The 185,358-nt window shown below is 39.1% G+C and carries 178 protein-coding genes, 3 tRNA genes and 5 pseudogenes; 155 read left to right on the top strand and 31 right to left on the bottom strand.

From position 1 onward, the window contains the following. Positions 1-111, top strand: a pseudogene (locus QM450_RS02175) (IS5/IS1182 family transposase); the annotation flags it as partial. Between the two features lie 13 nt (positions 112-124). Next, positions 125-803: pseudogene (locus QM450_RS02170) on the top strand (CPBP family intramembrane glutamic endopeptidase); the annotation flags it as partial. Between the two features lie 109 nt (positions 804-912). Here QM450_RS02170 and QM450_RS02165 read toward each other — a convergent pair. Then, a complete protein-coding gene (locus tag QM450_RS02165) occupies positions 913-2,196 on the bottom strand; it encodes a uracil-xanthine permease family protein (RefSeq protein WP_414319529.1) in 1,284 nt (427 codons plus the stop codon). Positions 2,197-2,655: 459 nt separating this feature from the next. Beyond that, complete coding sequence (gene rsmG / locus QM450_RS02160; protein WP_414319528.1) at positions 2,656-3,369, bottom strand: 16S rRNA (guanine(527)-N(7))-methyltransferase RsmG; 714 nt, start codon at positions 3,367-3,369, stop codon at positions 2,656-2,658. A gap of 94 nt (positions 3,370-3,463) precedes the next feature. On the opposite strand from rsmG, the gene QM450_RS02155 reads away from it, so the two are divergent. The 4 genes and pseudogenes from QM450_RS02155 (at position 3,464) to QM450_RS02140 (ending at position 6,532) form a co-directional block, all read left to right on the top strand. Beyond that, positions 3,464-4,024 (top strand): LemA family protein, encoded by a 561-nt coding sequence (locus QM450_RS02155; RefSeq protein WP_248035932.1) that lies wholly within the window; start codon positions 3,464-3,466, stop codon positions 4,022-4,024. Between the two features lies 1 nt (position 4,025). Further along, entirely contained in the window at positions 4,026-4,925 is a 900-nt protein-coding gene (gene htpX, locus QM450_RS02150) for a zinc metalloprotease HtpX (RefSeq protein WP_414319527.1), read from the top strand. A 128-nt stretch (positions 4,926-5,053) separates the two neighbouring features. Further along, a pseudogene (locus QM450_RS02145) lies at positions 5,054-5,901 on the top strand (IS630 family transposase). 34 nt (positions 5,902-5,935) lie between these two features. Further along, positions 5,936-6,532: a lysostaphin resistance A-like protein gene (locus tag QM450_RS02140; RefSeq protein ID WP_414319526.1), complete on the top strand. Its 597-nt coding sequence runs from the start codon at positions 5,936-5,938 to the stop codon at positions 6,530-6,532. Positions 6,533-6,855: 323 nt separating this feature from the next. Here the strand turns inward: QM450_RS02140 and QM450_RS02135 are convergent, their stop codons facing one another. After that, positions 6,856-8,382: an ATP-binding cassette domain-containing protein gene (locus tag QM450_RS02135; RefSeq protein WP_414319525.1), complete on the bottom strand. Its 1,527-nt coding sequence runs from the start codon at positions 8,380-8,382 to the stop codon at positions 6,856-6,858. 274 nt (positions 8,383-8,656) lie between these two features. Continuing rightward, positions 8,657-8,986, bottom strand: coding sequence for a helicase BlpT (locus QM450_RS02130; RefSeq protein WP_373093794.1), 330 nt, complete (start codon positions 8,984-8,986; stop codon positions 8,657-8,659). Positions 8,987-9,154: 168 nt separating this feature from the next. Here QM450_RS02130 and QM450_RS02125 point away from each other — a divergent pair, with 168 nt between their 5' ends. From QM450_RS02125 to QM450_RS02095, 7 genes are all read left to right on the top strand, one after another. After that, on the top strand, positions 9,155-9,697 hold the full coding sequence (locus tag QM450_RS02125; protein ID WP_414319524.1) for a YceD family protein: 543 nt from the start codon (positions 9,155-9,157) through the stop codon (positions 9,695-9,697). Then, a complete protein-coding gene (nth, locus tag QM450_RS02120) occupies positions 9,698-10,327 on the top strand; it encodes an endonuclease III (protein ID WP_049549149.1) in 630 nt (209 codons plus the stop codon). 208 nt (positions 10,328-10,535) lie between these two features. Beyond that, positions 10,536-11,057 (top strand): bifunctional pyr operon transcriptional regulator/uracil phosphoribosyltransferase PyrR, encoded by a 522-nt coding sequence (gene pyrR, locus QM450_RS02115; protein ID WP_049549150.1) that lies wholly within the window; start codon positions 10,536-10,538, stop codon positions 11,055-11,057. 20 nt (positions 11,058-11,077) lie between these two features. Then, positions 11,078-12,001 (top strand): aspartate carbamoyltransferase catalytic subunit, encoded by a 924-nt coding sequence (locus QM450_RS02110; RefSeq protein ID WP_414319523.1) that lies wholly within the window; start codon positions 11,078-11,080, stop codon positions 11,999-12,001. Between the two features lie 49 nt (positions 12,002-12,050). Then, positions 12,051-13,130 carry a carbamoyl phosphate synthase small subunit gene (locus tag QM450_RS02105; RefSeq protein WP_000166838.1) on the top strand — a complete coding sequence of 360 codons (1,080 nt, stop codon included), beginning with the start codon at positions 12,051-12,053 and terminating at the stop codon, positions 13,128-13,130. 831 nt (positions 13,131-13,961) lie between these two features. Beyond that, the gene (gene carB, locus QM450_RS02100) at positions 13,962-17,138 is read left to right on the top strand and encodes a carbamoyl-phosphate synthase large subunit (RefSeq protein ID WP_414319522.1); all 3,177 of its coding nucleotides are present in this window, start codon (positions 13,962-13,964) and stop codon (positions 17,136-17,138) included. 447 nt (positions 17,139-17,585) lie between these two features. Continuing rightward, positions 17,586-18,920, top strand: coding sequence for an Nramp family divalent metal transporter (locus QM450_RS02095; RefSeq protein WP_049530065.1), 1,335 nt, complete (start codon positions 17,586-17,588; stop codon positions 18,918-18,920). A gap of 159 nt (positions 18,921-19,079) precedes the next feature. On the opposite strand, the gene QM450_RS02090 is transcribed toward QM450_RS02095, so the two are convergent. Continuing rightward, positions 19,080-19,167: transfer RNA gene (locus QM450_RS02090), tRNA-Ser, on the bottom strand. Between the two features lie 161 nt (positions 19,168-19,328). Here QM450_RS02090 and QM450_RS02085 point away from each other — a divergent pair. The 9 genes from QM450_RS02085 to QM450_RS02045 all read left to right on the top strand — a co-directional run bounded on the left by QM450_RS02085 (position 19,329) and on the right by QM450_RS02045 (position 43,433). After that, positions 19,329-20,069, top strand: a complete 741-nt coding sequence (locus tag QM450_RS02085; protein ID WP_075229171.1) for a DeoR/GlpR family DNA-binding transcription regulator — start codon at positions 19,329-19,331, stop codon at positions 20,067-20,069. Next, a complete protein-coding gene (gene pfkB, locus QM450_RS02080; protein ID WP_049549066.1) occupies positions 20,066-20,977 on the top strand; it encodes a 1-phosphofructokinase in 912 nt (303 codons plus the stop codon). The genes QM450_RS02085 and pfkB overlap by 4 nt, the downstream gene beginning before the upstream one ends. Next, positions 20,974-22,929: a fructose-specific PTS transporter subunit EIIC gene (locus tag QM450_RS02075; RefSeq protein ID WP_414319521.1), complete on the top strand. Its 1,956-nt coding sequence runs from the start codon at positions 20,974-20,976 to the stop codon at positions 22,927-22,929. The genes pfkB and QM450_RS02075 overlap by 4 nt, the downstream gene beginning before the upstream one ends. Positions 22,930-23,091: 162 nt before the next feature. Further along, complete coding sequence (locus QM450_RS02070; RefSeq protein ID WP_414319520.1) at positions 23,092-23,952, top strand: HEAT repeat domain-containing protein; 861 nt, start codon at positions 23,092-23,094, stop codon at positions 23,950-23,952. A 59-nt stretch (positions 23,953-24,011) separates the two neighbouring features. After that, the gene (locus QM450_RS02065) at positions 24,012-26,342 is read left to right on the top strand and encodes a DNA translocase FtsK (RefSeq protein ID WP_414319519.1); all 2,331 of its coding nucleotides are present in this window, start codon (positions 24,012-24,014) and stop codon (positions 26,340-26,342) included. 328 nt (positions 26,343-26,670) lie between these two features. Then, positions 26,671-33,441, top strand: a complete 6,771-nt coding sequence (locus tag QM450_RS02060; RefSeq protein WP_414319518.1) for a SpGH101 family endo-alpha-N-acetylgalactosaminidase — start codon at positions 26,671-26,673, stop codon at positions 33,439-33,441. 155 nt (positions 33,442-33,596) lie between these two features. Next, the gene (locus QM450_RS02055; RefSeq protein ID WP_414319517.1) at positions 33,597-42,032 is read left to right on the top strand and encodes an SIALI-17 repeat-containing surface protein; all 8,436 of its coding nucleotides are present in this window, start codon (positions 33,597-33,599) and stop codon (positions 42,030-42,032) included. A gap of 483 nt (positions 42,033-42,515) precedes the next feature. After that, the gene (locus QM450_RS02050) at positions 42,516-42,680 is read left to right on the top strand and encodes a hypothetical protein (RefSeq protein WP_414319516.1); all 165 of its coding nucleotides are present in this window, start codon (positions 42,516-42,518) and stop codon (positions 42,678-42,680) included. Between the two features lie 123 nt (positions 42,681-42,803). Further along, complete coding sequence (locus QM450_RS02045; protein WP_414319515.1) at positions 42,804-43,433, top strand: lysostaphin resistance A-like protein; 630 nt, start codon at positions 42,804-42,806, stop codon at positions 43,431-43,433. A 280-nt stretch (positions 43,434-43,713) separates the two neighbouring features. On the opposite strand, the gene QM450_RS02040 is transcribed toward QM450_RS02045, so the two are convergent. Then, positions 43,714-44,130, bottom strand: coding sequence for a DUF6556 family protein (locus QM450_RS02040; RefSeq protein ID WP_414319514.1), 417 nt, complete (start codon positions 44,128-44,130; stop codon positions 43,714-43,716). Positions 44,131-44,266: 136 nt separating this feature from the next. On the opposite strand from QM450_RS02040, the gene QM450_RS02035 reads away from it, so the two are divergent. The 10 genes from QM450_RS02035 (at position 44,267) to QM450_RS01990 (ending at position 54,380) form a co-directional block, all read left to right on the top strand. Continuing rightward, positions 44,267-45,409 (top strand): cysteine desulfurase family protein, encoded by a 1,143-nt coding sequence (locus QM450_RS02035; protein ID WP_414319513.1) that lies wholly within the window; start codon positions 44,267-44,269, stop codon positions 45,407-45,409. A gap of 8 nt (positions 45,410-45,417) precedes the next feature. Continuing rightward, complete coding sequence (gene thiI, locus QM450_RS02030; RefSeq protein WP_414319512.1) at positions 45,418-46,632, top strand: tRNA uracil 4-sulfurtransferase ThiI; 1,215 nt, start codon at positions 45,418-45,420, stop codon at positions 46,630-46,632. Positions 46,633-46,767: 135 nt separating this feature from the next. Beyond that, positions 46,768-47,592, top strand: a complete 825-nt coding sequence (locus QM450_RS02025) for an alpha/beta hydrolase (protein WP_414319511.1) — start codon at positions 46,768-46,770, stop codon at positions 47,590-47,592. 21 nt (positions 47,593-47,613) lie between these two features. Then, on the top strand, positions 47,614-48,354 hold the full coding sequence (locus QM450_RS02020; RefSeq protein ID WP_414319510.1) for an esterase family protein: 741 nt from the start codon (positions 47,614-47,616) through the stop codon (positions 48,352-48,354). A gap of 12 nt (positions 48,355-48,366) precedes the next feature. Beyond that, positions 48,367-49,533, top strand: a complete 1,167-nt coding sequence (locus tag QM450_RS02015; RefSeq protein WP_414319509.1) for an ATP-grasp domain-containing protein — start codon at positions 48,367-48,369, stop codon at positions 49,531-49,533. Positions 49,534-49,691: 158 nt separating this feature from the next. Next, entirely contained in the window at positions 49,692-50,561 is an 870-nt protein-coding gene (gene gla, locus QM450_RS02010) for an aquaglyceroporin Gla (protein ID WP_414319508.1), read from the top strand. Between the two features lie 164 nt (positions 50,562-50,725). After that, positions 50,726-51,256, top strand: coding sequence for a YutD family protein (locus QM450_RS02005; RefSeq protein WP_414319507.1), 531 nt, complete (start codon positions 50,726-50,728; stop codon positions 51,254-51,256). A gap of 20 nt (positions 51,257-51,276) precedes the next feature. After that, a complete protein-coding gene (rlmN, locus tag QM450_RS02000) occupies positions 51,277-52,362 on the top strand; it encodes a 23S rRNA (adenine(2503)-C(2))-methyltransferase RlmN (protein WP_414319506.1) in 1,086 nt (361 codons plus the stop codon). Between the two features lies 1 nt (position 52,363). Beyond that, positions 52,364-52,837, top strand: a complete 474-nt coding sequence (locus tag QM450_RS01995) for a VanZ family protein (protein WP_414319505.1) — start codon at positions 52,364-52,366, stop codon at positions 52,835-52,837. A 1-nt stretch (position 52,838) separates the two neighbouring features. Further along, on the top strand, positions 52,839-54,380 hold the full coding sequence (locus QM450_RS01990; protein ID WP_414319504.1) for an ABC-F family ATP-binding cassette domain-containing protein: 1,542 nt from the start codon (positions 52,839-52,841) through the stop codon (positions 54,378-54,380). A 53-nt stretch (positions 54,381-54,433) separates the two neighbouring features. On the opposite strand, the gene QM450_RS01985 is transcribed toward QM450_RS01990, so the two are convergent. The 3 genes from QM450_RS01985 to QM450_RS01975 form a co-directional block, all read right to left on the bottom strand. Then, the gene (locus tag QM450_RS01985; RefSeq protein WP_414319503.1) at positions 54,434-55,237 is read right to left on the bottom strand and encodes a peptidylprolyl isomerase; all 804 of its coding nucleotides are present in this window, start codon (positions 55,235-55,237) and stop codon (positions 54,434-54,436) included. Positions 55,238-55,318: 81 nt separating this feature from the next. Then, positions 55,319-55,534 (bottom strand): hypothetical protein, encoded by a 216-nt coding sequence (locus tag QM450_RS01980; protein ID WP_153224843.1) that lies wholly within the window; start codon positions 55,532-55,534, stop codon positions 55,319-55,321. Between the two features lie 403 nt (positions 55,535-55,937). Further along, a complete protein-coding gene (locus QM450_RS01975; protein ID WP_414319502.1) occupies positions 55,938-56,471 on the bottom strand; it encodes a hypothetical protein in 534 nt (177 codons plus the stop codon). Positions 56,472-56,650: 179 nt separating this feature from the next. Between QM450_RS01975 and rpsP the strand changes: the two genes are divergently transcribed. From rpsP to QM450_RS01945, 6 genes are all read left to right on the top strand, one after another. After that, positions 56,651-56,923, top strand: a complete 273-nt coding sequence (gene rpsP / locus QM450_RS01970; protein WP_000268760.1) for a 30S ribosomal protein S16 — start codon at positions 56,651-56,653, stop codon at positions 56,921-56,923. A gap of 19 nt (positions 56,924-56,942) precedes the next feature. After that, a complete protein-coding gene (kphA, locus tag QM450_RS01965) occupies positions 56,943-57,182 on the top strand; it encodes an RNA-binding protein KphA (RefSeq protein WP_000379617.1) in 240 nt (79 codons plus the stop codon). A gap of 42 nt (positions 57,183-57,224) precedes the next feature. Then, positions 57,225-57,560: a MazG nucleotide pyrophosphohydrolase domain-containing protein gene (locus QM450_RS01960; protein WP_414319501.1), complete on the top strand. Its 336-nt coding sequence runs from the start codon at positions 57,225-57,227 to the stop codon at positions 57,558-57,560. Positions 57,561-57,631: 71 nt separating this feature from the next. Continuing rightward, on the top strand, positions 57,632-58,150 hold the full coding sequence (gene rimM, locus QM450_RS01955; RefSeq protein ID WP_414319500.1) for a ribosome maturation factor RimM: 519 nt from the start codon (positions 57,632-57,634) through the stop codon (positions 58,148-58,150). Further along, positions 58,140-58,859, top strand: coding sequence for a tRNA (guanosine(37)-N1)-methyltransferase TrmD (trmD, locus tag QM450_RS01950; RefSeq protein ID WP_414319499.1), 720 nt, complete (start codon positions 58,140-58,142; stop codon positions 58,857-58,859). Before rimM ends, trmD begins: the two co-directional genes overlap by 11 nt. A 12-nt stretch (positions 58,860-58,871) precedes the next feature. After that, positions 58,872-59,210 (top strand): ATP cone domain-containing protein, encoded by a 339-nt coding sequence (locus QM450_RS01945; protein ID WP_001196044.1) that lies wholly within the window; start codon positions 58,872-58,874, stop codon positions 59,208-59,210. Positions 59,211-59,240: 30 nt separating this feature from the next. Here the strand turns inward: QM450_RS01945 and QM450_RS01940 are convergent, their stop codons facing one another. Continuing rightward, on the bottom strand, positions 59,241-59,561 hold the full coding sequence (locus tag QM450_RS01940; RefSeq protein WP_414319498.1) for a hypothetical protein: 321 nt from the start codon (positions 59,559-59,561) through the stop codon (positions 59,241-59,243). A gap of 99 nt (positions 59,562-59,660) precedes the next feature. On the opposite strand from QM450_RS01940, the gene QM450_RS01935 reads away from it, so the two are divergent. Further along, positions 59,661-59,876 carry a YdbC family protein gene (locus QM450_RS01935; RefSeq protein WP_000807425.1) on the top strand — a complete coding sequence of 72 codons (216 nt, stop codon included), beginning with the start codon at positions 59,661-59,663 and terminating at the stop codon, positions 59,874-59,876. A 57-nt stretch (positions 59,877-59,933) separates the two neighbouring features. On the opposite strand, the gene QM450_RS01930 is transcribed toward QM450_RS01935, so the two are convergent. Next, on the bottom strand, positions 59,934-60,473 hold the full coding sequence (locus QM450_RS01930) for a biotin transporter BioY (RefSeq protein ID WP_075231924.1): 540 nt from the start codon (positions 60,471-60,473) through the stop codon (positions 59,934-59,936). A 336-nt stretch (positions 60,474-60,809) separates the two neighbouring features. Beyond that, positions 60,810-62,156, bottom strand: a complete 1,347-nt coding sequence (gene gor, locus QM450_RS01925; protein WP_075231923.1) for a glutathione-disulfide reductase — start codon at positions 62,154-62,156, stop codon at positions 60,810-60,812. Positions 62,157-62,396: 240 nt separating this feature from the next. Here gor and QM450_RS01920 point away from each other — a divergent pair, with 240 nt between their 5' ends. The 6 genes from QM450_RS01920 (at position 62,397) to QM450_RS01895 (ending at position 69,882) form a co-directional block, all read left to right on the top strand. Further along, positions 62,397-63,584, top strand: a complete 1,188-nt coding sequence (locus tag QM450_RS01920; RefSeq protein WP_414319497.1) for an efflux RND transporter periplasmic adaptor subunit — start codon at positions 62,397-62,399, stop codon at positions 63,582-63,584. Then, a complete protein-coding gene (locus QM450_RS01915; protein WP_045763774.1) occupies positions 63,568-64,269 on the top strand; it encodes an ABC transporter ATP-binding protein in 702 nt (233 codons plus the stop codon). The genes QM450_RS01920 and QM450_RS01915 overlap by 17 nt, the downstream gene beginning before the upstream one ends. A 1-nt stretch (position 64,270) precedes the next feature. Next, complete coding sequence (locus tag QM450_RS01910) at positions 64,271-65,530, top strand: ABC transporter permease (protein ID WP_414319496.1); 1,260 nt, start codon at positions 64,271-64,273, stop codon at positions 65,528-65,530. A gap of 134 nt (positions 65,531-65,664) precedes the next feature. After that, positions 65,665-67,662 carry a methionine--tRNA ligase gene (metG, locus tag QM450_RS01905; RefSeq protein WP_414319495.1) on the top strand — a complete coding sequence of 666 codons (1,998 nt, stop codon included), beginning with the start codon at positions 65,665-65,667 and terminating at the stop codon, positions 67,660-67,662. Between the two features lie 102 nt (positions 67,663-67,764). Then, positions 67,765-68,691 carry an aldo/keto reductase gene (locus QM450_RS01900; protein ID WP_414319494.1) on the top strand — a complete coding sequence of 309 codons (927 nt, stop codon included), beginning with the start codon at positions 67,765-67,767 and terminating at the stop codon, positions 68,689-68,691. Between the two features lie 156 nt (positions 68,692-68,847). Further along, positions 68,848-69,882 carry a DNA/RNA non-specific endonuclease gene (locus QM450_RS01895; protein ID WP_414319493.1) on the top strand — a complete coding sequence of 345 codons (1,035 nt, stop codon included), beginning with the start codon at positions 68,848-68,850 and terminating at the stop codon, positions 69,880-69,882. Positions 69,883-70,470: 588 nt separating this feature from the next. Here the strand turns inward: QM450_RS01895 and QM450_RS01890 are convergent. The 13 genes from QM450_RS01890 to QM450_RS01830 form a co-directional block, all read right to left on the bottom strand. After that, positions 70,471-70,680, bottom strand: coding sequence for a BOW99_gp33 family protein (locus tag QM450_RS01890; protein WP_414275979.1), 210 nt, complete (start codon positions 70,678-70,680; stop codon positions 70,471-70,473). 116 nt (positions 70,681-70,796) lie between these two features. Next, entirely contained in the window at positions 70,797-71,249 is a 453-nt protein-coding gene (locus tag QM450_RS01885) for a type II toxin-antitoxin system HicB family antitoxin (protein WP_261050117.1), read from the bottom strand. A 42-nt stretch (positions 71,250-71,291) separates the two neighbouring features. Then, the gene (locus QM450_RS01880; RefSeq protein WP_001132280.1) at positions 71,292-71,471 is read right to left on the bottom strand and encodes a type II toxin-antitoxin system HicA family toxin; all 180 of its coding nucleotides are present in this window, start codon (positions 71,469-71,471) and stop codon (positions 71,292-71,294) included. A 220-nt stretch (positions 71,472-71,691) separates the two neighbouring features. Continuing rightward, positions 71,692-72,111 (bottom strand): DUF1492 domain-containing protein, encoded by a 420-nt coding sequence (locus QM450_RS01875; RefSeq protein ID WP_414275977.1) that lies wholly within the window; start codon positions 72,109-72,111, stop codon positions 71,692-71,694. Positions 72,112-72,679: 568 nt separating this feature from the next. Continuing rightward, a complete protein-coding gene (locus QM450_RS01870) occupies positions 72,680-73,138 on the bottom strand; it encodes a hypothetical protein (RefSeq protein ID WP_414275976.1) in 459 nt (152 codons plus the stop codon). 24 nt (positions 73,139-73,162) lie between these two features. After that, the gene (locus QM450_RS01865; RefSeq protein WP_414275975.1) at positions 73,163-73,987 is read right to left on the bottom strand and encodes an ATP-binding protein; all 825 of its coding nucleotides are present in this window, start codon (positions 73,985-73,987) and stop codon (positions 73,163-73,165) included. Between the two features lie 15 nt (positions 73,988-74,002). Beyond that, positions 74,003-74,824 (bottom strand): DnaD domain protein, encoded by an 822-nt coding sequence (locus tag QM450_RS01860; protein WP_414275974.1) that lies wholly within the window; start codon positions 74,822-74,824, stop codon positions 74,003-74,005. A 10-nt stretch (positions 74,825-74,834) separates the two neighbouring features. Then, the gene (locus QM450_RS01855; protein WP_414275973.1) at positions 74,835-75,113 is read right to left on the bottom strand and encodes a MerR family transcriptional regulator; all 279 of its coding nucleotides are present in this window, start codon (positions 75,111-75,113) and stop codon (positions 74,835-74,837) included. Then, on the bottom strand, positions 75,101-75,448 hold the full coding sequence (locus QM450_RS01850) for a DNA-binding protein (protein WP_414275971.1): 348 nt from the start codon (positions 75,446-75,448) through the stop codon (positions 75,101-75,103). Before QM450_RS01850 ends, QM450_RS01855 begins: the two co-directional genes overlap by 13 nt. Next, on the bottom strand, positions 75,445-75,660 hold the full coding sequence (locus QM450_RS01845) for a hypothetical protein (RefSeq protein ID WP_414275970.1): 216 nt from the start codon (positions 75,658-75,660) through the stop codon (positions 75,445-75,447). The genes QM450_RS01850 and QM450_RS01845 overlap by 4 nt, the downstream gene beginning before the upstream one ends. Next, positions 75,657-76,109 (bottom strand): hypothetical protein, encoded by a 453-nt coding sequence (locus tag QM450_RS01840; RefSeq protein WP_414275969.1) that lies wholly within the window; start codon positions 76,107-76,109, stop codon positions 75,657-75,659. Before QM450_RS01840 ends, QM450_RS01845 begins: the two co-directional genes overlap by 4 nt. Before the next feature lie 308 nt (positions 76,110-76,417). Then, positions 76,418-77,047 carry a Rha family transcriptional regulator gene (locus QM450_RS01835; protein WP_414275968.1) on the bottom strand — a complete coding sequence of 210 codons (630 nt, stop codon included), beginning with the start codon at positions 77,045-77,047 and terminating at the stop codon, positions 76,418-76,420. 14 nt (positions 77,048-77,061) lie between these two features. Further along, positions 77,062-77,265 carry a helix-turn-helix domain-containing protein gene (locus QM450_RS01830; protein WP_000916878.1) on the bottom strand — a complete coding sequence of 68 codons (204 nt, stop codon included), beginning with the start codon at positions 77,263-77,265 and terminating at the stop codon, positions 77,062-77,064. A gap of 160 nt (positions 77,266-77,425) precedes the next feature. Here QM450_RS01830 and QM450_RS01825 point away from each other — a divergent pair, with 160 nt between their 5' ends. The 16 genes and pseudogenes from QM450_RS01825 to QM450_RS01750 all read left to right on the top strand — a co-directional run bounded on the left by QM450_RS01825 (position 77,426) and on the right by QM450_RS01750 (position 89,486). Beyond that, positions 77,426-78,085, top strand: coding sequence for a helix-turn-helix domain-containing protein (locus QM450_RS01825; RefSeq protein ID WP_414275967.1), 660 nt, complete (start codon positions 77,426-77,428; stop codon positions 78,083-78,085). 151 nt (positions 78,086-78,236) lie between these two features. After that, the gene (locus QM450_RS01820; RefSeq protein WP_414319492.1) at positions 78,237-78,371 is read left to right on the top strand and encodes a hypothetical protein; all 135 of its coding nucleotides are present in this window, start codon (positions 78,237-78,239) and stop codon (positions 78,369-78,371) included. A gap of 106 nt (positions 78,372-78,477) precedes the next feature. Further along, positions 78,478-79,623 (top strand): tyrosine-type recombinase/integrase, encoded by a 1,146-nt coding sequence (locus tag QM450_RS01815; RefSeq protein ID WP_414319491.1) that lies wholly within the window; start codon positions 78,478-78,480, stop codon positions 79,621-79,623. Positions 79,624-79,718: 95 nt separating this feature from the next. After that, on the top strand, positions 79,719-79,955 hold the full coding sequence (locus QM450_RS01810) for a DUF2829 domain-containing protein (protein WP_314726061.1): 237 nt from the start codon (positions 79,719-79,721) through the stop codon (positions 79,953-79,955). After that, positions 79,948-80,646, top strand: a complete 699-nt coding sequence (locus QM450_RS01805) for a 3-oxoacyl-ACP reductase (protein ID WP_414319490.1) — start codon at positions 79,948-79,950, stop codon at positions 80,644-80,646. Before QM450_RS01810 ends, QM450_RS01805 begins: the two co-directional genes overlap by 8 nt. 35 nt (positions 80,647-80,681) lie before the next feature. Then, entirely contained in the window at positions 80,682-81,017 is a 336-nt protein-coding gene (locus tag QM450_RS01800; protein WP_414319489.1) for a hypothetical protein, read from the top strand. Between the two features lie 19 nt (positions 81,018-81,036). After that, entirely contained in the window at positions 81,037-81,462 is a 426-nt protein-coding gene (locus QM450_RS01795) for an SMI1/KNR4 family protein (RefSeq protein WP_414319488.1), read from the top strand. Between the two features lie 12 nt (positions 81,463-81,474). Next, positions 81,475-81,813, top strand: coding sequence for a hypothetical protein (locus QM450_RS01790; RefSeq protein ID WP_414319487.1), 339 nt, complete (start codon positions 81,475-81,477; stop codon positions 81,811-81,813). Positions 81,814-81,874: 61 nt separating this feature from the next. Beyond that, the gene (locus tag QM450_RS01785) at positions 81,875-82,246 is read left to right on the top strand and encodes an Imm51 family immunity protein (RefSeq protein ID WP_414319486.1); all 372 of its coding nucleotides are present in this window, start codon (positions 81,875-81,877) and stop codon (positions 82,244-82,246) included. Positions 82,247-82,296: 50 nt separating this feature from the next. Then, positions 82,297-82,900, top strand: a pseudogene (locus QM450_RS01780) (DUF6707 family protein). A gap of 39 nt (positions 82,901-82,939) precedes the next feature. Beyond that, positions 82,940-83,440 (top strand): NUDIX hydrolase, encoded by a 501-nt coding sequence (locus QM450_RS01775; RefSeq protein ID WP_414319485.1) that lies wholly within the window; start codon positions 82,940-82,942, stop codon positions 83,438-83,440. Then, the gene (locus QM450_RS01770; protein ID WP_414319484.1) at positions 83,418-84,266 is read left to right on the top strand and encodes a putative PEP-binding protein; all 849 of its coding nucleotides are present in this window, start codon (positions 83,418-83,420) and stop codon (positions 84,264-84,266) included. Before QM450_RS01775 ends, QM450_RS01770 begins: the two co-directional genes overlap by 23 nt. Then, the gene (locus QM450_RS01765; RefSeq protein WP_414319483.1) at positions 84,263-84,703 is read left to right on the top strand and encodes an ASCH domain-containing protein; all 441 of its coding nucleotides are present in this window, start codon (positions 84,263-84,265) and stop codon (positions 84,701-84,703) included. Before QM450_RS01770 ends, QM450_RS01765 begins: the two co-directional genes overlap by 4 nt. A gap of 122 nt (positions 84,704-84,825) precedes the next feature. After that, positions 84,826-87,372: a M1 family metallopeptidase gene (locus tag QM450_RS01760; RefSeq protein ID WP_414319531.1), complete on the top strand. Its 2,547-nt coding sequence runs from the start codon at positions 84,826-84,828 to the stop codon at positions 87,370-87,372. A gap of 115 nt (positions 87,373-87,487) precedes the next feature. Further along, positions 87,488-88,159: a response regulator transcription factor gene (locus QM450_RS01755; RefSeq protein WP_049548332.1), complete on the top strand. Its 672-nt coding sequence runs from the start codon at positions 87,488-87,490 to the stop codon at positions 88,157-88,159. After that, positions 88,152-89,486, top strand: a complete 1,335-nt coding sequence (locus tag QM450_RS01750; protein ID WP_414319482.1) for a sensor histidine kinase — start codon at positions 88,152-88,154, stop codon at positions 89,484-89,486. The genes QM450_RS01755 and QM450_RS01750 overlap by 8 nt, the downstream gene beginning before the upstream one ends. Before the next feature lie 108 nt (positions 89,487-89,594). On the opposite strand, the gene QM450_RS01745 is transcribed toward QM450_RS01750, so the two are convergent. After that, positions 89,595-89,870: a DUF3270 family protein gene (locus QM450_RS01745; protein ID WP_001145235.1), complete on the bottom strand. Its 276-nt coding sequence runs from the start codon at positions 89,868-89,870 to the stop codon at positions 89,595-89,597. 138 nt (positions 89,871-90,008) lie between these two features. Between QM450_RS01745 and QM450_RS01740 the strand changes: the two genes are divergently transcribed. The 8 genes from QM450_RS01740 to QM450_RS01705 all read left to right on the top strand — a co-directional run bounded on the left by QM450_RS01740 (position 90,009) and on the right by QM450_RS01705 (position 97,125). Further along, on the top strand, positions 90,009-90,938 hold the full coding sequence (locus QM450_RS01740; protein ID WP_000411186.1) for a peptidase U32 family protein: 930 nt from the start codon (positions 90,009-90,011) through the stop codon (positions 90,936-90,938). A gap of 105 nt (positions 90,939-91,043) precedes the next feature. Beyond that, positions 91,044-91,727 (top strand): ribose-5-phosphate isomerase RpiA, encoded by a 684-nt coding sequence (rpiA, locus tag QM450_RS01735; RefSeq protein WP_045763755.1) that lies wholly within the window; start codon positions 91,044-91,046, stop codon positions 91,725-91,727. 28 nt (positions 91,728-91,755) lie between these two features. Beyond that, entirely contained in the window at positions 91,756-92,967 is a 1,212-nt protein-coding gene (locus QM450_RS01730; RefSeq protein ID WP_414319481.1) for a phosphopentomutase, read from the top strand. Position 92,968: 1 nt separating this feature from the next. Continuing rightward, the gene (locus QM450_RS01725; RefSeq protein ID WP_414319480.1) at positions 92,969-93,529 is read left to right on the top strand and encodes a DUF1697 domain-containing protein; all 561 of its coding nucleotides are present in this window, start codon (positions 92,969-92,971) and stop codon (positions 93,527-93,529) included. After that, positions 93,526-94,335: a purine-nucleoside phosphorylase gene (locus QM450_RS01720; protein ID WP_000173180.1), complete on the top strand. Its 810-nt coding sequence runs from the start codon at positions 93,526-93,528 to the stop codon at positions 94,333-94,335. Before QM450_RS01725 ends, QM450_RS01720 begins: the two co-directional genes overlap by 4 nt. A gap of 12 nt (positions 94,336-94,347) precedes the next feature. Next, positions 94,348-95,061 (top strand): LemA family protein, encoded by a 714-nt coding sequence (locus QM450_RS01715; RefSeq protein WP_075231958.1) that lies wholly within the window; start codon positions 94,348-94,350, stop codon positions 95,059-95,061. A 393-nt stretch (positions 95,062-95,454) separates the two neighbouring features. Continuing rightward, a complete protein-coding gene (deoD, locus tag QM450_RS01710) occupies positions 95,455-96,165 on the top strand; it encodes a purine-nucleoside phosphorylase (RefSeq protein WP_045763751.1) in 711 nt (236 codons plus the stop codon). A gap of 228 nt (positions 96,166-96,393) precedes the next feature. Continuing rightward, positions 96,394-97,125, top strand: coding sequence for an NAD-dependent protein deacylase (locus tag QM450_RS01705; protein WP_414319479.1), 732 nt, complete (start codon positions 96,394-96,396; stop codon positions 97,123-97,125). Between the two features lie 334 nt (positions 97,126-97,459). On the opposite strand, the gene QM450_RS01700 is transcribed toward QM450_RS01705, so the two are convergent. The 3 genes from QM450_RS01700 to coaA form a co-directional block, all read right to left on the bottom strand. Beyond that, positions 97,460-97,972, bottom strand: coding sequence for a DNA topology modulation protein (locus QM450_RS01700; RefSeq protein ID WP_414319478.1), 513 nt, complete (start codon positions 97,970-97,972; stop codon positions 97,460-97,462). A gap of 64 nt (positions 97,973-98,036) precedes the next feature. After that, positions 98,037-98,285 carry a 30S ribosomal protein S20 gene (gene rpsT / locus QM450_RS01695; protein WP_029689628.1) on the bottom strand — a complete coding sequence of 83 codons (249 nt, stop codon included), beginning with the start codon at positions 98,283-98,285 and terminating at the stop codon, positions 98,037-98,039. 52 nt (positions 98,286-98,337) lie between these two features. After that, positions 98,338-99,258: a type I pantothenate kinase gene (gene coaA, locus QM450_RS01690; protein ID WP_414319477.1), complete on the bottom strand. Its 921-nt coding sequence runs from the start codon at positions 99,256-99,258 to the stop codon at positions 98,338-98,340. A gap of 201 nt (positions 99,259-99,459) precedes the next feature. On the opposite strand from coaA, the gene QM450_RS01685 reads away from it, so the two are divergent. The 10 genes from QM450_RS01685 (at position 99,460) to QM450_RS01640 (ending at position 108,183) form a co-directional block, all read left to right on the top strand. Further along, complete coding sequence (locus tag QM450_RS01685; protein ID WP_414319476.1) at positions 99,460-99,864, top strand: hypothetical protein; 405 nt, start codon at positions 99,460-99,462, stop codon at positions 99,862-99,864. Positions 99,865-100,032: 168 nt separating this feature from the next. Beyond that, complete coding sequence (locus QM450_RS01680) at positions 100,033-100,311, top strand: 1,4-dihydroxy-2-naphthoate prenyltransferase (RefSeq protein ID WP_414319475.1); 279 nt, start codon at positions 100,033-100,035, stop codon at positions 100,309-100,311. Positions 100,312-100,418: 107 nt separating this feature from the next. Next, a complete protein-coding gene (locus QM450_RS01675) occupies positions 100,419-101,009 on the top strand; it encodes a class I SAM-dependent methyltransferase (RefSeq protein ID WP_414319474.1) in 591 nt (196 codons plus the stop codon). Next, positions 101,006-102,289: a pyrimidine-nucleoside phosphorylase gene (locus tag QM450_RS01670; protein WP_414319473.1), complete on the top strand. Its 1,284-nt coding sequence runs from the start codon at positions 101,006-101,008 to the stop codon at positions 102,287-102,289. The genes QM450_RS01675 and QM450_RS01670 overlap by 4 nt, the downstream gene beginning before the upstream one ends. Before the next feature lie 17 nt (positions 102,290-102,306). After that, positions 102,307-102,969, top strand: a complete 663-nt coding sequence (gene deoC / locus QM450_RS01665; protein ID WP_075229116.1) for a deoxyribose-phosphate aldolase — start codon at positions 102,307-102,309, stop codon at positions 102,967-102,969. Further along, positions 102,956-103,345 (top strand): cytidine deaminase, encoded by a 390-nt coding sequence (locus QM450_RS01660; protein ID WP_414319472.1) that lies wholly within the window; start codon positions 102,956-102,958, stop codon positions 103,343-103,345. The genes deoC and QM450_RS01660 overlap by 14 nt, the downstream gene beginning before the upstream one ends. Positions 103,346-103,439: 94 nt before the next feature. Continuing rightward, positions 103,440-104,495 (top strand): BMP family lipoprotein, encoded by a 1,056-nt coding sequence (locus tag QM450_RS01655; RefSeq protein ID WP_045763743.1) that lies wholly within the window; start codon positions 103,440-103,442, stop codon positions 104,493-104,495. Positions 104,496-104,636: 141 nt separating this feature from the next. Continuing rightward, on the top strand, positions 104,637-106,166 hold the full coding sequence (locus QM450_RS01650) for an ABC transporter ATP-binding protein (RefSeq protein ID WP_153224832.1): 1,530 nt from the start codon (positions 104,637-104,639) through the stop codon (positions 106,164-106,166). After that, positions 106,166-107,224, top strand: a complete 1,059-nt coding sequence (locus QM450_RS01645) for an ABC transporter permease (protein WP_153224833.1) — start codon at positions 106,166-106,168, stop codon at positions 107,222-107,224. Before QM450_RS01650 ends, QM450_RS01645 begins: the two co-directional genes overlap by 1 nt. A gap of 2 nt (positions 107,225-107,226) precedes the next feature. Beyond that, positions 107,227-108,183 (top strand): ABC transporter permease, encoded by a 957-nt coding sequence (locus QM450_RS01640; RefSeq protein WP_414319471.1) that lies wholly within the window; start codon positions 107,227-107,229, stop codon positions 108,181-108,183. 31 nt (positions 108,184-108,214) lie between these two features. Here the strand turns inward: QM450_RS01640 and plsY are convergent, their stop codons facing one another. Then, positions 108,215-108,856 carry a glycerol-3-phosphate 1-O-acyltransferase PlsY gene (gene plsY / locus QM450_RS01635; RefSeq protein WP_414319470.1) on the bottom strand — a complete coding sequence of 214 codons (642 nt, stop codon included), beginning with the start codon at positions 108,854-108,856 and terminating at the stop codon, positions 108,215-108,217. A 215-nt stretch (positions 108,857-109,071) separates the two neighbouring features. Here plsY and QM450_RS01630 point away from each other — a divergent pair, with 215 nt between their 5' ends. The 76 genes and pseudogenes from QM450_RS01630 to QM450_RS01255 all read left to right on the top strand — a co-directional run bounded on the left by QM450_RS01630 (position 109,072) and on the right by QM450_RS01255 (position 185,214). After that, entirely contained in the window at positions 109,072-109,713 is a 642-nt protein-coding gene (locus tag QM450_RS01630; protein WP_414319469.1) for an amino acid ABC transporter permease, read from the top strand. 10 nt (positions 109,714-109,723) lie between these two features. Next, entirely contained in the window at positions 109,724-110,353 is a 630-nt protein-coding gene (locus QM450_RS01625) for an amino acid ABC transporter ATP-binding protein (protein WP_414319468.1), read from the top strand. A 9-nt stretch (positions 110,354-110,362) separates the two neighbouring features. After that, positions 110,363-111,205, top strand: coding sequence for an amino acid ABC transporter substrate-binding protein (locus QM450_RS01620; protein ID WP_414319467.1), 843 nt, complete (start codon positions 110,363-110,365; stop codon positions 111,203-111,205). Between the two features lie 146 nt (positions 111,206-111,351). Then, positions 111,352-113,295: a DNA topoisomerase IV subunit B gene (gene parE / locus QM450_RS01615; protein WP_414319466.1), complete on the top strand. Its 1,944-nt coding sequence runs from the start codon at positions 111,352-111,354 to the stop codon at positions 113,293-113,295. 3 nt (positions 113,296-113,298) lie between these two features. Then, positions 113,299-113,781, top strand: a complete 483-nt coding sequence (locus QM450_RS01610; protein WP_414319465.1) for a hypothetical protein — start codon at positions 113,299-113,301, stop codon at positions 113,779-113,781. 29 nt (positions 113,782-113,810) lie between these two features. Next, positions 113,811-115,034 (top strand): hypothetical protein, encoded by a 1,224-nt coding sequence (locus QM450_RS01605; protein WP_414319464.1) that lies wholly within the window; start codon positions 113,811-113,813, stop codon positions 115,032-115,034. Positions 115,035-115,322: 288 nt separating this feature from the next. After that, the gene (locus QM450_RS01600) at positions 115,323-115,697 is read left to right on the top strand and encodes a GNAT family N-acetyltransferase (protein WP_414319463.1); all 375 of its coding nucleotides are present in this window, start codon (positions 115,323-115,325) and stop codon (positions 115,695-115,697) included. A gap of 66 nt (positions 115,698-115,763) precedes the next feature. After that, a pseudogene (locus QM450_RS01595) lies at positions 115,764-115,983 on the top strand (GNAT family N-acetyltransferase); the annotation flags it as partial. 16 nt (positions 115,984-115,999) lie between these two features. Then, positions 116,000-116,818: an aminoglycoside 6-adenylyltransferase gene (locus QM450_RS01590; protein WP_414319462.1), complete on the top strand. Its 819-nt coding sequence runs from the start codon at positions 116,000-116,002 to the stop codon at positions 116,816-116,818. Positions 116,819-117,036: 218 nt separating this feature from the next. Then, entirely contained in the window at positions 117,037-119,517 is a 2,481-nt protein-coding gene (gene parC, locus QM450_RS01585) for a DNA topoisomerase IV subunit A (protein WP_414319461.1), read from the top strand. A 328-nt stretch (positions 119,518-119,845) separates the two neighbouring features. After that, positions 119,846-121,897 (top strand): thiol-activated cytolysin family protein, encoded by a 2,052-nt coding sequence (locus tag QM450_RS01580; protein WP_414319460.1) that lies wholly within the window; start codon positions 119,846-119,848, stop codon positions 121,895-121,897. A 143-nt stretch (positions 121,898-122,040) separates the two neighbouring features. After that, positions 122,041-123,063, top strand: a complete 1,023-nt coding sequence (locus tag QM450_RS01575; RefSeq protein WP_315638941.1) for a branched-chain amino acid aminotransferase — start codon at positions 122,041-122,043, stop codon at positions 123,061-123,063. Positions 123,064-123,084: 21 nt separating this feature from the next. Next, the gene (locus QM450_RS01570) at positions 123,085-125,052 is read left to right on the top strand and encodes a peptide ABC transporter substrate-binding protein (protein WP_414319459.1); all 1,968 of its coding nucleotides are present in this window, start codon (positions 123,085-123,087) and stop codon (positions 125,050-125,052) included. A gap of 34 nt (positions 125,053-125,086) precedes the next feature. Further along, positions 125,087-125,776 (top strand): DUF969 domain-containing protein, encoded by a 690-nt coding sequence (locus tag QM450_RS01565; protein WP_414319458.1) that lies wholly within the window; start codon positions 125,087-125,089, stop codon positions 125,774-125,776. Beyond that, complete coding sequence (locus QM450_RS01560) at positions 125,773-126,696, top strand: DUF979 domain-containing protein (protein WP_248034923.1); 924 nt, start codon at positions 125,773-125,775, stop codon at positions 126,694-126,696. Before QM450_RS01565 ends, QM450_RS01560 begins: the two co-directional genes overlap by 4 nt. A 13-nt stretch (positions 126,697-126,709) precedes the next feature. Beyond that, a complete protein-coding gene (gene pcp / locus QM450_RS01555; protein ID WP_414319457.1) occupies positions 126,710-127,354 on the top strand; it encodes a pyroglutamyl-peptidase I in 645 nt (214 codons plus the stop codon). A 135-nt stretch (positions 127,355-127,489) separates the two neighbouring features. After that, a complete protein-coding gene (locus QM450_RS01550) occupies positions 127,490-127,720 on the top strand; it encodes a DUF2969 domain-containing protein (RefSeq protein ID WP_000037108.1) in 231 nt (76 codons plus the stop codon). A gap of 263 nt (positions 127,721-127,983) precedes the next feature. Beyond that, positions 127,984-128,484 carry a modification methylase Sau96I gene (locus tag QM450_RS01545; protein WP_269798518.1) on the top strand — a complete coding sequence of 167 codons (501 nt, stop codon included), beginning with the start codon at positions 127,984-127,986 and terminating at the stop codon, positions 128,482-128,484. A 241-nt stretch (positions 128,485-128,725) separates the two neighbouring features. After that, a complete protein-coding gene (locus QM450_RS01540; RefSeq protein WP_414319456.1) occupies positions 128,726-129,466 on the top strand; it encodes a hypothetical protein in 741 nt (246 codons plus the stop codon). Between the two features lie 19 nt (positions 129,467-129,485). Further along, complete coding sequence (locus QM450_RS01535; protein ID WP_269798520.1) at positions 129,486-130,016, top strand: hypothetical protein; 531 nt, start codon at positions 129,486-129,488, stop codon at positions 130,014-130,016. Positions 130,017-130,108: 92 nt separating this feature from the next. After that, positions 130,109-130,300 (top strand): hypothetical protein, encoded by a 192-nt coding sequence (locus QM450_RS01530; protein ID WP_101776663.1) that lies wholly within the window; start codon positions 130,109-130,111, stop codon positions 130,298-130,300. A gap of 101 nt (positions 130,301-130,401) precedes the next feature. Then, positions 130,402-130,749 (top strand): hypothetical protein, encoded by a 348-nt coding sequence (locus tag QM450_RS01525; RefSeq protein ID WP_269798521.1) that lies wholly within the window; start codon positions 130,402-130,404, stop codon positions 130,747-130,749. Between the two features lie 23 nt (positions 130,750-130,772). Then, positions 130,773-132,275 carry a primase C-terminal domain-containing protein gene (locus QM450_RS01520; protein WP_269798522.1) on the top strand — a complete coding sequence of 501 codons (1,503 nt, stop codon included), beginning with the start codon at positions 130,773-130,775 and terminating at the stop codon, positions 132,273-132,275. Positions 132,276-132,363: 88 nt separating this feature from the next. Continuing rightward, entirely contained in the window at positions 132,364-132,525 is a 162-nt protein-coding gene (locus QM450_RS01515) for a hypothetical protein (RefSeq protein WP_269798523.1), read from the top strand. Positions 132,526-132,533: 8 nt separating this feature from the next. Then, positions 132,534-132,737, top strand: a complete 204-nt coding sequence (locus tag QM450_RS01510) for a hypothetical protein (RefSeq protein ID WP_000878299.1) — start codon at positions 132,534-132,536, stop codon at positions 132,735-132,737. 15 nt (positions 132,738-132,752) lie between these two features. Further along, entirely contained in the window at positions 132,753-133,175 is a 423-nt protein-coding gene (locus QM450_RS01505; protein WP_001292118.1) for a hypothetical protein, read from the top strand. Then, positions 133,172-133,624, top strand: a complete 453-nt coding sequence (locus QM450_RS01500) for a thioredoxin domain-containing protein (protein WP_269798524.1) — start codon at positions 133,172-133,174, stop codon at positions 133,622-133,624. The genes QM450_RS01505 and QM450_RS01500 overlap by 4 nt, the downstream gene beginning before the upstream one ends. Beyond that, entirely contained in the window at positions 133,617-133,847 is a 231-nt protein-coding gene (locus QM450_RS01495; RefSeq protein ID WP_000167063.1) for a hypothetical protein, read from the top strand. Before QM450_RS01500 ends, QM450_RS01495 begins: the two co-directional genes overlap by 8 nt. Before the next feature lie 9 nt (positions 133,848-133,856). Continuing rightward, the gene (locus tag QM450_RS01490) at positions 133,857-134,081 is read left to right on the top strand and encodes a multidrug transporter MATE (protein ID WP_269798525.1); all 225 of its coding nucleotides are present in this window, start codon (positions 133,857-133,859) and stop codon (positions 134,079-134,081) included. A gap of 52 nt (positions 134,082-134,133) precedes the next feature. Continuing rightward, positions 134,134-135,135: a hypothetical protein gene (locus tag QM450_RS01485; protein WP_269798526.1), complete on the top strand. Its 1,002-nt coding sequence runs from the start codon at positions 134,134-134,136 to the stop codon at positions 135,133-135,135. A 417-nt stretch (positions 135,136-135,552) separates the two neighbouring features. Continuing rightward, positions 135,553-135,909: a hypothetical protein gene (locus tag QM450_RS01480; RefSeq protein ID WP_269798527.1), complete on the top strand. Its 357-nt coding sequence runs from the start codon at positions 135,553-135,555 to the stop codon at positions 135,907-135,909. Between the two features lie 33 nt (positions 135,910-135,942). Further along, the gene (locus QM450_RS01475) at positions 135,943-136,230 is read left to right on the top strand and encodes a hypothetical protein (RefSeq protein WP_269798528.1); all 288 of its coding nucleotides are present in this window, start codon (positions 135,943-135,945) and stop codon (positions 136,228-136,230) included. Positions 136,231-136,641: 411 nt separating this feature from the next. Next, a complete protein-coding gene (locus QM450_RS01470) occupies positions 136,642-136,959 on the top strand; it encodes a hypothetical protein (protein ID WP_269798529.1) in 318 nt (105 codons plus the stop codon). Then, positions 136,952-137,299, top strand: coding sequence for a hypothetical protein (locus QM450_RS01465; protein ID WP_000164564.1), 348 nt, complete (start codon positions 136,952-136,954; stop codon positions 137,297-137,299). Before QM450_RS01470 ends, QM450_RS01465 begins: the two co-directional genes overlap by 8 nt. A 2-nt stretch (positions 137,300-137,301) precedes the next feature. Further along, complete coding sequence (locus QM450_RS01460; RefSeq protein ID WP_269798530.1) at positions 137,302-138,090, top strand: DNA/RNA non-specific endonuclease; 789 nt, start codon at positions 137,302-137,304, stop codon at positions 138,088-138,090. Between the two features lie 10 nt (positions 138,091-138,100). Beyond that, positions 138,101-138,550: a hypothetical protein gene (locus QM450_RS01455; RefSeq protein WP_269798531.1), complete on the top strand. Its 450-nt coding sequence runs from the start codon at positions 138,101-138,103 to the stop codon at positions 138,548-138,550. Positions 138,551-138,599: 49 nt separating this feature from the next. Further along, the gene (gene mobP2 / locus QM450_RS01450; RefSeq protein WP_414319530.1) at positions 138,600-140,936 is read left to right on the top strand and encodes a MobP2 family relaxase; all 2,337 of its coding nucleotides are present in this window, start codon (positions 138,600-138,602) and stop codon (positions 140,934-140,936) included. Positions 140,937-141,054: 118 nt separating this feature from the next. Further along, positions 141,055-141,315: a hypothetical protein gene (locus QM450_RS01445; protein WP_414319455.1), complete on the top strand. Its 261-nt coding sequence runs from the start codon at positions 141,055-141,057 to the stop codon at positions 141,313-141,315. Between the two features lie 11 nt (positions 141,316-141,326). Next, positions 141,327-146,321 (top strand): PBECR4 domain-containing protein, encoded by a 4,995-nt coding sequence (locus QM450_RS01440; RefSeq protein WP_414319454.1) that lies wholly within the window; start codon positions 141,327-141,329, stop codon positions 146,319-146,321. A gap of 160 nt (positions 146,322-146,481) precedes the next feature. After that, on the top strand, positions 146,482-148,227 hold the full coding sequence (locus tag QM450_RS01435) for a type IA DNA topoisomerase (RefSeq protein WP_414319453.1): 1,746 nt from the start codon (positions 146,482-146,484) through the stop codon (positions 148,225-148,227). 2 nt (positions 148,228-148,229) lie between these two features. Beyond that, complete coding sequence (locus QM450_RS01430) at positions 148,230-150,080, top strand: AAA family ATPase (protein WP_414319452.1); 1,851 nt, start codon at positions 148,230-148,232, stop codon at positions 150,078-150,080. 91 nt (positions 150,081-150,171) lie between these two features. Further along, the gene (locus QM450_RS01425) at positions 150,172-150,510 is read left to right on the top strand and encodes a conjugal transfer protein TrbC (RefSeq protein ID WP_414319451.1); all 339 of its coding nucleotides are present in this window, start codon (positions 150,172-150,174) and stop codon (positions 150,508-150,510) included. Positions 150,511-150,523: 13 nt separating this feature from the next. Continuing rightward, a complete protein-coding gene (locus QM450_RS01420) occupies positions 150,524-151,597 on the top strand; it encodes a hypothetical protein (protein WP_414319450.1) in 1,074 nt (357 codons plus the stop codon). A gap of 16 nt (positions 151,598-151,613) precedes the next feature. After that, complete coding sequence (locus tag QM450_RS01415) at positions 151,614-152,342, top strand: LPXTG cell wall anchor domain-containing protein (RefSeq protein ID WP_414319449.1); 729 nt, start codon at positions 151,614-151,616, stop codon at positions 152,340-152,342. A gap of 173 nt (positions 152,343-152,515) precedes the next feature. Continuing rightward, positions 152,516-154,510 (top strand): SEC10/PgrA surface exclusion domain-containing protein, encoded by a 1,995-nt coding sequence (locus tag QM450_RS01410; protein WP_414319448.1) that lies wholly within the window; start codon positions 152,516-152,518, stop codon positions 154,508-154,510. A gap of 99 nt (positions 154,511-154,609) precedes the next feature. Next, positions 154,610-157,816: an SspB-related isopeptide-forming adhesin gene (locus QM450_RS01405; protein ID WP_414319447.1), complete on the top strand. Its 3,207-nt coding sequence runs from the start codon at positions 154,610-154,612 to the stop codon at positions 157,814-157,816. Positions 157,817-157,892: 76 nt separating this feature from the next. Then, positions 157,893-158,330 carry a single-stranded DNA-binding protein gene (locus QM450_RS01400; RefSeq protein ID WP_050239879.1) on the top strand — a complete coding sequence of 146 codons (438 nt, stop codon included), beginning with the start codon at positions 157,893-157,895 and terminating at the stop codon, positions 158,328-158,330. A gap of 159 nt (positions 158,331-158,489) precedes the next feature. Then, positions 158,490-158,735 (top strand): hypothetical protein, encoded by a 246-nt coding sequence (locus tag QM450_RS01395; protein WP_000113751.1) that lies wholly within the window; start codon positions 158,490-158,492, stop codon positions 158,733-158,735. A 4-nt stretch (positions 158,736-158,739) separates the two neighbouring features. Continuing rightward, a complete protein-coding gene (locus tag QM450_RS01390) occupies positions 158,740-161,868 on the top strand; it encodes a VirD4-like conjugal transfer protein, CD1115 family (RefSeq protein WP_414319446.1) in 3,129 nt (1,042 codons plus the stop codon). Positions 161,869-161,951: 83 nt separating this feature from the next. Beyond that, on the top strand, positions 161,952-162,449 hold the full coding sequence (locus QM450_RS01385) for a hypothetical protein (RefSeq protein WP_080977871.1): 498 nt from the start codon (positions 161,952-161,954) through the stop codon (positions 162,447-162,449). 122 nt (positions 162,450-162,571) lie between these two features. Beyond that, on the top strand, positions 162,572-164,608 hold the full coding sequence (locus tag QM450_RS01380; protein WP_414319445.1) for a pLS20_p028 family conjugation system transmembrane protein: 2,037 nt from the start codon (positions 162,572-162,574) through the stop codon (positions 164,606-164,608). 8 nt (positions 164,609-164,616) lie between these two features. Beyond that, positions 164,617-164,898 carry a BRCT domain-containing protein gene (locus QM450_RS01375; protein ID WP_042902889.1) on the top strand — a complete coding sequence of 94 codons (282 nt, stop codon included), beginning with the start codon at positions 164,617-164,619 and terminating at the stop codon, positions 164,896-164,898. A gap of 147 nt (positions 164,899-165,045) precedes the next feature. Next, positions 165,046-165,354, top strand: a complete 309-nt coding sequence (locus QM450_RS01370; protein WP_006154524.1) for a DUF5592 family protein — start codon at positions 165,046-165,048, stop codon at positions 165,352-165,354. Further along, entirely contained in the window at positions 165,354-166,001 is a 648-nt protein-coding gene (locus QM450_RS01365) for a hypothetical protein (RefSeq protein WP_414319444.1), read from the top strand. The genes QM450_RS01370 and QM450_RS01365 overlap by 1 nt, the downstream gene beginning before the upstream one ends. A 10-nt stretch (positions 166,002-166,011) precedes the next feature. After that, the gene (locus tag QM450_RS01360; protein WP_414319443.1) at positions 166,012-167,958 is read left to right on the top strand and encodes a virulence factor; all 1,947 of its coding nucleotides are present in this window, start codon (positions 166,012-166,014) and stop codon (positions 167,956-167,958) included. 19 nt (positions 167,959-167,977) lie between these two features. After that, positions 167,978-168,229, top strand: a complete 252-nt coding sequence (locus QM450_RS01355) for a hypothetical protein (RefSeq protein ID WP_050240246.1) — start codon at positions 167,978-167,980, stop codon at positions 168,227-168,229. A gap of 15 nt (positions 168,230-168,244) precedes the next feature. Further along, a complete protein-coding gene (locus QM450_RS01350; protein ID WP_414319442.1) occupies positions 168,245-169,585 on the top strand; it encodes a CHAP domain-containing protein in 1,341 nt (446 codons plus the stop codon). Positions 169,586-169,599: 14 nt separating this feature from the next. Beyond that, positions 169,600-170,190 (top strand): hypothetical protein, encoded by a 591-nt coding sequence (locus QM450_RS01345; protein ID WP_414319441.1) that lies wholly within the window; start codon positions 169,600-169,602, stop codon positions 170,188-170,190. Positions 170,191-170,313: 123 nt separating this feature from the next. Next, complete coding sequence (locus QM450_RS01340; protein WP_414319440.1) at positions 170,314-171,132, top strand: ParA family protein; 819 nt, start codon at positions 170,314-170,316, stop codon at positions 171,130-171,132. Next, the gene (locus tag QM450_RS01335) at positions 171,129-171,404 is read left to right on the top strand and encodes a hypothetical protein (RefSeq protein ID WP_414319439.1); all 276 of its coding nucleotides are present in this window, start codon (positions 171,129-171,131) and stop codon (positions 171,402-171,404) included. Before QM450_RS01340 ends, QM450_RS01335 begins: the two co-directional genes overlap by 4 nt. A gap of 23 nt (positions 171,405-171,427) precedes the next feature. Further along, on the top strand, positions 171,428-171,622 hold the full coding sequence (locus QM450_RS01330; RefSeq protein WP_268720901.1) for a hypothetical protein: 195 nt from the start codon (positions 171,428-171,430) through the stop codon (positions 171,620-171,622). After that, positions 171,622-172,005 (top strand): replication initiator protein A, encoded by a 384-nt coding sequence (locus QM450_RS01325; RefSeq protein WP_414319438.1) that lies wholly within the window; start codon positions 171,622-171,624, stop codon positions 172,003-172,005. Before QM450_RS01330 ends, QM450_RS01325 begins: the two co-directional genes overlap by 1 nt. A 17-nt stretch (positions 172,006-172,022) precedes the next feature. Further along, positions 172,023-172,349 (top strand): hypothetical protein, encoded by a 327-nt coding sequence (locus tag QM450_RS01320; RefSeq protein WP_414319437.1) that lies wholly within the window; start codon positions 172,023-172,025, stop codon positions 172,347-172,349. Positions 172,350-172,458: 109 nt separating this feature from the next. Next, on the top strand, positions 172,459-173,796 hold the full coding sequence (locus QM450_RS01315; protein WP_269798541.1) for an ISLre2 family transposase: 1,338 nt from the start codon (positions 172,459-172,461) through the stop codon (positions 173,794-173,796). A 400-nt stretch (positions 173,797-174,196) separates the two neighbouring features. Beyond that, a tRNA-Tyr gene (locus tag QM450_RS01310) sits at positions 174,197-174,277 on the top strand. Between the two features lie 9 nt (positions 174,278-174,286). Then, positions 174,287-174,358, top strand: a tRNA-Gln gene (locus tag QM450_RS01305). 162 nt (positions 174,359-174,520) lie between these two features. Next, positions 174,521-175,723, top strand: coding sequence for a 30S ribosomal protein S1 (gene rpsA / locus QM450_RS01300; RefSeq protein ID WP_414319436.1), 1,203 nt, complete (start codon positions 174,521-174,523; stop codon positions 175,721-175,723). 85 nt (positions 175,724-175,808) lie between these two features. Then, positions 175,809-176,306, top strand: a complete 498-nt coding sequence (locus tag QM450_RS01295) for a GAF domain-containing protein (protein WP_414319435.1) — start codon at positions 175,809-175,811, stop codon at positions 176,304-176,306. Next, positions 176,306-177,970: a DNA polymerase III subunit gamma/tau gene (dnaX, locus tag QM450_RS01290; protein ID WP_414319434.1), complete on the top strand. Its 1,665-nt coding sequence runs from the start codon at positions 176,306-176,308 to the stop codon at positions 177,968-177,970. The genes QM450_RS01295 and dnaX overlap by 1 nt, the downstream gene beginning before the upstream one ends. Positions 177,971-177,992: 22 nt before the next feature. Then, positions 177,993-178,187: a DUF3272 family protein gene (locus tag QM450_RS01285; RefSeq protein ID WP_001081607.1), complete on the top strand. Its 195-nt coding sequence runs from the start codon at positions 177,993-177,995 to the stop codon at positions 178,185-178,187. A 152-nt stretch (positions 178,188-178,339) separates the two neighbouring features. Further along, entirely contained in the window at positions 178,340-179,110 is a 771-nt protein-coding gene (gene sufC / locus QM450_RS01280) for a Fe-S cluster assembly ATPase SufC (RefSeq protein WP_000114489.1), read from the top strand. A gap of 27 nt (positions 179,111-179,137) precedes the next feature. Continuing rightward, positions 179,138-180,400 carry a Fe-S cluster assembly protein SufD gene (gene sufD, locus QM450_RS01275; RefSeq protein ID WP_414319433.1) on the top strand — a complete coding sequence of 421 codons (1,263 nt, stop codon included), beginning with the start codon at positions 179,138-179,140 and terminating at the stop codon, positions 180,398-180,400. A gap of 10 nt (positions 180,401-180,410) precedes the next feature. Continuing rightward, on the top strand, positions 180,411-181,637 hold the full coding sequence (locus QM450_RS01270; RefSeq protein ID WP_414319432.1) for a cysteine desulfurase: 1,227 nt from the start codon (positions 180,411-180,413) through the stop codon (positions 181,635-181,637). After that, positions 181,624-182,064 (top strand): Fe-S cluster assembly sulfur transfer protein SufU, encoded by a 441-nt coding sequence (sufU, locus tag QM450_RS01265; protein ID WP_414319431.1) that lies wholly within the window; start codon positions 181,624-181,626, stop codon positions 182,062-182,064. Before QM450_RS01270 ends, sufU begins: the two co-directional genes overlap by 14 nt. A 57-nt stretch (positions 182,065-182,121) precedes the next feature. After that, positions 182,122-183,534, top strand: a complete 1,413-nt coding sequence (gene sufB / locus QM450_RS01260) for a Fe-S cluster assembly protein SufB (protein ID WP_414319430.1) — start codon at positions 182,122-182,124, stop codon at positions 183,532-183,534. Positions 183,535-183,816: 282 nt separating this feature from the next. Continuing rightward, positions 183,817-185,214 carry an APC family permease gene (locus QM450_RS01255; RefSeq protein ID WP_414319429.1) on the top strand — a complete coding sequence of 466 codons (1,398 nt, stop codon included), beginning with the start codon at positions 183,817-183,819 and terminating at the stop codon, positions 185,212-185,214. Between the two features lie 48 nt (positions 185,215-185,262). Here the strand turns inward: QM450_RS01255 and QM450_RS01250 are convergent. After that, on the bottom strand, positions 185,263-185,358 hold a 96-nt coding region (locus tag QM450_RS01250), incomplete at its 5' end, for an IS3 family transposase (RefSeq protein ID WP_150535176.1).

Below are 185,358 nucleotides of genomic sequence, written 5' to 3'. Positions count from 1 at the left end.
AAAGTAAAAACGTTTAAAATATTTTCAACAACCTATCGAAATCGACGTAAACGCTTCGGATTACGAATGAATTTGATTGCTGGCATTATCAACCGTGAACTAGGATTTTAGTTTCGCAGGAAGTCTAATGTTTGGAGAGTTTATCATTCGTTCCACACAACAATTTATGGAGTTTATCGCCTTTAACTCTTACTAGCGTCGCAGAAACTACGACAAATCTAGCAAGTGACGGGGCAGCTTATTCTAGTAATTTTACTTTTCAATTGATGATGTTAGGGATTAACTTCCTTTATCTTATGATTCGAAATTATGATTTTAAACAGTTTCCTATACGTTGGAGCTGGTCTATTTTAATTTGGGTTCCCCTCATCTTTGCTGTAGTTGGTATATTTGGTGATATTGTAACAACCCTCAGTGGTGAGTACAATTATTTTAATCCTCAGTTGATTACTTTTATAAACCCCATGGAGATCATTCGAAAATTCATGGCTTTAACGCCAATGGCTATTTTCTATGCTTTACTAAATGGTTTTTATGAAGAATTCTTCTTCTTGGGCTTACTGACTTCGGTAAAAGAAAAGCATCAGTGGCTGACTCTAGTCTACTCGGTAATTATACGGATTTCTTTCCATCCCTATCAAGGATTGCTTTGGGACTTGGTGATTGGGTTTGTTTACGGTCTATTCTATTATTTCTTGTACAAGTATGTAGTCAAGAATTTACTGCCATTTTTTCTCATGCATGCTCTTGATGATATGTTTGGTTCCAGTCTCTTGTATCTCTTGATTACTTGGGAAAATTAAGAAATCAAATTTTTTGACAACAGTCCAATGAGTCACTATATCAAAGTCTTCTTGTTCATAAAAACGAGGTCGGGATTTCTGTCCCGACCTCTTGTTGATTCTATATGGATTAGTCTTTGTTTTCGTATGGCAAGATCAAGTTTAGGATGATACCTGTCATAGCTGATAGGGCAGTACCTGAAAGGGTAACTGGACCAAGTTTAAGGATAGCTCCACCAAGTCCAAGCACCAACATAGCACTTGCGATGATAAGGTTACGCATTTGACCGAAGTCAACACGTTCTTTGATCAAGACTTTCAAACCGTTACTTGCGATAACCCCGTAAAGAAGGATAGACATACCACCAAGTACAGCGTTTGGAATTGTTGAAATCAAAGCAGTAAATTTACCAAGGAAGCTGAGGGCAATTGCGATAAAGGCAGCGTTACGGATAACTGAGACAGAAGCGATACGAGTCATACCGATAACCCCTGTATTTTCACCGTAAGTTGTATTGGCTGGTCCACCGAGGAAGGCAGAAACTGAAGTTGCGATACCATCACCAAGAAGAGTACGGTGTAGACCAGGTTCTTTCAAGAATTGGCGTCCACAGATTTGCCCTAAAACGGTATGGTCTCCGATATGTTCAGAAATCGTTACAATTGCGATTGGTAAGATGGCAATTGTTTCAGGACCGAAGTAAAGGTTGTATTGTTTGAAGGCACCACCTGTATTGAATGGTAGGTAGAAACCAGGGATTTCAAACCAGTTAGCTTCAAGAACAGGAGTGAAGTCAACCAATCCAAGTGCTAGTGCAAAGAGGTAACCACCGATAATGGCAAAAAGGAATGGGATGATTCGTAGGAATCCTTTTCCTTTTGTATTGATAAAGGCAGCAATGAGGAAGGTGACAACAGCTACAAGAGCATTTTTCCAGTTGCCATCAGCAACAAGACCAGCATTTGTTACAGCTGAACCTGCAAGACCTAGACCGATTACGATAATCATAGGTCCGATAATGATTGGAGGTAAGAGTTTGTCGATCCATTTTGTACCTGCAAATCGAACACTTGCAGCAACAAGGACATAAACAAAACCAGTCAGGATAACCCCTGTCTGAGCAGCAGATACATCGCCACCCATTTCTTTCATGGCAAGTGACATAGCTGTGATAAAGGCAAAAGAAGAACCCAGATAAACTGGAACTTTAAAGCCAGTAGAGATCATGTAAATGAGTGTTCCTACACCTGATGCAAAAAGGGCAACCGATACAGGCATTCCCAAGATCAAAGGTACCAAGATGGTTGCACCAAACATGGCAAATACGTGCTGGAAGCTAAGGAGAATTCCTTTGCCAGCTGAAGGACGTTGGTCAACGTCTAAAAGCAAATCAACAGATGATTCCTGTTTCATATTAACCTCACTTTTGGGCATCAAAAAAGAGCCCATTATTTTATAGCAATAGGCTCCCAGAGTAAGACCTCTCTAAAACAAGACTCCTTTATCAAGTTTTAAAGAGTTTTATATAGATCTGCGCCTTCGTCACCTCACGGGATGACATTAAAAACCTTTGCTTAGGATAGTATAGCAGAAAAAAATGATTTTGTAAATCATTTTTTCCCGAGCCTTGAAATAAGAAAGCGAGGTTTGATTTTGTAAATCATTTTTTCCCGAGCCATGAAATGAGAAAGCGAGGTATGATTTTGTAAATCATTTTTTCCCGAGCCATGAAATGAGAGAGCGAGGCATGATTTTGTAAATCATTTTTTCCCAAGCTTTGAAATAAGAAAGCGAGGTATGATTTTGTAAATCATTTTTTTCCGAGCTAAGAAATAAGAAAGTGAGGTGTGAGTTTGCAGATTTTTAATCTTTCTAAAGCGGACGTTTGTTAGGCATGCCAGCCTTTCTTGGGTATTTATTTGGAGTTTCTTTTTTCTTCTCGACAATAGTAATGTAGCGAGGGTCTCCGTTAGGAAGTGTGTAACTGAGATTATCTTCAACCTTACTAAAGAGAAGGTTAAGGGCATTTTTAGCTTCAGTTAATTCCTCAGGTGCATTGCTAGCCTTCAGTGCTAGCAATGTTCCTCCGACTTTCAGGTAGGGGATAGTCAACTCAGATAATATCTGCATACGGGCAACAGCACGAGCCGTAACAATATCAAACTGAGCACGGAAATTCTTATCTTGGGCAAAATCTTCGGCACGTCCATGATAGAAGTGAACATTTTCTAAACCTAGTTCTTGTGCTAATAGATTAAGAAAGTTGATTCGTTTATTGAGGGAATCAATAATAGTTACATCTAGCTGAGGATAGAGGATCTTCATCGGGAGGCTAGGAAAACCTGCTCCAGCACCGATGTCTAAGAGTTTAATAGGCTGGTTTTCAATCAATCCCTGTAAAATAGGAGCAATAGAATCATAGAAATGTTTGAGATAGACTTCTTCCTTTTCAGTAATAGCAGTCAGGTTGATCTTTTCATTCCATTCGACCAAAAGTTCAAAATAACGCTCAAATTGAACTTTTTGCTGGTCAGAAAGAATAATATTTTGTTCAGCTAGCAAGTTATAAAATGTTTCTGGTTTCATAGTAGTTTCCTTCTTTAGTATCATCTTATTTTACCACAAAAAGATAGAAATTTGATATACTGGTACTAATCTAAAAACAGAAAGGAGATATCAGATGAATTGGATTATTCTTGGAGTTCTTGCTCTTATTGGTATCTTTGTGATTATTACCTATAATGGATTGGTTAAAAATCGCATGCAAACTAAAGAGGCATGGAGTCAGATTGATGTTCAGTTGAAACGTCGTAACGATCTCTTGCCAAACTTGATTGAGACCGTGAAGGGATATGCAAAGTATGAAGGTTCAACGCTTGAAAAAGTTGCAGAACTCCGTAATCAAGTAGCCGCTGCAACCTCACCGGCAGAAGCTATGAGAGCTAGTGATGCCCTTTCACGCCAGGTTTCAGGAATTTTTGCCGTTGCAGAAAATTATCCAGACCTAAAAGCGAGTGGCAACTTTGCTAAATTGCAAGAGGAGTTGACCAATACTGAAAATAAAATCTCATACTCTCGCCAACTCTACAATAGTGTTGTGAGCAACTATAATGTTAAATTAGAAACATTCCCAAGTAACCTAGTTGCTGGACTCTTTGGTTTTAAAGTGGCTGATTTCCTTCAAACACCTGAAGAAGAAAAGGCAGTACCAAAGGTTGATTTTAGTGGTTTAGGTGACTAGGATGTTGTATGATCAAATCGCGAGTAATAAGCGAAGAACTTGGATTTTACTACTAGTATTCTTTTTACTTTTGGCTTTGGTTGGATATGCAGTTGGTTACCTCTTTATGCGGTCTGGTCTTGGTGGCTTAGTTATCGCTCTGATTATCGGCTTTATCTATGCCTTGTCCATGATTTTTCAATCAACAGAGATAGTCATGAGCATGAATGGTGCGCGTGAGGTGAATGAGCAGACTGCACCAACCCTCTATCATGTTGTGGAAGATATGGCTATGGTGGCGCAAATCCCCATGCCACGTGTCTTCATTATCGATGATGCTAGCTTGAATGCCTTTGCAACAGGCTCAAATCCCCAAAATGCAGCGGTAGCAGCAACTTCAGGACTCTTAGCGATAATGAATCGTGAAGAGTTAGAAGCGGTTATAGGCCATGAAGTCAGTCACATTCGTAACTATGATATTCGTATTTCTACTATTGCGGTTGCCCTTGCCAGTGCTATTACACTTTTATCAAGTATGGCTGGACGCATGATGTGGTGGGGAGGTGCAGGCCGTGGTCGTAGAAGTGATGACCGTGATAATGGTGGACTTGAAATTATTATGCTAGTCGTTTCTCTCCTAGCGATTGTTTTGGCTCCCCTAGCAGCAACCTTGGTACAACTAGCCATCTCTCGTCAGCGAGAATTTTTAGCTGATGCTTCAAGTGTGGAGTTGACTCGTAATCCTCAAGGTATGATCAATGCCCTTCGTAAGTTGGACAATAGTAAACCCATGAGCCGTCATATAGATGATGCTAGCAGTGCACTTTACATCAATGATCCTCAAAAACGAGGTGGCTTGCAAAAACTATTTTATACCCATCCGCCAATCTCAGAACGGATTGAGCGTTTGAAACATATGTAAAAACATCCAGAGATTTTCCTCTGGATTTTTGCATGTATCACCTCACTTGTGACTTGTCCTCTCACAAAAAAGTAGTATAATATAGTCAATTGAACCTAAAACAGTACATAATGTGGTATAATCTTCTTATGGCATATTCAATAGATTTTCGTAAAAAAGTTCTCGCCTATTGTGAGCGAACAGGTAGTATAACAGAAGCATCACACGTTTTCCAAATCTCACGTAATACTATTTATGGCTGGTTAAAGCTAAAAGAGAAAACAGGAGAGCTAAACCATCAAGTAAAAGGGACAAAACCAAGAAAGGTTGATAGAGATAGACTTAAAAACTATCTTACTGACAATCCGGACGCTTATTTGACTGAAATAGCTTCTGAATTTGGCTGTCATCCAACTACTATTCACTATGCTCTCAAAGCTATGGGGTACACTCGAAAAAAAAGAATCACACCTACTATGAACAAGACCCAGAAAAAGTAGCTTTATTTCTTAAAAAATTTAATAGTTTAAAGCACTTAGCACCTGTTTATATTGATGAAACAGGATTCGATACTTATTTTTATCGAGAATATGGTCGCTCATTAAAAGGTCAGTTAATAAGAGGTAAAGTATCTGGAAGAAGATATCAGAGGATTTCTTTGGTTGCAGGGTTAACAAATGGTGAGTTAATCGCTCCAATGACTTACGAAGAGACGATGACAAGCGACTTTTTTGAAGCTTGATTTCAGAAGTTTCTCTTACCAACATTGAGTACACCATCAGTTATTATTATGGATAATGCAAGATTCCATAGAATGGGTAAGCTAGAGCTCTTATGTGAAGAATTTGGGCATAAACTTTTACCCCTTCCTCCCTACTCACCTGAGTACAATCCTATTGAGAAAACATGGGCTCATATTAAAAAGCACCTCAAAAAGGTATTACCAAGTTGTAATACTTTTTTCGAGGCTCTTTTGTCCTGTTCTTGTTTCAATTAACTATATATGTAATTAAATACTAGTGAGGTGAATCATGTATAAGCGTTGGATGACCTTTTTCTTGATTTTGATTTTCACGCCAATACATTTGAGTATTGCTGATAAAGTCATGCGGACAAATTCATTAGCTCTATCAATCATTTTTACACTTGTTGAGCTTGCAATATTTTTTTATGTAGGAAAAAAGTATGACCTGTTTCACATTCGAAAAATCAGCCTAAAAGATATGTTGAATTGGCTTCTCTCCTACGCCTTGCTTGTCTTATTTTATATGTTGGTCAATTTTTTAGGACCTACCCAATCAGACACTACTCAATCAATTCAAAGTTTATCACTTTCATTGCCTGTGCTCTTTCTAGATCTATGTATTTTAGCACCCATTTCGGAAGAAATTTTTATGCGAGGACTGTTACAAGGGACAGTATTTAAGAATACATATATTGGATTGGTTACCACATCGGTTTTCTTTGCTTATCTACATGGACCCTATACAATTTCTAGTTTTATCACCTATTTAGGTATGGGATTTGCATTTGGTATAAGGTATAAGACTTCCGACAATCTTTGGAATTCCATTCTTTTACATTTCCTCAATAATCTAGTTGCATTTTGCTTTATGTATTTTAGATAAGGCCAAATTAGAATACCTTAGTTTATAAATATAGGTAAAATTTTTTCCCTATAGAACTGTAACAATAGCTAGCCATGAGGTGTCTTGTAGAGTATGTAACAGAACCTTCTATAGAAGGCTCCTCAAAAACTCTTCTATACTAAACCCTTAATATCAGAACAAATTGAGCACATCAAACGAGTCTGGGCAAAAAGTCTTTAAAATCAAAAAACGCATCATATCAGGTGTTGAAACCCTTGATAGTATGCGTTTTATTGTGGGAAGATTTACTTGATTTTCTGCTGAAATTTATTTTTTGCCCAACCTCTTGCTATTTTTTACATTTATAAATCTTGTAAATCAACTATTTCTAAACCATTTTTTGTCAAACGATAGATACTCCTACAGACTTCTTTTAAGAAACGTCGATCATGTGAAACAGTGACCAGACCACCAGGATAATTGGCAAAGAGTTTTCTGATTTCGGGTTGAGAGGTTGGAGAAAAGTTTCGTGTGGGTTCATCCAGAAGGAGAAAGTTTGGTTTTCGCAGCACTAAATTCAAAAGAAGGAGTTTACCTTGTTGACCACCAGATAAAGAGTGAATCTTGTGGTGCATCTCTGGATAACTGAAATTGAGACTGGCTAGGAAGGATTGAATTTTCTGTATTTCCTCTTTATGTCCAGTTTGGCTGAGAAATTTTACTGGGGATAGATCCAATTGCAGTGTTTCTTGGTAATTTTGTGGCATAAATCCAAGTGAAATCTCACTTTTGCCACTTAGTAGTTGCTGCAACTTGGCTAACAGAGTCGATTTGCCAACTCCATTGGGACCGATGATGCCGATTTTATCTTGCCCCCAAACAGTTAGTTGGAGTTTTTGAGACAAAATTCGTTGGCCGATGGATAAAGTATCATTTTCCAGTCGAAGTAAGACTTTAGAAGCTGCTAATGGCTTTATTTCTGAAAAGAAAAGTTGGATTTCTTCCTCTTCAAGTGGCTTTTGGGTCATGGACTGAGCTGCTTTTTCGTAGCGTTTTTCTTGAGAAAGAACATTTTTCATCTTTTTAGCCAGTAGTCGTCCGGCAGTACTGTCTTTGGTAGCTCGAAGTGCAGTTTCTACCTTTTGCTTGACTCGGCGATGCTTTTCCATGGTTTTATCATAGGCTCGTTGGTCGTTGTCAGCTTGCTGGCTTTGTCTGGCAAAGTTAGCCTTCCTTTGGGCACTATAGCGATCATAGTCTAAGTGCTCGACTAGGGTTTCAGCTTCCTTTCGATGCTTGACTAGTCGCAAGTGGATAATGGTGTCTGCAGTTTGAGAGAGGAAGTCTTCATCATGAGAAATGAAAATAACGGTCTGCCTCATCTTCTGAATCTTACTTTTTAGCCAATCAACTGTCTCAAGGTCCAGGTCATTTGAAGGTTCATCTAAAAATAGAATCTCAAAGGGTTTGGATAATTCATGGATAAGCTGAATTTTCAAAGCTTCACCTCCCGAGAGGCTACCAATCTCTTGGTCACTAGCAAAGCGATCACTATCAAAATGCAATTCCTCAGCCAAACGATAGAGAATGCTGAAGTCCAAATCAGCAGACTCTAAAAAGAAGTAGTCCTGTAGAGATTTTTTCTTCAATTCTTCAGGGAGATGTTGGGGAATGTAGGCCAAGGACTGAAGGTCAGACTGGATTTCTCCACTGATTGAGAAATCAGCTAATCTTTCGCCCATTAAAGTTCGAAGTAAGGTTGATTTTCCATTTCCTTCTTCACCAATAATAGCAACCTTTTCCCCGTCTTGGATGGTAATGTTTAAATTGGAAATAAGGTTTCGTAAATCTTTGTTTTGTGTGATGGTCAGATGATTGATTTTTATCATATTATTGCCCTTTCTAAATTTGGATAATACATAACAAAAGCTCTACTTTACCTAGTAGAGCCAATTGTCTATGTCAAAAAATCCTCTTTTAAAAGGGCTGAAAAAGCAGCAGAAAAAAGAGTACACAAAAAGAGACAAGAACAAGATCTACTAAATAAAGGTTCTTTATTTGATAGACTTAGTTGTTCATGTCTCCCTTACCTCCGAAAAATACTATGTTTATTTTATACCTTTTGGGACACTTTGTCAAAAGAAATGAGAAATTCAAATCTTTCTAGAAACCAAAAACAGGTCCATAGAGAGTCAGTACGTGTTTGACTTGATCGTAGTGGAACTTGTCATAGTTTCGCCAAGCTGTACGAGCTTCTTCATTGAGTTTAAGGGTGCCAAGTCCAATCAAGAGACTGGTATGTTGGTAAAATTTCTCAAGATCAACTAAGATAGAGTTATCTAGTTTCTTTGTCTTTTTAAGTTGTCTGAGTAGCTCGTCAATATTTTGTTGCAAGCGCAGATCATCAGGCAATCCTTGTTTACAAGTTTGGTAAGCTTTGTTTAACTCGGAAATGAGTTGATAAGCTTCTAAGATTAGTTCTTTGTCTTCCATATGAGCGTCCTCCTTTGCCCATGTATTGATGTCTATAGTATAGCACAAAAAATAAAATTGTCATAATAAATATATCAAAAAATAGAGAATGATTTTTTGAAAGTTTAGTTGCCTTGCTTGCGGTTCTTTCATGGTATAATCAAGTGAGTAAATCTTTATGGAGGAAGTATGAAATTAAATATTCAAGAAATTCGTAAGCAGCCTGACGGTTTGCACTTTGAGCAAACTTTAGACTTAGCAGCTGACTTGCGTGCCCGTAATCAAGAAATTTTAGATGTAAAAGATATTGTCGCTATTGGGAAAGTTCAGTATGAAGACCGTATGTTTTTCCTAGACTATCAATTGTCTTATACGATTGTCCTAGCTTCTAGTCGTAGTATGGAACCTGTAGAATTGAAAGAGTCTTATCCAGTGACAGAAGTCTTTATGGAAGGTGCAACCAATCAACTGGACCAAGAAGTTCTAGATGATGACTTGGTTTTACCGATTGAAAATGGGGAAATCGACCTGGCTGAAAGTGTCTCAGATAATATCTTGCTCAATATTCCTATCAAAGTCCTAACAGCTGAGGAAGAAGCTGGTCAGGGATTTGTATCTGGAAATGACTGGCAAATCATGTCTGAGGAAGAGTATCAAGCCCAACAGGCAGTCAAAAAAGAAGAAAATAGTCCATTTGCAGGTTTGCAAGGACTGTTTGACGGAGACGAATAGATGGTTTTATCCAAGAAACGTGCCCGTCATGTCATTGAGGAAATCATCGCTCTTTTTCCAGATGCGAAACCAAGTCTAGATTTTCGCAATCATTTTGAGCTCTTGGTTGCTGTAATGCTGTCAGCTCAGACGACAGATGCGGCAGTCAACAAGGCTACACCAGGACTTTTTGCGGCTTTTCCAACCCCACAAACCATGGCAGAAGCCAGTGAGAGTGAGATTGCCTCGTATATTTCTCGCCTAGGCCTTTATCGCAATAAGGCTAAATTCCTCAAAAAATGTGCCCAACAACTACTGGATGATTTTGACGGTCAAGTCCCTCAGACTAGAGAAGAATTAGAGAGTTTGGCAGGAGTTGGTCGTAAAACAGCCAACGTAGTTTTGAGCGTGGGATTCGGTATTCCAGCTTTTGCGGTAGATACTCATGTAGAGCGAATCTGTAAACACCACGATATTGTTAAAAAATCAGCTACACCCCTTGAGGTCGAAAAACGTGTCATGGATGTTTTGCCACCAGAAGAATGGCTTGCAGCCCATCAGGCTATGATTTACTTTGGTCGTGCTATCTGTCATCCGAAAAATCCAGAATGCGATCACTATCCACAGTTGTACGATTTTAGTTCGTTATAAAATTGATTTCTTGTGTTTTTTCTTGCATCGATTCCTGGTTTGTGTTATAGTAGTACCAATCAAATATTCCTTTAATCCTGTCCCGTGAGGCAGGCAAGGAGCTGAATCAAGTAGAAGGGTGGAGTCTCTGCTGTTTTGGTAGGGCTAGCTTAACTATACATTCTGAAGTCTCCTTGTTTAAGGAGACTTTTCTTTTTGGAGGTTTGTCATGAAGACAAAAGAAGTTGTAGACGAATTGACTGTCAAGCGAGCGATTACTCGAATTACCTATGAGATTATCGAGCGAAATAAAGATTTGAACAAGATTGTACTGGCTGGGATAAAAACACGCGGTGTCTTCATTGCTCACCGTATCCAAGAGCGATTGGAACAGTTGGAATCTATCTCAGTGCCAGTCGTTGAGTTAGACACCAAACCATTCCGTGACGATGTCAAAAGCGGTGAAGATACTTCTATAATCTCTGTTGATGTGACAGAACGTGAGGTCATCTTGGTGGACGATGTGCTTTACACAGGTCGGACCATCCGAGCAGCTATTGACAACATCGTAAGCCATGGTCGTCCTTCTCGTGTGAGTTTAGCTGTTCTAGTTGACCGCGGGCATAGAGAATTACCGATTCGTCCAGACTATGTAGGGAAAAATATCCCAACCAGTCGTTCAGAAGAAATCATCGTAGAGATGACTGAACTAGATGGACAAGATCGTGTTCTTATTACCGAAGAAGCTTAGATAGCTAAAAGGAGTTAGCCATGTCAGAAAATCAACAAGCATTGAAACATGTAGTCTCAATGGAAGACCTTACTGTAGAACAAGTCATGAAATTGATTAAACGCGGGATCGAATTTAAAAATGGAGCAAAGGCTTCTTATGAAGACCAACACATCGTCTCTAATCTCTTCTTTGAGAGTTCGACTCGTACCCACAAATCTTTTGAAGTAGCAGAGATTAAACTGGGTCTTCAGCTACTGGACTTTGATGTGAAAACAAGTTCAGTCAACAAGGGTGAAACACTCTACGATACAATTTTGACCTTGTCAGCCTTGGGAGTAGATGCCTGTGTCATCCGACACCCAGAGGTGGATTACTACAGAGAGTTAATCGATAGTCCGACGATTACGACTTCGATTATCAATGGTGGGGATGGTTCGGGTCAACACCCAAGCCAAAGCTTGCTTGATTTAATGACGATTTATGAAGAATTTGGACACTTCAAAGGACTCAAGGTTGCCATTGCTGGTGACCTTGACCATTCGCGTGTGGCTAAATCTAATATGCAAATCTTAAAACGCTTAGGAGCGAAACTCTACTTTGCTGGCCCTGAGGAATGGAGAAGTCAAGAGTTTGCAGACTATGGACAGTTTGTAAGCATTGATGAAATCATTGACCAAGTTGATGTGATGATGTTTCTCCGTGTTCAACATGAGCGTCATGAAAGTGGAACAGTCTTTTCAAAAGAGGGCTATCATGCCCAGCATGGTTTGACTCAAGAACGTTATAATCGCTTGAAAGATAAAGCTATTCTGATGCATCCTGCTCCTGTAAATCGCGATGTTGAAATTGCTGATCACTTGGTCGAAGCACCAAAATCACGTATTGTTCAACAAATGACCAATGGTGTCTTTGTCAGAATGGCAATTTTAGAATCTGTATTGACTTACAGAAACGCAAAATAAGACACAAAACGTTAAAAGATGCCTGAGAGCATCCACGAGAGGTGAATTTATGACTAAACGACTTCTAGTTTTAGAAGATGGAACAATTTTTGAAGGAAAAGCCTTTGGGGCTGACATCGATGTAACTGGTGAAATTGTCTTTAATACCGGGATGACTGGCTACCAAGAATCCATTACAGATCAGTCTTACAATGGACAAATCCTAACCTTTACCTATCCCTTGGTTGGGAATTATGGGATTAACCGTGATGACTACGAGTCTATCAGTCCAACCTGTAAAGGTGTAGTAGTATTTGAAGAAGCTCGTAGAGCCAGCAACTGGCGAAACCAGATGACACTGGATGAATTTTTGAAGTCTAAGAAAATCCCTGGTATTTCAGGTATTGATACACGTGCTTTGACAAAAATCATTCGCAAACATGGGACTATGAGAGCGACTCTGACACATGTGGGAGATAGTATCGATCACATCACAGATCAGCTTCAAGCAACTGTTCTACCAATAGATAATATCAAACAGGTTTCTACAAAAACTGCTTACCCAGCTCCAGGAGTAGGTTTAAGCGTGGTACTTGTAGACTTTGGTCTCAAGCATTCAATCTTAAGAGAGTTGTCTAAGAGAGATTGTAATGTAACGGTCGTTCCTTATACTACAACAGCAGAGGAAATCCTTCACTTGAATCCAGACGGAGTTATGTTGTCAAATGGACCGGGAAATCCAGAAGATGTTCCAGAAGCACTCGATATGATTCGTGGTATTCTCGGGAAAATTCCAATCTTTGGTATTTGTATGGGGCACCAGCTCTTTGCGATGGCAAATGGTGCCAAGACCTATAAGATGAAATTTGGTCACCGTGGATTTAACCACGCTGTACGCGAAATTGCAACAGGGCGCGTGGACTTCACGAGTCAAAACCATGGATATGCAGTAAGTCGTGAAGATTTTCCAGACCATTTGATGATTACTCATGAAGAAATCAATGACAAGTCAGTTGAAGGTGTACGTCACAGATACCAACCAGGTTTCTCTGTGCAATTCCACCCAGATGCTGCACCAGGTCCGCACGATGCAAGTTATCTATTTGACGAGTTCATCGAGATGATGGAAGCTTTCAAACAAGCAAACTAAAGACGAGTGTGAAATCGTCGGAGACTTTATGCAACTGAACACGGACGGAAAGCTCGGAATTTAGAGAACCCAACTCGGATTGTCAATCCTTCCTTGGTTTCCTAAAATTCAATCGCTTTCTATTCGTCCTTTGTATCTTATTTAATGGCAACCAGAGAGTTGCCGAATAGAAAGGCAGGTTGTTTCTTTTAGTCGCTATCAGGCGAACTAAAAACTCCCTGCACTAGATTTTTTACCGAAAAGTATCGTTTCGCTAAAAAATCGTCGGAGAATTTATTTAACTGAACACGGACGGAAAGCTCGGAATTTAGAGAACCCAACTCGGATTGTCAATCCTTCTTTGGTTTCCTAAAATTCAATCGCTTTCTATTCGTCCTTTGCATCTTATTTAATGTCGCCCTGTGAGGCGACGAATAGAAAGGCAGGTCGTTTCTTTTAGTCGCTATCAGGCGAACTAAAAACTCCCTGCACTAGATTTTTTACCGAAAAATATCGTTTCGTTAAAAAATCGTCGGAGAATTTATTTAATGTCGCTCTGTGAGGCGACGAATAGAAAGGCAGGTCGTTTCTTTTAGTCGCCATCAGGCGAACTAAAAACTCCCTGCACTAGATTTTTTACCGAAAATTATCGTTTCGTTAAAAAATCGTCGGAGAATTTATTTAATGGCAATCAGAGAGTTGCCGAATAGAAAGGAGAAGGGTGGTCCGTATTTGCTAAACTGAATACGGGCTACGGACGGTGCTAAAAAGATAGTTATTCCTAGAACTGACAGTTCTTCGTCATAACTCCTATTTTAGCTTTGTCCGCTTGACGCCCTTAATATCTTATAAATGCCTAAACGTACTGATATTCAAAAAATTATGGTGATTGGTTCTGGTCCGATTATTATTGGTCAGGCTGCTGAGTTTGATTATGCTGGGACCCAGGCCTGCTTGTCTTTGAAAGAGGAAGGGTATGAGGTTGTCTTGGTAAACTCAAACCCTGCGACTATCATGACGGACAAGGAGATTGCGGACAAGGTTTACATTGAGCCGATCACACTTGAGTTTGTAACGCGTATTCTCCGTAAGGAACGTCCAGATGCCTTGCTTCCAACACTTGGAGGTCAAACAGGTCTTAATATGGCTATGGAATTGTCTAAAAATGGTATCTTGGATGAGCTCGGAGTAGAACTTCTTGGTACCAAATTGTCTGCCATCGACCAAGCAGAGGACCGCGATCTCTTTAAACAATTGATGGAAGAACTCAAGCAACCGATTCCAGAATCAGAAATTGTAAATACGGTTGAAGAAGCAGTTTCCTTTGCAGCAACTATTGGCTACCCAGTTATCGTCCGCCCAGCCTTTACTCTAGGTGGTACTGGTGGTGGTATGTGTGCCAACGAGGAAGAACTACGTGAAATTGCTGAAAATGGCTTGAAGTTGTCACCTGTTACCCAGTGTTTGATTGAACGTTCAATCGCTGGCTTTAAGGAAATTGAATACGAAGTCATGCGTGACTCAGCTGACAATGCTTTGGTTGTTTGTAACATGGAAAACTTTGACCCAGTCGGAATTCATACAGGAGATTCCATTGTATTTGCCCCAGCGCAGACTATGTCAGACTATGAAAACCAAATGCTTCGTGATGCAAGTTTGAGCATCATCCGCGCTCTCAAGATTGAAGGTGGATGTAACGTTCAGTTGGCCCTCGATCCACACAGCTTTAAGTACTATGTCATCGAAGTAAACCCTCGTGTATCTCGTTCTTCAGCCCTTGCTTCTAAGGCTACGGGGTATCCAATTGCAAAATTGGCTGCAAAGATCGCAGTAGGATTGACCTTGGATGAGGTCATTAACCCAGTTACAGGTTCAACCTATGCCATGTTTGAGCCAGCCCTTGACTATGTGGTGGCTAAGATTCCACGTTTCCCATTTGACAAGTTTGAAAAAGGGGAGCGTCGTCTGGGTACCCAAATGAAGGCAACTGGTGAAGTTATGGCTATTGGTCGTAACATCGAGGAATCTCTTCTTAAGGCTTGTCGCTCCCTTGAAATTGGGGTGCATCATAATGAAATGCCTGAACTTGCAGATGTTTCAGATGATGCCTTGATTGAAAAAGTTGTCAAAGCCCAAGATGACCGTCTCTTCTATGTGTCAGAAGCTATTCGCCGTGGTTACACACCAGAAGAAATTGCTGAGCTTACAAAAATCGATATCTTCTATCTGGATAAACTCTTACATATTTTTGAGATTGAGCAAGAATTGGGCTCATATCCACAAGATCTTGAAGTTTTGAAAACTGCAAAATTGAATGGTTTCTCAGATCGTAAAATCGCAGAACTTTGGGAAACGACAGCTGATCAAGTTCGCCAACTTCGTTTAGAAAACAAGATTGTCCCAGTTTACAAGATGGTAGATACTTGTGCCGCAGAATTTGAATCAGAAACTCCTTACTTCTACTCAACATATGGATGGGAAAATGAGTCTATCAAGTCTGATAAGGAATCTGTACTTGTCCTAGGTTCTGGTCCAATCCGTATCGGTCAAGGGGTTGAGTTTGACTACGCAACTGTTCACTCGGTTAAGGCTATCCAGGCTGCTGGCTACGAAGCCATCATCATGAACTCAAACCCAGAGACCGTTTCTACAGACTTCTCTGTATCAGATAAACTTTACTTTGAGCCATTGACATTCGAAGATGTTATGAATGTCATTGACTTGGAGCAACCAAAAGGGGTTATCGTTCAGTTTGGTGGTCAAACAGCCATCAACCTAGCTGAACCACTGGCAAAAGCAGGTGTGACTATCCTTGGTACGCAAGTTGCTGACCTAGACCGTGCCGAAGACCGTGACCTCTTCGAACAAGCTCTCAAAGACTTGGATATTCCACAGCCACCTGGACAGACTGCTACAAACGAAGAAGAAGCAGTACTTGCAGCCCGCAAGATTGGTTTCCCAGTCCTTGTTCGTCCTTCTTATGTCTTGGGTGGACGTGCTATGGAAATTGTAGAAAACGAAGAAGATCTCCGTTCTTACATGCGCACAGCCGTTAAGGCAAGTCCAGATCATCCAGTTCTTGTAGACTCTTATATCGTCGGTCAAGAGTGTGAAGTAGATGCTATCTCAGATGGACAAAATGTCCTCATCCCAGGTATCATGGAGCATATCGAACGCGCAGGCGTCCACTCAGGTGACTCCATGGCTGTTTATCCTCCACAAACCTTGTCTCAAAAGGTGCAAGAAACTATCGCAGACTACACAAAACGCCTAGCAATCGGCCTTAACTGTCTTGGTATGATGAACATTCAGTTTGTCATCAAGGATGAAAAAGTCTACGTTATTGAGGTCAATCCACGTGCCAGCCGTACGGTTCCATTTCTTTCTAAAGTGACCAATATCCCTATGGCTCAAGTAGCAACCAAGCTCATTCTTGGTCAAAAACTTGAAGAACTTGGCTACCAAGATGGACTTTACCCTGAAAGCACCCGTGTTCATATCAAGGCACCTGTCTTCTCCTTTACCAAGCTAGCTAAGGTAGACAGCCTCCTCGGTCCTGAAATGAAGTCAACAGGCGAGGTCATGGGTTCTGATACCACTCTTGAAAAAGCCCTCTACAAGGCCTTTGAAGCTTCTTATCTTCACTTGCCAACCTTTGGGAATGTTGTCTTTACCATCGCTGATGATGCCAAGGAAGAATCTTTGGGATTGGCTCGTCGTTTCCAAGAGATTGGATACGGGATTTTGGCAACTCAAGGAACAGCATCCTTCTTTGAAAATCATGGTCTTAAGGCCCAATTGGTAGGGAAAATTGGTGATGATGAAAAGGATATTCCGAGCTTTGTACGCAAAGGGAAAATTCAAGCCATCGTCAATACCGTTGGAACAAAACGTACAGCAGACGAGGACGGTGAGCAAATCCGCCGTTCAGCCATTGAACATGGAGTTCCACTCTTTACAGCCTTGGATACAGCAGATGCCATGCTTAAGGTACTTGAAAGTAGAAGTTTTGTCACAGAAGCCATTTAGGCTCTGCTTTATTTGAGAATAAATTATTAACCAGCGTCAAAAGACGCTGGTTTTTCCTCTTTTATAGAGAAATCAAGTTAGAAATAATAGTTACAGTTCACTATTAAATGTCAAAGTTTATCAATAGATTTATCATTATCGTTAATGAGTAGACTTATTCTGACTTTCCCTAAAATTTTGTTGAATTTTCTTAAGTTTTTATCATATTTTTTATAATTAAGGTGCCTTAAGAAAAATAATGAAAAAACTAAATGTTTTTCATATAGTTTTCATTTTTTGTGTTATAATTAAGGTGCCTTAAGAAAAATATTAAGGTGCCTTAAGAAAAATAATGAAAAAACTAAATGTTTTTCATATAGTTTTCATTGTTTTAATAGTTTAAAGTCAATCTTATTTTTCTCTAATAGAAAATAATGAAAAAGTAGGTTTAGAAAGAGGTAAGTATCTATGTCGTCTCATAAAAAAGTTTCACTCTCTGAGATTAATCAATCTATCGATACTCCAAATAATAATCATTTCTGGCAAAATTTAAAGGCCTTCTTGGGTCCAGGTGCCCTTGTGGCTGTAGGGTATATGGATCCAGGAAACTGGATAACCAGTGTGGTTGGAGGTGCATCCTATAAGTACAGTCTCTTATTTGTCATCTTGATTTCATCACTCATTGCTATGCAGCTTCAGCAGATGGCTGGAAAGCTTGGAATTGTAACTCAGATGGACCTGGCTCAAGCAACAGCTCATCATTCACCTAAATGGCTTCGTTATAGTCTATGGGTGATTTTGGAGTTGGCCTTGATGGCGACAGATTTGGCAGAAGTTCTAGGTTCAGCCATTGCCCTCAATCTTCTCTTTAAAATTCCGATTATGATAGCCATCCTCTTGACAGTTTTAGATGTCTTTCTCTTATTGCTCCTGATGAAGTTTGGCTTTAAGAAGATAGAAGCTATCGTGACCACGCTAATTTTAACGATCTTAGCAATCTTTACTTACCTAGTAGCTTTGTCACATCCAAGCTTCCAAGGAATCGTTGAAGGTTATCTGCCAAATGCAACCTTATTTGAGAGTCCTTTGCCTGGGCATGAAAGTCAATTAACCTTGGCGTTAGGTATCGTGGGTGCAACAGTGATGCCCCACAACCTCTATTTGCATTCTTCCTTGTCTCAGACTCGGAAAATCAATCACAAGGACAAGAATGATGTTCGAAAAGCCGTGCGCTTTATGACCTGGGATTCTAATCTTCAACTGTCCTTGGCCTTTATCGTTAACTCCCTTCTTTTAATCTTAGGGGCGGCTCTCTTTTTCGGCCATGCATCCGAGATTTCTGCCTTCTCTCAAATGTATAATGCCTTGCAGGATTCTACTATTGCGGGTGCTATAGCTAGCTCAACCTTATCAACCTTGTTTGCTTTGGCTCTCTTAGCCAGTGGTCAAAATTCGACAATTACAGGTACCTTGACAGGACAAATCGTTATGGAAGGTTTCTTGCATATGCGATTGCCTCAGTGGTTCATTCGTTTGGCGACTCGTCTCTTTGCCTTACTGCCTGTTATGATAGTAGCGGTTCTGTTTGGTCATCAAGAAAAAACCTTGGATCAGTTATTGGTTTATTCACAGGTCTTTCTTTCAATCGCCCTTCCATTTTCAATCTTTCCTTTGATTTATCTAACTTCTAAGAAGTCACTGATGGGAGAATTTACCAATGCCAAGTGGAATACTATCCTTGGTTATATTGTTTCCATTATCTTAACTGTTCTCAATGTGAAATTGCTATTTGATATTTTTTAAGAGCATCTGAGATGAAGTAGAAAAAATATCATTTTGATGATTAAAATTGAAGAAAAAAATCACCCAAGAGTTGAATCTTGGGTGATTTTTTGGAATTCTCATCTTAGATGAAAAACACATTATAAAAAGCTGCATCAAGATGCAGCCACACTATAGCTACGGAAGACATGGGATTCGAACCCACGCACGCTTTCACACGCCTACCGCGTTTCCAACACGGCCTCTTAAGCCTCTTGAGTAATCTTCCAATACTTACTAAAATAGTTTATCATAAAGGCAAGTATCTTGCAAATAAAATTCAAACAATTGGCAAAATGATAGAAAATGAAAGAAAATGATAAAAAGTGCTTGACTTTGATTTTTTTTGTGATAGAATGATTATTGTAATCGTTAACAGGAGGTGAGTAAGTGCTAAAAACTGAGAGAAAAAAGTTGATTTTAGAGGAGCTGGGCAAACATAAAGTCGTTACTTTAGAGAAATTAGTAGGTTTGTTAGATACGTCAGAATCAACGGTTAGACGAGATTTAGATGAATTGGAATCGGAAAATAAACTTCGCCGAGTTCATGGAGGAGCAGAGTTGCCACACTCCTTGCAAGAAGAAGAAACCATTCAAGAAAAATCTGTCAAAAACCTTCAAGAGAAAAAATTGATTGCGCAAAAGGCAGCTTCCCTCATCAAAGAAAAAGATGTTATCTTTGTGGATGCAGGAAGTACAACAGCCTTTCTCATTAAGGAATTGGAGCGAAAAGACATTACTGTTGTGACTAACTCCATTCACCATGCGGTTCAATTAGTGGATAAGCAAATCCCGACAGTTATTATTGGCGGTGGGGTTAAAATGACGACTGATGCCAGCATCGGTGGTGTCGCGCTTAATCAGATTAACCAGCTTCACTTTGACCGTGCCTTTATCGGAATGAACGGTGTGGATGAAGGTTATTATACAACTCCAGATATGGAGGAGGGAGCTGTTAAGCGTGCTATTCTAGAAAATGCCAAACAAACCTATGTCTTGGCGGATTCGTCTAAGGTTGGTCAGTCTTGTTTCGCTAAGGTCGCCCCTATAAAACGAGCTATTGTCATTACAAGCAAGGGTCACGAACTCTTGTCAGCTATCAAAGAGAAAACGGAGGTTATCGAAGTATGATTTATACAGTCACACTAAATCCATCTATTGACTACATTGTCCGTCTGGATAAAGTGGAAGTTGGTAGTGTCAATCGTATGGACAGTGATGATAAGTTTGCTGGTGGTAAGGGAATCAATGTTAGCCGTGTCTTGAAACGCTTGGATATTCCAAATACTGCGACAGGCTTCATCGGTGGCTTTACAGGTAAATTTATCACTGATACTTTGGCTGAAGAGCATATTGAAACACGCTTTGTCCAAGTAGCAGAAGATACGAGGATCAACGTTAAAATTAAAGCTGATCAAGAAACAGAAATCAATGGGACTGGTCCTACTGTTGAAGCTGAACAACTTGAAGAGTTAAAAGCTATTCTTTCAAGTTTAACAGCAGAAGATACAGTTGTCTTTGCGGGTTCGAGTGCAAAAAACTTAGGCAATGTTATTTACAAGGATTTGATTGCCTTGACTCGTCAGACAGGCGCTCAAGTGGTCTGTGACTTTGAAGGTCAGACCTTAATCGATAGTTTGGATTATCAACCTCTTTTGGTCAAACCAAATAATCATGAACTGGGAGCTATCTTTGGAGTCAAGCTTGAAAGCTTAGATGAGATAGAGAAATACGCTCGTGAGTTGCTGGCTAAAGGTGCTCAAAACGTTATTATCTCTATGGCTGGTGATGGTGCCCTTTTGGTAACATCAGATGGAGCATACTTTGCTAAACCGATCAAGGGAACAGTGAAAAACTCAGTTGGTGCTGGTGACTCGATGGTTGCTGGATTTACTGGTGAGTTTGTCAAATCAAAAGACGCAGTAGAAGCCTTCAAGTGGGGAGTGGCATGTGGAACAGCAACCACCTTCTCAGATGACTTGGCAACTGCAGCATTTATTAAAGAAACTTATGAAAAAGTTGAGGTAGAAAAAAGATGAAAATTCAGGATTTATTGAGAAAAGATGTCATGTTGCTTGATTTGCAAGCAACTGAAAAAACAGCAGCTATCGAAGAAATGATTCATAGCTTGGTTGAACACGGATACGTGTCAGATTTTGAAACTTTTAAAGAAGGAATCTTAGCGCGTGAAGCTTTGACTTCTACAGGTTTGGGTGATGGTATTGCAATGCCACACAGTAAAAATGCTGCTGTTAAGGAAGCGACTGTTCTCTTTGCTAAATCAAACAATAGTGTTGACTACGAAAGTTTAGATGGACAACCAACTGACCTCTTCTTTATGATTGCGGCTCCAGAAGGTGCCAATGATACTCACTTGGCTGCCTTGGCAGAATTGTCTCAATACTTGATGAAAGACGGCTTTGCTGACAAACTTCGTCAAGTAACATCAGCTGATCAAGTTATTGACCTCTTTAACCAAGCTTCAGAAAAAGCTCAAGAGCCAGTACAAGCTCCTGCGAATGAATCTGGTGACTTTATCGTAGCAGTTACAGCTTGTACAACAGGAATTGCCCACACATACATGGCACAAGAAGCTCTTCAAAAAGTGGCCGCGGAAATGGGTGTCGGTATCAAGGTTGAAACCAATGGTGCTAGCGGTGTTGGTAACAAATTGACATCAGAAGATATTCGTAAGGCTAAAGCTGTTATCATCGCTGCAGATAAGGCAGTTGAAATGGATCGTTTCGATGGCAAACCATTGGTAAATCGTCCAGTTGCAGATGGTATTCGTAAGACAGAAGAGTTGATCAACTTGGCTCTTTCTGGTAATGCTGAAGTCTACCGAGCTGCTAATGGAGCGCAAGCTTCAACAGCATCTAATGAAAAACAAAGTCTAGGTGGTGCCTTCTACAAACACTTGATGAGTGGTGTATCACAAATGTTGCCATTCGTTATCGGTGGTGGTATCATGATTGCCCTCGCCTTCTTGATTGATGGTGCTTTGGGGGTTCCAAATGAGAGCCTTGGAAATCTTGGTTCTTACCATGAACTCGCTTCTATGTTCATGAAAATCGGTGGATCAGCCTTTGGTTTGATGCTTCCAGTATTTGCAGGATATGTTGCTTACTCAATCGCTGAAAAACCAGGTTTGGTAGCCGGTTTCGTAGCTGGTGCCATCGCTAAAGAAGGTTATGCCTTTGGTAAAATCCCTTACGCTCAGGGTGGTGAGGCAACTTCAGCTCTTGCAGGAGTATCATCAGGTTTCCTTGGAGCCCTCGTAGGTGGATTTATCGCAGGTGCCTTGGTACTCTTGGTTAAGAAATACGTGAAGGTTCCTCGCTCACTTGAAGGTGCTAAATCAATCCTTCTCTTACCACTTTTTGGAACAATCTTGACAGGCTTTGTCATGCTAGCTGTTAATATCCCAATGGCCGCAATCAACACTGGTATGAACAACTTCCTTGGTGGTCTTGAAGGTGGATCAGCTGTCCTTCTTGGAGTCGTTCTTGGAGGAATGATGGCTGTCGATATGGGTGGACCTGTCAATAAAGCAGCCTACGTCTTTGGTACGGGTACCCTTGCAGCAACAGTGGCAACAGGTGGTTCAGTAGCTATGGCAGCAGTTATGGCTGGAGGAATGGTGCCACCACTTGCAATCTTTGTCGCAACTCTTCTTTTCAAAGATAAATTTACTAAGGAAGAACGCAACTCTGGTTTGACAAACATCATCATGGGCTTGTCATTTATCACTGAGGGAGCGATTCCATTTGGTGCAGCTGATCCAGCTCGTGCGATTCCAAGCTTCATCCTTGGTTCAGCAGTAGCAGGTGGACTCGTTGGTCTTACTGGTATCAAACTCATGGCGCCACACGGAGGAATCTTCGTTATCGCGCTTACTTCAAATGCTCTTCTTTACCTCGTTTCTGTCTTAGTAGGAGCAATTGTAAGTGGTGTGGTCTATGGTTACCTACGCAAACCATTAGAAAAATAATCACAAACACATTCAAATGACTGAACACGAAAGTGGGCAGTCATTTTTTGATAATGGAGTTAGGGAGACAGTTCTTTAAAGTGATATAATAGAGGTAAATCTTAGAGAATTTAAATGATAGAATGCTGAAGTTCTACAAATATCTTAGAGGAGATAAGTGTCATGAGTGATTCTAGAAAAGAAGGAATCGACAAACTAAAGAAAGCAAAGATCTCTCTCCAAAATCTTACAAAAGAAGTGTTACAAGGAACCTATGCCAGCTTGGTGGAGGAAGATTTTCCTGATTCTAAACGAATTCATTTTATCGCTGATTTAGGTAGGAGCCCAGAAATTGTCTTTCATTTTGAGCTCATTTGCAAAGATTGGGAGGAAGGAACTGACCTGAATTTTGAAGCAAGTTTTGACCAGCATGGGCAGGAGGGAATAGACTATCTGTTGGAAATTCTCGATCAAGAGGAAGATGAGAGTCAACGCGTTTTGATTGTATATCTTCTAGCGAAGATCCTCTCCAAAACAAGACATAGAGATTTTTATGCGTCTTCTTGCAAGCAAATGCTTCCTGTTCTAATCTCTCTTTTACCTAGTTCAGAAGCTTCGAATCGTAGAAAGCTAATCATTGCCCTAGGGTGGATTGGTTCAATAAGTGAGATAGAAATCTTAGGACAACATCTCTTGACCGACCAAGATGCACTTTGTCGTGCCTGGTCTGGTAGCAGTTTGATGCAATTATCTTTTTATCAAGTAGATAAAGAAGTCTTGATAGAGAAAACAAAGGGTTTGTTTGGTGAGGCGATTGTAGAAGAAAAGGACTTGCAGGCTTGCGCTTTGATGATAGAAGCAGTTCAAGTTTTATTTTGGAAAAAATGGATACCTACATCTGCTGTGGAGAATCTGGAAGTCGAAAAGATTGAGAAAGCAAGAAAATCAGCGATCAGATTTTTAAAGAAGCAGAGAGCTCAAGTTGTTGAAAAATCATACAGAAAAGAAACTGCAGAAATATTAACGAAAGATGATTGTGTCTAGTAGATGCAGTCATTTTTTTGATTTCTCTAGATGTTTCTGAAATATGGTATAATAGAAGCATGGCAAACAAGAATACAAGTAAAACAAGACGGAGACCGTCAAAAGCTGAATTAGAAAGAAAGCAAGCTATCCAAAGGATGTTAATTTCCTTAGTCATAGCTTTTTGCTTAATGTTCGCTGCTCTTAGATTAGGAGCAGTTGGACTCACGCTTTATAACCTTATTCGATTACTAGTAGGAAGTCTGGCCTATCTGGTCATCTTTGTCGTCCTAGTCTATCTTTTTTTCTTCAAATGGATTCGGAAGCAAGAAGGTCTAATCTCAGGTTTTCTTTGCATTTTTTCAGGCTTATTGTTGATTTTTGAAGCTTATCTTGTATGGAAATATGGCTTAGAGCAGTCTGTCTTTAAGGGGACTTTAGCCCAAGTTTTGACAGATTTGACAGGCTTTCGTGTGACTAGCTTTGCTGGAGGAGGACTTCTAGGTGTTGCCCTTTATATTCCAGTCGCCTTTCTCTTTTCAAATATTGGTACTTACTTTATCGGAGCTATCTTAATCTTGATCGGTGCTCTTCTAGTTAGTCCCTGGTCTGTCTATGATGTCGCTGATTTTCTTGGAGCACGTTTTGCACTTTGGATGGAGCGACGCGAGCAGAAGAAACAGGAACGTTTTATCAAACGAGAAGAAGAAAAAGCTCGTAAGGAAGCAGAGGAACAGGAAAGACTTGAGAAAGAACAGGCAGAGCAAGCCTTGTTGGACATACCTCCTGTTGATATGGAAACTGGCGAGATTTTAGAAACGCCCCCTGTTCATTTTGATGATTTACCACCTCTTCCAGAGGAAGAATGGGTAGAACCTGAAATTATTCTCCCTCAAGCAGACTATGAAGTTCCTAGCGAAGTTGACATTCCAGAGGAAGATGAGTTCTTAGAGGATGAGGATGTTGAGGTAGATTTTTTTGCTAAAAAAGCTTTAGAGTACAAACTTCCAAGCTTGCAACTTTTTGCACCCGATAAACCTAAAGACCAGTCCAAGGAAAAAAAAATCGTTCGCGAGAATATCAAGATTTTGGAAGAAACCTTTGCAAGTTTCGGTATTAAGGTAACGGTTGAACGTGCTGAGATTGGTCCATCGGTTACCAAGTACGAAGTCAAGCCAGCCGTTGGTGTGCGGGTCAATCGCATTTCTAATCTAGCAGATGACTTGGCTCTGGCCTTGGCTGCGAAAGATGTCCGTATCGAAGCTCCAATTCCAGGGAAATCCTTAGTCGGGATTGAAGTGCCTAACTCTGAAATTGCGACCGTCTCTTTCCGAGAGCTCTGGGAACAGTCACAAACTAAACCTGAAAATCTGCTAGAAATTCCCCTTGGGAAAGCAGTTAACGGAACAGCTCGTAGTTTTGACCTAGCTAAAATGCCTCACTTACTAGTGGCTGGTTCGACAGGTTCTGGTAAATCTGTTGCAGTCAATGGTATCATTGCAAGTATTCTCATGAAGGCGCGTCCAGACCAAGTCAAGTTTATGATGGTGGATCCGAAGATGGTTGAGCTATCAGTCTATAATGATATTCCTCATCTTTTGATTCCGGTCGTAACCAACCCTCGTAAGGCCAGCAAGGCATTGCAAAAGGTTGTTGATGAGATGGAAAACCGCTATGAACTCTTTGCAAAAATTGGCGTTCGTAATATTGCTGGTTTTAATGCTAAGGTTGAAGAATTTAACGTTCAATCCGAGTATAAACAAGTACCTCTACCTTTGATCGTCGTGATTGTCGATGAGTTAGCTGACTTGATGATGGTAGCCAGCAAGGAAGTAGAAGATTCTATTATCCGTCTTGGACAGAAGGCGCGTGCAGCTGGTATTCATATGATTCTTGCAACGCAGCGTCCTTCAGTGGATGTTATTTCTGGTTTGATTAAGGCCAATGTACCATCTCGTGTCGCATTTGCAGTTTCGTCAGGGACAGACTCTCGTACTATCTTGGATGAAAATGGAGCTGAGAAATTGCTTGGCCGAGGGGACATGCTCTTTAAACCAATCGATGAAAACCATCCTGTTCGTCTGCAAGGTTCTTTTATCTCGGATGATGATGTGGAGCGTATTGTTAGCTTTATCAAGGCTCAAGCAGATGCTGACTATGATGAAAGCTTTGATCCCGGAGAGGTTTCTGAGACAGAAGGTGAGTCTGGCACAGGAGATGAAGGTGGAGATCCGCTATTTGAAGAAGCTAAGGCTCTGGTCATTGAAACTCAAAAAGCGAGCGCATCCATGATTCAACGTCGATTATCAGTTGGTTTTAACCGAGCAACTCGCTTGATGGAAGAATTAGAGATGGCTGGAGTTATCGGACCTGCAGAAGGAACGAAGCCACGAAAGGTTTTACAACAATAAAAAACGAAAAAATAGTATAAAAATGCATGGAAACTTTATTGGAAAGTTAGTCAAAAATGGTCTAACTTTTCGATGAAGTTTCCTTTTTTATAGCGATTTCTTTAGAAATAAAGCCATCTGAAAATCGTTTCAGAATTGCCCAATAAATGGATTTTACTTTTACTAGCTTTACCTATTAAGCTATTGATTTTTAAGCTGTTTTTGATATATTAAATTAGTATAGAAAAAATTATATGCTTATCCAGAAGTGTTTAAAAATTGAGGAGGATATTTTTTTAAAACAAAATGCAAACGCTCACTTGATAAACTGAAAGGAACAAAAAAACCGATGGATAAAGGATTGTTTGAAAAAAGTTGTAAATATAGTATTCGGAAATTTTCACTAGGGGTTACTTCTGTTATGATTGGTGCAGCTTTCTTTGGAACTAGCACTGTTCTCGCAGATTCTGCTCAGACTGGTTCTACAGCAAATATGCCGGCAGATTTGGCTGCAGCTCTTGCAAATGCTAAAGAGGACGGAGGGCATGATTTTGAAGCGCCAAAAGCTGGTGAAGACCAAGGTTCTCCTGAAGTAACTGAAGGACCAAAGACTGAAGAAGAATTGCTGGCAAAAGAAAAAGAAACTGCAACAAGCTCAGCAATTTCAGATACTCTTCCTGAAGAACTACGTGGAAAACTTGATAAGGCTGAAGAAAATGGCCACACTGCCTCAAAAGAAGAACTAGAAAAAGAAGATAAAAGCCTAGTCCCAGAAGATGTTGCTAAAACAAAAAATGGGGTATTAAACTACGGTGCGACTGTCGAAATTAAAAGTGCTGCAGGGCTTGGTAGTGGTATCGTTATTGGGGAAAATCTCGTTTTATCTGTTTCTCATAACTTTATCAAAGATGTTCCAGATGGTAATAATCGTAAGGTAGCTGATAATGTTGATAGTGATGGAGATGTCTATACAGTTTCTTACAAAGGGGCACCGGACGTCAAATTCAGTAAGAATGATGTGAAACACTGGGATCGTGAAGGGTTCCTCAAAGGATATAAAAATGATCTGGCAATTGTTAAGCTTCGTACACCTCTTGCAAATGCACCTGTTGAAGTGACTGAGAAGCCTGCAACAACTAAGGTAGGAGATAAGGTTCATGTATTTGGATATCCAAAAGGAGAGCTTGATCCAATTTTGAATACTACCGTTGAGGATATTAATAATCACGGAGAAGGTGTTCGTGGAATTAGCTATCAAGGAAGTGAACCAGGTGCCAGTGGTGGCGGTATTTTCGATGAAAATGGGAAATTGATTGGTATCCACCAAAATGGTGTCTCTGGTAAACGTAGTGGTGGTATACTCTTCTCACCTGCTCAGCTAGAATGGATTCAAAACTATATCAAGGGTATTGAAACAACGAAATCAGCTGGTCTATATGCTCTCGATAAACAAGTGGAAAGCAAGGAAGAAAAACCAAAAGAGGACAAACCTCAAGAAGAAAAACCAGCTGACAATAAGCCAGCAGAAAACAAACCAGCAGAAAATAAACCTGCTGAGAATAAACCAGCTGAATCAAAAGAAGTTTCTCCAGAATGGAAAACAGTTGAAAATAAAGACCAACAGGGAACAGTAACAATCCGTGAAGAAAATGGAGTTCGTTACAACCAATTAGCTTCAACTGCTCAAAATGACAATGGTAAGAAACCAGCCTTGTTTGAAAAAGATGGTTTGACAGTCGATGCTAATGGAAATGCCACAGTTGATTTGACCTTTAAAGAAGAATCTGAAACTGGTAAATCTCGCTTTGGTGTCTTCATGAAATTCAAAGATACCGATAACAACGTTTTTGTAGGTTACGACCAAGGTGGATGGTTCTGGGAATACAAATCAAATGGAAGTGGACTTTGGTACCAAGGTAATCGTGTTGCAGCTCCTGTTAATGGCTCAACCAACCACTTGACCATCAGTCTTAAATCAGATGGACAGCTCAATGCAACTAACAATGATGTCAAACTTTTTGACACCCTTACCTTGCCATCTGCAGTAAATGACAAACTCAAAGATGAGAAGAAAATCGTTCTTAAAGCTGGAACCTATAACAGCAGCGAACGAACCATTGTCAATGTCAAAACTGATGACCAAGAAGGTGTGAAAAACGATCAAGAAGCCGCTGAAAAAGAAAAGGGCGACACAGTAGATGATAGCAATGTCAAATACGACACTATCGAATCTACAGTATTGAAAGCAGTCATCGACCAAGCCTTCCCACGTATTAAAGAGTACGTCCTAAATGGCAACAAGCTTCCAGGTCAAGTGCAACCGATTAATCAAGTTGTGATTAACAAGCACGCTGTGACTCCTGAAGTTACTTATAAGAAGATTAATGCAACGACTGCTGAATATGAAATGAAACTCCGTGATGCGGAAAACCTTATCAATGCAGATATGACCGTTCGTTTGCAAGTGGTGGACAATCAACTTCACTTTGATGTAACTAAGATTGTCAACCATAACCAAGTAACACCAGGACAGAAGATTGATGATGAACGCAAACTACTTTCTTCAATCAGCTTCCTAGGAAATGCCTTGGTATCTGTATCAAGCGACCAAGCAGGAGCTAAGTTTGATGGGGCAACCATGTCAAACAACACTCACGTAAGTGGTGACGACCATATCGAAGTAACAAATCCAATGAAAGATTTGGCAAAAGGTTACATGTATGGATTTGTTTCAACAGACAAGCTTGCAGCAGGTGTATGGAGCAACTCACAAAACAGCTACGGTGGTGGTTCTTACGACTGGACACGTTTGACAGCTTACAAGAATACTATCGGTAATGCTAACTACGTTGAAATTCATAGCTCTGAATGGCAGTGGGAAAAAGCTCACAATGGTATTGTCTTCCCAGCATATACTAAGGAACTTCCAAGTGCTAAAGTTGTCATCACAGAAGATGCCAATGCTGATAATAAAGTAGACTGGCAAGATGGTGCGATTGCATACCGTAGCATCATGAACAACCCTCAAGGTTGGGAAAAAGTAAAAAATATCACTGCTTACCGTATCGCCATGAACTTTGGTTCACAAGCACAAAACCCATTCCTTATGACCTTGGATGGTATCAAGAAGATTAACCTCCATACAGATGGTCTTGGTCAGGGTGTCCTCCTTAAAGGTTACGGTAGTGAAGGACATGACTCAGGTCACTTGAACTACGCAGATATCGGTAAACGTATCGGTGGAACAGAGGACTTTAAAGCTCTTATTGAAAAAGCTAAGAAATATGGTGCCCACCTCGGTATCCACGTTAACGCTTCAGAAACTTATCCTGAATCAAAATACTTCAATGAAAATATCCTACGTAAAAATGCTGACGGTAGCTATAGCTATGGTTGGAACTGGCTTGACCAAGGTATCAATATTGATGCAGCTTATGACTTGGCTCATGGACGTTTAGCGCGTTGGGAAGAATTGAAGAAAGAATTGGGTGAAGGTCTAGACTTCATTTATGTCGACGTTTGGGGTAACGGCCAATCAGGTGACAACGGTGCTTGGGCAACTCACGTTCTTGCGAAAGAAATCAACAAACAAGGTTGGCGCTTTGCAATTGAGTGGGGCCATGGTGGTGAGTATGACTCTACCTTCCATCACTGGGCAGCTGACTTGACTTATGGTGGCTATACCAATAAAGGTATCAACAGTGCGATTACTCGCTTTATCCGTAACCACCAAAAAGATGCTTGGGTTGGTGATTACAGAAGCTACGGAGGTGCGGCAAACTACCCACTTCTAGGCGGATACAGTATGAAGGACTTTGAAGGATGGCAAGGTCGTAGCGACTATAATGGTTATGTAACCAACTTGTTTGCTCATGATGTTATGACCAAGTACTTCCAACACTTCACTGTTAGCAAATGGGAAAATGGTAAACCAGTAACCATGACTGACAATGGTGGTACTTACAAGTGGACACCTGAGATGAAGGTTGAATTGGTTGATGAGAACAACAACAAGGTAGTTGTTACTCGTAAATCGAATGATGTCAATAGCCCACAATACCGTGAACGAATTGTTACGCTTAATGATCGTGTCATTCAAGATGGTTCAGCCTACTTGACACCTTGGAACTGGGATGCCAATGGTAACAAGCTTACTGGTGACAAGGAAAAAATGTACTACTTCAATACTGAAAAAGGTGCAACAAATTGGACACTTCCTAGTGACTGGGCAAACGGCAAAGTTTACCTTTACAAACTAACAGACCAAGGTAAGACTGAAGAACAAGAAGTGGCTGTCAAAGATGGTAAGATTACACTCGACCTTCTAGCAAATCAACCTTATGTTCTTTATCGTTCTAAACAAACTAATCCTGAAATGTCATGGAGTGAAGGAATGCACATCTATGACCAAGGATTTAACAGTGAATCTTTGGACCATTGGAAGATTACAGGTGATGCATCTAAGGCTGAAATCGTGAAGTCTCAAGGTGCCAACCAAATGCTTCGCATCCAAGGCAATAAAGAAAAAGTTAGTCTCACTCAAAAATTGACTGGCTTGAAACCAAATACTAAATATGCGGTCTATGTCGGTGTGGATAACCGAAGTGATGCTAAAGCAAGCATTACTGTTAATACTGGTGAGAAAGAAGTGACCAACTACACTAACAAATCACTCGCTCTCAACTATGTTAAAGCATACGCTCATAACACACGTCGTGACAACGCAACTGTTAATGATACAAGTTACTTCCAAAATATGTATGCCTTCTTCACAACAGGTTCAGATGTATCAAATGTAACCTTGACCTTGAGTCGTGAAGCAGGAGATGAAGCAACTTACTTCGATGAAATCCGTACTTTTGAAAATGATTCAAACATGTACGGTGATGGTCATGATACTGCAAAAGGCGTCTTCAAACAAGACTTTGAAAATGTCGGTCAAGGTATCTTCCCATTTGTTATCGGTGGTATCGAAGGTGTTGAAGATAACCGTACTCACTTGTCTGAAAAACATGGACCATACACACAACGTGATTGGAATGGCAAGAAAGTTGATGATGTTATCGAAGGAAATTGGTCACTCAAGACAAATGGTCTCGTAAGTCGTCGTAACTTGGTTTACCAAACAATTCCACAAAACTTCCGCTTTGAAGCAGGCAAGACCTATCGTATTACATTTGACTATGAAGCTGGATCTGACAATACTTATGCCTTTGTAGTCGGTAAGGGAGAATTCCAATATGGTCAAACGAGCAATATGGAAGTGCATGAATTGCCAAATACTTGGACAGATTCTAAGAAAGCGAAACGTGCAACCTTCCTAGTAACAGGTGCAGAAACTGGCGATACATGGGTAGGTATCTACTCTACAGGTAATGCAAGTAACACTCGCGGAGACTCTGGTGGTAATGCTAACTTCCGTGGCTACAATGACTTCATCATGGACAGACTTCAAATCGAAGAAATTGTCTTGACTGGTAAGATGATGACAGAAAATGCTGTCAAGAACTATCTTCCAACTGTTGCTATGACCAACTACACCAAAGAAACAATGGATGCTTTGAAAGAAGCAGTCTTCAACCTCAGCCAAGCAGACGATGATATCAGTGTAGAAGAAGCTAAGTCTGAAATTGCTAAGGTCAATGCTCTTAAAGACGCTTTAGTGATGAAGAAAACAGCTCTTGTAGCAGATGACTTTGCAAGTCTTACAGCTCCTGCTCAGGCTCAAGAAGGTCTTGAAAATGCCTTTGATGGCAACGTGTCAAGTTTATGGCATACATCATGGAGCGGAGGAGATGTTGGCAAACCAGCAACCATGGTCTTGAAGGAACCAACTGAAATCACAGGCTTCCGTTATGTTCCACGTGGTTCAGGTTCAAATGGTAACTTGAGAGATGTTACTCTTGTAGTAACGGATGAAACAGGTAAGGAACATACCTTCAATGCAACCAATTGGGCTGATAACAATAAGCCAAAAGATATCGACTTTGGCAAGACTATCAAAGCTAAGAAGATTGTCCTAACAGGAACAAGAACTTACGGAGATGGTGGCAATAGATATCAATCTGCTGCAGAATTGATTTTCGCTCGTCCACAAGTTGCTGAAACTGGTCTTGATACTACAGCTTATGAAGCAGCCTTGGCTAAAGCTCAAAAATTGACTGATAAGAGCAATCAAGAAGAAGTGGCAAGTGTTGTTGCTAGCATGAAATACGCAACTGATAATCACCTATTGACTAATAGAATGCTTGAATACTTTGCAGATTATCTTAATCAATTGAAAGATGAAACACCTACTCCAACACCGGACCCAGAACCGACACCAGATCCACAGCCAACTCCAGATCCAGAGCAAACTCCGAACCCAGAACCAACTCCAGATCCTAAACCAGAAACTCCAACATCAAGCAAGGGTGACGAAACAGCACCAGTCGTTGAAGTTCCGGAATTCACAGGTGGTGTAAATGGTACTGAAGCAGCTATTCATGAAGTTCCAGAATACACAGACCCAATCGGTACATCAGGGGATGAGCCAGCACCGGTTGTAGAACTTCCAGAATATACAGGGGTTCTAGGTACAGTAGGCGATGAGCCAGCACCGGTTGTAGAACTTCCAGAATATACAGGGGTTCTAGGTACAGTAGGCGATGAGCCAGCACCAGTTGTAGAAGTTCCAGAGTATACAGGACTAGTTGGAACTGCAGGAGAAGAAGTAGCTGTAAACGAAGTTCCAGAATTCAAGGGTGGAGTTAACGCAGCAGAAGCAACTGTGAGCCAAGCACCAGAATTTACAGGTGGTGTAAATGGAGCAGAAGCAACGGTTCATGAAGTACCAGAGTTTACCGGAGGTGTGAATGGAAGTGATGGCGCAATCCATGAAGTTCCAGAATACAAAGGCCAAATTGGTACAGTAGGTAACCAACCTGCGCCTGTAGTGGAAAAACCAGAGTATCGAGAAGATTCAAAACTTTCAGTAGAGAATAAAGATACATCTAAAGAGGTGAATTCAAATGCTCTTCCAAATACGGGTGAACATAATTCTGAAACAGCTCTCTTCATCGCAAGTGTTAGCATGGCAGTTTCAGCAGCACTCTTAGCTGTCAAAAGAAAAGAAGATTAAAAAATAAGAGAGTTTTCGTCTAACGATGGCTCGAGCTCCTTACTTATTGTAGTGGAGAAAAACAAAACCCGGAGAGGACCTCTAGGTCCTCTTCTTTTTCTAAAGGGGAATGAGAACGCTTACTCTTGAAGCGTATGAAAGGAAACAGGAGAAAAATGGGAAAACACTTATTTGAGAAACGGTGTCATTACAGTATACGTAAATTTACAATCGGCGCAGCTTCTGTCATGATTGGTGCCAGTATCTTTGGTGCCGGAATGGTTCAAGCAGCAGAAAAAGAAGTTCCTGTAGAAACTGAGGGAGCAGTAACACAGGTCCAACCACTGGAAAAGTTACCAGCAGATTTAGCATCAGCTATTGATAAAGCAGAAGCAAATGCTGGTGCCGTCGAAAATAAAGCCACTGAGGTGGCAACTCAGCCAAATGTAGAAGAAACTCCGAAGAAAGAAGTAGAAACTCCGACAGTTGCTCCCCAAGCTGAAACAAAACCAGTTGCTAAGGATTTAGTTGAAACACCAGATGTCAATCATCTAGAAAAGGCGACTGCAACAGCTTCAAACCATGAAGCCAACACACCATTTACAGCAGAAAAGGCAATTGATGGCAAACCTGATACTCGTTGGGCTACTGACCAAAACGTTGAGAAACCAACAATCGAATTTACACTTGAGAAGACAACTGTAATTAAGCATGTGGAAATTGATTGGGATCGCCGTCTTCGTGGTCAACAAAACGATCCAAATATCAAATCTTGGAATCTCTACTACGCTGGGCAAGATGATGTAAATGGTTCAGGTAACAAAGAATGGAAGTTGGCTCATCAAAGAACAGGAACACCTGTACTTGATGAAAAGGTTGACTTAAAAGAAGCTATCCAAGCCAAATACCTTAAACTTGAAATCACGGATTACCAAGCTGGTACAATGAACTGGAAAAATGTTGGGATTCAAGAAATTCGTGCCTATTCAAACATTCCAGACGCTAGCAAACCGACAGACATTCGCCAAGTTACAGAACTAACAGTTGCTGAAGACGGTAAGTCAATTGTTTTACCGAGCTTGCCAGGAAAAGTTAGCTTGATTGGTAGCAACAAACAGGGAGTTGTTGATCTTAATAACAAGATCTACAAACCCTTAACAGATCAAACTGTCAAGGTAATGGTCCAACAAGTCAAGGATACTCATACCTTCACAAAAGAATTTGAAGTCCTTATTAAAGGATTACATGCAGACGAAGGCGTTGGTACTAAGCCAGCAGTTGCACCAGCAGTTCAACAATGGTATGGAACTGAAGGCAAAACTTCTATTACAGCTGATACCGTGATTTCAGTTGGCGATTCTGGATTTGGTCAAGAAGCTAAATTCTATCAGACTGACCTTGAAAGTCGTGGGCTAGAAATCGCTACAGGTGATCAAACGGCTCAAAAACGGATTGAATTTAAGAAAGTTGTAGATAAAGGCTATGGCAAAGAAGGCTATGGTATCACCATTAAAGATGGAGTTATCACAGTAGAAGCGGCGACCAACGCAGGAGCCTTTTACGCAACTCGTACTCTCCTTCAGATGGGAGAAAAGGATTTGCAAAACGGAGAAATCCGTGACTTCCCAAGCTTCAGTCACCGTGGCTTTATGCTAGATACAGGTCGTAAGTTTATTCCTTATGATACGCTTGTAGACATCATGCTCAACATGGCCTACTACAAGATGAACGATCTTCAGTTGCACTTGAATGACAACTATATCTTCCTAAAAGATCACTTGGCTGGTAAGAATCTTTCTCAAGATGAAGAACTGGATTATGTTCTTAAAAATGCCAAGACAGGATTCCGTGTAGAGACTGATGTTGTCGGTGAAAATGGTGAAAAATTAACATCTGACGAGCATTACACTAAGGAAGAAATGCAAGAAATTATCAAGTTGGCCAAAGCTTTGCATATCAACCTTGTTCCTGAAATTGATACACCAGGTCACGCTCTTTCATTTGTTAAGGTTAGACCTGACCTTATGTACAAAGGCAGTCTTAGCGATTATAGGGGCAAGCACAATGTTGAACGAGTTGCTATGTTGGACTTGGATAACAAGTACGAAGAAACACTTGCTTTTGTCAAATCAGTCTATGATAAATTGCTCGATGGTGAAGACGCACCACTTCATGGCGTTTCTACTGTTCATATCGGTACCGATGAGTATTATGGTAGTCGCGAAAGCTATCGTCGCTATGTCAACGATATGATTCAGTATATCAAAGGCAAAGGCTATACACCACGTATTTGGGGTTCACTTAGTGCTAAACCAGGTGCAACACCAGTTGATTGGAAAGATGTAGAAGTTGATATCTGGAGTATCGGATGGCAACGTCCAGCTGATGCTATTGCTCAAGGCGCAAAGATTATCAATATCACAGATATTCCAACCTATAGTGTTCCAAGTGGAAGCAACAGTCAAGGTGGATATGGAGATTATGCCAACTATGAAACTCAATACAATCGCTGGACACCGAATGACTTCTCAACAGGTGGAGGACCACGTCTAGAAGCCTCTAATCCAAATATCCTTGGTGGTGGTCATGCAGTATGGAATGATAATATTGACCTCCATGAAACTGGACTCACTTCTTACGATATCTTTAAACGCTTCTTCAAGAGTATGCAATCAACTGCAGAACGCACTTGGGGTTCAGACCGTGCAGCCAAGACCTACGCAGAACGTGTTCAACCAGCAAGTGTCTATGCACCACAATCTAATCCAGATAAGACCGTAGCTGAAGAAGACTTGTTCAAGATTAATCCTGAGACTGTCAAAGATTATCTTGCTAAGAAAGTGAAAACAAGTGAAAAAGGATTGAATTTCGATAAAGACAGTACAATCGAAGGTCTAGTTGGTGACGCAGGACCAAGTCATGTCTTGAAAATGGATGTTACTGTAACTGGTGACGGTGAACAGACCTTCTCAACAAGTGGCAATAATCAACTTTATCTTGCAGATAAGGATGGCTACCTTGCCTATACTTTTGAGCAATTCCATATTCAATTCAACAAGAAACTTGAAAAGAACAAACGTTATCAAATCTCTGTTGTAACGAAACCACAATCGACAGAAGTTTATGTAGATGGTGAAAAGGTTGAACGGATTGCAAATCCAGCTAATCCTCGTTTTGCTCATAATAGCTTGGTTCTACCACTTGAAACAATCGGTGGTTTCAAAGGAATCTTGCATAGTGCTGAGTTGTCAAATGAACCATTTGTAAATCCACGTTTGATTCCAAATAATCATTTTACAGTTTCTGCAACTAGTCAAGAATTACCAGGTACCAATGCAGAAGGTCCAGTAGAAAAAGCCTTCGACAATGATCCAAACACCTTCTGGCATTCAAAATGGTCTGGACATCAAGCACCATTCACAGTTGCTATGAACTTGAAAGCAAGTGAAAAAGTCAATGGTTTGACTTATCTTCCACGTCCAGGTGGTGGTAATGGTGTCGTGACATCTTATGAAATATATGCTCAAAAAGATGGTCAGATGGTTAAAGTTGCTTCAGGAACTTGGGAAAACAATGCCAAAGAGAAAACAGTGAACTTTGATGCAGTTGAAACGGATAAGGTAGAGTTAAAAGTTCTAGCAGGTGTTGCAGGATTTGGTAGTGCTGCAGAAATTCAACTTCTGAAACCAGTTTCGACCAGCAAGGTAGAAGAGCCAGTTAGTCCAGAGAAACCTGTGACACCAGAAAAACCTAAAGTTGAAGAAGTAAGCGATGGTACAACTGAACTTGCGGATAACTTTGTAGCTACAAAACCTACAAGTGACGAGGCGGTTGCTGCAGCATCGAAAAGTCAAGATTACCTTAAGAAAGAGTATAAGGTCTTCCCAACGCCACAAAAAGTAACTTACGATGAAGGTGTTACAAAACTCCATAAACAAGTCAATCTTGTTATGGGGGATAATTTGGATATCTATACTCGTAACCGCTTGAAGAGTGTTTTACAAGATCATCAAATCTCATATACAAGCAGTCAATCAGCAGTGGCAGGTGCTACCAATATCTACCTGGGTGTTCATGGTCAAAATTCCCAGGCTGAAAAAGAAGTGTCTGGAATTTCTCAAGGACTCTTTGATAAGATTGATGCCTATGCCTTGTCAATCAAGAACAATACAATCTCTATCGTCGGTAAAGATACAGATGCTGTCTTCTACGGTTTGACAACTCTCAAACACATGCTTAATGAAAGTGAAGCTCCAGTCTTGCGTAACGTAACAGTTGAAGACTATGCTGAAATTAAGAACCGTGGCTTTATCGAAGGATACTATGGTAACCCTTGGAGCAATGCTGATCGTGCTGAGTTGATGCGTTATGGTGGTGACTTGAAGTTGACCCAATACTTCTTTGCACCAAAAGATGATCCATATCACAACAAGAAATGGCGTGAACTTTATCCAGAAGAAAAACTAGCTGAAATCCGTGAATTGGCGCGTGTCGGAAATCAAAATAAGACTCGTTATGTATGGACCATCCACCCATTCATGAATAACCGTATCCGTTTTGGCAACGATGCTGACTACCAAAAAGACCTTGAAACTATTAAGGCTAAATTCACTCAATTGATGGATGTCGGTGTTCGTGAGTTCGGTATTTTGGCCGATGATGCCCCAAGTCCAGTTGGTGGCTACAATAGCTACAACCGCTTGATGAAGGACATGACAGACTGGTTGACTGAAAAACAAGCAACTTATGGTGGCCTTCGTAAGGAAATGATATTTGTCCCAGGTCAATATTGGGGTAATGGCCGTGAAGATGAGTTGAAAGCACTCAATGAAAATCTTCCAACTTCAACCTCTATGACCCTTACTGGTGGTAAGATTTGGGGTGAAGTATCCGAAAGCTTCCTCTCTAACCTTAAGAACAACCTGGCTGCAGGTGGTAAGACCTATCGTCCAGTTTCTCTATGGGTCAATTGGCCTGTTACAGATAACTCTAAACAACACTTAATCTTAGGTGGAGGTGAGAAATTCCTTCATCCAAATGTTGATCCTAGTCTTCTTTCAGGTATCATGTTGAATCCAATGCAACAATCTGAGCCTTCTAAGATTGCTCTCTTCTCTGCAGCTCAATATGCATGGAAACAATGGAAGTCAGAAGAAGAAGCTAAGAAAGTAAACGATATTGCCTTCAACTTTGTTGAAAATGGTAAGTTTACAGATAGCGAAGCATCTCTTGCCTTCCGTGAGCTTGGTAAACACATGATTAACCAAAATATGGATGGCCGTGTTGTGAAGTTGGAAGAGTCTGTTGAACTTGCACCGAAATTGGCGGCCTTCATGTCTAAGTTGAAAGCTGGTCAAGATGTTGGTGCAGAGCGTGAAGGCTTGCGTGCAGAATTTGCGAAACTAAAAGCTGCAGCTCAACTTTATAAAGCCTCTGGTGATGAAAAGATGCGTGCTCAAATCCATTATTGGTTGGACAATACCATTGACCAAATGGATGCCTTGAGTGCTCTCCTTGATGGTACAGAAGCTATCGAAAAGAACGATTCTGCAAAACTTTGGGATAGTTACTATAAGGGATTGAAACTATATGAACAGTCTCAAACTTATACCTTCCATTATGTAGACCATGATGAAAAAGCTGAGTTGGGTGTTCAACATATCCGTCCATTCTTGCTTGGACTGCGTGAAATCTTGGCAACAGAAGTTCAAAAAGCCTTGCATCCAGACCAAGTTATCAGTACATTTATCACAAACCGTACAGGTGTAGAAGGCGGACTTGCTGAGGTAACTGATGGAGATTTGGGAACTCATGCATTAATCAAATCGCCAAACAGTATCAAGACTGGTGATTATATTGGTTTGAAATTTAACAAAGCTGTTCCACTCCAAAACTTGACCTTTGCAATGGGAACTCAAGCAAATCCTCGTGATACCTTTAACAATGCTAAGGTTGAGTATCTCAATGAAAATGATGAGTGGGTAACACTTTCAGAACCAAGCTACACTGGAAATGAATCTCTTATTAAATATGAAAAACTCAATATTCGTGCCAAGGCTGTTCGAATGATTGCGACTTCAGATCGTGATAATACTTGGTTTGCTGTAAGAGAAATTGCTGTTAACCGCCCTGTGGAAGTTACTCGTGCTAAACAGCCAGCTACTGTGACGATTAGTCCAAATCTTATGTACAAGTACAATACGACAGTTGGTCAGATTACAGACGGTCGCGACAATACTGAAGCCATGCTTGCGAATTCTGATCGAACTGATACAACTCCAGTAAATAGTTGGGTACAACTAGACTTAGGCGAAGTCAAACCTGTGACTAAGGTTCGTCTCCACCAAGGTTCAGGAGATAAATTAGCAGAAGGTGTTCTTGAATATTCTGCAGATGGTAACTCATGGCAAGAATTGGATCGCTTGACTGGTGAACAAACCAAAGAAATCGAAACTCCAATTTCAGCTCGCTATGTTCGTATTCGCAATACTAAGAACATCAACCTATGGTGGCGTATCGCTGACTTCTCAGTTGAAACACGTACAGGCAATAGCCAATTGACTGATACAAACGTTGAAAGCTTGAAGTCAACTCCAGTTGATGATAGCCTAGGCCGTTATAATATGCAAATTCCGAGCGGAACAAAACTTCCAGCTAATAGCTATTTGGGTATGAAACTTGATCGTCTGCACCAAGCTGAACTCATTCAAGCGGTTGGTACAGAAAACCCATCCCTCAATTTGGAATACTCTCCAAATGCCCAAGAATGGTATCCAGCTAATCAAGTGACTGATAAGTCCTTGGTACGTTATGTTCGTTTGGTTAATAAGACTAATCAAGAACAAGCAGTGACAGCAACATCTCTACTTGTTCAGACAAAAGAAGTTCAACCAACCACACTTGATTCGACATCAATGGGAATCCATCCAACATATGGTCGCAATGACGTTCGTAAGATTAAGAACTTGGATCAATTGTTCGACGGAGTTTACAATAACTTTGTAGAGTTTTCAGACTATGCGCGTAAAGATGGTCATATCACCTTGAAGCTTGGTAGTGAACGTGCAATCAAGAAAATTAGAGCTTACATTCAAGACGGCACTCAAAACTATCTCCGTGATGGTAAGATTCAAGTCAGTCAAGATGGCAAGACTTGGACAGATCTTGTGACAGTTGGTGATGGTGTTGCCAATGAGACACGTGATGATTCCTTGACAGATGGTTGGACACATGATTCTAAGATGCCAGGAAACCGCTACATCGAGGGTGAACTTGCAAGTCCAGTTAAAGCCAATTATCTCCGTGTTCTATTTACAGCTAACTATGATGCTCGTTTTGTAGGCTTCACTGAGTTGGTGATCAATGATGGCGAATTCGTGAAACCGATTAATGATCCAACTGTTCAAGGAAACAGTGGTGAAAGCCAAGGTAACCTCTACACCAACCTCGTAGATGGTAAAGTCTTGACTAGCTACAAGGCTGAGAAAGACCAAGGTGAGCTTGTTTACCACTTGTCAGAACCGACAGATGTGAACCATATCCGACTTGTTTCAAGTCTTCCGCAAGGAGTGAAGGCTCGAGTATTGGCTCGAACTCTTAAATCAGATAAAAGAGATTCTTGGTCAGAAATAGGTGAGATTACCTCAAGCTTCCAAACATTTGCTGTCCGAGATAAATCTCCATTATTGGATGTGAAACTTGTTTGGGAAGGAGGTAAACCAGAGTTCTACGAAATGACGACATTCCACCAAGAACTTCCAGAGGAACCAGCCAAACCGGCTCCAACTACAAGTAAGGGTGACGAACCATCACCAGTAGTAGAAGCCCCAGAATTTACTGGTGGCGTAAATGGTGTCGAAGCAGCTGTTCATGAAGTTCCAGAATATACTCAAGCCATTGGAACAGCAGGTGATGAGGCAGCACCAGTAGTAGAAGTCCTAGAATTCACAGGCGGCGTTAACGCAGTCGAAGCAGCTGTTCAAGAAGTTCCAGAATACACTGAAGCTATTGGTACAGCAGGTGATGAGCCAGCACCAGTAGTAGAAGTCCCAGAATTCACAGGTGGCGTTAACGCAGTCGAAGCAGCTGTTCAAGAAGTTCCAGAATACACTGAAGCTATTGGCACAGCAGGTGATGAAGCAGCTATCCATGAAGTCCCAGAATTCACAGGCGGCGTAAATGGAGTAGAAGCAGCTATCCATGAAGTACCAGAGTATACTGAAGCTACGGTAGAAGCAGACAAGATTCCAGCACCAGTAGTAGAAGTTCCAGAATTCACAGGCAGTGTCAATGGAGTAGAAGCAGCTATCCATGAAGTACCAGAGTTCACTGGTCACGTAAATGGATCAGAAGGAACTACTCACGAAGTTCCAGAATTTACTGGAAGTGTGAATGGTTCAGCCCCAACTACACGTGAAACTCCAGCATACACAGATGAGCAGTCTCTTGTAGCTCTTACTATGTCACAAGATAAGATCTACCAAGCACCTGCAAGTCATCCATACAAGCTCCCAGAGACAGGTACTAAAGAAAATGCCGGCCTTGCAGCCGTAGGTGTTGTAGGAGCACTTCTTGGTCTCTTTGCTATGGGAAAGAAAAAAGACGACGAATAAGATGATGTAAAAGCATCTAAGTCATAGAGATTGGATCAAGAGACTAATCTCGACAATAAAAAGCGGACAAAACTAGTTTTCTGATCTACAGAGACTGGTATTGTTCGCTTTTTCTTAGAGTGAGGAAGCTGATGGTCATTGAAGTTCCTTGGATAAAACATTTCGAACTCCTAACGAAGTCCTTAAGTCGCAAGTCAATTTCTACCATTTAGGATGTTTTGATGACAATTTAAGAAAGAGCAATCTTTTCCTAGAAATAAATGCTAAACTATAATTGTTCCTAAACATGATTTAGTAATTCGGTGGTCTGGTTCAACCCTAAAAGAATTAAACCGATCTTACAAATTAATCAGAAGAGTATTATTGAATTGGATTTAAAAATAGCTAGTAGAGAAAAGTAAATCTGAAATTTGATGTTCTCTTGTGAGTAAGACTAAGGAGTTATTCTATTCATTTATTTGTAGAAAGCTTTGGGGAGTATCTATGAAATTTAAGAAATATATCTTTCCTTTAGCACAAGCCTGCTTGGGTTTGTATTTATTTGCTAATGGAGGTAGTTTAATCAATTTAGATATTGGGGTTATCCTTGTGTTATTATCCCTGATCAAGGGAGTAGAAATCCATAAAGAGGAAAGAAAGCATAGATGAGCATCGTTAGTAAGTGGAAATGCTGGAGTTAAGGAAAGAAGAGGTAGCGGTTTGCAAAAGTTGAAAAATAGTTTAAAATTTATAGGAATGATCTTACTGATTATAAATATAAATACATTTCCCATGAGAATGCTGGCTCTCGAAGATTCTAGTTCTCTATCCTTAAAGTGGACGACTAGTATTGGGTATTTGCTACTTGCTACCTTCTTGCTAGTTGCTGTTTGGAGACAGTATAAAAAGAAAGTTCCAGACCAGCAGAAGACTCTCAAATTTACCTGGAAGGATTTTGGAATAGCCCTTTTATTTTATGTGGCTACTCGAGTCGTAGCGATTGTAGGTACTCTTCTGATTCAAGTGGTTACTGGAAATCCAACATCCGCTAACGATGCGGCCTTGCTGGCTACAAGTGAGCAGGTCACTCGAGTTTTTCCTCTATTTTTCATCGCCTTTCATTTTGCAATTGGTATATTTGCTCCAATCATGGAAGAATTAGTATTTAGAGGATTCTTCAGCCACTATTTTTTTAAAGAAGATCAAAAGTGGTTAAAATTGCTAATAAGTTCTGCGATTTTTGGCTATCTGCATATGTTTTATCCGATAGAGTTTGTAACTTATTTTTTACTGGGAGTGATATTTTACTTAGCCTATGCTCGTAGAGGGAATATTCTTGATTCTATAGCTGTTCATTTGCTAAATAACGGAGTGCTGGTACTGGTATCTATCCTAAACTATCTATTTTTAGTTTTTAGCTAATACTCTTCGAAAATCTCTTCAAACCACGTCAGCGTCGCCTTGCCGTATATTTGTTACTGACTTCGTCAGTTCTATCCACAACCTCAAAACAGTGTTTTGAGCAACCTGCGGCTAGCTTCCTAGTTTGCTCTTTGATTTTCATTGAGTATAAAATATATTCAAAAAATGATTGGTTTAAAGGCTGATCATTTTTCTGTTGCAAAGATCAACTTTTGCTGATAAATGCTGAAGATAGCAATAAAAAACCAGCGATTCAATCACTGGCTGTTAGATCGTTCTTTTAGGAAGCTCCATTAGTAGTAGACGTTTTTGTATCTGTTGTTTGAGTGCTAGATGAAGGAGCAGTTGGTTGTTCTTGTTTACTGCTAGTGTCTTCTTTCTTGCTTTCTTCACTGCTACTAGATTGACTTGTCGTTTCTTCTTGTGTGTTGTCCTTTGTAGAAGTATTATCCTTGTTGGGAGTAGTGTTCTCTTGAGGGGATTCCTTTTGAATCTCTTTTATGACAGTTGTCTGGGTTGTCGTAGTTTCTTTTTTAGAGTTATTATTGTTGTTGTTATTCATAGCATTCATGATGGTGATGCTTGCAGTAATCAGTCCCAGAATACTACCGATAGTAGCAATCGTTTTTTGAAAAACAGTAAATCCTTTTTTGATGTGTTCCGTTTTAGGTTTTGATGTTCTACGATAATTAGACATAATATCTCTCCTTTACTAAAATTCATTATACCGAAAATCTTTAAAAAAAACTTAAATGAACCTGAATTGCCTTTCTTGTCGCCTGAACTGTTTCGTGATACAATAGAAGGAGTGATTTTAGAAAGCGTGAGAAACCATGATTTACTTTGATAATTCGGCAACGACCAAGCCATATCCTGAAGCGTTAGAGACTTATATGCAGGTTGCTTCAAAGATTTTAGGAAATCCTTCAAGTCTCCATCGTTTGGGAGACCAGTCTACCAGAATTTTAGAAGCTTCTCGTCAACAGATTGCAGATTTGATTGACAAGAAAAGCGAGGAAATTTTCTTTACATCTGGTGGCACTGAAGGGGATAACTGGGTTATCAAAGGGGTTGCATTTGAAAAAGCGCAATTTGGTAAACACATTATTGTGTCAGCTATTGAGCACCCAGCAGTCAAAGAGTCAGCTCTTTGGCTTAAGACCCAAGGTTTTGAAGTGGATTTTGCACCAGTTGATGAAAAAGGATTTGTAGATGTAGCTGCTTTAGAAAATCTACTTCGTCCTGATACAACGCTAGTCTCTGTTATGGCTGTCAACAATGAAATCGGCTCAATCCAGCCCATCCAAACTATTTCAGAACTTTTAGCGGATAAACCAACCATTTCTTTCCATGTAGATGCTGTTCAGGCCTTGGCCAAGATTCCGACAGAAAAGTATTTGACTGACCGAGTGGATTTTGCGACCTTCTCTAGTCATAAATTCCACGGAGTTCGTGGTGTTGGCTTTGTCTATATCAAGTCTGGCAAGAAAATTACACCGCTTTTAACTGGTGGTGGCCAAGAGCGTGACTATCGTTCAACAACTGAGAATGTAGCAGGGATTGCAGCGACAGCTAAAGCACTACGTTTGGCTATGGAGAGATTAGACTTGTTTACTAGTAAAACGAGTCAGATGAAGGAAGTTATCCGTCAAGCTCTTCTTGAATATCCAGATATTTTTGTTTTCTCAGGTGAGGAAGACTTTGCCCCTCATATTCTGACCTTTGGGATTAAGGGTGTTCGTGGGGAAGTCATTGTTCATGCCTTTGAAGACTATGATATTTTCATTTCTACAACCTCTGCTTGTTCGTCCAAGGCTGGAAAACCTGCTGGGACCCTGATTGCCATGGGCATTGAAAAGGATAAAGCCCAGTCAGCAGTACGACTCAGTCTAGATCTAGAAAATGATATGAGTCAGGTAGAGCAGTTCTTGACCAAGTTGAAATTAATCTACAATCAAACTAAAAAAGTAAGATAGGAGTATTCATGCAGTATTCAGAAATTATGATTCGCTACGGAGAGTTGTCAACCAAGGGCAAAAACCGTATGCGTTTCATCAATAAACTACGTAATAATATCTCAGATGTTTTATCCATCTATCCTCAAGTAAAAGTCACAGCAGATCGCGATCGTGCCCATGCTTATCTGAATGGGGCAGATTACGAACCAGTGGCAGAATCTCTCAAGCAAGTTTTCGGGATTCAAAACTTTTCTCCAGTATATAAGGTTGAAAAATCCGTAGAAGTTCTTAAGTCTGCCGTGCAAGAAATTATGAAGGACATCTACAAGGAAGGGATGACCTTTAAAATCTCAAGTAAGCGTAGCGACCACAACTTTGAGCTAGATAGTCGGGAACTCAACCAGACACTCGGTGGAGCAGTATTTGAAGCTATTCCAAATGTGCAAGCCCAAATGAAAAATCCTGACATCAATCTTCAAGTGGAGATTCGTGAGGAAGCAGCCTACCTTTCATATGAAACCATTCGTGGTGCAGGTGGTTTGCCAGTTGGAACTTCTGGTAAAGGTATGCTCATGTTGTCAGGAGGGATTGACTCTCCTGTTGCTGGATATCTAGCTCTAAAACGTGGAGTAGATATCGAGGCTGTCCACTTTGCTAGTCCACCATATACAAGTCCAGGTGCCCTCAAAAAAGCGCAAGACTTGACTCGTAAATTGACCAAATTCGGTGGTAATATCCAGTTTATCGAAGTGCCATTCACTGAGATTCAAGAAGAAATCAAGGCTAAAGCTCCAGAAGCCTATCTCATGACTCTGACTCGCCGCTTTATGATGCGCATTACCGACCGTATCCGTGAAGTGAGAAAAGGTTTGGTCATTATCAATGGGGAAAGCCTAGGTCAAGTAGCCAGCCAAACCTTGGAGAGCATGCAGGCTATCAATGCAGTTACCAACACTCCCATCATCCGTCCAGTTGTGACTATGGATAAGTTGGAAATCATTGACATTGCTCAGGAAATTGATACCTTTGAAATTTCTATCCAGCCCTTTGAAGATTGTTGTACTATTTTTGCACCCGATCGTCCGAAGACAAATCCAAAGATTAAGAATGCAGAGCAGTATGAAGCCCGTATGGATGTTGAAGGATTGGTTGAGCGAGCAGTAGCAGGAATTATGATTACTGAAATTACACCTCAAGCTGAGAAGGATGCTGTCGATGAGTTGATCGATGATCTCCTCTAATCAGAAAAACCAGAGGAAATGATAAAATAAGTAAAAAAAGTTAGTTTATTGTTCTAAATTTGGACGGAAACTGACTTTTTTTCTATTTTTATGATATAATTAGATAAAATTTTGAATATAGAGAGTTTTCTGACAATGAATCAATCTTATTTCTATCTAAAAATGCGAGAGCATAAATTAGTGGTTCCCTACACAGGTAAGGAGCGCCGGGTTCGTGTTCTCCTCCCAAAAAACTATGAAAAAGACACGGATAGAAGTTATCCTGTGGTGTATTTCCATGATGGACAAAATGTCTTTTATAGTAAGGAATCTTACGTTGGACATTCCTGGAAGATTATTCCTGCTATCAAGCGAAATCCAGATATCAGCCGTATGATTGTTGTGGCTATTGACAATGATGGCCTAGGACGAATGAATGAGTATGCGGCATGGAAATTCCAAGAGTCTAATATTCCTGGCCAACAATTTGGTGGTAAGGGAGTCGAGTACGCAGAATTTGTCATGGAAGTGGTTAAGCCCTTTATCGATGAAAACTATCGGACAAAAGCAGACCGTAAACACACTGCTATGATAGGATCTTCACTTGGTGGCAATATTACCCAGTTTATCGGCTTGGAGTATCAAGATCAGATTGGTTGCTTGGGAGTTTTCTCATCAGCTAACTGGCTTCACCAAGAGGCCTTTGATCGCTATATCGATCGTAAAAAACTATTACCTGATCAGCGAGTCTTTATCTATGTTGGAACGGAAGAGGCAGATGACACAGATAAGACTCTCATGGCTGGTAATATCAAGCAGGCCTATATTGACTCTTCTCTTCGCTATTATCATGATTTGATAGCAGGAGGAGTGCAGTTGGAAAATCTCTCTCTCAAGGTTCAGGCTGGAGCCATCCATCATGAAGTGCCATGGTCAGAAAATCTACCAGCTTGCCTACGTTTTTTTGCAGAAAAATGGTAATCAATATAAAGGAGACAGGATATGAATATTGAACATCTTAGCCACTGGAGTGGTCATCTTAACCGTGAAATGTACGTCAACCGTTATGGACATGCGGGCATCCCGGTTGTAGTCTTTGCTTCCTCAGGTGGTAGCCACAATGAATACTATAATTTTGGCATGATTGATGCATGTGTATCCTTTATCGAGGAAGGTCGAGTGCAATTCTTTACCCTTTCAAGTGTCGATAGCGAGAGCTGGCTTGCGACATGGAAAAACGGTCATGACCAAGCTGAAATGCACCGTGCTTATGAGCGATATGTCATTGAAGAAGCCATTCCTTTTATCAAGCATAAAACAGGTTGGTTCGACGGTATGATGACGACAGGTTGCTCAATGGGCGCTTATCATGCCCTAAACTTCTTCCTGCAGCATCCGGATGTCTTCACCAAAGTCATTGCTCTTAGTGGTGTCTACGACGCGCGTTTCTTTGTAGGTGACTACTACAATGATGATGCCATCTATCAAAATTCACCAGTAGACTATATCTGGAATCAAAATGATGGCTGGTTTATCGATCGTTATCGTCAAGCTGAAATTGTAGTTTGTACGGGACTAGGTGCTTGGGAACATGATGGCCTACCTTCTTACTACAAGCTCAAAGAAGCCTTCGACCAAAAACAAATTCCTGCTTGGTTTGCAGAATGGGGACACGATGTTGCCCATGACTGGGAATGGTGGCGCAAACAAATGTCTTATTTCCTCGGTCATATGAGTCTATAAAAGGAGTCGCTTATGAATTATCTTGTAATTTCACCCTATTACCCACAAAATTTCCAACAATTTAGTATTGAACTAGCTAATAAAGGAATCACCGTTCTAGGGATTGGGCAAGAACCCTATGAACAACTAGATGAACCATTGCGCAATAGCTTGACTGAGTATTTCCGAGTTGATAATCTTGAAAATCTTGATGAAGTTAAACGTGCAGTAGCCTTTCTTTTCTACAAACATGGTCCAATTGACCGCATTGAATCACACAATGAATACTGGCTAGAGTTGGATGCTGCCCTTCGTGAACAGTTCAATGTTTTTGGTGCCAAACCAGAAGACCTTAAGAAGACTAAGTTCAAGTCCGAAATGAAGAAACTCTTCAAGAAAGCTGGAGTTCCAGTTGTGCCAGGTGCGGTGATTGAAACAGAAGCAGATGTTGATAAAACTGTGAGAGAAATCGGCCTTCCCATGATCGCCAAACCTGATAATGGAGTGGGAGCAGCGGCAACCTTCAAACTTGAAACAGAAAATGATGTCAATCACTTTAAAGCTGAATGGGATCACTCAACCGTTTATTTCTTTGAAAAATTTGTTACTTCTAGTGAAATCTGTACTTTCGATGGTTTGGTAGATAGAGACGGGAATATCGTCTTTTCTACGACCTTTGACTATGCTCACACACCTCTCGATCTTATGATTTACAAGATGGACAATTCTTATTATGTTCTCAAAGAGATGGATCCAAAATTGCGCAAGTATGGTGAGGCAATTGTCAAAGAATTTGGCATGAAGGAACGTTTCTTCCATATCGAGTTCTTCCGTGAGGGTGATGATTATATCGCCATTGAGTACAATAACCGTCCAGCGGGCGGCTTCACAATTGATGTCTATAACTATGCTCATTCTTTTGACTTGTATAAGGGTTATGCAGCGATCGTTGCAGGTGAACCATTCCCTGCTTCTCAATTCGAGCCCCTATACTGCTTGGCAACATCTCGTCGCGCTAATGCCAACTATGTTTATTCAGAAGAAGACTTGCTTGCCAAATACGGTCAGCAATTCAAGGTCAAGAAAATCATGCCTGCAGCCTTTGCTGAATTGCAAGGAGACTTTCTCTATATGCTAACGACACCAAGTCGTGAAGAAATGGATCAGATGATTAAGGACTTTGGTCAGCGTCAAGAATAATCAAAATTAGGACTTAACAAACTAGGTTTGTTAGGTCTTTTTTGAAGAGCTGAAATAAAAGCGTTTTCCTGCGGTATTCTTTTAGAAAATCTGTTGCTAAAAGGCTTAAAAATTGATAGAATAGGGATTGTCTAAAAAATATTAAGGAGAATCTATCAATGGATTTCGCATGGGCAGTCAAATATGCCACTGAATTTTTGGGAACAGCCATCTTGATTATCTTGGGAAATGGTGCAGTTGCCAACGTTGAACTTAAAGGTACGAAAGGTCACCAAAGTGGCTGGCTCGTTATCGCTGTTGGTTACGGTATGGGGGTTATGATCCCTGCCTTGATGTTTGGTAATGTTTCTGGTAACCACATCAACCCAGCCTTCACTCTTGGTCTAGCAGTTAGCGGGCTTTTCCCTTGGGCACAAGTAGTACCATACATCATTGCACAAGTATTGGGAGCGATCTTCGGACAAGCCTTGGTTGTTGCAACTCACCGTCCTTACTACTTGCAAACTGAAAAAGCAAACAATATCTTGGGATCATTCTCGACTATTTCAAGTTTGGACCAAGGTACAAAAGAATCACGCTTCGCTGCAACAGTTAACGGTTTTATCAACGAGTTTGTTGGATCATTCGTTCTCTTCTTTGCAGCACTTGGTTTGACAAAGAACTTCTTTGGAGCTGAAGTCCTCCAATACATGAAACAAATGGCAACTCAAGCTGGTCAAAATGTTGACTTCTCTGACTTGGCAATTAAAGCTCAAGTAGCGCCTCATACAGCATCAGGACTTTCTGTTGCTCACTTGGCACTTGGTTTCTTGGTAATGGCTTTGGTTACTTCACTTGGAGGACCTACAGGACCTGGTTTGAACCCAGCTCGTGACTTTGGACCACGTCTCCTTCATGCCTTCCTTCCAAAATCAATCCTTGGTCAACACAAGGGTGATTCAAAATGGTGGTATGCTTGGGTACCAGTAGTTGCACCGATTGCAGCAGCTATTGCAGCAGTAGCGCTCTTCAAATTACTTTACCTATAATCACTCAAAACTGGGAAATCCCAGTTTTTTCTTGTCTAAGAAAGTCGAGTTTTTAGATAGAGATTCTTAAATCGTCAGACTTTTTTCATTTTAATGCTAAAGGTGAAAATATCCCGAAAATATGGTAAAATAGAGTGTTAAGAAATCGTTGAAAAAGGAAAATTATGCGTAAAGAAATTGCACCTGAATTATACAATTACAATAAATTCCCTGGTCCAGAGTTTCGTGTGACTGGAACTAAGGTCGAGGCTGAAGGTTTTGCCTTTACCTTGGTTGAAAATAGCAAGGATGCTTTTGATGTGACGGCATTTACTCAACGTTTTTCAGAAGTTTTGACCAAGTTCGACTATATCGTAGGAGACTGGAGTAATGAACAGTTACGCTTACGAGGCTTTTATAAGAATGAACGTGCTGAAGAGTCTTTAGAAAAAATCAGTCGCTTGCAGGATTATCTACTAGAGTACTGTAGCTATGGTTGTGCCTATTTTGTCTTAGAAAACCAAGTGCCTAAGCGGGCGTCCTTTGACCAAAAGATGCGCAAAAAAGAGGAAGAAAAAGATTCTCGAAAAGGAAAGAAACCTTCTCAAAACAAGAAAAGAAATCATACAGATAAAAGAAATAGACGACGTTCAAAAGAACAAAAATCCCAGAAAGAAGACAAGGGGCAACGTCATTTCGTCATTCGTCAGAAGTGAGTAGAAAATAAGGAGAAAACATGAAACCGTCGATTTATAGTTTAACCCGCCAAGGGATGCAAGAATGGGCACTTGAACAGGGAGAAAAGAAATTCCGTGCAGATCAAATCTGGGAATGGCTTTATCGTAAACGTGTCCAGTCATTTGAAGAAATGACCAACTTGTCTAAGGATTTGATTGCCAAACTCAATGATCAATTTGAGGTAAATCCTTTGAAACAACGCATCGTGCAAGAGTCAGCCGATGGTACTGTCAAGTACCTCTTTGAGTTGCCTGATGGTATGTTGATTGAAACTGTACTGATGCGTCAACACTACGGTTTATCAGTTTGTGTAACCACTCAGGTAGGATGCAATATTGGTTGTACCTTCTGTGCATCAGGCTTGATCAAGAAACAACGTGACCTCAATAATGGAGAAATTGTTGCCCAAATTATGTTGGTTCAAAAGTATTTTGACGAACGTGGACAAGATGAACGTGTTAGTCATATCGTTGTTATGGGTATTGGAGAACCATTTGATAACTACAATAATGTCTTGAACTTCATCCGTACCATCAATGATGATAAGGGAATGGCAATCGGTGCTCGTCATATCACCGTATCAACTTCTGGCTTGGCTCACAAGATTCGTGAGTTTGCCAATGAAGGAGTACAGGTTAACCTTGCTGTTTCTCTTCATGCTCCAAACAATGAACTGCGTTCAAGCATTATGAAGATTAACCGTGCCTTTCCAATTGAAAAACTCTTTGCAGCTATCGAGTATTACATAGAGACAACCAACCGCCGTGTGACTTTTGAGTATATCATGCTTAATGAAGTTAACGACGGAGTGGAGCAGGCACTCGAGTTGGCAGAATTGCTCAAGAACATTAAGAAATTGTCATATGTCAACTTGATTCCTTACAACCCGGTCAGTGAGCACGACCAATACAGTCGTAGTCCGAAAGAGCGTGTCATGGCCTTCTATGATACGCTCAAGAAAAAAGGTGTCAACTGTGTCGTTCGTCAGGAACATGGTACTGATATCGATGCCGCTTGTGGACAGTTGCGTTCAAATACCATGAAACGTGATCGTCAAAAAGCAGTAGCTGAAGTAAATCCATAAGATGAATCGAAAAACATTACTAAGCTTGGGAGTGCTTTTATACAGTCTTTGTATCGTCTGTTTTTGTTTTACTCCCCAACCTCAACTTCCTACAGGAGTGGAAACTCCAGGTATTCAACATCTTGGACGCCTGGTTTTTCTTTTGACTCCATTCAACTCTTTGTGGAAACTTGGAGAAATAACCAGCCTTTTACAGCTGTTTTGGATTATTTTGCAGAATGCCTTAAATATCCTCTTGTTTTTTCCATTGATTTTCCAGCTTCTCTATCTCAATCCTAAATTAAGAAAAACGAAGAGAGTGATTTTGTTTAGCTTTTTATTGAGCTTGGGAATCGAATGCACACAATTAGTCTTGGATTTTTTCTTTGATTTTAATCGGGTATTTGAGATTGATGATTTGTGGACCAACACTTTGGGTGGTTACTTGGCTTGGGTCCTTTATAAACTACTATATAAACACAAGATAAGGAATTAAAATGAGTATCTTAGAAGTAAAAAATTTAAGTCACGGTTTTGGTGACCGTGCGATTTTTGAAGACGTATCCTTCCGTCTCCTCAAAGGTGAACATATCGGTCTGGTCGGTGCTAATGGTGAAGGGAAATCAACCTTCATGAGCATCGTGACTGGTAAGTTGGTACCTGATGAAGGTAAGGTGGAATGGTCTAAATATGTGACAGCAGGCTACCTGGACCAGCACGCTGTGCTCAAAGAAGGTCAAACCGTGCGTGACGTTCTTCGTACTGCTTTTGATGAGTTATTTAAGGCAGAAGCACGTATCAATGAACTCTACATGGAAATGGCTGAAGACGGAGCGGATGTTGATGCTCTCATGGAAGAAGTTGGAGAACTCCAAGACCGTTTGGAGAGTCGTGATTTCTATACCTTGGATGCCAAGATTGATGAAGTAGCGCGTGCCCTTGGTGTCATGGATTTTGGGATGGATACGGATGTAACAGCCTTGTCAGGTGGACAAAGAACCAAGGTATTATTAGCGAAACTCCTCCTTGAAAAGCCAGATATCTTGCTTTTGGACGAGCCAACTAACTACTTGGATGCTGAGCATATCGACTGGCTCAAGCGCTATCTCCAAAACTATGAAAATGCCTTTGTCCTGATTTCGCACGATATTCCATTCCTCAACGATGTGATCAATATCGTCTATCATGTAGAAAATCAACAGTTGACTCGCTACTCTGGAGATTACTACCAGTTCCAAGAAGTCTATGCCATGAAGAAATCGCAACTAGAGGCAGCCTATGAACGTCAACAGAAAGAAATTGCGGACCTCAAGGATTTTGTGGCTCGAAACAAGGCGCGTGTTGCAACACGAAACATGGCCATGTCCCGCCAGAAGAAATTGGATAAGATGGATATCATCGAACTTCAAAGCGAGAAACCAAAACCATCATTTGAATTCAAATCTGCACGTACACCAGGCCGCTTTATCTTCCAAGCCAAGGACTTGCAGATTGGTTACGACCGCCCACTTACAAAACCATTAAATCTTACCTTTGAACGCAATCAGAAGGTTGCCATCATCGGTGCCAATGGTATCGGGAAAACAACCCTCTTGAAGAGTCTTTTAGGAATTATCCCACCAATTGCTGGGGAAGTTGAACGTGGAGATTACCTGGAACTTGGCTACTTTGAACAAGAAGTGGAAGGAGGCAATCGCCAAACACCACTAGAAGCGGTATGGAATGCCTTTCCAGCGCTCAATCAAGCAGAAGTTCGTGCAGCCCTTGCCCGCTGTGGCTTGACGACTAAGCACATCGAAAGCCAGATTCAGGTCTTGTCAGGTGGGGAACAAGCCAAGGTTCGTTTCTGTCTCCTGATGAACCGTGAGAACAATGTCCTTGTTCTAGATGAACCTACCAACCACTTGGATGTGGATGCTAAGGATGAGCTCAAACGAGCTCTAAAAGAGTATAAGGGCTCAATCCTTATGGTTTGCCACGAACCAGACTTCTATGAAGGCTGGATGGACCAAATCTGGGATTTTAACAACTTAACTTAAAATGAGAGTAAAAGAAATACAGTACCTAACGAGGATACTGTATTTTTTGGTTTTTAAGATTTAAAATCGTAGTCCTTAACAATTTCAATGCTATCGATAGTAATAGCAGTCGTTGGCTTGTCTTTCTCATCTTTTTCGGCTTTAGCAATCTTATCTACAACATCCATACCATCAATGACTTGACCAAAGACTGGGTGCTTGCCATCTAGACTAGGATTTCCACCTTCTTTGTAGGCTTCGATAATTTTCTTTGGATAGCTACTTGTAGGGAGTTTGGCAGAAATATCTGTCGTATTTTGGTTGATGAAGAACTGGCTACCATTTGAATTTGGTTGACCAGTATTGGCCATAGAGAGAGAACCACGAATGTTATAGAGATACGGAGAGATTTCGCTCTTGAAACCAGTTCCCTGGTCTTTAGTCTTGTCCTTATCATGCCAGATGGATTCACCACCAGTACCATCCCCTTTTGGATCACCAGTTTGGACCATGAAGCCATCGATCACTCGGTGGAAGGTAACACCATTATAGTAGCCTTCTTTTGCGTGAGTTAGGAAATTTTCAACCGCAAGTGGAGCTAGCTTTGGAAAGAGTTTGATGCGGATATCTCCTTGACTGGTGTGGAGAATGACTTCAGCTTCGTCTTCAGCAACTTCCTTAGAGAGTTGTGGGAAGTTAGCATTCTCATTTGTCAAGGCGTCTTTGAGATCCTTGGCAGATTGGGCAGCTGCTTTGGAACTTTCTTCAGCAGCCAAGCTAGAATCTACATAGTCATCCCCTCGCAGACTACGTTGGATACTGCTACATCCAGCAAGGGCAAAAGTTGAGATTAATAGAAGTGTTGCTATTTTTTTCATGGTAATCCTTTCAAAAATCATTTCTACCATTGTACCCTAATTGAAAGTGGATTTCAAATGTTAGTAGTTTACAGAAATAGCTTAGATAATAGTTGGGATTTCATCATCATCTTGAAAATCTTCAACTTCTTTTTCCCCAGTAAATGGTTTCTGAAAAGAACTTAGTATAAAACGGGCAATTGGTCCAACAATTAGGAAATTTAGAGGAAGAGCTGCAATAAAGTTTACAGTCCAGGCACTTAGATAGGTCTTGGGTGTGATAGCAATGCCATTGTAAAAAAGTCCATAGAAGGACATGAAAGTGACCATGAGAACTGCCATTCCTCCAGAAATTGTAATGATTTTCTGCCAGCGTTTATGATGATCCTTGAGGATACGAAATGCAATTGACTTAACGATTGGTCCAACAAGGATGACATCCAATAAAAAGGCTGTGACAAAACCAGGAATGTAACCAAGGGCTAAATGATGTAGTGAAAGTTGACCAACAATAAAAAGATTCCAAATAGACATACCGAGTACCATCATGGAACACATTAGTGTTGTAAATAAAAGAGCTTCTTTAAAATTTCTAGGCATTATAGTCTCCATTTCTTTTTGATTAGAAATCAGTCTATCATAAAAATTTTTTTCTCGTAAGTGAATTGATTAGATTTTTTTAAGAAACTGTTTTCAAAAAAAATCAACCAGTCTTGGTTGATTAAAGATTCTTTTTAGGATGGCGGTCAATGATTGCTTGATGGTCCTTGAGAGCTTGTTCTCCTTTTGGAGTTAGTTTATAACCGCGAATTGAAAAGTGACTAGCTAATTCCTCTTCTGAAAAATGCTCATGAAGGGCTTGATCCAAGTCGGCAGCCTTCATTTTAGAAAGTCCAGTAACTCCCTTCTTCTTCAGGATATTTTTTTTCATGGTGCTATTTAGGTGGTCAAGCGAGTCAAAAGCAGTTTCGACAAGAGCATAGCCTTTTTCAACAAGCGTTTCTATATGTTTTGGGGCGTCAATGCCATAAGTGTACTCGAAGTATTTAGGAAACCAAGTTTCTGTGGTAAAGGTACCAAACTGAATTCGCCAGAGGAGGATAATATCTCCTGCCAGGAGCTTGTCTTCTAGTAATTCCATATTTCGCTTGGGAACAGGCTTGGGATTTAGTAGCCAAGCCTCTATATCACGATCAGGAGAGATATAAGGTTTGACTTGATGATCTTTGTAAATGTTCTCTAGACTAGTATTCATAAAGTTTCTCTTTCTAATTTATACCTACTAGTCTAACAAATTTCTAAAAAATTTAAAAATTTTAAAGTCTGTCAAGTTTTTTTCTTGACACCTCTTAGAAATCTGCTATAATAGAACATGTGCTAAATAGCTCAGCTATTTCACCAAACTAAAAAAATAAAAGAAAAGAGATATTAAAAATGGCAGTAAAAATCCGTTTGACTCGTATGGGTTCTAAGAAAAAACCTTTCTACCGTATTAACGTAGCAGATTCACGTTCACCACGTGATGGACGTTTCATCGAAACAGTTGGGACTTACAACCCACTTGTTGCTGAAAACCAAGTAACTTTGAAAGAAGACCGCGTTCTTGCATGGTTGGCTGATGGAGCTCAACCTTCAGATACAGTACGCAACATCCTTTCAAAAGAAGGCGTATTGAAGAAATTCCACGATTCTAAATTCTCAAAATAAGTTTAAAGTAGGTTGACAGATGGATACGATTGAAAATCTCATTATTGCGATTGTGAAACCCTTGATTTCACAACCAGATGCCTTAACTATCAAGATTGAAGATACACCAGAGTTTTTGGAATATCATTTGGATCTTGATCAAAGCGATGTGGGTCGTGTAATCGGTCGTAAGGGTCGCACTATTTCTGCGATAAGAACGATTGTCTACTCTGTCCCAACTGAAGACAAAAAAGTAAGAATCGTTATTGACGAAAAATAAAAAAGCGGGACGGATGTCTCGCTTTTTTGCTAGGAGTAGGATATGAAGGATTTAACAGTTAGACAATTACAAGCCTATTTGCTAGAACATTATCAGCAATCTAGAACAGAAGAAGGGCTCTTTATAAAACTAGTTGAAGAAGTTGGTGAAGTAGCCGAGGTTTTAAATGGACGTTCTGGACGAAAAGAGGGAGTTCAGGACTCAAATGAGGAACTTGCTAAAGAACTTGCTGATATTATTCATTATACGGTTGCAATCGCAGCTATCAACGACATAGATCTAACCAAGACCATTTTTGAAAAAGATAAGAAAGCAGCCATCAAGTATGACCATGAACGAGATTTGGAAGGATATTTAGAAGCGGAAGATCAGAACTAGCTTTTTTCTCCAACTTGAGAAAATCCCTGGAACGTGATAAAATAAAGGGAGAAATGTACACAGGAGATCAAATGAACTATTTTAACGTTGGAAAAATCGTCAATACACAAGGTTTACAAGGTGAGATGAGAGTCTTATCTGTGACGGATTTTTCGGAAGAACGCTTTAAAAAAGGTGCAGAGCTTGCCTTATTTGATGAGAAGGATCAATTTGTTAAAACAGTGACTATCGCAAGTCACCGTAAGCATAAAAACTTTGATATCATCAAATTTAAGGATATGTATCACATCAATGATATCGAAAAATACAAGGGCTACAGTTTGAAGGTTGCAGAAGAAAACCTGAATGACCTTGATGAGGGTGAATTTTACTATCACGAGATTATTGGACTAGAGGTCTACGAGGGTGATAACTTGATTGGAACCATCAAGGAAATTCTTCAACCAGGTGCCAATGATGTCTGGGTAGTTAAGCGTAAGGGAAAACGGGATCTGCTTTTACCATATATCCCACCAGTTGTCCTTAATGTAGATATTCCTAATAATCGTGTGGATGTAGAACTCTTAGAAGGGTTAGACGATGAAGATTGATATTTTAACCCTCTTTCCAGAGATGTTCTCACCGCTAGAACATTCCATCGTTGGAAAGGCCCGTGAAAAAGGGCTTTTAGATATCCAGTATCATAATTTTCGTGAATATGCTGAAAAGGCCCGTCATGTGGATGATGAACCCTACGGTGGTGGTCAAGGGATGTTGCTACGTGCGCAGCCAATCTTTGATGCCTTTGATGCTATTCAAAAGAAGAATCCGCGCGTGATTCTTTTGGATCCTGCTGGTAAGCAGTTTGATCAGGCCTATGCTGAAGATTTAGCCCAAGAAGAGGAACTCATCTTTATCTGTGGTCACTACGAGGGCTATGATGAACGCATTAAGACCTTGGTAACAGATGAGATTTCTCTCGGTGATTATGTTCTAACTGGTGGAGAACTGGCAGCAATGACCATGATTGATGCGACGGTTCGCTTGATACCAGAAGTAATTGGGAAGGAAACCAGTCACCAAGATGATAGCTTCTCATCTGGGCTCCTCGAATATCCTCAGTACACACGTCCTTATGATTATCGTGGGATGGTGGTTCCAGAAGTGCTTATGAGTGGGCACCATGAGAATATTCGTCAATGGCGTCTCTATGAAAGTCTCAAAAAAACTTATGAGCGTAGACCAGATTTGTTGGAACATTACGAATTAACAGCAGAAGAAGCTAAAATGTTAGCAGACATTAAAGAAAATACAAATTAAAAGGAGAAGCCTATGCAAGTCATTAAACGTGATGGACAAGTTGCCGACTTTGATCCAGATAAAATCTATCAAGCCATTCTCAAAGCTGCTCAAACGGTTTATGTTTTGACAGATGATTTACGTCAAAATCTAGCTCAGGTAACTAAGAAAGTTGTCTTGGATCTAGAAGAGGCAAAAGTGGAGCGTGCGACAATCAGCATGATTCAATCAATGGTTGAACATCGCTTGCTTGGTGCAGGTTACATCACTATCGCTGAACACTATATCTCTTACCGTTTGCAACGGGATTTAGAGAGAAGTGGTTACGGGGAACACATTGCTGTTCACCTTCATTTTGAACAAATTCGTTAATAGAAAAAAGTAAGATGAAGAAAACTCATCTCACTCTTTCTTAAATCGATTTTTTTGGGCAGTTTGGACAGTTGAGGGAACAAAACTTATTTTTCGAATATCTGGGATTCGAATAATGCGGGTCACATTTTTTGCAAAATTTTTAACGATAATTTGCTGGCGGTCTGTATCAAATTTGATGATATCCCCTGTAAAACTTGTATCTGAAAAAATAATGTGGACAGCAGTTTTTTTCAGGACTGCCTCTTTAATGGTAGCTGTCAGGGAGTCAGTTTTGGAGTGGTCAGGTTCAGCTCGTCCATTGAGAAAATTTTGCACTTTTTGTTGAACGTGTTTAAATAAATCTTTCATCAGAGCCTCCCTTCTTTAATATCATTATTATATACAATTTTTAAAAAATCTACAAGATTTTACGAATAATCAAGTGAAGACAATCAAAAGGAGAATACAATGGCAGAATTTACATTTGAAATCGAAGAACACTTACTTACGCTCTCAGAGAATGAAAAAGGTTGGACCAAGGAAATCAATCGTGTCAGCTTTAATGGAGCACCAGCAAAGTTTGACATTCGTGCTTGGAGTCCAGACCACACTAAGATGGGGAAAGGAATCACCCTCTCAAACGAGGAGTTTCAAGTGATGGTCGATGCCTTTAAGAATCAATAAGCAATCATATAAAAACATACGAAAGGAGGTTGGGAGAAAATTCCCGACCTCCTTTCTTTATTTATGTGAAAAGTAGGGTTGATTACTAAGACGTTGAAGGAGTGGTCGTCCGATAAAACTAATGGCAATAATTTTTGCAAGATCAGGAATGATAAAGGGAATGACACCGACAGCCAGTGCCTTATCAAAAGGCATACCAGCGAGGAAGTGGAGGCTGAGGATACCACCGACAAAAACAAGTGAATCACCCAAGAGATTGGCTAGGAAAATACGTACAACACCACTATTTGTGTGTGTTAGATAAGATGCAAGTCCTGCATAGACTAGGTCAAACCAAAGATAACCAGCACTTGGTCCTACTAAAACATGGAAACCAGCTCCTCCACCAGCAAAGACAGGAAGACCAATGGCACCCAGTAAGAGATAGATTCCAACAGAGAGAACAGCTTCCCTAGGTCGAAAAACAGTAGCGATGAGTCCGATAGCAAAGTTTTGCAGAGTAAATGGTACAGGTCCAATTGGGATACTGATTTGGGCTAATACTGCAATCAGAGCAGCCCCGATAGCTGGAATAGCGTAAATATGTGCTTTTTTCATAATAGTTAACCTCTTTTGTAATTTATAGTAACTATTATACTTTAAGAAACACAATTGTCAACCTATTTTAAAAACAAAGGTTACAAATTTGTGGCGGTCGATTTAGAGAGAACCGGAGGCCAAGAGAGTTTTCAAAACACAGGTAAATCTTATCCGTAATAAAAAGACTAGCCTTATAGAGCTTGGCTACCATATAGTGAAAATTATTAGGAATCCTGATGGGATGCTATTTTTAAGTGTTTTATAATTTGCTCTAGTAAAAGAAAAAGATTGAAGAAAATAGTCCAAAATAGGCTTTTTCTTCAATCTGAGTGACCGTGATGGTCTCTTTTTGTATTAACGCATAGTCACAAATTCTTCTGAACCTGTAGGATGGATAGCGACTGTAGCATCAAAGTCTGCTTTTGTAGCGCCCATCTTGATAGCAACTGCGAAGCCTTGAATCATTTCATCGACGCCGTAGCCGATACCATGAAGGCCAACGACCTTTTCGTCCGCACCAGCTGTAACGAGCTTGAAGCGTGCTTCTTGACGGTGACTAGTAACTGCTGAATACATAGAAGCAAATTTTGAAGTATAAACTTTAATGTTTTCTTGTCCATACTCTTTGATGGCTTCTTCCTCAGTCAGGCCGACTGTTCCGATAGCTGGGTGTGAGAAGACAACAGTTGGAATAGTCGTGTAGTCCATTTTTGCATTGGTTTTTCCATTGAAAAGTCTTTCAGAGAGTGTACGCCCAGCTTTGATAGCGACAGGAGTCAGTTCCTTTTCGCCTGTGACATCTCCAAGAGCGTAGATACCTTCAACGACAGTATTTTGGTATTCATCAACCTGGATAAAGCCGCGTTCATTGAGGGTAACGCCTGCCTTTTCTAGCTGGAGTCCTTCAACGTTTGGACGGCGGCCAGTTGCCCAGATAACTTGACTGGCAGTATGAGTACTACCATCTTCGAAATGAATGGTAGTGCCTTGTTCAGTTTTTTCAAGTTTAGCAGGAACCTTATGGGTGTGGAGGTTTAATCCAGTATTTTCCATTTCTTGAACTAGACTATCAACAATATAACTATCAAATCCACGGAGCGGACGCTCGCGACGGACGAATAAATCTGTCTGCACACCAAGGGTATGGAGCACGCCAGCCAATTCGACAGCAATGTAACCTGCCCCAAGAATGGCTACAGATTCAGGTAACTCTTCCCAAGCAAAGACATCATCAGAACTACCACCTAGTTCAGCACCAGGAATGGCAGGAATATGAGGATGTGCCCCAGTCGCAATCACGATGTGCTTAGCTCGGATCAACTCTCCATTGACACTAACAGTATGAGCATCAACGAACTCGGCGCGTCCTTCAATCAAATCAACTCCGTTACGCTTAAAGCTTCCACCATAAGAAGAGCGAGCACGATCAATATAGGCTTCACGATTTTTACGAAGCCTTGAATAATCAAATTCAATACCAGTACTTGTAAAACCATAGTCAGGTCCATATTTGTGGATGCTCTCTGCGATTTGAGCTCCGTACCACATAATTTTCTTAGGAACGCAGCCAATATTGACACAGGTTCCACCTAATTTCTTTTCCTCAATAACTGCCGCTTTAGCACCATGTTCACCAGCACGATTCATGGTAGCAATACCCCCGCTACCTCCTCCAATGGCGATAATATCGTATTCTCTCATAGAAAGCTCCTTTGTTGTTTTCTAGTCATATTCTATCTTTTTTTGGAGGTCAATGCAAAAATCTGCTACGCTTAAAAATTTTTAAGAAAATGCTTGCAAAAATAAAAAAGAAAGTGTATTATATAACTAATACAACAATAAAAGATTTAGCAAATGTTTTTGGATAATAAGAAATAAATTGTCCATTTTTAGGATATGTGCTATAATCTTAATATATATATTTATAAAAGGGGTATTGCTATGAAAAGAAAGTCAAAAGCTAAGAAATGGCCTTTATTTACTGCTATTGGAGTGGCGTCAGTATTTGTAGTGGGAGCAGCAGCTGTTCTTCTGTTAAGACAACCAAATCAAGATGCAGCAAAAGATGAAACTGCTAAGATTGTCCTTGCTAAAGAGGGGTCTGTGGCATCTTCAGTTCTCCTATCGGGGAGTGTTACTGCTCAGAATGAACAATACATCTATTATGATGCAAGTAAGGGTGACTTGGACGAGGTCTTGGTTTCTGTTGGAGATCAGGTCAGCGAAGGACAGGCTCTTGTCAAGTATAGTAGCACAGAAGCCCAGGCTGCCTATGATGCTGCCAGTCGTGCTGTAGCTAAAGCTGACCGTCATATCAATGAATTAAACGATGCACGTAATACCGCCGCAGCAACACCTAGCCTTTCGCAAGCAGGTCTAGAAGGAGCAACTGGACAAGCGCCAGCTCAGTCATCCGGTTCTGCCACAGCTGCTATTGATTCTCAAATCAGCGATGCTCGTGATGTGCGTGCAGATGCAGAAGCACAACTCGAAAAAGCCCAAGCCCAGTTGAATGCTGCTACGATATTGAGTACGGTGGAGGGAACAGTTGTTGAAGTGAATCGTAACGTTTCAAAATCTCCAACAGGAAATAGTCAAGTTTTGGTTCATATCGTAAGTAACGATAACTTGCAGGTCAAGGGAGAGCTTTCTGAGTACAACCTTGCCAATCTATCTGTAGGCCAAGAAGTCACCTTTACTTCTAAGGTCTATCCAGATAAAACTTGGAATGGTAAGATTAGCTATATTTCAAATTATCCAAAAAATAACAGTGAAGCAAGTAGTAGCTTAGCTGCTTCAAACACAGGTTCTAAATATCCATATACAGTCGATGTAACTAGTGAAATCGGTGATTTGAAACAGGGCTTTACAGTCAGTGTTGAAGTGAAAAGCACTAGCAAAGCATTGATTGTTCCGATCACCAGCGTAGTCATGGAAGAAGATAAAAACTATGTTTGGATCCTTGATGAAAATCAAAGGGCCAAAAAAGTTGAAGTTGGATTGGGCAATGCAGATGCAGAAAATCAAGAAATCACATCTGGTCTGACAGATGGAGCAAAAGTCATCAGTAATCCGACAGCTTCCTTGCAAGAAGGAAAAGAGGTGAAGACTGATGAAGCAACTAATTAGCCTCAAAAATATCTGTCGTAGCTATCGCAATGGTGATCAAGAACTACTAGTCCTCAAGAATATTAACCTAGAAGTTCATGAGGGAGAATTTGTAGCAATCATGGGACCATCTGGTTCTGGAAAGTCAACCCTCATGAATACCATTGGGATGTTAGATACCCCTACAAGTGGGCAGTATTTTCTAGATGGAAAAGAAGTAGCTGGTTTGGGTGAAAAACAATTAGCCAAGGTTCGAAATCAGGAAATCGGCTTCGTCTTTCAACAATTCTTTCTCTTGTCCAAGCTCAATGCTCTTCAAAACGTAGAATTGCCCTTGATTTATGCTGGAGTTTCAGCTTCAAAACGTCGCAAATTAGCAGAAGAGTATCTGGAAAAGGTTGAACTGACCGAGCGTAGCCATCATTTACCTTCGGAGTTGTCAGGTGGTCAGAAGCAAAGGGTTGCCATTGCGCGTGCATTGGTCAATAACCCTTCGATTATCTTGGCAGATGAACCTACTGGGGCACTTGATACCAAAACAGGAAATCAAATCATGCAACTCTTGGTTGAATTAAACAAAGAAGGAAAAACCATTATCATGGTTACGCATGAGCCTGAAATCGCTGCTTATGCCAAACGTCAAATCGTCATCCGAGATGGTGTCATTTCGTCTGATAGTGGTCTAGTAGAAAAGGAGGAAAACTAAGATGCAGAATCTGAAATTTGCCTTTTCATCCATTATGGCCCACAAGATGCGTTCCTTCCTCACCATGATCGGGATTATCATCGGTGTATCCTCCGTTGTCGTTATCATGGCCTTGGGCGACTCTATGTCTCGTCAGGCCAATAAAAATATGACCAAGTCCCAGAAAGATATCCATGTCTTTTTCTCACCTACAAAGAGTAAGGACGGTTCATTTACACAAAGACAATCTGCATTGACCTTGTCTGGTGGTCAAGAAGAAAATTTTGTTGAACCACCAAAACCTCAAGAAGCATGGGTCAAGGAAGCTGCTAAGCTCAAGGGAGTGGATAGCTACTATGTGACCAACTCAGCCAATGTGACCTTGACTTATAAGGATAAAAAGGTCGAACACGCTAACATGACGGGTGGGAATGTCACCTATATGGATGCGGTCGAAAATGAAATCATTGCAGGTCGTGGCCTTAGAGCGCAAGATTATAAGGATTTCGCAAGTGTGATTATCCTAGATGAAGAACTAGCCAATAGCCTTTTTGGTTCCGCACAGGATGCCCTCAACCAAATTGTTGAAGTAAATGAAATCAGTTACCGTGTGATTGGTGTTTATGCAAGTAAAGAAGCCAAGGCAGTCAAAGCCTTTGGAGTCGGAGGACTACCAATCACGACCAATATTTCCTTAGCAGCTAATTTTAATACAGATGAGATTTCAAATATTGTCTTCCGTGTCAATGATACTAGCTTAACCCAGACCTTGGGACCAGAGTTGGCAAGAAGAATGACAGAGATTGCAGGTCTTCAACAAGGGGAATATCAGGTTGCAGATGCATCTGCCGCCTTCCAAGAAGTTCAACAACTCTTTGGCTTCATAACAACGATTATTAGTGCTATTGCAGGGATTTCCCTTTTTGTCGGTGGTACTGGTGTTATGAACATTATGCTTGTTTCAGTGACAGAGCGTACCCGCGAGATTGGTCTACGAAAAGCACTGGGAGCTACACGGGCTAATATTCTGGTTCAGTTTTTGATTGAATCCATGATTTTAACCTTGTTAGGAGGGGTCATCGGTCTTGTGCTGGCTGCAGGGGTGACTATGCTTGCAGGTGTCCTTCTTCAAAACATGATTGCAGGAATCGAAGTTGGCGTATCCATCCCAATCGCTCTCTTTAGTTTAGCTGTCTCAGCTGGCATCGGTATGATATTCGGTGTTCTACCAGCCAATAAGGCTTCTAAACTTGATCCGATTGAAGCACTTCGCTATGAATAAGATAATCAACAGGAAAAACAAGATGGACATTAGTCTATCTTGTTTTTGTATGGATTTCCTTATCGAAAATCATCAAAATATGATATAATGAAGTGTTAGAAAAACAGGTTTCATTTGCCTGGAAAGGAAATATTATGTCTGAAAAGAATTTTTATATTACAACGCCGATTTACTATCCATCTGGTAAACTTCATATCGGTTCTGCCTACACAACCATCGCTTGTGATGTCTTAGCTCGCTACAAACGCCTTATGGGCTACGATGTCTTTTATTTGACAGGTTTGGATGAGCATGGTCAAAAGATTCAACAGAAAGCTGAAGAAGCTGGTATCACGCCTCAAGCCTATGTTGACGGTATGGCAGTTGAAGTTAAAGAACTCTGGAAATTATTGGATATCTCATATGATAAATTTATCCGTACAACTGACGACTACCATGAAAAAGTAGTAGCTCAAGTCTTTGAACGTTTGCTTGCTCAAGATGATATCTACTTGGGTGAATACTCTGGTTGGTATTCAGTTTCAGATGAGGAATTCTTTACAGAAAGCCAACTGGCAGAAGTTTTCCGTGACGAAGCTGGCAATGTAACGGGCGGTATCGCTCCATCAGGTCACGAAGTGGAATGGGTTTCAGAAGAGTCTTACTTCCTTCGCCTCAGCAAATACCAAGATCGTTTAGTTGAATTTTTCAAATCACATCCTGATTTCATCACTCCTGATGGACGTCTCAATGAAATGTTGAAAAACTTTATTGAGCCTGGATTGGAAGACTTGGCGGTTTCTCGTACAACCTTTACCTGGGGTGTACCAGTCCCATCAAATCCAAAACACGTTGTCTATGTGTGGATTGATGCCCTTCTCAATTATGCGACAGCTCTTGGTTATGGTCAAGAGGATCATGCTAACTACGATAAATTCTGGAATGGAACTGTCTTCCATATGGTAGGAAAGGATATTCTTCGTTTCCACTCAATCTACTGGCCAATCCTTCTTATGATGTTGGATATCAAATTGCCTGACCGTTTGATTGCCCATGGTTGGTTTGTCATGAAAGACGGCAAGATGTCTAAGTCTAAAGGGAATGTCGTATATCCTGAAATGCTAGTAGAACGTTATGGTCTAGATCCGCTTCGTTACTACCTCATGCGTAGCCTTCCAGTTGGTTCAGACGGAACCTTCACTCCAGAGGACTATGTAGGTCGTATTAACTATGAATTGGCAAATGACCTCGGAAACCTCCTCAACCGTACGGTTTCTATGATTAACAAGTACTTTGATGGGCAAATCCCTGCTTACGTAGAGGGTGTGACAGACTTTGACAATGCTCTTGCTCAAGTGGCAGAACAATCAATCGCCGACTACCATACCTACATGGAAGCAGTTGACTACCCACGTGCCCTTGAAGCAGTCTGGACTCTTATCTCACGTACCAACAAATACATCGATGAGACAGCTCCATGGGTACTGGCTAAGGATGAAGCTCATCGTGACCAATTGGCCAGTGTTATGAGTCACTTGGCAGCAAGCCTTCGTGTCGTAGCTCACATGATTGAACCATTTATGATGGAAACCAGTCGTGCAGTCTTGACTCAACTTGGTCTCGCAGAAGTTTCTAGCCTTGAAAACTTGAGCTTGGCTGATTTCCCTGCAGGAGTAACAGTAGTTGATAAAGGAACACCAATTTTCCCACGTCTGGATATGGAAGAAGAAATCGCCTATATCAAGGAACAAATGGAAGGCAACAAACCAGCCGTCGAAAAAGAATGGAATCCAGACGAAGTCGAACTCAAACTAAACAAGGAAGAAATCAAGTTTGAAGACTTCGATAAGGTTGAAATTCGTGTTGCTGAAGTCAAAGAAGTTTCTAAAGTGGAAGGCTCTGACAAGTTGCTTCAATTCCGCCTAGATGCTGGTGATGGTGAAGACCGTCAAATCCTGTCTGGTATTGCAAAATTCTATCCAAACGAACAAGAATTGGTTGGCAAGAAAGTACAAATCGTTGCCAACCTTAAACCACGTAAAATGATGAAAAAATATGTCAGCCAAGGTATGCTTCTCTCAGCTGAACATGATGGCAAATTAACCCTTCTCACAGTTGACCCAGCTGTACCAAACGGAAGTGTGATTGGCTAAGATTTAAAAGGACCAGTTTGAGCTGGTTCTTTTCTTTTGTAAGGTATCAGTTGATAAAAGTGTCATTCTGCTTTATAATGAAGAAAAACGGAGGAAATTGCCATGAAATACATTCCACTTGGTCAAGAGAAAAGAGAATTGTCCGAAATCGTCCTCGGAATGATGCGAATCAGTGACAAATCGGTTAAAGAAGTGGAGGAATTGGTTGAAACAGCCCTATCTGTAGGAATCAATGCCTTTGACTTGGCAGATATCTATGGTGGAGGTCGTTGCGAAGAATTACTGGGTCAAGTGTTAAACAATCGTCCTGATCTGCGAGAAAAGATGTGGATTCAGTCCAAGTGTGGCATTCGTATAGAAGAATTTACCTATTTTGATTTTTCAAAAGATTATATTTTAGAGTCAGTTGATGGGATTCTACAACGATTGCAGGTTGATTATCTAGATAGCTTGCTTCTCCATCGTCCGGACGCCCTAATGGAAGCTGACCAAGTGGCAGAAGCTTTTGATATTCTACAAAAATCAGGTAAAGTTCGAGACTTCGGTGTTTCCAACCAAAATCCCATGATGATGGAATTACTGAAGAAAGAGGTCAAACAACCTTTATCTATCAATCAATTACAGCTAAGCGCAGCTTTCACGCCAGGATTTGAATCAGGTTTCCATGTCAATATGGAAGGTGACAAGGCAGCTGTGCGTGATGGTAGCGTCTTTGAATACTGCAAATTAAACGACATGGTTATTCAGGCCTGGTCAGTCTTGCAGTTCGGATATTTCAAAGGGAATTTTGTCGGCAACGAGAAGTTCAAACAACTAAACCAAGTCCTAAATCGATTAGCCTTAAAATATGGTGTGAGCCCATCAGCTATTGCTATTGCTTGGGTGTTACGCTATCCAGCTAAGATGCAGGCAGTAGTAGGAACAACTAACCCTAAACATTTGATAGAAGCAAGCCAAGCAAGCAATGTCAACCTAACTCGAAAAGAATGGTATGAGATTTACCTAGCAGCAGGGAATGATTTGCCGTAGAGACAAAAACGCTATCCTATCAAGAGCGATATTCTAACTCGCTCTTTTTAAATTTGTAAAAATATTTATATAATTGTTTGAAAAAGCAAACTATATATGGTAAAATTGTATAAAATAACAATATAATAAATATTTTAATAAAATAGGGCGTTTGAAATGAAAAGAATAGTTTTGACTTCTGTTGTTTTACTTTCATTACTGACATCTGTTGGCTGCTCGAAACATAAAGAAGAGGCGAAAGTAGCTGAACCTGTAATGACTGAACAGACTACGCAGGATAATACAAAGTTATACAAGGAAGCTGGCTTACTTACTTGTAAAAATGAAAAGCAGCTAGAACTCGGGGAACTTGATTCAAAATCCCGTGCAACTTCTGCTCACATTCAGCTAAAAGATAGTGATGAGCCTAAAGAAAAGAGAGAAGCTAAATTAACCTTTGATCCAGTTGGATGGCATAACTATAAATTTTACTACGGAGATGGTTCTAAAGAGGCTTGGCTGATGAATCGCGGTCATTTAGTTGGTTATCAATTTAGTGGACTCAACGATGAAGGCCGAAATCTAGTTCCTATGACAGCTTGGTTAAATACAGGTGCCTTTACTGGAACGGATGACAAAAATCAAAGTAGCATGCTCTATTATGAAAATGGACTTGATTCATGGCTTGCAAATCATCCAAACTATTACCTTGACTATAAGGTGACAGCTGTCTATAAGGATAATGAATTGATTCCGAGACAGATTATCTTACAGTACGTAGGAATTGATCAGGATGGAAAATTGCTTGAAATTAAATTAGGTAGTAGCAAGGAAAAAATTGATAAGTATTCCGTAACCCATGTCGCCTTGGATAACGTTTCAGCCAATGCTGAAATAAATTATGCAGATGGTACTGCAAAGAATACGGTCAAGTCAGCTGAAGAACGCGCTGCAGAGCTTAAGGCAGCCGAGGAAAAGGCCAAGAAAGAGGCTGAAGAAAAAGAAGCACAAGAAAAAGCTAAAAAAGAAGTAGAAGAGAAGGCTAAAGAAGAACAGAAACAGCAGGAAACTGAAGCACCAGCACCAGCAGAAGAAGAATCACAAAGTAGTAATACAGGTGGCTACTTTAGAGATAGAAATGGAAGATGGCATCGACCAAATGGCAAGTTTGCCTCTAAAAAGGAAATTAGAGAAGCTGGATTGCAATGGTGATAGTTTTCTCAAGTTATATAAATCAGAATAATCACAGTCAAAAAGCCGTTGAAAAACGGTTTTTTGTTATAATTAAATTAAGATTCATAGACAACAGAGGAGAAAAACATGACATTTGAAGAAATTTTAAGAAATGCTTAGGAATGGCTTCAAATAGGCGTTTTTAGGCTATATTTTTGTGGAATTTTTGAAAAAACATAGTCACAAATGACCTTTAATATTCCCCCAAAGTCCACAAAAAGGGGAGTAAAAAAGACCTAAAATAGGTCAATAATTTACGAGTTCAGCAGGCAAGAACTAGCGTAGTCATCAGCTACGCTTTTTTAGTTGTTTTTGCTTATCTGATAGGTTTATTATACCAAAAAAGGGAGTGTGTGACCTCACGGTCTAACTCTCCCTAATCGGATAGACTATGCAAGCCTCAAGCTGTGAATATATTATATCATGTTTATCACGCGCATTGGTTGTTTTAGCTAGCGAAAAGGTGAGATAGCTAAAAGCGCGTGGTTATCAATTTTGTTGATCTTAACAAGTCATTTTCAAGCGAATATCACGCGCAAAACTACTATATTTTACTGCTTCTTGGTTCTATAGCTCTTCCTTTTCTATTTCCTCTCTGCTTATTCTAGCTAAAAGATTATAATAAGGGTGTCCTGCTGGAATAACAGGGGAATTTTTAGTAAATTCTTCTTGTGTTAAGGTTGTTTCTTTGTCTAATATTGTACCGTCTGCTAGTTTGGTAGCTTTAGGGACAATATGTGATATTGTTGGGTTCCATTTTTCTTTAACTTTTGCCATGTTAAATACTCCTTTATGGTAAAAACAGAACTGTCCCACCTCCTACTGCAGAACGAACTGTTTCAAGGGGAGATGGAAAAGCTCTGTTTATAAGTCAATTATATCATAGTTAATTATTAAGCATGGATTTTTTTATCAGCAATAGCGTCTGTTAGGGTCTGTGAGAAGTTCAACCCTAGGTCACGCCCTAATGTATCCGCCCAACGTGGAATGGTTAGGGTTTTTTTAACAGGCTCTTGACTGCCTAGATATTCTGCAACGTCAACCATAACCATAGAGATAAAAGATTTACTAGGATCATAGACTAGATCTATGTCCTCATCATCCTGGAAAGGGTTGTTAGAAGCCAAAGATAAAGCGTTAATAGGAGTAGGGGTAGGAATTTCTCTCCCATTCTCGATATAATCAGCTAGGTTAATACCGAGCCAATCGCTGGCCATTGCCATAGCGTCTGCCATATCCTCCCCTTGAGTTGCTGAATGTTCAAAATCTGGGAAAGTTACAAAGTAAGGGGCGTTAGCTCCGTCTGTATCGTCATAATAAAATAAAGCTGGATAAGTGACAAGCATAGTTTACCTCCAAAATCAAAGACAAGCGGGGGACTGCCTTTATTACAGTCCTGCTTGCTTTCTTATCCCTCTTTCAGTGTACTTATTCAGTTCACCATGAGGGACTGTGATAGGTCTTTCCCCTTCCTTCTCCATTTTAACGTGGGAGCCTTTACCGCCTTTGGTTTTTATCCAACCATGAGCCGTAAGGAGTTTGACCATCTCTTTTTGTGTCATAGGCATAGCGCTTTTACCTCCTGACAGTATTATTATAACACGTATTACACGTACTGTAAAGGGATAATACTTATTATCTCTCAAATCGCAAAAGCCCCCAGATTCGTTTCTAAGGGCTTCTAGTTGTCCGTGGTGTTTTTATTGTCTGCCCCAAAACAAAGCGAAATAGGGGCAAATATGAAGCTTAGGGCTCCCCATACGCTCCTAATTCTGTGGTAAGGTTAAATCAATCCACATTTATCATACCTGCCAAATGTTCTATAGCTTCCTGCTTTACTCGATATACTGAGGTGGTAGATTTCCCTATTTCCTCAGCTACTTCTAAAGCCACGAGATCATTCAAGTAAAAAAGTCTTAGAACAGAACGCTCAAGCGGATTGGCCAGCTTATCGATCAGCCTAGATATTTCCATTCTCTCTTCAGTAAGTCGCTCAATTCTCTGAAGCGTATCCTCTTTTAGTTTTAGAACACTTATAAGGCTATTCTCGGCCGTATTTACCCGGCTTGTTTGTACTCTGGTAGTGCTCAGTTCTTGCTTTTTGATAATACCACTTTCTAAAGCCGCAAGCTCTAAATATAATCCCTCTATTTCTTTATTGATCCACTTAACGCCCTCTAGTTTTTCTTTTACTTGCTCTGGTGTCATGCCTTGGTCTCCTCTGTGATATAATAATAGTGTTGGAATTATAGCTGAGGCGGAGCGCCTTGGCTTTTTTTTGCTATTTCTCTATGTTCGCTCTAGCTTCAAGCTATGTAATCTTCTCTGTTCAAGAGCTATTTTCTCGGAGTTCAACACACATAATCCTGCCATTTGCCAGGCATATTTTTGCCACTACCTAACCAAAATCTCACCAATGGAAAAGTTCGATACCTAACCAAAATCTTACCGTTCTATGGTTCTAAAAAATCCTGTACCTTTGTAAAACCTTAGTATTTTTAAATATTCAACCTTAGCCTATTTTTAAATACGCAACCTTGACAAAACCTTTACATTTTTTTCTGCTCTTACCTAACCCTTACCTAACCCTTTTTTGGAACGCTCTACTTACTTAAATCCTTGATATATCTAGCTTTTTTTAACATTTAAACCGTCTAATATGTAGTATTTGTTTGTTTTGTAAATTGCACCCTACTACAAATTATCATGTAAAAAACCCAAATTGATTGGGTTCAGTAGTAGTGAAACCACAAAAAGAGGCAATGCCCTTTTGCTACTATTCTTCACTGAGTAAGCCACTTACTACCACATCACGGACAAACTGAGCTTGTTTTTCTTTGGGCAGTTGCAGGGCTTCAAGTAAAGACTCCAGGGCTTGCTTGTCTGTGCTTGCGACTAACTTCTTAATGATAATCTGAAACTGCCCTTCCAGGTACTCGCAAAAATGGATCCGCTGGGCTTGTGTTGGTTGCACTGGTACTGGTGAACTATCTGCAATCAGCAAGAAGCAGGCTTCCGCGATTTGGGCGAATAACTTTGCACGCGCTTCAGGGTGTCTGTATAACTCATAGGTGTTTATGCTGGTGTCTTCTGTACGGAGCTTCTCACCTAGTTCAATCAGTTTAGGCGTATCTTCAAGACATACTGGTGTTGCATCCGCCATAAAATCGTCACGTTTGCGATTGAGTTCCTCCAGTTCCTGATCTACTTGTTCAAAGTATGCTGGTTCTATCATGGACTTCATCCTTTCTTTATTTGGTTAAAAATTACGCTTCATCCTCTTGTCTTTGATATCTGTCATGTTGTATACATTCCCCTCTGACCGTTTGCCAATTCGACTGACTAGCTTGTCATTATAAATTCTGGCTAACTCTTTTCCGTTGTGGTTGGTATTGATGATAGTTGTTTCCCGCCTATCAAAAATCTTGAAAAGAAAGGTCTGTACCCAGTTATTAGCCTCATCTTTTCGGCTATTCATAACGCTTTCTGTACCTAAATCGTCAATAAAGAGATAGTCAACCTCAGTCAGCAGCTTCAAGGCGTCATACTCTGTAAAATCACTCTGCCTATACTGCCAGCCTGACTGAATGCGCGTGACGATTTCAGCAATGCTGACAAAGAGGACGCTCTTAGGGTCATTCTTAGCCTTATAGCCTTCGTTGATGGCTTTGGCCATGGAATAGCATAAATGACTTTTACCAGTGCCTGGTTTGCCCATAATCAGCGTGTTTCCTGTCATGCCATTTAGGTACTGCTTAGCTTGCTTGATAGCAAACTCCTTGGCCTCGTGTTCCTCTTTTGTATCGGCTTTGAAAGTGTTAAAAGAGGCCTCTCTCAGCTCATTTGACACCGTACTTTCACGCGCTAGTATGTCATAGGTTGAAGAGTCCAGATTATGCCTTAGGGCTTTTTCTACGCCCTCTAGCTCTGTCTGTTTAATGTTCTCCCTAGTACATTCCATGCAGTAGGGTGATATATAACCATCTGGTTTTTTGAATTGTACTAGGTTAATCTGATGAATTGGGCAAAGTTTATCAGTCACCTTTATTTTTTCATTAAGCTGGTCTGTATTCAGTAATTCCATTGATTCTCCTCTCCGTCAGTAGATAAACGGGTCTTGAATATCGTCATCAGACTGACCTTGTTTCTTTTGCTGAAATAGTCTCTGTTCATCTTCGACTTGTACCATGGTTCTAATACCATTCTGTCGCCAGTGCTTGAGTATTGAATTGATATAGCTAAAAGATCGCTTGCCGTTATCTGCAGCCTTGTCTATGGCAGTCTTGATAACCTCTAGCTCTATACCGTCAAGAGTAAGATAGTCAGTCAGTATTTGATATTGTTGCCCATCCATAACCCCTATACGCTTTTGGTAATAGTTAGAGATTTCAGCAGTAGGAGCAGAAGAAGTTTTTTTCTCTATCTCTTCTTCTAACTCTAACTCTATCTCTTTCTCTATCTCTTTCTCTATCTCTTTCTCTATCTCTGTCTTACATGTAGTTAACAATGTAAGATTATCGGATAACATTGTAAGGCTTTCTTTGTTTTCTCGTTGCTGTTTCCGATATTCTCGCATATATGCTGCTTGGTTGGTTTCCTGCTGTACCAAGGCTTTAGCCTGCGGTAGTTCTGCGTTTTTATCTTCGTCAATCTGTATTAAACCGCATTTTGTAAAGTATGCCATAGTCATATCTATATCATCTTCTGATACATCTAATTTTAGTGCTAGTTCTTCCTTGAGATTGTCAAAGTAGCCCTCATAGTATAAAATACAGTCACTTTCCAAGCTCTCTAGCATAAGCCTAATATAAATGACTGTCATGGTGTACCCACCAGGTACTGTCTTTAGTCTCTTGATAAAAATATTATCAAAAAATTTCTTATCAATTTTTAGCCAAAAATATATTTTTGTTCTTGCCACGTTTTACTCCTTATGATTCTTTATCAGCTCCTAGAAATATTAGAATATCATCGATTTTATAAAAGACTTTGCGTGTATCCTCGATAGGAGGAGTGAACCTTTTTAGCCCTGCGCGTTCCCAACGTTTTAAGGTGTTGTAATCTATCTCTAACTCTTCCTTGAGTTGTTTAGGTGTCATTAGCCCTGTTATACGTTGTTTAGGCTTTAAATAGTCTTTTAGAAAGTTTTCTACCAGTTTTAAGATGCCACGTTTTAGACTGTTTTCACTTTCTTTGCTTAAACTGAACATTGTTCATCAGCTCCCTTCAGCAGTTGCTTGTAACTCTCTAAATCGGCATTTAAAAGGACGGTTAGGCGCTTCTGTTCCTCTTGTACCTGGTTATAGAATGCCTTTGCTCCGTCCAGTAACTCCTCTTTGTTAGCTGGGATAAAGTAGCCTCTGAAAGCTCCGTGACGTACCCCGATGATAGGAACACCGTAGCGCGTGATCAGGCGACTGATAATGTCCTGTACGGTTCTTTCTGCTAACTTGGTCATTAAGCTGATTTCTGCCCCTGTTATGGAGTTCTCAGCCCCTACCTTAATTAGTCTTAATACTCGCTTGTCATTCATTGTTAGACTCATTCAATTCCTCCCCATACGTCTACCCCTGCAAGCTGGATATATCGCCCATATTCAGGGTTTAAATCCTCGCTAGGTGTTTCTATCGTCTGTTTACTTTCTCGCTCAATTTGGGCGCTTTTTTGGCGGTCTCGGTGGTTTAGATAAAGCAGCAAGCCAATCAATACCACGGAAAAGATAACCGCCTGTGTATTGGTTAAATCTAGCTCATTCATTTTATCGCCTCCTCAAACTTCTCTATAAGATGATCTTTACTTACTTTCCGATTAGCATTTTTAGAATTAAAAAGAATATCTTTTAAGGTTATAGTAGCCTCTAAATACTCCTTTTCAGCATGTTCTATATACGCCTGCTGCTCTGCTTCGTTGTCAAAAAAGTGCTTGGCTTGGCGTTTAAAGAAGGCTTGCCGCATAGCCTCCATTTCAAAAATACCAGGGTGGAAAAACATTCCCGTAGTGCTTTTAGAGACTGCCTCGATTTTATGACTTTCATTCAATTCAGGAAGTTCAATCCAAAGTAGACGAGATAAATCTTCTTTGATAGATTTTACCTGTCCTGATATAAGCGATATTCTAGAAAAATCGTTATTTTCGTCAGCTTGGTGTAATTCTGAGCTAATTCTTTCTATACGTCTAGTTAAATTCTCGTATGTTGTTTCTGCCATGGTGTTTACCTCTGTTTCTATGTTTGTGTAATTGCCTTGATGGGCTTGTCCTGTTTTGACAGCTTTTTAATGCCTTTCCTGCTCACATTCCTCACGCTCAGAGTCGCCAATATTTGAAAGCGTGAGAAAGTACCAGTTTTAAGAGTTGGCGCTCTCCGTATGGTCAAAATGTCCTAAATATGCTATAATCTAGGTATAAATCTTTACTAAAACCTCTTTAATAATAGCTTGCCTGCTTTGTTAAATTCGTTTTAGTGTTAGTGTGAAAGGCTTTGCTGATTGGTCTCGGTAAGCCTTTTTTGTTGCAATCACGCGCATTTAGTGCGTGGTTTTTTATTTCTGAATACCAGGGACTTAATTTCCTGATAACTCATATTCAAGCAAATCATGGCTATTACCATGTCCTCAAATGCTTGGTATTGCTCCAGCTCCTCACTGGTCAAGCTATCAATGCCATTGTAGCCCCCACGTTCCGCCATTAACTGCTTAGCGTTCCTGTCGGTTACTGCCTTCAGTAGCAAGTTGTTCATGGTGCTATGCGCGTGCTTTGGTGCTTGTTCCCAGTTCTCAATACTGTCATGCAGTGTTTTTCTTTTTGGCTTTTCTAGCGCTCTCTGCATACGAAACTTAGAAAGTTCCTCACGCATTTCAAAGAATGCTTTGACCAGGGTCATTTTGAACCGCCGTACAGGTTCGGTATTCTTTAGATAAGTGATCAGCAAGGTTGCCTGTTGTTCATTTAGGCGATAGATTTTCATTGGTCGCCCTCGCCCATCTAATTTACGCATTTCAAATGCGATAATTCCGTAGCTTTCAAAATCAGCTTTATGCTTTCTTAAAAGTTCTTGTATTGTGTGATGAGTAACCTCAGCACATTCAGCGATGATCTCGCTTGTAGTATACGGCTCTTTCTTGCCGTCCATGTAGACTAATTCCATGTTTTTGCTCCTTTCTAATTTTCTGGTGAAAATTCAATTAAATCAGACAAACGAACTTTTAAAGCGTTACAAAGCTTGATAAGGGTAGAAAGCTTTACATCAGTTTTGTTGTTTGTTAAGTTTGAAATTGTAGACTCAGCTATACCTGTTTCGTTGGAAACTTTACTAGCATTAGTCTTTTTTTCAGCAAAAACAATTAGTAAGTTATTTTTTAGCATAGGCGCTCCTTATTATTTTTTATCAACTAATCATTATAGCGTAATGACTAATTTAATGATATGATACACCATATAAAACATATTGTCAACACTTAAATTATTATTTTATATTTTACTTTTATTAGCGTGTACGCTATAATAAATAAAAAGAGGTGGTATTATGTTAATAAATAGATTGGCTATACTATTGGCTGAAAGGTCAATGAGTGGTGCGCGTTTAGCAAGTGATACGGGAATTGCACAATCAACAATTTCTAAGATTACTTCAAATAGATCAAAACAAGTTGATTATGAAACTGTTAATAAAATCTGTAACACTTTAGGGGTTACTTCGGACGATTTTTTTGATTATTCTCCAATAGATTATGAGATAAAATATTTTATCGACGAAGACAGTGGAGATATATTTACTTTTGTTAAAATCTTAGACAGAGATAGACCGGTTGCTACACTAGAGTATAAAGTGGACCTTGAATTTCATATAAACACTAATAAGCCAGATAATCTTGTTGATATTGAGGAAATTAAGCGTAACTATCAGCAAGTAGAGATTGTCACAGTGAAAGTTTTTTTGAAGAAACAAAACAAAGAAACTTATGATAAATTCACTAAATTACCTAGCAATTTCCAAAATATTTTTACAAACGATTTACTTCAAGTAGTTGGTAAAAATATAAAAGAGTATTTAATACAAGAATTTAAAGAAGAGTTTGTTTTTGCAAAAAATTCTTCAGGACATGTTGACCAGCTTTTAAGCGAAGATATTCAAATTATTGTTAGTTCAAAAATTGTTGATTGCAAATTTGAGTTACCTTTTTAAAAATTTTCATTTGTTACTATCTTGAAAAACTGAAATATAAGTTTTCCTAGTCTTTTGGTATGTTATACCCTGAAAATGTCAACTTTTGTCAACATGAACCCAAATAACTTAAAACCATTGAAAGACTTGTAAGCACTGGTTTTTCTAGCTTTTGAAATCTTCAAAAATTCATGTTTTTTCACGTTCTGCGCGTGATTTCTCAAGCTTCGTTCGAGCTTCAAGCCCATATAAGCCCCATATCCGCCTTGGTTCCTACTCTGGTATTATTTACCGTCTGACTAATTAAAATCAAATACAAGGCAAACTATGAAGCCCTAGCATGATTTAAACCACAATCTAAAACCTTTTTAATAATAGCTTGCCTGCTGATGTTTTTTAGAAAGATTTAAAACATGCAAATAAATGAAGTCAAAAAGAAAAACGGTACAATGGTATACCGAGCTAATGTATATCTAGGAGTTGACCAGGTAACAGGAAAGAAAGCCAAAACAAGTGTAACGGGTAGGACAAGAAAAGAGGTCAAGCAGAAAGCAAAGCACGCGCAAGATGATTTTATATCGAACGGTTGTACGGTGACAAAAGTAGTACCTGTAAAGAATTATCAGGAGTTAGCTGATCTATGGCTAGACAGTTACCAGCTTACAGTAAAGCCTCAAACTTTTGTAGCAACTAAGCAAATGCTCTATAATCACCTTATACCTATCTTTGGTAGTCTGAGACTGGCCAAGTTGTCTGTTAGTTATATACAAAGCTTTATTAACGATTTATCTACTCAGATAGTCCATTATGCAGTGGTTCATTCAATAAATAGGCGTGTCTTACAGTATGGGGTATCTCTCCAGCTCTTGCCATTCAATCCAGCTAGAGATATTATTCTCCCTAAACAGCCTAAACGTGAGAATAAAGCAATCAAGTTCATAGATTCAGACGATTTAAAGGCTCTGTTGCTCCACATGGAAAAACTAGCGTTTAAGAAATACAGCTATTATCTTGATTATGTTCTGTATAGTGTCTTACTTGCTACTGGATGCCGTTTCGGTGAAGTAGTAGCCCTGGAATGGTCTGATATTGACTTAGAGGATGGAACCATAAGCATAAGCAAGAACTACAATAGATTTTTAAAGCTAATAGGTGCACCAAAAAGCAAAGCAGGAGTTAGGACAATCAGTATAGACAAGAAAACAGTCAACATGCTACGTCTATACAAGAATAGGCAGCGCCAATTATATTTGCAGTCTGGGGCGCGTGCTTCGACTGTGGTGTTTGCAACACCTACGAGAGAGTACCAGAATCTGGCAACCAGACAGGAGGCTTTAGATCGACGGTGTGCTGAGATTTCTATTCCTCGCTTTACTTTTCATGCTTTCCGCCATACTCACGCTAGTTTATTGCTAAATGCTGGTATCAGCTATAAAGAATTACAATACCGTTTAGGTCATGCTACTTTAGCTATGACCATGGATATATACAGCCACCTATCTGCGGATAAAGAAAAAGAGGCGGTTTCATATTTTGAAAAAGCCATGAATAGCTTGTAAGTCCACAAAAAGGTGAACAAATTTATATTTCAGAACTCATAGGATGATTAAAAAACCTATTAAATCAACGTTTATAGACAACAAAGGAGAAAAACATGACATTTGAAGAAATTTTGCCTGGACTAAAGGCTAAGAAAAAATATGTACGTACTGGTTGGGGTGGGGCTGAGAACTATGTCCAGATTTTTGATACCATCGAACAAAACGGGGTCGCTCTTGAAGTGACACCTTATTTTCTTATCAATGTATCTGGAGAAGGGGAAGGTTTTTCCATGTGGAGCCCAACTCCTTGTGATGTCCTAGCGACAGACTGGGTGGAAGTCCATGACTAAACGTGTACTCATTACGGGTGTTAGCTCAGGGATTGGCCTAGCACAGGCTCGCTCATTTTTAGAAAAAGGTTATCAGGTTTTCGGAGTGGATCAGGGTGAAAAGCCCGCCTTACAAGGGGACTTTCACTTTCTACAACGTGATTTAACGCTTGACTTGGAACCAATTTTTGACTGGTGCCCTCAGGTGGATATTTTGTGTAATACGGCAGGTGTATTGGATGACTACAAGCCCTTACTAGAACAATCAGTCCAGGAAATTCAAGAGATTTTTGAAATTAATTATGTGACTCCAGTAGAGTTGACCCGCTATTATTTAACAAAAATGCTGGAACATAAACATGGAATCATCATCAATATGTGTTCCATTGCTTCAAACCTAGCAGGCGGTGGTGGTCACGCCTATACCTCTTCTAAACACGCCTTGGCTGGATTTACCAAGCAATTGGCTCTAGACTATGCAGAAGCTGGTATCCAGGTCTTTGGAATCGCACCAGGTGCAGTTAAGACGGGTATGACGGCAGCTGATTTTGAACCAGGTGGTTTGGCGGACTGGGTAGCTAGTGAAACACCTATCAAACGCTGGATTGAGCCAGGTGAAGTTGCTGAAGTTAGCCTCTTTTTAGCAAGTGGAAAAGCGAGTGCCATGCAGGGACAAATCCTGACTATTGATGGTGGTTGGTCTTTGAAGTAATATAGTTGATCCCAGCGAATATGTGGAGGTAAGCCATGAAAAGAGATGAGTTTGGATTTGTCTTGCCCAATCTTTACTATCGGTTTTTATCAGAGTGGGAAGAGATTGACCCCTATGAAATTGGAGATACAGGTATCTGTTTGTATGCCAAGGAGGATCTAGAGGAGCGTAATGAGACTTATCAGATTGAGGAGGTCGAGCCAGATTACTTTATGATTGGACAGGAAGGAGATTTGGCCTACTTTATTAAGAAAAATGCAGATGATTGCATTTATGAAAATGACTTGGGTGCTTTAGGCTCCTTAGAAATGCAAAAAGTTGCTAAAAACGTAAATGACTTTATTGATAAGGTATTGGAAGAAGAATTGTAGAAAACTGAAGGGAGAAATCATGTTTAGAGTGCTAGATGCAGATTCACCGATTTCAAAAGAAGACCTTTTACAATTTGAGGAGATTCTTGGAAAGAAATTGCCAAAAACTATGTTGGATTTTTATCTCAAGCACAACGGTGGTCAGCCCCAAGTAAGTGGTGTCCACGATGAACATCACCTCTTTCCTTTCAATTCCTTTAATTCACTTGAGGAGATGAGGAAGTCTCTTACATGGTTTGATGATGAGGTGGTACCTGCGGGATTTAAGGCAACAGACCTTCTCCATTTCGCCTATGATCCTGGTTCTGGCAACTATGCACTTTCTCTAAGGGCAGAGGATTATGGCAAGGTGTACTTCTATGTTCTAGAAGAAACAGCCGAGATCTACGGTCAATGGGCTTCTTTTGAGGAATTTTTGAACTCTTTTGTTGAAGAACAAGACTAAAAAGGAGAAGAGATGCGGAAACACCAAGAACTTTCACTAGAGCAGATCATCGAGCAGGTGCGCGCGGACGAGTCTTCTTCAGATGATTTTTGCCTCTATGGCAAGGAGGATGGAGAGCTAGCACTAGATAGACTCTATTGGGTATCAGATTATCCGGATGTCATAGAAGACCGTGATATTTACCCTGCTGATGTAGTGGAGCAAAATCTCCAGCTAGTCTACTATGGAGAGCAGTTGCTTGATGTGCTCTCGGTTGCACTTGAAGAAAAACCAGATGCAAGTCTCCAAGACTTGGTCGAAGCTTTGAATTATTATAATCAGCATGATTGCTTTATGACCTTTGAAAGCTAGTCAGCATACTAGATTTATGCAGTTTCATTGATAATTAACAAATACAATAAGGAGTTAAGAAATGATAGATTACGAAAACATAAATGAAAAAATTGCCCCTTTTAGCCTGCTTGTATATGATGAGGATCCTAAAAATGTTCGAGGGTCGCTCATTTATTACCCTGATGGAGAATATAGACAGGAAGTATTTGATACTCGAGAAGACGAAGGAGCCGAAGGAAATGGCTACGATTGGGAATCGCTAGCTTTGGTATTTTTGGAGGAAAAAATGCCTGAATTAAGCGATGCTATCGACTTTGATCCTGAAGGAAGTATGTTTTGTGCCTATTCTTCCAAGGTAGACGCCTTGGCTAAATTCGCTTTAGGATTTAAAGAATTTTGCGATGATATCGAAGTCATGAAAGACTTGTTCAGTCGAGCAGAGTTGGATTAATTGACTAAAATAGTTTTAAATTTTTGGGAAGAGAATAGAAAGGATTTCAAATGAAGCCACCAGAAGTAGTTGAACAACTGGAAAATCATCCAGACTACATCTCTATTTAGATAAAATTTAAAAAAGAATAAGAAAACCCAAGCTAGCTATCTCGAATCACTGAATCATCTGGCCTATTTACTTTATCTGGATGGTCAAGAGGAAATGGCTAAGGAATTATTAGATCGTATCATACAAGTTCCATTTGAAGGGAATTATAACACTTGGACCTTTGTTGATAGCTCTCTGGGTTTATTGGCCTATCTGGAAAGAGAAAAAGAAAATCAGGTACTCGTCTATAAAAAACTCCTTTTATCTCCATTAGAACAAGGGGAGGAATCAACTCAAAAAATAAGAAGGAGAGTTCATCAGAGATTTTTGAATGGTGATAGCTTGGAGCAAAAGCTTGCAAAAATCGAGCAAGCTTCAAGTCCTGAATCGAAAATGGAACGCTGTTTGCTATACTTGACAGATTTATTGAAGATTCACCTTTTTATTGATGAGTCAACTTGTGAAGAGACAGATATCCAAGTAAAAATCGAAGAGAATATGGAGATGCTAAAGAAGTATATCAAGGAGCATGAAATCTATAGCCTCTTTCCTTTTAAGGGATAGGGTAAGTTATTGATCTTGGACTTTTAGAAAGAGTAGAATATGGAAATCAAAAAACACTTTGGTGTCTACGGCATTTGCTTTGAAAATGAGAAGCTTCTCTGCATTGAAAAAACAAGAGGCCCCTATAAACATCGTTTTGATCTACCTGGTGGTAGTCAGGAAATCGGTGAGGGGTTGACAGAAACCCTCAAGAGAGAAGTTCTGGAAGAGACTGGCTACACGCTTAGCCGTTATTCAAACCCTAGAATTTATGATGTGCTGGTTCAAGAAGAAGGGCAAGATTTCGCAGTACACCATATCATGGCCTTTTATGATATCGTACTTGATTTAGAACGTTCTCAAAAATCCCTTCCTCATGAAGTTCTTGATGGAAGCAATGATTCAGCAAAGGCAATTTGGCTTCCTCTTGAGCAGATTACCCAAGAAAATGCCTCCCCCTTAGTATTGAAGGTGAAGGCAGAGTTACGAGGATTTCCAGAATTGGACATGACAAGCTATAAGAATTGGAAGGTAAAACATGCAAAATCAACTGGCTCTTAGTGGCGAAAGAATTGTTGAAAAAATTTACCCACAACTATTTCATCATGTTGGTATGATTCGTGGCGAATATTTGGTGAGGGAGATCAGTCAAAACATACTGATAAAAAGTTGTCAGCAATTTGTAAAAGATTATCTAGACACTATTTGCCATTTGTACCCAGATGAAGAAGTCTGGTATCGCTTTTCAGAGTTAACAAATGCAGAAGCAAATTGTCTAGACGGGACTAAAGAGTATTTTGATGAACGCCACCCCTTATTTGGATATAGAGGTACTAGGCGTTTATTGGCGTGTCCAGATGAATTTCAGGCTGAGGCACATGTCGTTACAGAAGTTTATCAAACCAATCCCAATCTGTCTGTTATTTTTCCTTTTGTCAATGATGCTGAACAGTTAAAACAAGCTATTAGAGTATTGCGCCAGCATGGTTTTACTGGAAAAGTTGGAACAATGATTGAATTACCGTCAGCTTATTTTGACTTGGACAGGATACTGGAAACTGGTATTTCAAAGATTGTAGTGGGAATGAATGATTTGACTTCTTTTGTTTTTGCGACTGTGAGGAACAGTCAATGGCATGATATGGAAAGTCCCATTATGTTAGAAATGCTGAGACAGATACAGGATAAAGCAAGGACGAAAAAGATAGATTTCGCCGTAGCAGGATATCTGAATGCTTCTTTCATACAAAAAATGAATCAAATGGATATCAAGTGCATTATCCATTATAGTTCTATTCCAGAGATTTTTAATTTAGAGATTGACCATCCATATCATCTCAAACGTGTAAAAGAAGAAAGTAAAAAAATACAAAGGAGCAACCCATGACACCTCAAGAAATGTGGAATGCCTACAAGCAAATCAACCCCTCTATCGGAGATGAGATAGATGCCTGGGCCTTTGGAGTGGAACCAGACCTTTTAGCGGATCTGGTCTTTAAAGGCGAAAAAACAGCAACAGCCTCAGCTTACGATCTTTACGCAGTAGAGGACGAACACCTTCCCCAAGAAGGAACCTTTGATGTTATTTTAGACAGTCAAGATCAAGCTGTTTGCATCGTTGAAATTACAAAGGTTTCCGTTCAGCCTTTCCATCAGGTTTCAGCCGACCATGCCTACAAGGAAGGCGAAGGAGACAAATCCTTAGCCTATTGGCGTCAGGTTCATGAAGACTTTTTTAAAGACTGGTTAGGAGAAGCAGGTCTGGATTTTACACCTGATAGCAAGGTTGTTTTAGAAGAATTTCGCAAGGTCTACCCTCTCTAGACTACTAGAAGGAAGAAAGTTTTGGGAATCACCGTCCAAAGCTTTTTTCTGACTAAAAATATGATAAAATAGGTATGTTTGAACTAGAGCATTCGCTCATAAATTTAGAATAGGAGAATATGATGCAAGCAGTAGAACATTATATTGAAACATTTATTCCTGAACATTATGATTTGTTTTTAGACTTGAGTCGTGAGACCAAGACGTTTTCAGGAAAAGTAACTATTACTGGTCAAGCTAAAAGTGACCGTATTTCCCTTCACCAAAAAGACTTGGAGATTGCTTCTGTTGAAGTAGCAGGTCAAGATCGTCCATTTACAGTTGATAATGAAAACGAAGCTCTTCATATCGAACTTGAAGAAGCTGGTTCAGTTGAATTGGTTCTAGCATTTTCAGGTAAAATTACTGACAACATGACAGGAATCTACCCATCATACTATACAGTTGATGGTGTTAAGAAAGAAGTTTTGTCTACTCAGTTTGAGAGTCACTTTGCCCGTGAAGCCTTCCCGTGTGTGGATGAGCCAGAAGCCAAAGCAACCTTTGACCTAGCTCTTCGTTTTGACCAAGCAGAAGGCGAACTTGCCTTGTCAAACATGCCAGAAATCGATGTTGAAAGCCGCAAAGAAACTGGCATCTGGAAGTTTGAAACTACACCTCGGATGTCTTCTTACTTGCTAGCTTTTGTAGCTGGTGATTTGCAAGGGGTAACTGCTAAAACTAAAAATGGTACCTTGGTAGGTGTTTACTCAACCAAGGCCCATCCACTTTCAAACCTTGATTTCTCATTAGACATCGCTGTTCGCTCAATCGAGTTTTACGAAGACTACTATGGAGTTAAGTATCCAATCCCTCAATCTCTTCACATCGCCCTTCCTGACTTCTCAGCTGGTGCTATGGAAAACTGGGGTCTGGTAACTTATCGTGAAGTTTACTTGGTTGTGGATGAGAACTCAACCTTTGCTAGCCGTCAACAGGTAGCCCTCGTTATTGCCCATGAGCTTGCTCACCAATGGTTCGGTAACCTTGTGACTATGAAGTGGTGGGATGACCTCTGGCTCAATGAAAGCTTCGCGAACATGATGGAATACGTCTGTGTGGATGCCATCGAACCAAGTTGGAATATCTTTGAAGATTTCCAAACAGGTGGAGTACCTCTTGCTCTTGAACGCGATGCGACGGATGGCGTTCAATCTGTTCACGTTGAAGTCAAACACCCAGATGAAATCAATACGCTCTTTGATGGAGCTATCGTTTATGCCAAAGGTAGCCGTCTCATGCACATGCTTCGTCGTTGGCTAGGAGATGCTGATTTTGCTAAAGGCTTGCATGCTTACTTTGAAAAACATCAATACGGAAATACCATTGGTCGTGACCTTTGGAATGCTCTCGGACAAGCATCTGGTCGTGATGTAGCAGCCTTCATGGATTCTTGGTTGGAGCAACCTGGTTATCCAGTCCTTACTGCCACAGTTGAAAATGATGTTTTGAAGATCTCACAAAAACAATTCTTTATCGGTGAACACGAAGATAAGAACCGACTTTGGGTAGTGCCACTTAACAGTAACTGGAAAGGTTTGCCAGATACTCTCGAAACAGAAAGTATCGAAATCCCTGGCTATGCAGCACTTCTTGCTGAAAATGAAGGAGCACTTCGTCTCAACACTGAAAATACAGCCCACTACATTACAGACTATCAAGGTCAATTACTTGATGCTGTGCTTGCAGACCTAGTAGAACTTGATAACACAAGTAAACTTCAAATCGTCCAAGAACGTCGTTTGCTTGCTGAAGCAGGGCACATTTCGTACGCAGACTTGCTTCCAGTAGTGGATCAATTGGCTAAAGAAGAATCTTATCTCGTTGTTTCAGCAGTTTCACAAGTTATCGGAGCGCTTGATCGCTTTATCGATGAAGGAACTGAGACAGAAAAAGCCTTTAAAGCCCTTATTGCTAAACTGGCTCGTTACAACTATAACCGTCTTGGTTTCGAAGCTAAAGAGGGTGAATCTGATGAGGATGAATTGGTCCGTCAATTGACAATTTCTATGATGATTCGTTCAAATGACGAGGAAGCCAGTCAAGTTGCTAGCCAAATTTTCGAAGCCCACAAGGATAATCTTTCAGGACTTCCAGCAGCTATTCGTTCACAAGTTCTCATCAATGAAATGAAACACCATGAGACTAAGGAATTGGTCGCAACTTATCTCGATCTTTATACTCATGCCACAGATGCCGCCTTTAAACGCCAATTGGCAGCTGCTCTTGCCTACAGTACAGATGCGGATAATATCCAAACCTTGATTGCTTCTTGGAAGGACAAATTTGTGGTAAAACCACAAGACTTATCAGCTTGGTACTTCCAGTTCTTAGGTCATCAAGCAACCCAGGAAACAGCGTGGTCTTGGGCGCGTGAAAACTGGGATTGGATTAAGGCTGCTCTTGGTGGAGATATGAGCTTTGATAGCTTTGTTATTCTGCCTGCCCATGTATTTAAGACAGAGCAACGCTTGACAGAATACAAGGCCTTCTTTGAGCCACAACTTTCTGACCTTGCCCTTAGCCGTAACATCGGTATGGGAATCAAGGAAATCGCAGCACGCGTTGAATTGATCAAGCGTGAAAAAGCAGCAGTTGAAGCAGCTGTTGCTCAATATAGCAAAGCTTAAAAGATTCTAGTCTAACTAGATTACAAAAACTCAACTTTCTATTGGAAAAACAAGGGAAGTTGAGTTTTTTTTAAGATATTTTTGCTATAATAGATATAATAAGGAGGAATTTTTGATGATCAAGATTCTATTAGTGGAAGATGACCTAGGCCTTTCAAATTCAGTTTTTGACTTTCTGGATGATTTTGCGGATGTCATGCAGGTTTTTGATGGTGAAGAAGGTCTCTATGAAGCTGAAAGTGGCGTTTATGATTTGATTCTACTTGATTTGATGTTGCCTGAAAAAAATGGTTTCCAAGTCTTAAAAGAATTACGTGAAAAAGGCGTTTCGACACCAGTTCTTATCATGACAGCAAAGGAAAGTCTCGATGACAAAGGTCATGGATTTGAGCTTGGGGCAGATGATTATCTAACAAAACCATTCTATCTAGAAGAACTCAAGATGCGTATCCAGGCCTTGCTTAAACGTTCTGGTAAGTTCAATGAAAATACCCTTTCCTATGGTGATTTGACTGTCAATCTCTCTACTAATGAGGTTAAAGTCAATGAGACTGCTGTTGAATTATTGGGTAAAGAATTTGATCTCTTGGTTTATTTCCTCCAAAATCAAAATGTAATCTTACCCAAAACCCAGATTTTTGACCGTTTGTGGGGATTCGACAGTGATACGACTATCTCTGTCGTAGAGGTTTACGTATCAAAAGTTCGTAAGAAATTAAAGGGATCAGTCTTTGCTGAAAACCTCCAGACCTTGCGTAGTGTTGGGTATATTTTAAAACATGTTTAATAAATTTAAAAAGAATTGGTATGCAGAAGATTTTAGCTACTTTATCCGTAACTTTGGAGTATTTACTCTGATTTTCTCTGCTATGACCTTGATTATCTTGCAGGTTATGCACTCCAGTCTCTACACCTCAGTAGATGAGAAGCTTCTGTCTCTCAGTGGCAATCCTCAAGATGTCATCCAGTTGGCTGTTAATCGAGCAACAGATGAAGTAAAAGATCTCAATAGTCAATCCGTTCCTCCATCAACGGATAAAAAACCAACGGTCAGTTCCAATACAGAAGTGATATTGCTAGATTCAAATTTGAATCAATTAGTGACTGGCAACCGCTTTTTAGGTCTTGATAAAATTACTTTTAATAAAAAGGATTTGAATCATATTCGACAACTTCATGTTCAGAATAGTTACGGTCAGGACGAGATTTACCGAGTGATTTTATCTGAAATAAATATCGATTCTGTCTCGACCAATATTAAGTATGCAGCGGTTTTGATGAATACCAGTCAGATAGAGCAAATCAGTCAAAATCATGAGCAATTAATCGTGGTAGTCATGGCTAGCTTCTGGATTTTATCCATCCTTGCCAGCCTTTATCTTGCGCGTGTTAGTGTAAAACCCTTGCTTGAGAGTATGCAAAAGCAACAGAGCTTTGTGGAAAATGCCAGTCATGAGTTACGAACTCCACTGGCTGTTCTTCAAAATCGTCTAGAAACTCTTTTCAGAAAACCTGAGGCAACCATTATGGAGTCAAGTGAGAGTATTGCCTCCAGTCTAGAAGAAGTTCGGAATATGCGCTTTTTAACGACTAATCTACTTAATTTAGCTCGTCGTGATGACGGCATTAAACCGGAGTTAGGAGAGGTAGAGCCGGATTTCTTTAACACAACCTTTACCAACTATGAAATGATTGCGTCTGAAAATAACCGTGCTTTTCATTTTGAAAATCGTATTCATCGGACCATCATAACAGATAATCTTCTTCTTAAACAACTCATGACTATCTTGTTTGACAATGCTGTCAAGTATACTGAAGAAGAAGGAGATATTCATTTTGTCATTGCTACGACGGAGCGTAATCTCTATTTGTCAGTAGCTGATGATGGAATTGGTATTTCTGCCGCAGATAAAAAGAAAATTTTTGATCGCTTTTATCGAGTTGACAAAGCTCGTACTCGCCAAAAAGGCGGCTTTGGGTTAGGTTTGTCTTTAGCAAAACAGATTGTTGATGCCTTAAAAGGAACCATTAGTGTTAAGGATAACAAACCACATGGTACGATTTTTGAAGTAAAAATCGCCATTCAAACACCATCCAAGCGTAAAAATAAATAAAAAAAGGCTGTGACTTAGAAAGCGGTAGACCAAGTATCGCTTTTCTAGTCGCAGCTCTTTAGCTATCGTAGAAAAATAGGTCGGGACAAAAATCCCGACCTTTTGAATCTAATATAATTTCTTCTTAATCATTGAACGTTGAAAGTTTGATGCCGCTAAACTCAAGGCAATTGCTAGGCTAAAAGCCAGAACTGTATTAAACTTGAGGGCTAAAAAGATGAAGCTAAATAAGGCTAAAAAGACGCAAAAACAAGCAATGTTCACAAAGAAAAGAACTTCCTTCAAACTAGCAACGGAAGTTGTTTCTGGAACATAGTCTTGGTATAGCGTTGTTTGAGTTTCCTCTTCTTCAAACTCATACGATTGATATTTTCTTACGGGCATGATTCTCTCCTTAACAGTACTCTTTCATTTTACCATTTTTCAAGAAAAAAATTATTACAGTAAGGTTACAAAAAGAATAAGTAAATTTATCATTTTAGGGAATAGCTGATTTTTCAGAAATGTGGTATAATTTTTCTTATGGAAAAGATTATTATTACAGCAACTGCTGAAAGCATTGAACAAGTAAAAGAATTACTAGAGGCGGGAGTTGACCGCATCTATGTTGGTGAGAAAGATTTTGGACTTCGCCTACCAAAGACTTTTTCTTATGATGAACTGAGAACCATCGCTGGTCTGGTTCATGATGCAGGTAAGGAATTGATCGTAGCGGTCAATGCTCTTATGCATCAGGATATGATGGATCGTATCAAGCCCTTCCTTGATTTCTTGGAAGAAATTAAAACAGACTACATTACTGTTGGGGATGCGGGTGTTTTTTATGTTGTCAATCGCGATGGTTATTCTTTTAAAACCATATATGATGCCTCAACGATGGTAACTAGCAGCCGTCAGATCAATTTCTGGGGACAAAAGGCTGGCGCTTCTGAGGCAGTATTGGCTCGTGAAATTCCATCAGCTGAACTCTTTAAAATGCCTGAAATTTTGGAAATTCCTGCTGAAATTTTGGTCTATGGAGCAAGTGTTATCCACCACTCTAAGCGTCCACTCTTGCAGAATTACTATAATTTTACTCAGATTGATGATGAAAAAACACGTCAACGCGATCTCTTCTTAGCAGAGCCTAGTGATCCAGATAGCCATTACTCTATTTTTGAAGACAATCATGGAACTCACATTTTTGCCAATAACGACCTTGATTTGATGACCAAATTGCCAGAGTTGGTAGAGCATGGTTTCACTCATTGGAAACTAGAGGGACTTTATACTCCAGGTCAAGATTTTGTTGAGATTGCAAAACTCTTCATCCAAGCCCGTAGCTTGATTCAAGAGGGAAGCTTTACGCATGACCAAGCCTTCTTGTTGGACGAGCAAGTCCGTAAACTCCATCCCAAAAATCGTTTCCTTGACACAGGATTTTATGACTACGATCCTGACATGGTTAAATAAGAATCAGAAACCCGAAATAAAATGTTCGGGTTTTTCTAGTGCAAGGATGAATTTAAAGCGTATTCATGTTATAATAAAAGTAGCTTTTTGTTTGGAGGTGTTTAAGTGGAAAATCTGAAAAAAATAGCAGGCATCAAGGCTGCTGAGTTCGTAACCGACGGAATGGTTGTAGGACTTGGAACAGGCTCGACTGCCTATTATTTCGTAGAGGAGATCGGACGTAGAATTAAAGAAGAAGGACTTCAAATTACAGCCGTAACGACCTCGAGTGTAACGACAAAACAGGCACAAGGATTGAATATCCCACTTAAGTCGATTGACGAGGTGGATGAGGTTGATGTGACTGTTGATGGAGCTGATGAGGTAGATCGCCAGTTTAATGGTATCAAAGGAGGCGGTGGTGCGCTTCTAATGGAAAAAGTAGTTGCGACACCAACCAAACAGTATATCTGGGTGGTAGATGAGAGCAAAATGGTTGAGAAACTGGGCGCTTTCAAACTACCTGTCGAAGTTGTTCAATACGGAGCAGAACAGGTTTTCCGTCGTTTTGAAAAAGCTGGTTATAAGCCAAGTTTTCGTGAAAAAGATGGCCAACGCTTTGTGACGGATATGAAAAATTTCATTATTGATCTTGATTTAGGTGTTATTGAAGATCCGATTGCTTTTGGTCATCAACTGGATCTTCAGGTCGGTATTGTTGAGCACGGTTTATTTAATCAAATGGTTGATAAAGTGATTGTAGCAGGGCAAGCTGGCGTTCAGGTTTTAACTTCAACAAAAGGGAAATAATCAAAATAATCAAAAAAGGAGACACACTATGCCAAAATTTAATCGTATTCACTTGGTAGTGCTCGATTCTGTAGGAATCGGTGCAGCACCAGATGCTAATAACTTTGTCAATGCAGGGGTTCCAGATGGAGCTTCTGATACACTAGGCCATATTTCAAAATCAGTTGGTTTGCATGTTCCTAATATGGCTAAGATTGGTCTTGGGAACATCGAGCGTGAGACAGCACTAAAAACTGTTCCCGCAGAGGAGAATCCTAGTGGTTACTACACTAAACTTGAGGAAGTGTCATTAGGTAAAGACACCATGACCGGTCACTGGGAAATCATGGGGCTTAATATCACAGAACCGTTTGATACTTTCTGGAATGGATTCCCAGAAGAAATCCTTACAAAGATTGAAGAATTCTCAGGTCGTAAAGTAATCCGTGAAGCAAATAAACCATACTCAGGAACTGCTGTTATCGATGATTTTGGACCACGTCAAATGGAAACAGGCGAGTTGATCATCTATACATCAGCTGACCCGGTTCTTCAAATCGCTGCCCATGAAGACATTATTCCTTTGGATGAACTTTACCGTATTTGTGAGTACGCTCGTTCGATTACATTGGAACGTCCAGCTCTTCTAGGTCGTATCATTGCACGTCCTTATGTTGGGGAGCCTGGAAACTTCACACGTACTGCAAATCGTCGTGACTTGGCTGTATCACCATTTGCTCCAACAGTTTTGGACAAACTCAACGAAGCAGGTATTGATACTTACTCAGTAGGTAAGATTAGCGATATCTTTAATGGTGCTGGGGTGAACCATGATATGGGTCACAATAAGTCAAATAGCCATGGAATTGATACACTTTTGACAACAATGGGTCTTGCTGGGTTTGAAAAAGGATTCTCATTTACTAACTTGGTTGACTTTGATGCCCTTTACGGTCACCGCCGTGATCCACATGGTTACCGCGACTGCTTGCATGAGTTTGATGAACGTTTGCCAGAGCTTATCGCTGCTATGAGAGAAGATGATTTACTCATGATTACTGCCGATCATGGTAATGACCCTACTTATGCTGGTACAGACCATACTCGTGAATACATTCCACTTTTGGCCTACAGCCCATCACTAAAAGGAAATGGACACCTACCAATCGGTCATTTTGCTGATATTTCTGCGACAATCGCGGATAACTTTGGCGTTGATAAAGCTATGATTGGTGAAAGTTTCTTAGATAAATTGGTTTAAGATGATTCGCTTTGCATTACTGGTTAGAGGGATCAATGTCGGTGGAAAACATAAGGTGGTCATGGCCCAGCTTCGTCAAGAATTGACAGAGTTGGGATTAGAAAATGTTGAAACCTACATCAATAGTGGCAATATTTTCTTTGATACTAGCATACCTAGAACTCGGTTGGTTGAGAGGTTACAGGATTTCTTTAAAGAACATTATCCATTTATCCAACATTTTTCCTTGTTAAGTCAAGAAGACTACGAAGAGGAGCTTAGAACTCTTCCGGAATGGTGGTTCCAAGAAATGGCTCGAAAGGATGTTCTCTTTTATACTGAGGGACTGGATATCAAGCAAGTCATTGAGAAAGTCGAAAGTATGAAGCTAGGAGATGAACTGCTTCATTTCGGGAAGATGGGAATTTTCTGGGGCAAATTTTCAGAAGAGACTTATAGCAAAACAGCCTATCATAAGTTCCTGCTTAAGATGCCTTTTTATCGTAATATTACTATTCGAAATGCAAAAACCTTTGACAAAATCGGTCAATTTTTAAAAGATTATGAAGGAGACAGACAATGACATTATTAGCAAAAATCAATGAAACAGCTGCTTTCTTAAAAGAAAAGGGAGTAGAAGCACCAGAGTTCGGCTTGATTCTTGGATCAGGACTGGGAGAACTTGCTGAAGAAATTGAAAATCCAGTTGTGGTAGACTATGCTGAGATTCCAAACTGGGGACGTTCTACTGTTGTTGGACACGCTGGAAAATTGGTGTACGGTGAGCTTGCAGGACGTAAGGTTTTAGCACTTCAAGGACGTTTCCATTTCTATGAAGGAAATCCATTGGAAGTCGTTACTTTCCCAGTTCGTGTTATGAAAGTTTTGGGCTGTGAAGGTGTGATTGTTACCAATGCTGCTGGTGGTATCGGCTTTGGTCCTGGTACTTTGATGGCTATCACTGACCACATCAATATGACAGGCCAAAACCCTCTAATCGGTGAAAACTTGGATGACTTCGGTCCACGTTTCCCAGACATGTCAAAAGCCTACACTCCAGAATATCGTGCTACAGCTCATGCAGTTGCTGAAAAACTTGGTGTTAAACTTGATGATGGTGTTTATATCGGTGTAACTGGTCCAACGTATGAAACTCCAGCTGAAATCCGTGCTTATAAGACACTTGGTGCCGATGCTGTTGGTATGTCAACAGTTCCAGAAGTTATAGTTGCAGCACACTCTGGCTTGAAGGTTCTTGGTATTTCATGTATTACCAACTTTGCGGCTGGTTTCCAAGAGGAACTTAACCACGAAGAAGTAGTAGAAGTGACCGAACGTGTCAAAGGCGACTTTAAAGGCTTGCTGAAAGCGATTCTTGCTGAATTGTAAAAGGATTAATTGATGTCAAATTTGATGAATAATCCATTATTTCGTATCATTCGTGGAGTTTTTATAGTTGCTCTCCTAACTTTTATTTGGTTGATTATATTTTCTGCCATAGACACAAGTGGTAGTGAAATAGACTATGAACCCTTTCAAGGAGCATCTATCGTATTTGCAGTTTTAAGCTATATTGTAATAGTGTTTATATTACAGTACCATAAAGTTGTTACCTTAAAAGAGTTAATTAAATCTTCATACAGTGCAATTGAAATTAAAGAAGAGTACGTGGAAAAGTTAATTGTACAACTTCGTGAATTGACAGATAAGATTGTTGACCATGAGTTAAAAATGTCTGTTAGGAAAAATGTTTCAGAATTGTTAGAAGAAAAAAAGTCTGTCAACAATTTTACTAACGACGAAAATAAAGCCAATCATTCAGAATCTAAGCGTAAATTTTATGGTGAATCTGGAAATTCTTCTAAACACGAATACTCAACTAAAGTAGAGGAAACGAAGAATAAAATTATAGAAGAAATTGAAAGAGATACGAGTGTTACCGCTGATCAAAGTATAAAGGATCTTATTGCTGAGATCAAAGAGTCAGAAGTGCTAGTTGCTAATCAAAAATTATACTATAATGAAACGGTCTCGCAATACAACAAAGCAATTTACACTTTGCCATTTGCCTTTTTAAGAATAACTTTAGGTCATTCAGAAAAAAACTATTTATAATATTTAACAAAATCGCTCAGACTAAACTATAGTCAAACAATGTAAAATAAAGAAAGGATGGGTTAACTGTATTCGCTGAACTGAATACAGGCGGAGAACTGTGTAAAAAAAGATAAACTGTTTAGCATCTACGATGCTTCGTCAGTTTCCTATTTTTACTTTGTTCTCTGTCGCCTGTCCTATTAATAAAAAAGAAAGGTAGAGCGTGTGTTCTAATTTGAACACGAGCGGAAAGCTTTTCTACAAACAAAAAATGAAAGGATGGGTAAACCGTATTCGCTGAACTGAATACGGGCGGAGAACTGTGTAAAAAAGATAAACTGTCTAGCATTTACAATGCGTCGCCAGTTTCCTATTTTTACTTTGTTCTCTGTCGCCCTTTATATCTTAATTATGTCTATCCATATTGCTGCTAAGCAGGGTGAAATTGCTGATAAAATTCTTCTTCCTGGGGATCCTCTTCGTGCGAAGTTTATTGCTGAGAATTTTCTTGAAGACGCTGTATGCTTCAATGAAGTCCGTAACATGTTTGGTTACACTGGGACTTACAAGGGCCATCGTGTATCTGTCATGGGAACAGGGATGGGAATGCCATCAATCTCCATCTATGCGCGTGAATTGATTGTCGATTACGGTGTGAAGAAATTGATCCGTGTCGGAACTGCTGGCTCTCTGAATGAGGATGTTCACGTTCGTGAATTAGTTTTGGCACAAGCAGCTGCAACTAACTCAAACATTATCCGCAATGACTGGCCTCAATATGATTTTCCACAAATCGCTAGCTTTGATTTACTAGATAAAGCTTACCATATTGCCAAAGACCTTGGTATGACTACCCATGTCGGAAATGTTTTGTCATCAGATGTGTTTTACTCAAACTACTTTGAGAAGAATATCGAACTTGGTAAGTGGGGAGTAAAAGCGGTGGAAATGGAAGCAGCGGCGTTGTACTATCTTGCTGCCCAACACCATGTTGATGCTCTTGCTATCATGACGATTTCTGATAGTTTGGTTAATCCAGATGAAGATACAACTGCAGAAGAGCGCCAAAATACCTTCACAGATATGATGAAGGTTGGTCTAGAAACCTTGATTGCAGACTAAAGTTAGATTCCATTCATGTGATTACTCTTGTTCTCAAAATGATAAGCATGTTCATTGCTTCAATCCTATAATAGATGAGAATAAGGACTTTGAAGAACGTCAAATTGTGTCAAAGGACCAAAAGTAGTCAGTTTAATATCTAAATCATTATAAAATAAAGTTGGAAGCCAAGTTGATAAGAGGTCAAGGCTTTCAACTTTTTAACTTGAAAATTCCTAGGAGTACAAAATGGATAAAATTGCACAACTACAGGAAATCATTGACCAAAGTCAAAGAATTGTCTTTTTCGGTGGTGCAGGGGTTTCAACAGAGTCTAATATTCCAGATTTTCGAAGTTCTGATGGTGTTTATAGTCTTAAGTTGGGACGCCATTTTACTGCCGAGCAACTGGTTTCACGCACCATGTTTGAACGATATCCAGAGGATTTTTTTGATTTCTACAAAAAATATCTCGTCTATCCGGATGCTAAGCCAAATTTAGCACATGATTTTCTAGCGTCGTTAGAAAAAACAGGTAAATTAAAGGCGATTGTGACGCAAAATATTGATAGCTTGCATGAAATGGCTGGTTCTGAAAAAGTTTTGAAACTGCATGGTAGTGCAGATCGTAATTACTGTTTGGGCTGTCATCGCTTTTATGATTTGAATGCATTTTTGGCACTTGAAGGTTCAGTTCCTTACTGCTTAGATTGTGGTAAGGTGGTCAAACCTGACGTAACCCTTTATGAGGAACCTCTGGATATGGATGTTTTTAGTCGAGCAGCCCAAGTCATTCAGCAAGCAGATTTATTGATTATTGGAGGAACTTCCTTAGTCGTTTATCCTGCAGCTAGCCTAATCAATTATTTTTCAGGGTCAAATCTTGTCGTTATCAACAAGTCCAGCACTCCTCAAGACAGCCAAGCTGATTTAGTTATCGAAGGTAAGATCGGAGAAGTTTTTTCTAAATTGAGACAATAAAAAACTGAAAGAAGTAGGACTATACTTCCTTCAGTTTTTTTGTATCACGCCTCAGAAACTATGAACACGATTCTCTTCATTTCTAAGGAATATTATAGTGGATTGAAATAAGATGTGAACAGAGAGATTAGAAAAGTCAAACTAATTTCTAGAAATATTTTTAGCAGTTGTAGTGTACTGTTCTAGATTCAATCTACTATATTGTTGATTTATAAATTGCTCGAGTTATTTTTAATTGTTGAATAAAAGGAAAAAAGGAAGATTTTCTGGATGAAAATCTTCCTTTTTTAGTCAATCAGTACATGCTGATTTTAATGAAATACTACTATATTGTTTACTTTTTTAAAGATCGCAAAAAACAATCAATCTCTGCTTGAGAATGGAGAATACGCATCTTTTCTGGGTAAGTATTGTTTAAGTATTGGTATCTATCCTTAGCATTTTTTGTTCGTCCATCCCAGAGAATCCAACGGATAAATTCCCAGTTGAATTGCTCGGGACATCCTGCAGCCATACTTTCTCTCACTTTTCCTCTGTATTTTAAATAGCGCTTAAAGGCCCTTAGTAAACAATTCCAAGCAGAGAAGTTTAAAAAGATGATCTGGTCAGCTTGCTCCATTCTTTCCTTATAGCAACACCAAGAGTAGTTGCCATCAATGACCCAGTTTTCGTTTTTGACTAGAAAAGTTTTCATTTCGTTCAGCATCCAGTCGTGGTCACTATCTTGCCACCCTGGCTGAAATTGGAGAGTATCCATATGAAGTTTTGGGATAGAGTAGTGCTTAGCTAGTTTTTCTGCCAGAGTAGATTTGCCTGATCCAGAATATCCAATGATAGCTATTTTCATAATAACCTCCAGAAAATGTGCACAAAAAAAGCTCCGAGGAGCTCATTTTGTATGCAGTTAATGATTAACCAAGTTTAGCTGCAAGACGTGCTTTATCACGGCTTGCTTTGTTTTTGTGGATCAAACCTTTAGTTTCTGCTTTATCGATAGCTGAGCTGGCAGCACGGTAAAGTTCTTCAGATGGGTTTGCTTCAAAAGCTTTGATAGCAGTACGCATAGCTGATTTTTGAGCTGAGTTTTTTTCGTTTTGTTTAACGTTCAATTCAGCGCGTTTGATAGCTGATTTAATGTTTGCCAATGTTCTTACCTCCATTTTTACTAACTATACCATTATATCTGAAAACTTACGTTTTGACAAGGGAAAATTATTTTTTTAAGTAAATTTCATCAATTTCGTGATTTTTAGATTTATGGAGAATGACCTCTGCACGATTTCGTGTTGGTTCAATGTAATTCTGGAGATTTGTTAGGTTGATACTGGTCCAAACTTGGTGGGCAAAATCCTTGACTTCACTGAGAGGAAGTTGAGTGAAACGGTAGTAATAGTTGCCTGGATCATCTTGAGCAAAGCTAAGGAGTTTTAAGAATCGATCCAAATACCAACTTTCAATGTCTTCAACAGCGGCATCGACATAGATTGAAAAGTCAAAGAAATCAGTAATATAGAGACGGGCATTATGTGGATTTTGGAACACATTGATTCCCTCAACAATGACAAAATCAGCAGCTTCTACTCGTTGTTTTTGACCCGGCACTATATCATAAATTTCATGGGAATAAACAGGTATATCAACATCCTGACCATTTTTGAGTTGGTCTAGAAAATTAAGCAAAGCTTCCATATCGTAGCTCTCAGGAAAACCTTTACGATTAAGGATATCTTGCTCAATTAAGACACTATTTGAGTATAAAAAACCATCTGTGGTAACTAGTTCAACACTTGCTCCAGGAACGATACGAGACAGCAAAATTTGCAAGAGCCGACTAGTAGTTGACTTACCTACGGCAACACTTCCTGAAACTCCAATAATAAAGGGCTGTTTTTTGCTCTCTCTTTGAAGGAAAATGCCTTTTGAGAAGGCAAGGTCTTCTTTGGAACGTTTGTAAATCTGAATAAGATGTGCTAGTGGCAGATAGATATCTGTAACGTCTTGAAGGCTAATCTGGTCATTGAAACTCTTAATAGAATCTAACTCTTTCTCGGTCAAGGGAGGAGTTGTTTTGCGATGCAAGGATTGCCAAGTTTCGCGGTTTATCCTTTCAAAATGTAAAAATTCGTTGGTCATTTATTTTCCCCTATATATTTTGTCTATCATACCATAAAAGGCTAAAAAAATAAAGCGGTTTCTTGAATGTGATAAGTCAGTAGTATATACTATAAGTAGATAGAGAATGAACAATTTATTGATGAAGTAGGAGCTGCTTTCTCCTGATTTTATCAGCTAATAAAGGGGGCTTTTTAGTTCACAACTCATAGGAGGTGTACTATGAAAATCATAAAAAGTTACATATTGGAACTCTGTTTTATTTTAAGTTTTGCTTTACCTTTTATAAAAGGAGTAAATGCGGATAATGGTAGACGTTTTGTGGAAATTTATTACGGTTTTACATTTTTAATGGATTATGCCATTGTAACAACTATTTTCATTTGTTCACTCCTCCTTGCATGGTTGTTAAGGAAAGGTTGGACAAAATTCCTTGCTGCTGGTAGTTATCTATTTTTGATTTTGTGGATTGCTACAGAGGGTTATTTATTCCGCATGTCAATAGAAGATTTGATACGACTGTGGACAAGTTTGGAAATCCTAATACAAACTTATCAGTTGGGCCTTTATCTAAACATCTTATTGGGAGTACTGTTGATAATTAAGTATTTGAAGGTAAAGCAATAGTAATCAAAATGCGTCTGATTATAGACAATAAATTTGTTGTTTTATCCTGACTGTGATACCTTGTAGCTCGCAATGACTTGTCATTCGTTTCCAATAATTGATTGAGATTGAAGAATAGCGCTTTCTTTGTTAAAATCTAAGAGGGAAAGCCTATAAAGGAGGACTAAGATGAAAGCTAGATTAAGAGAAAAAATGCTGGTTTTTATCAGCCTATTTGTAGTTGTTTTATGGTTATCACCAAACTGGGTGAATTTCTCCTTTACGATAGGAACTCAGAGCCATAACTGGACCACTTTTGTTCTGTTTATCTTATTGCCCCTCATAGGTCTTGGCTACCTTGTGCTAGCTTTCTTTAAAAGAAAGTGCTGGCTCTTCTTTTTTGGTTTAGCTTGTATCTTTGCTTTTCCGATTACCATGGCAGTAGGGAGCTTTTTACTAGGTCCCTAATCCTAATCAGAACTTATGTTATTTTTGAGAAAATACAACATGATTTAAGGGCTTGATACCTTTGTAAACGATTTACAAATAACTTGTTTTTATGGTAAAATAGTGTCATGAGTAAAATGTATTATGCAGAAAATCCAGATGCAGCCCATGATGTTCATGAGCTTAGAGTTGAGCTACTTGGGCAAAAGATGACCTTTTTGACGGATGCTGGTGTCTTTAGTAAAAAAATGATTGACTTTGGAAGTCAGTTGTTGTTAAGATGCCTTGATGTTCAAAAAGGTGAAAAAATTCTTGATGTTGGTTGTGGCTACGGTCCAATAGGCTTGTCTTTGGTTAAAGCTTATGGTGCCCAAGCGACTATGGTGGATATCAATAACCGTGCCCTGGATTTAGCCCAGCAAAATGCAATGAAAAACAAGGTTCAAGCGATTATCTTCCAGTCTAATATTTATGAGCAGGTAGAGGGACAATTTGACCATGTCATTTCCAATCCTCCTATTCGCGCTGGCAAGCAAGTAGTCCACGAAATCATTGAGAAAAGTATAGACTTTTTAGTAGATGGTGGGGATTTGACGATCGTTATTCAGAAAAAACAAGGAGCCCCAAGTGCCAAAAGTAAGATGGAAGACGTATTTGGCAATTGCGAGATTGTAAAAAAAGATAAGGGATATTATATCCTTAGAAGTGTGAAAGAATGAGAACAGTAGATCTAATCCAGAAAAAAAGAGACGGGCAAGAACTCAGTTCGAACGAAATCCAATGGTTGATTGAAGGCTATGTCGCAGGAACTGTTCCTGACTACCAGATGTCAGCATTTGCCATGGCAGTTTACTTCCAAGGAATGACCACGAGAGAAATTTCTGATTTAACCATGAATATGGTTAAGACAGGTCAGGAGTTTGATTTGTCTGCTATAGATGGTGTTAAGGTTGATAAACACTCTACGGGCGGTGTCGGTGACAAGGTAACTTTAATCCTAGCACCCTTGGTAGCCAGTTTTGATGTCCCAGTGGCTAAGATGAGCGGTAGGGGCTTAGGCCACACTGGTGGTACTATCGATAAATTAGAATCCATCAAAGGTTTTCAGATTGAACGAAGTCAGGATGAATTTATCAAACAAGTTCAAGATATTGGTGTTTCAGTTATTGGGCAATCCGATCAACTGGTTAAGGCTGACAAACTTCTCTATGCCCTTCGTGATGTGACGGCAACAGTGGATACCATTCCCTTGATTGCTAGTTCGGTCATGAGTAAAAAAATTGCAGCTGGAGCTGATGCTATCTTACTTGATGTAACAGTGGGTGAAGGTGCCTTTATGAAGACAGTTGATGAGGCACGCCAACTGGCTCAAACCATGGTAAACCTTGGTAAGGCTGTAGGTCGTAAGACAGTAGCAGTTATTACTGATATGAGTCAACCCTTGGGACGTGCCATTGGGAATCGCTTGGAAATTCTAGAAGCACTAGAAATTCTTCAGGGTAAAGGACGCGAGGATATTAGTAACTTTATCTGTGAGTTAGCACAGATTATGCTTTCTCTGGCAAATGTTGAAAAAACAGTCGAGGAAGTAAGGCAACATCTTGAAAATGGTCAGGCACTCAAGAAATTCGAAGCGATGGTCCTCGCTCAAGGTGGAGATTTAGAAGATCTTTATCGACCTGTAACAGTTGATCATGTGGTAGAAATTCCTGCTCAGGAAGATGGTGTTATTGAGGCACTGCCAGCCATGGAGTTTGGTCTTTTTGCTATGAGATTGGGTGCTGGTCGTGCCGTTAAAACAGATGCCCTTGACTATGAGACAGGTATCGTTTTTGAGAAGAAAGTGGGAGATTCGGTCAAACAGGGTGAAATTGTCGCAAAAGTATATACAAATGGGAAAATTTCTCCGGAACTAGTTACAGATTTCCAAAATTATGTTAAAATTAAGATAAGTGATGAAGCGATCAAAACGCGTGAAATCATTGAAATTATCTCCTAATTTAAGGAAAAAACGAAATGAAACTAAATAAATACATTGATCATACGCTTTTAAAGCAAGATGCAACAGAAGAACAAATTGATCGTTTGTTATCTGAAGCTAAAGACTTTGATTTTGCCAGTGTTTGTGTCAATCCTTGCTGGGTTTCGCATGCAAAAACTGCACTCGTAGATACTGATGTCAAGGTTTGTACAGTAGTAGGCTTCCCTCTTGGAGCTACAACTTCAGCTGTCAAGGCTTATGAAACCAAAGAAGCAATTCAAAATGGTGCTGACGAAATTGATATGGTTATCAATGTTGGTGCACTCAAATCAGGAAATGCTGCATTAGTTGAGTCAGATATTCGAGCAGTTGTTGAAGCAAGCGAAGACAAACTCGTTAAGGTTATTATCGAGGCTTGTTTATTAACTGATGAGGAAAAAGTTCTGGCTTGCCAGCTAGCCCAGAAAGCAGGAGCAGACTTTGTCAAGACGTCAACAGGTTTCTCAACAGGTGGAGCGACTTTGCCAGATGTTCAATTAATGCGCCAGACAGTTGGACCTGATATGGGGGTTAAGGCTGCTGGAGGCGCACGTTCTTATGCGGATGCTGTTGCTTTTGTTGAAGCTGGAGCTACTCGTATCGGAACATCTTCTGGTGTAGCAATCTTAAAAGGAGAGTTAGCAGATGGCGACTACTGAGTTGATTGATTTAGCGATTGAGACTAGTAAAAAGGCTTATGTCCCTTACTCACATTTTCCGATTGGCGCTGTTTTGGTAGCCAAAGACGGAAGTGTTTATACAGGATGCAATATTGAAAATGCTAGCTACCCCTTGACCAACTGTGGTGAGAGAACAGCTATTTTTAAAGCTATCTCCGAAGGACAACGTGAGTTTTCAGAATTGATTGTTTACGGTCAAACTGAGAAACCTATTTCTCCTTGTGGAGCTTGTCGCCAAGTTATGGTTGAATTTTTTGAACAAGATCTAAAGGTGACCTTAGTTGCCAAAGATAAATCGACGGTCGAGATGACGGTCGGGGAATTACTTCCATACTCATTTACAGACTTACATTAGTTAGTCTGCGTCACTCCCTGAGTGACAAGGGTCCTTGTGACCAATCAATCCATACTTGCAACTTCGTTGCGCATCTTATTTAGGAGGTTCAGTAATGAACAAGAAACAATGGCTAGGCCTTGGTCTAGTTGCAGTAGCAGCATTTGGACTTGCTGCATGTGGTAATCGCTCTTCTCGTAACGCAGCATCTTCATCTTCTGATTTGAAGACTAAAGCAGCTATCGTTACAGATACTGGTGGTGTTGATGATAAATCATTCAACCAATCAGCTTGGGAAGGTCTTCAAGCTTGGGGTAAAGAGCACAATCTTGCAAAAGATAAAGGCTACACATACTTCCAATCAACAAGTGAAGCTGACTACGCTAACAACTTAAACCAAGCAGCAGGAAGCTACAACTTGATTTATGGTGTTGGTTTTGCCCTTCACAATGCAGTTGAAGAAGCAGCGAAAGAACATGCAGACTTGAACTATGTTTTGATCGATGATGTGATTAAAGATCAAAAGAACGTAGCAAGTGTAACATTTGCTGATAACGAAGCAGCTTACCTTGCAGGTGTAGCAGCAGCTAAAACTACTAAAACAAAACAAGTTGGTTTTGTAGGTGGTATGGAATCTGAAGTTATTTCTCGTTTCGCAGCTGGTTTCAAAGCTGGTGTTGAGTCAGTTGACCCATCTATCAAAGTACAAGTAGACTACGCTGGTTCATTTGGTGATGCCGCTAAAGGTAAAACAATCGCTGCAGCTCAATACGCTGCAGGTGCAGACGTAATCTACCAAGCAGCTGGTGGTACTGGTGCAGGTGTCTTCTCAGAAGCTAAATCTTTGAATGAAAGCAAAAACGAAGGCGAAAAAGTTTGGGTTATCGGTGTAGACCGTGACCAAGTTGAAGAAGGTAAATATACTTCTAAAGATGGTAAAGAATCAAACTTCGTACTTGCTTCTACTTTGAAACAAGTCGGAACAACAGTTCAAGATATCGCAAACAAAACTGAAAAAGGTGAATTCCCTGGCGGTCAAGTGATCGTTTACTCATTGAAGGATAAAGGGGTTGATCTAGTAACAACTAACCTTTCTGAAGAAGGTAAAAAAGCTGTTGAAGATGCAAAAGCTAAAATCCTTGATGGAAGTGTAAAAGTTCCTGAAAAATAATGGATGAAAGTCATTTCTTAGGGGAGCGGCCTGTGGCCGCTTCTTTAAGAATTGAGACAAAGTGTTTTGTCTCAATAGAGCTTGCTAAGTTTCTTTAGCAGGTTTTATTGAAACAAAATAAAACTCTGAAAGGAAGAGCACATGGCACACGAAAATGTCATTGAGATGCGTGAAATTACCAAAGTTTTTGGTGAATTTGTCGCTAACGACAAGATTAACCTTGAACTTCGTAAAGGTGAAATTCATGCACTTTTAGGAGAAAATGGAGCTGGTAAGTCCACTCTTATGAACATGCTTGCAGGGCTTCTAGAACCAACTAGTGGTGAAATTGTGGTTAACGGTCAAGTTGTAAAACTAGACTCGCCATCAAAAGCAGCTAGCCTAGGAATTGGGATGGTTCACCAGCACTTTATGTTGGTAGAGGCTTTCACTGTTGCTGAAAATATCATTTTGGGAAGCGAATTAACCAAAAATGGTGTCCTAGATATTGCTCGAGCAAGTCGAGAAATTCTTGAATTATCAGAGCGTTATGGACTAGCTGTAGACCCATCTGCTAAAGTAGCAGATATCTCTGTTGGTGCTCAACAACGTGTTGAAATTTTGAAGACACTTTATCGTGGTGCCGATATTCTTATCTTTGACGAACCAACTGCTGTTTTAACGCCGTCAGAAATCGATGAGTTGATGGCTATCATGAAGAACTTGGTCAAAGAAGGCAAATCAATTATCTTGATTACCCACAAGTTGGATGAAATTCGTGCGGTTTCTGACCGCGTTACAGTTATCCGCCGTGGGAAATCAATCGAAACAGTTGAAATTGCTGGTGCAACTAATGCTGACTTGGCAGAAATGATGGTGGGACGTTCTGTTTCCTTCAAAACTGAGAAGCAAGCACCACAACCTAAAGAAGTCGTTCTTTCCATCAAAGACTTGCTTGTTCATGAAAACCGTGGCGTTCCTGCTGTTAAAAATCTTTCACTCGATGTTCGAGCTGGTGAGATTGTCGGAATTGCCGGAATTGATGGAAATGGTCAGTCTGAATTGATCCAAGCTATCACAGGACTTCGTAAGATTGAGTCTGGTAGTGTGGAATTGAAAGGCCAGTCCATTGTAGGATTGCATCCACGTCAAATTACTGAACTGAGCGTTGGTCACGTTCCGGAAGACCGTCACCGTGATGGTTTGGTCTTGGAAATGATGATTTCTGAAAATATCGCTCTTCAAACCTACTATAAAGAACCTCTTAGCAAGAAGGGAATTTTAAATTATACGAATATCCTTGACTATGCAAAAAAATTAATGCAGGAGTTTGATGTTCGTGCTGCTAGTGAGATTGTTCCAGCTTCTGCCCTTTCTGGAGGAAATCAACAAAAAGCAATCATCGCTCGGGAGATTGATCGAAATCCGGATCTCCTCATCGTCAGCCAACCAACTCGTGGTTTGGACGTCGGTGCCATTGAGTACATTCACAAACGCTTGATTCAAGAACGTGATAATGGGAAAGCTGTCCTTGTAGTCAGCTTTGAACTAGATGAGATTCTAAATGTCTCAGATAGAATCGCTGTTATCCATGATGGTAAGATTCAAGGGATTGTAACGCCAGAAACAACCAACAAGCAAGAACTTGGTGTCTTGATGGCTGGTGGTGAATTGGAAAAAGGAGAAGAGTGATGTCTAAAAAATTACAACAAATTTCGGTTCCCTTGATTTCTGTTATCCTTGGAATCTTGCTTGGAGCCATCGTCATGTGGATTTTTGGCTACGATGCTATTTGGGGTTATGAAGAGTTGTTCTACACAGCCTTTGGTAGTGTTCGTGGAATCGGTGAAATCTTCCGTGCAATGGGGCCATTAGTCTTGATTGCTCTTGGATTTGCAGTTGCGAGTCGTGCTGGTTTCTTTAACGTTGGTCTTCCAGGACAAGCACTCGCTGGATGGGTTATGAGTGGCTGGTTTGCTCTTTCGAATCCAGATTTGCCACGTCCATTGTTGATTCTTGCGACAGTTGTCATTGCGTTGGTGGCTGGAGGAATCGTTGGTGCCATTCCTGGTATTTTAAGAGCTTATCTTGGAACATCTGAAGTCATCGTAACCATCATGATGAACTACATTGTTCTTTATGTGGGAAATGCCTTTATCCACCACTTCCCTAAAGAAATCATGCAAAGTACAGACTCATCTATCCGAGTAAGTGCAAATGCAACTTATCAAACACCATGGCTTGCTGAGTTAACAGGAAACTCTCGTATGAATATTGGGATTTTCTTTGCCATCATTGCAGTTGCAGTTATCTGGTTCTTGCTTAAGAAGACAACTCTCGGTTTTGAAATCCGTGCAGTTGGTCTAAATCCAAATGCTTCTGAATACGCTGGTATTTCAGCGAAACGTACCATTATTTTATCAATGATTATTTCTGGTGCCCTTGCAGGACTTGGTGGAGCGGTAGAAGGTCTTGGTACCTTCCAGAACGTTTATGTCCAAGGTTCATCATTGGCAATCGGATTTAATGGTATGGCGGTCAGTCTACTTGCTGCAAACTCACCAATTGGAATTCTTTTTGCAGCCTTCTTGTTCGGAGTGCTTCAAGTTGGAGCCCCTGGTATGAATGCTGCTCAAGTACCATCTGAGCTTGTAAGTATCGTTACAGCCTCAATTATCTTCTTTGTCAGTGTTCATTACATCATCGAACGCTTTGTCAAACCAAGAAAACAACTTAAAGGAGGTAAATAAGGATGTCGATTACAACAATGTTAACCCTTATGGTTTCTTCAATGTTGATTTACTCAGCACCACTTATTTTCACAAGTATCGGAGGAGTTTTCTCTGAACGTGGTGGAGTTGTTAACGTTGGTCTTGAAGGAATCATGGTCATGGGTGCCTTTTCTGGAGTTGTTTTTAACCTTGAATTTGCTCAAGATTTAGGAGCAGCGACCCCTTGGTTGGCTCTTCTAGTTGGTGGATTAGTCGGAGCTATCTTCTCGCTCATTCATGCAGTGGCTACAATTCATTTCCGTGCTGACCATGTTGTCAGTGGTACCGTACTTAATTTGATGGCGCCAGCCTTGGCAGTCTTCTTGGTGAAGGTGCTTTATAACAAGGGACAAACGGATAACTTAACGCAAACTTTTGGACGTTTTGATTTCCCTCTTTTGGCTAATATCCCAGTTATCGGAGATATCTTCTTCAAGTCAACAAGTTTACTTGGTTATATTGCAATTGCCTTCTCATTCTTAGCTTGGTTTGTCCTCTTTAAAACTCGCTTTGGACTTCGCCTCCGTTCAGTAGGTGAACATCCACAAGCAGCAGATACTTTGGGGATTAATGTCTACAAGATGAGATATCTTGGAGTTGTGATTTCAGGTTTCCTTGGAGGAATCGGTGGAGCTATCTACGCTCAGTCAATTTCCGTTAACTTCTCAGTTACAACCATCGTTGGACCTGGATTTATCGCACTTGCTGCTATGATTTTCGGTAAGTGGAATCCTGTTGGTGCTATGCTTTCAAGTCTCTTCTTCGGACTATCACAAAGTTTAGCAGTTATCGGTTCTCAACTTCCTTTCTTGCAAGGAGTTCCAGCCGTTTACTTGCAAATTGCACCATATCTTTTGACCATTGTCGTATTAGCAGCCTTCTTTGGTAAAGCTGTTGCACCGAAGGCAGATGGTATCAACTATATCAAATCTAAATAAACAAAAAAAGCGTCAGTTTGAAACTGATGCTTTATTTTTTAGGTTCTTGGTGTGTGAGGTTTAAGCCCCAGGGAACAAGATTTTCTGTTTTATTACGAATACGATTGATGTTATCCTTATGGCGAATGATAATTAAGCTTGCGAGAGCTAGGATAATCACTACAAATAGTAAATCGTATCTTGGCAGTAGGAAACCGATAAGTGGAAAGAGGATCACCCCAAGTACAGCAGCGAGGGCAGCAGTAACACTAGAGAGAGAAATCATACTGCCTAGATAAAGAGTGCCGAAGAAAACAACTGCTAGATAGAGGCAAAATAGAGGAGCAAATCCGAAAATGACTCCAGCACTAGTTGCGACAGCTTTTCCTCCTTTAAAGCTTGCAAATACTGGGAAGGTATGCCCAATCACAGCTAAAAGGCCAAAGACTAGAGGTGAAACTCCTTGAACATGAAAGATAAGTGGGAGTAAGGTTGCGATGGTTCCTTTGAAAAAGTCAATCACGAAGGTTGCCATACCCGCTTTCTTACCTAGGATTCGAAAGGTATTGGTTGTTCCAGTATTACCAGAACCATGTTCTCTTAGATTAATCTTAAAGAAGATTTGCCCGATCCACAGTCCTGAAGGGATAGAACCCAATAAATAAGCTAAAATTAATAATACTATTGTCATCATGCTTCTATTATACCATGAAATAGGAGAGAAACGGAAAGGAATCTTTTCTCAAATTGTGACATCTGATTCTTTATGTAAGTAGAAAATTTTTCTCATGAACACTATTGTTCGGAAATTAAGGTTAAAGTTTTAAAAATTCATGAAAGTTTCTGAAATTCCTTGATTTTGTGTTTATTTATGCTATAATAGGAACAATTATTTTTAGGAGGTGGAATATGTCTTACTTATTCGAGATATTACCAAGTTTATTGAGCGGTGCTACAATGACCTTACAAGTTTTTGCACTGGTCTTACTTTTTTCAATCCCTTTAGGCATTTTGGTTGCCTTTTGCTTACAGGTCCATTGGAAACCCCTCCATTACATGATTGATGTTTATATCTGGGTGATGCGCGGGACACCCTTGCTCTTGCAACTAATTTTTATTTATTATGTCCTACCAAGTATCGGAATTCGTTTAGATCGAGTGCCTGCTGCGATTATTGCCTTCATGCTTAATTATGCAGCCTATTTTGCTGAAATTTTCCGTGGAGGAATTGCAACCATTCCTCAGGGGCAGTACGAAGCAGCTAAGGTTTTGAAATTTAATCCTATTGATACCGTTCGCTATATCATTTTGCCACAGGTGACCAAGATTGTCTTACCAAGTGTATTTAACGAGGTTATGAGTTTGGTTAAGGATACTTCTCTGGTCTATGCGCTCGGTATTTCAGATTTAATCCTAGCCAGTCGTACTGCAGCCAATCGTGATGCTAGCTTGATTCCAATGTTTCTAGCAGGAGCTATTTATCTGCTTATGATTGGTATCGTTACAATCCTAGCTAAAAAACTTGAGAAGAAGTTCAGCTACTATAGATAGGAGGTTATCCATGTTAGAGTTAAGAAATATCAGCAAAAAATTTGGAAAAAAAGAAATTTTATCCAATTTCAGTTTAACAATTCCTGAAAAGCAAATTTTAGCTATTGTTGGTCCTTCTGGTGGTGGGAAGACTACCTTGCTCAGAATGTTAGCTGGACTTGAAACTATTGATTCAGGAGAGATCTTTTATAATGGAGCATCCCTACCATTGGATGAACTTGAAAAGCGTCACTTGTTAGGTTTTGTTTTTCAAGATTTTCAGCTTTTTCCTCACCTATCTGTTATGGAAAACTTGATTTTGTCACCTATCAAGACTATGGGGATGTCTGAAGTAGACGCTAAGAAGAAGGCAACCGACTTACTCACTCGTCTTGGTCTCGAAGCTCATGTAGATGCCTATCCTTATTCCTTATCTGGTGGTCAAAAGCAACGTGTTGCCTTAGCACGAGCAATGATGATAGATCCTGAGGTGATTGGTTATGACGAACCAACTTCGGCTCTTGATCCAGAGTTGCGTCTCGAAGTGGAAAAACTAATCTTACAAAATAGAGAATTAGGTATGACTCAGATTGTCGTGACCCACGATCTTCAATTTGCAGAGAATATTGCTGACCAGATTCTCAAAGTAGAGCCTAAGTAGGAGGTGTCTATGAATCGAAAGAAAATCAGCCTTGTTTTGGTATTCTTTCTGGCTTTTTTCCTTGTAGGATGCACACAAAAAGCTAGTGATCCCAAAGTAGATAATTGGGAAAAATACCAACAACAAGGAACAATTACTATCGGATTTGACAATACTTTTGTTCCTATGGGATTTGAAGAAAAGAATGGGCAATATGTTGGATTTGATATTGATTTAGCCCAAGCTGTTTCTGAAAAACTTGGGTTCAAGGTACAGTTTCAACCCATTGATTGGGATATGAAGGAAACCGAACTTCAAAACGGGACCATTGATGCAATCTGGAATGGATATTCGGCGACTGATGAACGCCGTGAGAAAGTAGCTTTTACCATTCCTTATATGGAGAATCAGCAGGTTCTCGTTTCTAAAAAATCGCAAAATATTCAATCAGTGTCTGATATAGCAGGAAAGATTTTGGGGGCTCAAGCAGGTTCTTCTGGTTATCTAGATTTCGAAGCTCAACCAGAACTCTTAAAAAATATTGTAAAAGATCAAAAAGCAAACCAATATCAGAGTTTTAATGAAGCCTTGATTGACTTGCAAAATGATCGGATTGATGCTCTTTTAATTGACCGTGTTTATGCCAATTATTATCTTAAAACGGAAGGGATATTAGACCAGTATGAGATTTTCTCAGCCGGTTTTGAGAGTGAGTCATTTGCGGTCGGAGTAAGACCAGCGGATAAGACTTTATTAGCCAATTTGAATAAGGATTTTGTGGAATTGTATCAAGAAGGAAAATTTCAAGAAATTAGCCAAAAATGGTTTGGTGAAGATATTGCAACAAGTCAAGTTAAAGGAAAAGAAAACTGAGACTCTCGTCTTGGTTTCTTTTTTTAGGGTGAGAATGAGTGATTTTTTACTAAAAAGGACTTGTGAATAGGCTTTTAACTTGAAAATTTTGCAAAATCCTTAGAAAACCTGTAAAATAGAAAAGATGAACAAATAGGAGGTTCCTTGTGTCAAAAAAGGAAATCAATATTAACAATTATAATGATGACGCCATTCAGGTGCTAGAAGGGTTGGATGCAGTCCGTAAACGTCCAGGGATGTATATCGGATCGACTGACGGTGCTGGGCTACATCACCTTGTTTGGGAAATTGTCGATAATGCAGTCGATGAAGCCTTATCTGGATTTGGTGATCGCATTGATGTAACGATTAATAAAGATGGAAGTTTAACGGTTCAAGACCACGGACGTGGGATGCCAACTGGTATGCACGCTATGGGGATTCCGACAGTTGAGGTTATTTTTACCATTCTTCATGCTGGAGGAAAATTCGGTCAAGGTGGCTACAAGACTTCTGGTGGTCTTCACGGAGTTGGTTCTTCTGTCGTGAATGCCCTCTCTAGTTGGCTCGAAGTAGAAATTACACGTGATGGGGCTGTTTACAAACAACGCTTTGAAAATGGTGGGAAACCAGTAACAACTCTTGAAAAGGTTGGAACGGCACCTAAGTCTAAAACAGGTACCAAAGTGACCTTTATGCCGGATGCTAGTATCTTTTCTACGACAGACTTTAAATACAATACCATTTCAGAGCGGCTCAATGAGTCTGCCTTTCTCTTGAAAAATGTAACCTTGTCATTAACGGACAAACGAACAGATGAAGCAATTGAATTCCATTATGAGAATGGGGTACAAGACTTTGTTTCTTACCTCAATGAAGACAAGGAAACCTTGACGCCAGTCCTTTACTTTGAAGGCGAAGATAATGGTTTTCAAGTAGAAGTAGCCCTCCAATATAATGATGGATTTTCAGATAACATCTTGTCCTTTGTTAACAACGTTCGTACCAAGGACGGTGGAACGCATGAGACAGGACTCAAGTCTGCCATTACAAAAGTAATGAACGACTATGCGCGAAAAACTGGACTTCTCAAAGAAAAAGATAAAAACCTAGAAGGTTCAGATTACCGTGAAGGGTTGGCGGCAGTTCTTTCCATCCTTGTTCCTGAAGAACATTTGCAGTTTGAAGGACAGACTAAGGATAAACTAGGAAGTCCACTTGCTCGTCCCGTTGTAGATGGGATTGTAGCTGATAAGTTGACCTTCTTCCTTATGGAAAATGGGGAGTTGGCTTCTAATCTGATTCGTAAAGCTATCAAGGCTCGTGATGCCCGTGAAGCAGCACGTAAGGCGCGTGACGAGAGTCGTAATGGCAAGAAGAATAAGAAAGACAAGGGTTTGCTTTCTGGGAAATTAACCCCAGCCCAGTCTAAAAATCCAGCTAAGAATGAACTTTACCTAGTCGAAGGAGATTCTGCCGGTGGTTCTGCCAAACAAGGTCGTGACCGCAAGTTTCAGGCTATCTTGCCGCTTCGAGGTAAGGTTATCAATACAGCCAAGGCTAAGATGGCAGATATTCTCAAAAATGAAGAAATCAACACCATGATTTATACCATAGGTGCTGGTGTAGGAGCAGACTTCTCCCTTGAAGACGCTAACTATGACAAGATCATTATCATGACCGACGCAGATACCGACGGTGCCCACATTCAAACTCTTCTCTTAACCTTCTTTTATCGCTACATGCGTCCACTAGTTGAGGCAGGTCATGTCTATATCGCTCTTCCGCCTCTTTACAAGATGTCTAAAGGCAAAGGCAAGAAAGAAGAAGTGGCCTACGCTTGGACGGATAGCGAGCTAGAAGAACTTCGCAAGCAGTTCGGCAAAGGCGCTACCCTCCAACGCTACAAAGGTCTTGGTGAGATGAATGCGGACCAACTCTGGGAAACAACCATGAACCCAGAAACGCGTACTCTCATCCGTGTTACAATCGAAGACCTAGCACGCGCAGAACGTCGCGTCAATGTCCTCATGGGAGATAAAGTAGAACCACGTCGTAAGTGGATTGAAGATAATGTCAAATTTACGCTGGAAGAGAGTGGGGCGTTTTGAACGATGCAAAATAAACAATTTATGATAACTGAATTGAAAAAAATAGCTATGCAATTTAGAAAAGCTGTTGAAAAAGCAATTCAGACAGAAGAGATTATCGATTACAACCTAGTTAATTTTCCTAAGGGATGTTGCAGTTTTGTAAGTGACTACCTTCAGAGGTATTTATATGAACAAGGAATTGAATCATTATATGTTTCTGGTGAATATGGTTCTGGATGGGAAGGGGAATCTCATGCTTGGTTAGTTGCCTACGGAGATATAATTGTTGATATTACAGGAGATCAGTATCAAGATAACGAAGGAGAACTCTTTTATGATATTCCGGTGTATGTCGGTGAAGAGGATGGGTTTCATAAATTATTTAAATATAATGCCCCACTGATTTCCTATCCTGAGCAAGAAATAAATGATTCTCGTAATGGTCGTTTAAAAGAAAAGAAAAACAAAAATTACAATATAATTTTGAAATACATTCAAAATTAGAGTTTTGCACTGTGAAAAGGAGAATTCTTATGAAAGAATCAGATGTTCTGACTAGGATTGGATTGAAAGATAAAGACGAATTGGTCTATTTATTAGAAAATAGTGGATTAAATGAGAGGTTGTCTAGATTGGCTTCTATTGAGAGAGAACCACATTCTATTAGCTTAGAATTTTGTGAATCGGGATGTTACTTTAAAATAGTAAAAGATGATGTGAGCGATATATCGAGTGTTAAAGGAGAAAAATTTAAATTCTTTAGAAGAGGCTGGTCTTGCGTACTCAAATCACAAAAAAATAAAAATGTTTCTAAGCTAAGCTCTCCTAATATATTAGAAGGGCAGTATAATCCTAAGAAGTTAGATGGACAATATTTTTTTCACTCGGGGCATATTCTAGGTAAACAATTTTATAGTTTTATTTCTGATTATTCATGCAATGATAAATATAGTAGTGCCAAAGATATTATAAATAGCAAAGAGAAGAACATATTTCTACAATTTAGTGTTGCGAATAAAGAATCTAGTTCGTTCGTCAATAGAAGAAGTCAGGCTTATTATGAAAATTTAGTCACTGACTATTTTAATGCTGATATTGAAGAAATTTTTTATGAAGTAAAAGCTGTTTTTTATAGCAAAGACTCTAAATACCCTATTGGAACAGAAATATTTTTAAAACCCATTATCCGCAAGAGAATTCCTTCTTTGGAAAATGATTTGGAGGAAATTCATGTCTTTATACCAAATTTTGATGTAGATTTTAATTTGTCTAAATTACCTTCAGATTACGAGGGATATGTTAGCTATCGTAAATTTTATCTTGAAGGATACAAAGAAGTTTATAAAGATTGTTTTGAAAATATCTTTAAAGATAATTCAGATATAGTAAAAAACGATGAGGGAGAAAGAATATTTTACCTCGTACTGGGTCAAGAAAAAAATGCTATTTTTAGTCATATAGGAAGAGCTCAAAAATTTATGGGTGTAGATACAAACGCCTTAGATATTGAACAATTACCAGGTGATATTTCAAAAGATGAAATATTTATGTTTTCAGAAAATCAGCAACAAGTAATTTTTGATTATTTGAAAAATCAAAAATTAATCAATCGCTCAAGGAATAAGAATTATTTCTATCCTGTTGTTAGACGTTCGGAATACAAAGGAATTTATTTTTCTGACCAAGAAATAAGAGAAAAAAGGATACAATTTGAAAAGGGGGCAAAAACTTTAGAAGATGCTCTAAAACTTATTTAGATTTTCATTTTGTCGAAATCACTATAATATAAACTAACCTATCATTTGAATTTCTGACAAGCTTACTAGGGCTAAAGTGAAGTCGCTAGTTTTTCTGACGGAGTGCTTTAGAGCAAATTCTGTTTGGCAGAAAATCCGGCGAGTGTTTTTTGAGTAAAAGACGAACGTTTATTTTTATTGCGAGCAGTTTTAAATCAAAAAAACTTTTCAGAAAATCAGGAAAGGTAAAAAAGGAATTAAAGTTAAAATAAAAAAATTTAGGAGATTATAGATTTGGAGGAATAGAAGATGATTATCAGACCTGCAAGCAGAAAAGATTGTCAAGCTATTTATAGCTTTTATCAAAGTGAAAAATGGCTTTCTTTTACAGAGGAAAAAGTGACAGATCTATTTTCAACAAATCTGTCTCATTACTTGGTGCTTGAAGAGGACCAGAAAATCCTTGGCTTTGCCCGTTATCTGACGGATGAAGTGCTGACGACCTTTTTAGCTGAAATAATTATTGATAAATCCCACCGCAGAAAAGGAATGGGGCAGCAGCTGATTGAGGAGATCCACAAAAAATATCCTTTGACACGGATTGAATTAATATCTGAAGCAGATGGATTTTATCGGGCAATAAGTTTTAAGCCTGTTGGTACAGGATTTAGAAAATCTGAATGAAAGGAGACAGCCAATGACGCTTGACAACAAACTGGGTCTGACAGATTCGCTTGAACTTGCCAAGATGGTTATGCGACGGAGGCTGCCCAAGCCTTTCTAGACTTTGTTTTTTCAGCAAGCTAGCTTGTCAGAAGTTTACTCTTTTACATCCTTACTCAATCAACTTTCGCAAAAAGTTATGCAAAAGCTAGGCATGGAATTTGTCAAAGAATTTGATAATGAAAAAGTTCCAGCAGACAGTCCGCTTTATAGACATGTCCTCTACAGAATCAAGAGTTTCCACTAAAAAGGCAGGTATTCCCATGAGAACTGAAACTGAGATGTTTGATGTGATTTTGCAAACTGCAAAAGTACTACAGGTCGATGCAGTCGCCATGTCCGGCTCGCGGACAAACCCAAAGGCTCCCAAGGACGAGTTCCAAGACTATGATGTAGTCTATATCGTGGAGGATTTGGATGGTCTGATAGCCGACCTTTCTTGGTTGGACCAGTTTGGCACACGTATCATTGAGCAGCATAATATCCTAGGCAACCGTCGTCTCTATCTCATGCTATTTGAAGATGGCAATCGGATTGATTTAACCCTCTGCCCCAAAGACCACATTCAAGAGTGGGTAGAAAGCGAAGCGGATTTCACGGTGCTAGAGGATCCTAAGGGCTTGTTTGTGCCTCATTCTCCCAGTCCAGAGCGCTTCTGGACAAGTCCAGCTAGTGAGACGGATTTTGAAAAATCTTGTAATGAATTTTGGTGGGTTTCCGCTTACGTGGTCAAAGGAATTTGTCGTAAGCAAATCATTTATGCTACTGACCATCTCTACGGTATTTGTCAGCAAGAATTGTTAAAAGTATTGGCCTGGCAGGTCGCAAGAGATAGAGGAGTAGTCGACATCGGTAAGAACTACAAGTATCTTTTCCAGTATTTACCTACAGAGAAAGAGAAGGAATTCTCTGATCTTCTTGATTTCTCAAGTTTAGACAAAATCACTCAGTCTTTATTGGCTACTATGAGTCTCTTTCATAGAGAAGCGCAAGATTTAGCCAAGAAGCTGGGCTTTGACTATGATAAGGAAGTGGCTGAGAAGTTGATTCAGTATGCTGAGGAAAAACTTCCTAATCACTAAGAAAATAAAGAACACAATTCAAAACTTTAAACTACAGAAAGGATAGTTTGGTTATATAAAGTAACCGAAATCCTTTTCTATAAAACCTACTCTACTTTTTTTGAAAGGAGTTGAACACGTCCTAAATGCTGTGTGAAAAAGATAAATTCTCTTGTGAGCATCGCTCACTGTAAGAATTTCCTATTTTCACTTTGCATTTTACGGGCTTTGTATCCTATATGAGTAATATCCAAAATATGTCCCTGGAGGACATCATGGGAGAGCGCTTTGGTCGCTACTCCAAATATATCATTCAAGACCGGGCTTTGCCAGACATTCGGGATGGATTGAAGCCGGTTCAACGCCGTATTCTTTATTCTATGAATAAGGATGGCAATACTTTTGACAAGAGCTACCGTAAGTCGGCCAAGTCTGTCGGGAACATCATGGGGAATTTCCACCCACACGGGGATTCTTCTATCTATGATGCCATGGTTCGTATGTCTCAGGACTGGAAAAACCGTGAGATTCTGGTTGAAATGCACGGGAACAATGGTTCTATGGATGGAGATCCGCCTGCGGCTATGCGTTATACGGAAGCTCGTTTATCAGAGATTGCCGGTTATCTTCTTCAGGATATCGAGAAAAAGACAGTTCCATTTGCTTGGAACTTTGACGATACCGAGAAAGAGCCAACGGTCTTGCCAGCGGCCTTTCCAAACCTCTTAGTCAATGGTTCGACTGGGATTTCGTCTGGATACGCCACAGATATTCCACCCCATAATTTGGCTGAAGTTATCGATGCTACAGTCTACATGATTGATCACCCAACTGCTAAGGTTGAAAAGCTCATGGAATTCTTGCCTGGGCCAGACTTTCCTACAGGAGCTATCATCCAAGGTCGTGACGAGATAAAAAAGGCCTATGAAACTGGTAAGGGGCGCGTGGTCGTTCGTTCCAAGACTGAAATTGAGAAGCTAAAAGGTGGTAAGGAGCAAATCGTTATCACTGAGATTCCCTATGAGATTAATAAGGCCAATCTAGTCAAGAAAATTGATGAAGTCCGTGTCAATAACAAAGTGGCAGGTATCGCTGAAGTTCGTGATGAGTCTGACCGTGATGGTCTTCGCATTGCGATTGAACTTAAGAAAGATGCAAACACCGAACTTGTTCTCAACTACCTTTTCAAGTATACTGACTTGCAAATCAACTACAACTTCAACATGGTGGCGATTGACAATTTCACCCCTCGTCAGGTTGGAATTGTGCCCATCTTATCGAGTTATATTGCCCACCGTCGTGAAGTTATCTTGGCGCGTTCTCGCTTTGACAAGGAAAAGGCTGAAAAACGTCTCCATATAGTGGAAGGTTTGATTCGCGTCATCTCTATCCTGGATGAAGTCATTGCTCTTATCCGTGCTTCTGAAAATAAGGCTGATGCAAAGGAAAACCTCAAGGTCAGCTATGATTTTACAGAAGAACAGGCTGAGGCTATCGTTACCTTGCAATTGTATCGTTTGACCAATACAGACGTGGTTGTCTTGCAAGAAGAAGAAGCAGAACTTCGTGAAAAGATTGCTATGCTTGCAGCTATCATCGGTGACGAACGAACTATGTACAATCTCATGAAGAAAGAGCTCCGTGAGGTCAAGAAGAAATTTGCGACACCTCGATTGAGTACTTTAGAAGATACAGCAAAAGTCATCGAGATTGATACAGCTAGTCTGATCGCTGAAGAAGATACTTACGTCAGCGTGACTAAGGCAGGTTACATTAAGCGTACTAGTCCTCGTTCTTTCGCAGCTTCTACCTTAGAAGAAATTGGGAAACGAGATGATGACCGTTTGCTATTTGTTCAATCAGTTAAAACCACTCAGCATCTCTTAATCTTTACAACGCTTGGAAATGTCATTTACCGCCCTGTCCATGAGTTGGCAGATATCCGTTGGAAGGATATCGGGGAGCACTTGAGTCAAACGATTACCAACTTTGAAGCTAATGAAGAAGTGCTCTATGTTGAAGTTGTGGATCAGTTTGAGGATGCGACAACCTACTTTGCAGCGACTCGCCTTGGACAAATCAAACGTGTAGAACGTAAAGAATTCTCTCCATGGAGAACCTATCGTTCTAAGTCTGTCAAATATGCTAAGTTGAAAGACGATACTGACCAAATTGTAGCTGTTGCACCAATCAAGCTTGATGATGTTCTATTAATCAGTAAAAATGGCTATGCTCTTCGCTTTAATATCGAAGAGGTTCCAGTTGTAGGAGCTAAGGCTGCAGGGGTCAAAGCCATGAACCTGAAAGCAGATGATGAGCTTCAATCTGCCTTTATCTGCAATACATCATCCTTCTATCTGTTAACGCAACGTGGAAGCTTGAAACGTGTTTCAACAGAGGAAATTCCAGCAACCAGTCGTGCTAATCGTGGTCTTCAAGTTCTTAGAGAATTGAAGAGTAAACCACATCGCGTCTTCCTAGCTGGTGCAGTTTCTGAACAAGGATTTGTTGGAGATCTCTTTAGTACAGAAGTAGAAGATGGAGAGCAAACGCTTGTCATCCAATCAAATAATGGAACGACTTATGAAGCAATCCTACAAGATTTGAATCTATCGGAACGCACAAGCAATGGAAGCTTCATTTCAGATAGCATTTCTGATGAAGAAGTTTTTGATGCTTATCTTCAGGAAGCTTATACAGAATTTGAATCTAAGAAATGATAAAAACAATGAAACGGTTTTCGTTGAGAAATTTCTTAAACTATAGATTTAAGAGTTGAATTTGATTATATATACAAAAACGAACAGAGCTTATTCCCAACTGATAGGGACTCAAGCCTGTTCGTTTTCTTGTTTTTATTGGTATAGACCTCCTGGTATTTAATTGTGAAATTATTAATATGTGGTCAATTATTCAAGCTAGATTAATAAAAAAAATAATATTTTTTTAAGAAAACGATTGCGCATATATTATTTTTATGTTATACTTTTATTGTTTCAAGAAAGCGCGTTCAAGAAATAGTTGGTTTAAATATAAAAGGAGTTTTATATGTCTCAAAACAAACAAGATAAAGGATTTCGTTTTTCTATTCGTAAACGTAGTGTTGGAGTATGTGGTGTTGCCATTGCAACATTTTTGCTAGGTTCTGGCCTTGTATTTCAAACAAATGTAGTAAAAGCAACAGAGCCAAGCGTTGCTGCAGTTGCTGGTGAAAATATTGCTGCTCATAAGTCTGCAAGTCAGAGTTCGACTGCTTATGGTGCAGATGCTTCTAGAGCGGTTGACGGCAATCGAGATAATGACTACGGCCATAGCTCAGTTACTCATACAGATTTTCAAGATCATTCTTGGTGGAAAGTTGATCTTGAAAAAGAAGAAGGTGTGGGAACTGTTCGTATTTACAATCGTGGAGACAGTAATGTAGGGGATCGTTTATCTAATTTTGATGTTATTTTGTTAGATAAAGATGGAAATGAAGTGGCTCGTCAACATGTAGATAGCTTAAACAATCAACCAACAGTTGATGTTCAATTCTCAGGAGTTGATGCACGATATGTAAAAATTGAATTAAATAAATCTAAAACTCCTCTTAGTTTGGCAGAAGTTGAAGTATATCGTTCTGTAAAAGAAGAAAAAGTAGTAGCAGATAAGAAAACAGAAAACAAAGTTAAAACAGAAAACAAAGCTAAAACAGATTATACTGCAGAGCTAAATAACTATTTATTTGGTTTAAATTATGATAAATTAAATATTTTGACTAGAAAAGGAGAAGCATTAGAAAATTACACTAATACAAGCACAAAACAACAAGGAAGTGAATTTGTGGTCGTAGAAAAAGTGAAGAAAAGCCTTTCTAATGGTTCGGCTGATGTTGCCATTAATGGTAACGGAGATATTTTCCTAGGTGCATTGTTTAAAGCAAATCAAGACCTTCTAGAAAATAAACCACAACAAATTAGTTTAGATCGTAGCAAAGGTAGAATTAGTGTTGATTTACCAGGAATGGTAGGCGGAGATAGCTATGTAGATGCTAATCCAACTGCAAGTGGTATGCAGGAAGGTGTGAATACCTTGTTAAACCGTTGGCATGAAAAATATGCTGCGAAAAATCCTGCTCCAGCACGTATGCAGTACGAATCAACTTCTGCTTACAGCATGAATCAATTGAAAGCAAAATTCGGAAGTGACTTTGAAAAAGTCGGTGTTAATTTGAAAATTGATTTTGATGCAGTTCACAAAGGTGAAAAACAAATTGAGGTAGTTGATTTTAAACAAGTTTACTATACTGCTAACTTTGATGCTCCAAAAAATCCATCAGATGTATTTGCTCCAGGAGTAACGGTTGATCAATTGAAAGCACGTGGAATTGATGAAAATACTCCTCCTGTATATGTATCAAGCGTATCATACGGACGTCAAATGTATGTTAAGTTTGAAACAACAAGCAAGAGTACCGAGTTGAAAGCAGCAATCAATGCTGTGATCAAAGGAGTGCCTATTAAACCAGAATCTGAATGGGCACGTGTCTTGAAGAATACAACTGTAACAGTTTCAATCGTAGGTGGAAATGCTGATGGCGCTGCACGTGTTGTGACAGGTACAGTAGAAGATTTGAAGAAATTGATTCAAGAAGGAGCTACTTTCAGTACACAAAACCCTGCTGTTCCAATTTCTTATAAGACTGCATTCTTGAAAGATAATCAAGTAGCCACAATTCAAAGTAATACAGACTACATTGAAACTAAAGTGACTTCATATAAAAATGGTTACCTCAATTTACAACATAAGGGAGCTTATATCGCTCGTTACTATGTTTACTGGGATGAAGTAACTTATGATAAGGATGGAGTTGAAAGCATTCGCTCACGTCAATGGGAAGATAATGGTAAAAACAGAACAGCTGGCTTCCAAACTGAACTTCAATTTAAAGGAAATGTACGTAATGTACGCGTGAAGATTCAAGAAAAAACAGGTCTTGCTTGGGAACCATGGCGTACAGTTTACAATCGTACAGACCTTCCTCTAGTCCAAAAACGTACTATTATTAATTCAGGTACAACAATCAGACCAAAATACGATGAAAAAGTTGAAAACAACTAATTCTCACTTGCTAAAAGTAACCAGTTCTATGAGCTGGTTCTTTTTATTGAAGAAATTTTCAGAAAATTACAAATAATACTTGAATTTTTAGGAGAATAGTGTAGAATAGAACACAAAGCTTGATTAGAATAAAGGAGATTGTCATGACAGTTACGATCGATTGGGAAAATCTCGGTTTTTCCTATATGAAACTACCTTATCGTTATATCGCTTATTTTAAAGATGGACAATGGGCTCAAGGAGAATTAACAGAAGATGCAACCTTGCATATCTCAGAATCATCTCCAAGCCTTCACTATGGACAACAAGCATTTGAAGGATTGAAAGCCTATCGTACAAAGGATGGCAGTATTCAACTCTTCCGTCCAGATGAAAATGCTAAACGTCTGCAACGTACCTGTGATCGTCTCTTGATGCCACAAGTTCCAACAGAAATGTTTGTAGAGGCTTGTAAAGCCGTTGTACGTGCTAATGAGGAATACGTACCACCTTATGGAACTGGTGGAACCCTTTACCTTCGTCCACTCTTGATTGGTGTTGGAGATATCATTGGGGTAAAACCAGCTGAGGAGTATATTTTTACCATCTTTGCGATGCCAGTTGGAAATTACTTTAAGGGTGGATTGGTTCCAACAAACTTCTTGATTCAAGATGAGTATGACCGTGCTGCACCAAATGGAACAGGGGCTGCCAAGGTCGGTGGGAACTATGCAGCTAGTCTTTTGCCAGGAAAAATGGCTAAATCCCGTCATTTCTCAGATGTTATTTATCTTGACCCATCAACACACACTAAGATTGAAGAAGTTGGTTCAGCAAACTTTTTTGGAATTACAGCTGATAATGAGTTTGTAACGCCATTGAGTCCATCAATCTTGCCATCAATTACCAAGTACTCATTGCTTTACTTGGCAGAGCATCGTTTGGGCTTGAAACCTGTTGAGGGGGATGTACCAATTGATAGTCTTGATCGATTTGTAGAAGCAGGTGCCTGCGGTACTGCGGCAGTTATCTCACCTATTGGGGGAATTCAACACGGTGATGACTTCCATGTTTTCTACAGTGAAACAGAGGTTGGTCCAGTGACTCGTAAACTATACGATGAATTGACAGGTATCCAATTTGGTGATATTGAAGCACCAGAAGGTTGGATTGTAAAAGTAGATTAAAAATTATTAAAGGAGATCTTTATGAAAACAAAAAAGTGGATGTTAACAGCAGGAGTGGTCCTGAGTACAGCAGTTCTTCTTGTAGCTTGTGGGAAAGCTGACAAGGAAGCAGATGCGCCTACAACTTTCTCTTATGTCTATGGAGTAGACCCATCATCTTTGGACTACAGTATCGCAACTCGTACTTCAACAACTGATATCATCGGTAACGTCGTTGATGGTTTATTGGAAAACGATGAATATGGGAATTTGATTCCTTCCCTCGCTGAGGATTGGAGTGTCTCACAAGACGGTTTGACTTATACTTATAAACTTCGTAAAGGGGTTAAATGGTATACTTCAGAAGGTGAAGAATACGCTGAAGTAACTGCGCATGACTTTGTTACAGGGTTGAAACACGTAGCAGATGGCAAATCAGACGGTGTCACTCTTATTCAAAACTCAATCAAGGGCTTGAATGAATATATGACTGGTGAGACTAACGACTTCTCAACAGTTGGGGTTAAGGCGTTGGACGATTACACTGTCCAGTACACTCTAAACGCACCTGAAACTTTCTGGAATTCAAAAGTAACTTCAGCAACTATGTTGCCAGTAAATGAAGAATTCCTCAAAGCATCAGGTAAGAATTACGGAACGGTCAGCCCAGCTGGTATTCTTTATAACGGTCCATATATTTTGAAGACATTGACTTCAAAATCTTTAATCGAATATGAAAAGAATCCAAATTATTGGGATAAAGAGAAGGTTAAAATCGAGAAAGTTAAATTAACTTACTATGATGGTTCAGACCAAGAATCCTTGATCCGTAGCTTCTCTTCAGGTGTTTACACAACAGCTCGTCTCTTCCCAAGTAGCTCAAACTTTGCCTCAACTTTGGAACAATACGGAGATAAAATTACATACAGCCCACAGGATTCAACTAGTTACTACTTTACCTTTAACGTAAACCGTCAATCTTTCAATAAGACAGCGAAAACAAGTGAAGAACAGAAAACTTCTACAAAAGAAGCAATGTTGAACAAGGACTTCCGTCAAGCAATCAACTTTGCCTTCAACCGTCATTCTTATGCTGCCCAGCTCAACGGTGAAGATGGTGCGGACAAGATTATTCGTAATAGCTTAGTACCAGACAATTTCGTTCAATCTGGTGGTAAAAACTTTGGTGATATCGCTCAAAAAGAATTGGTCAACTATGGAGACCAATGGAAAGGTGTTGAGCTCGTTGACGGAAAAGATACCATCTACAATCCTGACAAAGCCAAAGCTTCATTTGAAAAAGCTAAGAAAGAATTGGAAGCAAAAGGTGTAACCTTCCCAATTCACTTGGATGTTCCAGTTGAACAGACAGATACCATTGCCGTTCAACAAAGCAATTCCTTTAAACAATCAATCGAATCAACTCTTGGTTCTGAAAATGTCGTGATTGATGTCCTTCAGATGACTGATAACGAGAAGGAAAGCATTACATCTCAAGCGCGTGTTCCTGCTCAAAAAGACTATGACTTGAACAGTACTGGATGGGCTCCAAGCTATCAAGACCCAGCAAGTTATCTCAATATCATGGATCCTAAGACCGGTTCTGCTATGAAACACCTTGGTATCACTAAAGGAAAAGACAAGGAAGTAGTAGCTCAACTAGGTTTGGACGAATATAAGAAACTCTTGGATGATGCAGTTTCTGAGACAAACGACTTGGATAAGAGATATGAAAAATATGCTAAAGCTCAAGCGTGGCTCACTGATAGTTCTCTCTTGATGCCAACAGCTTCATCAGGTGGTTCACCAGTTGTCAGCAACATTGTTCCTTTCTCTAAACCATACTCACAAGTTGGTATTAAGGGTGATCCATACATCTTCAAGGGAATGAAATTGCAAAAAGAGATTGTATCTGCTAAAGAATACCAAGCAGCTCTTGAAAAATGGCAAAAAGAAAAATTGGAATCAAACAATAAATACCAAAAAGAATTAGAAAGTCATGTCAAATAAAACAGACTAGTACTTTTGGAATAAAGGGGCCTATATGGAATGGATTAAACTAATAGGGATAGTTATCATTGTGATTGGTTTTATCTATAAGTTAGATACCATTGCAACGGTAGTCTTAGCTAGTTTAGTTACCGCTCTAGTTTCTGGCGTTTCTCTTGTTGAGTTCTTGGAAATTTTGGGAAAAGAATTTAGTAATCAACGAGTTCTGACGATTTTTATGGTAACCTTGCCACTAGTAGGTTTATCTGAAACTTTTGGCCTCAAGCAACGTTCGATTGACTTGATTCAAAAGATTAAAGGACTGACCGTAGGAAGTTTTTATACCGTGTATTTCTTTTTTCGGGAACTCGATGGTTTCTTTGCCATTCGTCTTGGAGGACATCCGCAGTTTGTAAGGCCTTTGGTTCAACCCATGGGACAAGCAGCAGCAGAGTCTCAATTAGGTAGAAAATTAACGGAGCAGGAGAGCGAAGCGCTAAAAGCGCGTGCAGCAGCAAATGATAATTTCGCAAATTTCTTTGCTCAAAACACTTTCGTTGGTGCAGGTGGTGTCCTCTTGATAGGGGGCACACTGGACCAATTAGGTTACGAAAGTAATTATGCAGGAATTGCTTCAGCTTCGCTTATAGTTGCAGGAGTTGCCCTATTTATAGTTGGGATTTACAATTACCTGTTTGATAGAAAACTGCTAGCAAATAAGGTTAGTAAAGGAAAAGAAGAATGACCAATCTAGCAAGACAGTTATTAGAGTTGACCTATATTGTGATTGGTTGTCAATTCCTTCATACAGCTTATTGTAGCTATAAAGATAAAACAAACCCAGTTCGCTTTGGAACGGCTGGGTTTTGGGCTTTATTGGGCATCAGTTTTATCGGTGGTTCCTATCTACCTTCTGTCTGTATTGGAGTTATCGTAGTGCTCTTAGCCCTGCTAACTCTCTTTAAACAGGTTCGTATCGGAACCTTACCGTCTCTGGATGAAGTCAAGGCAAACATTGAAGCTAAACGACTAAAGAATAAAATTTTTATTCCAGTCATGTTAATGGCTTTGATTGCTTTGGTATTAGCAAAAATGATCCCTGAGTTTAGTAAGATTGCTATCAGTCTTGCAGCATTTTTTGCAACCATCTCTCTTTTATTGATTACTAAGAGTTCTCCTAGAAGCTTGTTAGCAGAAAACAATCGCATGGTTCAGCAAGTCTCAACTAGTGGGATTGTGCCTCAACTTTTAGGGGCTTTAGGGGCAATTTTTACCGTAGCAGGAGTTGGAGACCTGATTTCTCATTTGATAAGCGGTCTAGTGCCTTCGGGTAGTCGTTTTATGGGAGTGGTAGCTTATGTCCTTGGGATGGTTCTATTTTCCATGATAATGGGGAACGCCTTTGCTGCCTTTACTGTTATTACTGCTGGAATTGGTGTTCCCTTTGTATTTGCCTTGGGAGCTGATCCAATCGTGGCTGCAGCTCTAGCAATGACGGCAGGTTGCTGTGGAACCTTATTGACTCCAATGGCGGCTAACTTTAATGCTTTACCGGCAGCTCTTCTGGATATGAAAGATCCAAATGGGGTTATCAAAGCGCAAGTAGGAGTAGCTGTTATCATGATTATCCTACATATATTTTTGATGTACTTTTTGGCATTTTAGCAAAGGAAATAAAATGAAAATATTAGTAACAGGTTTTGATCCTTTCGGTGGTGAAAAGGTCAATCCAGCCTTGGAAGCTGTTAAATCATTACCATCTGAGATTCATGGAGCTGAAATTCATTGGGTAGAAATCCCAACAGTCTTTTATAAAGCAGCAGAGGTTTTAGAAACAGCAATCGTCCGCTTTCAGCCAGATGCGGTGCTTTGCATCGGACAAGCAGGAGGAAGAGCTAGTCTAACTCCTGAGCGAGTTGCCATCAATCAAGATGATGCTAGAATTCCTGATAACCAAGGGAATCAGCCGATTGACACTCCTATACGCCTGGACGGTCAAGCTGCCTATTTTAGCACACTCCCTATCAAAGCAATGGTACAAGCCATAAAAGAGGAAGGGTTGCCAGCTACAGTGTCCAATACAGCAGGAACCTTTGTTTGTAATCATTTGATGTACCAGGCTCTCTATTTAGCGAATAAAAAGTTTCCACATATGAGAGCAGGATTTATGCATATTCCCTATATGACAGAACAGGTGATCAATAAACCTAATACAGCATCTATGAATTTAACTGATATCGTCAGAGGTATAGAAGCTGCGATTGATGCTATCGTAGATTATAAAGATAAGGACATAAAATTAGTGGGTGGGACAACCCACTAACAATGAATCTTCCCTAGATTAAAAAATTAGATTTTGTCACAAAAACTCTTTATCAAGATTAGCTTGGTAAAGAGTTTTTTTCTTGCCAGTTTTTTAAATTTCTTGTAAAATAGGAAGAGTGAAAAGAGGTATCGTATGAGTAAAAAAGATAAAAAAATTGAAATTCAATTAACAGATGCAACTGTTTTAGTTGGTAAGGAAAAGTATGAAGGGTATACTTTAACGATTGGTAAAAAGGTTATTGGTGAAATTGCTGAACTAGATAATCAATTTGCGATCATAAAGAATGGAAATGTCGATAGTTTTTATAAAAAACTTGAAAAAGCTGTGGAAATTTTGATTGAAAACTATAATTTAGCAAAGTAAGTGGTAAGAGTTTTTAGAAAATCAAATAATTCAATATTTTTAGGAGAACAGAGAAATCTGTTCTCTTTTTTGTTCGCTTAAAATTCTATTTGAGAGGAGTTCAACGATGGTAGGATTAGAGATTGTAATGAATTTAGACACGTTAGAAATCTTTGACGTTATCGATCATGATAAGAATGGAAACAGCGAACAAGCGCCTACAACCATCCAATTAAGCTTATTTGACTCAATGACGTGCATTTGACAGAAGGAGATAAATTAGGATGGACAGAGAAGCGCTATACAATGAATTAATTCAAAGCGAACCATTAGGTTTCATTGATCCTTTTTCTGACCTTGGCGAATTTGATCCTCTTCAGCTGAAATTTAAACAACCCGTAAAGGATCTAGTGAATCGATATTCAGGCCAACCTTACAGCTTGGCTTGGCAACATAAAATTATGGAAATGCGGAAGTTGTTTATTGATTATCAGATAGCATTAAATGAAGAAGATAAGCAGATTAACTTTCAGCGAAGAACAAGAAGCGAAGAGTCCAAAGAACATGCTACTACTATTGTAACAACATATTTGAAGCTGGGATTTAGTTTTAAAGAGATTGAGAAGCGTGTTTCTTTATCTTACAAACAACTTCGTCGAGGATGGAGAAGAAGTGATCACATAATGACAAATAGTCCTGAATTTTATAGCAAAAGGGACTTATCTGAAGGTTACTGTTTACCGAGTAGAAAGCTACCTAAAAGTATGAGAATAAACGAGGGATAGAAAATGGAAACGGGTATTTGTAGACGATGTTCTTGCGACTGGGTTACACCTTGCATCAATGAAAAGTATGGTCCTTGTTGGTGGGTAGATAAAAACAGAACGCTGTGTAGCCATTGTTACTACAGCTGGAAGGGTGATACTTAAATATCCTTGTACAACTTACCAGAGGAGAGATAAAAGCCCTAGTATCGTTTTATGTAATTTTTAATTATTGGGTTTTGCTGAAGAAATAGGAGGAACTATGGTATATACTGGACTGCCTTATTCAAGCTGGAAAGGACGTTCTGAAACTACGGAAGAGAAGAAAGAACGTCATAAAATTGAGCAGAAGAAAAGAGAACAAGAGGAACAAATTAGAAAAAGACAGATAGAAAATGATTTGACGTTTGCTAAGGAACGCTATGGAACAACAGGTTTCTGTAACTACATTATTCCAGAAAAGGATTTGCCGAAGGATTTTAAAACTTCTGGAGTTATTATTAACATTAACCTATTTTGTGTTATTAAATGTGAACATGAAGATAATAATAAGTTTAAAAAATTTTATAGAACATCTACACTGATATTCTCAAAAGAACAGTCTGAACTAAGAGGTTTACCTAATTACTTGGCAAATATTCTCGATATTCCTTATGAAGTTGCTATTGAAATATCTTCACAATTATTGGATGAGGAGTTTATTTTGAGTGATATTCGCAATAGATATTTGGAATTCTATGAATTTGAAGACGAATATAGATTATTCATTTCAAATCGTGGTTCAAGAGATCCGCTTTATAAACCGGCAAGACGCTTAATTTTAGCAGATATACAGCGATTAGAAGCTCTTACTAGGTTTAAGAAATGCTGGAAAAATAATAGGTATTGGAAGAAACAAGGGCTATCGAAGGAAAGTATTTTACGATTATATGCTTTTGTTGATGAGTTTTATATTAGAACTGATTGGGATGAGTATATCTATCTGAAGTTGTTTAAAAAATGAAGAGAGGAGACAGGATGATATGGCTATTACAGAAAGAAAAGTATTCTTACAAACGTTAAGAAATGCGAGAAGCAGAGTTATCCTATTGGATCGACTAAAGTCATCTATACTTAACAATACAGCAGTTGATCTAAAAACAGTGCCATTTTCAGGATCTAATTCTAGTAATTTATATGAAGCTATCCAATGCTATATTAACTACGGGGAATTGCCGCTAAATGGGAAAATAGAAGATTTTTGGAAATCCTATGAACAAACTCTACAAATAAATAACTCAGAGGAAAGAACTATGAAAAATACAGACTGGAAAAAAATTACACAAAGACCCCTTACTAGCGAAGAAAAAAAGGAATACGGAGATGAAATTGAATTCATGTGGGATGGGAAAATCCCTGAATTAGACGAAGAGGTTCTTGTTTACACAAGTGAAAGTGAAGAAGTGTATACAGATATCTGGGTTGATTTTAACGATGGTATTGGTTTTGAAAATACTTGTAGTAGTGTTATTTATTGGATGAGTTTTCCAAAACCGCCTGAAATCAAGGAGTAAGGATATGAAATAAAAGCCATCTCAAAAAGGAATTTGTAACGTATGTGTTTGCTACTATTTAATATCTTGTACCAATAAAAAGGAGGATTGATATGGATGAAGAAGATATTAAATTGTTTAATGCTGCTTTTTTGTGTCTGGGAATAGTAGGGGTGATAGTTATCGCTTTGATAGCTTTCCAACCTGATGGTTATCAAAGATTCTTAAAGTTTATAGAAATAACTTCAGAGGGTTTTGAAAAATTTTCTAATATCATGAACGAATTACTTTCGTTCTGGAATTGATTTATCGAATTGGCTTGAGAGAGATTGGGAATTTGCAGGTGCTGAGAATAGATTATCTCACGGAAAAAAGAAAAAAGCCCAATTGGGTAGGAGGAACTTATATGCTTAATAACTTTAGAACAGCGAGTGCTTATGCAAGCGCTCGTAGACAACAAAAGACTGCTCAAAGAAAAGCCTTCTGGGATAGTTTTGGGGAAATCACTCCTAGTGAGTGGGCAAACGCCAAGCTATCTGGAGAGGTTGAAATTGGGGTTTCAAACGATAGCATCAAGGGTAGAGAAAACCTTCCTAGATTGGATTACAAGCTAGGTTGGTTGCCAAACGGACATCGTTACCGTTTAGGTGCTAAAAAGAAACCAGTATCAAAGATTATGCCTTTCCAACCACGGAAAGACGATGACGATCTTCTGAGCGCAGAAGAGTTCGAGCGACTGTTAAGTACGCTTTAAAAAGTATGAGAGACCTAAAAATCATGAAAAAGATTGATTTGTTAAAATGCTTATCCATCATCACAAAAGACGGATTAAGAACACAAAAATTTAAGAATAGCCATCTACAGCTCATCTCTTCAGCTGAAGAAGGAAGACGAGGATCTGTATTTGCTTATCGTTCAAAAGCGAACATGGTGAAGGCACGTGGTGTTGTTTTAACCTCTGTCGAATCATTGCTGGAGAACCAGGATCAGTTTACACACTGGACTCCTAATGTGTATTGCTACGGAAGCTATAGTGATGCTGGTCGACGGATTACACGTGGGCACTCTGAAGATAATCTTAGACAGATTAACACATTCTACATTGACTTCGATATTACCTCTGCAGCTGAAGAAATGACGACAGGAGATATTTTAACCGCTTCTCTGGAGCTAGGTTTTATGCCAACGTTGATTCTAAAATCTGATAAGGGATTTCAAGCCTATTTTGTCCTCTCAGAATCAGCTTATGTTACAGCTCATTCCCAATTTCGAGTGGTAAAGGTGGCTAAAGCTATCTCTCAAAATTTGAGAAATTACTTTGCTCAAACTTTACCAGTAGATTTGACTTGTAACCATTTTGGGATTGCTCGGATTCCTCGAACTGATAATATTGAATTTTTTGAAGCTGACTATACCTATTCGTTCCAGGAGTGGTTAGATTGGTCAATGAAGCAATCAGAACTTCCTTTCCCAAGTAAAAAGCCCAATTTGACGGTTATTTCAGGCTCTGAAGGGGTGAAACAGATTGATGAACCCTGGTATCAATTGCTGATGAGAGAGGGGAATATCAAAGGTGGAAAAGCCTTGATGGGAAGAAACAACGTTCTTTTCACGCTAGCTTTAGCCAACTTCTCTTCAGGAATCGATCAGGAAGAGTGTGAGGAGGTTCTTTCTAGTTTTAATGCGAATCTAGACGAGCCACTCTCTTCAGCTGAATATCATAAGATTATCACAAGCGCCTACTCAGGAAAATATGAAGCTGCTAGTCGTGATTATGTTATGACTTTATGTAAAGCATGGGTCAATCAGGAACTCAAGGCTTCAGATCTCTTTGTGAAGCAACGTTGGTATAAATTTAAGAAGAAACGTGCTGACAGGAAGAATAGTCATCTCTATGAATGGAAAACAGACGTAATGGCCTATTTAGAAGGTTTCTATCAATCTGAGGATCCATTTATCCAGACGACGAAAAAAGAGATACGAGAGAAGTTGAACATTCCTGAGCGTTCATTGGATAAAGTATTGAAGGTTCTCAAAACAGAACAAAAGATCTTCTTCACAGTCAAACACGGCCGTGGAGGAGGCATCAGATTAGCCTCTATCAAAGCAATCCTGCTTTCCCTTATCAAGGTGAAGAAAGAGCGTCAGGAGGCTTATATGGCCAATATTGCTGCTTTCTTTGAAGAAAGTATAGAGTTCACTCAAAGAGTGATAGAAAGGGTTAAAGATGGCTTTAAACAAACACAACAACTATCTCTATTTGAGCTTGATATTGGATAATTTTAAAAACCCGCAGACTGCCTTACATTTATATCTACGATTATTACCAAGATATAAATGTATGTAAAATAATCTATGGAGGAATGATATGATTTTGATTTTAGCTGGACTATTTAGTCTTATATTTGTTGGAGGATTTTTATTAATTCTCTCACTTATAGGGATTCGTCAACGAGTTCGTTTAGAAAACGGATATGATTCTGAATTAGAGACAGATCTATTGGCAATGATTGGCCAAAATAGAAAGTGAGAAGAAGAATGAAGTACGTAATTTTCAGTTTTGAATTAGGTGACTATATTTGTAATGGGGAGAATAAAGTTTTAGTTTTTGATACATTGGGACTAGCTTTTCAGTATCTTCAAAAACATTACCGTAAACCACTTCCTGAACAAAGAAAAAAGAGATTGATTCACTATCCTGATGTGTATCAAGCTCCGTTTAGACTTTTAAAAGTTTGTTAGGAAGGAGAAAGGTCGATGTCAGAGTTATTCAAAATTATTAGAGGATACTACCTAACAGGGGTTGGGCAGGAACCATTGGCTTATTATTTTAAACTTTCATCGGATAACTTAAAATTTGAGTCTGTTTCTGCAGGGGATGTGGCTTTAACTTTTTATCAAAACGAGGAGAGTATTTCTAGCATTCCAGCGATCATTAGAGTAGATAGTGTTATCTCGAATGATAAAATGATTTCAGATTACCTGCAGGAGGAGTTGAGAGATCATTATCCAATGTTGCCAATTGTCCGTGTATTGGATTCCGAGGAATTTGATCCTTTACTCTTTCAAGAAGTGATGACAACTTTCACTAACTTGAAATCAGAAATAAAAGAATTGGCCAAGATTGATTATGTTCAAGGTTCCATATTTGATTTTATGGATGAGGAGGAGATAGGATGAAAGAGCTTTTTACGCATGTTAAGTTAGCTCTAGGGGCTGGGGCTCTTCTTGCCATTTTACTTGTGAGTCTCGCAGTTTTAGGAGGATATAGGCTGTATAAAGATTATTTTATCTTAGATTATGATCCTCACCTTACTCAGAAGGAATACCAGAATACTGTACTTGATCAAAATGTAAATCTAGTATTTTATAAAAAAGATTGTCCTTACTGTCAGGTTGGAAAAAGTGTAGTTGTAGATGCAGCCAATAAAGGTTCCTATCCTACATTTTACATTGATACTCAGACAGAAGAAGGTCAAAAGTTGGTAGAAAAATACCAGGTTGAAAAAGCTGCAACTATCATCAAGATTCGTAAGGGAAAAATAAAGAAATATCTGTATGCTTCAAGAGATTCAGATGAAAAGATTGTAGCAGATGAGAAAAGTATTCAGGAGGCCATAAATGACTAAAAGGGTAAAGCTAAGTAAATGGGCCGAGACAGCCTTTCAAAATGATTGTGAACTATGGCGTACTAGGACAAATGAAGGAATGGTTGTTTTAGGAAAATTATCAGATGGAACGTTTACCCTACATCGTTTTAATGATGAGGGAGGAAGACTAACACATATTTCTCAAGATGAGGCTCTTTGGCTAACATTGGATTTGGCACCTGAAAAGTTAGGTTGTATTTAAGGAGGCAGTATGTATCAAATTTTAAATGCTATTGCGCATGGCGTTGTTGGAACCGTCTTGATTGCGATCTGGTTTGTACCGCTCTTCAGGATAACTATATGTGATAACTTTGGAAATGAAATCAAAACGAAAAGGCTGCCATTGGCGTTCTTAATGCTACTAAAAAGTGTTTGGCCGAAAAGTAAGGTTTCATTTATTTGGAGAGGATATAAGAGGCATGAGAAACGGAGGTAAGGCACTGGTATAAAAACAAAAATTTACATAGAGTAGAAAGGATATATCCATTATGATAGATACAATCAAACGCTGGATTGAAAAGATAAAATCTAGCCCAATTTTGAAGCCATTTATTAAGATTAAAGTTTGGTTTCAAGAGAATATTATTAAGAGAAAACTAGTTATTTTCTCAATGTTGTTTGTGACCTGGTTGACCCTTTTGATGGGAGCAATATTCTCGCCACAAAGACAAACTTATACTTCAGAACAACTCAAAACAAAGCAGGTTTTTGCGAATGGCAGTGGTGAGATGAAACTGGTCAGCCAGGAATATTCACCAGATACTGGAATTATCGTTTTACAATTTGAGACGAAAGATGCTACGACTTCGATAGATCGGGGCATCGATGCCAAACGATTGAAATGGAAACTCTATGCGCAACATAAAGACTCAAAAATAGAGATGGATGTTGTGCCAATCATTGATAATAAAGTATCGGTTATTATTAAAGGAGTTCCGAAAAATTTTGGTGCATTTGCGATCGATGTGACAAATCAGACAGTCGCTTCTAGCTCAATTGATGTGAATATTTCATCACCATCCAGTGACTCTAAAAAGGTTTCTCAGAAGAAATCTGAAGAAGATGACACTGTACAATTCTTTGTAACTCCTCAAAATACTCAGCTTGAAATTAAAGCTATTGAGGTTGTCTCCAGAGAAGAATTTACTCTTCAGGAAATAGAAAAAGAGATCAATTTCCAGAATGAACAGTCTCAAAAATTGACAACATCAATTGCTCAATTAAAGGAATCAATTGAAGATGATAATTCACGAAAAGCGAGTCTTCAGGCAGAAGCAAAATATCTAACAGGCGATGATCACGAAGCCAATCAAAAGAATATTGCTACGCTGGATACAAACATCGAAACGAAGAATAGAACCATCGAAACAGCCTATAAAAACATTGAAAAGTTGAAGGCTAAATTGGAGTCTTTGGACAAGAAAAAACAGGCAGTCAAAGATGGAACATTTGAATTTTCAAACCCTATTGAAACTGTAGAAATGAATTAAAGTGAGGTAAAATAAAATGAAATCAAAGAAAAGTTTTAAAAAGCTTTACCATGTAATGTTTTTTATAATGATTGATTGTTGCTTCACTCTATATATTTTACTTACTGTGTCGGCCTTTCTTACTTATCAGTGGTTTGTAAATCTTAACTCTTCTACAATTCTTTATTATTACGATACCATGAGTGTACTATGGTTTAGTATTTTAATTTCTACAATTTTGACAAAGATATTATATCGTCCATTGTTAAGCTCTATTTGGTTCCAACCCTTGTGGGATAAGATAAACGGATAGTGAATAAAGAGAATGAATCTCCTTAATTTTTGAATTAAGGGGGTTTATTTTTATGATTGTCCCTTTAAAAAATTTTTTTTAGTTATCTTTTATACTAGAATCAATCAAAAAAGAAAGGCAGAAAAATGAAAGAACAACTTAAATTAGCACCAAGGGAGAATCAACCAGTTAGAAAGCATCGTACTGTATTCACAAGTACAAAAGGTTTGCTTAGAAAACAAAAATGGGTTGCGCTGGATATTGATGAATATGGAATAACCTATCATAGTAATCCAGGGTATAAAGGAGAAATGTTTTCTTCAATGTACCTCGTTCTACAGGAAATTAAAATTGATGAACGTTCTTTCACACTAACCATCAAGAAAAATGATCATGAAGTTTATGTGATTGATTTGAAAAAATTAGATGGCGATTTGTGGAGCAACTTCCAAATTATAAAAGAAAAAATTACCAGCTTTGCAGGAAATAAATTAAGGAAATAAGAAATACGAAATTAGAAAAAAGGAGAAGTAATCATGGCCAAAAATGATTTAAAAAAAATTGATAATCAACTAGAAGAGGCAAAGAAAAGAGTTGCCCTTTTGGAACAGGAACGTAAAGAAGCAGAAGAGAATCTTCAAAAACAAATTGGTAAAATTTATGTTCAAATTCAATTGAAGAAAAATAAAAATCAGTCGTATGAATCAATTTTTGAAGAGTTAAAAATGGAATTAAACCTTATCAAAGAGGAGGAAAAAGAACAACGTTTAGCAGCTAAAAAAAATCGTGAAGAAGGATACTTTTCAGCTGAAAATCAGTCTTAATTTTTGAGTTTTGAACTTCAAAGCGAAGTCTAAGACGGTGTAAGCAAAAGTGTGTAAAAAGGGAAAACGGTGTAAGTATAACACCTATAAAGTGTGTAAAGGTAAGTATAGCATGTGTGTGTAAGTAGGTGAAACCGAGAAAATTGATATCATTGGAAACGTTGATACTATCAACATATCACGGCACGTGATATCAGTTTCCCTTATGCTCTTTTCTACCACAACACACTAAAAAGGACCTTAGTCCCTCTGTGTGTGTTAGTGTGTTGAAAAACCGCAAAAATAGAACCGTATCGGTTCGTGATGTTGCGAGGTTGAAGTTTTCTTTTTTGCTTCTTTTTACTTTTGCTTCGACAAAAGAAAAAAGAAGTCCTGTTTTTGGGACAATAAATAATAAGATGGAGGATACAGATGGACATTCTCATTAGAGGATTAGCACAGGAAGAAGTTGCCTATCTAAAAGCTCTTGCTAAGAAAAATAAAGCCAACTCATTTAACGATTTTCTGCTCTCAATCTGTCGTGAAAAAATTGAGTATGGAAAATTTAATCGTGCTCAAGATTTGTATGTGGCTCATTTAGAAAATATGAAATTAGCTTCTGACCATGTTCTGAAACAAATGAAAAAACAGACAAGGATACTATCTGAATTTGAAGAAAAAATGGATCGGTATGGCGATCATATTTCACGTTGGTTAGAGTATGAAGGGGAGGTGGAAAGTGATGACTAAAAATTTTTTAATTAGAAATGTTCCTGATGATATGTTTGAACAACTTCAAGCTATTTCAAAAAAATATAACTATCCAAGTTTCAATGAGTTTATGTTATCGCAAGTTCAAAATATCGTAATGAACGACGGATTGAATTTGTATAATAATCAATTTGCGGAAACATTATCTGATATTAAAAAACAACAAAGTCAGATTTTAGAATTGATGTTGAAGAATGAAATTTCTCTTTCAGCTTTAAATGTTAAACAAGATATTGTAAATGAACTAACGACAAATTGGTTACATTTTATGGATGATGTATCAGCACTTGAAGCTGAACGACGGTCAGGTGGTGTTTGAAAATGAAGAAGAATAAATCTCTGTTCATTATTCTCATTTTTCTTGCAATCTTTATCGTACAACCTAACAATTTTAATGCTATCAAATCTGGCTTGACACAAAATAATATCTCGACTCAATTGAACATAGCCGATTCAGCTGAAGAAAAAAATTCCAACTCAAATTTGAATACTTCTCTGAAAAATGATGATTTGAAATCGAAGGAGTATGATGAAAAAAATCAAGTGATTGTTGTCAATGAAAAATCACAATTTACAAAAGACGAATTGAGTTTAGAAAATGGTAGCTGGGAAAAATATTCTGATCTAGATTTTTTAAATCGTGTAGGAATTGCTGAAGCGATGTTGGGAAAAGATTTGATGCCAACTGAAGATAGAAAATCTATTTCGTCTATCACACCAACAGGATGGAAAAATAAAAAAATAATTTTCAACGGGAAAGAAGATTATTTATATAATCGTTCTCACTTAATCGGTTTTCAATTAAGTGGAGAGAATGCAAATGCTAAAAATTTATTTACAGGTACACGTGCTTTAAATGCAAATTTTGAAGATGAACAATCATCAATGGTTTACTATGAAAATAAAATTGCTAACTACATAAAAAATACGAACCACCATGTCCGCTATCGAGTAACTCCTATATTTAGAAATGTGGAATTAGTTGCTAGAGGAGTTCGTATGGAAGCACAGAGTATTGAAGATGATGAGATCTCATTTGATGTATATATCTTTAATATTCAACCAGGATACAAAATCAATTATTTGACAGGATCATCTCAGAAAATTTGAGGAGGGAAAAATGAATCCAAGACTTAGCTTATATTTTAGCGAAGAAACACATGAAAAATTTAAAGAAATAAAATCCTACTTGAAAGAATCGTCTGCTTTGCGGAAACAATATCGAAATAATTCGGCAACGATTGTCACTTTGATTGAAGTTTTTTATAAACTCTTTATTGAATTAGGAGAAGGAAAAAATTTCTATGAGCGACTGACTCAGCTGGAAAAAAATTTGAGGGATGCCTTTGATTCTGGAAATGACAACAAGGCAATTCATCGACAACTTGATCAAATTCTCTATTTAGCGCTGACCAATTTTCATGCTATTACGAAAGATGATTTTGATGTTCAAGATTTGGAATCTATTCATTCACGACTGGATCCTACACAGCATGAATTAATGGCAAGAATTAACGATATCATTCAAGAAGATGTTGCACGTGGTCAAACAATTAAACATTCTCATTAATTGAAAGGAGACCTTACTCGTGAGTGAGTCTAGTCCAAGTATTACATTCATGCTGCAATACACTGAAGCAAATAGTGGATTTGTAGAATACACCAATAGAGACGAAGCTGTTGAGGTTGATAATGAATTAAATTTAGAAACACACAGACAAAATATTGAGTCTCTAACTGAAGATGAACTACAAAAAATCCAAGCTGAGGTTCCAGAAACAAAACTTAATTTCCAGGAATACATCGAGTATATGAATCGTTCTTATGCTACTGAAAACCAAAGTGAAGAGATGACAGCGATTTTTACAAAAGAGGCCAATTACTTGCAGCGTAGCAAAGTAACTGAATTGAAAAGTAAGTTAGAACAGGCTTATCAAAATGGCTCTCTTTTATGGCAGGGTGTTATCTCTTTTGATAATGATTTTTTGGCCAAGGAGGGATTATATGATCTGGAAACTGGAAAAGTCGATCAGCAAGCTATTAAGTCGGTCATACGTGAAGCATTGCCAAGGTTGATTGAAAAAGAAGGCTTGTCTGAGTCATCATTTTGGTGGGCTAACATTCACTTGAACACGGATAATATTCATGTGCATTTTGGTTTGTCCGAAGTTGAATCTGCAAGAGAAAAATTTTTCTATCGGCCTCGTGGACGAATGGAGTACAGAGGTAACTTTTCCCAGAAAACCATTGAGCGTTTTAAAAGCGATATTTTTCATGGGCTGTTAAATGAACAGACTAGAGGAATGATTGTTCGACGAGAACAAATCTTGGCCAATATCAGAAGTGAGTTGATCAATTCTGTATTTAGAGATCAGAAGGTTCGTTCTTCAGCTGAAAAAAATTTTTTGGAACAGGCTTACAACCATTTACCAATGGATAAAAAATGGCGCTATGGCTCAAATGCAAGAGATTTTGCAGTCAGTAAATTCTTCATTGATCGCTATCTGGATTCCTATTTAGAAAATGATGGGAAAGAGCTCTATCAAGAATTTCTGAAAGAAACGAAGGACTTCCTAGAAACCTATAGAGGAGCTTATTCGGCTGGGAAAAAATCAACCTACGAGAAGATTCGGAAACTTGATGGTCGTGTTGAGAAAACACAACAGGAGGCTGCAGGCTATCATCTGCAGCAATTAATAGCGAATCGAGAGAAGGAGTTGAGAGAACGATTAGCAAATAGAATCTTGCACCTATTTCGTGAGAATGCTCCTGAAATAGCTGATGTTCGGCTGGAAAAAAATTTGGCCAATTTCTCAGTAAAAAATCAACAAATGATTTTAGAACAGGATCCCAATGCAAGTGTTATTAAAACACTAGATGCTTGGAAAAAACTGGGTTATGAGTTAAAAGATGGGGCAAAACCTCTTGAAATCACAAAACCAGTCTATGCTGCTTATGATAAACACGGAACAGGTTTGGGACGTCCTGAATATGTTACGGAATTAGTTTATGATGTGAGTCAGCTGAAAGAAGACTTACTGGAGAAGCAACTTACTTTAAGAGACTTGTCGCTATTTTCTTCAGCTGATTTGAAAGATCTTGTAGAAGCAGCTAAAAAGAAAAGTGATCGATCATTAAAAGAGCGCCAGGAGTTAGGAACATTTCGCTATGCTTTAAAATTGAGTTTATTGGAGGAAAAACAGAGTAGTTTATTAGTTCGTAAAACTCTTTTTGATCAAATTCAACCACTTGAAACCGATAAGCCATTTGTTGAATTGAAAAAGAAAGAGATTCAACAAAGACTGAAGCTGACTGAACTGCAACTGACTCCAAATTATAAACTAGGTGAAGCAGACCAATCTTTAAAACAATCTCTTGCTAACCAATTTGAAGATAGTGTTTCTTTTTCAGTAGAAAAGGCTGATTCATTAGCAATTCAAGCACCTATTAAACGTCTGAAGGGAGAATTAGCGGCAGTTCAACCTCTTCAAGATGAAGGAGTGCTAACTATTCTAAAGGGCTATCCTATTACGAAAGATAGCTATATAGAAGAGTTACAAACCCATATCTCAATTTTTCAGCTGAAACATCAGATTTACAGTCGAAACAAGGAAATTTCACAAACGACTGATCAAACGACTATTCAAAAATTAAAACGGGAGAATGCGAAAGGATTTTCTGAACTCAAATCACTCTATCAAAAAATATTGCCAGAGGAAGAAAGCAATCAGAAAAGTCAGTTAGCTCAAGTTGTTTCACATAAAATGCAAGAAAGGAAGAACTTGCAAAGAAAAAACGTCCAACAATCCCAAGGCAAAGCAATCATCAATACAGATTTTATGAGAAATTTGACCAATTCTCTTCAAAGGGCCCAACGTGCAAATAAAAAAGCCCTTATGGAACGTGAGAGAAGTGATGAGAGGCAAGAACTTGAGGAAAAAGGACAAAGTATATAAGAGTCATTGTAAAAGCAATGACTTTTTTTGTTGAAAATGGAATTATATTGTCCCTTTAACTGTGATGTTTCGATTATTACATAGAATAGAAGGATAAAAAGAGAAAGGAGTAGAAAAAATGGAGCTAGTATTTCCAGATGTCACAGTTGAAGACTTTGACTTTTCAGCCGAATGGTTAATTACGGCAATGAATGCCGATAACAAGCAAGTACATTTTGAGGGTCAAGGAAGAAATTCTGATTTAGAAATGGTTCTAGACTTTAAGGAAAATTCTGAGCTATTTGAATCTTTTTCAGTAGGAGAATTGGTTCACTTAGACCCAGAAACGTTTCTACAAGCAGAGAAAGAACCATACAAACCACAGTATGAAGGATTTTAAGGAGATTTTATATGACAGAACAAGAATCAAGACGTGGGAAAAGTCGTAGAGAACGTGTTGAATTTGCACGTTCTAGAGATATTTTGGATGTTGCAAATGAGCTTCAGATGGAGCTGGTTCGATCTGGACGAGACTATCGATGGAAAGAACATGATAGCCTAGTTATTTCACCTGATAAAAATTTATGGAAATGGTTTTCTAGAAATACAGGTGGTGATGCGATTTCTTTAGTTGAGACAATAAAGGAAGTAGATTTTAACCAATCTGTAGATTTTTTAAATGATGGAAATTTTAAAGAGTTTCAAATGGTTGAAAGGCCTCAAGAAGATTTTAAATACTATCTTGAGAAATACGAGCAGCCGTTATCAGCTGGACGAGACTACTTACGAAATCAACGTGGGCTATCAGATGAAACGATTGATTATTTTTTGGAACAGGGCGTTTTAGCCCAAGCTAATGCCAAACTTGACTACTTTGCGGAAGGCAATGGTGGAGTCACAACAAATGCGGTTGAGCCAGTTATTGTCTTCAAGTCCCTTTCTTCTTCAGGTGAAGTTGTTGGAGCCTCTTTACAGGGAATCCATGAGAATTGGGAGAAGTGGCCAAAACATGGATATGCTAAAGTGATTATGAAAAACTCCGATCCTATGACAGGTATTCATGTTGATATTGGCAGTCCAAAACGATTGATTTTCACTGAGAGTCCAATTGATTTAATGTCCTACTATGAATTGCACAAAGATAGTCTTCAGGACGTCAGATTAGTTTCTATGGATGGTTTGAAAGAATCGACTATTGGCCGTCATCTATCTCAAATTAAGGCTGAAATGTCAGGAAAAGCGCTAATATGGACACCTGAACAATTGGCAGATGGACTTCAAGTAGCTATTGATCATCACTTTTTTGAAGATGGGAAGAATGCCGATTTGATTACTCTAGCTTTAGATAATGATAAAGCAGGTAGAACATTCATTCAAGAATTAGAAGCAAAAGGAGCTGTTATCAATTCAGATCTACCAGAACTAAGACCAGGACAAGATAAAACTGACTGGAATGATGTTCTAAAGAATCAACAGGAAGACAAACCTGATAACAGTCGTCTTGCCCAGGCGCGTAGAAAATTGGAAAGACTAAGGGGTGAACAAGACGATGCTATTTCAAGAGCGTATTCCCACCAAGCGTTAACAAATGGGCAACCCATGAATGATAAGCGAGACGGTGCTAGCTTTATGCGTAAGCAAGAACAAATAGAAGGTCAAGTCTTCTCAAAGATGGATGAGATTAGACAACAGGAAGAGCTAGTAGAACGCCTGGAGCATCAACAACGTTTGAAAGAGATGGGATTGAATCGTCAGGGAAGTGGTCTGGAGATGAGTGTTCAAAATATACCTCGAATCCGTGAAGAGCTAGCGAAAGCTGAACGTGGGGAGTCGTTCTTTACTAAAGCTACTCTCAAACGCTATCAAGAAGAGTTGACTAGACTTGAAGCTATATCTGAACAAATGGGTAAAACGAGCATTCAGCCAGCAGCTCAAGCCTTAATTGATGAGGACCTAGTGAATCAGTGGCAAAAACAACCAAATACTTATTTTGTAAAAGGGTTACGAAGAGTTGCCCTGGAGTTGACTGAAGAAGGAGAGTTTCAATTATCTTCACAAACCAAGTATCATCCGAAAACAGATGAAGAAAGACTGAAGGTGGATGAATTGCTTGCCAAACAAGCGCAAGGAAATGCTGGAGTAAAACAGATGATAGAGGAAGAGCGAAGCTCAGTACCTCCAGAGTTATTTGTAGCCTTTGATTTTACAGAAAATCCAAATCTGTCTCAGAAATTCTCATCAGGAGATGTGATTCCATATAAGGATTTTATAGCTCAATTGTATGAAGAGAATAATTTGAGAATGCTTAGTCTGGGATATGATAAAACTTATTTTGCGTTGCAAGATGAGGAGGGGAATCGTCTGACAGATGATTTACGATATGACATTGGTAGTGAAAAAAATGATCTTTCAACACAATTGGGAGAAGTTCTTCCAAGCTCTTACTTAGAACAGGCACAAAAGGCAGATCATGACTATCAGTCTCAGATTTCAGCTGAGGAAAATATTCAATTAGAGTTAGTTGAATCAGAAGAAAAAGAAAAGTCCCTTGATAATTATCAAGAGACTAACACTGGGGGCGAACTATTAAATCGCAATTCCAGTTCTTTAGGAGTAGAAACTCCAGGGACAGCACCGCAGCCCGTTGAGAAAAATTCTCAACCTGATTTTCCTGCCAATGTTCGTCTTCATTTTACCATCGATGAGGATCGAATGTCAAATAAAAAATTCAGAAAAAACATGCGGACGTTAAATCTATATGCAAACGCAATGAGGGACTCGGCTCAATGGTATTTAAAAGAAATGTCAGGGACAAGTATCCATTATGTTTATAAGAATCCAGAAGAAAAGCAATTCCAAATTCTAAATGTTAAATTTGACAAGAAAAATTGGATGCACTTAACCGGAGTAACACCTGTATATAATGAGTGGGTAGAACATTTGTCTGAGTCATTCGTTGAAGATGTTGCAGCTGGGAAAGGGCATTTCAAAGATTTAAAATTTACGCAGGGAATGTCAGATAAATTAAAAGTTTTGAACTTATTACCTGAGGTGATAGAGTCAGATTCCTTTGTGTTTAACGATCTTTCATCTGTAAAGAAATTTAATAATCTGGATCTTACAAAGGCAATCAGACCAGAAGATACAGATTTGCTATTGTTATTCAAAGAAAAAGAATTTACTCATGTCCCAGCATCTTTAATGAGGGTGAAAGGTGATTTAAGTAAACAACTAGAAGATATAGATACTGGTACAATTCTCGGTGTCTATAGAGAAAGGGATGGTCACATTGAGCAACTGTCAATCAATGAGGAATATGTTAAAGATGGTGGCGAGGAAATGTTATCTGTCTTAAAAAATAAGCAGTATGAAGAGATTCCTAAAGAATCTGAACAAACAACTTCAGTAAATACTATAGATAAAACTACACTTGATTCAGTAACCTTTACTCAAGTTTTGGATACTGTCTATAATTTAGGTGTTCCAAATGACATCTCAAAAACTCCAGAAGCATTTCATAAAGCCTGGGATCAATATCTTGATTATGCTAAGAAATACAATGATAAATTTGATCAGATTGTTGCAGCTGCTGGAGAAGATAATCTCCTAGATATAAATTCAGACTTCTATGAAGAATGGCAGCAAGATCATATCTATAAGGAAAACTACCATGTACGTCTTCAATGGTCTGAGGAGCGGCCAGAAGGCCCTATATTGCCCTTTAAAGAAACAGAGCTGATATCTTATCAAGATTTTGTTAGAGAGCTATACAAGGCCAATCAGGACTTTTATCCAATTCATCAAGAAGGAATGAAACAAGTAACAGCGGGCAACACTGAAGGATATATCCCTCCTACCAAAATTAAGTTTGATATTTATGCTCCAGGTGGTGAAGTTATTAAAGAGGGAATTCGATATGATGTTGGAGATGAGACTAAACCAATTTCACAAATGCTAGGATTAGGATATCGTCGACTCAACGGTCAATCTGTACTAGCATCGATGGATGAAGAAATTCTTTCTCAGCTGGAAAATAAAGAGGTGAATAAGGAAATTTCCCAGGAAGCAAATGAATCGTCTCGATTGACGGAAGAGGGAGAAGGTCAAACTCTTGATACAAGAGAAACGGTGGCTTTTCAATCTTCTAAGCAAGAAACTAAAAATAATTTGCTTCAGCGTGTAGAGGAGATTCTGAAAGAGAAACCTATTTCAGATTTGGAGACTCCTGAAGTAAACTCAAGTAGTATTGATTATGCTGCTTTAACGCCTCATGAATTGAGTGAGGTTGCTTTCCAAAAAGTGAGAGAGTACACAGAAACACCAGAACGGTTAGAAGAGTATCTGAATTTTATGAGTAAGTTTCCAGAGCTCTCACCTAGAAATGTCGCTTTGATTCAGGAACAGTGGCCAGGAGCGAGTGCAGTCGCAACCTATAATCAATGGCAATCGATGGGGGAAGTTCTTGGGATTACTTCAGATCAGGTATTTGAAACTAGAAATACCTATACCAATAAAAAAACAGGTCGAACAAGAGAAGTTGTCCATAACAATCTTTCGGTTAAGACAGGAGAAAAATCACATATTACCTTGTTTAGACCTATGATGGTTGAGATGATTCCTGTATTGGATGAAAATAGAAATCAGGTAAAAAATGGAAAAGGCAATCCAAAATATAAAAGACTTTCTGAAGCGACACCTGAAGAAAAGGCGTTAAAGAAAGAAGGAAAATTGAAATCTCGCTTCTTCCAGGAAAGAGATTCAAACACAGGCTTAGCTAAATTCGCTACGTATAAAGTATTTGAGTTGTCTCAAACAACCTTGAAACCTGAATTTTATCCCAAAGCGATGCCAAATCGTCACTATGACTTTAATATGGATCATATTCGTACAAAAGAGGTACTTGAAGGGCTTTCAGACTATGCTAAGGGTATTGGGGTAACAATCTATCAAGACGATGCAAAAGAGTTGAGAAGTGCGAAAGGAGCTTTTTATCCAGATGAACAAAAGATACTTTTGAATCCGGATAATACTCCTGGGGAAGTCGTTGCAACCACTATTCACGAGTTGGCGCATGCTAGTCTACATAATCCTAAATTTTCTAACTCGTATAAGGAAGATTTCTCAAAAGATCGTAGAGAACTTGAAGCTGAGATGACAAGTTATCTCGTTTCTAATCATTTTGGGTTAGATACTTCTGAAAAAGCCATTCGCTATATGGCAATTTGGACTGATAATTTGACCTCTCTTGACGATCAACAACTAGCGCAATCTATGAAACGAATTCATGGAACAGTATCTAAGATTGTAAAAAGTGTTGAACAACATACAAAGCCTTACCAGTTAAACAGACAGGTGGTACAAAATCAAAATTTTATCCAAAGCCCAAAGAAGGGGCTTAAAATCTAGAAAGAGTGCTCTTTAAGAGCCTCTTTTTGTGTATAAAGTTGTATAACTTTTTGTGCTGTTTATTGATATCAACTCACTCTATTCTTTGTCGATGTCCCTTTACAAAAGATTTTTTAATTATAGCTTACAATGACTGAAAATGAAGTAGAAGGAGAATGATATGGTTATAGTTATTCTGGCTGAAAAAGAGAAACAGGCAGAAGCTTACGCTACAGCTTTGGGACAATTTAGTAAAAAGAAAGGTGTCTATGTCATTAGGCATTCACCCTATTTTCCAGCTGAAGTACATGTGGTGGCTGCTGAAGGGCACCTATTTGAATACAGTGAACCAGACAATTGGTCGCTTGATAAATTACCTCTTACAAATGTTTCATTTAAGCAACATCTGAAAGAGGACAAGAATTCAAGGGAAAAATTTAAGAGAATCTATGATGAAGTGGTAGCAGCAGATCAAGTGATTATTGGGACGGATGCTGATAGAGAAGGAGAGCGGATTGCGTACTCTATTTTATCGCACATACCAGGGGGGAAGGAGAAAATTTGGAAACGTCTTTGGGCAAGCTCCATGACAAATAAAGCTCTTCAAAAAGCTTTTCAGGAATTGAAGGAACCTTCAGAAACCTATAATTACTATTTGGAAGCTGAGGCACGTGCACAAAGTGATTGGTTGGTAGGAATGAACTTATCACCTCTTGCAACTCTTGATCTTCAAGCAAGAGGACAACTCCCTCGAACAAAAGGTAGCCATCTATCGGTTGGCCGAGTTCAAACACCAGCAGTCAGACTAGTTTGTGAAAATGATTTAGAGATTCGCAACTTTACCCCAGAAAAATATTGGAAGCTTCAGCTGGAGGATAATAAAAATGGGGTGTTCTTTACGACCAAAGATAAAACTAAAGATAGTGAAGCTATTTTAGCCTCTTCAAGGGGATTATCAACTACCTCTGTTGTTTCTTCAGTTGAGGTAGAAGAACATCAGAAATCAGCTCCACAACTATTTACCTTGTCTGAATTACAAAGTTTTGCAGCAAGCGCCTGGAAATTTGACTCAAGTAAAACAGAGAGCATTGTTGAGGGACTGTACTTGGAAGGTTTTCTCTCCTATCCACGACCAGACTCAGAATACATCAGTCATTTTGAATTTGATGATTTAAAAGAAAATCTATCTGCCTATCAAAAAGCTATTAATTGTCATTTTCAGCCGGCGTTTTTGGAGCCTAGAGAAGATTACGTCAATGATGAAAAAGTGTCTGGTACGAGCCACTCAGCCTTGATTCCGACTGAAAGAATTCCAAACCTTTCAAATTTAAAAACTGACCAACGACTAATTTATGAAGCAGTTGTGAAGCAGGCAATATTAATGTTTGCGGATGATTGTTATTATTCAACCAAAACAATTGAAGTAGAAAATAATGGTTTTGTTTTTAAAACAAAGGGTAGAACGCTTCATAAGTTGGGATGGGCTGAATGGAGTTCACGAAAGGTACGAGGTCCTGTTGAAGTTCCTGATTATCAAGTGGGAGATAAAATTGATACGCAGGTTCATATTTTAGGGGGTGAAACAAAACCACCTAAAAAACTAACTGAAAGCCAATTGATTGGCCAAATATTTCCTAAATATGGCTTGGGAACACAAGCCACTAGAGGAGAAATCATTAAAAAAATTCAAAGTAAGGGTTATGTTGTTAAAGATAAAAAAACAGGTCAACTAACGCCTACCAACAAAGCCTATCTACTTATCAATTATCTCTATGACAATGAGTTTTCTGATCCAGAGACAACAGGAGGCTGGGAAATGTTTCTATCTCAGATAGGAGAAGGGACAATTAATCCACGAGAATTTGTGGATGCGATAAAAGATAAGCTCACTCTTCAAATCAAAGAAGTAAAAGAAAGAGGTGATTAAGTGTGACTACTGAAGAAAAGAAAAAAACACCCTATTTAGATCGTTATACAGATAACTTGACAGAAAAAGTTTCAAAAAAAGCAGAAGATTATCAGGTGTACGGCCGTGATAAAGAAGTAGAAGCTGTTCAGACCACTCTTCTCAGGCGAACTAAGAATAATCCTATTTTGGTGGGAGAAGCTGGAGTTGGAAAAACAGCCATTGTTGAAGGATTTGCTTTGGCCATTTTAAGAAACCAGGTGTCTCCAAAATTAAAAAACTTGACCGTGCGCTCTCTAGAACTATCTAGTTTAATGTCAGATGAGGATGGAGGATTTATTGTTAAGTTTAAAAAAATTATTGAGGAGATGGTAGAAACCAAAGGAGAGAATCTTCTCTTTATTGATGAATTTCATACTATTGTTGGTGCTGGTGGTTCAGATAAGGGCGCTTTGGATGCTGGAAATATCATTAAACCAGTTTTGTCACGTGGCGAGATGCAATTGATTGGCGCAACTACATTAGATGAATTTCATGAATATATTGAAACGGACCGAGCGCTTGAGCGAAGGATGCAGCCAATTAGGGTTTCTGAACCAACAACTACTCAAGCGATTGAAATTCTTGAGCAAGCTAAAACTATTTACGAAAATTTTCACCAGGTGTCTATTAGTTCTGATGCTGTAAAACAAGCTGTACTTCTATCCGTCCGCTACATACCTGATCAATTTTTACCTGATAAAGCCTTTGACTTAATAGATGAAGCAGCGACAATTTGTTCTACAAATGGATTAGGCTATGTCAGGAAGCAAGAAATTGCAGAGGTGCTGAAAAATAAAACAGGTATTCCTGTCACGACGATTTTGAAAGGTAACAAGGAAAGACTGGATGGTTTAAAAGAAAAGCTGTCACGACGTGTTAAGGGCCAAGATGAGGCTGTAGATGCTGTTGTGAATGCTATAACTGTTGCCCAAGCTGGTTTACAGGATCAAAGAAAGCCCTTGTCTTCCTTCATGTTTCTAGGAACTTCTGGAGTTGGAAAAACCGAGCTTGCCCTGGCATTGGCAGAGGGGATGTTTGATGATGAGGAGGCAATCATTCGTTTTGATATGTCTGAGTATAAGCAAAAAGGAGATATTACAAAACTGATTGGCGATCGTCAAACTAGAACGAAGGGTCAATTGACTGAGAAGGTTAAACAAAAACCTTATAGCGTTATCCTGATCGATGAAGTTGAGAAAGCACACTCAGAAGTTGTAGATTTATTTTTGCAGGTGCTTGATGCTGGGCGCTTGACTGATTCAACTGGAAGGCAAGTGAGCTTTAAGAATACGATCGTCATTATTACTACGAATATTGGTTCACAAAAAATTATTAATCAGTATGAATTGAAAGGGAATTTTAAGAAACTAACAGATAGGGATAAGGTACAGTTTGAAAAGAGCATGACGTTGGAGTTAGAAACTAAATTTCGACCAGAATTTCTCAATCGAATTGAATATAAATTGATTTTCAACATGTTAGACGAGGAAGTGAATAAGGAAATTATTGTCAAACAACTATCAGAAATCGAAGAAAGAATGAAGAATCAACAGTTGACTCTTTCTTATGAAGAAAGTTTGGTTACTTATTTATTGGATGTAGGAACCAATATAAAGGATGGTGCACGGCCACTGGAAAGAGTGATTAAACATAAGGTGCTTCCTTTAATTTCTAAAGAGTTTCTGAACTTATCTGATCACAATCAAGAGTATCATTTTCATCTTTGGGTAGAAGGTGATGCGCCAGATGAGCATCACCGTGAAGATAAAAGAAAAATATTATTCGATGTCGAAGCTGAAAAGACGTCATTTGGGGAAGCATTATTTTCTTAAAACTTACCTTAAAAAAATGATTGTCCCTTTAAAAAATTTTTTTCAATTATCTATTATACTAACGTTGTCAAAAAAACAAAGGAGGATTTCTATGAAAAATTATTTGACAAGACAACTTCAGCAAGTAAAAACAAAATCACAGATGTTTTTATTGAGCCTTTCCCTATTCCTAACAGGATCTACAGTCTATGCGGACGATCCATTTGCTAAGTCGGATAACTTGGCAAAACAAGGAATTACAAAAGTTCAGCTAGTCAGTGTTGCACTATTTGGGTTAGCTGCCGTTGTCACTTCGCTCATTTATGCGTTTGGTGGACGGGAGTTAAAAGCCTCAATGAAAAAACATTGGGTATCAATTGCAATTGCAATTATTGGTGTTTCAGCGGGACCAAGTATCATTGAATGGATTTTTGATTTCGTGAAAAGTTAAGGGGTGGTGATTTATGGCTTTTTCACTCTTTAATAAAGATCGCTGTACGATTACAGATGATCTATTTTTAGAAATCTCCTGGGAAGATGGAAGAGGTCCAGAGGATGATCGTGAGTTACTTGCTATCATTGAGGCATTGGATCATCTTTCTGATTTTTCTCAGCCGATTTCAAAAAGTTTGCCCTACCTAACATTTCACCAGGCCGAGTTGTTATTTAGAGAGTTGAAACAGATGTATGGTCAGTTTCAGCTGAAAAAAGTAGCAATTGCCCATCTGGAAGGAAAAAGCGTGGTGACAGAAGGGGAGGTTTATGCTAGTCCATTCCGCATTACAGAAGACTATGAAAACCTCTTACTTCCCCTCATTCAAGCGATACTTACTAGCTCTGAATTTGCGAATTACAGCTATCAAGAAAAACGGGAGTATTTTGAGAACCAGATTTATCCTGTATATAAACAAAGTTTGGGATTATCCGATTCTTCTCTTCCCCTTTTCCCAGCTGAAGGTGAGACAGAGGCTGTTTCACAATCCAATCGCCTGCCACCTGTTCCAAAAGCAAGAGATCAAACAGATGTTGTGTCTCCCCTGTCTCAAAAGCAGTCATCTTTCCTAAAGAGATTTTATCTATTTTTAGGTTTTGTTGGAGTGATTACAATAGTAAATATCGTTTGTGTATTTTTTGCTTTCGCTCAACTATCAAACCAGTCAGAAAAAGTAAATTTCTTATATCAGGAACAAAAAAATACTCAACTAATCATTTCAACGAAAAATGAAGTTGATGTATTTAGTCGCTATTTCTTACCTTCTTATTACTCAGGCAAAAAAGAAAATCTAGTGGATTTTCTTTCTGAAGGTGATGCAAAATTCACCCAACCAAAAGAAGGAATTTTACAGTCCGTTATTTTAGAGAAGTTGAATTATGATTCAGAAACTCAAAAATACACGGTTTCCTATATCCTATCCGTCAAAAAAGGGGATAAATCATCTAGCGTTAGATTAACTTTTGATGTAAAAGCTTCTGATTCTTCAAAATATGGATTTGTTGTAGAAACAGAACCAAAAGAATCAAATTATCTTAAAAATTAGAAAAGGAAAAATCAAAATGCACAAGAAAAAACAAGTATTAGCTACACTAGCACTATCAACTATCGCACTTGCACAAGCTGGTTCTGTATATGCAGATGAGCTTGCACCAATTGATTCTTCTGCTCCAACAACGGAAGTGGTTACACCGACAGCGCCAAGTGCTTCAACAGAAACAGAGGCTCCAGTAACTCAACCAACAGATCCTTCTGTTACTCCAGTTGATCCAACAACACCAGATGCATCATCAACAGTAGACAAACCGCAGGGTAAAGACAATGCGGAGAGTTTAGATGGCGTATCAACTGATAAACCAACTGTACCAGATACATCATCAACTACAGACAAACCGCAGGGTAAAGATAATGCGGAGAGCCTAGACGGCGTACCAGCTGAAAAACCAAAGACTACTGATCAAGCCAATCAACAGGGCACTTCACAAATTGGGACTACTTCAACCGCAACAGGCCAAGTGGTTCACGATGTGACAAAAGATCCTGTTGAAACGAATACAGGAGCTTCAATTGTTAGCACTCAAGGCGGAAATATAGTCCTTTCAGATGGTTCAGTGGTTGCTCCTGAAGCACTTGGAGCTGTTACAAATGAAGACAAGACCATCAGTGTTTCAACTGCAGATGGTAAAATGGTAACTTTACCAAATACAGGAACAGAACAAAGTTTCCTAGCTTCAATCGGTGGCATGTTAATGACAGCAGTAGGTTACTTTTACAAGAAAAAACTATTTTAAAATAAGGAAAATTTAAACGAATTATAACAATGTACTGTTAAATAATTTTTAGAATATCTTGAGTTTTTCTTTTATGTCAATTGACAATAGAAGTGAGAAAAGAATGGATATTTAGAATTATTGGTTTTGTGGAATTTATAGAAGTTTTTTTGAATTTTGTTAAGGAGTAAACAATGAAAGTTAAAGGCTCAATGTTGTTATTTTCAACGGTAACATTACTTGCATTTAGCAATAGTGTAGTTCATGCTGATTCTGTAAGAGAAGCAAGAATTTCTCAATTAGAGAAGCAGAAAGATAGTCTTTATAGTGCAAATGCTTCTAGCGGTGTATCTGCAGGTGGTCGCTGGTATTCATTGACACAAAGTGAAAACAAGATCAAAGAATTAGAACAACAAGTAGCTCAGTTAAATGTACCTTATTCAGAAAAGAATACGATTAAAGTAAGTGCTGAGTATGCAAAGGCTCTTAAAGATTATTTCAATTATGATAAAAGTGATGCTGAAAGAGATCGAGCAGAACAAATTTTGAAGTCAGAAAGCAGTAAATTACGTTATCAAGAAGAGAATTTTATTTCTAGTGCTTCAGATCAAGTAGAAATTTATGATATCAACAACATTCCTAATGAAGTTGTAGTTGAATTGAATTACTTTGCTTTAGATATGCTTAATCAAGTTCGTAGACAGATGGGAATGCCCCAGGTTTTATTAGCTAATTCATCTATTGATTTTTCTGATAAACTTTCAAAAAAAGTTCTTGAAGCAAATAGAAGTATTTATGATTGGCACTATGTAAAAGGTATCAATGATTTAGCTAGAGAATATGGCTTGCCTACTTCTAGTAAGAAAGATGAAGTAAGCGAATATGGAGGTCAGTACTATGAGAATTACTTTGCTGTAAGTGGAGTATCAAGTGAAATGACTAAGGCTAAAATGAAACAATGGATTTATTATTCTATTGTAGATTTTTTATTTGATGGTACGGAGTTTCTTCATGCTCAGTCTATTGCTGGTGTAAATTACGGAACTACTTATCAGAATGAGTATCTTGGAGTTTCACTTCATTATTTAAAAGATGGCTTAGGAATTAGTTATATTAAAGTTTCTAATGAAGATTTATCTAAAGCAACAAAGAGCGCTTTTAATACTTCTAGTCCATCAAATACTACTGAAAGCAATCGACAAACAACTTTAGCTAAAAAATCAAAAGAATTACAAGATGAAAAAGGTAAGTACGAGAAGTTACAGAGCGCTTATAACGACTATAACAAAATCTCCAAGGAGATTGATTCTCTAAAAGCTCAGGAAGAAAAGGAGAAACAAGAAAAAGCTAAGACGGATAAGGAAAAACAAAATTCAAGTCCTGCTAAGCCATCTAATCCTGCTCAAAAACAAGACAAGGATAAATCGAATAAACCTAGCAAACCTTCTCAGAATCAAAGTAAATCAAGTAAGAATGGTTGGGTTAAGGAAAATGGTTCGTGGTATTATTATTTGAATGGTAAGCCTGTTTCTAATCAGTTTCAAGATTCATATTATCTGAAGTCTGACGGTAAGATGGCAGAAAAAGAGTGGGTTTATGATTCATACTATGGCTCATGGTTCTATTTGAAGGAAGGTGGAGCTTATGTAACCAGTCAATGGTATAAAGTAGATGGTTCATGGTACTACTTTAAGTCAGGTGGCTATATGGCAAGAAATACCTGGCAAGGATCATATTATCTGAAGTCTAATGGGGCTATGGCAGAAAGTGAATGGATTTACGATTCAAACTATAAGTCATGGTATTATTTGAAATCTAATGGTGTTTATTTACGAAGTGCATGGCAAGGATCATATTACTTGAAATCAGATGGTAAGATGGCAGATAAAGAATGGATTTATGATTCTAATTATGGTTCATGGTTTTATTTGAAACAAGGTGGAACGTATGTAAATAGTCAATGGTATAAAGTAGATGGTTCATGGTATTACTTTAAGTCAGGTGGCTATATGGCAAGAAATACTTGGCAAGGATCATATTATCTGAAGTCTAGTGGTGCTATGGCTGTAAATGAATGGATTTATGATTCTAATTATGGTTCATGGTATTATTTAAAATCTAATGGTGCTTATGCTCGTAACGAAGTGATTCAAGGATATAAACTTGATTATTCAGGAAAATGGGTATGATTTTAGAAGTATTTAAGCGATCTCGTTCACCTTCATAGGATTATAATGATTGAGATTGATAAAATAAAAAAATTTTAATTTAAAAGGAGAAAAGAAAGTATGTTTAAAACACAAGAAACAAAAGCGTTTGGTTCAATTCGTAAAATGAAGCATTATGGTGCATGTGGTGTAATTTTGGGTATGGCTGCTCTTGCTATGGCATTTGGATCAGGTGGTGTTTCTGCTGATGAGGTGAGTGCGAATAAAAATGTTCCAAAAACTGTTCAGGAATTACCTAAACAGAAAGAAACTGTCGAGAAAAATACTACAGTTGATGTTGTTGTTGATCATTCTAACGTTGATAATTCTGTTTCAGTTGCAAACAAAGCTGGACTTACCGTTCAGCAAGATGTTCCTGTAGATGCTGGAGTAGCTAATACTCCCGAAGAACTTGCAGAACGTAAATCTGCCATTGAAAAAAGCTATGCCACCCAAGCAGAACATCTTTCTGAAGAAGCTTCTAGCTATAAGAAAGAAGTTGGGGAACGCGAAAATGAGCGTACTGTAATTAAGCATGAAAATGATGCTAAAAAGAAGAAGTACGATGAAGATCTAGCTCAGTACAAGTCTGATTCTGAAAAAGCCAACCAGCAAAATGCTGAAATTGATCGTCAAAACAAAAAGAAAAATGATGATTATGATACCCAAAAGAAAAAAACAGATGAAGAAAACAATAGAATTCGTTCGGAACATGAAAAGGCTGTCAAAGAATTGAAAGCAAAAAATGCTGAAATTGATAAGAAAAATCAAGAAGCTCGAACTGATTACAACAAAAAGTACAAACTTTACAGCGAAAAGCTAAAAGATTACAATGAGCAGAAAGCTGCGCTAGAAAAGCAGGGCCGTGCTGGTTCTGCAAACGGTGTCACATTGTATGGTGATTTTGATGAAACTGCTCGTGGCAGTATGAAATATTATAAGAATTTCACTGCTGTTTTTGATGGAGTGCCAAATCTTGAACTTGCTAATGACTATTTAGGTTATCGACCTGATACAAAAATTACAGCTAGTCGTGATGACCTTCTTGAAGATTATTCTTGGAATGATACAGAAGGAAAATTTATCAACAAACCAAGAGTCGGAGATTCATTCACGCTTCATAATATTGGTGAGACCGATACAGGTAAAAAAATCTCAGCCAAATTTACTTTTAAAACTGTTGTTCCAGAATGGCAAAAAATGGGTGTAGATTCTGTTTATTCTCGTTTGTTAGTTACTCATAACAAGAAATCAATAACGAATGCAATTGATTTCAATGTATTTAATATGCAGGCAGTTGATACTGATATTGAGTATTTTGAAGAAGGAACAGGCAAACCAATTAAATTAGGAATGGTTAATACTTTCAGTGATCTTGACTATGGACAAGAACTTCGATGGGAATATGAGGATGGGACAACAGGAGTTGTCATGAATCCAAAAGGTTCTGATATTCTAGAAGTCACACGTGACGGAAAAAATCTATTTAAAGGAGAGCATCGTTGGGATGTTCCAGTGGGTTATGACGACCCGTCAGGATTGAATGAATGGAAAGCAAGTGATCTTCATTATAAGAATGTAAAGGATGAAGATGATGTTCCTCTTGGTTCTATGTTGACAGCAGGCTTTGGTTCTCGTATGCACTTAACTTATTCAAAAGGTAACAAATCTCAAGCAACTCGTTCACAAGATGAGTGGGATATTGTTCGTAAAAATTCTGATGAACGTACAAAGGCAGACGGTAAAGCTCCTCTCAGCGATGCAGAACTATTTATGCTTGACTACGCATTCCAACTATGGGGACGTAACGCTTCTCTTACAAAACCATTACGTAAGCCTGATGTGCCAAATCCACCTGAATTGTTAAAACATGAAAAAGAGACAATTCCGGATCCAACATACCTCCCTTCCCCAACAAAAAATCCTGATCAGCCTCACGTTCCAAATCCACCAAAACCTGGTGAACCAAGCTATACTTCTATTCCAAATAAAATATCTCCTCGTACTGTGCATGTTCGATATGCTAATTTGAAGTATAAACCATCTGTAAATCCTACAAAATCTGTTGAGGATACACATGGAAATAACATTGATGGGGCTAAGACATTTGATAAGAATGTGAAGTTTACGTTGAAAACTGACTATTCTCCTTATTCAAAATTTACCGCGTCACCTAAGTCGATTGCAAAACGTTTTGCGATTGTAGACGATGTGCAAGATGGTGCCTATACTGTTGATAATGCCAAAATCAAGGCAACTGATGACGAAGGCAAAGATGCAAAACAACTTTTTGACATGTTCCATGTTCTTTCTGACAAGGGAAGAACAGATGTTGTTAATGAAATTTTGAAAGAAGCAGGCTTGTCACCTAAAGGTGAATTCTATATGTGGATTCCAAAAGACAACGCTGCTTACTACAAGAATTATGTTTCTAAGGGAAAAAATGTGACTTTTGATTTGTTTGCTAAATTGTTGGTAAAAGAAGGTCAAAAGGTTGAGAACGATTTCCATCAGATTGATTTTGGAATCGATAATAAGTCTAATTTAGTAATGCTAGAAGTTCCAGACATTAAACCTGAAAAACATGCTTTGGATCACAAAGATAACTCTAAAATTCGGGATGGTCAAGAAATTCAAATTGGTGAATACCTACGTTACCTTTTGGACGGAGTGACTGTTTCTGCTAAACATGATACTCTTTATCAATATGACGGTATTGATATGCTTGACTTGAAGCATGACAGATACACAGGTAATTGGTCTGGTATCATTCGTGGGACAGAATACGTTGCCGAAAAAGACTTGGTTCTCCCTTATGATGTAGTCTTGTCTGACGGTAAAGTGGTTAAGGCAGGAGATAAGATTGCCAAAGGCTCTGTATATGCTTTCCAATTTGAATTTGACCAAAGCACAAATTCTGACTTTATCAAGAAGGTTGTTACAGTTTCTTGGAATGAACAAAGTGGCAAGTGGGCTTACACTATTGACAAAGAGTTCTTGAACTCTCTAGGTGTTAAAGGTACGTTCGACGCTGATTTTTATGTCGAAGTTGAGCGTATTTTGGCTGGAGAAGTTGAAAATAAATTTGTGAACATTATCAACAGTCAAGAAATGGATGCGAAAGTAACGACTCATACTCCTGAGCCACCAAAACCTGAAGAACCAGGCAAACCACAACCGCAGCCATCGCTTCCAAATACTGGAACATCAGCAAGCATGCTTCCAGTTGTGGGAATGATTTTGGGATTGTTGAGTCTTGCAGGCCTTCGTAAGTCGAAAGAAAACTAATTTGACGAACTAAAATGAAATGATGACCACAAGTTGAATAAAGACTCTCTTGTGGTCTTTATTGAAAGGAGAAAAAATGCAAGTATTTATCGCTTCTGGACGTGTTGCATTCATCCCAAGTGATGCAGTAGGTCAAACTAAAAATGGTCATGCCAGTTTCAAATTTGAGTTTGTTTGTGATTCTAGTATGAATGATGATACAAATAAACCAATTTCTAGTTTCTTCCATGTGCAAGTATACGGAAAACAAGCGGAATTGATGGCTCAGAGCCTATCTAAAGGCTCTCCAATCCTCTTAAAAGGAGAAATTATCCAACGACCTTATAATGATGAACAAGGTCAACGTCGGACGTATCAGTTTATTTCCCCAAATCAACAAGGAGGAATTTCTTTCCTTGAAAATAGGGAAGCATCTAACCGACGTAAGCAGGAACAACAGGGCTTTTCTCAGCCGATACCAAGTTCTATTCCTCCATCTTATCCTGAACCAATGGATGTAGAATCCCCATTCTAAAGGGATTGAAAGCATACAAGAACACTTGTGTGCTTTTTTGTTGTACAAAAAGTTATATAACTTATGATATAACAATATCTTTTGTCCCTTTAACAAAGAATTTGATATTATCCCTTAGAATAGAGGGGAATTAAGAAATAATAAGAAAGGAGTGCAACAATGGCAAGACAAAAATACAATTATCTGTCTGATGAATTGATTGCAGAATCTCTTCAGGTGACCAATTACTTAGAACAAAGTCGATCCAGTCGATTGAATGTTCTTCAGTTGGATGGAGAGAAATGGTTAGAAAGTTACTTTCACCGTTATGAAAAAGCCTCTCCAAGGCTACAGTTTCACATATTTCTCTTTTCGAGCTTCTATACTCGAAAAATGGAGTGGTTCTTGGAAGGTGTGAGGGGGTAGTCGTTTGTTTGAGTTATTTGAAGTAGTATTTTATACCCTTATCCAACTGATTCGAGCCAGTTGGCTCAATACCTTCCTTTTTCTAGGAGTCGCAGGTTATTACCTCTTCAGACTCTTTCAACCTTACTTTTTAAGGCAGTATCAGCGGTTACTAAAAAGCAAGAGTTGGCTGAAGCAGATTTTTAAAAGAGGTTGGAAAGGTCGCAAAACGATTGATTGGGAACAGGTATGGAAGCAATCAGCCAGAGGGCTGTTCAAATGGGTAAAGTTATTGATTCCAAAAATCATTGCGCTTGTCTCCCTCATTCTTTGGAATATTCTCTTTCGAATTGTTTATATGATTCCCTTTGTAAAACGGGAACGAAAACGGTTTGATAAAGAAATGAAACCCATTCTTTATTTTAAAAGTTATCGTAGCTTCGTCTATATGGGATTAGGTTTTAGCTTTATTGCTTTTATCTTAACCAATTACCTGGTTACTGTTTTGAGGGCTACAATCCGCTTTCTCTACTTTAGTATTTGGTCGTTTAAAGATGCTAGTAAGGCCGTAAACTTTGACTTAAACAGCCTCTTGTTTCAAAGTTTATTGAATGTAAAAGTCTTTTGGATTGCCCCGATTTTAGCTTTTCCTCTCTTTCTGATGGGTCTAGTCCTTGCTTGGAAATCTGCTTGGATTAACTTTGAGCAGTTTCGTGACTACAACCATAATGAGGAGGGGGATGACCGTTTTGTGACGGTTGATGAAATTCGTCGTCAATACAAAAAGATCCCCAATAAAGCTTTAACTTATCCAGGTGAGGGTGGGGCTCCTGTATTTCATGAACTGAATCATGATTTGGCAGGGCAAACACTCCGAACGCAAATGTTATGGCAAAATAAGACAATCAGTCGATACGTGACCAATGCGGAGCGCATTTTGGGCATGCAATCTTTTCCTTCGGGATATTATTACATTGAAGATAAGCCGACGAATCTGTTAGGGATTGGGATGACTCGTTCAGGTAAGGGGGAAGGTCAGATCACGACAACGATTGATATCAACAGTCGTGCGGAGTTGCAGCCATCGCTAGTTCTGGCAGACCCGAAAGGAGAACACTACCAAGCCTCTTACAAAATGATGAGGCAACGTGGCTATGAAGTTGATGTGCTTTCTTTCCAAAATATGGATTGGTCTATGTCCTACAATCCTTTGGCTCTAGCTATTGCAGCCGCCAAGAAAGGTTACTATGAGAAAACGCAAACCTATGTCAATGCAGTCGCAGAATCCATTTTTCCAAAACAAAAAGGTGGTGAGAAGGGAAATGCGGAGTATTTTCGTAAGTCTTCTATATCCTTGTTTAACGCTCTTACAATGGCTTTGATGGATCGGGCTAATGAAACCGTTCAAAATGGTGAGGACGATGCCTGGGATACCATTACCATCCCTAACGTTGCGAAATTCTTGGCGACAATGGGGTCTGAAGAAGTCTTTGTGGATGGAACGGGGGAAGTCGTTGAGAATCCAACTAGAGAACAACAGTTATCCAAGAAATCAAAAATCACGGTCTATTTTGATAATTTGAGACAAGTGAATCAAAAACAATTCTCCAAATTCAGACAAATGGCAGATATCGAATTTCGTGCCTCAGACTTTGGTGGTGATGAGACTAAAGGGAATGTCTACTCTAGCATGATGACAGGAATCAATCTGTTCTTGCAAGATAACGTGGCGAAGCTCACTTCCAAAAACTCGATTGATTTAGAGTCTTTTGCCTTCCCACGTCGATTGTCTGTTAAGTTGAGATCAAGCACCAACAGTCAATTAAAAAATGAGTTCAAGCATAAGACTGCAAGGGTAACCATTACAGGCTTGAAGAAATGGGGTAAAGTTGAAAAGCAAGTCGATTATGTGAAGCAAGCGACAGCTCTTATTGATGGAGAAGGCTATCTGACTTATGCCATCGAACCTAAACTTCCAGATCAGTTTACGGTTACGATTGATTTTAATCATAAGAAAAATGGTAAGTCTCCAGTTCGGGATCAAGTCTTCCAGTTCTCAGCTGAAAAAGTCTATCGAAAAGATGGAGATAAGTTAGAACTAGATGAGTATACCAAGAAGCCAATTTTAGATCATATCGATGTAAGGGTTCTGAAGAGCAAAGAAGACACTCAAAATCTTCTCCAAGAGTCAGATATTGAGTTGATTTACTCCGATAAACCAAGAGTCGTCTATCTGGTAACACCACCAAACCGAACAGAGTACAATGGGATTGTCTCTTTGTTCTTGGATCAGTTGTACAATGCCAACTATGACCTTGCCTTAACAAATGGGCGGAAATGTATCAATCGGATTCTCCATATCTTGGATGAGTTTACAAACATTCCAGCTATTCCTCACATGGATACGAAAATTTCTATCGGATTGGGGCAAAACATTCTCTATTATCTTTGGGTTCAAAACTTGGAACAATTGGTTAATGTCTATGGTGAAAATGTTGCGCAAACGATTCTGGATAACTGTTCATTGAAAGTTTACGTCAAAACGACGTCTCCAGATACCAATAAGAGATTTAGTGGAGAGCTGGGGACACGTACCATCACCAGAAGACGGCGCTCCAGCAATATCCTGGACGAAGCCAATCCAAATGTAGCTGTCGAGAATCCAAAACAAGAATTGTTGACACCAACGCAATTGGCCAAGCTCCAGGAAGGAGAAGCGGTTATCTTACGTGGGGTAAAGGGACGGGATAATGTTGGACGTAAGGTCACAACGGATCCAATCTTTGCACATGATAAGAACAGCTTCCCTTACAAGTACATGTTCTTACAAGAGGAGTTTGATACATCGATGACTCTTGCGGATATTCCAGTTGAAAGTGCACACCGTGAGCTAGAACTTCAGGAGATAGCAGTTGATGCAGGTACAGCCTTCAACAACATCATAGACTGGAGGCAACGTTTGACTATGCCTCTCCTCAGCAACAATGGCGAAACTCCTAAACTATCAGGCCGTCACAGTAAAGGGCAAAAGGTGCAATCCCAATCATTTACTTCCACAGATGAATTATTCCAAGCAGCTGCAGCTAGTGTTATTCACGGTGACTATGATTATTATGATGACGGAGATGATTTCTTTGCGGATGAAGTTATCTAAAAAGATGTACAATAAGTTATATAAACACTTGCAAGAAAAAATGATGTTTGTTATAATGAGGTAAATAATGATTAGGAGAAAAAATGATGAAAGCAAAGCACTTTTTAAGAATTGTTTTAGTAGGATTGGCCTTGATTTTACTAGGAGCATGTGGTCAAAAATCACCTGATTCTATTGCTAAAAATGTGCTAAAAGATAGCTATACAGGCTTCTCACCAGAACATAGTTATGAGAGTATTTATTTTAAGGGTGGAGTAGGAACTACTTTAAAGTTTGATAAAGCAGAACGAACTATCTCGAATAACGACGGTAGAAGTGTTAAGTATAGTGTTCTATCAGATGAACAAGTAAAGGCAATTCCAGCCTCTTTCAGAGGAACGATTGTTAGTTTAGAAAGTCAACTGAAAGGAAAGGATAATTTTACTATAGCTGTTGGTGATAATGCAGATAAGCCTGAGGAAGCAGAGGCTTATTATCAAGTCGTCTTGACCGAGGGTGGTAAAAAAATCCGAATCATTGAGCTCCGTCGTGGCTATAAAGAAGACAATGCTTTCTATGATTTCAACGGAACCGCAGATTAATTTACAAAAGTCTCAATTACTTGAGGCTTTTTTTGTTGTCAGAATTTCATTGTCCCTTTAAAAACGATTTTGCCATTATCGAATATGATAGGGGTATCTTAGAAAGAAAGAAGGTACCTTTAGTGCACTATCAAACCTTTTCAGATTTGATGAATGAGGTCAAGGATCTCAATGGTGAAATCACAGGCGAGAATGCAAAAAAGCTGGCGGAATTTTATTCCTACTGGGGCAACTATTTAGAACCGACTCCTGCATTTATGGCATTTCTCACTTATTTACCAGGAGGGATTGCCAAGGCTCTTTATCAAATCACTTCCAGCCTAGAACATGTTTTTAATAATATGTTCAAGCTCTTTGGTCTCTTCGGTTATCTGGGAGACCAGAAGACGATTATAGGCCAGTTCTTTTACTGGTTTCAGCTATTGGGGACGTCCTTGTTCACCCTGATTTTGGTTGTGTCGGCTGTGACAGGAGTCTTTACTAAGCCAGTAAAGTATAAGGGGGTCATTACGAATTTCCTTTTGGTAACGGCTGTAACTTCCGTATTGCCACTAGCTTTGACCACCATCTCAACAGCAGTGGCGCAGGATGCTATGTCTATCCAGACGGTCTCCAGTGAAGCGCCATCTGGTAGTCAGCCAACTTCCTCCTTGGCTCTGCAACCCATGAAAAATAATGTAGTAGACTTAAAAGTTTTGATCTACAAGGATTTTTCTACAGAGTTGTTTCCAATGGATGATTATGGCTTCATCAAGCCTGTTCAGGAGGGCTCTACTCCTGTCAATAATATCACGGATGACCCTGCACAGCGGGATACGACTGATTTTGCGACCAAGATCGATTTTGGGGCAAACTATGGTACAACGAATCCAAAAATGTTAGAGGAGATACAGGCAGACGATAAAATAGCAGGGATTAAGGGCTTGTTCCTCCATAAGTTGAATTCCAATAATACTGGAGTTGAAAGCATTACAGAACACCGAGTCATTAATCAATTGAGTGCTTTTGAATCAGTTTACATGCGCTATAAAGTCAACTGGATAGGGATGTTCCTCCAGTATATTATCCTTGTTGTTCTTTTGGTCAGCATGATCATTAAGCTCGTTAAATCAATCTTTGATATTCTGATTGAAGCAATGATTTCTCCGATTCTTGGTTATAGCTCCCTATCAAACTCAAAGAAATACAAAGAGTTGTTAAGAACGATTGGTGGTGCCTTAGCAGGAATTTTCTTTGAAGTTATCATTATGCGTGTAACACTTGAGATTTTCAGAGATTTACCAATCCTTTCTGTTTCAGCTGTAACGAAGCTTTCTGGCGGATTCTTTGATGGACTCAATATGTGGGAACAGTGTCTCGCAGCTGCCTTTGTTTACGTTGGAGTATTCTTTGCGGCCATGCAAGGAGTGGCCATGATTGAGCGCTGGCTTGGAGTTTCGACTGGTCATAGTGAAACAGCTCAACAATTGTTGGGTGCTATGATGATGGGGAATGCCTTTGCGGCTGGAGCAGGCGGTCTCTTTAATGGCAGTATGGCACTTGGCCAATTTGGTATGGATATGGCACAAAAAGCTCCAGATGCCTTGTCTAAAGGAAGTCAGATCTTAGGAAATAGCCTTGCCAGAACTGGAGGTGGTATTCAAGGTGCTTTGAACTCTGTAAAAGACCAAGGCTTTATGAATGCGGCCAAAGGTGGTGTAAGTAATATGGTTGATTTGGCAGAATGGAAAGCATTTGAAGCCATGCAAAATACGAAAGGGGCAGTTGGTAGCGCATTAGATAAGCTGGATGATAAGGCTGCCTCTGCTCAAAATGCGACCTATAACGCTCTGAAAAATGATGCTGTTCCTGGAATTGATCAGCCTGGCCCAATTGATATTCCTGAGCCTCCAATTGATCCAGGAACAACAGATGCACCTATTGTCGATCCAACTCCTTCAGCTGAAGAAATGGAGTCCCCAATTCAAGATCCAAATCCACCTGTAGATGCACCAGTTTCAGAATCACAACCACCAGCACAGCCTGATTCTTCTCAACAAAAATTTCAACAGAGCATGAATCAAATGAACTACATGAACCAACAAATGCAACAAGCAGGACAGCGTATGCAGGGCGGACGTCATATCACTGGCGCTGAGAGTGACGACGAAGAAGAATAGGCTGAACTATGGATTTAACAGGAAAGAACATTGTTATCACAGGAAGCCTACGTCCTCTAACTCGAGAAGAAGCCATACGATTTTTAGAAAGTAAAGGAGCTGTCGTGCAGGGCTATGTATCTTCTAGAACAGATATATTGGTTTTAGGACACAAGCAGTTGGATCTTTTTGATCCAGATAAACGGTCTAAAAAGCATGATGCAGCGCTTAGAAGAATATCAGACGGTCAATCCATCACTTTCCTTTCTGAAGAATCATTCTTTGATTTAGTCAAGAAGTCTCAAGATTGAGGCTTCTTTTATTGTTCAAAAAAGTATATAACTTTTTGTACAATTCTTTCCTGAAGGATGATGGTGAAAATGCTATTGTCCCTTTAAAAGATATTTTCGATTATTCATTATAATGTGAGTGTCAAAACAAATATAAAGGAGAAATTCATGTACGGTGAAAAATACGGTGTACCTAGAGATATCTATGCCAAAATCAAAATCATAGGCCTTCTTATCCTAGATATTGCTTTTGTAGGAATTACTGGAGTAATCGCTTTGAGCGTTGGCTTAAAAATCTTTCCTAAAAGTCAGTGGATACAGATGTTCGCATTCATTTTGTTGACACCAGTCATGAGTTTATATCTTGTATTGCCAGCCAACGGTGGCAAAAAGAATTGGCACAGCATGTTTCTTTTCTTCAGACGAAGAAGAAAACGTTATATTAGCTTGAATTATATCAGAAGGAGAAAACCATAATGGCGATTAAACAAATTCAACCCTCAAAAAACGAGAAACGCCCTCTGGGACGTCTTCAAGAAACAAAGAAACAAACGCAGGAATATTTTGATTTACATTCTTGCGTTGAGTTGTTAGATGTAAAATCAATCATTCCGAACAGCCAGGCTTATATCCAGTTAGTTGATTATGGCTACTTGCAGCTGATGGAGATACCAGGTAAAGATTTAGGATCGATGTCTTATAACGAGGTTATGAGAACCATTGAAAATTTTGAAACCTGGTTGACTCGATTTGGACCGAATATCCAAGTGGAGACGACAACTTTGCCAACAAATACAGACACGCAAATTTCTGACTTGCGCCATCATTTGGATTTAGTGCGACAAGATATGTCTAAGTTATCAGTAAACGATAGACGTTTTTTACAACTCAAGGATCGTGAAATTTGGATTCAAAGCCAAATTAAGGTTGAAGAAAGTATCCGACAAGAAGTCTATAATACAGAGTTCATTCTGTGGCTATTTGCGCCCACAACAACCGAATTGGACGAATTGGTTCGGAAGGCTAAAACCTATGGAAATAATGATTTTGTTCCGCAAGATATCAACTACAGGAAGAAAATTCAGATAATAAAGCAATACAACAATATGAATGAGAAAGTATAGGAGAGATAGCATGCCTGATTTATCAAAACGTAGACAAAGACAACTAAAAAATGAAGGATATGACCTTGCTTTTCTTAGTCAGATTCAACCGCAAGGAAATATTGATTTTCAAAAGGATGACCGCTCCTGGATAAGTGGAGATGGGCACCATACGGTCTTACACTATTATGAGTATCCAACTGAAGGGATGGATCGTTTTTGGCTTTCTGAATTGTTGTTGATTCCTGGTACACGTTCCTTCCTGTCACTGTACAAGGAGGATAACAGACAGCTTCAAAAAGAGATTGAGGACTCTATTGAAGAGAAGTCAACACGGATTACAAACAATAGCAAACTAACCAATAATCGGAAAGAACTAGATGAAATTGAAAATCTGAATAAACTAAGCCGTGAAATTGATAAGCAAAATATAGCTATGTACGGGATGTATATTCGTGTCTTTACGTTCGCATCAACCAAAGAAGAATTATTCAAGAAGGTTGAAGAGGTCAAAGACAAAACGTCGAAATTCAAATCCACTATTCTGTCTGGAGAATTAGATTTTGAATACCATGCCCCATTTATTCCAGCTGAATATCAGATTGATTTGCCCAATCATCGAAGAGGAATACCGACTCCAGCTCACTCAATAGCTGGTGGATATTTCTTTAATCATACGAAACTAGAAGATGAGAAGGGTTTTTATCTGGGTTGGACTCCAACAAATGGAGCGGTAAATTTCAATTTTCTAGAACGTGACGAGAAAAGAACACGATCCTTTATGATCCTATCTGGAAATCCAAAGATGGGACAGCGATCTTTTCTTATGAAACACACAGACGGTCTCTATGCGAAGGGGCATTATATTCGTAACTTTGATGCTACTGGCCAGTTTCTTGATCAGACACGAAAACAACATGGATTGATTCTTGATTTATCAGGTGAGGCTAACCGTATCAATATCTTTCAGGTATTTCCAACAGTGACCAATGAAGCAGGAACTGAAATCGATAAGAAGAAATCTTACAACCTTCATATCGAGAAACTGAAGAGTATCTATAAACTTCTGAATAATGAAGTGACGGGAGACGATTTAATCACATTTGGAACTCTCCTGAATGAGTTTTACATTGAAGAAAATTTGTGGGCTCGAAATCCTTCATTGAATCCAGAAAAACTGAAAGCGACGGATATTGTGAAGGAAGAGTATCCTATTCTGTCTGATTTTATTTTGTTTGTTGATGCCTACAAACGTCGACTGGAACAAACTAGTGCGGATAAAGCCGAACACAAGGCTGTTAAGCGTATTTACAATACGTTTAACGAACTATTGACAACAAACGCAGAAATTTTCGAGGGAACAACCGAATTTCAAGATATTTCTTCAGAGCAAGTTGTAACATTTGACTTCTCAGGGTTGAAGAACGCCCCTCATTTGTTAAATGTTCAGATATTCTCTGTTCTTTCACTTGTCTCAGCTGATATTGTCAATAACGGAAAACGCTGTAAGCAATTACTGAAGAGACGTCCTGACTTAACGGAGATGGATATGCAGCACTATATTGTCAATATTAGTGGGGCACAGACACTCATTGACCCTAAGCATGAAAGTAGTGTCAACCTTCTGGCTGATATGATTGATACAATGGGCGAAAACTTTGCTGGTGTTGTATTGTCTGTTAATTCACTGCGAGGGATTCTGTTTGAGACAGGGGTCGGTACTCATAAGGATCCATACGTGACGGCAGTCCAGAGGATTTTTGGACTGATGCAATATAGAGTTTTCGCTCAGACGGATGAAACCAGTGTTCCTCTACTAGCTAACGCCTTATCTGGATCAATGAATCAGTCTGAACTAGAGACTTTGCCTCGTCTGGCGAAAGGACAGTTATTCATGAACATTGCAGGGGTAGGAAATCTGGTCTTTAACCAACAGCTGTTAGCCCCTGAAGTTGAGCGCTATGGCGGTATTGAGTAAGAAAGAAAGGTAAACCAGAATGGCCAAAAATAAACTAGGAATGATTGCCAGGACTAAGCAGAGATTTGATCAATACGTATTGATTCGTAAATATCGCATGCAACAAGAAAGAGATTATTTCGCTTCAGAAGGAGAATCAGATCCAAAACGCCTGGAAGCACAAAAGGAACGAGATAAGGAGTTTTTGAAGGGACTCAAGAAGATTGGAATAGGATTTATTGTATTTTTAGTTTTTTATGGAATTTTGCGAACAATATTAGGATTGTGGTAAATAAGCGAGGTATCCATGAAAAAAATATTTAAACTGAAGATCCTCATTCCTTTTGTGGCTCTCCTATTAATTATCAATGTTGGGATAACCATGTTAGTTGGGATAATGGGAGCTGTAACTAATAATGGAAGAAATGATTGTGGTGCCGTCGAAACAACATCTTCAACTAGCGACTCAACAGTTTCTTCAGCTGATGGTTCCATCGATGACTTTGTAAAAAAGCATAAGGAAGCCTATATCCTGTCTTGGAAGGCAGGAGGTTTCCTACCTTCAGCCTCTATCACTCAAACAATGATAGAGAATGGCTTCAATTTTACGAATCCTAATGGCACTTCCTTCTGGAAGGCTCATAACATGGGAGGTGTTAAAACCTCAAGAAAAAGCGATTTTCCAGTCACTATTGCGACGTATGGTGAAGACAGTATTGATCTCACAGGAACAAAGCCTGGAGCAAACGTTGGAGACGGTACAGGGGGATCTTATACTTGGTTCTCTAGCTATGATGCAGGAATTGTAGGGAAAGCTGAGTTTATGGCTCACCAGACACTTTATAAAGGGGCTATAAACAATATAAATGGTATTGCAACCTTATCTGCTATAGCAAATGGTGGATGGGCTACAGATGGCACTTATAAGAGCAAACTAACTGATATGTACCAAAAACTAGGTACGAAGTATCAGTGGCTTGATAAGGAAGCTATTGCTGCTCATGGTGAGAAACCTTATGAAGGCTCCAGTACACAAGGTATCGGTTCTTCAGATAGTGCGGTGTCTTCTTCAGCTGAAAAAAGTGGATGTGGAGAGTCAGGTAGCAGTACCGATGGAACGGGAACTGTCCCTTCAGATGCGACTGCGTGGGGGTATAAACCAGAAGACTTACCAGATAGTTTGAAATCATTCATTATTGATCCTAAGAGCTTAGGCATGGACTATGCTAAGTCTACAGGATGGTATAATCCTGGAAGCGACGAGTATGCTGGTCAATGTGTGAATCTTACAATCAGCCTGGGAAATCACTTATGGGGCCATTCTGGATCCGTACAGGGCGATGGGAAAGATCAGGCGGCAGCATGGGCTGCAATATTTGGAAACTCAGTTAAGACTACACCTAAAAAAGGCGCTATTTTTTCTACACAGGTAGGGGGTGGAGGATATGGTCATACTGGTATTGTATGTCATGTTTTCGAGAATGGCTCCATCTTGTTTGTAGAGCAAAATACACCTCTGAGTGGTTGGGATCAGTTCAAAACTCCATATACATGGAATTATCGTATTTGGACTAAATCTCAACAGCAAGAACAGGTAATCTCTTTTGCTTATCCAGATGATAGAGAAGCTAAATTAAGTTCAAATTAAAAGGAGGATATAAGATGATTGATTGGATAAAAGAGAATATGGTTGTATCGATTGTAGCAGGTGTTCTATTGATTTTGGCAGGAATAGGGATTGTGTCGAGTTTCAGACCATCTCAACAAACCAAAATAGAGGAACCAGCTCAGGTGAGTTCTTCGGGAACCTCTCAAAACGAACCGTCTTCCAAAGAGGAAACAGCAGATGAAAAGCATTATCGGACAGCTAAGCTAAAACTAGAACATCCCTATGCAGAGGCAACACTGGAAGATAAAAAGGAAGTGTTAAAAGCCTTTGAAGAAGCAGTAGCAGATATAAAAAAGACGAATTTTCTGCCAAATGTCAAGGGAACAATTGAGAATCATTTATCTATGACACAGAATGCGATGATTCAAACCTTTGCGATGGCTCTTCTGACGAATCAGTATGATTTTCAACCTGAACAATTGGAAGTGATGCCAACTGAATCAGATGATGTGATTCAATTTTTGGTTGTTCTAACTAAAAATGGAGAAGAGAACAGCTATTTCGTTGGAAATTTCAATACTACGGTTCAACAAATCCAGCTAAAAGCCTATGTTGGTGGAAATATAGGTGGTACATACGGCTAACAAGTTGCACAAAAAGTTATATAACTTTTTGTGCTTTTATATTGACAAGTAAAGTTATTTTAGGTATAATTAAGTATATAAAAAGTTATATAACAAAATATACAATTATCAAAGGAGGGAATCATGAAGATTCAGACAACAAACTTAGGAAAAGGTGGCGGTGGTAAGACTACAGATACCTTTAATGAAGGGGATTGGTTGGCACGTGTTAAGGGGCTTAGAACACTACTCATTGATGGAGCTTGGGAATGCAATTTGACAAGAACATTTGATGTAAAATACGAGAAAACCGTCTATGATATATTTACGACTGGAGAGTACGAAATTGTTCCAATATCAGAAAATCTCAGTTTGATTTGTGGTGATGAGCGTTTGACAGATGAGCAGTTAGATCTGGCTAGTCGAAACAACAAATATCTCCAGTTGTTTATGTGGTTTGGCGAACATTACGAGGAGTTAGAAGCACAATTTGATGTCATTCTAATTGATACGCATAATGACGAGAGCCTAGTTACGGCTAATTTTATAGCCGTATCAGATATTGTCTTAGCTGTTTCTGATGCCTCTCTTAATGGTTTTCGTGCCTGGTTATCTTTGAAAAATTTTGTAGACTTCATCAAGAGCGAAGCTATCGAAGTCATTACTAAGAAAAGCTATGTTAAAGCAGAACCTTATCTTATTGGAAATAAGATTGAGTACTTTGGAAACAATGTAACAGACACCTGTAAACAATTTTTAGAAGTTGTTGAAGAAGATTCGGCTTACCTAGGTTCTATCCAGAAAAAAGAGCTCATGGCCAAGAGTCTTGTGATCAGTCAGAGTGTCTTTGAGCAGCATGAGGAGATGACAGCTAACCAACAAGAGACACATCAAAAGTTTTATGATAATATAAACTACGTATATGAAAATATTTTGAGTGTGTTAGAAGGAGAGGTAGCATGACAGAGAATCGATTCGTACAAGTAAAACAAACATTCCAAGGTACACCAAAGAGAGAAAAGACTTCTTCATCTAGGAAACAAAATCAGGAGGCTAGAAAGTCTCCTGAAAGCTATAACAAAAAGCAACGTTTTCCTTTCTCTCTGCATCATAATGTTCGATACGATATGTTAGATGCTTTAGTAGAGTATCACGGTGAAAAATCAGCTTCATCTTATATTGAGAATCTGATTATAAGAGAATGGGAAAAGATGCAGAGAAAAATTAAGCAATGAGATATTAGGAAGGATGATTTTTAATGATAGATTTTAGTAAAGAAATAAAGAAGAAAAATGAGAATGACGATGAAGAACCACAACTAGAGAAAGACTATACTCATGATATGAAGAAAAAGAAAGAGATAGAGAAAGAGGAACTTCTTAGAAAGTTGCACGAGGCAGAGTCTAATATCTCCAGTTCACATGAAAAATCACTTGAAATGGAGAAGGAATAATGAAATACTTATCAAATTTATCAGATATTCCAGAATTTTCTTCAGCAGCAACAGATTCAGGACAATTCTTTCTTCCTCGTCCAATAATAGACGACCCGCAGTTTAATGATTTGAAGAGTAGCGGAATCTTTCTCTATATGCTGTTATTAAATCGTTTAAGAGGAGCGGTTGACTTTGAATTAAAAGGATATGATGAAAATGGAAATACTTTTGTATGTTACCCTATAGAGGAGCTAATGGAGGCTCTTCAATCAGGTAAAAGCAAAGTAATTTCTTTGAAAAGGAAGCTAAAGAATCATGGTTTAATTGAAGAAGTCCGCCAAGGATCCAGTCTACCTAATAGAATTTATCTAACAGATGAGATTTTAAAATATTATAGATAATGCAGGAGGAATTTACGATGATTTTCGTTGACATTAAAAGACTTGTTCAGTTATTCTTTATTTTTATCGGATCTATAGCGGTCTATATGTTCTATAAGACATTTGGTCTTAGTATGGTATTTATAGTCGTTTTAGGATTGGCCATTTTGAAATTTGCTCCAGCATTTTTACCAGTTGTATTATTACTGTATTTGGGACTTCACTTTACAGGTGATTTTTCCTTTATTGCAGATGGAATTGTGACGGTTTTATGGAGCATTATTTTGATTCCTATGGGGATAGCGACTATTGAAATGAGCAAATCTTGTTTTAGTAAGAAAGAGATACCCTGGTATGACAAGTAAGAGTTTATCTGAAAAGATAGGCTCTTTTTTTGACAGAACAAAGGATTATTTGAATATTCAGGTTAAAATTTATTAAAATAATCATAATTTTAATAAGGGAGGATTCTGAATGGCTTTCTTTGATGAGAGAGAACTAAAAAATCAATTGCTGTTTCAAAATGCAAAAGAATTTTATAACTTTGTTTCTAAGTATGATGAGGAGATGATTCCAGTCATGAAAGCAAAGGGCTATACCTGTATTCATTCTATGGAACGTACTGTCGCTTTCACATTTGGTGAGTTTACTTTCAGAAGAAGACGTTGGAAAAAAGGAGATCATTGGGTAATTCCAGTTGATGAAAAGTTAGGACTTCAGAAGAATGTCCGTTTCTCCTGGGAATTTATGTATCAGGTAGCTAAGTTATCTACTTTAATGCCATATGATAAAGTAACTCAGGTGATCCAATTGACTTATCACATCTCTATCACAAAGCCAATTGTAGTAAAAGCTGTAAAAATTTGTGAGAAGTTGTTAGAGGAAAGAGAAGCCTATCGATATTACGAAGAGGGTCAAGAAGTTAGCAAAAGAAAACCCCAGGTTATTTATATTGAGGGTGATGGTGTGATGGTTAAAGCACGTGATACACAGAAGGATAATAAGCATTACGATTTATCCCATTTTGTAGTTCATACAGGAAGCCAGAAAGTTGGCAGCAATCGATTTGAACTCCAGGATAAAAAAGAATTTATTGGCCTTGACAATCGCTTAGTGAGGGAGCAGGTAATCGATTATCTATTCAATAATTACGAAGTTACGGATCAAACTTTATTGATTACGAACTCTGATGGAGGTCGTGGATATACACCCTATGTTTTCAAAGAAATTGCAAAGGTTTTACGTATTAAACGACACGAACATTTTTGGGATGAGTACCATGTAAATAAGGAGTTGAATAATTATCTGAAATTTTACTCTGAAGACTTATTAGAGAGAGCTTTCCAGGCGATTAAGCAACATGATAAGCAGTTAATGAGAACTGTACTAGATACGAGCGAAAGTTACATCGAGACAGAAGAAGAACAAGAATTATTTGAGAAGTTCAAGAGTAAAATATTGAGAAATTTCCAATATACTAAACCAGCTGAACAGAGAGGATTCAGTCATGCAGGAATCGGGATAATGGAGAGCCAGCATCGTAAGGTCACTTATAGAATGAAAAAAAGGGGGATGTACTGGACTCTTGCTGGAGCTGAAACGATGAGTCGAATTATTGTTTTGAATTATGAGGATTCCTTGAGAGAATTATTCTTTGGTAACTGGAGAGAAGATTATGAAAAATTTATTTCTTTAGAGGAAGTTTCTGCATCTACCATTAAAAAGAGAATGAGTAAAACTGATAAAGAAAATACATCTAGATATCAATGTTACCCTGATAGCAAAAGATTATCCTACTTCCGAAAACAATAGAAGTACATAACAAAGTACACAAAAAGTTATATAACAATAACCTTTGTAAAAAAAGGTCTTTTTGTGCTATAATCAAACATAAAATGCTTGCGCGGTGTGTAAAAATGTGTTATAATTTACTTAAATTAATCGAATAAAAAAAGACGAAAAGTGCGCTAACACTTCTCGCCTTACCGAGTAAGAAACCGACCTTCTTACTCAGTCTTTAATTAATGATACCTAATAAGTGTATCAATGTCAAGACTGAGCAAGAAATTTGTTCAGTCTTTTTTTAAACTCGGTGATGTTCTCCTAAAAAATATATGTATTTAGGCATTCTAAAAAATTCTACCGCATACTTTAGCAAAATAAAGCTTGTTTTTTGTAAATTTTCATGATATAATAGTTTTTGTTGAACATTGGAGAGATAGCGAAGAGGCTAAACGCGGCGGACTGTAAATCCGCTCCTTCGGGTTCGGGGGTTCGAATCCCTCTCTCTCCATTTCACTTTTGGGGTATAGCCAAGCGGTAAGGCAAGGGACTTTGACTCCCTCATGCGTTGGTTCGAATCCAGCTACCCCAGTTCTTAGGTAATAAATTCAAGGATAAAAAGAAAAATATCTTAGGGTATTTTATTTTTATAATTGAAGGACGTGAACGATATAACATGTCTTTGCGGGTGCTTAGGAAAAAATTATAAGTATGTCAAGTTTAAGAAAAACTTGATTGTTGGAGGATTTTTTAGATGAACGAATTTGAAGATTTGCTAAATAGCGTTAGCCAAGTTGAGCCAGGTGATGTTGTTAGTGCTGAAGTATTGACAGTTGATGCTACTCAAGCTAACGTTGCAATCTCTGGAACTGGTGTTGAAGGTGTCTTGACTCTTCGCGAATTGACAAACGATCGCGATGCAGATATCAATGACTTTGTAAAAGTAGGTGAAGTATTGGATGTTCTTGTACTTCGTCAAGTAGTTGGTAAAGATACTGATACAGTAACATACCTTGTATCTAAAAAACGCCTTGAAGCTCGCAAAGCATGGGACAAACTTGTAGGACGTGAAGAAGAAGTTGTTACAGTTAAAGGAACTCGCGCTGTTAAGGGTGGACTTTCAGTAGAATTTGAAGGTGTACGTGGATTTATCCCAGCTTCAATGTTGGATACTCGTTTTGTACGTAACACTGAGCGTTTTGTAGGTCAAGAGTTTGAAGCTAAAATCAAAGAAGTTGATCCTAAAGAAAACCGCTTCATCCTTTCACGTCGTGAAGTTGTAGAAGCAGCAACTGCAGCAGCTCGTGCTGAAGTATTCGGTAAATTGGCTGTTGGTGATGTTGTAACTGGTAAAGTTGCACGTATCACAAGCTTCGGTGCTTTCATCGACCTTGGTGGTGTTGACGGATTGGTTCACTTGACTGAATTGTCACACGAACGTAACGTTTCACCAAAATCAGTTGTAACTGTTGGTGAGGAAGTTGAAGTGAAAATCCTTGATCTTAACGAAGAAGAAGGACGTGTATCACTTTCACTTAAAGCTACAACACCTGGACCATGGGATGGCGTTGAGCAAAAATTGGCTAAAGGTGATGTTGTAGAAGGTACAGTTAAACGTTTGACTGACTTCGGTGCATTTGTTGAAGTATTGCCAGGTATCGATGGACTTGTTCACGTATCACAAATTTCACACAAACGTATTGAAAATCCAAAAGAAGCTCTTAAAGTGGGTCAAGAAGTTACTGTTAAAGTTCTTGAAGTTAACGCTGATGCAGAACGCGTTTCACTTTCTATCAAAGCTCTTGAAGAACGTCCAGCTCAAGAAGAAGGACAAAAAGAAGAAAAACGCGCTCCACGTCCACGTCGTCCAAAACGTCAAGAAAAACGTGATTTTGAACTTCCTGAAACTCAAACAGGATTCTCAATGGCTGACTTGTTCGGAGACATCGAACTTTAATCCATTCGAATTTGAATCAAATCCTTTGTTTTTAAAACAAGGGATTTTTCTTTTTTCTACTAGCATTTTTTGATATAATGGTTTTATGTTATATTCAGAAAAAGAATTACTTTATCAAACAATAAATGAACAGCTCTCTTATCTTTTAGAAGGAGAGCCCAATGTGTTGGCTAATCTTTCTAATGCTAGTGCTTTGCTAAAAACAAGCTTTCCCAATACTGTTTTTGCAGTTTTCTATCTATTTGATGGGAATGAACTGATCTTGGGACCCTTTCAAGGTGGAGTTTCATGTGTACGAATCGCTCTTGGAAAAGGTGTTTGTGGTGAATCGGCAGCTAGTCGTCAAACAGTTATTGTTGGTGATGTAAAAACCTATCCAAACTATATTTCTTGCGATAGTAGTTCTCGTAGTGAAATTGTCGTGCCGATGGTTAAAGAGGGACGTCTTCTCGGTGTATTAGATTTGGATTCATCTCTTGTGGAGGATTATGATGAAATGGATCAGAAGTATCTAGAAGAGTTTGTAGCTATTTTGTTAGAGAAAACCGAATGGAATTTTTCAATGTTTGAGGAGAAAGCGTAATGTATCAGGCCCTTTATCGAAAATATAGAAGTCAAACATTTTCACAGTTAGTAGGCCAGGAAATTGTTGCAAAAACTCTTAAACAAGCTGTAGAGCAGGAAAAGATCAGCCATGCCTATCTATTTTCAGGGCCTCGTGGAACTGGAAAAACCAGTGTAGCCAAAATTTTTGCCAAGGCTATGAACTGCCCTAATCAAGAGGGAGGAGAACCTTGCAATAACTGTTATATCTGTCAGGCGGTGACAGACGGTAGCTTGGAAGACGTTATCGAAATGGACGCGGCCTCTAACAATGGGGTGGATGAAATTCGTGATATTCGTGATAAATCAACCTATGCTCCAAGTATAGCTCAGTATAAGGTCTATATCATTGATGAGGTTCATATGCTTTCAACTGGAGCCTTCAATGCCCTTTTGAAAACTCTTGAAGAACCCACTCCTAATGTTGTTTTTATCCTAGCAACGACAGAGCTTCATAAGATTCCTGCAACCATTTTGTCTCGTGTTCAACGTTTCGAGTTCAAATCTATTAGAACTCAGGATATTCGAGATCATATCTTCCATATTTTAGAGAAGGAAGGGATTGCTTATGAAACTGAAGCTGTTGAGATTATCGCTCGTAGAGCCGAAGGTGGTATGCGGGATGCTTTGTCCATTTTAGACCAAGCATTGAGCTTGACTCAAGATGCTAGATTAACAACAGCTGTTTCGGAGGAAATTACTGGGACTATTAGTCTAAGTGCTTTGGATAATTATGTGGCTGCCTTGGCACAAAAAGATGTGACTCGTGCTTTGGAAAATCTTAATTTGATTTTTGATAACGGAAAAAGCATGACACGATTTGTAACGGATTTGTTGCAGTATCTAAGGGATATTTTGATTGTCCAAACTGGTGGGGAGAATACTCACCATAGTGATCTCTTTAAGGATAACCTAGGACTTTCACAGGCTATTTTGTTTGAGATGATCGGAATTGCGACTAGTAGTTTAGCTGATATCAAGGCTAGCTTACAGCCTAAGATTTATGCTGAAATGATGACCATTCGTTTGGCAGAGATAGATTCAAAACCAACATTATCAGATGATACAAGTGGAGAATTAGCCTCGCTTAGAGAAGAAGTTGCGCGATTGAAACAGGCTCTGGCAAATGTTAACACGAGTCCTAAGCAGAGCACACCGACGCCAAGTCGCCCAGTTAACAGCAAGTCAGTTTATCGCGTAGATCGCAATAAGGTTCAGTCTATTCTTCAAGAAGCTGTTGAAAATCCTGATTTAGCCCGTCAAAATCTAATCCGTCTTCAAAATGCTTGGGGAGAAGTTATTGAAAGCTTGTCAGGTCCTGATAAGGCACTTTTAGTTGGTTCTCAACCTGTTGCGGCTAATGAACATCATGCCATTCTTGCATTTGAGTCTAACTTCAATGCTGGTCAGACCATGAAACGTGATAATCTCAACACCATGTTTGGTAATATCCTTAGTCAAGCAGCGGGATTTTCACCAGAGATTCTTGCTATTTCCATGGAAGAGTGGAAAGAAGTCAGAGCTGATTTCTCAGCGAAGGCTAAATCGTCTCAAGGTCAACCCGTTAAGGAAGAAGTTGAGGAACCTGTCCTCCCTCAAGGATTTGAGTTTCTAGCGGATAAAGTAACCATTGCAGAAGATTAAAAGGATTTTGTGACTTAATACGATGAACAGACAACAATTTATAATTATGGCCTTATTTACTGCTGCCGAGACTTATTTTTTTAATGAATCCATCATGGAGCAACGGTATATCGTGGCCTTGCTTTGGGCTATTTTAATCCTAAGAAATTTTAGAGTCAGCTATATTATGGGTAAAATTGTCAACGCTATAGATGATCATTTTCGTGGAAAGAAGTAACCCTCAGCTTCTAGACAAAATTAAAGCCTTTTAGGCTTTTTTTTGTTATACTATTAAAGTATATTTATTGATATTTTATCGTTTTTTACTAGAAAACTAAGGACAATTTTCTAGCGAAAATGATAAAACGGATTGAAAAGAAAGGAATTATCATGTCAGTATTAGAGATCAAAGATCTTCACGTTGAAATCGAAGGAAAAGAAATTTTAAAAGGGGTTAACCTGACTCTTAAAACAGGAGAAATTGCCGCTATCATGGGACCAAATGGTACTGGTAAATCAACTCTTTCAGCCGCTATCATGGGAAATCCAAACTATGAAGTTACCAAAGGTGAAGTTTTGTTTGATGGTGTAAACATCCTTGAGTTGGAAGTGGACGAGCGTGCGCGTATGGGACTTTTCCTTGCAATGCAATATCCATCAGAAATTCCTGGAATTACTAACGCTGAGTTTCTTCGTGCAGCTATGAATGCTGGTAAAGAAGATGATGAGAAGATTTCAGTTCGTGAATTTATCACTAAGCTAGACGAAAAAATGGAATTGCTCAACATGAAAGAAGAAATGGCTGAGCGTTACCTTAATGAAGGATTCTCTGGTGGTGAGAAAAAACGTAATGAAATTCTACAACTCTTGATGTTGGAACCAACTTTTGCCCTTCTTGATGAGATTGACTCAGGTCTTGATATCGATGCTCTTAAAGTTGTATCTAAAGGTGTCAATGCTATGCGTGGCGAAGGCTTTGGTGCAATGATCATTACTCACTACCAACGTCTCTTGAACTATATCACTCCAGATGTAGTACACGTTATGATGGAAGGTCGTGTTGTTCTTTCTGGTGGTCCAGAATTGGCTGCACGTTTGGAACGTGAAGGATACGCAAAATTAGCTGAAGAACTTGGCTATGACTACAAGGAAGAATTGTAATTCGCTCGTATCTTTTAGGAGAAGTAAATGACTAAAGAAACTATTAAACTTTTTTCAGAAATGCATGCTGAACCAAGCTGGTTGGCTGACCTCCGTCAAAAAGCCTTTGATAAGATTGAGAGTTTAGAATTACCAGTTATTGAGCGTGTTAAATTTCACCGTTGGAATCTTGGTGATGGAACTATTACAGAAAGTGAACCGTCAGCAAATGTCCCTGATTTCACTGCTTTAGACAATCACTTGAAGTTGGTGCAGGTTGGAACTCAAACAGTTTTTGAACAAACTCCAGCTGAGTTGGCTGAACAAGGAGTGGTCTTTACAGACTTCCACTCAGCTCTTGAAGAAATTCCGGAACTCGTAGAAGAATTCTTCATGTCATCTGTTAAATACGATGATGATAAATTAGCAGCCTACCATACAGCTTATTTCAACAGTGGTGCTGTTCTCTACATTCCCGATAATGTTGAGATTGCTGAACCAATCGAAGGAATTTTCTATCAAGACAGCGATAGCGATGTGCCGTTTAACAAGCATATCCTTATTATCGCGGGTAAGAATAGTAAGATTAGCTACCTTGAACGTCTTGAGTCACGTGGTGAGGGTAGTGCTAAGGCAACTGCCAATATCACAGTAGAAGTCATCGCTCGTTCTGGCGCACAAGTGAAGTTTGCAGCGATTGACCGTCTAGGTGAAAATGTCACTGCCTATATTAGCCGCCGTGGTAAATTGGGCAACGATGCAAATATTGACTGGGCTATCGGTGTCATGAACGAAGGAAACGTCGTTGCAGACTTTGATAGTGACTTGATTGGTAATGGTAGCCATGCAGATCTTAAGGTCGTTGCCCTATCAAGTGGCCGTCAAGTACAAGGGATTGATACACGTGTAACTAACTATGGTTGCAACTCAATCGGAAATATCCTCCAACATGGGGTTATACTTGAAAAAGCAACTTTAACTTTCAATGGTATCGGTCACATCATCAAAGGAGCTAAGGGAGCAGATGCCCAACAAGAGAGCCGTGTTCTTATGCTTTCAGATCAGGCTCGTTCAGATGCCAATCCAATTCTTTTGATTGACGAAAATGATGTTACTGCAGGTCACGCAGCTTCTATCGGTCAGGTAGATCCAGAAGACATGTACTACCTCATGAGCCGTGGTTTGGATAAGGCAACTGCAGAACGCTTGGTTGTTCGTGGTTTCCTTGGATCCGTTATCGTTGAGATTCCAGTCAAGGAAGTTCGTGATGAAATGATTGCAACTATCGAAGAAAAATTGTCAAAACGCTAAGAGGTAGCCTATGTTAGATGTAGAAGCGATTCGCAAGGATTTTCCAATTTTAGACCAGATTGTCAACGATGAACCTCTGGTTTATCTGGATAATGCTGCGACGACACAAAAACCACTAGCAGTTCTGGAAACGATTAACCGCTACTATGAGAAGGACAATGCAAATGTTCACCGGGGTGTTCATACCTTGGCAGAAAGGGCGACAGCTTCTTATGAGGCGGCTCGTGAAACCATTCGTAAGTTTATCAATGCAGGCTCTACAAAGGAAGTTCTCTTTACCAGAGGTACGACAACTAGTCTTAATTGGGTAGCACGTTATGCTGAAGAAATCTTGACTGAAGGAGATCAGGTCTTGATTTCTGTCATGGAACATCACTCCAATATTATCCCATGGCAGGAAGCTTGCCGAAAGACTGGGGCAGAGCTTGTTTATGTCTATCTCAAAGCTGGAGCTCTGGATATGGATGACTTGTGTTCTAAATTAACTGACAAAGTTAAATTTGTTTCACTAGCTCACGCCTCAAATGTTCTTGGTGTGGTCAATCCAATCAAAGAAATCACTCAATTAGCCCACCAAGTTGGAGCCATTATGGTGGTGGATGGTGCTCAATCTACGCCTCATGTGAAGATTGATGTCCAGGACTTGGATGTGGACTTCTTTGCCTTTTCAGGTCACAAGATGGCTGGCCCAACTGGTATTGGCGTCCTTTACGGTAAAGAAAAGTATCTGGAACAAATGTCACCAGTTGAATTTGGTGGTGAGATGATTGATTTCGTCTATGAGCAATCTGCTAGCTGGAAGGAGTTGCCTTGGAAATTCGAGGCTGGAACTCCTAATATGGCGGGTGCAATCGGACTTGCTGCGGCAGTGGATTATCTTGAAACGATTGGTATGGATGCAATTGAAGTCCATGAACAAGAATTGATTGCATACGTCTTTCCAAAACTGCAGGCAATTGAGGGATTAACTATTTATGGTTCGCAGGACTTGGCTCAACGCTCGGGTGTCATTGCCTTTAACCTAGGCAATCTTCATCCTCACGACCTTGCGACTGCTTTGGATTATGAAGGAGTAGCAGTTCGTGCCGGTCACCATTGTGCTCAACCCTTGCTCCAATATTTGGACGTTCCAGCAACAGCTCGTGCAAGTTTTTATATCTACAACACCAAGGCTGATTGCGACAAGTTGGTCGATGCCCTACAAAAGACAAAGGAGTTTTTCAATGGCACTTTCTAAACTAGATAGCCTTTATATGGCAGTGGTAGCGGACCATTCGAAAAATCCCCATCACCAAGGGAAGCTAGAAGATGCTGAACAAATCAGTCTCAACAATCCAACCTGTGGTGATGTCATCAATCTATCTGTCAAGTTTGATGCAGATGATCGTTTGGAAGATATCGCTTTTCTAAACTCTGGTTGTACCATCTCAACTGCCTCTGCTAGTATGATGACAGATGCCGTTTTAGGCAAGACCAAGCAAGAAATTCTAGAACTTGCGACCATTTTTTCAGAAATGGTTCAAGGACAAAAAGATGATAAACAAGATAGTCTTGGAGACGCAGCCTTCTTGTCAGGAGTTGCCAAATTTCCGCAACGAATCAAATGTGCAACCCTAGCTTGGAACGCCCTTAAGAAAACAATCGAAAATCAAGAAAACAAATAAGACAAGCTTCTTTTGTCTTATGAATTATTAGAAATGAAGAATGAAAGAAAGGATATTATGGCTGAAGAAAGAGTAGAACCAAAACCAATTGATCTTGGTGAATATAAATTTGGTTTTCATGATGATGTAGAGCCTGTCCTATCGACAGGAAAAGGACTCAACGAAGGTGTTATTCGTGAATTATCTGCTGCCAAGGGTGAGCCTGAGTGGATGTTAGAATTCCGTTTGAAATCTTATGAAACCTTCAAAAAAATGCCCATGCAAACCTGGGGAGCAGACTTGTCAGAGATTGACTTTGATGACTTGATCTACTACCAAAAACCTTCTGATAAACCAGCACGTTCTTGGGATGATGTTCCTGAAAAAATCAAGGAAACCTTTGAACGAATTGGGATTCCGGAAGCTGAGCGTGCCTATCTAGCAGGTGCCTCTGCCCAGTATGAGTCAGAAGTGGTTTACCACAACATGAAGGAAGAGTTCCAGAAATTGGGGATTATCTTTACAGATACAGATTCTGCCCTCAAGGAATACCCAGACTTGTTTAAACAATACTTTGCGAAGTTGGTACCACCAACAGATAATAAGTTGGCTGCCCTCAATTCGGCAGTATGGTCAGGTGGAACCTTTATCTATGTACCAAAAGGTGTGAAAGTGGATATTCCACTTCAAACTTACTTCCGTATCAATAACGAAAATACTGGTCAGTTTGAACGTACCTTGATTATTGTTGATGAGGGAGCAAGTGTCCATTACGTAGAAGGATGTACAGCACCGACTTATTCAAGTAACAGCTTGCATGCTGCCATCGTAGAAATTTTTGCCTTGGATGGTGCTTATATGCGTTATACAACCATCCAAAACTGGTCTGATAACGTTTATAACTTGGTTACTAAGCGTGCTAAGGCTCAAAAAGATGCTACTGTTGAGTGGATTGATGGGAACTTGGGTGCCAAAACGACTATGAAATATCCATCTGTATACTTAGATGGAGAAGGAGCGCGTGGTACCATGCTTTCTATTGCCTTTGCCAATGCTGGACAGCATCAGGACACTGGTGCCAAGATGATCCACAATGCACCACATACAAGCTCATCTATCGTGTCTAAGTCTATCGCTAAAGGCGGAGGAAAAGTGGACTACCGTGGACAAGTAACCTTTAATAAAAACTCTAAGAAATCTGTTTCTCACATCGAGTGTGATACCATTATCATGGATGATCTGTCAGCATCAGACACTATTCCGTTTAATGAAATCCACAACTCACAAGTAGCTTTGGAACATGAAGCCAAAGTATCTAAGATTTCAGAAGAACAACTCTATTATCTCATGAGTCGTGGTCTCTCAGAATCTGAAGCAACTGAAATGATTGTCATGGGATTTGTCGAACCCTTCACTAAAGAACTTCCAATGGAATATGCAGTTGAGCTGAACCGCTTGATTAGCTATGAAATGGAAGGATCAGTTGGATAAACTTTATGAACAAAAACTGAGGCTGGGACAAAAGTCCTAGCCTCTCAATTGTCTTTGGATTGTCGAGCAAGACGCAGTGGTTGAGTGGGCTCTACTACGCTGATTTCATCAGCTTTTACAGCCCTACTCAACTGTGCGGAGGTGGGACGACGAAATCGTATTCTAACAAATTACCGATTTCTGTCCCACTCTCAGTTTTTTTGATGAAAGATGCTAATAAATATTCACAAAAAGTCTTTTGTATGGTAAAATAATACAATCACATAAAGTGGGGGATGAAATATGAATATTTTTAGAACCAAAGACGTTAGTCTAGGTAAGACAGAAATGCATCGCCATTTAAAACTATGGGACTTAATTCTCTTGGGAATTGGTGCTATGGTGGGAACAGGTATTTTTACGATTACAGGAACTGCTGCAGCAACATTAGCAGGACCTGCCCTTGTGGTATCGATTGTAATTTCTGCTATCTGCGTATCCTTATCTGCACTCTTTTTTGCAGAATTTGCCTCTCGTGTTCCAGCAACTGGGGGTGCTTATAGTTATCTATATGCAATTTTAGGTGAATTTCCAGCTTGGATTGCTGGTTGGCTGACTATTATGGAATTTATGACAGCTGTTTCTGGTGTAGCTTCGGGTTGGGCGGCCTATTTTAAAGGTTTGCTTAGCCATTATGGAATTTCCTTGCCACAAGTCTTGAATGGAACTTTTAATCCTGAAAATGGTACTTATATTGATTTTTTACCAATTTTAGTAATTCTACTTGTTACAGGTGTTGTACTTTTAAATTCGAAAGTAGCTCTTCGTTTTAATTCTATTCTTGTTGTTTTAAAATTTTCTGCTCTTGCCTTATTCATTTTAGTTGGAATCTGGTACATTAAACCTGAAAATTGGTCAGAATTTGCTCCATTTGGCTTTGGTCAGATTTATGGTGGAAGCACTGGAATTATGGCAGGTGCTTCACTCATGTTCTTTGGGTTTTTAGGGTTTGAATCCATCTCAATGGCAGTTGATGAAATTCAAAGTCCACAAAAGAATATTCCACGTGGGATTGTTTTATCCTTAACCATTGTAACCATTCTGTATGCCTTGGTTACCTTGATATTGACAGGTATCGTTCACTATAGCAAGCTCAATGTTGATGATGCAGTGGCTTTTGCTCTTAGAAGTATTGGTATTGGTTGGGCAGCTAATTATGTTTCACTTGTTGCAATTTTTACCTTGATTACGGTATGTATTTCAATGACCTATGCCTTGTCACGAATGATTTATAGCTTGGCCCGCGATGGACTATTGCCTCAAAGCTTTAAAGAAGTGACCAAGACTAGTCGCGTCCCTAAGAATGCAACCATCTTGACAGGTGGAGTTTCAGCGATTGCAGCTGGGATCTTCCCTCTGGCAAGTATCGCAGCCTTTCTCAATATCTGTACTTTAGCCTATCTTATTCTCTTAGCCTATGGAATTATCAAATTGAGAAAAGATAAGGGGATGCCCAAAGAGGGAGAATTTAAAACTCCTCTGGTACCTTTTTTACCAATCTTGTCTATTCTAATCTGCCTTTCATTTATGCTTCAGTATACCCTTGAAACATGGATGGCATTTGGAATTGCCTTGTTAATTGGAATTCTTATCTACTTTACTTATGGCTATAAACATTCAACACTAGCTAAAAATGAATAAAGAAAAAATCGCGAAATTGTACTGACCCCAAAAAGTTAGACAATTAATTTATTCAAAGGATTTAGTTCTGTATTGCACAGGACTGAGTCCTTTTAGTTTTACCTTAATTCGTTTATTGTTGTAGTAATCAATATAGTCTACAAT

This window comes from Streptococcus infantis, from assembly GCF_047464615.1.
In the GTDB taxonomy this organism is placed as follows: Bacteria; Bacillota; Bacilli; order Lactobacillales; family Streptococcaceae; genus Streptococcus; species Streptococcus infantis_Y.
This window is presented reverse-complemented; position numbering and strand designations above follow the sequence as displayed.

What these genes read in the sequence shown, in the direction of transcription:
- QM450_RS02165 (WP_414319529.1), bottom strand. Translation starts at nt 2,196, where the DNA reads ATGAAACAGGAATCATCTGTTGATTTGCTTTTAGACGTTGACCAACGT.
- rsmG (WP_414319528.1), bottom strand. Translation starts at nt 3,369, where the DNA reads ATGAAACCAGAAACATTTTATAACTTGCTAGCTGAACAAAATATTATT.
- QM450_RS02155 (WP_248035932.1), top strand. Translation starts at nt 3,464, where the DNA reads ATGAATTGGATTATTCTTGGAGTTCTTGCTCTTATTGGTATCTTTGTG.
- htpX (WP_414319527.1), top strand. Translation starts at nt 4,026, where the DNA reads ATGTTGTATGATCAAATCGCGAGTAATAAGCGAAGAACTTGGATTTTA.
- QM450_RS02140 (WP_414319526.1), top strand. Translation starts at nt 5,936, where the DNA reads ATGTATAAGCGTTGGATGACCTTTTTCTTGATTTTGATTTTCACGCCA.
- QM450_RS02135 (WP_414319525.1), bottom strand. Translation starts at nt 8,382, where the DNA reads ATGATAAAAATCAATCATCTGACCATCACACAAAACAAAGATTTACGA.
- QM450_RS02130 (WP_373093794.1), bottom strand. Translation starts at nt 8,986, where the DNA reads ATGGAAGACAAAGAACTAATCTTAGAAGCTTATCAACTCATTTCCGAG.
- QM450_RS02125 (WP_414319524.1), top strand. Translation starts at nt 9,155, where the DNA reads ATGAAATTAAATATTCAAGAAATTCGTAAGCAGCCTGACGGTTTGCAC.
- nth (WP_049549149.1), top strand. Translation starts at nt 9,698, where the DNA reads ATGGTTTTATCCAAGAAACGTGCCCGTCATGTCATTGAGGAAATCATC.
- pyrR (WP_049549150.1), top strand. Translation starts at nt 10,536, where the DNA reads ATGAAGACAAAAGAAGTTGTAGACGAATTGACTGTCAAGCGAGCGATT.
- QM450_RS02110 (WP_414319523.1), top strand. Translation starts at nt 11,078, where the DNA reads ATGTCAGAAAATCAACAAGCATTGAAACATGTAGTCTCAATGGAAGAC.
- QM450_RS02105 (WP_000166838.1), top strand. Translation starts at nt 12,051, where the DNA reads ATGACTAAACGACTTCTAGTTTTAGAAGATGGAACAATTTTTGAAGGA.
- carB (WP_414319522.1), top strand. Translation starts at nt 13,962, where the DNA reads ATGCCTAAACGTACTGATATTCAAAAAATTATGGTGATTGGTTCTGGT.
- QM450_RS02095 (WP_049530065.1), top strand. Translation starts at nt 17,586, where the DNA reads ATGTCGTCTCATAAAAAAGTTTCACTCTCTGAGATTAATCAATCTATC.
- pfkB (WP_049549066.1), top strand. Translation starts at nt 20,066, where the DNA reads ATGATTTATACAGTCACACTAAATCCATCTATTGACTACATTGTCCGT.
- QM450_RS02075 (WP_414319521.1), top strand. Translation starts at nt 20,974, where the DNA reads ATGAAAATTCAGGATTTATTGAGAAAAGATGTCATGTTGCTTGATTTG.
- QM450_RS02070 (WP_414319520.1), top strand. Translation starts at nt 23,092, where the DNA reads ATGAGTGATTCTAGAAAAGAAGGAATCGACAAACTAAAGAAAGCAAAG.
- QM450_RS02065 (WP_414319519.1), top strand. Translation starts at nt 24,012, where the DNA reads ATGGCAAACAAGAATACAAGTAAAACAAGACGGAGACCGTCAAAAGCT.
- QM450_RS02060 (WP_414319518.1), top strand. Translation starts at nt 26,671, where the DNA reads ATGGATAAAGGATTGTTTGAAAAAAGTTGTAAATATAGTATTCGGAAA.
- QM450_RS02055 (WP_414319517.1), top strand. Translation starts at nt 33,597, where the DNA reads ATGGGAAAACACTTATTTGAGAAACGGTGTCATTACAGTATACGTAAA.
- QM450_RS02050 (WP_414319516.1), top strand. Translation starts at nt 42,516, where the DNA reads ATGAAATTTAAGAAATATATCTTTCCTTTAGCACAAGCCTGCTTGGGT.
- QM450_RS02045 (WP_414319515.1), top strand. Translation starts at nt 42,804, where the DNA reads ATGAGAATGCTGGCTCTCGAAGATTCTAGTTCTCTATCCTTAAAGTGG.
- QM450_RS02040 (WP_414319514.1), bottom strand. Translation starts at nt 44,130, where the DNA reads ATGTCTAATTATCGTAGAACATCAAAACCTAAAACGGAACACATCAAA.
- QM450_RS02035 (WP_414319513.1), top strand. Translation starts at nt 44,267, where the DNA reads ATGATTTACTTTGATAATTCGGCAACGACCAAGCCATATCCTGAAGCG.
- thiI (WP_414319512.1), top strand. Translation starts at nt 45,418, where the DNA reads ATGCAGTATTCAGAAATTATGATTCGCTACGGAGAGTTGTCAACCAAG.
- QM450_RS02025 (WP_414319511.1), top strand. Translation starts at nt 46,768, where the DNA reads ATGAATCAATCTTATTTCTATCTAAAAATGCGAGAGCATAAATTAGTG.
- QM450_RS02020 (WP_414319510.1), top strand. Translation starts at nt 47,614, where the DNA reads ATGAATATTGAACATCTTAGCCACTGGAGTGGTCATCTTAACCGTGAA.
- QM450_RS02015 (WP_414319509.1), top strand. Translation starts at nt 48,367, where the DNA reads ATGAATTATCTTGTAATTTCACCCTATTACCCACAAAATTTCCAACAA.
- gla (WP_414319508.1), top strand. Translation starts at nt 49,692, where the DNA reads ATGGATTTCGCATGGGCAGTCAAATATGCCACTGAATTTTTGGGAACA.
- QM450_RS02005 (WP_414319507.1), top strand. Translation starts at nt 50,726, where the DNA reads ATGCGTAAAGAAATTGCACCTGAATTATACAATTACAATAAATTCCCT.
- rlmN (WP_414319506.1), top strand. Translation starts at nt 51,277, where the DNA reads ATGAAACCGTCGATTTATAGTTTAACCCGCCAAGGGATGCAAGAATGG.
- QM450_RS01995 (WP_414319505.1), top strand. Translation starts at nt 52,364, where the DNA reads ATGAATCGAAAAACATTACTAAGCTTGGGAGTGCTTTTATACAGTCTT.
- QM450_RS01990 (WP_414319504.1), top strand. Translation starts at nt 52,839, where the DNA reads ATGAGTATCTTAGAAGTAAAAAATTTAAGTCACGGTTTTGGTGACCGT.
- QM450_RS01985 (WP_414319503.1), bottom strand. Translation starts at nt 55,237, where the DNA reads ATGAAAAAAATAGCAACACTTCTATTAATCTCAACTTTTGCCCTTGCT.
- QM450_RS01980 (WP_153224843.1), bottom strand. Translation starts at nt 55,534, where the DNA reads ATGTCCTTCTATGGACTTTTTTACAATGGCATTGCTATCACACCCAAG.
- QM450_RS01975 (WP_414319502.1), bottom strand. Translation starts at nt 56,471, where the DNA reads ATGAATACTAGTCTAGAGAACATTTACAAAGATCATCAAGTCAAACCT.
- rpsP (WP_000268760.1), top strand. Translation starts at nt 56,651, where the DNA reads ATGGCAGTAAAAATCCGTTTGACTCGTATGGGTTCTAAGAAAAAACCT.
- kphA (WP_000379617.1), top strand. Translation starts at nt 56,943, where the DNA reads ATGGATACGATTGAAAATCTCATTATTGCGATTGTGAAACCCTTGATT.
- QM450_RS01960 (WP_414319501.1), top strand. Translation starts at nt 57,225, where the DNA reads ATGAAGGATTTAACAGTTAGACAATTACAAGCCTATTTGCTAGAACAT.
- rimM (WP_414319500.1), top strand. Translation starts at nt 57,632, where the DNA reads ATGAACTATTTTAACGTTGGAAAAATCGTCAATACACAAGGTTTACAA.
- trmD (WP_414319499.1), top strand. Translation starts at nt 58,140, where the DNA reads ATGAAGATTGATATTTTAACCCTCTTTCCAGAGATGTTCTCACCGCTA.
- QM450_RS01945 (WP_001196044.1), top strand. Translation starts at nt 58,872, where the DNA reads ATGCAAGTCATTAAACGTGATGGACAAGTTGCCGACTTTGATCCAGAT.
- QM450_RS01940 (WP_414319498.1), bottom strand. Translation starts at nt 59,561, where the DNA reads ATGAAAGATTTATTTAAACACGTTCAACAAAAAGTGCAAAATTTTCTC.
- QM450_RS01935 (WP_000807425.1), top strand. Translation starts at nt 59,661, where the DNA reads ATGGCAGAATTTACATTTGAAATCGAAGAACACTTACTTACGCTCTCA.
- QM450_RS01930 (WP_075231924.1), bottom strand. Translation starts at nt 60,473, where the DNA reads ATGAAAAAAGCACATATTTACGCTATTCCAGCTATCGGGGCTGCTCTG.
- gor (WP_075231923.1), bottom strand. Translation starts at nt 62,156, where the DNA reads ATGAGAGAATACGATATTATCGCCATTGGAGGAGGTAGCGGGGGTATT.
- QM450_RS01920 (WP_414319497.1), top strand. Translation starts at nt 62,397, where the DNA reads ATGAAAAGAAAGTCAAAAGCTAAGAAATGGCCTTTATTTACTGCTATT.
- QM450_RS01915 (WP_045763774.1), top strand. Translation starts at nt 63,568, where the DNA reads ATGAAGCAACTAATTAGCCTCAAAAATATCTGTCGTAGCTATCGCAAT.
- QM450_RS01910 (WP_414319496.1), top strand. Translation starts at nt 64,271, where the DNA reads ATGCAGAATCTGAAATTTGCCTTTTCATCCATTATGGCCCACAAGATG.
- metG (WP_414319495.1), top strand. Translation starts at nt 65,665, where the DNA reads ATGTCTGAAAAGAATTTTTATATTACAACGCCGATTTACTATCCATCT.
- QM450_RS01900 (WP_414319494.1), top strand. Translation starts at nt 67,765, where the DNA reads ATGAAATACATTCCACTTGGTCAAGAGAAAAGAGAATTGTCCGAAATC.
- QM450_RS01895 (WP_414319493.1), top strand. Translation starts at nt 68,848, where the DNA reads ATGAAAAGAATAGTTTTGACTTCTGTTGTTTTACTTTCATTACTGACA.
- QM450_RS01890 (WP_414275979.1), bottom strand. Translation starts at nt 70,680, where the DNA reads ATGGCAAAAGTTAAAGAAAAATGGAACCCAACAATATCACATATTGTC.
- QM450_RS01885 (WP_261050117.1), bottom strand. Translation starts at nt 71,249, where the DNA reads ATGCTTGTCACTTATCCAGCTTTATTTTATTATGACGATACAGACGGA.
- QM450_RS01880 (WP_001132280.1), bottom strand. Translation starts at nt 71,471, where the DNA reads ATGCCTATGACACAAAAAGAGATGGTCAAACTCCTTACGGCTCATGGT.
- QM450_RS01875 (WP_414275977.1), bottom strand. Translation starts at nt 72,111, where the DNA reads ATGACACCAGAGCAAGTAAAAGAAAAACTAGAGGGCGTTAAGTGGATC.
- QM450_RS01870 (WP_414275976.1), bottom strand. Translation starts at nt 73,138, where the DNA reads ATGATAGAACCAGCATACTTTGAACAAGTAGATCAGGAACTGGAGGAA.
- QM450_RS01865 (WP_414275975.1), bottom strand. Translation starts at nt 73,987, where the DNA reads ATGGAATTACTGAATACAGACCAGCTTAATGAAAAAATAAAGGTGACT.
- QM450_RS01855 (WP_414275973.1), bottom strand. Translation starts at nt 75,113, where the DNA reads ATGTTCAGTTTAAGCAAAGAAAGTGAAAACAGTCTAAAACGTGGCATC.
- QM450_RS01850 (WP_414275971.1), bottom strand. Translation starts at nt 75,448, where the DNA reads ATGAGTCTAACAATGAATGACAAGCGAGTATTAAGACTAATTAAGGTA.
- QM450_RS01845 (WP_414275970.1), bottom strand. Translation starts at nt 75,660, where the DNA reads ATGAATGAGCTAGATTTAACCAATACACAGGCGGTTATCTTTTCCGTG.
- QM450_RS01840 (WP_414275969.1), bottom strand. Translation starts at nt 76,109, where the DNA reads ATGGCAGAAACAACATACGAGAATTTAACTAGACGTATAGAAAGAATT.
- QM450_RS01835 (WP_414275968.1), bottom strand. Translation starts at nt 77,047, where the DNA reads ATGGAATTAGTCTACATGGACGGCAAGAAAGAGCCGTATACTACAAGC.
- QM450_RS01830 (WP_000916878.1), bottom strand. Translation starts at nt 77,265, where the DNA reads ATGCTAAAAAATAACTTACTAATTGTTTTTGCTGAAAAAAAGACTAAT.
- QM450_RS01825 (WP_414275967.1), top strand. Translation starts at nt 77,426, where the DNA reads ATGTTAATAAATAGATTGGCTATACTATTGGCTGAAAGGTCAATGAGT.
- QM450_RS01815 (WP_414319491.1), top strand. Translation starts at nt 78,478, where the DNA reads ATGCAAATAAATGAAGTCAAAAAGAAAAACGGTACAATGGTATACCGA.
- QM450_RS01810 (WP_314726061.1), top strand. Translation starts at nt 79,719, where the DNA reads ATGACATTTGAAGAAATTTTGCCTGGACTAAAGGCTAAGAAAAAATAT.
- QM450_RS01805 (WP_414319490.1), top strand. Translation starts at nt 79,948, where the DNA reads ATGACTAAACGTGTACTCATTACGGGTGTTAGCTCAGGGATTGGCCTA.
- QM450_RS01800 (WP_414319489.1), top strand. Translation starts at nt 80,682, where the DNA reads ATGAAAAGAGATGAGTTTGGATTTGTCTTGCCCAATCTTTACTATCGG.
- QM450_RS01795 (WP_414319488.1), top strand. Translation starts at nt 81,037, where the DNA reads ATGTTTAGAGTGCTAGATGCAGATTCACCGATTTCAAAAGAAGACCTT.
- QM450_RS01790 (WP_414319487.1), top strand. Translation starts at nt 81,475, where the DNA reads ATGCGGAAACACCAAGAACTTTCACTAGAGCAGATCATCGAGCAGGTG.
- QM450_RS01785 (WP_414319486.1), top strand. Translation starts at nt 81,875, where the DNA reads ATGATAGATTACGAAAACATAAATGAAAAAATTGCCCCTTTTAGCCTG.
- QM450_RS01775 (WP_414319485.1), top strand. Translation starts at nt 82,940, where the DNA reads ATGGAAATCAAAAAACACTTTGGTGTCTACGGCATTTGCTTTGAAAAT.
- QM450_RS01770 (WP_414319484.1), top strand. Translation starts at nt 83,418, where the DNA reads ATGCAAAATCAACTGGCTCTTAGTGGCGAAAGAATTGTTGAAAAAATT.
- QM450_RS01765 (WP_414319483.1), top strand. Translation starts at nt 84,263, where the DNA reads ATGACACCTCAAGAAATGTGGAATGCCTACAAGCAAATCAACCCCTCT.
- QM450_RS01760 (WP_414319531.1), top strand. Translation starts at nt 84,826, where the DNA reads ATGCAAGCAGTAGAACATTATATTGAAACATTTATTCCTGAACATTAT.
- QM450_RS01755 (WP_049548332.1), top strand. Translation starts at nt 87,488, where the DNA reads ATGATCAAGATTCTATTAGTGGAAGATGACCTAGGCCTTTCAAATTCA.
- QM450_RS01750 (WP_414319482.1), top strand. Translation starts at nt 88,152, where the DNA reads ATGTTTAATAAATTTAAAAAGAATTGGTATGCAGAAGATTTTAGCTAC.
- QM450_RS01745 (WP_001145235.1), bottom strand. Translation starts at nt 89,870, where the DNA reads ATGCCCGTAAGAAAATATCAATCGTATGAGTTTGAAGAAGAGGAAACT.
- QM450_RS01740 (WP_000411186.1), top strand. Translation starts at nt 90,009, where the DNA reads ATGGAAAAGATTATTATTACAGCAACTGCTGAAAGCATTGAACAAGTA.
- QM450_RS01730 (WP_414319481.1), top strand. Translation starts at nt 91,756, where the DNA reads ATGCCAAAATTTAATCGTATTCACTTGGTAGTGCTCGATTCTGTAGGA.
- QM450_RS01725 (WP_414319480.1), top strand. Translation starts at nt 92,969, where the DNA reads ATGATTCGCTTTGCATTACTGGTTAGAGGGATCAATGTCGGTGGAAAA.
- QM450_RS01720 (WP_000173180.1), top strand. Translation starts at nt 93,526, where the DNA reads ATGACATTATTAGCAAAAATCAATGAAACAGCTGCTTTCTTAAAAGAA.
- QM450_RS01715 (WP_075231958.1), top strand. Translation starts at nt 94,348, where the DNA reads ATGTCAAATTTGATGAATAATCCATTATTTCGTATCATTCGTGGAGTT.
- deoD (WP_045763751.1), top strand. Translation starts at nt 95,455, where the DNA reads ATGTCTATCCATATTGCTGCTAAGCAGGGTGAAATTGCTGATAAAATT.
- QM450_RS01705 (WP_414319479.1), top strand. Translation starts at nt 96,394, where the DNA reads ATGGATAAAATTGCACAACTACAGGAAATCATTGACCAAAGTCAAAGA.
- QM450_RS01700 (WP_414319478.1), bottom strand. Translation starts at nt 97,972, where the DNA reads ATGAAAATAGCTATCATTGGATATTCTGGATCAGGCAAATCTACTCTG.
- rpsT (WP_029689628.1), bottom strand. Translation starts at nt 98,285, where the DNA reads ATGGAGGTAAGAACATTGGCAAACATTAAATCAGCTATCAAACGCGCT.
- coaA (WP_414319477.1), bottom strand. Translation starts at nt 99,258, where the DNA reads ATGACCAACGAATTTTTACATTTTGAAAGGATAAACCGCGAAACTTGG.
- QM450_RS01685 (WP_414319476.1), top strand. Translation starts at nt 99,460, where the DNA reads ATGAAAATCATAAAAAGTTACATATTGGAACTCTGTTTTATTTTAAGT.
- QM450_RS01680 (WP_414319475.1), top strand. Translation starts at nt 100,033, where the DNA reads ATGAAAGCTAGATTAAGAGAAAAAATGCTGGTTTTTATCAGCCTATTT.
- QM450_RS01675 (WP_414319474.1), top strand. Translation starts at nt 100,419, where the DNA reads ATGAGTAAAATGTATTATGCAGAAAATCCAGATGCAGCCCATGATGTT.
- QM450_RS01670 (WP_414319473.1), top strand. Translation starts at nt 101,006, where the DNA reads ATGAGAACAGTAGATCTAATCCAGAAAAAAAGAGACGGGCAAGAACTC.
- deoC (WP_075229116.1), top strand. Translation starts at nt 102,307, where the DNA reads ATGAAACTAAATAAATACATTGATCATACGCTTTTAAAGCAAGATGCA.
- QM450_RS01660 (WP_414319472.1), top strand. Translation starts at nt 102,956, where the DNA reads ATGGCGACTACTGAGTTGATTGATTTAGCGATTGAGACTAGTAAAAAG.
- QM450_RS01655 (WP_045763743.1), top strand. Translation starts at nt 103,440, where the DNA reads ATGAACAAGAAACAATGGCTAGGCCTTGGTCTAGTTGCAGTAGCAGCA.
- QM450_RS01650 (WP_153224832.1), top strand. Translation starts at nt 104,637, where the DNA reads ATGGCACACGAAAATGTCATTGAGATGCGTGAAATTACCAAAGTTTTT.
- QM450_RS01645 (WP_153224833.1), top strand. Translation starts at nt 106,166, where the DNA reads ATGTCTAAAAAATTACAACAAATTTCGGTTCCCTTGATTTCTGTTATC.
- QM450_RS01640 (WP_414319471.1), top strand. Translation starts at nt 107,227, where the DNA reads ATGTCGATTACAACAATGTTAACCCTTATGGTTTCTTCAATGTTGATT.
- plsY (WP_414319470.1), bottom strand. Translation starts at nt 108,856, where the DNA reads ATGATGACAATAGTATTATTAATTTTAGCTTATTTATTGGGTTCTATC.
- QM450_RS01630 (WP_414319469.1), top strand. Translation starts at nt 109,072, where the DNA reads ATGTCTTACTTATTCGAGATATTACCAAGTTTATTGAGCGGTGCTACA.
- QM450_RS01625 (WP_414319468.1), top strand. Translation starts at nt 109,724, where the DNA reads ATGTTAGAGTTAAGAAATATCAGCAAAAAATTTGGAAAAAAAGAAATT.
- QM450_RS01620 (WP_414319467.1), top strand. Translation starts at nt 110,363, where the DNA reads ATGAATCGAAAGAAAATCAGCCTTGTTTTGGTATTCTTTCTGGCTTTT.
- QM450_RS01610 (WP_414319465.1), top strand. Translation starts at nt 113,299, where the DNA reads ATGCAAAATAAACAATTTATGATAACTGAATTGAAAAAAATAGCTATG.
- QM450_RS01605 (WP_414319464.1), top strand. Translation starts at nt 113,811, where the DNA reads ATGAAAGAATCAGATGTTCTGACTAGGATTGGATTGAAAGATAAAGAC.
- QM450_RS01600 (WP_414319463.1), top strand. Translation starts at nt 115,323, where the DNA reads ATGATTATCAGACCTGCAAGCAGAAAAGATTGTCAAGCTATTTATAGC.
- QM450_RS01590 (WP_414319462.1), top strand. Translation starts at nt 116,000, where the DNA reads ATGAGAACTGAAACTGAGATGTTTGATGTGATTTTGCAAACTGCAAAA.
- parC (WP_414319461.1), top strand. Translation starts at nt 117,037, where the DNA reads ATGAGTAATATCCAAAATATGTCCCTGGAGGACATCATGGGAGAGCGC.
- QM450_RS01580 (WP_414319460.1), top strand. Translation starts at nt 119,846, where the DNA reads ATGTCTCAAAACAAACAAGATAAAGGATTTCGTTTTTCTATTCGTAAA.
- QM450_RS01575 (WP_315638941.1), top strand. Translation starts at nt 122,041, where the DNA reads ATGACAGTTACGATCGATTGGGAAAATCTCGGTTTTTCCTATATGAAA.
- QM450_RS01570 (WP_414319459.1), top strand. Translation starts at nt 123,085, where the DNA reads ATGAAAACAAAAAAGTGGATGTTAACAGCAGGAGTGGTCCTGAGTACA.
- QM450_RS01565 (WP_414319458.1), top strand. Translation starts at nt 125,087, where the DNA reads ATGGAATGGATTAAACTAATAGGGATAGTTATCATTGTGATTGGTTTT.
- QM450_RS01560 (WP_248034923.1), top strand. Translation starts at nt 125,773, where the DNA reads ATGACCAATCTAGCAAGACAGTTATTAGAGTTGACCTATATTGTGATT.
- pcp (WP_414319457.1), top strand. Translation starts at nt 126,710, where the DNA reads ATGAAAATATTAGTAACAGGTTTTGATCCTTTCGGTGGTGAAAAGGTC.
- QM450_RS01550 (WP_000037108.1), top strand. Translation starts at nt 127,490, where the DNA reads ATGAGTAAAAAAGATAAAAAAATTGAAATTCAATTAACAGATGCAACT.
- QM450_RS01545 (WP_269798518.1), top strand. Translation starts at nt 127,984, where the DNA reads ATGGACAGAGAAGCGCTATACAATGAATTAATTCAAAGCGAACCATTA.
- QM450_RS01540 (WP_414319456.1), top strand. Translation starts at nt 128,726, where the DNA reads ATGGTATATACTGGACTGCCTTATTCAAGCTGGAAAGGACGTTCTGAA.
- QM450_RS01535 (WP_269798520.1), top strand. Translation starts at nt 129,486, where the DNA reads ATGGCTATTACAGAAAGAAAAGTATTCTTACAAACGTTAAGAAATGCG.
- QM450_RS01530 (WP_101776663.1), top strand. Translation starts at nt 130,109, where the DNA reads ATGGATGAAGAAGATATTAAATTGTTTAATGCTGCTTTTTTGTGTCTG.
- QM450_RS01525 (WP_269798521.1), top strand. Translation starts at nt 130,402, where the DNA reads ATGCTTAATAACTTTAGAACAGCGAGTGCTTATGCAAGCGCTCGTAGA.
- QM450_RS01520 (WP_269798522.1), top strand. Translation starts at nt 130,773, where the DNA reads ATGAAAAAGATTGATTTGTTAAAATGCTTATCCATCATCACAAAAGAC.
- QM450_RS01515 (WP_269798523.1), top strand. Translation starts at nt 132,364, where the DNA reads ATGATTTTGATTTTAGCTGGACTATTTAGTCTTATATTTGTTGGAGGA.
- QM450_RS01510 (WP_000878299.1), top strand. Translation starts at nt 132,534, where the DNA reads ATGAAGTACGTAATTTTCAGTTTTGAATTAGGTGACTATATTTGTAAT.
- QM450_RS01505 (WP_001292118.1), top strand. Translation starts at nt 132,753, where the DNA reads ATGTCAGAGTTATTCAAAATTATTAGAGGATACTACCTAACAGGGGTT.
- QM450_RS01500 (WP_269798524.1), top strand. Translation starts at nt 133,172, where the DNA reads ATGAAAGAGCTTTTTACGCATGTTAAGTTAGCTCTAGGGGCTGGGGCT.
- QM450_RS01495 (WP_000167063.1), top strand. Translation starts at nt 133,617, where the DNA reads ATGACTAAAAGGGTAAAGCTAAGTAAATGGGCCGAGACAGCCTTTCAA.
- QM450_RS01490 (WP_269798525.1), top strand. Translation starts at nt 133,857, where the DNA reads ATGTATCAAATTTTAAATGCTATTGCGCATGGCGTTGTTGGAACCGTC.
- QM450_RS01485 (WP_269798526.1), top strand. Translation starts at nt 134,134, where the DNA reads ATGATAGATACAATCAAACGCTGGATTGAAAAGATAAAATCTAGCCCA.
- QM450_RS01480 (WP_269798527.1), top strand. Translation starts at nt 135,553, where the DNA reads ATGAAAGAACAACTTAAATTAGCACCAAGGGAGAATCAACCAGTTAGA.
- QM450_RS01475 (WP_269798528.1), top strand. Translation starts at nt 135,943, where the DNA reads ATGGCCAAAAATGATTTAAAAAAAATTGATAATCAACTAGAAGAGGCA.
- QM450_RS01470 (WP_269798529.1), top strand. Translation starts at nt 136,642, where the DNA reads ATGGACATTCTCATTAGAGGATTAGCACAGGAAGAAGTTGCCTATCTA.
- QM450_RS01465 (WP_000164564.1), top strand. Translation starts at nt 136,952, where the DNA reads ATGACTAAAAATTTTTTAATTAGAAATGTTCCTGATGATATGTTTGAA.
- QM450_RS01460 (WP_269798530.1), top strand. Translation starts at nt 137,302, where the DNA reads ATGAAGAAGAATAAATCTCTGTTCATTATTCTCATTTTTCTTGCAATC.
- QM450_RS01455 (WP_269798531.1), top strand. Translation starts at nt 138,101, where the DNA reads ATGAATCCAAGACTTAGCTTATATTTTAGCGAAGAAACACATGAAAAA.
- mobP2 (WP_414319530.1), top strand. Translation starts at nt 138,600, where the DNA reads ATGCTGCAATACACTGAAGCAAATAGTGGATTTGTAGAATACACCAAT.
- QM450_RS01445 (WP_414319455.1), top strand. Translation starts at nt 141,055, where the DNA reads ATGGAGCTAGTATTTCCAGATGTCACAGTTGAAGACTTTGACTTTTCA.
- QM450_RS01440 (WP_414319454.1), top strand. Translation starts at nt 141,327, where the DNA reads ATGACAGAACAAGAATCAAGACGTGGGAAAAGTCGTAGAGAACGTGTT.
- QM450_RS01435 (WP_414319453.1), top strand. Translation starts at nt 146,482, where the DNA reads ATGGTTATAGTTATTCTGGCTGAAAAAGAGAAACAGGCAGAAGCTTAC.
- QM450_RS01425 (WP_414319451.1), top strand. Translation starts at nt 150,172, where the DNA reads ATGAAAAATTATTTGACAAGACAACTTCAGCAAGTAAAAACAAAATCA.
- QM450_RS01420 (WP_414319450.1), top strand. Translation starts at nt 150,524, where the DNA reads ATGGCTTTTTCACTCTTTAATAAAGATCGCTGTACGATTACAGATGAT.
- QM450_RS01415 (WP_414319449.1), top strand. Translation starts at nt 151,614, where the DNA reads ATGCACAAGAAAAAACAAGTATTAGCTACACTAGCACTATCAACTATC.
- QM450_RS01410 (WP_414319448.1), top strand. Translation starts at nt 152,516, where the DNA reads ATGAAAGTTAAAGGCTCAATGTTGTTATTTTCAACGGTAACATTACTT.
- QM450_RS01405 (WP_414319447.1), top strand. Translation starts at nt 154,610, where the DNA reads ATGTTTAAAACACAAGAAACAAAAGCGTTTGGTTCAATTCGTAAAATG.
- QM450_RS01400 (WP_050239879.1), top strand. Translation starts at nt 157,893, where the DNA reads ATGCAAGTATTTATCGCTTCTGGACGTGTTGCATTCATCCCAAGTGAT.
- QM450_RS01395 (WP_000113751.1), top strand. Translation starts at nt 158,490, where the DNA reads ATGGCAAGACAAAAATACAATTATCTGTCTGATGAATTGATTGCAGAA.
- QM450_RS01385 (WP_080977871.1), top strand. Translation starts at nt 161,952, where the DNA reads ATGATGAAAGCAAAGCACTTTTTAAGAATTGTTTTAGTAGGATTGGCC.
- QM450_RS01375 (WP_042902889.1), top strand. Translation starts at nt 164,617, where the DNA reads ATGGATTTAACAGGAAAGAACATTGTTATCACAGGAAGCCTACGTCCT.
- QM450_RS01370 (WP_006154524.1), top strand. Translation starts at nt 165,046, where the DNA reads ATGTACGGTGAAAAATACGGTGTACCTAGAGATATCTATGCCAAAATC.
- QM450_RS01365 (WP_414319444.1), top strand. Translation starts at nt 165,354, where the DNA reads ATGGCGATTAAACAAATTCAACCCTCAAAAAACGAGAAACGCCCTCTG.
- QM450_RS01360 (WP_414319443.1), top strand. Translation starts at nt 166,012, where the DNA reads ATGCCTGATTTATCAAAACGTAGACAAAGACAACTAAAAAATGAAGGA.
- QM450_RS01355 (WP_050240246.1), top strand. Translation starts at nt 167,978, where the DNA reads ATGGCCAAAAATAAACTAGGAATGATTGCCAGGACTAAGCAGAGATTT.
- QM450_RS01350 (WP_414319442.1), top strand. Translation starts at nt 168,245, where the DNA reads ATGAAAAAAATATTTAAACTGAAGATCCTCATTCCTTTTGTGGCTCTC.
- QM450_RS01345 (WP_414319441.1), top strand. Translation starts at nt 169,600, where the DNA reads ATGATTGATTGGATAAAAGAGAATATGGTTGTATCGATTGTAGCAGGT.
- QM450_RS01340 (WP_414319440.1), top strand. Translation starts at nt 170,314, where the DNA reads ATGAAGATTCAGACAACAAACTTAGGAAAAGGTGGCGGTGGTAAGACT.
- QM450_RS01335 (WP_414319439.1), top strand. Translation starts at nt 171,129, where the DNA reads ATGACAGAGAATCGATTCGTACAAGTAAAACAAACATTCCAAGGTACA.
- QM450_RS01330 (WP_268720901.1), top strand. Translation starts at nt 171,428, where the DNA reads ATGATAGATTTTAGTAAAGAAATAAAGAAGAAAAATGAGAATGACGAT.
- QM450_RS01325 (WP_414319438.1), top strand. Translation starts at nt 171,622, where the DNA reads ATGAAATACTTATCAAATTTATCAGATATTCCAGAATTTTCTTCAGCA.
- QM450_RS01320 (WP_414319437.1), top strand. Translation starts at nt 172,023, where the DNA reads ATGATTTTCGTTGACATTAAAAGACTTGTTCAGTTATTCTTTATTTTT.
- QM450_RS01315 (WP_269798541.1), top strand. Translation starts at nt 172,459, where the DNA reads ATGGCTTTCTTTGATGAGAGAGAACTAAAAAATCAATTGCTGTTTCAA.
- rpsA (WP_414319436.1), top strand. Translation starts at nt 174,521, where the DNA reads ATGAACGAATTTGAAGATTTGCTAAATAGCGTTAGCCAAGTTGAGCCA.
- QM450_RS01295 (WP_414319435.1), top strand. Translation starts at nt 175,809, where the DNA reads ATGTTATATTCAGAAAAAGAATTACTTTATCAAACAATAAATGAACAG.
- dnaX (WP_414319434.1), top strand. Translation starts at nt 176,306, where the DNA reads ATGTATCAGGCCCTTTATCGAAAATATAGAAGTCAAACATTTTCACAG.
- QM450_RS01285 (WP_001081607.1), top strand. Translation starts at nt 177,993, where the DNA reads ATGAACAGACAACAATTTATAATTATGGCCTTATTTACTGCTGCCGAG.
- sufC (WP_000114489.1), top strand. Translation starts at nt 178,340, where the DNA reads ATGTCAGTATTAGAGATCAAAGATCTTCACGTTGAAATCGAAGGAAAA.
- sufD (WP_414319433.1), top strand. Translation starts at nt 179,138, where the DNA reads ATGACTAAAGAAACTATTAAACTTTTTTCAGAAATGCATGCTGAACCA.
- QM450_RS01270 (WP_414319432.1), top strand. Translation starts at nt 180,411, where the DNA reads ATGTTAGATGTAGAAGCGATTCGCAAGGATTTTCCAATTTTAGACCAG.
- sufU (WP_414319431.1), top strand. Translation starts at nt 181,624, where the DNA reads ATGGCACTTTCTAAACTAGATAGCCTTTATATGGCAGTGGTAGCGGAC.
- sufB (WP_414319430.1), top strand. Translation starts at nt 182,122, where the DNA reads ATGGCTGAAGAAAGAGTAGAACCAAAACCAATTGATCTTGGTGAATAT.
- QM450_RS01255 (WP_414319429.1), top strand. Translation starts at nt 183,817, where the DNA reads ATGAATATTTTTAGAACCAAAGACGTTAGTCTAGGTAAGACAGAAATG.